Source organism: Roseibium sp. HPY-6, from assembly GCF_040530035.1.
Taxonomy (GTDB): domain Bacteria; phylum Pseudomonadota; class Alphaproteobacteria; order Rhizobiales; family Stappiaceae; genus Roseibium.
This window is the reverse complement of sequence record NZ_JBEWCD010000002.1, coordinates 1,778,860-2,009,545: the sequence shown is the minus strand read 5'-3', so window position 1 is coordinate 2,009,545 and position 230,686 is coordinate 1,778,860. Positions and strand designations below refer to the sequence as shown.

The 230,686-nt window shown below is 56.9% G+C and carries 199 protein-coding genes and 2 tRNA genes (2 of these 201 running past the window's edge); 77 read left to right on the top strand and 124 right to left on the bottom strand.

The window, feature by feature from the left end; translation table 11 throughout:
• The 3 genes in view from nthB to ABVF61_RS20470 are tightly spaced (at most 10 nt apart) and all read left to right on the top strand, a layout consistent with a single transcriptional unit that may run on beyond the window.
• Nucleotides 1-560: the 3' portion of a nitrile hydratase subunit beta gene (nthB, locus tag ABVF61_RS20480; protein WP_353995383.1), read on the top strand. 100 nt of this gene lie to the left of the window's left edge; the window shows 560 of its 660 coding nt (coding positions 101-660); the start codon falls outside the window, past its left edge; the stop codon is at nt 558-560.
• A complete protein-coding gene (locus ABVF61_RS20475) occupies nt 547-900 on the top strand; it encodes a nitrile hydratase accessory protein (RefSeq protein ID WP_353995382.1) in 354 nt (117 codons plus the stop codon). The genes nthB and ABVF61_RS20475 overlap by 14 nt, the downstream gene beginning before the upstream one ends.
• A gap of 10 nt (nt 901-910) precedes the next feature.
• Nucleotides 911-1,363, top strand: coding sequence for a methyltransferase family protein (locus ABVF61_RS20470; protein WP_353995381.1), 453 nt, complete (start codon nt 911-913; stop codon nt 1,361-1,363).
• A gap of 20 nt (nt 1,364-1,383) precedes the next feature.
• Here the strand turns inward: ABVF61_RS20470 and ABVF61_RS20465 are convergent, their stop codons facing one another.
• Entirely contained in the window at nt 1,384-2,274 is an 891-nt protein-coding gene (locus ABVF61_RS20465) for a LysR family transcriptional regulator (RefSeq protein WP_353995380.1), read from the bottom strand.
• Between the two features lie 147 nt (nt 2,275-2,421).
• Here ABVF61_RS20465 and ABVF61_RS20460 point away from each other — a divergent pair, with 147 nt between their 5' ends.
• The gene (locus ABVF61_RS20460) at nt 2,422-2,709 is read left to right on the top strand and encodes a DUF1330 domain-containing protein (RefSeq protein ID WP_353995379.1); all 288 of its coding nucleotides are present in this window, start codon (nt 2,422-2,424) and stop codon (nt 2,707-2,709) included.
• A 287-nt stretch (nt 2,710-2,996) separates the two neighbouring features.
• Entirely contained in the window at nt 2,997-4,793 is a 1,797-nt protein-coding gene (locus ABVF61_RS20455; RefSeq protein ID WP_353995378.1) for a vanadium-dependent haloperoxidase, read from the top strand.
• A gap of 411 nt (nt 4,794-5,204) precedes the next feature.
• Here ABVF61_RS20455 and ABVF61_RS20450 read toward each other — a convergent pair whose 3' ends face one another.
• The 9 genes from ABVF61_RS20450 to ABVF61_RS20410 all read right to left on the bottom strand — a co-directional run bounded on the left by ABVF61_RS20450 (nt 5,205) and on the right by ABVF61_RS20410 (nt 16,688).
• A complete protein-coding gene (locus ABVF61_RS20450; RefSeq protein WP_353995377.1) occupies nt 5,205-5,798 on the bottom strand; it encodes a class I SAM-dependent methyltransferase in 594 nt (197 codons plus the stop codon).
• Nucleotides 5,799-5,863: 65 nt separating this feature from the next.
• Nucleotides 5,864-7,045 (bottom strand): ABC transporter permease, encoded by a 1,182-nt coding sequence (locus ABVF61_RS20445; protein ID WP_353995376.1) that lies wholly within the window; start codon nt 7,043-7,045, stop codon nt 5,864-5,866.
• A complete protein-coding gene (locus ABVF61_RS20440) occupies nt 7,042-8,067 on the bottom strand; it encodes an ABC transporter permease (protein WP_353995375.1) in 1,026 nt (341 codons plus the stop codon). Before ABVF61_RS20440 ends, ABVF61_RS20445 begins: the two co-directional genes overlap by 4 nt.
• A 323-nt stretch (nt 8,068-8,390) precedes the next feature.
• Nucleotides 8,391-10,277, bottom strand: a complete 1,887-nt coding sequence (locus ABVF61_RS20435; RefSeq protein ID WP_353995374.1) for an ABC transporter substrate-binding protein — start codon at nt 10,275-10,277, stop codon at nt 8,391-8,393.
• The gene (locus ABVF61_RS20430) at nt 10,274-12,160 is read right to left on the bottom strand and encodes an ABC transporter ATP-binding protein (protein ID WP_353995373.1); all 1,887 of its coding nucleotides are present in this window, start codon (nt 12,158-12,160) and stop codon (nt 10,274-10,276) included. Before ABVF61_RS20430 ends, ABVF61_RS20435 begins: the two co-directional genes overlap by 4 nt.
• 201 nt (nt 12,161-12,361) lie before the next feature.
• Nucleotides 12,362-14,242: an adenylate/guanylate cyclase domain-containing protein gene (locus ABVF61_RS20425; RefSeq protein ID WP_353995372.1), complete on the bottom strand. Its 1,881-nt coding sequence runs from the start codon at nt 14,240-14,242 to the stop codon at nt 12,362-12,364.
• 111 nt (nt 14,243-14,353) lie between these two features.
• Nucleotides 14,354-14,938 (bottom strand): NUDIX domain-containing protein, encoded by a 585-nt coding sequence (locus tag ABVF61_RS20420; RefSeq protein WP_353995371.1) that lies wholly within the window; start codon nt 14,936-14,938, stop codon nt 14,354-14,356.
• Nucleotides 14,939-14,964: 26 nt separating this feature from the next.
• Nucleotides 14,965-16,161 carry a CaiB/BaiF CoA transferase family protein gene (locus tag ABVF61_RS20415; protein WP_353995370.1) on the bottom strand — a complete coding sequence of 399 codons (1,197 nt, stop codon included), beginning with the start codon at nt 16,159-16,161 and terminating at the stop codon, nt 14,965-14,967.
• Between the two features lie 29 nt (nt 16,162-16,190).
• Entirely contained in the window at nt 16,191-16,688 is a 498-nt protein-coding gene (locus ABVF61_RS20410) for a class I SAM-dependent methyltransferase (RefSeq protein ID WP_353995369.1), read from the bottom strand.
• Between the two features lie 224 nt (nt 16,689-16,912).
• Between ABVF61_RS20410 and pepN the strand changes: the two genes are divergently transcribed.
• The 3 genes from pepN to ppk2 all read left to right on the top strand — a co-directional run bounded on the left by pepN (nt 16,913) and on the right by ppk2 (nt 23,387).
• Entirely contained in the window at nt 16,913-19,561 is a 2,649-nt protein-coding gene (pepN, locus tag ABVF61_RS20405; protein WP_353995368.1) for an aminopeptidase N, read from the top strand.
• Between the two features lie 157 nt (nt 19,562-19,718).
• A complete protein-coding gene (locus tag ABVF61_RS20400; RefSeq protein ID WP_353995367.1) occupies nt 19,719-22,070 on the top strand; it encodes a sensor histidine kinase in 2,352 nt (783 codons plus the stop codon).
• A 264-nt stretch (nt 22,071-22,334) separates the two neighbouring features.
• Nucleotides 22,335-23,387 carry a polyphosphate kinase 2 gene (ppk2, locus tag ABVF61_RS20395; RefSeq protein ID WP_353995366.1) on the top strand — a complete coding sequence of 351 codons (1,053 nt, stop codon included), beginning with the start codon at nt 22,335-22,337 and terminating at the stop codon, nt 23,385-23,387.
• Nucleotides 23,388-23,520: 133 nt separating this feature from the next.
• Here the strand turns inward: ppk2 and ABVF61_RS20390 are convergent, their stop codons facing one another.
• A complete protein-coding gene (locus ABVF61_RS20390) occupies nt 23,521-24,594 on the bottom strand; it encodes a hypothetical protein (RefSeq protein WP_353995365.1) in 1,074 nt (357 codons plus the stop codon).
• Between the two features lie 354 nt (nt 24,595-24,948).
• Between ABVF61_RS20390 and ABVF61_RS20385 the strand changes: the two genes are divergently transcribed.
• Nucleotides 24,949-25,332: an ATP-binding protein gene (locus ABVF61_RS20385; RefSeq protein WP_353995364.1), complete on the top strand. Its 384-nt coding sequence runs from the start codon at nt 24,949-24,951 to the stop codon at nt 25,330-25,332.
• A 243-nt stretch (nt 25,333-25,575) separates the two neighbouring features.
• Here the strand turns inward: ABVF61_RS20385 and ABVF61_RS20380 are convergent, their stop codons facing one another.
• The 7 genes from ABVF61_RS20380 to ABVF61_RS20350 all read right to left on the bottom strand — a co-directional run bounded on the left by ABVF61_RS20380 (nt 25,576) and on the right by ABVF61_RS20350 (nt 34,970).
• A complete protein-coding gene (locus tag ABVF61_RS20380; protein ID WP_353995363.1) occupies nt 25,576-26,583 on the bottom strand; it encodes a T3SS effector HopA1 family protein in 1,008 nt (335 codons plus the stop codon).
• A 152-nt stretch (nt 26,584-26,735) separates the two neighbouring features.
• The gene (locus ABVF61_RS20375; RefSeq protein WP_353995362.1) at nt 26,736-27,236 is read right to left on the bottom strand and encodes a hypothetical protein; all 501 of its coding nucleotides are present in this window, start codon (nt 27,234-27,236) and stop codon (nt 26,736-26,738) included.
• 13 nt (nt 27,237-27,249) lie between these two features.
• Nucleotides 27,250-30,243, bottom strand: coding sequence for a bifunctional [glutamine synthetase] adenylyltransferase/[glutamine synthetase]-adenylyl-L-tyrosine phosphorylase (locus tag ABVF61_RS20370; RefSeq protein ID WP_353995361.1), 2,994 nt, complete (start codon nt 30,241-30,243; stop codon nt 27,250-27,252).
• Complete coding sequence (locus ABVF61_RS20365; protein ID WP_353995360.1) at nt 30,197-31,654, bottom strand: sensor histidine kinase; 1,458 nt, start codon at nt 31,652-31,654, stop codon at nt 30,197-30,199. The genes ABVF61_RS20370 and ABVF61_RS20365 overlap by 47 nt, the downstream gene beginning before the upstream one ends.
• Entirely contained in the window at nt 31,638-32,324 is a 687-nt protein-coding gene (locus ABVF61_RS20360) for a response regulator transcription factor (RefSeq protein WP_353995359.1), read from the bottom strand. The genes ABVF61_RS20365 and ABVF61_RS20360 overlap by 17 nt, the downstream gene beginning before the upstream one ends.
• A gap of 189 nt (nt 32,325-32,513) precedes the next feature.
• Nucleotides 32,514-34,046 (bottom strand): Do family serine endopeptidase, encoded by a 1,533-nt coding sequence (locus tag ABVF61_RS20355; protein WP_353995358.1) that lies wholly within the window; start codon nt 34,044-34,046, stop codon nt 32,514-32,516.
• A gap of 252 nt (nt 34,047-34,298) precedes the next feature.
• Complete coding sequence (locus ABVF61_RS20350; protein WP_353995357.1) at nt 34,299-34,970, bottom strand: glutathione S-transferase; 672 nt, start codon at nt 34,968-34,970, stop codon at nt 34,299-34,301.
• Between the two features lie 128 nt (nt 34,971-35,098).
• On the opposite strand from ABVF61_RS20350, the gene ABVF61_RS20345 reads away from it, so the two are divergent.
• Nucleotides 35,099-36,097 (top strand): DUF2336 domain-containing protein, encoded by a 999-nt coding sequence (locus ABVF61_RS20345; protein ID WP_353995356.1) that lies wholly within the window; start codon nt 35,099-35,101, stop codon nt 36,095-36,097.
• Between the two features lie 653 nt (nt 36,098-36,750).
• The gene (locus tag ABVF61_RS20340) at nt 36,751-37,845 is read left to right on the top strand and encodes a DUF2336 domain-containing protein (protein WP_353995355.1); all 1,095 of its coding nucleotides are present in this window, start codon (nt 36,751-36,753) and stop codon (nt 37,843-37,845) included.
• A 24-nt stretch (nt 37,846-37,869) separates the two neighbouring features.
• Here the strand turns inward: ABVF61_RS20340 and ABVF61_RS20335 are convergent, their stop codons facing one another.
• The 6 genes from ABVF61_RS20335 to ABVF61_RS20310 all read right to left on the bottom strand — a co-directional run bounded on the left by ABVF61_RS20335 (nt 37,870) and on the right by ABVF61_RS20310 (nt 44,727).
• Nucleotides 37,870-39,108, bottom strand: a complete 1,239-nt coding sequence (locus ABVF61_RS20335) for a bifunctional alpha/beta hydrolase/OsmC family protein (protein WP_353995354.1) — start codon at nt 39,106-39,108, stop codon at nt 37,870-37,872.
• A gap of 232 nt (nt 39,109-39,340) precedes the next feature.
• Nucleotides 39,341-40,117, bottom strand: coding sequence for an ABC transporter ATP-binding protein (locus ABVF61_RS20330; RefSeq protein WP_353995353.1), 777 nt, complete (start codon nt 40,115-40,117; stop codon nt 39,341-39,343).
• Complete coding sequence (locus tag ABVF61_RS20325) at nt 40,114-41,010, bottom strand: ABC transporter ATP-binding protein (protein ID WP_353995352.1); 897 nt, start codon at nt 41,008-41,010, stop codon at nt 40,114-40,116. The genes ABVF61_RS20330 and ABVF61_RS20325 overlap by 4 nt, the downstream gene beginning before the upstream one ends.
• A gap of 2 nt (nt 41,011-41,012) precedes the next feature.
• A complete protein-coding gene (locus ABVF61_RS20320) occupies nt 41,013-41,939 on the bottom strand; it encodes an ABC transporter permease (protein ID WP_353995351.1) in 927 nt (308 codons plus the stop codon).
• On the bottom strand, nt 41,939-42,997 hold the full coding sequence (locus tag ABVF61_RS20315; RefSeq protein ID WP_502949984.1) for an ABC transporter permease: 1,059 nt from the start codon (nt 42,995-42,997) through the stop codon (nt 41,939-41,941). Before ABVF61_RS20315 ends, ABVF61_RS20320 begins: the two co-directional genes overlap by 1 nt.
• 131 nt (nt 42,998-43,128) lie before the next feature.
• On the bottom strand, nt 43,129-44,727 hold the full coding sequence (locus tag ABVF61_RS20310) for an ABC transporter substrate-binding protein (protein ID WP_353995350.1): 1,599 nt from the start codon (nt 44,725-44,727) through the stop codon (nt 43,129-43,131).
• Between the two features lie 214 nt (nt 44,728-44,941).
• Between ABVF61_RS20310 and ABVF61_RS20305 the strand changes: the two genes are divergently transcribed.
• The gene (locus tag ABVF61_RS20305) at nt 44,942-45,880 is read left to right on the top strand and encodes a LysR family transcriptional regulator (RefSeq protein WP_353995349.1); all 939 of its coding nucleotides are present in this window, start codon (nt 44,942-44,944) and stop codon (nt 45,878-45,880) included.
• Between the two features lie 63 nt (nt 45,881-45,943).
• Here the strand turns inward: ABVF61_RS20305 and ABVF61_RS20300 are convergent, their stop codons facing one another.
• The 9 genes from ABVF61_RS20300 to ABVF61_RS20260 form a co-directional block, all read right to left on the bottom strand.
• Nucleotides 45,944-46,444 (bottom strand): cytochrome c-type biogenesis protein, encoded by a 501-nt coding sequence (locus ABVF61_RS20300; RefSeq protein ID WP_353995348.1) that lies wholly within the window; start codon nt 46,442-46,444, stop codon nt 45,944-45,946.
• A 4-nt stretch (nt 46,445-46,448) separates the two neighbouring features.
• Nucleotides 46,449-48,437: a heme lyase CcmF/NrfE family subunit gene (locus tag ABVF61_RS20295; protein ID WP_353995347.1), complete on the bottom strand. Its 1,989-nt coding sequence runs from the start codon at nt 48,435-48,437 to the stop codon at nt 46,449-46,451.
• A gap of 29 nt (nt 48,438-48,466) precedes the next feature.
• Nucleotides 48,467-48,916 carry a cytochrome c maturation protein CcmE gene (ccmE, locus tag ABVF61_RS20290; protein ID WP_353995346.1) on the bottom strand — a complete coding sequence of 150 codons (450 nt, stop codon included), beginning with the start codon at nt 48,914-48,916 and terminating at the stop codon, nt 48,467-48,469.
• Between the two features lie 57 nt (nt 48,917-48,973).
• On the bottom strand, nt 48,974-50,107 hold the full coding sequence (gene ccmI / locus ABVF61_RS20285) for a c-type cytochrome biogenesis protein CcmI (RefSeq protein ID WP_353995345.1): 1,134 nt from the start codon (nt 50,105-50,107) through the stop codon (nt 48,974-48,976).
• A 138-nt stretch (nt 50,108-50,245) separates the two neighbouring features.
• Nucleotides 50,246-51,721, bottom strand: a complete 1,476-nt coding sequence (locus ABVF61_RS20280) for a hypothetical protein (RefSeq protein ID WP_353995344.1) — start codon at nt 51,719-51,721, stop codon at nt 50,246-50,248.
• Nucleotides 51,722-51,829: 108 nt separating this feature from the next.
• Complete coding sequence (locus ABVF61_RS20275; RefSeq protein ID WP_353995343.1) at nt 51,830-52,267, bottom strand: RT0821/Lpp0805 family surface protein; 438 nt, start codon at nt 52,265-52,267, stop codon at nt 51,830-51,832.
• A gap of 168 nt (nt 52,268-52,435) precedes the next feature.
• Nucleotides 52,436-53,863, bottom strand: a complete 1,428-nt coding sequence (locus tag ABVF61_RS20270; protein ID WP_353995342.1) for an ATP-binding protein — start codon at nt 53,861-53,863, stop codon at nt 52,436-52,438.
• Nucleotides 53,853-54,521: a response regulator transcription factor gene (locus ABVF61_RS20265; RefSeq protein WP_353995341.1), complete on the bottom strand. Its 669-nt coding sequence runs from the start codon at nt 54,519-54,521 to the stop codon at nt 53,853-53,855. Before ABVF61_RS20265 ends, ABVF61_RS20270 begins: the two co-directional genes overlap by 11 nt.
• Before the next feature lie 77 nt (nt 54,522-54,598).
• A complete protein-coding gene (locus tag ABVF61_RS20260; RefSeq protein ID WP_353995340.1) occupies nt 54,599-54,853 on the bottom strand; it encodes a PepSY domain-containing protein in 255 nt (84 codons plus the stop codon).
• Between the two features lie 275 nt (nt 54,854-55,128).
• Here ABVF61_RS20260 and ABVF61_RS20255 point away from each other — a divergent pair, with 275 nt between their 5' ends.
• Entirely contained in the window at nt 55,129-55,818 is a 690-nt protein-coding gene (locus tag ABVF61_RS20255; protein ID WP_353995339.1) for a DUF1194 domain-containing protein, read from the top strand.
• 4 nt (nt 55,819-55,822) lie between these two features.
• On the opposite strand, the gene ABVF61_RS20250 is transcribed toward ABVF61_RS20255, so the two are convergent.
• The 7 genes from ABVF61_RS20250 to ABVF61_RS20220 form a co-directional block, all read right to left on the bottom strand.
• Nucleotides 55,823-57,001, bottom strand: a complete 1,179-nt coding sequence (locus tag ABVF61_RS20250; protein WP_353995338.1) for a phytanoyl-CoA dioxygenase family protein — start codon at nt 56,999-57,001, stop codon at nt 55,823-55,825.
• Nucleotides 57,002-57,117: 116 nt separating this feature from the next.
• On the bottom strand, nt 57,118-58,974 hold the full coding sequence (locus ABVF61_RS20245; protein ID WP_353995337.1) for a tetratricopeptide repeat protein: 1,857 nt from the start codon (nt 58,972-58,974) through the stop codon (nt 57,118-57,120).
• Nucleotides 58,975-58,985: 11 nt separating this feature from the next.
• Nucleotides 58,986-59,627, bottom strand: a complete 642-nt coding sequence (locus tag ABVF61_RS20240) for a DUF3540 domain-containing protein (RefSeq protein ID WP_353995336.1) — start codon at nt 59,625-59,627, stop codon at nt 58,986-58,988.
• An 83-nt stretch (nt 59,628-59,710) separates the two neighbouring features.
• Nucleotides 59,711-60,112 (bottom strand): PAAR-like domain-containing protein, encoded by a 402-nt coding sequence (locus ABVF61_RS20235; protein ID WP_353995335.1) that lies wholly within the window; start codon nt 60,110-60,112, stop codon nt 59,711-59,713.
• Nucleotides 60,112-61,233: a pentapeptide repeat-containing protein gene (locus ABVF61_RS20230; RefSeq protein WP_353995334.1), complete on the bottom strand. Its 1,122-nt coding sequence runs from the start codon at nt 61,231-61,233 to the stop codon at nt 60,112-60,114. Before ABVF61_RS20230 ends, ABVF61_RS20235 begins: the two co-directional genes overlap by 1 nt.
• A complete protein-coding gene (locus ABVF61_RS20225; protein ID WP_353995333.1) occupies nt 61,226-64,417 on the bottom strand; it encodes a DUF2169 family type VI secretion system accessory protein in 3,192 nt (1,063 codons plus the stop codon). Before ABVF61_RS20225 ends, ABVF61_RS20230 begins: the two co-directional genes overlap by 8 nt.
• Nucleotides 64,418-64,512: 95 nt before the next feature.
• Nucleotides 64,513-65,427 carry a hypothetical protein gene (locus tag ABVF61_RS20220; RefSeq protein WP_353995332.1) on the bottom strand — a complete coding sequence of 305 codons (915 nt, stop codon included), beginning with the start codon at nt 65,425-65,427 and terminating at the stop codon, nt 64,513-64,515.
• 323 nt (nt 65,428-65,750) lie between these two features.
• Between ABVF61_RS20220 and ABVF61_RS20215 the strand changes: the two genes are divergently transcribed.
• Nucleotides 65,751-66,773, top strand: coding sequence for a LacI family DNA-binding transcriptional regulator (locus ABVF61_RS20215; protein ID WP_353995331.1), 1,023 nt, complete (start codon nt 65,751-65,753; stop codon nt 66,771-66,773).
• 17 nt (nt 66,774-66,790) lie between these two features.
• Here ABVF61_RS20215 and ABVF61_RS20210 read toward each other — a convergent pair whose 3' ends face one another.
• Together ABVF61_RS20210 and ABVF61_RS20205 are read right to left on the bottom strand one after the other, a co-directional pair.
• Entirely contained in the window at nt 66,791-67,492 is a 702-nt protein-coding gene (locus tag ABVF61_RS20210; RefSeq protein ID WP_353995330.1) for a helix-turn-helix transcriptional regulator, read from the bottom strand.
• A gap of 12 nt (nt 67,493-67,504) precedes the next feature.
• Nucleotides 67,505-67,879, bottom strand: coding sequence for a VOC family protein (locus ABVF61_RS20205; protein ID WP_353995329.1), 375 nt, complete (start codon nt 67,877-67,879; stop codon nt 67,505-67,507).
• A 287-nt stretch (nt 67,880-68,166) separates the two neighbouring features.
• Between ABVF61_RS20205 and ABVF61_RS20200 the strand changes: the two genes are divergently transcribed.
• The 5 genes from ABVF61_RS20200 (at nt 68,167) to ABVF61_RS20180 (ending at nt 73,479) form a co-directional block, all read left to right on the top strand.
• The gene (locus tag ABVF61_RS20200) at nt 68,167-70,107 is read left to right on the top strand and encodes a calcineurin-like phosphoesterase C-terminal domain-containing protein (protein WP_353995328.1); all 1,941 of its coding nucleotides are present in this window, start codon (nt 68,167-68,169) and stop codon (nt 70,105-70,107) included.
• 78 nt (nt 70,108-70,185) lie between these two features.
• On the top strand, nt 70,186-71,451 hold the full coding sequence (locus tag ABVF61_RS20195) for a HupE/UreJ family protein (protein WP_353995327.1): 1,266 nt from the start codon (nt 70,186-70,188) through the stop codon (nt 71,449-71,451).
• A 194-nt stretch (nt 71,452-71,645) separates the two neighbouring features.
• Nucleotides 71,646-71,900 carry an HP1242/YdcH family protein gene (locus ABVF61_RS20190; RefSeq protein WP_353995326.1) on the top strand — a complete coding sequence of 85 codons (255 nt, stop codon included), beginning with the start codon at nt 71,646-71,648 and terminating at the stop codon, nt 71,898-71,900.
• 327 nt (nt 71,901-72,227) lie between these two features.
• A complete protein-coding gene (locus tag ABVF61_RS20185; protein ID WP_353995325.1) occupies nt 72,228-72,671 on the top strand; it encodes a hypothetical protein in 444 nt (147 codons plus the stop codon).
• A gap of 55 nt (nt 72,672-72,726) precedes the next feature.
• On the top strand, nt 72,727-73,479 hold the full coding sequence (locus tag ABVF61_RS20180; protein WP_353995324.1) for an SDR family NAD(P)-dependent oxidoreductase: 753 nt from the start codon (nt 72,727-72,729) through the stop codon (nt 73,477-73,479).
• Between the two features lie 4 nt (nt 73,480-73,483).
• Here the strand turns inward: ABVF61_RS20180 and ABVF61_RS20175 are convergent, their stop codons facing one another.
• Nucleotides 73,484-73,912 carry a secondary thiamine-phosphate synthase enzyme YjbQ gene (locus ABVF61_RS20175; RefSeq protein WP_353995323.1) on the bottom strand — a complete coding sequence of 143 codons (429 nt, stop codon included), beginning with the start codon at nt 73,910-73,912 and terminating at the stop codon, nt 73,484-73,486.
• A 145-nt stretch (nt 73,913-74,057) separates the two neighbouring features.
• Here ABVF61_RS20175 and ABVF61_RS20170 point away from each other — a divergent pair, with 145 nt between their 5' ends.
• Complete coding sequence (locus tag ABVF61_RS20170; protein WP_353995322.1) at nt 74,058-75,341, top strand: glycosyltransferase; 1,284 nt, start codon at nt 74,058-74,060, stop codon at nt 75,339-75,341.
• A 127-nt stretch (nt 75,342-75,468) separates the two neighbouring features.
• A complete protein-coding gene (locus ABVF61_RS20165) occupies nt 75,469-77,115 on the top strand; it encodes an FMN-binding glutamate synthase family protein (RefSeq protein ID WP_502949983.1) in 1,647 nt (548 codons plus the stop codon).
• Between the two features lie 122 nt (nt 77,116-77,237).
• On the opposite strand, the gene ABVF61_RS20160 is transcribed toward ABVF61_RS20165, so the two are convergent.
• The 6 genes from ABVF61_RS20160 to ABVF61_RS20135 all read right to left on the bottom strand — a co-directional run bounded on the left by ABVF61_RS20160 (nt 77,238) and on the right by ABVF61_RS20135 (nt 83,954).
• Nucleotides 77,238-79,088 (bottom strand): flotillin family protein, encoded by a 1,851-nt coding sequence (locus ABVF61_RS20160; protein ID WP_353995321.1) that lies wholly within the window; start codon nt 79,086-79,088, stop codon nt 77,238-77,240.
• 51 nt (nt 79,089-79,139) lie between these two features.
• On the bottom strand, nt 79,140-79,901 hold the full coding sequence (locus ABVF61_RS20155) for a YqiJ family protein (RefSeq protein ID WP_353995320.1): 762 nt from the start codon (nt 79,899-79,901) through the stop codon (nt 79,140-79,142).
• 2 nt (nt 79,902-79,903) lie between these two features.
• Nucleotides 79,904-80,587, bottom strand: coding sequence for a PspA/IM30 family protein (locus ABVF61_RS20150; protein WP_353995319.1), 684 nt, complete (start codon nt 80,585-80,587; stop codon nt 79,904-79,906).
• 131 nt (nt 80,588-80,718) lie between these two features.
• The gene (locus ABVF61_RS20145; protein ID WP_353995318.1) at nt 80,719-81,228 is read right to left on the bottom strand and encodes a hypothetical protein; all 510 of its coding nucleotides are present in this window, start codon (nt 81,226-81,228) and stop codon (nt 80,719-80,721) included.
• A 274-nt stretch (nt 81,229-81,502) separates the two neighbouring features.
• The gene (locus tag ABVF61_RS20140; protein WP_353995317.1) at nt 81,503-82,348 is read right to left on the bottom strand and encodes a helix-turn-helix domain-containing protein; all 846 of its coding nucleotides are present in this window, start codon (nt 82,346-82,348) and stop codon (nt 81,503-81,505) included.
• Between the two features lie 79 nt (nt 82,349-82,427).
• The gene (locus tag ABVF61_RS20135) at nt 82,428-83,954 is read right to left on the bottom strand and encodes a pyruvate kinase (RefSeq protein ID WP_353995316.1); all 1,527 of its coding nucleotides are present in this window, start codon (nt 83,952-83,954) and stop codon (nt 82,428-82,430) included.
• Between the two features lie 187 nt (nt 83,955-84,141).
• On the opposite strand from ABVF61_RS20135, the gene ABVF61_RS20130 reads away from it, so the two are divergent.
• Nucleotides 84,142-85,236 carry a class I SAM-dependent methyltransferase gene (locus tag ABVF61_RS20130; protein WP_353995315.1) on the top strand — a complete coding sequence of 365 codons (1,095 nt, stop codon included), beginning with the start codon at nt 84,142-84,144 and terminating at the stop codon, nt 85,234-85,236.
• A gap of 36 nt (nt 85,237-85,272) precedes the next feature.
• On the opposite strand, the gene ABVF61_RS20125 is transcribed toward ABVF61_RS20130, so the two are convergent.
• Entirely contained in the window at nt 85,273-87,156 is a 1,884-nt protein-coding gene (locus tag ABVF61_RS20125) for an ABC transporter ATP-binding protein (RefSeq protein WP_353995314.1), read from the bottom strand.
• Nucleotides 87,157-87,190: 34 nt separating this feature from the next.
• The gene (locus ABVF61_RS20120) at nt 87,191-87,835 is read right to left on the bottom strand and encodes a helix-turn-helix transcriptional regulator (protein WP_353995313.1); all 645 of its coding nucleotides are present in this window, start codon (nt 87,833-87,835) and stop codon (nt 87,191-87,193) included.
• Between the two features lie 368 nt (nt 87,836-88,203).
• On the opposite strand from ABVF61_RS20120, the gene ABVF61_RS20115 reads away from it, so the two are divergent.
• Both ABVF61_RS20115 and ABVF61_RS20110 read left to right on the top strand, forming a co-directional pair.
• A complete protein-coding gene (locus ABVF61_RS20115; protein ID WP_353995312.1) occupies nt 88,204-90,201 on the top strand; it encodes a putative bifunctional diguanylate cyclase/phosphodiesterase in 1,998 nt (665 codons plus the stop codon).
• Between the two features lie 46 nt (nt 90,202-90,247).
• Entirely contained in the window at nt 90,248-90,562 is a 315-nt protein-coding gene (locus ABVF61_RS20110) for a DUF2293 domain-containing protein (protein ID WP_353995311.1), read from the top strand.
• A gap of 8 nt (nt 90,563-90,570) precedes the next feature.
• On the opposite strand, the gene ABVF61_RS20105 is transcribed toward ABVF61_RS20110, so the two are convergent.
• The 4 genes from ABVF61_RS20105 to ABVF61_RS20090 all read right to left on the bottom strand — a co-directional run bounded on the left by ABVF61_RS20105 (nt 90,571) and on the right by ABVF61_RS20090 (nt 95,249).
• Complete coding sequence (locus ABVF61_RS20105) at nt 90,571-90,963, bottom strand: RidA family protein (RefSeq protein ID WP_353995310.1); 393 nt, start codon at nt 90,961-90,963, stop codon at nt 90,571-90,573.
• A gap of 283 nt (nt 90,964-91,246) precedes the next feature.
• The gene (locus tag ABVF61_RS20100; RefSeq protein ID WP_353995309.1) at nt 91,247-91,888 is read right to left on the bottom strand and encodes an MOSC domain-containing protein; all 642 of its coding nucleotides are present in this window, start codon (nt 91,886-91,888) and stop codon (nt 91,247-91,249) included.
• A gap of 191 nt (nt 91,889-92,079) precedes the next feature.
• The gene (locus tag ABVF61_RS20095) at nt 92,080-92,907 is read right to left on the bottom strand and encodes a hypothetical protein (RefSeq protein ID WP_353995308.1); all 828 of its coding nucleotides are present in this window, start codon (nt 92,905-92,907) and stop codon (nt 92,080-92,082) included.
• A gap of 149 nt (nt 92,908-93,056) precedes the next feature.
• Nucleotides 93,057-95,249: an FUSC family protein gene (locus tag ABVF61_RS20090; RefSeq protein ID WP_353995307.1), complete on the bottom strand. Its 2,193-nt coding sequence runs from the start codon at nt 95,247-95,249 to the stop codon at nt 93,057-93,059.
• 141 nt (nt 95,250-95,390) lie between these two features.
• Between ABVF61_RS20090 and ABVF61_RS20085 the strand changes: the two genes are divergently transcribed.
• Nucleotides 95,391-95,723, top strand: a complete 333-nt coding sequence (locus tag ABVF61_RS20085) for a DUF2834 domain-containing protein (RefSeq protein ID WP_353995306.1) — start codon at nt 95,391-95,393, stop codon at nt 95,721-95,723.
• Between the two features lie 68 nt (nt 95,724-95,791).
• Here the strand turns inward: ABVF61_RS20085 and ABVF61_RS20080 are convergent, their stop codons facing one another.
• The 4 genes from ABVF61_RS20080 to ABVF61_RS20065 all read right to left on the bottom strand — a co-directional run bounded on the left by ABVF61_RS20080 (nt 95,792) and on the right by ABVF61_RS20065 (nt 101,592).
• Complete coding sequence (locus tag ABVF61_RS20080; RefSeq protein ID WP_353995305.1) at nt 95,792-96,775, bottom strand: peptidoglycan-binding domain-containing protein; 984 nt, start codon at nt 96,773-96,775, stop codon at nt 95,792-95,794.
• 932 nt (nt 96,776-97,707) lie between these two features.
• Nucleotides 97,708-98,439, bottom strand: a complete 732-nt coding sequence (locus ABVF61_RS20075; protein WP_353995304.1) for an endonuclease/exonuclease/phosphatase family protein — start codon at nt 98,437-98,439, stop codon at nt 97,708-97,710.
• Between the two features lie 288 nt (nt 98,440-98,727).
• Nucleotides 98,728-100,377: an energy-dependent translational throttle protein EttA gene (gene ettA / locus ABVF61_RS20070; protein ID WP_353995303.1), complete on the bottom strand. Its 1,650-nt coding sequence runs from the start codon at nt 100,375-100,377 to the stop codon at nt 98,728-98,730.
• Nucleotides 100,378-100,575: 198 nt separating this feature from the next.
• Complete coding sequence (locus ABVF61_RS20065) at nt 100,576-101,592, bottom strand: acyl-CoA desaturase (protein WP_353995302.1); 1,017 nt, start codon at nt 101,590-101,592, stop codon at nt 100,576-100,578.
• A 222-nt stretch (nt 101,593-101,814) separates the two neighbouring features.
• Between ABVF61_RS20065 and ABVF61_RS20060 the strand changes: the two genes are divergently transcribed.
• Nucleotides 101,815-102,180: a metalloregulator ArsR/SmtB family transcription factor gene (locus tag ABVF61_RS20060; protein WP_353995301.1), complete on the top strand. Its 366-nt coding sequence runs from the start codon at nt 101,815-101,817 to the stop codon at nt 102,178-102,180.
• Nucleotides 102,181-102,355: 175 nt separating this feature from the next.
• On the opposite strand, the gene ABVF61_RS20055 is transcribed toward ABVF61_RS20060, so the two are convergent.
• Nucleotides 102,356-103,465 carry a hypothetical protein gene (locus ABVF61_RS20055; RefSeq protein WP_353995300.1) on the bottom strand — a complete coding sequence of 370 codons (1,110 nt, stop codon included), beginning with the start codon at nt 103,463-103,465 and terminating at the stop codon, nt 102,356-102,358.
• A 283-nt stretch (nt 103,466-103,748) separates the two neighbouring features.
• On the opposite strand from ABVF61_RS20055, the gene ABVF61_RS20050 reads away from it, so the two are divergent.
• On the top strand, nt 103,749-104,702 hold the full coding sequence (locus tag ABVF61_RS20050; protein WP_353995299.1) for a 2-hydroxyacid dehydrogenase: 954 nt from the start codon (nt 103,749-103,751) through the stop codon (nt 104,700-104,702).
• An 11-nt stretch (nt 104,703-104,713) separates the two neighbouring features.
• Here the strand turns inward: ABVF61_RS20050 and bla are convergent, their stop codons facing one another.
• Nucleotides 104,714-105,595, bottom strand: a complete 882-nt coding sequence (gene bla, locus ABVF61_RS20045; protein WP_353995298.1) for a class A beta-lactamase — start codon at nt 105,593-105,595, stop codon at nt 104,714-104,716.
• A gap of 537 nt (nt 105,596-106,132) precedes the next feature.
• On the opposite strand from bla, the gene ABVF61_RS20040 reads away from it, so the two are divergent.
• Nucleotides 106,133-107,008 carry a LysR family transcriptional regulator gene (locus tag ABVF61_RS20040; RefSeq protein WP_353995297.1) on the top strand — a complete coding sequence of 292 codons (876 nt, stop codon included), beginning with the start codon at nt 106,133-106,135 and terminating at the stop codon, nt 107,006-107,008.
• A 6-nt stretch (nt 107,009-107,014) separates the two neighbouring features.
• Here ABVF61_RS20040 and mnmC2 read toward each other — a convergent pair whose 3' ends face one another.
• Nucleotides 107,015-107,737 (bottom strand): tRNA (5-methylaminomethyl-2-thiouridine)(34)-methyltransferase MnmC2, encoded by a 723-nt coding sequence (gene mnmC2, locus ABVF61_RS20035; protein ID WP_353995296.1) that lies wholly within the window; start codon nt 107,735-107,737, stop codon nt 107,015-107,017.
• Between the two features lie 123 nt (nt 107,738-107,860).
• Here mnmC2 and ABVF61_RS20030 point away from each other — a divergent pair, with 123 nt between their 5' ends.
• Both ABVF61_RS20030 and ABVF61_RS20025 read left to right on the top strand, forming a co-directional pair.
• The gene (locus ABVF61_RS20030) at nt 107,861-109,018 is read left to right on the top strand and encodes an NAD(P)/FAD-dependent oxidoreductase (protein WP_353995295.1); all 1,158 of its coding nucleotides are present in this window, start codon (nt 107,861-107,863) and stop codon (nt 109,016-109,018) included.
• A gap of 530 nt (nt 109,019-109,548) precedes the next feature.
• Nucleotides 109,549-110,028, top strand: a complete 480-nt coding sequence (locus ABVF61_RS20025; RefSeq protein ID WP_353995294.1) for a YbaK/EbsC family protein — start codon at nt 109,549-109,551, stop codon at nt 110,026-110,028.
• A 36-nt stretch (nt 110,029-110,064) separates the two neighbouring features.
• Here ABVF61_RS20025 and ABVF61_RS20020 read toward each other — a convergent pair whose 3' ends face one another.
• From ABVF61_RS20020 to cysQ, 4 genes are all read right to left on the bottom strand, one after another.
• The gene (locus ABVF61_RS20020; RefSeq protein ID WP_353995293.1) at nt 110,065-111,078 is read right to left on the bottom strand and encodes a GDP-mannose 4,6-dehydratase; all 1,014 of its coding nucleotides are present in this window, start codon (nt 111,076-111,078) and stop codon (nt 110,065-110,067) included.
• A 217-nt stretch (nt 111,079-111,295) separates the two neighbouring features.
• On the bottom strand, nt 111,296-113,203 hold the full coding sequence (gene cysN / locus ABVF61_RS20015) for a sulfate adenylyltransferase subunit CysN (protein ID WP_353995292.1): 1,908 nt from the start codon (nt 113,201-113,203) through the stop codon (nt 111,296-111,298).
• 1 nt (nt 113,204) lies between these two features.
• Nucleotides 113,205-114,134 carry a sulfate adenylyltransferase subunit CysD gene (gene cysD, locus ABVF61_RS20010; RefSeq protein WP_353995291.1) on the bottom strand — a complete coding sequence of 310 codons (930 nt, stop codon included), beginning with the start codon at nt 114,132-114,134 and terminating at the stop codon, nt 113,205-113,207.
• A 71-nt stretch (nt 114,135-114,205) separates the two neighbouring features.
• Nucleotides 114,206-115,048, bottom strand: coding sequence for a 3'(2'),5'-bisphosphate nucleotidase CysQ (cysQ, locus tag ABVF61_RS20005; protein WP_353995290.1), 843 nt, complete (start codon nt 115,046-115,048; stop codon nt 114,206-114,208).
• Nucleotides 115,049-115,633: 585 nt separating this feature from the next.
• Here cysQ and ABVF61_RS20000 point away from each other — a divergent pair.
• The 3 genes from ABVF61_RS20000 (at nt 115,634) to ABVF61_RS19990 (ending at nt 117,584) form a co-directional block, all read left to right on the top strand.
• Nucleotides 115,634-116,140 carry a PilZ domain-containing protein gene (locus tag ABVF61_RS20000; RefSeq protein WP_353995289.1) on the top strand — a complete coding sequence of 169 codons (507 nt, stop codon included), beginning with the start codon at nt 115,634-115,636 and terminating at the stop codon, nt 116,138-116,140.
• A 118-nt stretch (nt 116,141-116,258) separates the two neighbouring features.
• The gene (locus ABVF61_RS19995) at nt 116,259-116,765 is read left to right on the top strand and encodes a PilZ domain-containing protein (RefSeq protein ID WP_353995288.1); all 507 of its coding nucleotides are present in this window, start codon (nt 116,259-116,261) and stop codon (nt 116,763-116,765) included.
• Nucleotides 116,766-117,023: 258 nt separating this feature from the next.
• Nucleotides 117,024-117,584 carry a hypothetical protein gene (locus ABVF61_RS19990; RefSeq protein WP_353995287.1) on the top strand — a complete coding sequence of 187 codons (561 nt, stop codon included), beginning with the start codon at nt 117,024-117,026 and terminating at the stop codon, nt 117,582-117,584.
• A 364-nt stretch (nt 117,585-117,948) separates the two neighbouring features.
• Here the strand turns inward: ABVF61_RS19990 and ABVF61_RS19985 are convergent.
• Nucleotides 117,949-118,023, bottom strand: a tRNA-Gln gene (locus tag ABVF61_RS19985).
• Between the two features lie 339 nt (nt 118,024-118,362).
• Here ABVF61_RS19985 and ABVF61_RS19980 point away from each other — a divergent pair.
• Nucleotides 118,363-118,439: transfer RNA gene (locus tag ABVF61_RS19980), tRNA-Pro, on the top strand.
• A gap of 146 nt (nt 118,440-118,585) precedes the next feature.
• Here ABVF61_RS19980 and ABVF61_RS19975 read toward each other — a convergent pair.
• The 4 genes from ABVF61_RS19975 to pcaQ form a co-directional block, all read right to left on the bottom strand.
• Nucleotides 118,586-120,319, bottom strand: a complete 1,734-nt coding sequence (locus tag ABVF61_RS19975) for a DUF6798 domain-containing protein (protein WP_353995286.1) — start codon at nt 120,317-120,319, stop codon at nt 118,586-118,588.
• Nucleotides 120,320-120,529: 210 nt separating this feature from the next.
• Nucleotides 120,530-121,141 carry a ferric reductase-like transmembrane domain-containing protein gene (locus tag ABVF61_RS19970; protein WP_353995285.1) on the bottom strand — a complete coding sequence of 204 codons (612 nt, stop codon included), beginning with the start codon at nt 121,139-121,141 and terminating at the stop codon, nt 120,530-120,532.
• Nucleotides 121,142-121,161: 20 nt separating this feature from the next.
• A complete protein-coding gene (locus ABVF61_RS19965; protein ID WP_353995284.1) occupies nt 121,162-121,650 on the bottom strand; it encodes a peptidase associated/transthyretin-like domain-containing protein in 489 nt (162 codons plus the stop codon).
• 195 nt (nt 121,651-121,845) lie between these two features.
• On the bottom strand, nt 121,846-122,766 hold the full coding sequence (gene pcaQ, locus ABVF61_RS19960) for a pca operon transcription factor PcaQ (protein WP_353995283.1): 921 nt from the start codon (nt 122,764-122,766) through the stop codon (nt 121,846-121,848).
• 92 nt (nt 122,767-122,858) lie between these two features.
• Here pcaQ and pobA point away from each other — a divergent pair, with 92 nt between their 5' ends.
• The 7 genes from pobA to ABVF61_RS19925 are packed head-to-tail and all read left to right on the top strand — an operon-like array spanning nt 122,859 to nt 128,795.
• Entirely contained in the window at nt 122,859-124,028 is a 1,170-nt protein-coding gene (pobA, locus tag ABVF61_RS19955; protein WP_353995282.1) for a 4-hydroxybenzoate 3-monooxygenase, read from the top strand.
• On the top strand, nt 124,028-124,828 hold the full coding sequence (pcaD, locus tag ABVF61_RS19950; protein ID WP_353995281.1) for a 3-oxoadipate enol-lactonase: 801 nt from the start codon (nt 124,028-124,030) through the stop codon (nt 124,826-124,828). Before pobA ends, pcaD begins: the two co-directional genes overlap by 1 nt.
• On the top strand, nt 124,812-125,207 hold the full coding sequence (pcaC, locus tag ABVF61_RS19945; RefSeq protein WP_353995280.1) for a 4-carboxymuconolactone decarboxylase: 396 nt from the start codon (nt 124,812-124,814) through the stop codon (nt 125,205-125,207). The genes pcaD and pcaC overlap by 17 nt, the downstream gene beginning before the upstream one ends.
• 25 nt (nt 125,208-125,232) lie before the next feature.
• Nucleotides 125,233-125,958 carry a protocatechuate 3,4-dioxygenase subunit beta gene (gene pcaH, locus ABVF61_RS19940; protein ID WP_353995279.1) on the top strand — a complete coding sequence of 242 codons (726 nt, stop codon included), beginning with the start codon at nt 125,233-125,235 and terminating at the stop codon, nt 125,956-125,958.
• Between the two features lie 2 nt (nt 125,959-125,960).
• Complete coding sequence (pcaG, locus tag ABVF61_RS19935; RefSeq protein WP_353995278.1) at nt 125,961-126,581, top strand: protocatechuate 3,4-dioxygenase subunit alpha; 621 nt, start codon at nt 125,961-125,963, stop codon at nt 126,579-126,581.
• Between the two features lie 9 nt (nt 126,582-126,590).
• Nucleotides 126,591-127,427, top strand: coding sequence for a 3-oxoadipate:acetyl-CoA acetyltransferase (locus ABVF61_RS19930; protein WP_353995277.1), 837 nt, complete (start codon nt 126,591-126,593; stop codon nt 127,425-127,427).
• Nucleotides 127,428-127,481: 54 nt separating this feature from the next.
• The gene (locus ABVF61_RS19925; RefSeq protein ID WP_353995276.1) at nt 127,482-128,795 is read left to right on the top strand and encodes a lyase family protein; all 1,314 of its coding nucleotides are present in this window, start codon (nt 127,482-127,484) and stop codon (nt 128,793-128,795) included.
• A gap of 8 nt (nt 128,796-128,803) precedes the next feature.
• On the opposite strand, the gene ABVF61_RS19920 is transcribed toward ABVF61_RS19925, so the two are convergent.
• The 15 genes from ABVF61_RS19920 to hmgA all read right to left on the bottom strand — a co-directional run bounded on the left by ABVF61_RS19920 (nt 128,804) and on the right by hmgA (nt 149,632).
• A complete protein-coding gene (locus tag ABVF61_RS19920; RefSeq protein ID WP_353995275.1) occupies nt 128,804-130,159 on the bottom strand; it encodes a TRAP transporter large permease in 1,356 nt (451 codons plus the stop codon).
• Between the two features lie 7 nt (nt 130,160-130,166).
• On the bottom strand, nt 130,167-130,676 hold the full coding sequence (locus ABVF61_RS19915) for a TRAP transporter small permease (RefSeq protein WP_353995274.1): 510 nt from the start codon (nt 130,674-130,676) through the stop codon (nt 130,167-130,169).
• Nucleotides 130,676-131,710 carry a TRAP transporter substrate-binding protein gene (locus tag ABVF61_RS19910; protein ID WP_353995273.1) on the bottom strand — a complete coding sequence of 345 codons (1,035 nt, stop codon included), beginning with the start codon at nt 131,708-131,710 and terminating at the stop codon, nt 130,676-130,678. Before ABVF61_RS19910 ends, ABVF61_RS19915 begins: the two co-directional genes overlap by 1 nt.
• 409 nt (nt 131,711-132,119) lie before the next feature.
• Entirely contained in the window at nt 132,120-133,490 is a 1,371-nt protein-coding gene (locus ABVF61_RS19905; protein ID WP_353995272.1) for an HlyD family type I secretion periplasmic adaptor subunit, read from the bottom strand.
• Nucleotides 133,487-135,226, bottom strand: coding sequence for a type I secretion system permease/ATPase (locus tag ABVF61_RS19900; protein WP_353995271.1), 1,740 nt, complete (start codon nt 135,224-135,226; stop codon nt 133,487-133,489). Before ABVF61_RS19900 ends, ABVF61_RS19905 begins: the two co-directional genes overlap by 4 nt.
• Nucleotides 135,227-135,315: 89 nt before the next feature.
• Entirely contained in the window at nt 135,316-138,495 is a 3,180-nt protein-coding gene (locus ABVF61_RS19895; protein ID WP_353995270.1) for a beta strand repeat-containing protein, read from the bottom strand.
• Nucleotides 138,496-138,922: 427 nt separating this feature from the next.
• Nucleotides 138,923-139,906 carry a LysR family transcriptional regulator gene (locus ABVF61_RS19890; protein WP_353995269.1) on the bottom strand — a complete coding sequence of 328 codons (984 nt, stop codon included), beginning with the start codon at nt 139,904-139,906 and terminating at the stop codon, nt 138,923-138,925.
• 463 nt (nt 139,907-140,369) lie between these two features.
• The gene (locus ABVF61_RS19885; protein ID WP_353995268.1) at nt 140,370-142,808 is read right to left on the bottom strand and encodes a methyl-accepting chemotaxis protein; all 2,439 of its coding nucleotides are present in this window, start codon (nt 142,806-142,808) and stop codon (nt 140,370-140,372) included.
• Between the two features lie 299 nt (nt 142,809-143,107).
• The gene (locus ABVF61_RS19880; RefSeq protein ID WP_353995267.1) at nt 143,108-143,305 is read right to left on the bottom strand and encodes a DUF2783 domain-containing protein; all 198 of its coding nucleotides are present in this window, start codon (nt 143,303-143,305) and stop codon (nt 143,108-143,110) included.
• Entirely contained in the window at nt 143,302-144,915 is a 1,614-nt protein-coding gene (locus tag ABVF61_RS19875) for an FAD-dependent oxidoreductase (RefSeq protein ID WP_353995266.1), read from the bottom strand. The genes ABVF61_RS19880 and ABVF61_RS19875 overlap by 4 nt, the downstream gene beginning before the upstream one ends.
• Before the next feature lie 23 nt (nt 144,916-144,938).
• The gene (locus ABVF61_RS19870) at nt 144,939-145,463 is read right to left on the bottom strand and encodes a DinB family protein (protein ID WP_353995265.1); all 525 of its coding nucleotides are present in this window, start codon (nt 145,461-145,463) and stop codon (nt 144,939-144,941) included.
• Between the two features lie 8 nt (nt 145,464-145,471).
• Nucleotides 145,472-146,074: a hypothetical protein gene (locus ABVF61_RS19865; RefSeq protein ID WP_353995264.1), complete on the bottom strand. Its 603-nt coding sequence runs from the start codon at nt 146,072-146,074 to the stop codon at nt 145,472-145,474.
• Complete coding sequence (locus ABVF61_RS19860) at nt 146,071-147,030, bottom strand: MBL fold metallo-hydrolase (RefSeq protein WP_353995263.1); 960 nt, start codon at nt 147,028-147,030, stop codon at nt 146,071-146,073. The genes ABVF61_RS19865 and ABVF61_RS19860 overlap by 4 nt, the downstream gene beginning before the upstream one ends.
• A gap of 94 nt (nt 147,031-147,124) precedes the next feature.
• A complete protein-coding gene (locus tag ABVF61_RS19855; protein ID WP_353995262.1) occupies nt 147,125-148,132 on the bottom strand; it encodes a fumarylacetoacetate hydrolase family protein in 1,008 nt (335 codons plus the stop codon).
• A gap of 126 nt (nt 148,133-148,258) precedes the next feature.
• On the bottom strand, nt 148,259-149,632 hold the full coding sequence (hmgA, locus tag ABVF61_RS19850) for a homogentisate 1,2-dioxygenase (protein WP_353995261.1): 1,374 nt from the start codon (nt 149,630-149,632) through the stop codon (nt 148,259-148,261).
• A gap of 222 nt (nt 149,633-149,854) precedes the next feature.
• Here hmgA and ABVF61_RS19845 point away from each other — a divergent pair, with 222 nt between their 5' ends.
• Nucleotides 149,855-150,172: a hypothetical protein gene (locus tag ABVF61_RS19845; protein WP_353995260.1), complete on the top strand. Its 318-nt coding sequence runs from the start codon at nt 149,855-149,857 to the stop codon at nt 150,170-150,172.
• A gap of 41 nt (nt 150,173-150,213) precedes the next feature.
• Here ABVF61_RS19845 and ABVF61_RS19840 read toward each other — a convergent pair whose 3' ends face one another.
• The gene (locus tag ABVF61_RS19840; RefSeq protein ID WP_353995259.1) at nt 150,214-150,684 is read right to left on the bottom strand and encodes a DM13 domain-containing protein; all 471 of its coding nucleotides are present in this window, start codon (nt 150,682-150,684) and stop codon (nt 150,214-150,216) included.
• 592 nt (nt 150,685-151,276) lie between these two features.
• On the opposite strand from ABVF61_RS19840, the gene ABVF61_RS19835 reads away from it, so the two are divergent.
• Complete coding sequence (locus ABVF61_RS19835) at nt 151,277-154,006, top strand: autotransporter outer membrane beta-barrel domain-containing protein (RefSeq protein WP_353995258.1); 2,730 nt, start codon at nt 151,277-151,279, stop codon at nt 154,004-154,006.
• 220 nt (nt 154,007-154,226) lie between these two features.
• On the opposite strand, the gene ABVF61_RS19830 is transcribed toward ABVF61_RS19835, so the two are convergent.
• Nucleotides 154,227-155,702, bottom strand: coding sequence for a helicase HerA domain-containing protein (locus ABVF61_RS19830; RefSeq protein WP_353995257.1), 1,476 nt, complete (start codon nt 155,700-155,702; stop codon nt 154,227-154,229).
• A gap of 227 nt (nt 155,703-155,929) precedes the next feature.
• Between ABVF61_RS19830 and ABVF61_RS19825 the strand changes: the two genes are divergently transcribed.
• Nucleotides 155,930-156,586: a cupin domain-containing protein gene (locus tag ABVF61_RS19825; protein ID WP_353995256.1), complete on the top strand. Its 657-nt coding sequence runs from the start codon at nt 155,930-155,932 to the stop codon at nt 156,584-156,586.
• A gap of 10 nt (nt 156,587-156,596) precedes the next feature.
• Here ABVF61_RS19825 and ABVF61_RS19820 read toward each other — a convergent pair whose 3' ends face one another.
• From ABVF61_RS19820 to ABVF61_RS19810, 3 genes are all read right to left on the bottom strand, one after another.
• Nucleotides 156,597-157,133: a DUF2867 domain-containing protein gene (locus tag ABVF61_RS19820; protein ID WP_353995255.1), complete on the bottom strand. Its 537-nt coding sequence runs from the start codon at nt 157,131-157,133 to the stop codon at nt 156,597-156,599.
• Nucleotides 157,134-157,294: 161 nt separating this feature from the next.
• A complete protein-coding gene (locus ABVF61_RS19815) occupies nt 157,295-157,879 on the bottom strand; it encodes a nitroreductase family protein (RefSeq protein WP_353995254.1) in 585 nt (194 codons plus the stop codon).
• Nucleotides 157,880-157,979: 100 nt separating this feature from the next.
• Nucleotides 157,980-158,900 carry a DMT family transporter gene (locus ABVF61_RS19810; RefSeq protein ID WP_353995253.1) on the bottom strand — a complete coding sequence of 307 codons (921 nt, stop codon included), beginning with the start codon at nt 158,898-158,900 and terminating at the stop codon, nt 157,980-157,982.
• 30 nt (nt 158,901-158,930) lie between these two features.
• Between ABVF61_RS19810 and ABVF61_RS19805 the strand changes: the two genes are divergently transcribed.
• From ABVF61_RS19805 to trhA, 3 genes are all read left to right on the top strand, one after another.
• Nucleotides 158,931-159,932, top strand: a complete 1,002-nt coding sequence (locus ABVF61_RS19805; RefSeq protein ID WP_353995252.1) for a LysR family transcriptional regulator — start codon at nt 158,931-158,933, stop codon at nt 159,930-159,932.
• Nucleotides 159,933-160,041: 109 nt separating this feature from the next.
• On the top strand, nt 160,042-161,394 hold the full coding sequence (locus tag ABVF61_RS19800; RefSeq protein WP_353995251.1) for an MFS transporter: 1,353 nt from the start codon (nt 160,042-160,044) through the stop codon (nt 161,392-161,394).
• A gap of 15 nt (nt 161,395-161,409) precedes the next feature.
• On the top strand, nt 161,410-162,054 hold the full coding sequence (trhA, locus tag ABVF61_RS19795) for a PAQR family membrane homeostasis protein TrhA (protein ID WP_353995250.1): 645 nt from the start codon (nt 161,410-161,412) through the stop codon (nt 162,052-162,054).
• A gap of 20 nt (nt 162,055-162,074) precedes the next feature.
• On the opposite strand, the gene ABVF61_RS19790 is transcribed toward trhA, so the two are convergent.
• A complete protein-coding gene (locus ABVF61_RS19790) occupies nt 162,075-162,803 on the bottom strand; it encodes a L,D-transpeptidase family protein (RefSeq protein WP_502949982.1) in 729 nt (242 codons plus the stop codon).
• Nucleotides 162,804-162,962: 159 nt separating this feature from the next.
• On the opposite strand from ABVF61_RS19790, the gene ABVF61_RS19785 reads away from it, so the two are divergent.
• Both ABVF61_RS19785 and ABVF61_RS19780 read left to right on the top strand, forming a co-directional pair.
• Nucleotides 162,963-164,030, top strand: coding sequence for a dipeptidase (locus tag ABVF61_RS19785; protein WP_353995249.1), 1,068 nt, complete (start codon nt 162,963-162,965; stop codon nt 164,028-164,030).
• 350 nt (nt 164,031-164,380) lie between these two features.
• Nucleotides 164,381-165,184, top strand: coding sequence for a GntR family transcriptional regulator (locus ABVF61_RS19780; RefSeq protein WP_353995248.1), 804 nt, complete (start codon nt 164,381-164,383; stop codon nt 165,182-165,184).
• A gap of 22 nt (nt 165,185-165,206) precedes the next feature.
• Here ABVF61_RS19780 and ABVF61_RS19775 read toward each other — a convergent pair whose 3' ends face one another.
• From ABVF61_RS19775 to ABVF61_RS19755, 5 genes are all read right to left on the bottom strand, one after another.
• Nucleotides 165,207-166,832: an ABC transporter ATP-binding protein gene (locus ABVF61_RS19775; RefSeq protein WP_353995247.1), complete on the bottom strand. Its 1,626-nt coding sequence runs from the start codon at nt 166,830-166,832 to the stop codon at nt 165,207-165,209.
• Between the two features lie 10 nt (nt 166,833-166,842).
• Nucleotides 166,843-167,967 (bottom strand): ABC transporter permease subunit, encoded by a 1,125-nt coding sequence (locus ABVF61_RS19770; RefSeq protein WP_353995246.1) that lies wholly within the window; start codon nt 167,965-167,967, stop codon nt 166,843-166,845.
• 13 nt (nt 167,968-167,980) lie between these two features.
• Nucleotides 167,981-168,904 (bottom strand): oligopeptide ABC transporter permease OppB, encoded by a 924-nt coding sequence (oppB, locus tag ABVF61_RS19765; protein ID WP_353995245.1) that lies wholly within the window; start codon nt 168,902-168,904, stop codon nt 167,981-167,983.
• Nucleotides 168,905-168,994: 90 nt separating this feature from the next.
• The gene (locus ABVF61_RS19760) at nt 168,995-170,581 is read right to left on the bottom strand and encodes a peptide ABC transporter substrate-binding protein (RefSeq protein WP_353995244.1); all 1,587 of its coding nucleotides are present in this window, start codon (nt 170,579-170,581) and stop codon (nt 168,995-168,997) included.
• A 222-nt stretch (nt 170,582-170,803) separates the two neighbouring features.
• The gene (locus ABVF61_RS19755; RefSeq protein ID WP_353995243.1) at nt 170,804-171,352 is read right to left on the bottom strand and encodes a BA14K family protein; all 549 of its coding nucleotides are present in this window, start codon (nt 171,350-171,352) and stop codon (nt 170,804-170,806) included.
• Nucleotides 171,353-171,568: 216 nt separating this feature from the next.
• On the opposite strand from ABVF61_RS19755, the gene ABVF61_RS19750 reads away from it, so the two are divergent.
• Complete coding sequence (locus ABVF61_RS19750; protein ID WP_353996462.1) at nt 171,569-173,380, top strand: ATP-binding cassette domain-containing protein; 1,812 nt, start codon at nt 171,569-171,571, stop codon at nt 173,378-173,380.
• Between the two features lie 562 nt (nt 173,381-173,942).
• Here ABVF61_RS19750 and ABVF61_RS19745 read toward each other — a convergent pair.
• The 4 genes from ABVF61_RS19745 to ABVF61_RS19730 form a co-directional block, all read right to left on the bottom strand.
• Nucleotides 173,943-174,479 (bottom strand): GNAT family N-acetyltransferase, encoded by a 537-nt coding sequence (locus tag ABVF61_RS19745; RefSeq protein ID WP_353995242.1) that lies wholly within the window; start codon nt 174,477-174,479, stop codon nt 173,943-173,945.
• Entirely contained in the window at nt 174,476-175,033 is a 558-nt protein-coding gene (locus ABVF61_RS19740) for a helix-turn-helix domain-containing protein (RefSeq protein WP_353995241.1), read from the bottom strand. The genes ABVF61_RS19745 and ABVF61_RS19740 overlap by 4 nt, the downstream gene beginning before the upstream one ends.
• A gap of 510 nt (nt 175,034-175,543) precedes the next feature.
• Nucleotides 175,544-176,806, bottom strand: coding sequence for a beta-ketoacyl-ACP synthase II (gene fabF, locus ABVF61_RS19735; protein WP_353995240.1), 1,263 nt, complete (start codon nt 176,804-176,806; stop codon nt 175,544-175,546).
• A gap of 97 nt (nt 176,807-176,903) precedes the next feature.
• Entirely contained in the window at nt 176,904-177,341 is a 438-nt protein-coding gene (locus tag ABVF61_RS19730) for a MarR family winged helix-turn-helix transcriptional regulator (RefSeq protein ID WP_353995239.1), read from the bottom strand.
• A 123-nt stretch (nt 177,342-177,464) separates the two neighbouring features.
• Here ABVF61_RS19730 and ABVF61_RS19725 point away from each other — a divergent pair, with 123 nt between their 5' ends.
• Nucleotides 177,465-178,028: an HdeD family acid-resistance protein gene (locus ABVF61_RS19725; RefSeq protein ID WP_353995238.1), complete on the top strand. Its 564-nt coding sequence runs from the start codon at nt 177,465-177,467 to the stop codon at nt 178,026-178,028.
• 80 nt (nt 178,029-178,108) lie between these two features.
• Here ABVF61_RS19725 and ABVF61_RS19720 read toward each other — a convergent pair whose 3' ends face one another.
• The 4 genes from ABVF61_RS19720 to ABVF61_RS19705 all read right to left on the bottom strand — a co-directional run bounded on the left by ABVF61_RS19720 (nt 178,109) and on the right by ABVF61_RS19705 (nt 181,893).
• Nucleotides 178,109-178,807, bottom strand: coding sequence for a pseudouridine synthase (locus ABVF61_RS19720; protein ID WP_353995237.1), 699 nt, complete (start codon nt 178,805-178,807; stop codon nt 178,109-178,111).
• Nucleotides 178,794-179,870 carry a class I SAM-dependent methyltransferase gene (locus tag ABVF61_RS19715; protein WP_353995236.1) on the bottom strand — a complete coding sequence of 359 codons (1,077 nt, stop codon included), beginning with the start codon at nt 179,868-179,870 and terminating at the stop codon, nt 178,794-178,796. The genes ABVF61_RS19720 and ABVF61_RS19715 overlap by 14 nt, the downstream gene beginning before the upstream one ends.
• 89 nt (nt 179,871-179,959) lie before the next feature.
• Nucleotides 179,960-180,535, bottom strand: coding sequence for a GDYXXLXY domain-containing protein (locus tag ABVF61_RS19710; RefSeq protein ID WP_353995235.1), 576 nt, complete (start codon nt 180,533-180,535; stop codon nt 179,960-179,962).
• Nucleotides 180,532-181,893, bottom strand: coding sequence for a DUF2157 domain-containing protein (locus ABVF61_RS19705; protein ID WP_353995234.1), 1,362 nt, complete (start codon nt 181,891-181,893; stop codon nt 180,532-180,534). Before ABVF61_RS19705 ends, ABVF61_RS19710 begins: the two co-directional genes overlap by 4 nt.
• Before the next feature lie 374 nt (nt 181,894-182,267).
• Between ABVF61_RS19705 and ABVF61_RS19700 the strand changes: the two genes are divergently transcribed.
• The 3 genes from ABVF61_RS19700 (at nt 182,268) to ABVF61_RS19690 (ending at nt 184,906) form a co-directional block, all read left to right on the top strand.
• Nucleotides 182,268-183,278, top strand: coding sequence for an ABC transporter substrate-binding protein (locus ABVF61_RS19700; protein WP_353995233.1), 1,011 nt, complete (start codon nt 182,268-182,270; stop codon nt 183,276-183,278).
• Nucleotides 183,279-183,353: 75 nt separating this feature from the next.
• Nucleotides 183,354-184,145, top strand: a complete 792-nt coding sequence (locus ABVF61_RS19695; RefSeq protein WP_353995232.1) for an ABC transporter ATP-binding protein — start codon at nt 183,354-183,356, stop codon at nt 184,143-184,145.
• The gene (locus ABVF61_RS19690) at nt 184,142-184,906 is read left to right on the top strand and encodes an ABC transporter permease (RefSeq protein WP_353995231.1); all 765 of its coding nucleotides are present in this window, start codon (nt 184,142-184,144) and stop codon (nt 184,904-184,906) included. Before ABVF61_RS19695 ends, ABVF61_RS19690 begins: the two co-directional genes overlap by 4 nt.
• A gap of 98 nt (nt 184,907-185,004) precedes the next feature.
• Here the strand turns inward: ABVF61_RS19690 and ABVF61_RS19685 are convergent, their stop codons facing one another.
• The 3 genes from ABVF61_RS19685 to katG form a co-directional block, all read right to left on the bottom strand.
• Nucleotides 185,005-187,656: a DUF3141 domain-containing protein gene (locus ABVF61_RS19685; protein WP_353995230.1), complete on the bottom strand. Its 2,652-nt coding sequence runs from the start codon at nt 187,654-187,656 to the stop codon at nt 185,005-185,007.
• Nucleotides 187,657-187,665: 9 nt separating this feature from the next.
• The gene (fabI, locus tag ABVF61_RS19680; RefSeq protein WP_353995229.1) at nt 187,666-188,430 is read right to left on the bottom strand and encodes an enoyl-ACP reductase FabI; all 765 of its coding nucleotides are present in this window, start codon (nt 188,428-188,430) and stop codon (nt 187,666-187,668) included.
• Nucleotides 188,431-188,674: 244 nt separating this feature from the next.
• A complete protein-coding gene (gene katG / locus ABVF61_RS19675; protein WP_353995228.1) occupies nt 188,675-190,846 on the bottom strand; it encodes a catalase/peroxidase HPI in 2,172 nt (723 codons plus the stop codon).
• A 275-nt stretch (nt 190,847-191,121) separates the two neighbouring features.
• On the opposite strand from katG, the gene ABVF61_RS19670 reads away from it, so the two are divergent.
• The 6 genes from ABVF61_RS19670 (at nt 191,122) to ABVF61_RS19645 (ending at nt 199,600) form a co-directional block, all read left to right on the top strand.
• On the top strand, nt 191,122-192,033 hold the full coding sequence (locus ABVF61_RS19670) for a hydrogen peroxide-inducible genes activator (RefSeq protein ID WP_353995227.1): 912 nt from the start codon (nt 191,122-191,124) through the stop codon (nt 192,031-192,033).
• A 214-nt stretch (nt 192,034-192,247) separates the two neighbouring features.
• Nucleotides 192,248-193,630, top strand: a complete 1,383-nt coding sequence (locus ABVF61_RS19665; protein ID WP_353995226.1) for an SWIM zinc finger family protein — start codon at nt 192,248-192,250, stop codon at nt 193,628-193,630.
• Nucleotides 193,623-195,044 (top strand): DUF5691 domain-containing protein, encoded by a 1,422-nt coding sequence (locus ABVF61_RS19660; RefSeq protein WP_353995225.1) that lies wholly within the window; start codon nt 193,623-193,625, stop codon nt 195,042-195,044. The genes ABVF61_RS19665 and ABVF61_RS19660 overlap by 8 nt, the downstream gene beginning before the upstream one ends.
• Nucleotides 195,041-196,117: an ATP-binding protein gene (locus ABVF61_RS19655; RefSeq protein WP_353995224.1), complete on the top strand. Its 1,077-nt coding sequence runs from the start codon at nt 195,041-195,043 to the stop codon at nt 196,115-196,117. The genes ABVF61_RS19660 and ABVF61_RS19655 overlap by 4 nt, the downstream gene beginning before the upstream one ends.
• A 20-nt stretch (nt 196,118-196,137) precedes the next feature.
• Nucleotides 196,138-198,420, top strand: coding sequence for a DUF5682 family protein (locus ABVF61_RS19650; RefSeq protein WP_353995223.1), 2,283 nt, complete (start codon nt 196,138-196,140; stop codon nt 198,418-198,420).
• Entirely contained in the window at nt 198,413-199,600 is a 1,188-nt protein-coding gene (locus tag ABVF61_RS19645) for a VWA domain-containing protein (protein ID WP_353995222.1), read from the top strand. Before ABVF61_RS19650 ends, ABVF61_RS19645 begins: the two co-directional genes overlap by 8 nt.
• A 3-nt stretch (nt 199,601-199,603) precedes the next feature.
• Here the strand turns inward: ABVF61_RS19645 and ABVF61_RS19640 are convergent, their stop codons facing one another.
• Nucleotides 199,604-200,767: an MFS transporter gene (locus ABVF61_RS19640; RefSeq protein WP_353995221.1), complete on the bottom strand. Its 1,164-nt coding sequence runs from the start codon at nt 200,765-200,767 to the stop codon at nt 199,604-199,606.
• Between the two features lie 668 nt (nt 200,768-201,435).
• The gene (locus ABVF61_RS19635) at nt 201,436-201,897 is read right to left on the bottom strand and encodes a hypothetical protein (protein WP_353995220.1); all 462 of its coding nucleotides are present in this window, start codon (nt 201,895-201,897) and stop codon (nt 201,436-201,438) included.
• A 629-nt stretch (nt 201,898-202,526) separates the two neighbouring features.
• Between ABVF61_RS19635 and ABVF61_RS19630 the strand changes: the two genes are divergently transcribed.
• The gene (locus ABVF61_RS19630; RefSeq protein WP_353995219.1) at nt 202,527-203,255 is read left to right on the top strand and encodes an ATP-grasp domain-containing protein; all 729 of its coding nucleotides are present in this window, start codon (nt 202,527-202,529) and stop codon (nt 203,253-203,255) included.
• 621 nt (nt 203,256-203,876) lie between these two features.
• On the top strand, nt 203,877-204,656 hold the full coding sequence (locus tag ABVF61_RS19625; RefSeq protein ID WP_353995218.1) for a PEP-CTERM sorting domain-containing protein: 780 nt from the start codon (nt 203,877-203,879) through the stop codon (nt 204,654-204,656).
• Nucleotides 204,657-204,806: 150 nt separating this feature from the next.
• Here ABVF61_RS19625 and ABVF61_RS19620 read toward each other — a convergent pair whose 3' ends face one another.
• Both ABVF61_RS19620 and ABVF61_RS19615 read right to left on the bottom strand, forming a co-directional pair.
• Complete coding sequence (locus ABVF61_RS19620) at nt 204,807-205,469, bottom strand: class I SAM-dependent methyltransferase (RefSeq protein WP_353995217.1); 663 nt, start codon at nt 205,467-205,469, stop codon at nt 204,807-204,809.
• An 11-nt stretch (nt 205,470-205,480) separates the two neighbouring features.
• The gene (locus tag ABVF61_RS19615) at nt 205,481-206,263 is read right to left on the bottom strand and encodes a class I SAM-dependent methyltransferase (protein ID WP_353995216.1); all 783 of its coding nucleotides are present in this window, start codon (nt 206,261-206,263) and stop codon (nt 205,481-205,483) included.
• Nucleotides 206,264-206,492: 229 nt separating this feature from the next.
• Between ABVF61_RS19615 and ABVF61_RS19610 the strand changes: the two genes are divergently transcribed.
• Nucleotides 206,493-207,404, top strand: coding sequence for a LysR family transcriptional regulator (locus tag ABVF61_RS19610; RefSeq protein WP_353995215.1), 912 nt, complete (start codon nt 206,493-206,495; stop codon nt 207,402-207,404).
• A gap of 10 nt (nt 207,405-207,414) precedes the next feature.
• On the opposite strand, the gene ABVF61_RS19605 is transcribed toward ABVF61_RS19610, so the two are convergent.
• The gene (locus tag ABVF61_RS19605; protein WP_353995214.1) at nt 207,415-207,870 is read right to left on the bottom strand and encodes a VOC family protein; all 456 of its coding nucleotides are present in this window, start codon (nt 207,868-207,870) and stop codon (nt 207,415-207,417) included.
• 139 nt (nt 207,871-208,009) lie between these two features.
• On the opposite strand from ABVF61_RS19605, the gene ABVF61_RS19600 reads away from it, so the two are divergent.
• Nucleotides 208,010-208,606, top strand: coding sequence for a LysR family transcriptional regulator (locus ABVF61_RS19600; RefSeq protein WP_353995213.1), 597 nt, complete (start codon nt 208,010-208,012; stop codon nt 208,604-208,606).
• A 94-nt stretch (nt 208,607-208,700) separates the two neighbouring features.
• Here the strand turns inward: ABVF61_RS19600 and ABVF61_RS19595 are convergent, their stop codons facing one another.
• Both ABVF61_RS19595 and ABVF61_RS19590 read right to left on the bottom strand, forming a co-directional pair.
• Complete coding sequence (locus tag ABVF61_RS19595; protein ID WP_353995212.1) at nt 208,701-209,369, bottom strand: immunity protein Imm33 domain-containing protein; 669 nt, start codon at nt 209,367-209,369, stop codon at nt 208,701-208,703.
• Between the two features lie 52 nt (nt 209,370-209,421).
• Nucleotides 209,422-210,321, bottom strand: coding sequence for an alpha/beta hydrolase (locus tag ABVF61_RS19590; RefSeq protein ID WP_353995211.1), 900 nt, complete (start codon nt 210,319-210,321; stop codon nt 209,422-209,424).
• Between the two features lie 380 nt (nt 210,322-210,701).
• Here ABVF61_RS19590 and ABVF61_RS19585 point away from each other — a divergent pair, with 380 nt between their 5' ends.
• From ABVF61_RS19585 to ABVF61_RS19570, 4 genes are all read left to right on the top strand, one after another.
• The gene (locus ABVF61_RS19585) at nt 210,702-211,406 is read left to right on the top strand and encodes an AAA family ATPase (RefSeq protein ID WP_353995210.1); all 705 of its coding nucleotides are present in this window, start codon (nt 210,702-210,704) and stop codon (nt 211,404-211,406) included.
• A gap of 138 nt (nt 211,407-211,544) precedes the next feature.
• The gene (locus ABVF61_RS19580; RefSeq protein WP_353995209.1) at nt 211,545-212,501 is read left to right on the top strand and encodes an HlyD family secretion protein; all 957 of its coding nucleotides are present in this window, start codon (nt 211,545-211,547) and stop codon (nt 212,499-212,501) included.
• Nucleotides 212,498-213,436 (top strand): ABC transporter ATP-binding protein, encoded by a 939-nt coding sequence (locus tag ABVF61_RS19575; protein ID WP_353995208.1) that lies wholly within the window; start codon nt 212,498-212,500, stop codon nt 213,434-213,436. The genes ABVF61_RS19580 and ABVF61_RS19575 overlap by 4 nt, the downstream gene beginning before the upstream one ends.
• Complete coding sequence (locus ABVF61_RS19570) at nt 213,433-214,578, top strand: ABC transporter permease (RefSeq protein WP_353995207.1); 1,146 nt, start codon at nt 213,433-213,435, stop codon at nt 214,576-214,578. Before ABVF61_RS19575 ends, ABVF61_RS19570 begins: the two co-directional genes overlap by 4 nt.
• Nucleotides 214,579-215,106: 528 nt before the next feature.
• Here the strand turns inward: ABVF61_RS19570 and ABVF61_RS19565 are convergent.
• Both ABVF61_RS19565 and ABVF61_RS19560 read right to left on the bottom strand, forming a co-directional pair.
• Complete coding sequence (locus tag ABVF61_RS19565) at nt 215,107-216,027, bottom strand: DMT family transporter (RefSeq protein WP_353995206.1); 921 nt, start codon at nt 216,025-216,027, stop codon at nt 215,107-215,109.
• 226 nt (nt 216,028-216,253) lie between these two features.
• On the bottom strand, nt 216,254-216,586 hold the full coding sequence (locus ABVF61_RS19560; protein ID WP_353995205.1) for a hypothetical protein: 333 nt from the start codon (nt 216,584-216,586) through the stop codon (nt 216,254-216,256).
• 343 nt (nt 216,587-216,929) lie between these two features.
• Between ABVF61_RS19560 and minC the strand changes: the two genes are divergently transcribed.
• The 4 genes from minC (at nt 216,930) to ABVF61_RS19540 (ending at nt 219,504) form a co-directional block, all read left to right on the top strand.
• Nucleotides 216,930-217,715 carry a septum site-determining protein MinC gene (gene minC / locus ABVF61_RS19555; protein WP_353995204.1) on the top strand — a complete coding sequence of 262 codons (786 nt, stop codon included), beginning with the start codon at nt 216,930-216,932 and terminating at the stop codon, nt 217,713-217,715.
• Between the two features lie 54 nt (nt 217,716-217,769).
• Nucleotides 217,770-218,591: a septum site-determining protein MinD gene (minD, locus tag ABVF61_RS19550; RefSeq protein WP_353995203.1), complete on the top strand. Its 822-nt coding sequence runs from the start codon at nt 217,770-217,772 to the stop codon at nt 218,589-218,591.
• A complete protein-coding gene (gene minE / locus ABVF61_RS19545; protein ID WP_305986260.1) occupies nt 218,588-218,848 on the top strand; it encodes a cell division topological specificity factor MinE in 261 nt (86 codons plus the stop codon). The genes minD and minE overlap by 4 nt, the downstream gene beginning before the upstream one ends.
• A 128-nt stretch (nt 218,849-218,976) precedes the next feature.
• Nucleotides 218,977-219,504: a hypothetical protein gene (locus ABVF61_RS19540; protein WP_353995202.1), complete on the top strand. Its 528-nt coding sequence runs from the start codon at nt 218,977-218,979 to the stop codon at nt 219,502-219,504.
• A 56-nt stretch (nt 219,505-219,560) separates the two neighbouring features.
• On the opposite strand, the gene ABVF61_RS19535 is transcribed toward ABVF61_RS19540, so the two are convergent.
• The 5 genes from ABVF61_RS19535 to ABVF61_RS19515 all read right to left on the bottom strand — a co-directional run bounded on the left by ABVF61_RS19535 (nt 219,561) and on the right by ABVF61_RS19515 (nt 225,023).
• Complete coding sequence (locus ABVF61_RS19535; protein ID WP_353995201.1) at nt 219,561-220,847, bottom strand: MFS transporter; 1,287 nt, start codon at nt 220,845-220,847, stop codon at nt 219,561-219,563.
• Nucleotides 220,848-221,019: 172 nt separating this feature from the next.
• The gene (locus tag ABVF61_RS19530; protein ID WP_353995200.1) at nt 221,020-221,865 is read right to left on the bottom strand and encodes a metal-dependent phosphohydrolase; all 846 of its coding nucleotides are present in this window, start codon (nt 221,863-221,865) and stop codon (nt 221,020-221,022) included.
• Nucleotides 221,866-222,023: 158 nt separating this feature from the next.
• The gene (locus tag ABVF61_RS19525; protein WP_353995199.1) at nt 222,024-222,764 is read right to left on the bottom strand and encodes a class I SAM-dependent methyltransferase; all 741 of its coding nucleotides are present in this window, start codon (nt 222,762-222,764) and stop codon (nt 222,024-222,026) included.
• 173 nt (nt 222,765-222,937) lie between these two features.
• Entirely contained in the window at nt 222,938-223,396 is a 459-nt protein-coding gene (locus ABVF61_RS19520) for a GNAT family N-acetyltransferase (RefSeq protein ID WP_353995198.1), read from the bottom strand.
• 25 nt (nt 223,397-223,421) lie between these two features.
• Nucleotides 223,422-225,023, bottom strand: coding sequence for a peptide chain release factor 3 (locus ABVF61_RS19515; protein WP_353995197.1), 1,602 nt, complete (start codon nt 225,021-225,023; stop codon nt 223,422-223,424).
• A 343-nt stretch (nt 225,024-225,366) separates the two neighbouring features.
• Here ABVF61_RS19515 and ABVF61_RS19510 point away from each other — a divergent pair, with 343 nt between their 5' ends.
• Together ABVF61_RS19510 and ABVF61_RS19505 are read left to right on the top strand one after the other, a co-directional pair.
• Entirely contained in the window at nt 225,367-225,717 is a 351-nt protein-coding gene (locus ABVF61_RS19510) for a hypothetical protein (protein WP_353995196.1), read from the top strand.
• Nucleotides 225,718-225,769: 52 nt separating this feature from the next.
• On the top strand, nt 225,770-226,324 hold the full coding sequence (locus ABVF61_RS19505; RefSeq protein WP_353995195.1) for a DUF2585 domain-containing protein: 555 nt from the start codon (nt 225,770-225,772) through the stop codon (nt 226,322-226,324).
• Between the two features lie 679 nt (nt 226,325-227,003).
• On the opposite strand, the gene ABVF61_RS19500 is transcribed toward ABVF61_RS19505, so the two are convergent.
• A complete protein-coding gene (locus ABVF61_RS19500; RefSeq protein ID WP_353995194.1) occupies nt 227,004-227,678 on the bottom strand; it encodes a GntR family transcriptional regulator in 675 nt (224 codons plus the stop codon).
• Nucleotides 227,671-228,708 (bottom strand): Gfo/Idh/MocA family protein, encoded by a 1,038-nt coding sequence (locus ABVF61_RS19495; RefSeq protein WP_353995193.1) that lies wholly within the window; start codon nt 228,706-228,708, stop codon nt 227,671-227,673. Before ABVF61_RS19495 ends, ABVF61_RS19500 begins: the two co-directional genes overlap by 8 nt.
• Before the next feature lie 189 nt (nt 228,709-228,897).
• Between ABVF61_RS19495 and ABVF61_RS19490 the strand changes: the two genes are divergently transcribed.
• The 3 genes from ABVF61_RS19490 to ABVF61_RS19480 form a co-directional block, all read left to right on the top strand.
• A complete protein-coding gene (locus ABVF61_RS19490) occupies nt 228,898-229,911 on the top strand; it encodes a TRAP transporter substrate-binding protein (protein WP_353995192.1) in 1,014 nt (337 codons plus the stop codon).
• 68 nt (nt 229,912-229,979) lie between these two features.
• Nucleotides 229,980-230,510 carry a TRAP transporter small permease gene (locus ABVF61_RS19485; RefSeq protein ID WP_353995191.1) on the top strand — a complete coding sequence of 177 codons (531 nt, stop codon included), beginning with the start codon at nt 229,980-229,982 and terminating at the stop codon, nt 230,508-230,510.
• Nucleotides 230,507-230,686, top strand: partial view of a TRAP transporter large permease gene (locus tag ABVF61_RS19480; protein ID WP_353995190.1) — the 5' portion only. The gene runs 1,104 nt beyond the window's last position; only the first 180 of its 1,284 coding nucleotides appear in the window; the start codon lies at nt 230,507-230,509; its stop codon lies beyond the right edge, outside the window. The genes ABVF61_RS19485 and ABVF61_RS19480 overlap by 4 nt, the downstream gene beginning before the upstream one ends.

The window sequence follows — 230,686 nt, the reverse complement described above, 5'->3', positions numbered from 1 at the left end:
TTGCGCTGACCCTTGCCATGGGCGCGACCGGGACCTGGAATATCGACACCTCACGCTTTGCGCGGGAATCGTTGCCGCCCCCTGTTTATCTTTCTTCCAGCTACTACAAGATCTGGACGCTCGGGCTTGAAAAACTGCTCGTTGACCATGAACTTGTGAGCGAAGAGGAACTCCGGGCCGGTCAGTCACTCGCGCCTGCCAAACCGCTGAACCGGGTCGTGAAAGCGGATGAAGTCGCCGGCATTCTCGCAAAGGGTGGCCCGGCCGACCGGCCACAACAGCAGCCTGCCCGCTTCAAGGTGGGTGACAGGATCCGCACCAAACGCATGAATCCGGAGCATCATACGCGTCTCCCCCGCTATGCCCGCGACGCCCCGGGCACAATTGAAGCCGTTCATGGTGTCCATGTTTTTCCAGACACGAATTCGCGAAAGCTGGGCGAGCAGCCGACCTGGCTCTACGGGGTCGTCTTCAAGGGAACCGATATCTGGGGTGATGACAGCGATCCTGATTTGACCCTTCGTCTCGATCTCTGGGAGCCTTATCTTGACCTTGCCTGACGCAGCTACGTTCATGCCGAGGCTTCCGCTGGACCAGGACGGCGGACCGGTTTTTGCAGCCCCTTGGGAAGCGCGCATATTCGCCATGACAGTGCAGGCGCACGAAGCCGGTATGTTCGAATGGCCAGAATGGGCGGAACACCTCAGCGCGGAACTTGCAAAAGACGGCGATCACGAAAGTGCTTCGCTCAGCTACTATGACCACTGGCTCAACGCTTTCGAAAACATCCTGAACGCGAAGGGCGTTGCCGGCACCGGACAGCTGGCCGACCTCAAAGCGGCGTGGGACGAGGCAGCCAGATCGACGCCCCATGGACAGCCCATCGAGCTGAAAAGATGAGTGGCTGCAGATGAAGCTCAAGGTCCCCCCACCGCTTATCCTGATCGTCGCGGTGACGTTCACTTATGCCGCCGCGTCCTGGTTTCCGGGGCTGACCTTCGACTTCCCCGGACAATTCGTACTGGCGGCGATCCTGTTTTTCCTTGGACTTGTGCCCGATATTCTGGCGCTTTTGACTTTTGTCCGCCGGAAAACCACCGTCAACCCGATGGCACCGCAGGAAACAAGCGCACTTGTAACCGATGGAATCTACAGGATCAGCCGCAACCCCATGTATCTCGGACTTCTCTTCCTTCTGATCGCGGCATCGCTCTATTTCAGCAGCTTCATGTCGATCCTGATCATTCCCGCCTTTGTCGCCTACCTGACGGAATTCCAGATAAAACCAGAGGAAGAGATTCTGAAACAAAAATTCGGCGAACCTTATGAAAACTACCTGCGGAAAGTGCGTCGCTGGGTGTAGTCGGTATGGCCACCAGTATTTCAGGCGCCGAGATAAAGACCGCTCCACGCTTTGAATGCATCGGCGGCAAAGCGCAGGAAAGCGCGAATTCGAGCAACGTTTTTCAGATCCGGATGGGTCAGGACCCAGATGTCGAGATACCGCGAGGGCTCCATACCAGGGATCCGGATCAGGTCGGGATCGGGATCCCCCAGGAAGCACGGTAGGCGACCGACACCCATGCCGACTTTCACGGCCGCCACAAGCGCAATCATGTCATCCGCAACCAGGCTGATAAACGCGGATGGATAGCGCGAGCGGATGTCCTTGGGCACGCCCTGCCCCCACCATTTGAAAGTCACACACGGAAGTGGTGCGCTGGCGTGGCTGGTTTCCAGAATGTCGCGGTGTTTGCGGGCAAAATCGCGGGACATGTAATAACAACGGTTCTGGCCGGTTGCCAGACGGCCGAACAGCGTCTCGCCGGGATTGTCCGTCACTCTGACAGCGATATCCGCCTCGCGGCGATGAAGGCTGAGCTTCTCGTTGGCCGCGACCATCTGCAGTTCAATCCGGGGATGGCGCTCGGCGAATTGCTGCATGATCTCTGCAAGCTGCACCTGGAAAAGCAGCTGAGCGGCCGTTATTCGCAGCGGGCCTTCCAGTTCGGCATCCTGAGCGGTGATGCGCGTATCGAGGGCCAGCACCTCCGCCTCCATGCGCTTGGCGGCAGCGACAGCTTCTGCACCGGCCGCGGTCGGCACGAAGCCTTCCGGCAGGCGTTCGAAAAGCCGCGTTGCCATACGCTCTTCGAGCGCGGACAGGCGGCGAGAAACGGTAGAGTGCGTGACGCCAAGCCCCTTCGCTGCCTTCGTCACATTGCCGGCATTTGCGATAGCCAGCACGAATTTCAAGTCGTCCCAGTTCTCCATCGAGGTATCAATCGCAGTTAAATCAAAAGAATCCGATGTCTTTTTCCAGCGGTGCATTTTTGCACATCCCTGTTTGGAAATTGAGCATTTTTTCGCAGTCGCATCTCGGGTTAGCGTTCGGGCACTTCAAACGCGAGGAGACATCCCATGTCCGTACAAGCACTTGCCATGATCACAGTCACCGACAAAGAGACGCTTGGCGCTTATCGAGAAAAGGCTGCGGAGGCTCTTGCCAAGCATGGTGGCAGCGTCGTGGCAGCCGACCCGGACGTAACCGTACTGGAAGCAGCTGGCGACACGCCGAACATCGCAGCCCTTCTGTCGTTTCCAAGCGTCGATGCTGCAAAAGCCTGGCGTGAAGACCCGGATCTCGCAGACATTCACGCACTGAGGAACAAGGGCGGAAAATCGACGATTGTCGTGCTGCCGGGTTAACGCCTGGTCAGCCGAAATTTCGAACCGAAAGGTCCCAAAGAATGGCGTACCAGGCTCAGGGAGCCTTGTGCGCCTCCTCTATTTTCAAGTTTCTTATTGTCATTTTTGACCATGACGTACGTGGCGCATGGGTTGAAAAACCTGATAAATAAGTATTCCTAATTGAACCCATAAGAATTACTGATTGTACGATTTTCAAACGCTCAACTTACACTTACACCGTGCTTCGAAGTTTATTTTTGAACGAAGCACGCATTTTGATAGCTGATTTTTTTGGAGAATTGATTATGGACAGACGCCAGTGGTCCCATGACATGCGTGTATCTGCAGCCGAACGGGCAAGGGCACGAGAACATCCAACCCACAAAGCCAACGGCGATGAGCAGAAGTTTGCCACCGCCAACTACGCCATGTCCTTTACCAAGGGCCTGGAGCACGATTGTGCAACGGGTCTGGTGGAAAAGCCCGAACATTTCGAAGCCTTCAGAACCGCGATCGACAAAGGCGAAATCGCTGCGTTTCAAGATGGAACCGTACCGCCGGCAAACGACAAAGAGCGTCAGTGGGAGGCACCGACGGCCGGTGTCGTTGGCGATCTGGAAGGACCGGACGCCCAGGCTGTGACGATGCCCCCTGCCCCGCCACTCGGGTCAGACGAGCTCGCCTACGAGATGGCTGAGGTCTATGAGCTGGCGCTTCTGCGCGACGAGCCCTTCACCGTTTTTGAAGGCAAAATGACGACCGCCGCGGCTTCGAAGAAAATCACGCACAGCCTGAAACGGCTGAACGCACTGCAATACACGGCCGACGGTTTTCCGGGGCGTCCGAGAAAACACGGCGGCAAACTGATCACTCCGCAACAGGCATTTCGCGGCTCGGCTCCGGGCGCTGACGCCGGGCCCTACCTTTCGCAATTCATGCTGATCGGCAACCACTCACCGGGCAACCCCGCCGAAGTGAAGAACGGCGAAATCATGTACGGTCCGCAAAAGATCAGCCAGAAGGTGCCAGCAGCCCAGACCGGGCCGACCGGCGACTTCATGACGGAGTGGAACGACTGGCTCAAGGTCCAGAACGGTGCCAACACACGCAACAACAGCGTGTTGTTTCCCGCTGGCAACGGATGGAAATTTATCGCGACACCGCGCGACCTTGCCACTTATGTCCACGACGATGCGCTTTATCAGGCTTACCTGAATGCCTGTCTGATCCTGCTCGGAATGGGTGCTTCATTTGACCCGGCATTCGATCCCCTTTCGGGCCATGGCCAGCAGGCGAAAGGCGCAAATTGGGAAGCCGGCGGTTTTGCTCTTTATGGCGGTCCGCATATTCTGACACTGGTCACCGAAGTTGCCACCCGGGCCCTGAAGGCGGTCCGGTTCCAGAAATTCAACAACCATATTCGCCTGCGTCCTGAGGCACTCGCTGCGCGGATCGAAAAGGCCGCCGACATCGACAACTGCTATTTCTACGGTGAAAAGGTGTTTCAGGACCTGGAACACAGCATTGCCGATACCGTCAACGCAATCAGAAGCGGAAATGCGAGTGGAACCGCATTGCTGCCGATGGCCTTTCAGGAAGGCTCGCCGATGCACCCGGCCTATGGTGCTGGCCATGCGACTGTTGCCGGAGCTTGCGTGACTGTTCTCAAGGCGTATTTCGATACCTCTGCGGTGCTTGTCCATCGCAAGCAGAAAAACGGTGATGGCAAGGCAGACAATGAGATCGCGTTTCGCCGCCCTCTCAAGAAAGGCGCCAAGACGGGCAAGCACACCTTGTCAGCCGATGATATGCCTGTTGCCTTTGTGCCCAAGGATGCAAGCGGCAATCAGCTGGTAGAATCCAAAAACCTGACCACGTTCCTGACACTCGAAGGCGAGCTCAACAAACTCGCTGCCAATATCTCGATCGGGCGGAATATGGGCGGAGTCCACTACTTCTCCGACTATTACGACAGCCTGCGCATGGGCGAGGAAATCGCCATCCGGATGCTTGAAGAACAGGCTCTGTGCTACTCAACCGACCCCTTCGTCATGAGCGTTCCAACGTTCGACGGCGATGTGGTGCGGATTGGCGCCCGGTAGGTCTTGAGAAGCGGAGCGGCAGGCTTTCCTGCCGCTCCGCGTCGTCCGGTTTGCCTGCATTCGCTCTGCCGTGAAGTCTGAAGAAGCTTGAGCAGAAACGAAGCACTCAAATATTCAGACAGCAACAAAATTCGAAGGTTGGATGTGGCTCTGAGGGCGAATCCAACATCGACTATCCGCTCGCGCACAAAAGTCTAGTTTCTACCGGGTCCTTAGCCTGACCAGAAACAGGCCAAGTGGACTCTGAAAGGTGATCCAACCTTGTCATCCCTGCGAAGGCAGGGATCCATTACCCGCGCGATCCCGGCTGTAGGACAAAAAATCAACGCACAGCATACTGGATCCCGGCTCGCGCTGCGCTTGGCCGGGATGACAAACCGTTTGCTTTGGTTAGTTGGGTGTCAACGATACCTAACTGTGAGGCTTCACAAGCCGCATCCGCCATGTAACGCCTTTCTTGTCCGATACAAGGCGGTAGTCGTCGAGGACTTCCCATTTCGTTTCGTCGTCGGTTGCCGCCCAGAGGCTGTTGATCAGCTTGTTGGCGCCGGACTCAGGCCGCTTCGGGGAATACATGGAAAGCGCGATGACGCCGTCTGGCTTCAGAAACGGTACATAGCGGCTGACCACGGCTGCCGGATCGTCCGCGAAGTGCAGCACTTCGTTGAACACGATGGCTGAAAAGGCTTCACCTTCCTGCGGCTCAAACGTGTGCATGTCACCGGCACGAAGCGACGCGATAGCCGGATCGACATTGGCAATTTCAAGCGAAGCAGGCGACAGATCCATGCCGACGTAACGCTTGATACCCATGGGCTGCAGCCGCTCATAAAGCAGTCCTTCACCGCAGCCGATATCGAGGACCTCGTCCATGGAGCCGGTCAGGGACAGCCACATGCCGATGATGCCGTAGCGACCACTTTCGGGAAGCGAGCGTAGAAAGGCCCAGCGCCCGGCTTCGTATTCTTCGTCCCAGCCTTCGGCAGTGGTGGCATTTTTTGACATGACGGCTTCCTGACAGCAAAGGCGGGCCGAAGCGGCCCGCCGGATCAATTCGAATTTCACGAGCTTCACTTATAGGGATCTGCCGCGTCGCGCAAACCATCACCCAGGAAATTGAACGCCAGAACAACGATTATGATCGGGATCACGGGTGCCATCAGCCAAGGATAGACGGTAACGACGGAAATGTTCTGGGCTTCGTTCAGTAGAACACCCCAGGACACGGCCGGTCGTCGCAGTCCAAGGTTCAGGAAGGAGAGCGCCGTTTCCCCCAGGATCATGGCCGGAATGGACAGGGTCGCCGAGGCAATGATGTGACTGGTGAAACCTGGCAACAGGTGCCTGGTAATGACGCGTTTCGGCTTGGCGCCCATCAAGACGGCTGCCTTGGCGTATTCTTCTTCGCGCAGGGACAGGAGTTTTGATCGGACCGCGCGTGCCAACCCCGGCCAATCCAGCAAGCCGAGAATGATGGTCAGTCCGAAATAGATCCAGATCGGGCTCCAGGTGACCGGCAAGGCCGCAGAAAGCGCCATCCAGAGCGGGAGTTCGGGCAGCGAGCGAATGATTTCGATCATGCGCTGGATGATGCTGTCCAGGATGCCGCCAAAATAACCGGCTATACCGCCGAAGAAGAGGCCAAGAACGATCGAGATCGTGACACCGACAAGACCGACGGTGAGCGAGAGACGTGCGCCATAAACAAGTCCGGAGAACTGGTCGCGGCCAAGCCGGTCCGTTCCGATCAGGAACAGCGTTCCGCCCTCGGCCGCGCAGAACAGGTGGAAGTCGGCATCAAACAGACCCCAGAACTCGTAGGAGTCTCCGCGGCAGAAAAAGCGGATCGGCTGGACGTCATCGGTATTTTCCGTGAACACCCATTGCAGGGTCTCCATGTCGATCTCCGACGTCATGCCATAGACGAAAGGGCCGACAAACGAGCCTTCGTGAAAGAGATGCACCGACTGAGGCGGCGCAAACAGATGCAGGCTGTCGCGCGAATTCGGGCCGTAGGGTGCTATCACTTCGGCAAAGGGGACGCACAGGTAGAAAAGGATCAGCACGACACCGGACCAGACAGCAATCTTGTGGCGCTTGAATTTCCACCACATGATCTGCCACTGGGAAGCCTGGTAAAACCGCTCCTGTTCCTCCGTCATTTCTTCCGTGACGGCCGGATTGAACGGCGTCGGATCGACATAATGTTCAACTTCGCGGGCGGGCGTGCCGTCTTTCGTATCCATGCTCATGACGATGCCCTCCCACCGAGACGTATGCGTGGATCAAGCACGGCCAGCAGCAGGTCTGAAATCAGCATGCCGATCAGCGTCAGCACCGCGACGAACAGCAGGATAAAGCCTGAAAGAAACTGATCCTGCGACTGCAGCGCCGAGAGCAGGATCGGTCCGACGGTCGGCAGGCTCATGACCACCGACACAATGACCGAACCAGAGACCATCGACGGGATCAGGTTCCCGATGTCGGCGATGAACGGGTTGATCGCCATGCGCAGTGGATACTTGATCAGCAACTGGTTTTCCTTCAAGCCCTTCGCGCGGCCCGTGGTGACGTATTGCTTGTGCAATTCATCCAGCAAATTGGCCCGAAGCCGGCGGATCATCGCCGCTGTGCCGGAAGTCCCGATAACGATCGTCGGCACGATCAGATGGGCCAGAACCGACATCGCCTTGTCGAAGCTCCAGGGCTGATCAATGTATTCAGGTGCCATCAGTCCACCGACTGACAGGCCAAACCATTGATTGAAAAGGTAGAGCAGGATCAGAGCCAATAGGAAGTTCGGGGTCGCCAGCCCAATGTAACCCAGAAACGTGAACCCATAGTCGCCCCAGGAATACTGTCGTGTCGCCGAGTAGATCCCGATCGGAAACGAAACGACGTAAACGAAAAGAATCGTCGCGAAATTGAGCACAATCGTCAGCGGGAGGGTCGGTCCCACCACCTGTTCGACCGGTTTGTCGAATTCGAAGGACCAGCCCCAGTTTCCCTGAATGAGACCATCGAACCCGTGCGGGCCCGGCCACAGGCCAATCCAGATCAGGTAGCGTTCGAAAAAGGGACGGTCGAGCGAGAACTCCTTGCGCAGAAATTCAAGCTTGGCGACCGAGGACTGCTCTCCGGACGATTTGAGAGCAGCTATCTGGTTGGAAATATAGTCTCCGGCCGGAAGCTCAATGATGAAAAAGGTCAAAAAGCTGATCACCAACAAGGTTGGGACCATCATGAAAATCCGGCGAATAATGTAATAGAGCACCTATACTCCCCTCACCCCGACGCGACCGCCGCAACACTCACCAGTGCATCACACGCGCACCTTCAAGTGCCAACCTTGTGGAGCTCCGCGGCGCATCCGGCACATTCACCCGGTCGCCCGTCCCCACTAAACCCCATTCCAATTGCGTCCGCGACGCAATCCTATTGAAAAACACAGTTCACATTCTGTGCAAGCTCACCACGTCATGCCGTGTTCTGGCAAATCAACAAGTCCGGGTGAACGGTCGCGCGGCAAACCGATATGTGCCCGGTTGTGACACTCTTCGATTTGCCGCGTGGTTTTGCGAAATTCTGCAAGCCGGCCTACTCGCTCAAATAGAATTCATCCATCCGATGAATGCCAAAATGAGCGCCCGGGTCCCAGCCATAGATGCCCTCAAGCGGAACATTCTTAACGTCCTTGATGACAACAGGTTGGCGGACACCCGAAACCAAACCGATATGGATGGTTTCCTCTGCGTGGATCTGAAGAATTTCCTCCCAGATCTTGGTGCGCTCTTCCGGTGTCTTCGACACAAGCCAGGACCGGTAGAGTTCCATCAACCGCTCAGCGGGCGGCCAATCGGGTTTTTCACCGCCTTCGCCCTGGGTTTCATAGTAGTCACCCCATGAATGCCAGGACAGTTCATCGCCGCGAACCGGAACGTAGTCGGATGGTGGCATTTCCGAGGTGGGAATGCCGTTTTCAAAGCCCCACCAGACTGACATCACTAGATCGCCTGCAATGGCGCGCTCGCGCATGTTGTCCCGCTGGCTTGGCTTTGCAAACAATTTGATACCGATCTCGCCCCACATCTCACTGACCAGTTCGAGAGCGTCTTCCTGAACCTGAGCCTCGCCGGCGGTCTCGACGATAATCTCGAGCGGACGACCGTCGGGCAGCAACCTGACACCGTCATCATCGCGCTCGGTCAGGCCGATCTCATCCAGAAGCGCATTCGCTTTTTCCGGATCGTAGTCCGCCCACTTGCTGGTGAACTCTGGCTTGTAAAGGGGACTTGCAGCCAGAACGGTGTCGTTGCCGGGTGTGCCAAGACCGAAGAACAGCACGCGATTGAGAAGAACCCGGTCAATGCCGAGCGACAGGGCGTGCCGGAAACGCGCATCGCGCAGGAGTTCGCGCCAGACCGGATCCTTTACCGTCAGGTTCGGTTTGATCGCGATCTCCGAACCCTTGGCATTGGACCAGAGCGCCGTCACATAATCGTTCTGCTTCTCGCCTTTTTTCAGAACAGTAATGTCCGAGAAACTCAAGTTGCGTGCCTGAAGATTGCTTTCACCGGCTTGCGATTTCGCCGGGATAAGCTTGCCATCGGCGACCGTCATGATGATTTCGTCAATATAGGGCAGCTGTTGGCCCGTGCTGTCGACGCGGTGATAGAAGGGGTTCCGCTCGAGCACGAAGCGCAGGTCGCTGTCGTCCCTCTTGCGGACCCAGGGCTGCAATGTCGGCAATTCAACATTGCGGGCGTTGTACATGTCGTCTTTCTTGTTGTGCAGCGGCGCCCAGCTGCGCGCCTTTACCTTGCCGGCTTCCTTGGTAATGAAATCCGGATCACCGTATTTTTCGTGAAACTGCCTCAGGTAGTGCGAAGGCCGGTAGATGAACGGTGGCCGGGACTTTGCCAGCTCCGGCAGGAAAAGCGGGTTCGGGTCATCCCAGGTAAAACGGACCGTCGTGTCGTCGATAACTTCGAATTTCGGTCCTTTGCCGTTTACAACGAGGAAGGGCGGCAAGCCGGACGGCGTCAGGTTTTCATTGCTGACTATGTCCTCGAAGTAGTAGCGGATATCTTCGGCGTCGAATGGATCTCCGTCGGACCATTTGTGACCTTCACGTGTGTGCAGCGTGAATATCCGGCCATCTTCAACCTCGACATTGGCGAGAATATCGGGAACCAGTTCGAGTCTGTCGTTGTATCCCACCAGACGGGCATAGCCCCATACGTTGATCAACCGAACGTCTTTGGAACGGCCAATCAGGGTATCAAGCGAACCACCGTGCTGGCCGACGGTGCGTCCCTTTGCTTCCATATCGACAACAAGCGGTTCGGAAGGCACGCGCTCAGCGACAGGTGGAAGCGATGCATCCAGGCCCGGTGTTTCCTTCAGTTCCAGCGCCGCCAGCGGCGACGCGAGCAAGGCCGCTGTTACAAACAGCCCCGTCCTCTTCCAGTCCAGTAACTTCATGCTGCAGTCCCCTCTTGTGCCCCGGAATTCTTGAGTCCGGGTGCGCAAACAAAATGATCTGGTTCCATTTCGACCAGCGACGGTTCAACGCCGTCGGTAATGCGGAACGGTTCCGGCCAGATGTCCGGTTCGCTGGCTCTGTTGGCATCCAGCGCTGCAAAATCGAGTGGCGTCGACAAGTCCGGTTCCGGCACGGCGGACAAAAGCGCCTTGGTATACGGATGAAGCGGATTGCCAACGACTGTTCGTGTTTCTCCCAATTCGACCATGCGCCCGCGGCACATCACTGCGATACGGTCGGCCACATAATCTACCACAGCAAGGTTGTGGCTCACGAACAGATAGGTGAGGTTCAAGTCGCGCTTGAGGTCCTGAAGCAGGTTCAGGATCTGCGCCTGCACAGAGACGTCGAGTGCCGATGTCGGTTCATCGCACAAGATGAATTCGGGATTGAGCGCGAGGGCACGTGCAATGCCGATACGCTGGCGCTGACCACCGGAGAACGAATGCGGATACCGGCGCAGGAATCTCGGGTCCAGCCCCACAAGATCCATCAGATTGCGAACGCGCTCAGACCGTTCCTGCTGGGTGCCTATCCCGTGGACTTCGAACGGCTCGAGGAGCGTATCGTTGATCGTCATGCGCGGATTGAGCGAGGAAAAAGGATCCTGGAATATGAGCTGTACCCGGCGGCGGTAGTCCATCAGGTCCGCGCCTTTCAGGTCGGCAATATTCTCCAGTCCCTTGCCACGATTGTAGAGAACCTCGCCGCCTTCCAGATCAAGTGCTCTGAGAATGGCTTTTGCAGCGGTTGTCTTGCCGGATCCGGATTCGCCCACAAGACCAAGACATTCGCCGCGCCTGATCGTCAGGCTTATGTTGTCCAGCGCGGTCATGGTCTTTGTCCGCGCACTGAGCAATGATCCCTTGCGCAGAGAGAACCTCTTGGTGACATTGCGCATTTCGACAAGCGGCTCACCAGGGGCAACGTCGCAATGAGGCCTGTTCTTCGTCAGATCTTCCGACTTCAGTTCGATGGGCCGAATGGGAACGAGCCGGTCGTCCTTGTCCATATGAAAGCTCGGGACGGCATTCAGCAGCGCTTTCAGATAGTCGTGCTGCGGATTGGAAAAGAGTTGCTCCGCAGTACCCTTTTCCATGATACGGCCGTGATAGATCACCGCAATCTCGTCCGCCATATTGGCGACGACACCAAAGTCATGGGTAATCATCAGCACCGACATGCGCAGCTCGGACTGAACCTCGCGAATGAGTTTCAGGATCTCCGCCTGGATCGTGACGTCGAGCGCCGTCGTCGGCTCATCGGCGATCAAAAGCGCCGGACGGCAGATCATTGCCATGGCAATCATCGCGCGCTGTCGAAGACCGCCGGACAGTTCGAAGGGATAAGTGTCGAGGGCACGCTGGGGATCGGGAAACTGCACGAGACGCAGCATTTCCTGCGTCAGTTCCCGCGCTACACCACCCGAGACATCCCGGTGCAGCAGTGCTGCTTCGCCGATCTGGTCACCGATGGTGTGCAGTGGCGAGAGCGATGTCATCGGCTCCTGAAAGATGATCGCGACCCGGTTACCGCGCAGATGCCGCATTTGCGGCCCCTTTCGCTCCAGAGCCGCAATGTCGACCGGCGGCTCCGCCCCCGTCGGATCAGCCAGGATCACCTTGCCCGACGATATGCTTGCGGCTTGGGGCAACAGTCCCATGATCGTTTGAGAAATAACGGTTTTTCCGGAGCCGGATTCGCCAACAAGTGCAACCGTCCGGTTCTCAGGAACGACGAAGGATACGTCGTCAACGGCGCGCACGCGGCCTTCCGCCGTATTAAAATCAACCGTCAGTCCCTCGATCGAGAGAACATTCACCGCGTATTTCCTCCCCGGCAAGGATTGTCTGCGTGAGACTTACTAAGCCTTTTTTGCAAAACCAAGACAACCAAATTCGCCGATGGATAGCAATGCAGAAATCTGCAGATGCGTTCTGTGACCTGCATCACAACGATCAGAATCTGGTCTTTTTTTCAGAATCTTGCGTCAATCCGGCAAAAGCTGGCAGTGTTGCCCACACTACTCTGCAGCTGACACGGGAAGCTCTCGTGGTGAGGTCTTGCCGGTAGACGCAAGTGGGTGAGGATCTAACCAGTAAACTTCCATCAGACCGCTGCGCCCACGCAGATGATGCGCTCCGACCGGGCGCTTGTGCTGCTCACCAGGAAGCCTGGAGACCGTGTCCGCACTTGCAAGAATGGTGACTTCCGGCTCGCCTTCCACTTCCTTGCCGAGTGTTTGAAGCCTTTCCGCAGCATTCACGGTGTCTCCGACAACCGTGTAATTCCAGCGATCAAGCGCTCCCACATTCCCAACGACTGCGGGCCCGGAGTGGATCCCGATGCGCGTGAACATCACCGGCCGCCCCTCGGCTCTGGCGTTGACATTGGACTCCTTCAAAGCGGCGGCAATCCGCCGGGCTGTTCTAACAGCTGCCTCGGCATGATCGGGCCGCTCATCAGGGGCACCCCAGAACGCGAGCATGCCGTCGCCGAGAAATTTGTCGACTGTCCCGCCTTCCGATTCGACAGCCTCAACAAGGATCGCGAAGTGATCATTCAACAATCCTGCGGTTTCTTCCGCGCTCATGTGCTCCGAAAGAGCCGTGAAGCCGACAATGTCAGTGAACAGGATCGTCAAGTCGGCTTCGCGTGCCTCTGCCGCCTGCCCGCCGCCCAGCCGCATCAGCTTGATAAACAAGGAACGTGGTACATAGGTGTTCATGGCCTTCAGGCCTTCCACCATGGAATTGAAGGCAAGGGCGACCTGGTCAATCTCTGCGACGCGGCTGCGCGGCATCGGCTCAACATCGTTCAGCGACAGGCTGCCGACCCGCTCGGACTGTACCGCGAGATTGCGAAGCGGCCGCGCAACGCGTCGACCCAGCCAGAATGCAATCAGCACCGAAATGACCAAGGCACCAAAGCCAACGAACATTGACCCGGCTAGCCGGCGGACTTCTCTGGAAACTGTCGCGCTTTGATAGTACTGCCCAATCGTCCATGGCTGATCGCTGAAGCCGTCCAGCGCAGCCTTCATGATGATGTATTCATCGTCATTCGCTTCGACAAAAGACACATCGATTCCGAGCTCCGCGGCTTTCTGGAACTCATCGATCGGTTGTTCGTCGACCATGGCCGCAAGAACCGGATCTCCGAGATTGTGCCAGGCGTCCGGCAGATTCTCCTTGATCGAGCCGCCGGTCTGCAGCTCGCTGGCGTCCGAGTGCATGATCACGCGCCCGCTGCCATCAATGATGAAAATCGTGTTGGTGAACCCTTCGTCCTGGGCTCTGACGATATGCGAGAGGTCCTTCATCGACGTTGCCGCGGTCAGCGTGCCGATCAATTCATCGTCTCTCACAAGCGGGACCGAAACGTTGGCGAACAGTCCGACTTCGTGCTCGACCAACGGCCCCCAGGTAGGCGCGCTTGCAGTGTTGAGCGACGGAAGCTTCGTCGCGTTCATCCCAGGCGGTGGAACGTCCGCTTCGATGCGCCACAACTTGCCATTGGGCGCCCGGTAGATACCGATGCGCCGCCCGTCTTTCGACGTCATCACGAGCGTCGTCACGTCACTGTTCGACTTGAGCGCGATCGACAGATCCTCGAAAGTGCGCTCTCTGTCGTCCAGACCGAGCGTTCCATCGTCAAAATAAGGCTTCAGGCCAATGACCGCATTTTGCACGGAGGCAAAATGAGTGCGCAGCTGCGCCTCCAGTGCGTTCGTGCTCAGAATTGTCTTGTCATTGAGCAGCGAAAACGTGTTGCTGAAATTCGCACTGACGGACAATCCAAGCACAAGGCCGATCGCCAAGGCGACAAACGCGCCAAATCCCAGGCCGACAATGGATGTCAGCGGGAGCTTGATGCGTCGATCGCTGCGCTTGCGCTCTGCCATCAGAGACAGATCCCCTTCGTTGATCACAGCAGCTTACCTGCCAGACCGTTTGCGTCAAATTAAGGCGATCGGCACAATTCTCATTCTTCCGAATTAACGCTCAACGAGCTCTTACCGCGTGAATTCACGCAAGGCCCGTTCCTGCAAAAGCATGATGGTCTTTGCATCACAGATGTCTCCCGACCGGATCATGTTGAGCGCTTCCTTCAGTGGAACATGCATGACCTCGATGTCCTCGCCTTCGGTGACTTCGCCTCCACCATCACCGACCCTGTCCTTCAAATGGTACGTTCCTGAGTAAAATGAAAGGTATTCCGTCACCGAACCGGGACTCATGTGGACATCGAACAGATGCTCAAGTGCGGACACTTCGTAGCCGGTTTCCTCGATTAGCTCGGACCGCATCCGATCTTCAGGATTGGCCCCTTCCAACAACCCGGCCGGCGTTTCGATCAGGAACGGGTCCTTGCCGCTGAGCAGTACCGGCAACCGGAACTGACGCGTTAAAAGAACGCAGCCGGTGTCCGGGTTGTAGAGGAGGCAGGTTACCCCATTGCCCCGGTCATAGGCCTCCCGGATCTGCTCCTGCCAAGAACCGTCCTTGCGCAGGTATTCAAACCGGTATCGTGTCAGCTTGCCCCAATTGTCCGACAGGAGCGTCTGATCGATAAAGCGCAAATAGTCTGTGTCTTGCATATTATTGATACCTCAATTGAAATCGCTCACGAATTCCTAGTCGTGGCGTCCGGCGGCGCAAGGCCAAGCTCTGCAAGGACTTCCTGCGTATGTGCCCCCAAAGACGGTGCAGCGCGATCGAGTGCCAAATCGGCGTTTCGAAAGGCTATTGGCGTGCGCACCGAAGAGACCGACCCGCCGGCAACTCCGCCAGCGGGCAGGTCAACTTTCATGCCACGATGGGCGACCTGCGTGTCGTTGAAGACATCTTCGACCGAATTGATCGGTCCTGCGGGCACTCCTTCCAACTCGAGCGCGGCCAAAAGATCGTCTCGTGCGCGCGCTGCCGTTTCTTCACACAACAGAGGCACAAGCTCGGACCGCGCGGCGACACGCGCCGCATTTGTTGCGTATTTCGGTTGTTCGGCAAGTTCCGGACGCCCAAGAACCCCGCACAGCCTTTTGAACTGGCCATCATTGCCAACAGCAATGATCAGGTGACCGTCCTTTGCGGGAAAAACCTGATAAGGCACAATATTCGGGTGTGCATTGCCCAATCGTTTCGGCGCGTTTCCGGATACGAAGTAATTGAGAGCCTGGTTCGCCAGCACAGCCACCTGAGCATCAAGCAGAGCCATGTCGACCCATTCCCCGTCTCCGATTGTGTCGCGCCGCCGCAACGCTGCCAGAATGCCGATGACACCGTAAAGGCCTGTAAAGATATCCGCAAAAGCAACGCCGATCTTTTGAGGAGCACCGTCGGGATTGCCGGTCAGATCCATAATGCCGCCCATACCCTGGATCATGAAATCGTATCCGGCGCGATGCGCGTAAGGCCCTGTCTGACCGAAGCCGGTAATCGAGCAATAAACCAGCCCTGGATTGATCTGCTTCAGGCTGTCGTAGTCCAATCCATACTTCGCCAAGCCGCCGACCTTGAAGTTTTCAACAAGGACGTCTGCGTCGGCGACCAGCCGGCGTACGATTTCCTGCCCCTCTTCTGTCCGGAAATCAGCGACAACGGAGCGTTTGCCGCGGTTGCAGGAATGAAAGTAAGCCGCATCCCCCTCTCCTCCTGCGTCATCTGCGACAAAGGGCGGTCCCCATCCCCGCGTATCGTCGCCCTGGGGGCTTTCGACCTTGATCACATCCGCACCGAGGTCAGCCAGTGTCTGGCCTGTCCAGGGACCGGCAAGAATGCGTGCAAGTTCAACAACCTTTATGCCTTCAAGGGGTGCAGACATGGCTTTTCTTCCGGGATTTGTGGGAGCGATCAGGCGTCGGACGTCTTGCGGTAAATATGGTATCGGCCCGGGTGGATACCGTCCGGCTTTTCCATGATCTCGAAATTGGGCAATTCAAGCTTCAATGCGGTCAGCACGTAACCGCCGACAGCCATGCGTTCGTTGATCAGCGGTTCCAGCCAATTGACGATCGCAAGATCGTTTGTGGGGTCTGCCGAGCCGATGTCGATATGCGCAAAAGACGCCTGAGCGCCAACCCGGGGACCACAAAATGCGAGCGTATCGCGAATGTCGCCAAGGATCATGTGATCGGCATCCGGCGCACAGCTCGGGTGGCAGTTCATGGCAAAATCGAAAACAAAGATTTCCTTGTTCGGATAGATTTCGCGCAAATGATCATAGGTGCGGCCATTGCCAAGTCCCAGCTCCAGAACAGGACCTTCAACGGCGTTGACCTTGTCGACGAGGTATTCCAGCAGAATTTTCTGCGAAGTCATGCGGCGGATAAAACTGTCCAGACGGCTCATTCAAAACTTCCCTGTGACTCAAGACGCCCTTCACATAGTCAAAGGCAGGCATAAGGTCAAAACCTGCTCTTGAGACCAGACGGGTTGCATAATTCGAGACTGGTGAGATGGAAAAGGAAACAGTACTTTGCCACAATCCATGATCATGGTAACGCCTTAGCCGAGGATGCCGGCCAGATAGGTAACGAACGGCATTCAGTTTGACACATCTTCAGGAGACCTCGATGCGATCCGAAACGGCGCCGGCCATTCGGCTGGAAGACTATCAACCGCCCGCCTACCGTATCGACAAGGTTCACCTGACAGTTCAACTCGACCCGCTGGAGACCATAGTTAAAGCGGTGCTCTCCATTGTTATGCAGCCGGACACCGCCGTTGGCACGCCGCTCGTTCTGGACGGTGACGAGCTGACCCTGATCAGCGCAAGGCTTGATGGTGAAGACCTGTCTGTTTCCCGATATGAAGCTGCGCCTGACAGGTTCGAATTCTTCGAACCGCCGTCCGGTCCGTTCGAATTGTCGCTCACCACGCGGATCAACCCGCAGTCCAATACCAAATTGATGGGCCTTTACCGTTCTTCCGGAACGTTCTGCACGCAGTGCGAAGCGGAAGGCTTCCGCCGCATCACATATTTTCTCGACCGGCCCGACGTCCTTGCGGTTTATACGACGCGCATCGAAGCCTCAAAGGCCGATTGTCCGGTTCTTTTGGCGAATGGCAATCTTGCTGAAACCGGCGACATTGAAAAAACCGGCCGCCATTTCGCGGTCTGGCACGATCCGCATCCGAAACCCGCCTATCTCTTCGCGCTTGTCGCGGGGCACCTGGCGCAAGTGCCCGACAGTTTCACAACCGCGTCTGGCAAAGCGGTCCAGCTGAACATCTACGTCGAACACGGCAACGAACACCTGTGCGACTGGGCCATGGATTCGCTTAAGCGCTCCATGCGATGGGACGAAGAGGTTTTCGGGCGCGAATACGATCTGGACGTTTTCAACATTGTTGCCGTATCCGACTTCAACATGGGGGCCATGGAAAACAAGGGCCTGAACATCTTCAACGACAAATATGTTCTGGCGGATCCGGAAACGGCAACCGATCAGGACTATGCCAACATCGAAGCCGTCATTGCCCACGAGTATTTTCACAACTGGACCGGCAACCGGATCACCTGCAGGGACTGGTTCCAGCTTTGCCTGAAAGAAGGATTGACGGTATTCAGGGATCAGGAATTCACGTCGGACATGCGCTCAAGACCGGTCAAGCGGATCACGGATGTCAGACTGCTCAAGTCGCACCAGTTTCCCGAAGATGCCGGACCGCTGGCCCATCCTGTCAGGCCGCGTCTCTACCACGAAATCAACAACTTCTATACGGCCACCGTCTATGAGAAGGGCGCCGAGGTCGTGCGCATGCTCAAGACGGTTGTTGGCGAAACCGGTTTTCGCGAAGGGCTCGATCTCTACTTCGATAGACATGATGGCGATGCGACCACGATCGAAGCATTTCTGGCGTGTTTTGAAGATGCGGCCAAGGTCGATCTGAACCAGTTTTCTCTCTGGTATGAGCAAGCCGGAACACCTCTTGTGTCGGTGAAGACGCGTCACGACCCGAAAAGCCAAACGTTTTCGGTATCCCTCTCTCAGGAAGTTCCTCCGGTTCCCGGTCAAAAATCCAGCAAGCCGGCTTTGATCCCCCTCAGGTTCGGCCTGATCGGGGCAGACGGCGAGGATATCGAAGCGATTTCCGACAACGGCGTCGAGATCGTCGGCGATGTCATGCTGCTGGACAAGGCCCGTCAGGAAGTGGTCTTTTCCGGGCTTGCGTCTCCACCGACCCTGTCGCTGCTCAGAGGCTTCTCGGCACCGGTCCGCCTCAGCCAGCAGCAGCGAGAGGAAGACCTGCGGTTTCTTGCGGCTCACGACAACGACCCGTTCAATCGCTGGCAGGCCGTCCAGACCCTATGTATGCAGGAGCTCCTGCGGCTGACCGGCTGTATTCGGAAACAGGAGACCGCAGAAACGTCCGACGCGGTAGTTGAGGTTTTCGGATCCGTTTTGCGGGACCAGAACATCGACGCTGCGCTTAAGTCGCTTGCGCTGACGCTTCCGAGCGAAGCGGATATTGCGCAGGAAATCGGCAAGAATGTCGATCCGGACGCAATTCACTCTGCGCGGCTCCTGTTGAGAAAGGCGATTGCTTTCCATCACAGGACGGAACTTCTCAAAGCAATGAAAGACGTGGCTTCGACAGGTGCCTATTCGCCTGATGCGACCTCCGCCGGCAATCGTTCCCTCGCCAACCGGGCTCTGCATTATTATGCCGTTTCGGGCGCAGACGATGCTGCGCAGCTTGTATGGGAGCAATTTACAGCCGCCAATAACATGACGGACCGGCTCGCCTGCCTCACCCTTCTCGTTCACGACCATCTCGCGCACGGAGACGAGGCCTTGAAAGCCTATCAGGCACGCCATGAGAAGAGTTCGCTGGCAATGGACAAATGGCTCATGGTCCAGGCAACGGCGCCTGGTCCGGAGACACTGGAAAAGGTCAGGCGGCTCAAATCGGACGCGCAGCTTTATGATGTCACCAATCCAAACCGGGTGCGGGCCCTTCTGCAATCCTTCGCGACCGGCAATCCGACGCAGTTTGCGCGGACGGATGGCGCCGGTTTTGAGCTCATTGCCGAATCAGTTCTTGAAATAGATAAACGTAATCCACAGGTAGCTTCGCGTCTTTTGACCAGCTTCCGCTCCTGGAGGGCACTTGATTCACATCGCTCTACACTGGCAGAATCTGCACTTTTGAAGATTTCATCATGCGAAGAACTGTCTAGGGACAGTCGCGATATCATTGATCGAACGTTGCAATAGTCGCCTTTACTGAAGAAAGTTAACAAATGCTACGAGAGTCAGTCAGCGCGTTAACCATTTTCTTCTTTGCAGGGACTGGACAAAAACCTTCGTTTTGATTCAAATGGAAGTGATTCGGGGCTTGCTCCGATGCGGCGGACTTTGAGGCAACTTTTCGATGACGCGAGCACTGGCTGGCGACGCTTCCACGCGTCGCGGCGATAAGGATTCGAAAGCGGAAGAAAGTGCGGGCAAGGCGCGCCTGCAACTGGCAGTGCCCCTCGCCGCTCTCCGCGACACGATCCTCAGCTCCGACACCGTCATGCGCCGCGTCATTCCCGGGCTTGCCATTGTCTTTATCATTGTGCTCGCCCTCTTTCGCGCCGGAGAACTGGCGACGAGCCATTCCGATACCGAAGCAGCGGCCCAGACAACCTTGAGCCTGATGGCAACGGTTACCGCCAACAGGCTGAATGCAATTGAAAATACGCTTCCGGTGAACGGCTTCCGCACGACCTTGAAACGCGCGCTTGCTGACAGCCTGCCGGCTGGTGCCACGGCGCGCTCCCGAATTTTTTTGGTTGCAGATAGGAGCGGCACGATTGCCGCCACGGCCCCTGCTCATCCGGCGCTGGAAGGCAAACCCATTTCAGCGCTTCTCAGTCCATCCCAACCATTGACCGTATTCGGTGCCCGTGCGGGTGTCCTCTCCATTCCAGTGGATCTTGGCCGCGACGAAACGAGCGAACAATATCTGGCAACAGTGCATCATCTTGACGGCAAGCTGGGCATGGTCGCCGTCCTGCAATCCGAATACGCCGTATATGCAAACTGGCGGGACGATCTGTCCGCAAACGTCACCTTGTTTGTAGGCACATCGCTGGTTCTGCTTGCGGTGATCTACGGCTTCTTCAGCCAGGCCACACGCGCCGAATCCGCTGACGAAATGTATGCCTCGACGCGTGCGCGCATCGACACGGCGCTTACCCATGGCCGCTGCGGGCTCTTCGACTGGGACCTGTCCCGTGGAAGAATGTTCTGGTCGTCTTCTCTATACGAACTGCTCGGGCGCGAGCCAAAAGACGATATCCTGAGTTTCGCGGACGTTGCCGACATTACGCATCCCGACGATATCGATCTTCTGGGACTTGCCGAGCACCTCCTGGAAACCGGTGAAACGCTGGTCGACGAAACGTTCAGAATGCGGCACGCGGACGGCAGCTGGATCTGGTTGCGCGCGCGCGGTGAAATCCAGTCCGAGCCAGGGCGCGCGGAACCGCATCTGATCGGAATCTGCATCGACATCACCGAGCAACATCAGCTGGCCGAGCAAAGCCGCATGGCGGATCTCCGGCTCCGCGACGCGATTGAAACAATTTCCGAAGCGTTCGTATTGTGGAACGCGAAGAACGAGCTGGTGATCTGCAACTCCAACTATCAGTCGCTTCACAGTCTGCCGAATTCGGCAGTCAAGGCGGGAACGCCTTATTCGGATGTCATGGCTGCGGCCTCCAATGCGGAGATCGCACCACAACCGGTAACCGTCACTCAGCGCGGCGGAGCGCCGGAAGGCTCTTACGAGGCCCAGCTTGAAGATAACCGCTGGCTGCAGATTTCCGAACGGCGCACAAAGGACGGCGGCTTCGTGTCCGTCGGCACCGACATCACGGCGCTGAAAAAGCACGAAGAAAAGCTGATGGAGTCGGAAAAGCGCCTGAAAGCGACCGTCTCCGATTTGCAAAAGTCCCGTCAGACGCTCGAGTTCCAGGCGCGGCAACTGGTCGAAATGGCGGACAAATACCAGGAAGAAAAGACCCGCGCCGAGGCTGCCAACAAAGCCAAGTCGGAGTTCCTTGCCAACATCTCCCACGAGCTCAGAACACCACTGAATGCGATTATCGGCTTTTCCGATATCATGACCCAGGAGATGTTCGGCCCGATCGGAACAGAGCGCTACGGCGACTACTGCAAGGACATCTATTCTTCCGGAACCTACCTGCTCAACGTAATCAACGACATTCTCGACATGTCGAAGATCGAGGCAGGACGCATGTCCATCGACACGGAAGTCGTCAACGCAGCGTCTGTTGCCGAGGACGCGAGCCGCATCGTGACAGGCGCGGCTACGGAAAAGAACATCTCCGTCACAACGGACGTTGCCGACGATCTGCTGGTTCACGCCGACAAACGGGCATTGAAGCAGATCCTGTTGAACCTGCTCGCCAATGCAGTGAAATTCACTTCCGACAGTGGTGTGGTTGCGCTCAAGGCTGAGCCTCGTGGCGACAAGCTGCGCTTTCAAGTCACCGACACGGGGATCGGAATTTCCGAGCGTGACATCGAGCGCCTCGCGCAGCCGTTCGTCCAGGTGGAAAACCAGTTCACGAAGACGCACCAGGGCTCCGGACTGGGTCTTGCCATCGCCCGTTCACTGGTTGAATTGCACGGCGGTAGCCTGAAAATTCATTCGGAAGTCAAAAAGGGTACCACGGTCAGCTTTACGCTGCCGCTGGCGGAAAACGACGACTGATCTTTCGCTTTCGGTGCTGATCTCCCCCGAAACAAACAGCCCTCAAATCGCAAACTGACTGACTTTCCATCCGTCCGGCTTCGCGCGGTTTCAAGTGGCTTTCGAGCATCAGCTGCACAAAAGTGTTTCGGATTTGCGCGAGGTCAATGCATTTTCTTTCCAAGTGTTCCCCAATCGATCGGCATGCGTTGCTCAACCCGGCACATCTAAAAACGCGGAGCTTCAGCTGCCAGGTGTGCCTTTGAATGCCGAAAAGGGGGTCTCATGAAGTCGAAATCGAAAGAAGCACGTGCCGTTGCAAACGAATTGGCAGAGGCAAGTCCGGAAACAAACCTCGCGCCTGCAGACGGGTCGACCTCCGAGCTGCAGAAGACTGCGTCTCGTGCCAATCCGGTTTCTGCTTCAAAAGGCTCCAGAAACAAGTCCTCGGCTCGTAAGACGGTGCGAAAAAGCCCTGCCCTGGTTCTGCATGAACGCTCTTTGTCGAAAAGCAACAATGCGCAGCTCCCGGCCAACTACCCGTACAAGCGGCGCATGCGTCGGGATCAGTACGAGGCGCGCAAGCAGGAGCTGCAGATTGAGCTCCTGAAAGTCCAGAACTGGGTGAAGGACAGCGGCCAAAGAATAGTCGTGATTTTCGAAGGGCGTGACGCGGCCGGCAAGGGTGGCACGATCAAGCGCTTCATGGAACACCTGAACCCGCGTGGCGCCCGGGTGGTTGCTCTTGAAAAGCCCTCTGAAGCGGAAAAGGGTCAGTGGTATTTTCAGCGGTATGTGCGCCATTTGCCGACCAAGGGTGAAATCGTTCTCTTCGACCGTTCCTGGTACAATCGCGCCGGCGTCGAAAAAGTGATGGGCTTCTGTTCGCCTGCCGAATACATGGAGTTCATGCGCCAGGTTCCAGAATTCGAACGCATGCTCGTTCGAAGCGGCATACGTCTTTTCAAGTTCTGGTTCTCCGTCAGCAGGGAAGAACAGCTGAGGAGGTTTCAGGCACGCAATACCGATCCATTAAAGCATTGGAAGCTGAGTCCTATAGACGTTCAGTCCCTGGACATGTGGGACGATTATTCCGAAGCCAAAGAAAACATGTTTTTCTACACCCACACGGCCGATGCGCCATGGACCGTCGTGAGGTCTGACGACAAGAAACGAGCACGCCTCAACTGTATGCGTAACTTCATCCGCTCCCTTCCTTACCCTGGGGCCGATGTTCAGCTCGACCTGGATCCGGACCCCAAGATTGTCGGTCCTGCCGATGTCTTCTACCAGACACTGGAAGACTATGACGCAGCCCGGCAAGTGAAAGTCGAATAATTCGCGGGACGGCCCGGCCGCATGGCTTTCTTGTTGTATCTTGCGTCGCCTATTCTCTTGACGACTTCGACTTGCATCCAAAAGCGCAAGGGGGACATTTCATCCCCCTTGCGCTTCTAGCACTATTGTCTGCTCAAAGGCTTACATGCAGCTCACGCTGAACAGTAGGTGGCGGTCCCGGCGGTGGTGGTGGCGGCGGCCCTTCAGGCGGCGGCATTACCACGTCTACTTCTGTGTCGAATTTCACCTTTTTCTGTTTATGTGGGTGTTGGACAGAAAGGCCACCGCGCTCAAAAAGTGTCTGAACTCTCTGTTCAAACTCTCTTTTCTGGTTTCTGTTGATCCGCTTAGGGTTATATTCCTCCCTAGGGTCAAACTGGACGTCTTTTGGGAACACCGTTCGCTCCAGCGCAATGAAAATCAATGATGCGCGATACAGGCCGAAACTCTGCGAGGCATCGACAGCGGAGAACGTCTGACTGTTCGGTCGCATTGGTTGCTTGCTCGGTGGCTCCGCGCCATGTCCCACTCCAGGGACACCCGCAGAGGCCACAAGCTTGGGGATTTCGCCGTTGAAATGACGTGGCTTCGACCGCTGGTATTTCTTGAGTTTACTGATGACTTTTTTGCGCGCAGAACTGCTCGAACAATAGACGACGGCAGAGTCAGCCCCGACGGAGCCGGGCGCCGCAACTTTGATTGACAATACACCACTGATGCCCCACATCTTGAGCATTATGCCACCGAAAGATGTGCCGCGGGTTTCTTCTTTCAGGTTGATGTATACCCGTTCCAGGCAAATTCCCTCTTTCTTGTTAAAGTGAATATAGCTTCCATTTATGTCTGTTCTATTCATCAGCTTATTGAACTCACCCAGCTCAACCCACGCCCCACCGGTCTGCAGGATCACATAGGGTTCCGGTTTGAGCTTAGTGTTCAGGCGGCGGTTCAGCTCGCGCAGGAAGTTCTCGATGACGATTGCAGTCGGCTGCTCCTGCCCTCTATTGCCGGCAGCGCAGTAATGACGATAGATCATGTCTATGCCAAGGTTGATAGTACGCCCAGGTGCATTGGGTTCCGCTGGCGACATCATCCGGTGCGTGTGCCCCTTCTGCTGAACTGCATTGTTCAAAGCGGCGGTCATGATTTCGTTTCTGTTCGTCCACGTCCAGTCCACCATTTCCCTCAGTTCTCGATGAAAAGCCATTGTATTTCCCTCTAGCATTATCGTTGCTAGGAAGATGGGGGAATGTCGGAGTGTTTCAGAGTGCCGCGGATCACACCCAATTTCGGGCAAGACTTGATGGCGTAGAAGCCTGGGTTCCTGTTTGCGATCGCCTGCCCGGTATAAGCTTTCGACCACCTCAACTTCGCTGATCAGCTGCACAAGAGCTGGCGCGCTCTTTCCTGTAGATCGCCAAGTCGCATCTCAAGTCGCGTAAACCTCGGGCTTCTGGGCGCCTCTACAAGAAGATCAAGAACGCGGCGGGGCGCTTCGGCGGGTGAAAAGTTTCTGACAAGGTCAGCCGCAGATACGGAAATCGTCAGGCCGGCATCGGCCGTGGAAGACGCCAGTCGCATCGTGACGGGCTTAGCGACGAAAAAGAACATCTCGCCCACGACGGAGGTTTCAGATGCCGGCATCGGAATTCCCGCGCTTGATACCGAGCGCCTCGCTCAGCCGTTTGTCCAGGTGGAAAACCAGATTACGAAGACGCAACAAGTCTCCGGACTGTGTCTGGCCATCGCCCATTCACTTGTCGAACTCCACAATGGCAGCCTCAAAGTTCATTCAAGTGTCAAAAAGGGCACCACCGTCAGCTTCACGCTTCCGCTGGCGGAGCGCGATACCAACCGAGCGGTGGCACCCTTTTGCATTCTTGCTCACTTCAATTTGCAGGCAGCGGAGGAGAGCCTGGAGCCTAGGGTACGGACCCAAAAATGAATCTGATTTGGCGGCAGAAATGGCGAATTCTCGTGAGGAAACGTGCGAAGAGCGGGCTTTGTGCCCGGTCAAGCACGTTGACGCGGCGAAGTGACGCCCTTTTGCCGTCCTTCGGATTTGGCTGTTTTGGCCACCTGCCACGTCGCGAATGGCTAGAAAACGAACCACATTTCCTGCGCTTTCGCTCCTTTCATCTGGCCAAAACGATTCAAACCAAATCAACTTCATTTATGGGTCTGTACCCTAGCTCACGATCACGGCTCCCTGTGTTTCCGGGTGCTCTGCGCTCAGTCCGGCGAGCCGGAAAACCTCTTCGACACGCCGTTCGAAATCCATCTTCTGCGCCATGTTTCTGACGGCATTTACCTGTTTTCTCTGCTCGCCGTCGACGTCCACCCGCATTCCGTGTCTCGGGTTGGTGTTCTGAATTTTGCTCAGATTGATACCTGCTCTTCTGAAGTCCTGGTTCATACTCTCCGGAAACTCCGTGCGCTCAAGCGCGATGAAGATGAGGGTTGCGCGATAATATCCGAAACTCTGTCCGTCAGTATGCCCCCTTGCGAATGACTGGCTGTCCCGGCGCTCCGGATGCATATCCGGCGGTTCGGCACCATGTCCGATGCCCTTTCCATCAGACGCTACCAATTTCGGCAATTCTGAATCGAAGTATCTCGCGTGTCTTTTCTGATACTTTTTGACGATCTTGACGACCTCTTCCCGTGTTTCCCGGGTGTCACAGTAAATCACGACCGTGTCGGTCTTTCTCGAACCAGGCGCGGCGACCTTCGCGCTGTACAAACCGGGCAGATGCCAGATCTTCTTCAGGATCGCAGCGAATGCATTGGCGCGCGTCTCTTCCTTCAGATTGAGATAGACACGTTCCCTGCACATGACGTTGTACGGGGTAATGAAGTGGATGAATGCACCGACCCAGCCCCTCCACTCCGGAAAGTTGTCCAGGCTCCTCATACGTTTCATCACGTTGGTCTGACAACGGTATTCAGCACCGGTGGTCTGGTTTCGCAGCTTTCTCCTCAGCGTTTCTGCGAATTTCAGCATTGTCCTCTCGTCAGGCGGATTGCGGGCGGTCGCGCCGCAGATGTAGCCATAAATTTCATTGACCGCGCGGTTTTCCCGATCAAGGTGCGTTAGCCCTTTCGGCTGACCGGTGGCGAGAGCATCGCGCATCAGATCCGCCCGTCTCAGCCAGGCCCAATCAACCACGGTTTGCAAATCACGATGGAGTGCCATTGTATTTCCCTCTAGCGTTATCGTTGCTAGAAAAATGGGGGAATACCGGAGTGTTTCGGAGTGCTGCGGATCACACCCAATTTCGGGCGTTGAACGCTGGAGCGCGTTCCAAATGATCAAGGTCGATTCTGGGCCAGCGAATAGCTGCAATCTTATTCGCACGCTTTGCGGGGCTCCAGTGACGCCGGGTCGCGCCACCTATCCGGTCGCAATGTGCTTCGTTCGCTTCGATATTTTGCAAGATTTTGCGCGGAAGTGACCTGGACTGATGTGCCGTGCAATTCAATTGCTGTTTCGACAGCCAACGGAGTGTGCCAATAAAATCGCGTATAACCCCAAAAGTCTGTCACCGGACCGACACTCGTTTCTTTCACGAGAATTATCTCACACATGACATCCCGGCAGAGGAAGGCTCTCTTGTGACTGAACCTCTTGCCCGGAATTTCCCGAAAGGCAGTCGTGGCTTCGGCAGTCACCGTGTCGAGACTATCAAAGCTCTCTGCCATGAGGAGCAGGTCGATATCACTATGGCACCACGCCTCTTGCAGTCCAAGAAGCTCTTCCGCCCATCCACCGAACACGACGCAATCGAAACCCTTGTCATGCAGACTGGAGAGCAACCAACCCAAAAGCGATCTGGTGTTTGTCTTCATCCGTCAATCGACTTCAGCTTTCGACCACCTCAACGTCGCCGATCATCTTCACAAAAACCTGCCGCACGCTTGCCTGTAGATCGGCAAGTTCCATCTCGAGGCGCGTAAACGTGGGGCTTCCGGACGCCTGGACGAGAAGATCAAGAACACCTCCGGGAGCTTCGGCGGGTGAAAAGTTGCCCGACAATGTCAGCCGCAAAACCTGCGTCAGGCGTTGATACATCCGCAGCGCCTCCAGCAGCACGCCTGCGTCGCCGGGGTCGATGCAGTCATTGTCGCGCAAACGCTCCAAAGCCTCTTCGGTTCCCTGGGCAAGGACGTTGGGAAGGTCGTGGGCATTTATGAGTTGCAGGTACTGGGCGATGAACTCGATATCGACAAGCCCCCCGGCAACCTGCTTCATGTCCCAGATGTCCTTCGTGCCCTTTTCCTTCTCGATCCGCGCCCGCATGGAACGCACATCGTTGGCAAGCTTGGCACTGTCGCGCGGCTGAATGAGCGTTTCCGCTATGTTGTTGGAAATCTTTTGCGCAAACTCCGGCGTCGTCGACGCAATGACCCGCCCGCGCGTGAGGGCCATATGCTCCCAGGTCCAGGCTTCGTTTTTCTGGTAAGAGATGAATCCGTCAAGGTTGGTTGCGAGCGGCCCGGCATTGCCGGACGGGCGCAGGCGGAAATCCACTTCATAAAGCAATCCTTCCGCCGTCGGCGCCGACAATGCCGTTACCAGGCGCTGCGTCAGACGAATATAATACTGCGAGATCGCAAGCGGTCTCTTGCCGTCTGACTGTCTGGCGTCTTCCGGCGCTTCATAGAGCAGTATCAGGTCAAGATCGGACGAAGCCGTCATTTCCCGCCCGCCCAGCTTACCCATGGCAAGGACAGCAACATTACCGTCCGGTACCACGCCGTGTGTTTCACCCACGTGTTTGATCACCTGGGTCAAAAGACGGCCCACAACCACTTCGGCAAGCCTGGCAAATGCGAACCCGACCCGGTCAGCCGACAGCGTGTCCGATATCAGCCGCAGACCGATCAGAAACTGCTGTTCCTGCGCAAAAATACGCGCCCGGTCGAGCGCTTCTTCATAAAAACGCGCCTGTGCCAGTGTACGGTCCAGACCGACGCGAAACTCTTCCACACTCGGCATTGCACCGAAAAAGGCCGGATCCAGAACGGCATCCAGAACATGAACGCGTTTGGACACGGTTTCGGCCATGCGCGGCGCGGCGCCCATCGTGGTGGCCAGCAAAGTCAGCAATTGCGGATTGGACCGCAAAAGGGAAAAGAGCTGCACGCCCGCCGGCAGTTTCGACAGGAAACTGTCGAATGCAACCAGGGCGGCATCGGCATTGTCGGTTGCCGCCAGCGCTCCGATCAGCGTGGGGTGCATTTCCGTGAGCCGTTCGCGCGACTTAGTCGACCGCGTGCAAGGGTAACGGCCGAAGTGCCAGGATTTCACGATACCCGCCGCTTCCCCGGGGTTCTTGAAGCCGAGTCTTGCCAGTGTTTCCAGGGTCCCAGGATCGTGATCATCTCCGGTGAAGACAAGATTTCCAAGTTCGGACGATAGTCCCGGCTCATCTTCAAACAGTTCCGAATAGTGCTTTTGAACCTTTTGCATATGCGCCAGGAATTCCTGCTCAAAAGCTTCCAGCGTGTCGAAGCCCATCAGCGCGGCGACCCGCATCAGACCCTCATTATCCTTCGGCAGAAGCTGTGTCTGCTCATCGTTCAGCATCTGAATGCGATGCTCGACATTCCGGAGAAAAACGTAGGCATCGCGCATCTCGTCGCGCGTTTTCAGCCGGATCCAGTCGGCGTTGCTCAGTGCGTTCAGCATGTCGAGCGTTCGCCTTCCCCGCAATGCTGGGTTCCGCCCGCCCGCGATCAGCTGCTGCGTTTGAACGAAAAACTCAACCTCCCGGATGCCGCCACGTCCGAGTTTGACGTTGTGTCCGGCAACCGCGAGCGCGCCGTGTCCCTTATGCATATGGATCTGCCGCTTGATCGACTGCACATCTGCGATTGCCGCGAAATCCAGGTATTTGCGCCAAATGAACGGAACGATTTCGTGCAGGAACGCCTCGCCGGCGGGTATGTCGCCCGCACATGCCCGTGCCTTGATCAAGGCCGCGCGCTCCCAGTTCTGGCCGAGCGATTCATAGTAGACCAGGGCAGCCGGCACCGACATCGCCAACGGCGTTGCTCCCGGATCGGGGCGCAGGCGAAGATCGGTTCTGAAAACATATCCGTCCGCCGTGCGGTCCTGAAGGATTTTGACCAGACGCCGCGTCAAGCGCACAAATTCCACCGGGGCTTCCGCGCTCCCTGCCATGGGTGCCTTGTCCGGATCGTAAAGCACGATGAGATCGATGTCGGAGGAATAATTGAGTTCATTCGCCCCGTGCTTTCCCATGGCCAGGACAATCAGACCGCTGTCTATGTCGGGTTTCTCGGGATCCTTCGGCTCAAACCTGTTTCGCCTTGCAAGATCACTCAGGCAAAAGCGGATCGCGGCGGTCAGCGCAGCGTCAGCAAAGCCCGCGAGCGCATGTGTCACCTGATTAAGTTCTATCGCTCCGCCGATATCGGCAAGGCCAAGCGTCAGGGCGAGATCCTGCTTTTGAAGTCTCAAGGCCCGCATGATGCCGTCTTCATCATCCGCACGTGCTACTCTCGCCGAAGACAGGAGCCGATCTATGCGGGTTTCCGGCGCCTCGTTCAGGATGTGGAGCAGCCTTGGAGGATCTGCGAGGATCAGATCCCGCAAATAGGGCGAGTTACCGAGAACACCTTCGACGAACCGTCTGGTGTGCGGAGCGGAGGTAAAAAGCTCGTCAAGCGCGCGCCCTGCCTCTTCATCCTCCAGCAGATCCTTTTGAAACAGTGCAGCCCTTTCCGGGTCTGGCGTTTGCGGGATTATCCGAACGCGGTCTGCGAGGCACTTTCTTCCGCTTTCAGCCTCCGCCCGGCTCTCCTGTTTTCCCGGGATAGTCTTCTCCATGCCCGCTCCTGCTGCTATCCGGTGAGACCGGTGCCAAATCAATCTGGACCGAAAGTCCCGGATCTTCATTTTTGAAGCGCAAGTCTCCGCCATGCAAGCGGGCAACGGCCTTGACAAGGCTCAATCCCAATCCGGTCCCAGGTTCGGATCTGCTTTCTTCCAGCCTTACGAAGCGGTCCACGACGCGCTCCTGGTCTTTTTCCGGGATCCCGGGCCCATTGTCGGAAACAGTCAACAGCACACGGTCGTTTTCTTCTGCCGCAGACAAACGCAAGTGGAGTTCACTCGCTTCCGGGCGTCCGTATTTCAGGGCATTTTCGACAAGATTGACGAGCACCTGGCTGATCAGATCCCTATTGCAGACCGCTTTCAGGTCCGCCGGGACAGATGTCTCGATCCGGCCCCCCTCATCTTCGATCAAGGGTTCGTAGAGTTCGGCGATTTCGGCAACCAGACGGTTCATATCCGCCGGTTCCATCACGGAACCGGGGGCCATCGATTCCACGCGCGCGATCCTCAAGAGCGCATTGAAGATCCTGAGGAGGTGGTCCGTTTCGCTGAGCGTGCTTTCAAGTGCGCCGCGATAGCCCTCCTCACCGCGCGCATCCCGCAGGGCTGTCTCAATGCGTGTTTGCAGCCTTGTCAGTGGTGTTTTCAGGTCATGCGCAATGTTGTCTGTGACGTCTTTCATCGACTGCATGAGAAGCTCGATGCGATCCAGCATATCGTTCAGGTTGACCGCCAAACGGTCAAATTCGTCGTTGGTGCCAGCAAGAGACAGACGCTCGGAGAGGTCGCCGTTCATGATCATCCGGCTCGATGCTGAAATATCGTCGATGCGTTTCATGACCCGCCGGCTGACAAAAAGCCACGTGATCGCAGCCATGACCACGACAACAACAAGCCACAGACGCAACGCGTTCGCGAGCAGATTGGAAAATCGGAGCTGGTCGCCGAGGTCACGGCCCACAAGCAGGCGGAAACCGCCGCGCAGCTCGAAGGTACGCACCATCGCCTGGCGCTCGACATCCTCCGTTCCCTGTCCCAAAAGCGTGTAGCGGACACGTCTCAGTCCGCCATCGGCTTCCTCCAACACGACCGTCGGCAGCCGCGCGATGTTTCCAACCAGCGCATTGCCGGAAAAGTCGACCAGCAAATAGAGGCTGGCGTCGGGATGGCGCGTGCGATCGTCAATCGCTTCGACAAGGTCGCGAATGCCGCCGCGTACATAAACGTCCGAAAGGCCTTTGAGTTCGGCATCCACCGCCTGAACCACCTGTTCAGACATCAGATTGTCGGTACTCTCGGATACATAGACCACGAGCACGCCGGACATAACTGTGAAAACAGCTATGTAAAGCAGTGACAGCTTGAAGGCTGTTGTACGGACAAATCTAGTGAGCCGCGTCACGGATCGTGTACCCGGCACCCCGGATGGTATGCAGGAGAGGTGTTTCAAACCCCTTGTCGATCTTGCCCCTCAGTCGCGAAATGTGGACATCGATCACGTTGGTCTGAGGATCGAAATGGTATTCCCAGACGTTTTCCAGCAGCATCGTACGCGTGACCACCTGACCAGCATGCTGCATGAGGTATTCCAGCAGTCGGAATTCACGTGGCTGCAGGGGAATCTCGGTTTCGCCGCGGCGACAGGAATGCGCCATCCGGTCGAGTGTCAGATCGCCGACGGTATAGGTCGTTTCAACCTGGCTTGCCGACTTCGGCCTCCGGGCCAAGGCCTCGACGCGCGCCTGCAGCTCCGTAAAGGCGTAGGGTTTTGGAAGATAGTCGTCACCGCCGGCCTTGAGGCCCTTGACGCGGTCATCAACCTGACCAAGCGCGGACAGGATCAAAACGGGCGTGTGATTTTTTTCGCTCCGCAGTTCCTGAATGATCGAAAGACCGTCCATTTTCGGCAGCATCCGGTCGACAATTAATATGTCATAGGTGCTGTTCAAAGACATCTCCAGACCGGTTTGACCGTCTGCAGCGTGGTCTGCCGTGTGACCGAGTTCACTCAATCCCTTGACGAGGTAGCTCGCCGCTTCAGGATCGTCTTCGATAACAAGAATCCGCAACATTCCATCCTTTTACATTGAGTAGCCCCGAAATGGAATGGCTGGCGGCGGCGATGGATGTGAGGCGCCGCCGCCAATCTGGCTGGGTTTACGGGCGAAACCCATGGCGAAGACCGGCCCGTCGGGGGTTGGGGGCAGAGGGCAAGCCGGTCCCGCCAGTCAGGTTCCGGTTCAAATCGAACCGGTTCCTGATCAGGCCAGGTTCATGGGCAGTGCCACGAACCGGGTTGTGTTGTCGGTCTCGATCCGGAAGAGAACTGCCTTGCGGCCATCGTTTTCCGCCTTTTCGAGCGCTTTGAGGACATCGTCTGCAGTCTCGACCTTCATGCCGGCGACCTCGAGGATGACATCACCTGTCGCGAGCCGCTTTTCAGCTGCAGGTCCGTCAGGATCGATTTCCGCAATGACAACGCCATCTCCTTCAAGGCCGGCTTCAGCCTTGGTTGTGACAACCAGTCCGAGATCATCAAGGGTGGTCTTTGTGTCATCGACCGGCGGCTCCACAGCTTCCGAAACCTGCTGTTGTTCCTGCAGGCGTCCGAGCGTCACGGAGATGTCCTGCTCCTTGCCGTCGCGCCAGATCGTGACGTCGACCTTGGTGTCCGGCTCATACGCGGCGACAATCTTGGACAGGTCGCGCGGACCTTCCACATTGGTGCCGTCGACGGCCAGAATGGTGTCGCCCGAGCGCAGGCCAGCCTTCTCAGCCGGGCTGTTTTCCTGCGCTTCCGCGACGATTGCGCCGCGGGCCTCATCAAGGCCAAGGCTTTCCGCGATGTCATCGGTCACGTTCTGGATCTGAACGCCGAGCCAGCCACGAACGACTTTGCCGTCGTTTTTCAGCTCCATAATGACATCTTGCGCGGTCGAAGCCGGGATTGCGAAAGCAATGCCGACATTGCCACCGGACGGCGAGAATATCGCCGCATTCACACCAATTACCTCACCGTTCATGTTGAAGGCGGGTCCACCCGAGTTGCCCCGGTTTACAGGCGCGTCGATCTGGATGAAATCGTCGTACGGACCCGCGCCGATGTCGCGGCCGCGGGCGGACACGATACCGGCGGTCACCGAACCGCCAAGGCCGAACGGATTTCCGATCGCAACCGTCCATTCACCGACGTTCGGTGCATCGTCGGCGAAGTCCACATAAGTGAAATCTTCACCGCTTTCGACTTTCAGAAGCGCAAGATCCGTGCGCTTGTCGGAGCCGATGAGGGTCGCGTTGTATTCGTCACCGTTCTTGTCGATCACGGTGAACTCTGTGCCACGGTCGATGACGTGGTGATTTGTAACGACAAAACCATCTTTAGAGATAAAGAAGCCGGAACCCTGAGACATGCCATACTGGCGCGGCGAACGGCGTTCGTTGCGGCCTTCTTCACCACCACGGCCGCCGAAGTCACGGAAAAAGCGTTCGAACGGATGGCCGTCCGGCATGCCCTTGAAGAATTCTTCGAAACCGTTGCCACCGTTGAAATTCATCATGCGCGGCTCGGCGGCCTGCTTCACGCGAACGCTCACAACCGCAGGGCTCACAGTGCGGACAACATCAGAAAAGTCTGCGGGTGCCGCAGCATCGACCCGAACGGGTTCGGCCTGCGCCATTTGGCTCGGCACGAGTGTCTGTACGGTTAAAGCACCGGCAGCGCCAAGTGCGACAACTCCTGCCAGCAATTTGGCGCGGCGGGACCGCAAAGGAGAGACTGACCCACGATTTTCCATATTTTCTTCCTCTGTCGACTTAACTATTGGAGGCCGTAAATGAAGCACGCAGGGACCTGCGCTTCTGGCTCACGGAAGAAGGTAGGTAAGTCAGCCTTACCGTTGCCTGTCGGGGGAGTTACATTTTCGTAACGTTCATTTCTGACAAGGTTGTCAGAGCAACAAGAAGACCGAAAAAACCGGCCTTAAACTTTGTTTTTGTTGAATAATTTTAATCGCGCTCTGAAGCGCGCTTTTCCAAAAAACAGGACGTTAAATCGGGTGTACAACTTCGGTTTCAGGTGGGAAAAAGGTCGCTTCGTCCCCCGCCCGCCACGGTTTCCACTTCGGCATCACACTTTGAAACCTGTTCGACGCCTCGAACGACTCGAGCCACGTTTTCAGGTTCTGCCAGTTCTGTGCATCAAACCAGGGACGATCCGAATTCGCGAACTGGCGAACGAAGGGAAGGATTGCAAAGTCCGCGATAGTCGCGTGACCGCCAAAGAGCCAACCACCAGGCTTGAGCCGCGTGTCCAACTCGACAAGGAAACGCGACGCCGCCGAGCGTTCCTTTTCGCGCTGAGCGTCCGGATAACGTGTACTGTATTTGTATCGGTCAAGGTGTGTCTTGAACGGTCCGTCGCATTCAGCAATCAATGTGAGCATCTGTGCCGTCCCACCCCGATCCGGCTGCAACCAGTTTTCGGGGTCTGCTAGCTCCAATGCCCACTGCATGATTTCCAGGCTCTCGTCCAGAACCCCGCTATCCAGTTTCAGACACGGTACCGTCGCCGTCGGCGATGTATTGAGAAAATCGGGGGCCTTGTCCCGAAGGACGATTTCACGCAGCTCGACAACCTGTCCGCTTGCCGCGATCGCAAGCCTTGCTCGGATCGCGTAGGGGCAGCGGCGGAAGGAATACAGGATCGGACAGACACTCATTCCTGTCCATTGACGCAAGTCCCGACAAAGGTCAACTGTGCGCTTTGGTTGTATTTTGTCTATCTGAAGCTCTGATTTTCACGGGATGTAAAGGATATGCCCCGATACTCAATGCATAGGGTATCGATATGTCTCAATCACTGCTTCAACTTGCCAAGGACAGTTCTTCAGAAAAGAAACATCAGCTCGCCGAGCATGTGACGGGACTGCTCACGTCGCGTTCTGAAGAAGATAGCTCTCAAGAAACCGATCTGCTGAACAATATGCTTGAAGGGGTTTATGACGCACTCGCCCCCGAAGCCCGACAGAAAATGTCGGAGCAGCTTGCGGATGTGAAAGTGACCTCATCGAAGCTGGCGGCAACGATGGCCAAAGACGAGCTGTCCATTGCACATGCAATACTTGAGCGTTCCAGATCCATCTCCGAAGATGAACTGATCGAAATCGCGCAGACAAAAGACCAGGGTCACCTGCTGGCAATGGCCAAGCGTGACCACGTCAGCAAGAGACTTTCCAAGCAGTTGATCGAGCGCGGCGGGAAAGAAGTCAAAAAGACTCTGGCCACAAATCTTGGCGCCGAACTTGAGATGCCGGTTTTTGAGGATCTGGTAAAGGAGATCCCGAAGCAACTTGGTGACCGGATGCGTCACCTTCGTAAATCCAACGAAGAGCTTATTGAGGACCTGTTCCGGGAAGACGGAGAAATCGCCTCGGGCCCGAAACTCGAGAAAAAGCCGTCAAAAATCAGCCCGAAGGCCTGGCTCGCCGGTATCCGTCTTGGCAAGACCAATCTGAACAAGGCCGTCTATCAACTGTGCATTGAACACAATCTTTTGGACATTGTCGGTCTTCTGTCGGTGTTTTCAGACCTTGAGATGAAATACGTTCACAACCTCATGGTCCGCTTTGACGCGACCGGGATTGCCAGCGTATGCCGAGCCAGCGGTATAGGCGCGCGCGAGTTTCAGGCAATCTGCAAAGAGCGCTGCAAGCACCTGAAATTTCCTGAAAGCACGGGCAGCAAGTGGCTCACCAACTACCACATGCTGGATGACACGGACGCGCGGCGGCTAATCGCCGTCATGAAGGTCAAACTGAGCGGTCAGGCAACAGAGCGGGCTGCTTAACGCTACAAAGCAAGTCTTTTTCGCTGCTTACAGCTTCGCGGAACCTCGGACCGTCTCCAGACCTGTTCGACAGCAGCAATGGCTCCTGGAAGTCAAAATATTTTTTAATAAAACCAAATAAATCTTCCTATTTCAGAGCAAAAAACAAGAACGACATAATGCCTGAGATAAGAATATGCACCCCAAGAAATGTCGCAGAATTTCTTGAGATATGGGCAATACCGTTGCTCGATGATATCGCCATCGAAAGAAAAGACGAGAGAGTGTTCTGGTTGGGAGGCATGTCGAATATGTTGTTGCAGCATATCTCGGACGTGGAGAGGTGGAAAAAGCAAAATAGGTCATGGAGACCGCATTTGGCGCTGCGTTCTTATAAGCCTTTCATCGATAAATTTGGAAAGACCGGTGAGCTTTGAGTTCTGACTGCGACACCAGTTCTCCATAAACCCCACCGTTGAGCGAAGCACTAACGGTTGTGCCGTTTCCCGCGGTTGAACATCTCAATCTCAAAAGAAGAATAGTACCGAATACAGGGTGTTCGCCATGCACATTCATGGAAGCGAAATTGCTTTGAACGTGGCACTTTTTTGGATTTTTCTTCTTCACTTTATCCTCTTGTAAACTGTCTCCATAGTATTGTCGGAACCAAATGAATGGATGGATCCGACATGCTCAATGATCTTCTCAACCAAGCTCAGGACAGCTCACCTGAAAAACGCCACAAGCTGGTTGAACATGTCACCGACCTTTTTGTGACCGGTGCGGAAAGCTACCAGACGGAAGAGATCTCGCTTTTCAACGCGGTTCTTGAGCGCATGCTTCCCACCATGGAGCATGATCAGAAGAAAGACGTCTCCGAGCGCCTGGCGCCAGTCGACTCGACGTCTCACAAGATCGCTTACGAGCTGGCCAGCGACGAGATTGACGTCGCGCGGCCGATGCTGACATCCTCCAACGCTCTGAATTCCGACGACATCCTGCGCCTTGCCAAGACGATGGGCCAAGGCCATTTGCTGGCGATTTCGCAACGCGATCATCTCGAAGCCAAGGTCACCGACGTTCTGCTTGAACGCGGCGAAAGCCCGGTAAAAAGGTCCGTTGCCGCAAACTCCGGAGCCGAGCTTTCCGATTGGGGCGGACGCCTTCTGGTGAAGCTCGCTGAGCGGGACGACAAAATCCGTGATGCGATGATCGAGCGTTCTGACGTTTCAGAGGACGACTACGAAAAACTGATCTCCCAGATGCCTGAAGTACAGCAGGCCAAGATCCGGAAAATGCGCGAGGAGAACGAGCAGCTGGTTCTGTCGCTCTTCCACGAGGCCAGCAAGGTTGTGGCGAGTACGAAACTTGAGCGCAAGAATAGCAGGATCAACGTTAAGGTTGCCCTGAAGGACATTCGCGAAGGCCGCGGCTCCATCAACCAGGCAATGACCCAGCTTTCCCTTTCCAACAACCTGTTCGATATCTGCTTCCTGCTCGCACAGTTGGCAGGGCTGGACCAGAAATACGTCACGAATGTCATGGTGCGTTACGACGCGACAGGTGTGGCCGTCCTGTGTAAGGCCATGGGCGTCGACAAAAACGGTTACACGGCCTTGTGCCGGGCACGGGCGACCAACAACAAGCAGCCGCAGACGACTGTCCAGAACTGGATAAACGATTATCAGGAACTCACGGAAAAGGACGCACGCAGGCTGCTGTCGTTCATGAAGATCCGTTTGAGCACGCTGGAAGAGCAGGCCGCCTGACCGGCCGCCTGCACACCCAATTCGCTACTCAGCTTCGATCTCCCGCGTCACCACGGTGGCGCTTGCCTCAAGCGTGCGATGCACCGGGCACTTGTCCGCAATTTCAAGCATTCTCTGGCGCGTCGCACTGTCCAGGTTTCCTTCCAGCGTGATAAGCCGTTCGAACCTGTCGATTTTGCCACCGCGCTCCTTCTGATCATCCGTACACTCTTCACAGTCAGACGCATGAACCTTGTCATGCAGGACCCGTGTGCCGATCCGGTCGACGTTGAGCCCCTTCCGGTCCGCGTACATGCGCAAGGTCATGACCGTGCAGGCGCCCAGAGCTGTGGAGAGGAATTCATAAGGGGACGGTCCGCTGTCAAAGCCGCCGAAGTCCACAGGTTCGTCCGCAATCATGCGGTGGTGTCCGACGGCTACCATCGACTGGAATTTCCCCTGCCCGGTCTCCACCACTTCAACGCCTTCCTTGGCCGCCTCAGATGCGGCCTTGGCTTCGGTATCCAGATAGCCGCTTACCCAGCCTGCAATCACCCTTGAGGCATAGATCGCGTCTTCGCTGCGCGTCAGGAGGTGATCGGCCTTGTCGAGCGAAACGAAGCTCTTGGGGTGTTTCGCTGCAACAAAGATGTTGGTCGCATTGTCGATGCCGACCGTGTCATCAAGGGGTGCGTGCATCACCAGCAGGGCCTTGCCCAGATTTGCGGCCTTACTGCGCACAGTCTGGGCCTCCAGGTCATCCAGAAATTCCTTGCGGATCGTGAAAGTACGCCCGGCAAGGTCGACATCGCCGGCCCCTTTTTCACGGATCTCGTCAACCGATCCACCAAACTTATGGACAACGTGGTCTGCGTCGGACGGCGCACCTATCGTAACGACAGCACGTGCCTCCGGAATGTCCGCGGCAACCGACAGCACGGCCGCCCCCCCGAGTGAATGTCCGATCAGAAGCTGAGGTGCTTCATAGTTCTTTCTGAGGAAATCTGCCGCAAGCTTGAGGTCTTCGACATTGGAGGAAAAACCGGTTGAGGAAAAATCGCCCCCGCTGCCGCCAAGACCGGTGAAATCAAAGCGCAGGACTGCAATGCCCTCGGCGCTGAGCGCGCCAGCGATATGACGGGCCGCCGGAATATCCTTGGAACAGGTAAAACAATGCGCAAAGAGCGCAAAGGCGCGAATCTTGCCGGCTGGCAGATCGAGGCGTGCAGCCAGTTTGGCGCCGTGAGCCCCATCAAATTCCAGTTTCAAAGGTCGATTTGCCATGGTTCAGCCCTCCAGCTCTTCATCGCGCCTGAGATAAGCACGAACGCGTGTCTTGCAAATCACGGCAAGGTGTGAGCGCTGTGATGAACGCCGAGACGCGACAGCGGCCAACACATAGCCAGTTCCGCCCGACTTTGCCGTTGTTGTTCCAAAGATTGATTGAAGAAATTGTCGGGCGCGTACGCGTCCGAGCGCCCGGCAACATTTTTCGAGCGCCAAGAACCGGAAGCTGTCAGGCAAATTCCTTGAATGTCGCAAGTGCCTGCCGGTCATATCCCTGGGACGCTGTCCAGAGCTGTCTCGTATACTCGTGCTCGACGTTTCCGGTTCGCATCTGTTCTTCGCTCATCTCCTCAACAATCTCTCCGCGATTCATGACCGCGATCCTGCTGCAAAGATGGCCGACAACTGCGAGATCATGGCTGACCATGATGTAGGTCAGTCCGTGGGATTTTCGCAGGGCCGAGAGCAGATTGAGGATTTCCGCCTGCACGGAAACATCAAGCGCGCTTGTCGGTTCATCCAGCAAGATGACCCTCGGCTCGAGAATGAGCGCGCGCGCGATCGCCACACGTTGACGCTGTCCGCCGGACAGCTGGTGCGGATACCGGAAACGAAACTCCGGACCAAGCCCGACTTCGGTCAGGATCTTCAAGACGCGGTCCTCACGGTTTTTCAGGCCGTGAATAACAAGTGGCTCACTCAGCGTGTCGTCGATTGTCCGGCGCGGATGCAAAGATCCATACGGGTCCTGGAAAACCATTTGCATATGTTTTCTGGATGCGACCGACCGTTTGCTTTGCAGTGGTTCATCATTGATACGGATGGTGCCTGTCCAGTGCGAATAGATCCCCACCATGGCCCTTAGAACCGTTGACTTCCCGGATCCGGATTCGCCCACGATGCCGTAGCTCTCCCCCTCGCCAACGGTCAGATTTGCATTTCTAACGGCCGTAATCTGGGACTTGCCCGTGCCGAATGTGATGCCCAGATCCTGGATCTCGATCATCCCGAAACGCCTCCGGAAAAGCCTTCTTCATTCAGCCAGGCCGGGTCCCGATTCAAGACAGGCAAATCATCATGTCTGCCGTCCAGTTTTGGAAGGCAATTGAGCAGCCCCTTCGTGTAAGGGTGCTGTGCCTTGTCGAGGTGCTTTGCATCGAGCGCTTCCATGATCCTGCCGCCATACATGACCAGAACCCTGTCGCAGAAACTCGATACCAGGTTGAGGTCGTGGCTGATCAGGACAAGTCCCATGCCGCGCTCACGCACCATATCGTCAAGAAGCGACAAGACCTGCATCTGAACGGTAACATCGAGAGCGGATGTCGGCTCATCTGCAATCATAACCTGCGGATTGGTTATCAGCATCATCGCAATCATGATGCGCTGTCCCATGCCACCGGACACCTGGTGGGGATAGAGCGAATAGACCTTCTCAGGTTCGCGGATGCGCACGGTTTCCAGCATCGAAAGCGCCCGTTTTTTCGCTTCCGTGCGTGAGACGTTTTCGTGCCGCCGGCAGGATTCTGCGATCTGACCACCAACTGTCAGGACCGGATTGAGCGAATATTTCGGATCCTGCATGATCATCGAAATGCGGGAGCCCCTGATAGAGCGCATGGTCTTCGCATTGGCCTTCATCAGGTCCATGCCGTCAAACATCATCCTGCTGGCGTCGATCCGGCCGTTTCCGGCGGTAAGGCGCAGAAGCGCCCGTCCCGTCTGTGATTTTCCGGACCCGGATTCACCGACGATTCCCAGACGCTCACGGCCCAGGTCAAAACTGACGCCGCGAACGGCGTGGACGGGACCTTTTGGCGTAGAAAACCTGACATGCAGATCGCGCACCGAAATGAGCGGCGCCTTGGTCTCAAATCCTGTCGTTTCCAGCTTGTTCACCCTCAGTGCCCCCCGGAACTGCGCGGATCCAGCACGTCCCGCAGGCCGTCGCCGAGAAGGTTGAACCCGAGTGACACAACAAGAATGGCGATCCCGGGAATCGTCGGGACCCACCACTGGTCGAGCAGATAGTCACGGCCGGATGCGATCATGGCGCCCCATTCGGCGAGCGGCGGCTGTGCGCCAAGCCCCAGGAAGCCCAGTCCGGCCGCCGTCAGGATAATGCCCGCCATGTCGAGCGTCAGCCGGACAATCGTTGAAGACAGGCACATGGGCATAATGTGCGCAAAAAGGATCCTGATCCGCGACGCCCCCATGATCTGCGCAGCCATGATGTACTCACTGTTGCGAAGGGTCAGCGTTTCGGCGCGGGCAAGTCGCGCGTATGGAGACCACGTCGTCAGCGCAATGGCCAGAACGGCGTTTTCCAGTCCGGGTCCGAGAACCGCCACAAAGGCGAGTGCGAGAATGAGACGCGGAAAGGCGAGGAAGATGTCGGTGATGCGCATCAGTGTCGCATCGACAACGCCGCCCAGAAGACCTGCCGTGGTTCCGATGATCAGGCCGATCGGCATGACAATGATGGACACCAGGAAAATGATGTAAAGCGTGACCCGGGACCCCCAGACTATTCTGGCAAATATGTCCCTGCCGAGTTCATCCGTTCCGAACCAGTGGTCTGCACTTGGCGGGGCCAGGCGGTTTGCTAGATCCTGTGTCGTGCCATCGCCCCCTGCAATCCAAGGTGCGAACAGGGCCACAAAACAGAGGAACAGAACGATCGCCAGTCCGAACATGGCAATCGGATTGCCCTTGAAGGCGAGCCAACCGATGTAAATCCTCTGGCACTTGGCCTGGAACGCATTGCGCGGGGTATCAGCAAGCAACCAGGAGGCTTCAGGCGTCTGACCGAGGCTGGTTTGCGACATCACTTGGCCCTCGGGTCGACGATCCGATAAAGCATATCGGACAGCATGTTGATGAACACAAAGGAGATCCCGACGACAAGCGTCCCACCGATCACCGCGTTCATATCCGCATTGAACAGCGAGTTGGTGATGTATTGGCCGATCCCGGGCCAGGCGAAAACGGTTTCGGTCAAAACCGATCCTTCCAGCAAGCTTGCGTAGGTCAGGCCGATGATCGTGATCAGCTGAACAAGCACGTTCCGGAATGCGTGATACCAGATCACCGTGCCTTCGCGCAGCCCTTTGACGCGCGCCGTCAGGACATATTCCTGATTAAGCTGATCCAGCATAAACGAGCGCGTCATGCGGGCGATATAGGCAAGCGAATAAATTGCAAGCATGGAGGCTGGCAGGATGACGTGGGATAGCGCGTTATGAAAAACGTCCCATTCCCCGGCGATCGCAGCATCGATCATGATGACCCCGGTCACCGGATCGACAATCCCGTCATAGAAGAAATCGATGCGCCCCGGACCGGCAACCCAGTCGAGCTTTGCGTAAAACACCAGGAGTGCGACCATACCGAGCCAGAAGATCGGTATGGAATGGCCCAGCAGCCCGACAACGCGCACCACGTGATCGATCAGCGTGCCCTGCCGGACCGCAGCCAGCACACCGGCAGGGACTCCAATAATCACGCCTACGACCGTCGCGATCGTCGCCAATTCGAGGGTCGCCGGGAAAAAGCGCTTGATGTCCTCCAGAACAGGCTGCCCGGTCATCACCGAACTTCCAAAATCTCCCCGCAGGATATCGCCCAGAAAAATGAGATATTGCTGCCAGATCGGCTTATCGAGGCCGAGCTGGAGATACATTGCATCATAGACTTCCTTGGAGGCCCGGTCACCGACGATGGCAACAACGGGATCGTTGGGCATGATGCGACCGATGATAAACGTGATCGCGGTCAGCCCGATAAAGGTGAGGATCAGCATGAAGATGCCCCCACCGATTTTTCTTGCCACATCCAGATATGGCCTGAAATCCACCGAGCTTTGCGCTGCGGAACTGTCGGTCATTCCGGATGCCCCCGGTTTCAAACCCTGTTTACGTAAAGTCGCGCTTCCCCATCCTGCCGACGGGGAAACGCGTTTCAAGTCTCAGCCGGCCCACGCACCGCAATGGTTCGGCGCGCGCGGCCGTGCGCAGCTTATTTGGAGACCGTCTTGTAAAAGGCCTGATCGGAGGTCACACCATTCACGAAGCCCTTGACGTTCGTCCGTTGGCCGAATGTGCCAATTGCCTGGAACATGATCGTGAAGGGCGAGTCTTCCTGCACCATCTTCTGGAGCTTGGCGTAGATTTCCTCGCGAACTTCCGGATCGGATTCAGCTGCTGCCTGATCGGTCAACTCGGTCAGGCCCTCTGCCGGCCAGGCGTTGCGCCAGGTGAGCTTACCAGTCAGTTTGGCCTCGAAGTTATTGTCCGGATTGTGTGCGAAAGCATCGGCGTTGGAATGCGGATCGGAATAATCCGGACCCCAGCGGGCGACAATCAGCTCGTGCTTGCGTGCACGATATTTCGGCCAGAGGGTCGCGCCATCGGACAGAATGATCTCAGAATCGATCCCGAGTTCCTTCAAACTCGCCTGGACGCTCTGGGCCACTTCGGTGAACGGTGACTTGTTCAGCGTGTCGATCGTAATTTTCGTTCCGGCGTCAAGCCCGGCATCTGCTATCAGCGCCTTCGCCTTGTCCATGTTGTAGCTATAGGGCGTGTCAGTTGCCGCTGCCCACATGCCTGAGGGCCAGAAGTTCTGATGGATCTTGTACTGGCCATCCAGGAAGGACCCGACCATGCCGTCATAGTCGACCATGTATTTCAGCGCTTCGCGGACTTCCGGCTTCGAAAGAACCGGGTGATCCATGTTGCTCGCCAGATACATCAGATATCCCTTGGGATAGCTTTCCGCTGACACGTCCGGGTTCCCCGACAGTCCCTTGAGCTGGTCCGCGGTCAGTTCCATCGCCGCGTCGACATCGCCCTTTTCCAACAGCAGACGCTGTGCGGAAGGTTCTGCCACATGACGGATAACGACACGGTTCATTGCCGGTTTGCCCTGACGATAGTCGTCAAAGGCTTCCAGCATGACCACTTCGTTGGCTTTCCAGGTCTTCAGTTTGTAAGGACCGGACCCTGCCGAGTTGTCCTTCAGCCACGCGTAACCCATGTCACCATCGACTTCGTGCGCCTGCACCTCCTTCATGTCGACGATGGACGCCACGCTTGAAGACAGGAGATTGAGAACGAGCGCCGGCGAGAGGTCCGCGAGGATGTTGATTTCAACTGTGCCCTCGTCAACTGCAACAACGGCCTCATCGACGTTGTCGGCCGTCCAACCAATCTGCTTGATGATGAAAGCAGGTGTCTTGTCCAGTTTCACGGCGCGGCTCAGGGAATAGGCAACGTCCGCTGCCGTCACCGGATTGCCGGAATGAAACGTCAGGCCGGGCCGCAGCTTGACCGTGATTTTCTTGCCGTCTGGAGAGAATTCGTAGGATTCAGCGATGCCGCCGACGAGTTTGGTAAGGTCGTCCGGCTCGAAGAGAAACAGTCTCTCATAAATGTTTGCAACAATCCTGCTGCCCGTGAACTCAAAACACTCGGCGGGGTCCAGCGTGATGGCGTCCGCAGTGTTTCTGGCTATCACAAACGTATCGTCAGGCGTTGCCGCAAGTGCCGGAAAGGCCACGGATGCCGCCAGCACCGTGGCAAGTGAAAGGCTTTTCAGTGGTGTTGTAAATCTCACGATCATTCCCCCTCTGGAACAAAACGGTTGGGATGGTGCCGGACATACCCGGCGGGATCGTGTGCGGTTTCGCTTCGTTTTCTGAGCAAGGTTTCCGCACCTGAAAGAAAAGCTTATATCGATTGCTTGAATTCGACCAACAGCCTTGTTATGCAAATTTTGCATAGTATTTCGCACTGCTCACATTTTTGGCACGCGCCGTGAAGGATAGACGGTGGAAACCAACTGGCTGACGGATTTTCTGGTACTGAGCAAGCTGGGCAATTTCTCCCAGGCAGCGGATGAGCGCAACATCACGCAGTCGGCGTTCAGCAGACGGATAAAGGCGCTTGAGACCTGGCTCGGAACCGAGCTGTTCGATCGAAGCAGTTATCCGGTTTCCCTGACCCAGGAAGGTCAGGTCTTCCATGCGACCGCGCAAAATATCCTTAGGGAACTTGAGCTCAATCGCGTTGAATTTCAACGGCGTAAATCCGGAACGACACCGGACATCAGACTGGCGGCCTCAACGTCCCTGGCACTCAGCTTCGTTCCTGAATGGCTGCATCAGATCAAACAGCATTGCGGCCCGTTTTCCGTGTCCATCGACACCTATGACTTTTATGAAATGATCGAGTTGCTAGGCGACCGCAAGATGGATCTTGTGGTGCTCTATTATAAGCCAGAAGTTCCGGCATTTTTTGAGCATCAGGAGTTCGACGCGATCAAATTAGGCACAGATACTATGCATCTTTGTACTGCATTAGATGCGGATGGACGGCCGGCCTACGATGTCGACCACCCGCCCCAAAACGGACTCGAATACATCGGTTACGGTCAAACGGGATATTTTTCGAAAGTCGAGGATCTGCTTTTCTCGGCCATGACCCCGCAAGATCCGACATTCGTGTGCACTTCGCAAAGCGGGACATGCGAGTTCATGAAACGGCTGGCACTTCTCGACCAGAAAATGCTCTGGCTGCCGGCCTGCAGCGCTTATGACAGTGTTGTAGCCGGTGAGTTCGCCCTGGCGGGCAACGGCAGATACGACACGGAACTGGAGATCTGGGTCTACAAAAAGCGCGAAACGAGGTCGACCCTGATTGAGACTATCTGGACGCTTCTGAAGTCAGATCCGTGCACGAACCATCTGAAGAAGTTTCGGCTTTCGTAAAGTCACTCAAAACAAATCTCACACGACACAACGGACTGATGTCATTGGGCCACTGGCTCGTGCTTAAGCGCTTTCGTCACGGTCGGATTTGTTCAAGAGTGCGCTGAGACGCGCCTCTTCTTCGTCGGAGAGTTTCGAGGGCCCAGCAGCAGACAACTGCCGCATGCGCTGCGATCTCTTGCGAAGCGCAAGGCCAATCGCAATGAGGCCCGCCACCAAAGCGATAGGCCCTGCAGCCCAGAGAAAGAACGTGTGCCAGGCAAATCTCGGTTTCAGAAGAACAAACTCACCGTAGCGCGAGACAAGATAGTCAATCACCTGACCATCGCTGTCTCCGGCGACAAGACGTTCACGCACAAGGACACGCAAATCCTTCGCAAGGGGAGCGTCACTGTCATCAATTGACTGGTTCTGGCACACCATGCAGCGCAGTTCAGCCGAAAGCGCTCGTGCCCTGGCCTCCAAAGCCGGATCTTCCAGGACCTCGTCCGGTGCAACCGCCTGAGCTGGTGCAATCAGCACGGACAAAAGCAGCAACAGGGCGGTCAGACACTTGAGGATCATGTCGCTACTCCGCCGCTGCCGGCTGCGCTGTCTTTCGACGCGACGCCGGTTTCGGGGCACCGATCCGCAACCGGCGATCGGCCATCGAGAAGACCGCGCCGAGAGACATGATCACGCAGCCGATCCAGATCAGCGTGATCAGAGGCTTGAAGTAAACGCGAACGTCGATCGCCCCATCGCCGCGGCTTTCGCCCATGGACAGGTAAATCTGGGAAAACCCGATTGTGTGGATGCCTGCTTCCGTTGTCGGCATTTGCCGCGCCGTATAAACGCGCTTGGACGGATCCAGTTCCGTAACAAGAATGCCGCCCTGGCGGATCGTGAAGTGACCGACTTCCTCCACGTAGTTTGGCCCGCGGCGCGGTGCGGCGCCATCGAAAGTCACCTGGTACCCGGAGACTTCGACTGTGTCGCCCGGTCTCATGGTCTCAATGCGCTCTTCCTGAAAGGCCGAGGCTGTCACAATCCCGAGAACCGTTACGCCGACACCGAAATGCGCGACGACTGTCCCCCAGGCAGAGCCTGGAAGCCCCATAAGACGGGCAAAACCACGTTTCGGGCCGATCTCGAAGAACTTCACACGCGTGACGATTTCCGAAACAGCGCCGGCCATCACCCACACAGCCAGTCCGACACCAAGGGGCGCAAGTACCTTTTCCATGCCCCACAGCCAGAATGTGAACAGCGTGAAGACCAATGCGAGGCCGAACGCTACATAAAGTCTTTGGCTTGCCGCCAGAAGGTCACCGCGTTTCCAGGCCAGGATCGGTCCGAAAGGAACCGTCAGCAGGAGCGGGATCATCAGCGGGCCGAAGGTCAGATTGAAAAACGGTGCTCCAACGGAAATCTTCTCACCGGTGACCGCATCGAGAGCAAGCGGATAAAGCGTTCCGACAAAAACTGCCGCACACGCAGCCGTCAGGAACAGGTTGTTCAAAACCAGCCCGCCTTCCCGGCTGATCGGGGCAAACAGACCGCCCTGTTTCAGCATCGGCGCCCGCCATGCGTAGAGCGCCAAAGAACCGCCGATAAAGAAAATGAGCAGCCCGAGAATGAAGACCCCGCGCGCCGGGTCCGTTGCAAAGGCGTGAACGGACGTCAAAACGCCGGACCGGACCAGGAACGTACCAAGCAGCGACAGCGAGAACGTGAATATCGCGAGCAGCACCGTCCAGACCTTGAGAGCTTCGCGTTTCTCCATAACGATCGCGGAGTGAAGCAGCGCGGTGCCTGCGAGCCAGGGCATGAAGCTGGCATTTTCGACCGGATCCCAGAACCACCAGCCACCCCAGCCGAGTTCGTAGTAGGCCCAGTAGGAGCCCATGGCGATCCCAAGCGTCAGGAAGCACCAAGCAAGAAGGGTCCAGGGACGCACCCAACGCGCCCAGGCAGCATCCGTTCTTCCCAGTATCAATGCGGCAACAGCGAAAGAGAACGTGATGGAAAAACCCACATAACCGACATAAAGGAGCGGTGGATGGATCGCGAGGCCGATGTCCTGCAGGATGGGGTTCAGGTCGGCGCCTTCCAAAGGTGGATTGACCACCCGCGTGAACGGGTTTGATGTCGCCAGCAGAAACAGGATGAAGCCCGCGGTGACCCAGGCCTGAACCGCTAGTGTTGCCGCCTTGAGATCCTTCGGCAAATTGCCGCCGAAGACACCGACAAGCGCGCCGAAAAACACCAGGATGAGTACCCACAGAAGCATTGAGCCTTCGTGATTTCCCCAGACACCGGTGAACTTGTAGATAAAGGGCTTTGCCGAGTGGGAGTTCTGGACAACATTCAGGACCGAGAAATCTGACGTCAGATACGCAACCGTCAGCGCGACAAACGAGATCAGGATCAGCATGAAGAGGGTGACGGAAACCGGAGGTGCCACGGCCATCAGCCTGTCGTCGCCCGTAAGTGCACCCCACAATGGCAAGAAGCATTGCACCAGTGTCAGGGCAAAGGCCAGCACCAGCGCATAGTGTCCCAACTCAACGATCATGTCCGCGTCCTGTCTCTCCCTGAAAGCCGCTAGTTGGCTTCCCCCTCACCACCTTGCCAATGGCCCTGATCCTTGAGGGCTTCGGCTACTTCCTTGGGCATATAGTTCTCATCGTGCTTCGCGAGAACGCTGTCGGCAACAAATGTTCCCTCAGAATTTATGACACCTTCGGTGACAACACCCTGTCCCTCCCGGAACAGATCCGGCAAGATCCCCTTGTAGGTCACCGCAACCGCATTCGCCGTGTCAGTTACCCTGAAGCTCACCTGAGCATTATCCGCTCTCACCACGGAACCTTCCTCGACCAGCCCGCCGAGGCGAATGCGTTGTCCGGCCGGAATGGTCTTTTGCGTGATGTCTGTCGGGCTCTGGAAAAACACGATCTGGTCATTCAGGGCAAACAGGATCAGACCGAGTGCAACGGCGAGCACAGCACCTGCAGATCCGATGAGCGTCAACCTTCTTTGCTTGCGTGTCATTTGCTTCGTCCGGTTAGCGCCTGCGCGAACCGCCGCCCGCCAGGCAATTTTGTCTTATCAGGACCCGCTTAGTCCAAGTGCACTTGCCGTGTCCTTGATCAGGGACAAATCCGAAGGACTTTCCGCATGGGCGGCTTTCGCGGCCGCGAGCGCATCTTCCGCCTTCTGTTGCTCGCCCAAGACGACATAAGCCTGTATGAGCCGGCTCCATTCTCCGGCGCTCCCGCCATCCTCTGCAAGCCGTTCGGCAAGGCCTGATACCATTCCCCTGATCATTTCCTGTCTGTCTTCGGCAGACAAGTCCTGAGCGGCTTCAATGTCCTGTTGCGAAGGTCCGCGCGGCGTTTCCTCACTCTGGCCGTCTGGCTGCAATCCAGCTAGTTGCTGACGCGCCGCCGCCACCCAGGGAGCTGTTTCATCAGCCCCTTCCAGCAGCGTCTCCCAAGCTTGAACCGCAGCTTGCGTGTTGCCTTCCTGACCGAGCGCTATTGCCAGGAAAAAACGCGGCTTCACCGCCGACGGCTCCATGGACACCGCCCTTTCGAAAGCCTGTCTTGCATCCGCAGTGACTAGACCCTGATTGGCCATCGTCAAAGCTTCGCCCATGTCGGTCAGCCAGTCCGGCCGCGGTCCGAGGATACGAATGGCGTTCGCATAGGCCCTGGCCGACGCCTCAGGTTGGCCGCGCGACAGATAGACCGGGGCGATGACCTCCCAACCCTGACCGTCTTCGGGGTTTTCAGCAAGATGACGTTCCACGCGCGCCACCAGAACATCCACCGACTGCCCTTCCGCAGGCGCACTCAGCCGCGCGATGAGCGGCTGATCCGGCTCGTCCGGAGAGCCGAGCGCAAAATAGGTCGCCAAGGCGATGAGAGGTAAAGCAGCAAGCGCCAACGCCTGCGCAGATTTGAGCCGCAAGCCGGACGTTTGCATCCGCGCCTGGCTTTCGCTCTTGTCGTGTGCAGCAAGAAGCCTGCGCGCAATTTCGGTTCTGGCTGCCTCGGCTGCGTCCGGGTCGATCAGGCCGCGTTCCAATTCGATATCGATCGCTGCTAGCTGTTCCTTGTAAACAGCTTCGTCGGCACTGCCGGTCGCGCCTGCCATTGATCTCCCGGCCCTTGCCAGCGGGACAAGAACCGAGAGGGCAGCGACCCCCGTCATAAGTGCGAGTAAAATCCAGAATATCATGGGCGCACAATAGACAGATCAATACAGGCAAATGCAAGACGAATAGGCTGTGACCGGCGGTCGCGGCACTCACTTTCGCGTTGGTTGCATCTGCAAGGCAGTCAACCCCTGGCAACGCGGGATTTGCCGCACACAGGCCTAACCTCGGCCGAAGACGCTCGAGACAAGTTTGCGTTCTGGCGACGCTCCCTGATCCGGTTGTGTGCCGGTAGCCTTCGCAAATGCGGCCTGCCGGCTCCGCCGAAGCTGGGAGGCATAGTCTGCTCCGAAATAAATGTCGGACAACATGATTGCAACATCGACTGCCGCCGCCTGGGCTTCCACCTGCCGGCCGCTCGTCTTGCCAAGATCCGTAATCAAGGACCTCGTGACGATCTCAAGCGTCTGTTCAACGGTCTGGCGTGTCTGTTTACCGATTTCGTTCACGGCGAACGTTTCGGATGCGCTACGGGCCATTGTCACGACGCGAAGCGTTCTGACGGCTTCATCGATGGCATCCTGATTCGGCTTGAGCTTTCCTTCCGCGTCAAACTTTGGAACCTGCAGCGCACGACGAATGGCGCCGTGTGCATTCTTGAGTTCACGCGTGACCTCACCCGAGATGTTCTTCTTGGTCTCCGACAGCCTTTGGTGCCAGCGCCCAGCCAGAGACAGATCCATGTCACGTTCAACACCCCGGACGAGCTTGTGATATTCGGAAAGCGCCTGCGAGAATGCTACCGGATCCGGATTGTTGTTTCTGTGTTCAAGGGCGAGGATCTGAAGCCGTTCTGCTTCGCTCATCACCACATCCACCAACGGCGCGAATTGCGATCCGGCGATGACCTTGGGATCCTGGTCACCTGCCAGACGTCCAGCAAACGTGCAAAGCGCCGACGGTGCATCAGCGCGGTCGACCAGCGCTGCCGCAATCAACGGAAGGTGGTCAGGAAAACGGTTGGTGCACTTGTCGACCAGGCGGAGAACATCGGTGTCCTGTTTGAGCCGGTGCTCATTGATGTTTTCGGGAATACTCTGCAAAAACGGCACAAGCCAACGCTCGGCTGCAAAGATTTTTTCAATGTCCCGAAGCTCGGCAATCCCCCGCTCACCACCAAGTTCGACCCCTATGAGGCGGCGATCCTTTTCAGAGATTTCGCTTTTGCTCAGCGCCTCACCGATTGCTTCAACTGCGCGGCTCCTGAGCGCCTGTATCAGGGCATCGACCCGCTCGCCTCTCACGGTGGCGTCGCCTGCCTGATCGAGAACCGTCTTGACCTCATTCGGAATGACGTCCCTGGCAAGCCAGTTCCAGACCCGGTCAAGCATATTGCGGTTGATCCGCCCCTCCTGCCTGTTGGGAAGGGTTTCCGCGATCAGGAAGTCGTTCAGCGGCGAGAAGAAAAGGCGTTGTACCTGTGCCCGGCGGAACGCGCCACCTGGCGCATCCGTGGCAAGCGGCTGCGGCTTGCGGACCAGAGCTACCGCAGCAGTGAGAATCAGATTGAGATGCGGGTCTGCGCTTTTCTGCCCTTGAGACTTTTCCAATTTCTTGACCAAAGCCTCAACCGCGTTCGGACTGAGACTGCTCAGGTAGGTCTTAATTTTGCTCTCAAGCTCGTTCGAATATGTCATTCAGCGGGTCAGAATCGCGATGCAGATTCGACAGATGATACCCGCACAAGCATTAAGCAATTGTTGAGAATAAATTCAGTGCCTTCAAAGACTTTGTAAAAGCGACGACTAGCCGATCACAAGCCATTCACCGCGGCCTGACTCGCATGCCGTTCCACGCGCCTGCAACGTTTGACCACGCAGAACCATTTCATGGGTAAACTCGCGGCACTTCGTTTCGTTGACCGTGTAGATCGGCCCTGGACGGACCTGACCGCTGCGTCCGGTCCGGTCATTCTGCCAGCCGACCGAAACACCGACACCTCGTGCACGCAACGCACGGGTTTGCGCGTCTTCGGCTGCGCGGCGATCCGTCGGATCAAGCGCATCTCCAAATTCATTGTTCACGAGAACGGATATCGCCGTATTCGCCTCCGAGCCCGCAACATTCGCACTGGGATCACCGAAGAACGACCCGACACCAGTGGAGCTCGTGTTCCCGGATGTCAGCGAACATCCCGCCAGAAGAGTGGCAAGGGCAACACATGTGGCGTTCCGCAAGCGCATGCTTGGAAGCTCCCGTAGGCATGAAAACCGGGTGAAACCCGAAGACGAAGCAGTGATATTTTCAATTTGTGGCCGAACTTGGCCGAGGGAACGTCTTTTCCTTGCTCTCTCCGCTCCAGAGTAACATACCCGGCCGGTACTGGTCGCGCCAATTGTGCCGGCAATCCCCTATTCAGCTGTCAGGGCCGGCAGCACCAGCGTCGCTTTCAAACCTCCGAGAGCCGAACTTTCCAGTTGGAGCGTCCCGCCATAAAGCGCAGCCAGATCGGCAACAATCGAGAGCCCAAGACCCGTACCCGGCACAGTTTCATCAAGACGCCGGCCGCGTTTAACCGCTTCTGCGCGCTGTTCCGGTGACAGGCCCGGACCGTCATCTTCGACTGTGAGCGCAAGCATTTCACGATTGGTTGCCTGGTCACTTTTTCGCACAACCGCCACGGCGACGCGCGATGAGGCCCATTTGCAGGCATTATCGATCAGGTTCCCGCTCATTTCCTCCAGATCCTGACTTTCACCGCGAAAGCGCAGTTCGCCTGTCTGATCGAAATCCACCCTGATTCCCTTGTCCTGATAGATTTTTCCCATCGCGCGAATCAACCGGGCAAGAATCGGTTCTGTCTCACATGACACACCGATCACCCTGCGCTGCGCGGCCATCCGCGCCCGTTCAAGATGATGCTGGATCTGTGTGGACATGATTTCCGACTGCTCGGCCACTTTCTCCGCCAATTGGCCTTCGGACGCACGCGCCTCATTTGAAATGACTGACAGAGGTGTCTTCAGTCCGTGTGCAAGGTTGCCGACATGCGTGCGGGCTCTCTCCACAATTTCCTTGTTGGAGACGATCAGTGCATTCAACTCAACGGCAAGCGGAGCAATCTCACCAGGCAGAGCTTCATCAATCCGCTCAGCTTCGCCAAGGCGAACCGCGGAAAGGGATGCCCGTAACCTCGTGAGCGGCTTGAGACCGAACCTGACCTGGAGGAAAATCGCCAATATCAAGCCAACGCCGACGATGCAGAGCGTCAACGTCACCATTCGCGAAAACTCGGCAATATCTGCCCAAAAACCCGCTGTCGCCGCGCCGACCGCTATCACGTAAGGCTCTTCGCCAATCGAAATCCGTTGCTGAAGAACGCGCACTTCGTCCTCGGTCGGGCCGGCAATAAATCCAGCGCTGCTCTCCTGATCCGCGATTGGTGGCGCATTCAGCGGATCGCCGACCAGCGATTCGGAGGCATACAATATGCTTGGACTGCTGGCGCGGCGCACTGTCCAGTACCAGCCGGAAAGCGGCAGCGAAAATCGCGGGTCTCCCCGGTAGGCCGGCGCCCTGACGGCCTGAAAGGCCGCATCGGCGTCGGCATTCGGCCCGGTTTCGATCATTTCGGAAATGAGCGCCTTGATATGGATTTCGAGTTGCGCGTCGAACGCGCGTTCACTTGCGCTCTGATAGAGGCTGACAAGGAATACGCCAGCCAGCGCAAGTGCGATCGTCGACCAGAGCGCCGCGACAAACACCAGCCGTGTTGCAAGCGATCTCTGTGGCTTGCCTGATGACTTTCCTCCGGCAGGTGCGTCCGGTTCAGTCGTCACTGGCCTCTCCGAGGCGGTAACCGAGACCTCTGATGGTTTCGATCATGTCGGAACCTATTTTCTTGCGCAATCTGCCGACGAAAACCTCGACCGTGTTGGAATCCCTGTCAAAGTCCTGATCGTAGAGATGTTCGGTCAATTCGGTGCGCGAAATCACCTTGCCCTGGTGATGCAACAGGTAGGACAAGAGGCGGTATTCGTGCGAGGTGAGTTTGATCGGATTGCCGTCAACCGTGACCCGCCCTGCCCGGAGATCCAGCCGGACAGAACCGCAGGTCAATTCGTTGGAGGCATGCCCTGCGGCGCGGCGTACGAGCGCGCGCACACGTGCAAGGACTTCCTCCATGTGAAAAGGTTTGGCGACGTAGTCATCCGCTCCGGCGTCAATGCCTGCGACCTTGTCGGACCAGCGGTCCCTTGCCGTCAAAATCAGGACAGGCATGGTCCGCCCATCCCGTCGCCAGTTCTCCAGAACCGAAAGACCGTCCAGCGTCGGCAAGCCGAGATCCAGCACCACCGCATCATATGGTTCCGTATCGCCCAGAAAATGCCCATCCTCGCCATCGCTCGCACTGTCGACGACATAACCGGCTTCTTCCAGCGCGGAAACGAGCTGACGGTTCAGGTCTGAATCATCTTCTACGACGAGTATTCGCATGAGAACCAACTTTTTAATTGATCGGACATAACGCAGCTTTTTGGGCAGACGGCCAAAGATGGCAGTGTTGATAGCAGCTACCGGCTGGCATTGACTGTGACTTTCGTCACCTTGCCACCCTTGAGCACCGAGAGGACATAGACGTAACCGCCGCCCTGCTGGCAGAGCTGGGCCTTGACGATTTCCCCTCCGGCGCGGCCGGCAACCGAACCCAGTGGTGCGGCCTTGCCACTGGCCACGACCTGCCGTGCCTGGGACTGGGACAGGCATGCTGCTTCGGCGGGCAGAACCGCTGCAAAAGTCAAAAGCAAAAAGGCGAAGATCTTTTTCACGTTGCCTGTTCCGATTGTTTATCACCTTGCCAGAGTTGTTATGATCTTGTGGTGCGAAATACCGAACAGTATTAAGCGTTTCAAACCCTGGCGACTGGTGCAAGGTGTAATCAATTTTTCCTGAACGCAAGCTGAACCGGGCATTTAGATTCAGTTTCACAAGGTTACTAACGCCAGTGTGTCTTTGCCGCTATTGAGCGAGCTGGTAAGCTCGCTCGATGTTCGGGCCGTTCTTTCAGCATCTCAAGAAAAGTGCACCTTGCCTTGCACCTTGCGTGACGAAATGGGCTTGTTGCACCTCCGGGCTGATCCTGGCACTGACCGCTTTGTTCCCCCAGCCTGCAGCAGCGTGTTCTCTGTCGCTTGTCCTGGCTATGGATGGTTCGTCGAGCGTCGATCATCTCGAACACGATCTTCAACTCAACGGGCTGGCAGATGCGCTCAGTGATCCGGAGGTCGTTGCGGCAATCGAAGCGGTCGGCGGCATCTGGGTCATGAGTTTTGAATGGAGCGGACAGAGGCAACATTTTCTCCAGTTTGCCTGGCAATATCTGGAAGATGCGGAAAGCGCGGAAAAGGCTGCCAATGCGTTGCGAAAGGCACGCCGTGGCTTCATAGGTTTTCCAACCGCAATTGGCTACGCCCTGAGCTATGCCTCCATCCAGATGAGCCGGGCGCCGGAAAACTGCACGCGCAAGGTAATCGATGTTGCGGGAGACGGCATCAACAACGATGGATACCCACCTTCGAGTGCTTACAAGGCCTTTGATTTCGAGGGTGTTACGGTCAATGGGCTGGTTATCGCCGGCGAAGATGCCTCGCCGATCCAGTACTACCGGCAACATGTCATCAGTGGCCCGGGCGCCTTTATCGAGATCGCTGAAGACTACGACGATTACGCACGCGCAATGAAGCGCAAGCTCATCCGCGAAATCATCGGCAACGGCTATGCGTCCGCCGAGTAAGAGGTCAGGCAGACCGGCGCCGTTCCTGCGCTTCCAGAGCCTTTGCAAAGTCTTCCTTGGAGCACCTTTCTTCGAGAGATCTTAGAAACAGTTGCTTCTGCGTTTCCGGTGCCAGGCCACCGATCGGCGGATCCGTATCCAGATTGGTCGGGAACGAATAGCCCTCGGCGCATGCTGAGACCGCTGCTTCGATAAGGGCCGATGACCATGTGCCTGCCTGGCGTTTTTTCAGCAACACCGGATAAAGCGCGTTGCACATGGCTTTTCTGTCCAAAGTTTCCATTGCACGACAGAACGCGGACGACACCTGTAGAAGATTGGCAAGACGCTGAATTCCGCTGCTCCTGTTTTCCCCCGCAGCATGAAAAAGTGCAGGATTGAAGAAAAGTGCGTCGCCCTTGCGCAAGGGGAGCTGCACGCAGGCTGTTTCAAAGAAATCACTGAACTCCGCCTGCCGATAGGCCATGTAGCCGGGCCTGTATAATTGCGAAAACGGCAACAGTTTTGTCGGGCCGCTTTCCACTGGCATGTCAGTGTGCGCAATGGCACCTTGCAGCGTCATGACCGGAGACAAGTCATGCACATGGGCAGGATAGCCGGCGCACGTTTCTGCAGTCTGGAAACCAAGATGATAGTCCCGGTGCGCCCGTTGCGCCGCACCGCCCGGCCTGACAAGGTTGACCTGCGACGTCATCTGATAATTCGGCCCGAGCCAGGCTTCACAAACGGCGTCCACTGCGAGATTGGAGAAGCAGGCTGCGAAGACATCAGGTTCTCTGAGGCAGAGTTTTTGGAGCGAATTCCAAACGCGATCATTCGCGCCTGCGGCCGCGAAGTGATCCGCACCCCCTCCCGCTGCATTCTTCTCTTCCATAATGATTTGCTGGAAAACGGCCGCAGCCTTGTCGAGAGGCGTAGTGTCTGAATAAGCTCCTGAAAGCACCAGAACGCCTGATCCATCCTTGAGCACGCGTGCCCACTCGGCCATGAGCCGCCGACGCCCCTCCTCAGCGGCGAGCATGTGCTCTATCGCCGCGACGTCATATATGGGGATATTGGTTTCAACGCGATCCGCGTAGGGCACAGAGCCATCCGATAGGCGCTGGCTGACAAGTCTTTTAAAATCATCGAGACGACAGCTTTGCGCGTCAAAAAATCCGTCCGGTATGACATGCTGATCCATAGACATTCCTCCTCTACGCCAACACTCGGTAGAGAGTACCGGTTTGGCGTGTCGGGAGGACGCGAAAATCAATCAGGAATCCATCAAACGCGATGTCACTTGAATGCTCGCACCGGTTAGAGATGCGGCGTCATTCCGGATTTTATCTGCTGAGCCACCATTGGCATGACCAGCGACCAATGCTCAGTCCGCGGAGCGCGAATAACATCGATGCTCGGATACCAGATGCTCTTTCCGTCTTCCGCATGCCAGTACCAGGGCGCGATATGTTCGACCAGGGCAAGCCCCGGTGTTCCGGCGGCTCCAGCCGCATGCAGGACAAGTCCGTCGGGCCCGACGACAACGTCCAGCACCTGCAGCAAGGCAGCAAGATCATCCAGGTTCTGAAAGTGCTTGCCCGCATCTATGATGCCGGAATGCCCCTGAAGCTGTGACCTGCCTTGATCCCAGATCGTGCTGACCAGTGTCCCGGGCGTCGTCGGAAGAGCCTTCAACAGGGGATCCAATGCCAGGCCTGTCGGTGTTTCGTTCCACGAAATCCCGATCCACGGCCGTGGAAACTCCTCAAGGGCGCGCCGCCATTTGTGAAGATCCTGTTCGAGAGCGGGCAAATACGGTTCCGAGTGCAGACCACCGCGGATCACCGCCGGCACCCCAAGAAGACGCGAAACGGGCACGGCATGCGAAAACGCTGTCTTCGCGCCGTGTTCTTCGCTCGTGTCGTTTGCCAAATAGTTCCGATAGCCCAGGAGGCCCGCCAATTGCGCCAGGCCGGACGGCCCAACAACCGGTGTATCAAAGCCGCGCGCAGTCTTGCCGATGAACCTTGCCATGACCATGAATTCAAGAGTGTTTAGCCCTGGATCGATCACCATCGCGGTTTTATCGAGCCGATCCCTCAAGGTCTCATGATCGATACTCTCTGCGACGGAGATACCCAAGCAGGTGCCAACGGTTTCGCTCAGGATGGGCGGCACTTTTTCAAGCTCGCCAGCCGACAGATACGCGTCGTGCAGAAGATTGACGAGGCGCGCCCTGACGGCAGGTTCGAGTGGCTCCCCACCGTTGAGCAGCGGTTCCAACAGTTGCATCGTCTTCGCCGGCTGGCCTGCCAGCCGATAGGCGGCTCCCAGCGTCAGTATGGCATCGACGCGGTTTTCGGCCGCTTTTGCAACAGGCGCAAATTCCTTCAGCGCATCGGCAGCCTCGCCAAGTTTTGCCCTTATGCTGATCTGACAGAGCCATGCTGGCATTGCGGTCGGGTAGAGTGCGATGGCCCGGTTTGCGATGCGCCTGGCCTCTGACAGCAAACCTGTTGCCGCACTGTTGTCTGCCAAGCCGATCAGGTGCTCCAGATTGGACGGGTCCTGCAAATGTGCTGTTTCCAGAAAGGGCGTGGCTTTCGCATGGTCACCCAAAGCGGTCAGAATGCGCCCAACAAGCGCATTGGCAGGCGCATCCAGCGGCGAAAGGTCGTGCGCTTCCTGCGCAAGGAGCAAAGCAGGTCCGAAAAGGCCGTGTTTGAAATAAAGGTTTGCGATGCCCGCCAGTATCTGCGGATCCTGCGTGCGCGCACGCACCTTGTTGAGCAAATCCTCGACCTCGAACACCCTGCCCTGGCTGGCAAGACGTTCAGACTTCAGCAGCACAGCCTGAATGTGAAACGGGTCAAGTGCCAGTGCATGGTCGACCAGGCGTTCCGCCTCTGTCTCATCCCCGGAAAGGAGACCAACTTTTGCTGCAAGGGTCAGAAGGCCCGGATCCTGCCCGCTCAGTGAAGCCCCTTTCAAAAGGAGTGCTTGCGCCGCTTCCAGGTCGCCGCCCGCCAGGCGCGCTTCTACCAATCCGGAAAGCGCTTCGACGTTTCCAGGTGCGACATCCAGCACGCTTTCGAACAGAAGCACCGCGTTGTCGTGCCTGCCGGCTGCTGCATGATCGCGTGCCGCTTTCAACCTGTCATCTACCAACAGCATGATACTTCCCGTCACCCGACGCTGACGCGCTTCGCATCAAGGCGCACGTCTTCTTCCGCGGTGATCATGGAAATATCGCTGTTCTGGGTTGCGACACCGTCGATGTTCTGTACCAGGATTCCCGCTTTCAGCGTCTCCGTTTCCTTGATCGCGCTGCTGCGGCTTTGAGCTGTCGTGGTTACCGTTCGCGCATTCAGGATCTTGTCGACGCAGGTTTCGAACGCACGGCTGAAGTTGTTGATCAGCTGTTTGCCCGTTTGTGTGACGGTATCGGCAATGACATGCATCCGGCGTGCACTGACGTTAATGTCCGGGGCTGAAAGTGCGAGTTTGCCGTTTGCTTTTAGGGCAATGTCCTTGGCATCGGGGACGCTCACTTCGGCAACCACAGATGCCTTGCGCGCCAGGACCGAAAGAAGGAAAGCCTGCTCAGGCCCCCGATAGACAAGAACCGTGTCGCCTATGACAGGAGCAAGCAGACAGCTCGTCGCCTGAACTGCATGGATCCGCTCGCCACCGGGCAGCGTCACCATCGCTTCCTGCGCGGTCGCGAGCGCCACCACTTCACCTGTTTCAAGTCCAGCAGCATCGGATTGCGGTGTGTATTGCTGTCTTACGGATGTTTGCGTTTGCGGATTTTTCTTATCTGTCATGAGCGCTACGTTTTTCATTCTTCATTTGCGTCGTGGATTTGTCGAAGCCGTTTACGCGGTTCAGGCAGCGGTGATCCAGTCCGTCAGCTCAAACACATCAACTTGACCTGTGACGGTGAAATGGTCGCGCCAACCGAATTTGGTGACAGGCCATTTTGCGCCGTCGGATCCGTGAGCGCGCGGGTCGCCGGCATGCACTGGAAAAACACCTTAAACGAACCGATGATGTTCCGGCTGTTCGAACAGACCATCCCGGACGCAACCCCCGGTCCCGGTCCACTTATGGTCACCGGCGCAACGTTTGTCATATTGTGAACCGGCATGCACGAGACGAGCATACGAAAACAGGTCGGAATTTCGGTCGCACGATAGCCCATGGAAACCATGGGAACCGGAACAGGGCCCGCCGGTGTCGTCTGCAGGTAAACGTCAGGAGCGGCAAAATCCATGCCGGGAAGCGGCCCCTGGGTGTTCGCAAATGGCATTAGACTGTTCCTCTGCTTGCAGTGGTTTCGCCATCGAGGGCGACTTTGTCCGTTCGGTAGAGTTCCGCGACAAGACGGTCCGTATCGGTTTCTATCCGTCTGCCTGATGTACCTGCGAAAGCGGTTTGTTCTGTCTTAGCGGCATGAAATTTTGCGTTTGCCAGACTGCTGGACGCAAAAGATGTGGCGGAAACATCCGCGTGCGAAAACTCGGCCTGGTTCAAATCGCTCCGCTCAAAAAGTGCAGCCCGGCAGTCGGTTTCCAGAAAAACAGCCGAGAACAGGGCCGAATTGTTCAAGGATGCCCCCTTGAGGCTTGCACCGGCAAAATTCGCCATGGAAAGACGGCTGCCGGACAGATCAACGCCATCGAGACGGCTCTTTGTGAAACCGGTGGTGTTCGCGGTCACGCCCTTCAGGCTTGCGCCCTCAAAATCGCACTCGGCAAATACGGAGGCGCTCAGGTCTGCACCGTTGAAATTTGTGCCCTTGAATGTCGCCTGATGGAACGTGCAATGCTGCCAGGACTGGCCGGACAAATCATGGCCCGACAGATCCGCTTCCGCGAACAAAGCGATGTCGACAAAAACACCAGACAGGTCCACAGGCCGCAAGTCGGCGTCGGTCAGCATAAAGTTTGACAAAACGGCATTTTTCAATCGAACGCCACTTATCGGAGACCCGAGAACAACCGCCCGGTAAAAGGCGCTGTTTGAAAAGTCGGCATTTTCAAGTTTCGTTTGCGCAATCGACACTTCTTCGAACGTACTGCTTTCAAAGTCGGCATTGGTCGCGTCACAGGCAACAAGTTGCAGCCGCCCGGCATGCGTATCCTTCATCGTGGCGCCATTCATTTCGCAGCTTACGATCTGGGTATTCGTCAGATTGCAGCCTTCGAATTTCGCTTCTGTCAGAACGCAAGACACGATCTGGGCATCGCTGAGATCTGCTCCGGTAAAATCGCAGCCGGCAAGGTTGCAGTCGATGAAGCGAATTCCCGAAAGATCCATGCCCTGAAAAGACAATTTCTCTGCATCCCTGAGCATCACGGGTTGCTCATGTTCGCGAAATGCCTGCACATCTTCACGCGAAACAGGTTTTCTGCCGGGCTGCTTAGGCATGTGCGGCACCTCCCAACATCGTCATGCCAAGGTTGGCGCCGGACAGATCGCATCCTGCCAGCTTCGCGTCCATCAGGTCCGCTGCGAAAAGATTGGCTCCGCGCATTGAGCAACCCCGCAAATCCGCTGCGGTCAATGCGGCCATGAACAGATTAGCGCCAAAGAAGTCGCTGCCTGCGAATGTCGAGCGTCCGAATAGCGTGTTGTGAAACGAGGCCAGGCGAAAGTCGTTGGCTTCCAGGTCGCAAGCGTTGAAAAAACAAGCGTTACCGTTTGCCCGCAAGAAGCAGCACGCCTGCATCCTGGCTGAGTTGAACGAACTGTCGACAGCTTCAAGAGCATCGAATCTGGACCCCGTCAGATCACAGCCGCCCATGAACCCGACGGATTTCCATTTTCCCTTCCTGAAATTCGATTTCCGGGCAGGAACTTCCATGAAACCGATCCGCTCCAGATCGCAGCCAGACAGATCCATGGTGTTCATCTGAAGCATGATGAACATCGTGCGCAGTAGCCGGGAGTCCGGCGCGGCAAAACCCTCGGCGCTGCCGGACAAGAACTGGCAATCGGTCAGCCGGCTCGCGCCAAGTGCGACATTGTCAAGCTTTGCCTCAATGAAACGCACTTTATCCAGGGTCACATCGATGCCTGTACTCTGCGAAAAGTCGGATTGAAAAATGACAAGATCGTGCAGTTTGGTACCATCGAGGCGCACGCCTCTTGCGCTCACCTTGCTGAGATTGGCCCTGCTGAGGTCAGTCCGGGAAAGATTGGCACCATCGAGCGTCGCACCTGCGAAAACGGCTCCAGACAGGTCGCATCCCGAAAAGCGCGCTCCCGTCAAATCGGCCTGTTCAAAGAACGTGCCGCGCAAATCCATCCCGCTGAAGTCGACCTCGCGAAGATCCGCTCCGGCCAGGTCAGCTCCCTTGAAATCATGCTTTTCGGCGAGCTTTTCTGCAATCAGGATGCCCAAACGCTCCGCAACGGCCTCCGGTAACGTATCAAGGGGGAAGAGCGGTGTCGGAGAGTTCTGCCGCGCGACAGTCATATTCTCGTCGAGCAGTTCGTCTGCCTCGTTTAACCGGTCCATGGCGGTCGCCATCATCGAATGCGACGATGCATCCGGCGCCTGGTTTTCTGCAGAGGGAAAGCCGTTCGCATCGAGTGACTTGCCATGGCGCAGCAACGCGTCGACCATCTCGCCGCGCTTGCCATTTGTCTGACTGAGGCCCGAAGGTTCCTCTTGAATGCTACCGCCTTCCCGTTCGGGGGCTGAAAGCAACAGACCGGGAGCAGCGCGTGCATCAGTTGAGGCGTCGGTAGCTGGCGACGACAGCTCTGCCAAGAGGACATCGAACTGATCCTCAACACCGGTCTGCGGCTCATGATCTCCTGTATCGAGCGTGTCGAGCCCAGACAAATCCGTTTCCTGCAATGCGGTTCTGAAGTCTGCAAGAATATTGCCCTCAGGCTGCTTCAAAGCCCTCGCAACAGCCTTCTTGAATGTGCTTTCAATTTCTTCCGTGGACTGTTTGTCGTTCGGACCGAACAGGGCATCGAGCGTCCGAGCGGCACTGTCGTTGATGTCGCTGTCGTTTCCGATCCCTGATGCAATGCCTGTTTCGTCTCGGTCCTTCAAGGAAGACAATCCAGCCATGATCTGTTTCAGACTGTCGACGATTTCCGGATCCAGTTGGACATTCGGGTATTTTTCAACCAATGCTTCTTCGGCGATCGGCTTGAGCATGTTTGGCGTTGCACGCTCCCTCGGAATTGCCTCAATCAGCATTCTGCGCTGCAATTCCGCCCGAACCATCTCGTGGTCACGCTTTTCCAAGAGTGCGTCTTCCACCTCCTTGACCTCGTCAAGCAGGGCGGCGATATCCACTTCGCCGTTTTCCATTTCCTCCCGCGTCGGCTGCGCGACAAGGGGGATGTCGTCCATGATCTGTGTATCACGCGGGGGGAAAAGGTCGCCCGGAAGACCTTCGTCCTCGAGCATTTTGGCCGTTGCCCAATTCTGGTTGGCCACAAATCTTTCGCGATCGGCAGCCGCTTTCTCGAGCTTGCGCTTGCGTCTTTCGCTGAGGATTCTCGGATCGGCTTGCGGCATCAACTGGTAGTCCGCGAGCGCATATTTGTGCGCTTCGGTCTTTGATCTACGTTTCTTGTAGACATCAACGTAGTAAGCCGGATCCCGGCGCGCGGTGTCCGTTTCTTCGAGCGCCAGCATGATCGCAGCAATATCCTGGGCAAACCTGTCCTGCGCCCGGATGAGACCCCGGAATGTCAGCGTCGCTTTTTGAACATTCGGAAAAAGCGTTACGGTGTCGCACCGCATCACAGTCTCCGCGAGATCTTCACTTTGCTCCAGCTGATAAAAGCAACGCGCGGTAAGTCGTGGAATTTGCCCACCAACCGAAGGCGTGCCGCGCGACATACCGGCGATCGCAAAAGTTTCTCCGCCTTCGAAGAAGCCGTCGAAACGCTGGTCTGTCGGAGCGTCGCAGTTGTAGAGAGGATTGAAATCGTCCGGTTTTAAGGGCGAGACATTGTCGACCCAGTGTTGATCATATGTTCCAAGCAGTTGCAGACGCGCGGCGTCGTCCGGAGCGATAGGGCCCAAGAAGGCCGGATGCAGCTGATCTTCATGAGACTTGATCAGGCGGTTTGCGTTTTCAACATTCGGGAGAGGCGCCGGCAAACCCGCTTCAAGCAACTGCCTCGCGCCAAAACCTTTGCCACGCTGATTGAGCAGGTAACCAGGCCCACCGAAAGCCTGTTGATCGCCAACAGGCATCTCCAGAAACGGGACCGGGCGGCTCATGCGCACACCCTCTTCGGTGCGCTGCCAGAAACGGTCACCAAAAACGGCCAGCTGTTTTTCAAAAGCACCGAATTGCGCCGTGACACGGATCGCATCGATGGGATCGTCCGTTGGCGAAAGTGCACAGCCCGCGATGATAAGATCGCCTTTCGGCTTCGGCTGTCCACGGTCGAATATCGCCTGGTTCGGCATCTGGTCCGCCACCATCGGCCAAAGCGCCTGCTCCGTCAGGAGCCGGCCCGGTTCGGCGAAATCAAAAAGGATGTATGCTGAGACTGTTGTCAGAGCGCCGTCTCGCGTTGGCTCGGTCTGGTGTGCGACCGAAACTCTGGACGGCTTAATGATAGCAGGCAAAAACCATCTTCCTCATCAGGGGCGTGCGCTTTGTCCTAGCGCAGTTGGCGTCCGTTTCCCGTTGACCAGATGACCGGTCAGCTCGGTCGAGCGCGTTATACGATGCATTCAATACCGACGAGCCTTGCGCCAACGCGGTTGTTCTGCATGTCGATTTCGCCGCTCTTGATCGCCAGTTCCTTGCGTTTCGCTTCCAGGCGGGTCGCCTCTGCCTTCATGCCCTGCAGCCCGACCATGATCTCGTCCCACTCGGCCTTGCAGTCCGTGGAGCCGAATTTTGCGGTCACCTTTTTCATGACAATGCCGCGCAGGTCGATCTGCGTCCCTTTCCAGTTAAGCGAGACCCAATCCGACATGAAGTTGAATTTGTCGAACTGCATGCGCACACCATAGACAGATTCCATGATGCCACCGTAGTAGGTGGTCATGTTCATGCCGAAAATGCTCTGGAAATCCCATCCGTACTTCTCGCTGAAGTAGGAGCCCTTGTACTTTATCGTATGAGACTTGTCGTAGGTATGGTCTGACTTTCCCTTTACCTTGACTTCCTGATCGTTGCACTCGAGCTTCATCTTGCTCGCGCTCTTAAGCGTCATGTTCCCTTTTTCAGTGCTTACGTCGATATTGTCCTCGACCACCGTGGACATGCTGCCGTCAACATCGAGAACATGGTCACCGTTTGTCTTCTGGTGGTAGTCTGCCGATTCAATGTACATGCGTTCGGCGGATTTGAGCAGAATGCGGCCATCGCACGACATCATGATGCCTTGTGACCCGCCGGCAGCATTCGTGTAGACCGAGGTGTCGTCTTCCTCGTCGGAAATGTGCTTGGCGGGAAACAGTTCGTCGTGGTGCTGGTTCTCGAACGAACGCCGCTCGACTTCCGAATACTCGCCTAAACGCAGAAACGTTCCAATGTTGTCCGTCGAATCGCTGTTGCTGTTCGAAGGAACGAGATAAAACATCGTCCGTCTTGCATTTCGTGAATTGTGACCGGCGCGAGGTGGCATGGTTGTTTCTCCTAACGTCTTGTTTTGTTTATCGTGGGAGACACGACGGCGGCAGGTTCTGCTTCGTTCCTACTTAGCACTTCTGACACCTTGAGACGTGATCTATGTCACAAAACTGTGACGTTGGACTTAATGAACACGTGCAGAAAACTCAATAACACCACAAAATCGAATGTGCAGAACAAACGAAAATTTATGTTCTGACCTTTAAGAACACAACTTCGCAATGCTTTTCCCTGTGCGTGTATTCAGCCGCAACCGGCAGCCGCGATCCGTCTATATGAGACTTGCAAGACGTTGTGATCAAAACCAAACTTCATTGCATGACACACCGTTTCCCCGTCAAGGAAATCGCGCTTCAATCGGGTCTGAGCACTGCCACCATCGACCGGGTCTTGAACAATCGTGCAAACGTCAGTCCCCAGACGCGCCGGCGCGTGACCGATGCCATTGAGGAACTTGCGCGCCAGGAGGCACAGCTGGCCGCCAGGGGCCGACGCTTCTTCATCGATATCGTTGTGGAAGCTCCTGCCCGCTTCACGCGTGAAATCCGTAAGGCGACAGAGGCGGTGTTGCCCGATTTCAGACCTGCGGCGCTCAGACCCCGCTTTGTTTTTTCCGAAATGATGACAACGGCTGAGACCGTCTCGTGCCTGGAGCGTATCCGCAGCCGGGGCAGCCAGGGCGTTTGTCTCAAAGCCAGGGATACGGAAGGCGTTCGAGAAGCCATTGCACTCCTCGTTCGCAAGGGCATCCCCGTTCTCACGCTCTTCACGGACATACCGGGTTCAGAAAGGCTTGCCTATGCAGGCCTTAACAACGCCAGAGCGGGCCAAACAGCAGCTTATCTCATGCACAAGCTTCTGCATGACGGTCAAAGATGCGTATTGACGACGCTCAGCCAGCACACCTTCCAGGGCGAAGAAGAGCGCTTCACGGCATTTCGCGCTGAACTTCATCAGCACCGGCCGGACATCGAACTCATCGACGCCAGCGGCGGTGGTGGCCTCAGCCCGGCGACGGCACAGGAAGTTGGCCAGCAGCTTAATGGCGAGCAGGAGATCGCCGGCGTCTATTCCATGGGCGGCGGGAATGTTGCGGTTCTGGGAGCGCTTGAAGCGGCCGGCAAATCACCCGCCGTGTTCATCGCCCATGATCTTGACGAAGACAATCTGGAGCTTTTGCGCGCCGAGAAGCTTTCGCTGGTGCTTCACCATGACCTGCGCGACGACATGCGGGCGGCGTTGCGGCACATTCTTTCCTTTCACGGCATCGGTGCTCCACCGGACGTTTGGGAAAGCGACATACAAGTGGTCACGCCAAAGAATATTCCGACCCGGTTTTGATCCTTGAGCATATGGCACTATGCGTTCGGGCGTCCGTAACCTTGTTGCTCCATGGCCCTATAAAAATCTTTCAATGTCTTGCCGGGTTCAGGGCGAAAACTGTCACCCGTTTCGGTGGCGTCCGACATACGGTCTAGCCGAAACATCCGAAAATCGTGACGAAGCTCGCACCAGGCGACCAACGTCCAGACCTTGCCCCAGAACCAGAGCCCGAGGGGCCGGATCACCCGGCTGGAAGCATCGCCCTTGCCGTCCAGATAGGAAATCGACAATCGCTTGCGCGCATCAGCCGATGCCTCAAGAAAATCGATAAGCGTGCGCACTTGCGGTGTCATCTCAGCCGCAAAGGCGTGGATTTCTACCTCGTTTTGGCGAACGCGCGCTTTTTCCGGAATGACGGCGTCAATCTTGATCATGGCCTCTTCGGCCGCACGCGCCATGGCCGCACCACCCCAGGCACGTATCAGGCGGGCTCCAGCCAAAAGGGCAACGATTTCGTCTCGGGTGAACATCAGAGGCGGCAGATCGTAGCCGTCACGCATGATATAGCCGACACCCGCTGCCCCCTCGATGGGAACGCCGGATGCCTGAAGATCGGCGACATCGCGGTATATGGTCCGCTCCGAAACTTCCAGCCATTCGGACAACTGACGTGCCCGGACCAGCCGTCCGCCACGCAGATATTGAACTATCTGGAACAGGCGGTCGGCTCGTCTCATGCGGCAGGCTCCTTACGAGGCAAACAAACCGATCGAATTGCCGTCCGGATCGGTTCCATAGGCGAATCGGCCGGAAGGGATTGCGATCGGGTCGGATACTACCTCGCCGCCCGCTTTTGCAAAGCGTTCCATTGTGGCCTCAAGACTGTCAGGACAGGCAATATGGACTGTCGGTCCTGAGCCATTTGACGCAGGCTTGCCAGGATACAAATGCCCGGCGACACCCATCTGGTCCTTGGTCGGGAACATGGCAATATGGTTGGGGCCCATGTCCGTCACACGGTTGAGTTCAGTTTGAAAAACTTCGTTATAGAAGCTGATTGCCTTGTCCAGATCAGAAACGGGAATTTCCATCCAGACGGTGAAATGATCAGGGGCAAACGACATTTTCGGTCTCCTTGCGTGGTGTGATGGAAGCACCCTAGCAAGGTCCTCCTGACAGCCTTCTGTCAGGAGAAAACGTCTTTTGCTTCAGCTTTCACGCCAGCTTTTCCGCCGTTTTTTTTGAAAGAACGAAAAGTGTCAAAACGCGCATATGACAGTTATGCTGACTTCATGACAGTGCGTGCACCACCCCTGCCACAAAACTTTAACGTGAAGGACAACCTATCGTCATTGAAGCCCACCAAAGTGTGAGCTGGCTGACCCAACAGCCCTATCCCTCGGAGGCTCTCATGAAAAGAATGACCTTGGCCCTGCTGCTGGCAGGCACAAGCGTGATTGCGCCCGGCGCATTCGCGAAAGATGCAAGTTACGTCGGTTCTGTTGACGTTGTACGCGGCGACCAGCCTGCAGAAAAAGCGACCGGCAAAGTATTTATCGATGCGAACCGCAATTCGAAGCTGGATGAAGGCGAAGCAGGTGTTGCCGGCGTTCTGGTGTCAAACGGACGCGAAGTGGTTGTGACCGGCGACGATGGCCGCTATGAGTTGCCGGCCTATGACGACATGAATCTCTTTGTCACCAAGCCGGCAGGATACGCGACACCGCTCAGCGAAGACATGGTTCCGCAGTTTAACTATGTCCACAAAGTCGCCGGTTCTCCGGACTTGCGCTTCGGCGGCATCCAGCCGACAGGCCCTTTGCCGCAAGCCGTGAATTTTCCGCTGATCGAGGATCAGGTGGGCGACACTTTCCAGTGCCTGGTTTTCGGGGATACGCAGCCCTATTCAAACCAGGAAATCAGCTATGTCCGCCAGACTGTCGGCAACATGCTGGCCAACCGCGACAATTCGGAAACGCAGTGCCTCCTCTTTGAAGGCGACGTGATGGGCGATGACCTCTCGCTCTATCCCCGTTTCAGAAAGATCATCGCTGCAGGTGGTGTTCCGCAATATTATGTCGCCGGCAATCACGACCTCGACTTTGATGCCAAGAACGATGCTGACAGCTTCGATACCTTTCGCCGCGAGTTCGGCCCGGAATACTACTCCTTCGACATCGGTCAGGTGCATTTCGTCGTGCTCGATGACGTTCGCTATCCGTGTAACGGTGTCGATGCCCACTCGTTCTGTGATCTCTCGGCCAAGCCGTCCTACAACGGCGTCATCTCCGAGCGCCAGCTGGAATGGCTGAAAAACGATCTTGCAAACGTGCCGCAGGACAAGCTGATCGTTTTGAATGCGCACATTCCGTTCGTGACCTACACGGATGCCGAGGCGCAGAAGCACCAGGTAGACAATCTCGACAAGCTCTACGAACTCATCGGTGATCGCCCTGCCCTCGGCCTGTCAGGTCACACCCACACGACCGAACAGATCCTGCCTGGCGAGTACTTCGAAGGATGGGAAGCGGCGACGAACACCGGCCCCGCAAAATTCCACCAGATCGTCACCGGCGCCGTGTCCGGGTCCTGGTGGGCGGGTGATCTGAACAGCAGCGGTGTTCCGCATGGAACGCAGCGTCTCGGTTCACCGCGCGGCTATTACGTCCTGGACTTCTCAGGACCGGATTATGTCGACACCTATATGACCTTCGAGGGCACTGAGACCGATCAGCTGCACGTTTCCTTCAACACCCCCCGCTTCCGCGAGTGGGCGGAAAAACTGGTCAGCTATACCGATCTCTATGATGTACCGAGCGACATCATCCCACCGGTTACCGTGAACGACCTCGGCGACATGGACATGCTGACCCGTGAAGACCTCAACGACACGACCTTTGTGGCCATCAACGTGTGGAACGGATCGAAAGAAAGCAAAGTGTCTTTCGCCATCAACGGCGGCACACCAACAGAGGCTGTGCGCACCCAGAAAGGTGAAGGCGAAGCGGTTCTGGATGGCCCGACCTATGCCGACCCGCTTGCGCTTGCCAAGCAATCCACCAACGGCCGCATCGCTGTAAGAAGCGCCGAAGGTGGCGAGGAAACAGCGGGTTTCTACACCTGGCAGGGAACGCATTGGACGGGTGCAGCCGGGCCATTCCAAAACTGGATGCTGTCGACCAAATCCAGCCACCTGTGGCGGGCCGAATTGCCGGCAGACCTGCCCGTCGGTCTTCATACCCTCGAAGTAACGACAACGGACCGCTACGGACGCACATTTACACAGACCAAGACCTTTGAGGTTGTCGAAGACCTGCCGCAAATGACGTGGCAGGAAGAGTTTTGGCAATAACGGCTCGGCGTCGGAGCAAAGTTGTTGCAAACTCTCTCCCGGGCGCGCTGCGCCCGGGACCCGTATCGGAACGAGATCATGACATTTCTACCCGCAGCCTGTTTCAGAGTTTTCCAAATCACCGCCCTCTTCCTTGCGCTCGCAGGCCTTTTTGCGCTTCCGGCCAATGCGCATTTTACGGAAGGAACGAAGGTGCGGACCCTCCTCGTTGCGGAGGATAACGGCACTCTCACACTCTATGTCCGGGCACCGGCACCGCTCGTCTTTTCCGATCTGGTGGGCCGGGCCCAAGTGGATCAGGCACCCCTTGTCTCACCTTTTCTGCGCCTTGAGACTACGGGAACGGGCGTGCGCTACAGACTGGACATGGCCGCAGTCGATCGCGATCCCGAGGCCTTCGAAAGCCGCCTTCAAAAGACACTCATTGTCTCTCAGGCCGGCCTCGACCTTGAGACCGTGCTGACGGGATTTACGATCCGGGCCCGCCGGCCCGCGCAAACACTCGATACTGCAGCCTCCGCGCGCGCAGCCATTCAATTGGACAACACGTCGCTCGATCCGGCTTTTGGAGCGGCCATCATCGACTACGCCTTGCAGATAACAAGCACCGATCCGGCCGGTGTGCTTGAAGTGCGGTCCGGATATCCACCGTTGCTCCCTGGCCCGGGGGTTGCGATCGAAAATCATCTTGTTGATGCGAGAATGGATCCGCCGGTTTCAACGACCGCGCCCGGCCAACTCGAAACACCGGCCGTCATTGACGGATCGCGCCTGTCGACTTTCCTTCATTTCGTCTATCAGGGCATGCTTCACATCCTGGAGGGCCTCGATCATGTACTGCTGGTCATCGCACTGGCGCTTGGCGTGGGAGCGACGCGCAAGCTGATCTATCTCGTCACGGCCTTCACGATCGGACATTCCGTTACCCTTATTGCAACGTTTCTGGGCGCGACACCTTCGTGGCCATGGTTCATTCCGCTGGTTGAAGCGGCGATTGCCGCCTCGGTTCTATATGCGGCAGTCGCAGCAATGATCCAAAGATCCGGGTCAATTCTTGTCTTTTCGGGGATCGGGCTTCTGCACGGTCTTGGCTTTTCCTTTGTTCTCGGCGACATCCTGGGCCGAGATGCACCGGATCTCGTTCTTGCCCTGCTCGCCTTCAACCTCGGCATCGAAGTCGGTCAGCTTCTGATCCTGGCCGTGACACTCATCATGGTTTTCGTCCTTGAGCAATTGGCCACACCCGCCCTCAGACCAGCGAGACTGGGTACCTTGACCGCGATCGCGATCCTGTCAGCGTGGTGGGTCGCGGAAAGGGTTGGCGGAGTTGTTTCTGCGGTGTGATCACCTTTTAGATGGCATTTTGAGCCGGTTTCTTGAGCGTTGGCCCCGGTCGCTTTTGGGAATTGATCTCGCTGGCGCTCGGAAAAGCGCCCATCTATGGCTTTGATGTTGCTTCCAATTGCCGATCGATTGATCTGTCTCAAGGTGGCAGGCACAACTTGACGGCACCTTGTGGGTCTTAAATGGAGGCCTGCATGAGTCACGTTCCGCACGAACTGCACGAAGAATTCCCGGAAGCTGAAGAAACCCTGCGCACGCTTAAAGCCAATGACGCTCATTTTGCGCGCCTGGCGGACGAATACCACACCATAAACCGGGAAGTGCATCGCATTGAAACCAATGTGGAACCGGCTGCCGATGAGGTTCTGGAAAACCTCAAGAAAAAACGCCTTCACCTGAAAGACCAGATTGCCGCCATGATTGCGGCAGCGGTAAACACCGTGACCTGAGCCCCTCCTTTTCAGGCCGGTGTGAGTGCCCGCGTCGTCCCCGTCCGACGGCGCGGGCCGCCCTAGGGCAAATCTATCGAATACAAAAAAATGGCGCCAGGACTTTACAAAAAGCCCGGCGCCAGTTTGGGGAGGAACGACCCTCATCGTTCGAGTAAAATGTGAGTTTTTTCGGCGAGACTTACAAGGAAATAAAGTGTGAGATAAGTGTGAGTAGTCCGTCAGATTATTCTCAAAAATTGTTTAATTACAAAGAATTAGAAGAGAGCTTGACGAACCGGCAGCAGTGATATTTGCTCTGTGATATCTTCAATTTCGGAGCAATTCATGGCTAAACTTCTAACTTCAATTTGCTCCCTAATGTTGCTGTTTCCAAACCTTGTTCACGCAGCCGATTACTGCGTTGACGTCAATTCCAAAAAAGGCTGGCAAGGTGTGACGATTCCAGACGGAAAGGTTCGAAAAGTGAGCTTTTCCGGTAGCTGGAGCGTCATAGCAGGTCTCTACAAGCCGGTCGGTCCACGCGGATACTCCGGCAATGACGCAAAAAAGCTCGGACCGCTCTATGGCTATAAGTTTGATCAGTCCTATGCTTTTGGGGAAATGCTCGTTCGCGATCAGTCCGGACGAATCGTCCCCTTCGCCGAATTTACGGCTCTAGCGGCCACGGCCCGCAACCCCGCGGGAAATTATGCGTTCCGGATAAACGACGTCGATGGGGCGCTTTGGGACAATGCCGGAACGATAAGCGTTTGTATTTCGATGAGATGAAGTCCAGACCACTCTCCGCGAGAGTATTGCAATGTCATCGTTTCAGTGAGGAAAAATGTCCCGAAAAACGGCCCTTGTGACAGGCGCAGCGCGTGGGATCGGTCTTGCAACAGCCCACTTGATGCTCAAGCGCGGCTGGCAGGTTGCGATGCTTGACCGTGACGCAGAAGAACTGACGCTTGCCGCGCAGGATCTCGATGGCGCTAAGCCGTTTGTCTGCGATGTATCGGATCCAGGCCAGGTTGAGGTGGCGCTCTCTGCCATTTTGGAAAGCTTCGGGCAGCTGGATGCGGTCGTCAACAATGCCGGTGTTGCCATGTTCGGTCCTATGGAGGAGACGGATTTCGAAGCCTGGCGGACGGTCATGGCAACCAATCTGGACGGCGTCTTTCTGGTTTCGCAGGCGGCGATCCCATCGCTCAAACAGACCCGCGGTGCCCTGGTCAATATCGCTTCGATATCGGGACTTCGCGCTTCGACACTACGGGTCGCCTACGGCACATCGAAAGCAGCCGTGATCCACATAACGAAGCAGCAGGCGGCTGAGCTTGGCGAATTCGGCGTGCGCGCCAATTGCGTCTGCCCCGGACCGGTGCGAACCAAGCTCGCCATGGCCGTGCACAGCCAGGACATCATCGAAGCCTATCACGATGCCATTCCGCTCAACCGGTATGGGAGCGAGCAGGAAATTGCGGAAGTGATTGAATTCCTCTGCTCAGACAGGGCCAGCTATGTGACCGGTCAGATCATCGCATCCGACGGCGGCTTTGAGAGCACAGGCATCGGTCTACCGTCACTTCGCACATAGGTCCTCACGCCGATGTCGCCAGAAAATGCGCGGCAACCTGGCGTCGATGCGCGCGCGTCCTGTGCTCAAACAGATAAATCCCCTGCCAGGTTCCAAGCATCATGCGTCCCTGGGCGACCGGTATCGATAGCGAAACCGGCATCATCGCCGCTTTTATATGGGCCGGCATATCGTCCGGGCCCTCATAAGTGTGAACGAGGTAGCTCATGCTCGGATGATCGGACGGGGGTACAAGACGTTCGAAAAACGCTTTCAGGTCCACCTGGACGTCAGGGTCCGCATTCTCCTGGATCAACAGCGAACAAGATGTGTGGCGGACGAAAAGGGTCAGCAGACCGTCTTCCACAGCCGCTTCGTTCAACCAGGAGCTTATGGAATGTGTGAACTCATAAAGGCCTTGCCCTTCGGTTTTGAGCGAAAAAACAGTCTGCATTCCAATCCCCGGTTCTCGCGCCATAACTCTTTGCCAAAGGCCTAAGCGATCGACGCGCTGGTTGCAATTTTTACGGTTCGTCGCCATGTGAGATCCTGGAACGCCTTCCACCCGCCTCGACTGGCCCTCGCCTTTAGAAACCGTCATGAAAAATACCCGCCCGAAAGTCATGATCGCCACTCTGGGGACCCGAGGTGACGTACAGCCTTATGTGGCCCTTGCAGGCGCACTGACCGGCCTTGATGCGGATGTTTTCGTCAGCACGGGCGAAGGTTTCGACGACATGATCGAGAGCGCTGGCGCCCGTGCCCGTCCAGTGCCGGTGAACTTTCAAACCCTGTTGCAACAGGCCGAAGTCAAGGCGGCTCTTCATTCGCTTAAGGGCATGATCAAGGCGGCCCGGCACAGCCTCGTCCTGCAGCAGGAGATAGCCACCACCCTTTGGCAAATCGGGTTGGAGGAAAAACCCGACCTCATCCTCTTCAATCTCAAGGCAACAGTCATGACCCTTGTCGGCCGCAGACTGGGCGTTCCGGCGCTGCCGATATCGCTTCAGCCCGTGACCGCGCCGACGGGGTGTTTTCCGCTGCCGCTCTTCGGATGGCCGGATTGTGGGGCTTTTCTCAATCGCAAGAGTTACGGATTGGCACGCCTTCTGATGCAGGCCGGGCTGCGCCCGCTCTACAAGCCGTTGAAAGCCGAGGCGGCACATGAGCTCTCAATGTCCGGTTCGACGATAGACGGTTTCATGCCGGACGGCTCAGATGCCTTGTCGCTACAGGCTTTTTCATCCGCACTTGTGCCGACCCCGGGCGACTGGTCCAAGCAATTCTGGCAAAGCGGATACTGGTTTACCGAGCCAGATCCGGATTATGCACCTCCGGAGGACCTGGCGCGGTTTCTCGCCGAACGCCCGCCACCGGTTTACCTTGGCTTTGGTTCCATGCCGAGCAAAAATCCGGGTGACCTTGCCAGGATTGTCCTTGGCGCACTTGAGACGACGGGACAACGGGCCGTGCTGGCCAAAGGATGGGGCGGGCTCACCGTGGAAAAATTGCCTCCGTCCCTTTCCGGGCACGTCTTCCTGATCGACAAGGCACCACACAGCTGGCTGTTTCCGAAATGCGCAGGTGTCGTACATCATGGCGGCGCCGGCACAACACACGAGGCACTTCGATGGGGCAAGCCATCGCTTGTTTGCCCTGTCTTCGGCGACCAGCCTTTCTGGGGCCAGCAGGTTCATCGGATCGGCGCAGGACCAGCCCCCATTCGGCAGAAAAAACTGACGGTTGAAAGCCTTGCTGCGGCGCTCGAGGCGCTTGAGACACCCGTCTTTCGGCAAGGCGCTGAAGCAGCAAGAGACACAATCGCCACTGAAGCGGGAGCGAGTGGAGCTGCCGAACGCCTTATGACGCTTCTCAACGCATAACCAAGCGCGATGCTTGCGCATGAAACCGTGCGTGGTCTTGGAGAGAGCCGACGACGTTCACCCTTCCCTTTTGCCCTGCGGCCTGACACAACTAACGCAGCAAGCTTTCTTAGAGGGATTCCCGGCCGTGTTTCCAGCCCGCTACACTGTATTTGCCCTTTGCCTTCTCGTTACCTTTTTCACATTCATATTGATGTTCGCCGTCAGCATTCATTTTGTCTGGCCGCTGCTCATCGCCGGTTTCCTGTCACTGCTCGGGTTCTACGACCTGCAACAGACACGCCATGCAGTCTTGCGCAATTATCCCGTGATCGGGCATTTCCGGTTCCTTTTCGAAGCGATCCGGCCGGAACTCAGGCAGTATTTTTTCGAAAGCAACCAGGATGGGCGCCCCTTCTCCCGCGAGCGCCGCTCCATGGTCTATGACCGGGCCAAGAACATTGAGGACGTTCTGCCATTCGGGACGGAACTGGACGTCTATAACGAGCACTATGGCTGGGTGAACCATTCCATCACGCCGCAGCCGGAGAATCATGAGGAACTCAGGGTCACCATCGGTGGCCCAGACTGCAAACAGCCTTACTCTGCATCGCTATACAACATATCCGCGATGAGTTTCGGCTCGCTCTCCGGCAACGCCATCCTGGCGCTCAACAAAGGAGCGAAGGCGGGCCACTTTTATCACGACACCGGCGAAGGCAGCGTTTCGCGCTATCACCGCGAAGGCGGCGGCGACCTCGTCTGGGAGCTCGGGAGCGGTTACTTCGGATGCAGGGCCGCCGACGGCACCTTCGATCCGGAAAAGTTCAAGGCGCAGGCAAGCAATCCCCAAATCAAGATGATCGAAATCAAGATGAGCCAGGGCGCCAAGCCGGGCCATGGCGGCGTGTTGCCCGGCCCGAAAGTGTCGGAGGAGATTGCCGAAGCACGCGGTGTTCCCGTTGGCGAGGATTGCATTTCTCCAGCGTCTCATTCGGCGTTTTCGACACCGATCGAACTTCTGGAATTCATCAAGACGTTGCGGGACCTTTCCGGCGGGAAACCGGTTGGCTTCAAGCTTTGTATCGGTCACCGCTGGGAGTTCATGGCAATCGTCAAGGCCATGCTGAAAACAGACATAAAACCGGATTTCATTGTCGTTGACGGTGCTGAAGGCGGCACGGGAGCGGCGCCGATCGAATTCGCCAACAGGCTCGGGACGCCGCTCCTGCAGGGGTTGCTCTTCGTTCACAACAGCCTGGTCGCCACCGGCATCCGCGATGACATCAAGCTGGGTGCCAGCGGCAAGCTGATCAGCGCATTCGACATTTCAGGCACCATGTGTCTCGGCGCGGACTGGGTGAACTCTGCACGTGGTTTCATGTTCGCGGTCGGCTGCATCCAGTCGCAGAGTTGCCACACAAACCGCTGCCCGACAGGCGTCGCGACCCAGGACCCGAAGCGCCAGCAGGCGCTTGTCGTGCCGGACAAGGCGGAACGCGTTACCAATTTCCACCGCAACACGCTGAAATCACTGATGGCCTTTACGGCGGCAGCGGGCCTGAAACATCCAAGTGAATTCAGGCCGGAACACTTCTTCTTGCGTGGAGGCGCGCGCGAGATCATGTCTGCGAACACCGCCTTCACCTGGCTGAGAAAAGGCGCGCTTCTGGACGAGGCGCACGACCTTCCCGGCTACTCCGCGTTCTGGGCCATGGCCGATCCGGAGAGTTTCCAGCCGACAAAATCCCTCGACGCCGCCAAGATGCTCAGCCATCACAGAACGCATCATTGATCGGTTTGCCGTTCGACCTTTTGCCTAGTCAATTGCAATTCAGCCTGCAAACCAAATGCTCCTAAATGAAGTGGACCGGCGGATCGCTCCGCCGGTCCATCAGCTCAGACTGTCTGGTCAACCTACGCTTTGGGCACGTCGTCCTGGACAGGCTCGATGGCGGGTGTCTCGGGAGCTGCAATCGCTTCCGCATCAACGCCATTCGACGGAGTGTCCTGCTTCTCCGCTTCGGGAGCAGCAGCAGGCGCTTCGCCAATACCGGCGGTCAGCCCCGAAAGTCCTGATCCGTCCAGACCGACTTCCTTCATCATCGCGTCCAGAAGCGGTGCCTGCGAACGGTACTTCAGAGCGGATGAGACCATCTGGTCGGCGAGGTTTCCACCTCCGGAACCGTTCGGTCCAGCGCCATTTGCAGCCCCACCGACGCCACCGGTCATGCCATCGACCTGGATGATCTTGATGCCGTCGATCTGCTCCATCGGCTTAACGCTTTCAGCAATGATCTGAGGCAACTGCTCCAGAAGCTTGACACGGACCTGCATCGCGATCTGGTCCGGTGACAGAAGGTTCGCAGCCTCGTTGATCGCACGCTGGCCTGCGGCCTCCACTTCATACAGCGCCTTCTCGGCTTCCGCGCGCAGCTTGTCGGCTTCTGCAGAGCCCTGTGCCTCAATACGAAGCTTTGCAGCCTCGGCTTCAGCCGCGATCCGGACAGCTTCTGCGTGGTCGGCAGCCGCCTGCTTCTGCGCTTCAGCGCCAACGGTCACGGCGACAGCGTCCATTTCAGCCGCCTTGCGCGCTTCGATCAATTCGATCTGCTTGTCACGCTCGGCAACCTCGGTCTCGCGGGCTGTGGTGACCTGCTCGGCGGCGCGCGCGGCGATTGCCCGCGCCTCATCGGCCTCGGCCTCCGCCTCGGACTTTTCGCGCGACTTGGCGGCAACGGCGATGTCGCGATCCTGCTCGGCGAGTTCGATCAGCTTCTGCTTGTCGACATTCGCCGCCTCGACGGTGCGCTCCTTTGAGATCTCCCGCTCACGCACCTGCTGGTCCATGGCGATCTGACGCTCGGTGACCGCCTGATTGGATTCAATGTCCTTTTCCTTGACCTTCTGGCTTGCCAGGATCTTGGCCTCTTCGGCCTCACGCTCACGCTCTGCCTGCTGCTTGGCAATCAGCGAGGATTGCTCTGCCCGGCGGATCTCGATCTCGCGCTGCTGCTCCAGCTTTGCGAATTCTTCCTCGCGGGTGATCTGCAGGCGCTCCTGCTCTGCTTCCAGGTTCTTGCGCTGGATCAGAACTTCGGTTTCCTGCTCGATGTCGTTGCGCTTCTTGCGGCGCTCCTCAATCTCCTGCGTGAGCTTGGTGAGACCCTCGGCGTCAAAGGCGTTTTCCGGATTGAAGTACTCGCGGTTGGTCTGGTCGAGACCGGTCAGCGAGACGGATTCCAGTTCAAGACCGTTTTTCAGAATGTCTTCCGAAACAGCAGCCTGCACCTTTTGCACGAAGTTCACGCGCTGCTCGTGCAGCTCTTCCATCGCCATCTCAGCGGCAACCGCGCGCAGCGCGTCGACAAACTTACCTTCAACCAGTTCGCGCAAGGCTTCCGGTTTCATCGTCCGCTGGCCAAGGGTCTGCGCTGCGTTGGCAATCGATTCAATCGTCGGCTGCACGCGCACATAGAACTCGGCCAGCACGTCGACACGCATGCGGTCTCTCGTGATCAGCGCCTGATCGTTGGAACGGCGCACTTCAAGGCGCAGCGTGTTCATGTTGACCGGAATAACGTCGTGCAAGACGGGCAGCACCAAGGTACCGCCATTCATGATAACGCGCTGACCGCCGAAACCGGTCCGTACGAAAGAAACTTCTTTTGAGGATCGGCGGTAGAGACGTGAAATGATCAAACCGATGGCAAGCAGTGCTACAAAGGCAATGCCGACCAGAATTAAAATGCTTATGAGTTGGTCCATAACTAACAACTCCCTTTTTCTTTGATGAAATTTTTGAGCCCGGCACCAGGCTCAGTCGCCGGCGCCGGTCAATGTCGCATTCGTATTGCGGATCGCGGTAAAATGCGGCCCTTTTTGCCGGACAACGATGATGTCCGTTCCCTGCTCCAACTCTTCGCCGTCAACATCCGGCTCGACGAGCAGATAATGGTTCTGGCCGGAGGCGTCCTTCAGACGTGCCTGAGCTGGCAAGCCTGACTTCGCGTGTCCTTGAACGATCACCGCAGGCTTGCCAACGAAAGTCTGCCGCGACACAGCATCGCTTTCGTCTTTTGGCATCACCTTGGACAGTCCGAGCGCTGTAACCCTGGTAAAGGGGAGAGCGCCCGCAAACGCCCCGGCAGAGGCGAGAATGCCCGGCAAGAGAAATCCGGTGACCGATTGCACCAGGCTTTGCAGGACATATCCGGCCAAACCAAATCCGGTGAGAAAGATCACCAGAATGATTAGCGCCGGCACCCGCCCGAAGCACAACCAGCCAAGGATCTGACTGAATATGCCCTGCCCGGCCGGCCCGGTAACCTCAGTGCCGGCGGCAACCGTTTCCAGATCGCCGGGAAGCGCTCCGCCGGATATTTCCGCATCGAAGTCCGGTGCATCCATATCCGGCAGATCCGCATCAGGCAGATCCACCTCGGGAAGCAGGCTGTCGATCATGCTCGACAGACCAAGTCCCATCAGCGTGCCGACGCCTTCTGCTAGCGCAATTGCGATCATCAATCCAAGAGCGACCGCGAACGGCGTGTTCGGCCCGGCTAGGATAAAGTCGACCATGATCAGCCGTCTTTCGCCGATGCCTTCAATGCTGCAAGGCGTTCGGACACCCTGTTCTTGCGCGCCAGATCTTCCAGCTCAGCCAATTTGGTCACATCGGCTTTGTCTGTTGCCAGACCGCCCGGGAGACCTGTGGCCCCCTTCATGACGCGATCGAACGCCTCTTCCGCCTTGCGGGTTTTACCTTCGACGCTGTCTTTCGGTGCGGCAGCCCCAAAACCAGCGCTGTCAGTTGAGCTCTGCTGCTGGGCGCGGCGAAAGTTCTCGAGTTCCGCTTCCATCTCGCGCTTGCGTGCCTGAAGCGCACTTATGTAGCCCTCAAGTTCTTTCTCTTCGCGGCTTGCATCGGCGACAGCTGCTTCGAGCACTGGGATCTGTACTTCCAGATCCAGCTGGCGCGCAATGGCAGCTTCGGCGAGATCGTCACGGCCTTCTTTCACGGCAAGGGCTATCTGGCCCTGCAGTTCTTCGTGGCGCGACGTTGTTTCCCCCAGCCGTGTATTGGCCAGATGCTTGTTCGCCAGGACGCCTGCCAATTCATCACGTACCTGATCCACGGCCCGGTCCACTTCCCGGGTCGCTTCGGCCATGACCGTTTCGGGGGAAGTGTTTTCAATGGAGTCCACCAACTGGTTCACACCGCCGGAAACCAGACGCTTTACGCGTGCAACGAGACCTTCTGCCATCTTTCCTTCCTTTCCGTTCTACTTTTGAAATTCAATAAATTTGTCTAGTCCAAACGAACCGAGGCACGAGCAAGTTCTTTTGCGCCACAGCCTTCAATTTCACTTCGTCATCCAGCCATTGTGGCTATTCTTCAATCGTCCCTGCTCTGACGCTTTTGATCGAGCAGTCGCGCTACTTCCAGGATCGGCGCCAGTCTCTTGTTCATCAGCTCCGGGTCATAGGTCCGGCTTGGTGTGGTCAGTCCGAGATCGAATATTTCTTCAATAAGCGAAAACAGTTCAGCGGAGAGCGCCGCTTCAAACCGAACAAGGTCCTCTTGGTCATTTTCCGGCCCCGGTGCTGAAGCAATCAGCTCTGACAGCATTTCAGGCAAACGCTCATACAGCTTCATGACAAAGTCGGACCTGTGCCCGACTTCCCGCTGCAACTGCCGCAACCCTTTCTCGGCTGGGCGCGCCATGGAGCGTAGCAGGTCTTCGCAGGCTGCAACATCCTGAACGCCCTCCTCGCGCTCACGTGCGGCCTTCAGGATTTCCCGCATTTTGTCGCTCGGCGTCCTGGCGCCCTGAACCTCGTAGCCAGCCAGGAATGCCACGTCGTCGTCACTTAACCTGACACTGATCGGAATACTCTTGGGCATGCGCCTCACCAATCGTCTTCGTTTGTATCGATACGTCTACATATGTATACAAAAGTTTTCACTTGTCAAGAAAAATCGACCAGTAGATGCGAATGACGGCAATGCACCTGCGCATTTGTAAGGCGGTTTTCAAGGTCTTGCATTGTCGAAAATCACACTATGACCGTCTGCGCGAACGGTGCGCTTGAACTGCATTTGCACCCTCAGCCTCGCCAATCGCGCAACCGAAGACGCCGGTATACCGGTCTGCCGTCAAATGAGAAAAAGGCCTGGTTCAGATACTCTCGGCAAGTCCGGCGACAAACTCGCCGGCCTCATGCGAGCGGACCACCGCATGGCGGACGAGATCATCGAAGTGCCCCGCAAAGAGCTGAACGTGACGCGTATTCGAAAAGGCGAGATACCGTTGACCGAGATACAGCGCGGCCCATTTCTGGCCGAAAACCGTAAACGGAGACGAATAGCGATCGGTTGCGCCAAACAGATGTAATCTGAGCGATGGATACAGATCAGAAAGGCTTTGGCCCATGACCAGAAGCTGCTCACGCCGCACTTCCGCGGACAGCCCGGACCAGAGTCCCTCGCCGCGCGCGAAGGCTTCCAGAGCTTCCCGGGACAATGAAATTTCCATGTCGGTTTCGGCGCGGTGCAGCAGCGCTTGCTGGTCCCTCGTTCCTGTGATGGCCTGGTCCGCCGTGCGCAGGGTTTCACCCGCATACTCGTAGGACAGAATAGCGTCTGTCTTCAGGACATCTGGCAGATTGGCCGGTACATGGCGGATCTTCGCGCCAACGGCGTCGCGGAACCATGCCAGGAGATGTTCATCGACAGGATGGCGGTCGGTTTCGGCGACCTGCACGGCCTGATCGAGGATTTCCGCGGCTGCGCCGCGATGTGTCGACAAACCAAGCAACCAGTCGGCAGACACGCCCAGCGCTGTTGAAATCGACGCGAGCGCCTGACCGTTTGGCAGGCGCGGGGCATCTTCCGACAAGAGCTGTGAGACGGTCGACCGATCAAGATTGGCGCCGCGCGCCAGATCACTGCGGTTCATATCCCGGCTGCGGATCGCGTCGGAAAGCCGTTCACGAAACAATACTGCGCGTTCTCGCTTGTCCATGCGTGAGTATTGTCAGCCGCGTTTTGGAAAATCAACAGCATGCTGAACCTAATCAACGATCCGCGTGACGGACCATTCCTCACCACGAACGCAAGGCGCGGAGGGTCGGCGTTTTCTTTGTCATATGACCTTCCATTCGCATCGCAAGCCTGTCGAGCAGTTCAACTGCCTCGTCAACCGCAGGCCCCTTGTTCAGCATCACACATTCGGCCCGCGCAGCCATAGCCGCGTCGGTCATATCGCCTCGGGACGGACTGCCGAATTTCACAAGGCTTTCCAGAACCTGAGTGGCCCAGATCACCGGCGTGCTGGCGGCTTCGCAGATCCAGAGGATTTCTTCCTGCATTTCGGCAAGTCGTTCAAAGCCGATCTCCGAAGCAAGATCCCCTCTTGCGATCATGATGGCCAGCGGTCTGCGAACGCTCGCACGGGCGATCAGAGCCGGCAGATTTTCCACTGCCTCGGGACGCTCGATCTTGGCGACGATACCAAGTGGCTTGTCGCTCAGCTTCATGGCCTGCAACGTGTCTTCCAGGAGGTCGATATCATCCGGTCCGCTCACGAAGGAGTAGCCAATCATGTCGGCCAGGGCGACGACTGTTTTCAGATCACCCTTGTCCTTGTTGGTCAGTGGTGAAATGCCGAGTGAGGTGTCGGGAAGATTGATCCCCTTGTTGGGTTTGATTTTTGCGCCGCCGGCCTTTGACCGGTTTACCTCAACAATGGCTTCGCCATTTGAGACGCTCTTTACGGCGCCTTCCAATTTGCTGTCGTCGTACAGAACCCTGTCGCCAACAGTCAGCCGCTCCACCATTTGCGGCAACGACACGCTTGCGCTGACCATGATTTCCGGGTGTGCGCCAAGCTTCGACGATAATACAAGGCGAAAACGGTCTCCTGGAACCAGCTTGGGAACTTTCTTGACGCTGAAGACGGATTCAATTCGGATCTTGGGACCGGCAATGTCCATCAGGATCCTGACGTCTTTGTTTTCCTTCCTGGCTGCCGCGCTCACCTGCTCGGCCATCTTGCGCCAGACGAAGGGATTGTCGTGTGCACAGTTTATCCGGGCGACGTTCATGCCCTTTCGAACGAGCCGGCGCAAGAGCCTGCTGTCTTCTGCAGCTTCACTTGGTAATGTCACCATGATTCGGCTTCTGCGGTTCACCGGCTTTGGACCGAACAGTTCTGCGGTCACCCGATCAAGATGATCTTGACCGCTGAAGAAGTCTGCATCGGTCTCAAAAGACGCATCCTGCGCCTGCCCTGTCATAGCGGAAAGCGCCGCGAGCACCGCGTCGAAAGTCGGCATCACGCGGCTCTCCAATCGGCCCATGGACGACAGACCGTGACACATCAATCGGCGTTGAAGAGATCTGATATCGTGCCGGCGCAGGCTGATATAGTGAGCCAAATTGATAATTTCCGGCTGGTGTTCCCCAGGACCAAAACCGGCGAGAAGTTTCGATGCATCGCGTAAGACGTGTGTCCGCAAAGCCATCACGTCCCTGAAAAGTGCTTCTAGCTCACTGGCAACGCTGCCTGATTGTCTTTCAGCCAGCGCGGCGCTGTCTTCGATTGCGGATCCATTGTGCCGTAAATCCATCGAAGGACTCCCCACTTATACCGGAAACGTATGTCGCTTCCGTACCCTGCCCCTCGCCTGGCAAGTATACTCTGTTATGTGGCGCTCAATTATGACGCGTATCAATTTGGCCTTTCAACGCATTGCCAAAACGCGCAAATCTGGTGAAATAAAGCGCCGCTGACCCGACGCACCGAACGAGGAAACCATGGCTGAAAACGACACGGCAGGCCGTTCTACGGAAGGCATGGTCGACTACAATGCAAATTCGCTCGTGCAGAAGCAGCACGCGATGGGCAATCATGAACGCATCGCTGACCTTGCAGGCCGTGTCTCGCACTTGCCGGCTCCCCTCAATTTCACCGATTTCGGCTGTGGCCCCGGGCAAAGCACCATCGAAACTGCCCGGCCAGCACTGACAACCTGGCAGGCAGTAGATGTGGCAAAGCCGATATCAATCTGTTTCGCGGATCAACCCGGCAACGACTGGGACGCGCTCATGGCGCTTATCAATAGTGAAACCGGCTTATTGGGGGGCGATCCACCGCCTCGAATAGAGACTGCCGTTGGATCGTTTTATGACCGCATGCTGGATGACAATTCCGTCTCTCTCGCCACCTGTTTTTTTGCCAGCCACTGGCTAAGCGTATCCAGGCCCTATGACGCGCCGGACACCGTCTGGTTCGCGGATCTGACGGGCGAGGCACGACGCGAAATGTGGCGGGCAGCCGAAGCGGACTGGACAAGGTTTCTTCAAATGCGGGCACAAGAAATTCGCTCCGGCGGATACCTTTTTGTCTCAACGCTTGGAGCGGTGCCTGAAGCGGGTGAAATCAACGACACTGCAGCTTCTGGCCGCGGCGTTTACCGCGCTTTGCAGATAGTCACCAAGTCCATGGTGGATGAAGGTTTGCTGGATAGGAAACGAGCGGAAAGCTTCGTTTTCGGACTGTGGTTCATGACCGAGGCAGAGGCGCGCCGGCCGTTTGAGACCAACCCGGACCTTCAGGACGCCTACGAGATCGATATCATTGCCGTTTTGCCCGTCGATGGCGGCGGAGATCTCTTTGCAGGTCATCTCGACGATCCGGCGGAATATGCCCGGCAATATGCGGGATATACGAGAGCCTTTGCAGCGAGCTCTCTGCGCAAGCAGCTTTTCGAACCCACTTTGGGCGCCGGCAAGGATACAAAGTGGCTGGAAGACGAATTTTTCAGGCAATTCGAGGAGCTTTACCGCGAAAAAACAACGGCCTACGCGCTGGAACAGTGGCATCTGAGTGTTGTTTTGAAACGTAATTAATGTCCCTTCGGCCTTTCGATGCTGCCTGAATACTTGCTATTCAGCTGCGCTGAGCGCGAGGAAACCGCCCGACTGCCGCTCCCACAGCGCGGCATAAAGCCCGCCGCGGGCCAACAAGTCGCGATGGGTGCCTTCCTCAACAATCATCCCCTTGTCCATGACAACCAGCCGGTCCATTGCCGCAATTGTCGACAGACGATGGGCGACCGCGAGGGTGGTCCGGCCTTCCATGACTGTAGCAAGGTTCTGCTGGATTGCGATTTCAGCTTCGCTGTCGAGTGCGGACGTCGCCTCGTCGAGGATCAGAATGGGTGCGTTTTTCAAAAGCACCCGGGCAATGGTGATGCGTTGCCGTTGGCCGCCCGAAAGCTTAACGCCCCGATCACCGACATGCGCATCAAGTCCCTCGCGCCCCTTGCTGTCCTTTTGCTCGCTAATGAAGTCAAGCGCCTCGGAAGCTTGTGCAGCCGCGCGGATTTCCTCGTCGCTCGCGTCAGGCTTGCCGTAGCGAATGTTGTCTCTGATAGACCGGTTCAGAAGCGAAATGTCCTGCGTCACGACGCCTATCTGGCTGCGGAGTGATGTTTGCGTGACGTCTCTGACGTCCTGTCCGTCGATCCTGATACTGCCTCCTGAAACATCGCGTAGCCGCATGAGCAACGAAATGACGGTGGATTTGCCCGCGCCAGAAAGCCCTACGAGGCCAACCCGTTCGCCCGGCTCGATCGACAAGCTGAAGGCGTCCAACACCGCCTTGCGGTCCTTGCGATAGGCAAAGGAGACATTGTCAAATCCGATCCTGCCGTCTTCGACCCTCAGCGCAACCGCGCCCGGCCGGTCCTTAATCTCAGGCTGGCTGGTCATGATCGGCATTGCGTCCTTGATCGTTCCCAGCGTGCTCGTGATCGACTGGCCGACACCAATAAAGCTGGAGGATGCCGCCGACAGTGCACGCGTAACCGTCAGGCCGGCAACAAAGTCGCCGATCGTGACCCAGCCGCCCGTCATGCCCCAGAATCCGATCACCACGACGGACAGGATCATCAGCACATTGAGGAAATAGACGCTGCTGTCCGTTAGTATGTAAGCCCTGTTTTCACTATGGCGCGTGTCGATCGTTTCCCCGATGACCTTGCGGATGGCGCCTGCCTCTGAATCTTCCGCCGCAAAGAGCTTGACCATCGCTATATTGGAATAGACGTCGGTCATTGCTCCCGTGGCGCGGGAGTTCGCCGCCGCGACCTTTGCAGACCGCTTCATGTACGTTGGAACAGCGAGCCAGGCGACCAGCGTGTTGGCGACAATCCAGACAAAAACCGGCAAAGCCAGTGGCCATGACAGTGCCACGAGCAACAAAAGCGATCCGCCAAACTGAATCACAAGAAAAGGGATCCGCTCGATTGCGAGCATCATCTGGCGATGGACGGACATTGTCACCTGCGCAATGCGCGAGGCAACCTGCCCGGCAAACGTGTCTTCGAAAAAAGCAAGATCCTGCGCTTCAACAGCCTTGTGGGCCTGCCAGCGCATTGCCGCCGGCAGAAGAATGCGGACCGTTTGAAAAGCAAAGGTCTGGCGCAAAAGAAAGACCAGCGGATCCAGGATAACGAACAGACCGAAGAAACCGAGCAACGCCCAGCCGTGGTCCGTCAAAAACTGCGATGCACCTTGTTCCGTGACGCCGTCAACGACATAGGCGATTGCCCAGATTCCGGCCAGCCCCAGCACCGATGAGATCATCGCCAGCGCACTCACGATCAGAAGCTGCCGGCGAAACATCTTGGCAAAATGCCATACGAGCCTGAGCGGCCCCTGGTCCGGCAAGCGTGTCACGGGCAGGTCGAGCGGCTTCAGGTGTGTTTCGAACGGGCGAAAATATCTGTCGATCAGCCCGGCAAGCAATGGCCTGGCAAATGCCACACTTCAAACTCCCGGAGTTGCGGTTAGAGAAATCTCATTCAGAGTGTTCGGCGCTATCTTGAGGTGTGATTCTGTACATACAGCGGCGATCCCCCGACAAAAGATGTTCGACACGCTCAACGGTCACCTCGGGCCCGAGCACTGTTTTGAACAAGCTGAGCTCGGAACGGCAAAAACCCTGGCAGGCCGTCGCAGCTGCGCAGATCGAACAGTGATTTTCAATAAGAAGAAAACCGTCCCGGTCGCTGATCGCCTCCGCCATGTAGCCTTCGTGGCTTCTCAGATCTGCCAGAATCTCGACCTTGTCCTTCAAGTCGGAAACATCACTCATGGCAGCGCTGTAGGACTGGCTGGCCTTTGCTTCCCTGTGCGCAATCAGGTTTTCCAGGCCGTCTTCACCATAAAGGTCTGTTACGCCGCCAAGCAAACCCAGTATCAGGTTCGCATGATTGTCGGGAAACTGCTGATGCCCTTTCGATGTGAGCTGCCAAACCCGCTTCGGGCGGCCAACCGAACCCTTCACGTCTTCAAAACCAACAAGATCTTCCTGGTTCAAGCCGTCAAGATGCTGCCTTATGGCGACTGAGGTGACACCGAGGTCCTCAGCCAGTTCACCCGCAGTTTGCGGACCGGCGGATTTCAAAGCATTCAACAGACGGGTTCGCGTACGATCAGCCATTGCGGTGTATATAGGCGTGCTTCTTTATAAAAAAATGGTTCTCTTTTCTTATTGCCGCGACGGGGTCAGGAAAATAATACCTGATTTTCAACGCGCTGGCGCTGGCGCCGCCTTTGTGAAGCGCTGGCACCAAAAGCGCCAGTCCGCCGCTGAATGCGGTATTTCGTTTATCCGCGGGGACATTTCAGGTCCTTCTGCCAAGCAATTCAGCGCTGAAAACGGGTCCCGTGCAGATTTCAACTCGTATTTTCTATTTTCCCGAAATACAATCAGGCTAACAAATTGAGTTGATTCAGAGACTAAAAGTCGGCGTTCTAACTCTTCTTTTAGCTTCTTCCCTTTAGAAACAAATAAATTTGGAGGGAGTGATGGACAAGATCAGGGCTTTCCTAAGGTGGATGATGATCGACCCGCGTCATCCCGAAATTGCCCAAGCCCAGTACAATGAGCTGAGAACTCAGATTCCGTCGCTTTACGCGCTGTTGATGGTGAACGCCATTGCTGTGGCCTACACGCATTACGACGTGGCTCCGGTCTACCTAACCGTTGGCGTCCTCATCCCGATGCTCATCCTGACGACGGTGCGCATGATTGCCTGGCTTCGCGCCAGCAAGATCACGCTCGGTCCGAATGAGGCGATCCGAAAAATGCGCCAGACCGTTCTGCTCGGCAGTGTTGTTGCGGTCATCTATATTTCGTGGTCGCTGAGCCTTGATGGTTACGGAGGCCCCGTCGAACGCGGACACATCGCGCTCTTCATTGCAATCACCGTCATCGGCTGCATTTTCTGCCTTATGAACCTGCCGCAGGCGGCGCTCATGGTGATGTTCATCGTGACCGTGCCCTACCTCATCCATTATGTGAGGCAGGATCAGGACGTCTATTTTGCCATTGCAATGAACATCTTCCTGGTCTGTCTTGTTGTCTTGCAGGTTCTGATCAGCGGCTATACCGGCTTTTGCAAACTGGTAAAATCACAAGCGGATCTGGCCGCCAAACAGCGTGAAACAGAGCTTTTGAATGCGGAAAATGAACGGCTGGCCCAGACAGACGCACTCACCGAGCTTCCCAACAGGCGTTACTTCTTCAACCGTGTCGCGAGCCTTATAAAAAGCCGGGAAACGCAGGACGGCAAATTCGCGGTCGGCGTCATCGACCTTGACCGGTTCAAGCCGGTGAATGACACCTACGGCCACAAGGTCGGCGACCAGCTTCTTATGGCAGTCGGCCAGAGGTTCAAGGAGCTCAACCTTGCGGATATCGAAATCTGCCGGCTGGGCGGGGACGAATTCGGCTTCCTTTACCTGGGCGATCTGGAAAAAGCTGCGCAGACCGGCCAGTCGATCTGCGACATGATCAGCGAACCCTACCGCGTTGGAGAAATGAACCTCGCCGTTGGGGCTTCCTGTGGTATCGCCTTTTATCCGGAGGCCGGCACGACAGCGCACGCTCTGTTCGATCGCTCCGATTATGCTCTCTACAATTCCAAGACAACATCGCGCGGGCAAACAACGGTTTACTCGGAAGAACATGAAGCGCGGATCCGTTCGGAGCGCGCCATCGAAAACGCCTTGCAGAATGCGGATCTTGATGCGGAGTTCCAGGTCTATTTTCAGCCTGTCGTATCGCTGCCCGACAAGATTGTTGTGGGCTTCGAGGCCCTGGCAAGGTGGGACAGCCCGGTGCTGGATAGAGTTGCTCCGGACAGGTTCATTGCTGTGGCAGAACGTACGGGCCAGATCAACCGCCTGACCTTGTCGCTTTTTGGCAAAGCCATCAGGCAGATAAAAGAGTTGCCGGGTGACCTGAGCTTGTCTTTCAATCTGTCCGCGCAGGACATCACCTCTTCACAGACGGTAAATGCACTCCTCGAAGCGATTGAACATCACAAGGTCAATCCAAAGCTGATCACGTTCGAAATCACCGAGACGTCGGTCATCGGGAGCTATGAAGCTGCGGAAGCGTGCCTCAAGACGTTGCGCAGCGCTGGCGTGAAGCTGGCTCTCGACGATTTCGGCACCGGCTATTCAAGCCTCGGATATCTCCACCGCCTGCCGATTGATTGCGTCAAGGTGGATCGCAGCTTCGTCGCGAGCATTCACGAACCTGTCGCCAGCGGCGTTATTACCTCGATTGTCAATCTGTGCCGCTCGATGGAAATGCTCTGCGTTGTCGAGGGCGTGGAGGACAGGACCCAGCTTGATCTATTAAAAGCGCTTCGCTGCAATCTGGTGCAGGGTTACCACTTCGCGCCGCCCATGGCGTTCAGCGAAATCGCCGAAAGCGCCGCATCAAGCGGGACCATTGCCGGGCTGCCTCTGTCTTGCACAGACGGCATGGAGCAGTTGCGGCTTTCCAGCGCCTGACCCATCGGTTTTCCAGAGCGTCTGGTCCTGCTCCCGGAGTGCCCGCATGACCGCAGGAACGAAACGGCAAAAAGAGATGCGCAAAGCCCTGCGCCTTCTTCTGCCGCGCGTGCCCATGCGCGACGCGGAAGCCATTCTTGCCGGTGCGCTCGCCGGACATTTGCGTCATCTGCCCCCCTCTATTGCGCTGTGGCAGGCAACAACCAGCCATGTACGGCACGAATTGACGGACTACGACACGCTGCTGGATGAGGGCTATGACCGGGATTCGGCGCGTTTCTTCGTTCTGGATGCCATGAACGATGTTCTTCAGGACTGGGGTTGCAACAAACCCGTTACGGACGCTGACGAGACGCCCTAGTTCGTCTCTCAAGGCCGTCTGGCAACCAGGTCAATCTCAACGAGCGCATCGACGGCAAGTCCCGTCACGCCCACGCATGTGCGGCCCGGAAGTTTGTCGGGCGGGAAATACGACCGGTACGTTTCGTTCATCGCGTGATAATCGCGCTTGAACTCGGTCAGATAAACCCGTGCAAAAACAACGTTCTCCAGGCTCAGATCGACACCTGCAAGAACCAGCTTCAGGTTTTCCATGACACGCTGCGTTTGCGCTGCGACACCGTCCGGCAAAGGGGCTTCCGGATTATCCGGATTGGTTGGCATCTGACCGGTGATAAATATCCAGCCGTCTGTTTCCACAGCATGGGAAAACGGGGCAACCGGCTGCGGCGCACTGCCGATCATGTGATGGATAGGAAGCATTTCGGTCTCCGGAAAATTTTTGCAGATTGCAGCCAGACTAATACCACGCACAAGAAATAAGAACCTATCTGATGGCGCTGTTCCGGTTTGCCGGCAAGGCGCTTTGTGCTGGACGGCCTGGTTGGCCGTTCAAACAAGGCAACGCCGTCCGGGGAGCCGGAACAGGCCACCGAAGGCCACGTTTGAAGGCTGTTCTGCCGCGTCGCAGATTTTGGATGATAATCAATATCGCCCTGCAACCTGCTTCTTGCCGAACAACCTTCAAACACGGTCAGATCGGTTCTTATTTCTTGTGCTTGGTATAACTCTTCGTCCGCGGGTAGATCCATTGCTCTGAAACATGAGCCGTTGCGGTTTCGCCCGGCCTGACCATACCGGGCTTTTCTATGTAACCCACCACCCCGCGCAATCCTCTCGCGACTCTCGGAAACAGAAGGTCCAATCCGTCATGTTCCGGATTGTGGCTTGCAATAGCTTCGCCGGCGACCCTGCAGGGTATGTTCTCTCCATCAATGCGAATAACCAAACCGCCATCGAAAACAAGGCGGGTGCGCGGAGGCAGGCGGGTCAGGTTCGGGATCGCAGAGAGCAAGATATTACCGCCAATCCACTCCGACTTCAGCGTCGCAAGGCCCATTCTGTCGGCGATCAGGGCAAGTTCATCAACCGAAAGAATGGAGACCTGTCTTTCATTGCACATTTCCGTTCCGCGCGGATACCAGGGTTCCCGTCCCCCTGATTTGCGCGTGAAGCCAGCATGCCGGTCACCAGGAATTCCCTCAAAAGTCAGCTCAAGACTTTCGACGGCTGTTGTCTGGAAATCGTCCGTGGATACAGTCCGGAAAACGCCTTCAACGTTTCCGGACACCTTGAACCCAGCTATGGTTTGGATCTCGTCAGGCAACAAGGTGAGCTGATCGGTCATTTGAAACTCCTGTCCGTCCTGAACAGGGTCTCTAACCGGAAGCTGGCTTCAACGCCAGCAAATCAATTTGATTTACGCATCAAACAACTTGATATCCCAGCCCATTTTGCCGGAAGTGGCAGCTTGATGACCGGCTTCGTGAACTGACCGGACCAGCGGTGTGAACGCCGGCCCGGTCGCATTCTTGACAGTCACTGAAGCTTGACTGAACACACCATCCGGGTGTGCTGGGAATTGATCCAGCAGTTGGGCGGCAGGGGTCCGGTCGGGAGCGGATAATAATAGTAGGTCGGCTGATTGGCAGCGTTTGCGATCGCCGCACCTGTCGCCACGCCGGCTGCATATGCCCCCGGATGATAGTACGGCCCATAGGGTCCATATGGCGGATAGTAAGGATGATACGGCGGGTAGTACGGATGATAGGGGTGGTGCCAGGCCCGGCAGCGCGGATCCTGAGGCGCGTGATAACAATAGGGACCGTAAGGTTCAAAACCAACCGATCCGGGTGCCGTGGCCGTTGTCCTGCCATGGTGATGATGCGGTTGCCGCGCGCTTCTGTCTATGAAGAGAGCAACACCGTTGGCACTTTCGGGAAGTTCGCCGCGCAAAACCGTGACCCCGTAAACCATCGATGAGCCTTCGCTCTTCGCGGACGTCAGCTCGACGAGGGCTGGTGCCTTGCCCGTTTCGCTCAAAATGGACACCACTGCGTTGGGTGGATTCCCTTTGAAGCCGTCGTCTGAGTTCCAGTAATCGGCAAAGTCTTCGTTCGATATCTGACCGCCGATGCGGTAAGGCCTGTCACTGAAATAGAGCACACCGGAATTGGTGCCGGACAGTGTCATCGAAGTGCCGTCATAGGCCATTTCGCCTGCTTGTTGAACGAAGTCGTAGGTGGGTGGCGGTGTCGGGTCGGCATTCACCGGCTGAGCGGTCTGCGCGCTTGCAGACCCTGTCGCCATCGCGGCCAAGAGGCCTGCGCCGATGGCCAGTCCGCGCGGAATTCTCATATAATTCATTTTTGTGTTCCTCCTACGGGCCAGGCGGGGTGCCCGTTTGCTGACATGCAAACCTTGCACATAGCTCCCCTTCAGATTGTGACATAAAACACAATCTGTGTTGCCAATTGCAGCTGCATCAAGGCCAGGGAATTAAAATTCGGCAATGCTCAGGCAAGGGCGGTTTTGCCTTCAAGTTCCGCCGGTGCGCTCCATACATGTTCCTGCTGCAGCCCTTCCAGGCACCGGACGACTTTCCGCGCGTAGTAGAGCGTCGCCACCCAGTCGGTCATTATGTCGATGTCTGTTGTGTCGGGAGACGGCATGTAGGCTCGCCATTTTTCCGCCAGGCCATGGGTTACCGGGAGCGCCTTGTGTTCCAGCACTGCGTCGAACTCATCGAGAACACGTTTTTCCATCCGGCCGAGCAGTTCCATAATCGCCGTCTCGTTGGGATGTCCCGCGACTTCTTTCGTGACAGCCGATCGCGCCTGCCGGTAGAGGATCACATAATCCGCAAGCACGATTACCAAGACGTCCAGATCCCCTCCTGTTCTGGTACTGGATGCCCAGGGGATTTGTTCTGCGCGATAGGTCTGTGCCGCTCCGATAAGCTTTCTTGCGGCTTTCTTAAGGTCGGTGTAGTTCGATTTTTCGGTCTGCAAAGTCGGATCGCTTCTATCCGTCAAAACCTTCCTGCAAGAGACCAGGTAGGCAAAGGCGAGGCCTTTGACCCCCTCGCCGCTCCGTCTTGGAAAAAGCAGCAGGGACGCGAGCAGGCCCGCACCAGCGCCGATCATCGTATCGCAGAGACGAGCCCAGAAGTCGGAGACCGGCAGCCCGGTCAATGCCTCCAGCCCGATTAAAACCATAAAACTTATGAAGCCGACAGCGATGCCATAGTTGCGCTCAAACAAGATGATGATCGGCGGCATCATCGCAACAATCAGTAAAAGGCGAAGGTCCGGCAGGTCTGCAAGTACCGGCTCCAGGAGGAGCGCGGCGAGAAACCCCACCATCGTTCCAGCTATTCTTTGGAGTGTTTTTTGAACGGTGGCACCAAGGCTGCTGCACAAGACAACAATCACGGTGATGGTAATCCAATAGGCGTGGGAGAGCTGAAAATAGTGGCCGATCGCGAAGCCGACGGTGGTCGCAGCGCTTGCCTGAACGGCCAGTTGCCACGATATCCGGCGCCAGAATTGCACATTGCCGGAGGGCGCAACATCGTCGTCCCGGCGCCTCTCGATCTGCGCATGTGCATCGGACAACTGCCACAGCCGCTCGAAGGCCTGCGCGATCCTCAGGACTTGAAACGCGTCTTCCCTTGGTAAGGTCTTGGCCTGGTGCGCCCATTGCTTGTCGGGATGTTTTTGAAGGTCCGGCACCACTCCTGTTTCGACGCGGTTCAAGACAGTCTGCAAGTCTTCCTGATAGCCAGGATCGGAGACAAGTTTGGAGCGGACATCCGGGCCGAGTGCAGCCATTGCGTTTCGGACTACCTCCGCCGCCAGACGCATCATCGCGGCCGTTTCCGGCGCAAGCCCCCTGAGTTCCCCATCGTTTTCCGCAAGATCGGTCGCTATTTCGAGTTCGGCGCGCAAGAGCGCCAAATCATGAAGCGTGATCGGCGTCACCTCTCGCGCTTGTGCCGTTCCGCTGGCCGCCATGCGCAGATATTCGGCGATCGCCCTGCGGTTCGACGTTTCGATTCTTTTGAACGTCTTGCCCGCAGACGGACGCCAGAGGCCTATGCGGACGGCAATGGCAATTGCCACCCCGAGCAACGCCATGGCGGGCAGCCAGATACCGGGTGAGTGAGGCGAACTGGTTAAAATGACAAAGAGCCAGACCATCGAGATCATGCGCCCGACGCGCATCCAGAATGGGCCGAGCCCGTCGAGACCGAAGCCGATGGCAATCACGCAGATCCAGAGCGTTTGCAGGACACGGGATGCAGATGCCCCGGAGATCTCACCGATCACAGCGCCAAAACCCGTGAGACCGGCCAAAACAAGCGCCAACAGAAACAAGTCCCTGGCTTCGTGTTTTCGGGTCGAGATGGGTGTGAACAACAGGACAAATCCCGCTGCGCCCGCGCAGACGACCGCCAGTGAAAACCCGGGCACGCCGTGCGCAAAACCACCGAGCCAGTGCGCAAGCAACGCAGCAATTACTACGGCAATTGTCAGATGAATGCCCCTGACCACGCGCAGGGCACCGGGGTCATATCGCTGGATCCGGGAAATGGTGCGAGACACCAAATGAAGCATCGGCTGAAATTCGATCCCACCTGACAAAGACCGGACTTTCTCGTCATTTCGAACTACGCTCTGCCTCGCACCGAGGCCGGACTTCACCATGGACCTAAATCCATGCGGCCGTAAAGACAAACGAGACCGATACCGGCTTCCACCCAGACAAAGTCTATTCCCCGCAAGGGAATTGAGATTGTGCGTGTCCTGAAGCACCTCTCGTGCGCCCCAAAAGGAACGCACCACGATATGAAAAGCTTCTACTTCACGCTTGCCGTTGTCGGCACTTTGATACCCTGGATTTTCTTTGGCGCATTTTTTGCCGAAAACGGTCTCAACCTGACGCTTCTGGTCATGCGCATGTTTGCGACGAAACCAGCCGCGGGGATTGCCGTGGATCTTCTGATTTCCTGCGCCGTCTTCTGGGTTTGGTCGTGGCGCGATGCACGGGCGAACGGCGTGAACGGCTGGTGGCTGACAATCCCGGCAATCCTGCTGGTGGGTCTGTCATTGGGACTGCCGCTCTATCTCTGGCTCAGGGAGAAATCCAAAGAGCTCCATGAGCGCACGAGTGTTGCCTGAGCCCTTGACGCTTGAGCCGGAAGACGTTTCGATCAGCGGCCCAGGCCTTCTCACTATCAGGCGAACACTCAGATAATCCCATCGAAATTCGTGAGATTGTTGTGTCCCAGGGCGTTCCTGTTCGCACGCACACGTCTCGCCAATTCGTTCAGCGTCTGCGTCTGGATCGCTTTTGTGCCGAGCAATTGCTTTGCGACTTCGTCAGCCTGCAAAAAGACCGGGTTCAAACCTAGTGTTGGGTCGGATGTCAGAGGATCCACCTGAGGTCCACCTGTCAGAATGTGATGAAAAGTGCCCTGCGCGACGTGCGCGATGGTTTCAGACTTGTCCCGCGAGAATGGAGCGCCGGCCGGATCGCTGCCTAATGCGCGAATATCACAAAACGCATGGGTCGCTTCGTGAATCACTATGGCCCTTTCACTGTCTGTCGTGATGCGCGAAAAAGGCATGACAAATGTGTTTGCTCCTATCAACACTTCACCCGTATGTTTGTTCGGTACGTCGCGCGCGAAGTAGACCGCAGAAACATTTTCCCCCAAAACGTGCTGTTCGGCAGTAATGTCACCCGCTTTCATTGCGTCACGCACTGCATCAAAACTGGTTTTATTGATATGCGTTCCCTGCACGATGAAATTCACGTCAATCAGGCGCGGATGTCCCAAAACATTTATGATCGACTGAGCGAGGTTCGAATTCTCGTCCGTGATATCGCCTGACCTTGGAATTCGCGCCAGTGTCACAGGCGTGCGCAGCAACCTGTCAAACACACCCATTGTCTGCTCGCCGACAACGCCGTCAACACTGAAGCCAGGGTCTGTTGCACGCTGCTTGCGTTGAAACTCGATCACGGCATTTTTGGTCTCATTGCCAAAATCGCCATCTGGCGAACCATGTTTTGCCGTGGATTTTGGCAGCGGATGGCTCAGGTCGATCAGGGCCTGCTGCACATGGCGGACGTAAAGCCCAAAGTCACCGTGCTTCATCGGTGGATCGTTTTCTGCGGTTTGCTGCAACCGCATGTTCCAGTTGAACCGGGGAGACGTCAATCGCATTGCTCTATCCCTTCTTTCAACCGGCGTATCGGAAATGACAGGTGCCCACGCACATGACGCTTCGGAGACCCTTCCGTGACCTTGAAAAGGTGATCCGATATGTGCTCCAAGGGCCAGGCCAAATACAGCACCGGCAGTAAAAGCTAAATAATTCTAAGTACCCGTCGAGATCATTCGCCAGGAATACAATTCTCTCCGACGCATTCACGCCATGAAAGGATTTTTTATTTAGTGCTTATCAATCGATTTTGCCAAAAGATTTTGGTATCAAAACGTATCATTCAAGTAACGTGCTGTTACAGAGTTTGAACATCGTCCTGATTGCGCCCCGCAATAAGACGCGACACAGACAATCAGAGCCTGCTCGCAGTCGGACCTGAGACCGATTTCCGGATCCTTGTGCTTGAAAAGCTTGGCGCTCCAAAATGCCGTCATCCCAAACGCTTTCGCCGAAACAGCGCTGGACGATCATCACTATAAAGTTCTGCGTAACTTCTGAATGCTTTCGGCTGAACCGCGAGTGTCAGCGCGACTAAGCAAGGTCCATTGTCGCGTCCATCCGCGGACGTCTTTCTGCAACGAAAGCGACCTAACCCCGGAATACCTCGATAGAAACAAATTCACTGCATCCGTATGATCAAGTGGTCCATCCTTCGAGACAGCGCTTTGCGCTTCCTCAGGATGAGGCTCTCCAGGGTACGGGGCTCAATGCCCACCTTCTTCATTCCGGCCAAGCTCAGCGCAAGCCGGAACCGGAGAGCCGCGGCTCCGCAGTGCGACTGAAGGACTTCCGGTTCTCCGATCCCGGATCTTCCTCTGGTCGTCCGGGATGACGACGTGAAGAAGGCGGCGCGCATGGAGACTGCCTTTATGTTGCATGTCCTTACCCGTCTTCACGCCTGTGCCTCTTTGTTGGGTGCTGAAAGCAAACCTCAGTTACCAATTACAAGTGTGGAGATTATCGGCCAATGATCTGATCCGAGAAAAGGGCCGACGTCGCATGCCCTTGGCTCAACCCTGCCCTTGATGAAAATATGATCCAGCTCCAGGCCGACACCTGGAACAGGAGTGAGCCATGTCGGGCTCCAGCGCCCACCGCAAACAACTTTCCGGACTCCTCCCTGCGCCTGAAAGACCGTCATGAGCGGCGACCAGGAGACGGCGTTGAAATCGCCCGCAACGAGTACCGCGCCTTCTTCCCCTTCCAGCTCGCGCGCGACCGCTTCAAGGATCGCCTTCTGACGCTCGTAGTGCGTTGGGCTGATCGGTGGAGGCGGATGTATCGCAAAAATGCCCAAGCAAGAGGGCTGGTTCTCAAAGCAGTATTCCGCCTTTGTGATTGCGTACGCGTTGCGGTCAACCTGCAGGATCTCTGCACCGCGCGGCGCTGACCGGGCCAGGATGATTGCACTCGGCCGACCAAAGAGCGCTTGTCGTGGCGTCCCGGTGATGTGGTTCATATCCGGAAACCTGGCGAGAAGAGCATCATCTGCCGGGACCGGCAACTCGGCCAAAACCATAATATCGAATGCTTCGCGGCGGTGCGCGTCTACCAGGTGGTCGAGTGCGTCGGCCCTGCCAAAAAGGTTCGCGGCAACCAGCTTGAGACCGGCACCATTGAAGGTGGACGCCTCAGCGAACCGCGACCCGTTTCCTACGTCCATTTTCCAGACGGAGAATGCGCAAAGAATAGAGGCACAGAATGCAAGTACCCATCGCCGCTTCACGCACAAAAGCACGAGCAAAACGAGACCTGACAAGGCGAACTGGGCTTGGAATTGCGCCAACAGATCCAGGGGCCATCCGACATGAGACAGTAAGGAGCCTGCGCTTGCGCATGCACACGCCAGAAGCCCCAAACTGACAATTCGTTCAAATGAAGTCATGCAAGACGCATAAATGAAAAAAGGGCAGCCCTTGACCGCCCTTTCAGCATTCTTTGTGCAATTTTATCAGCGCGTCAGCGGCTTGTATTTGATCCGGCGCGGGTCGGCGGCGTGCGCGCCGAGGCGGCGGACCTTGTCTTTTTCATAATCCTCGAAGTTGCCTTCGAACCACTCCACGTGGCTGTCGCCTTCAAAAGCGAGCATGTGCGTCGCGAGACGGTCGAGGAACATGCGATCGTGGCTGATGACCACGGCGCAGCCGGCATAGTTTTCCAGCGCATCTTCCAGAGCTGCCAGCGTCTCGGTGTCGAGGTCGTTGGTCGGCTCATCGAGCAGGAGAACGTTGGCGCCCTTCTTCAGGACCTTGGCGAGATGCACACGGTTTCGCTGACCACCGGAGAGGTCTCCGACCTTGGCCTGTTGAGCCGGGCCCTTGAAGTTGAAGGACGAGCAGTAGGCGCGAGAGTTGATTTCCTTGTCATCGAGATAAATCACCTCGGCGCCGCCGGAGATCTCTTCCCAGACCGTCTTGTTCGGGTCGAGCGCGTCGCGTGACTGGTCGACGTAGCCGAGCTGGACACTGTCGCCGATAACGACATCGCCGCTGTCCGGATTTTCCTGGCCGGTCAGCATCTTGAAGAGCGTCGACTTGCCGGCACCGTTCGGGCCGATCACGCCGACAATGCCGCCGCGCGGTAGCTTGAAAGAAAGATCTTCGATCAGAAGACGGTCGCCAAACCCCTTGGAGACCTTGTCGATCTCGATCACGTTCGCCCCGAGCCGTTCGCCCACCGGAATGAGGATCTGCTCGATGGTCGGCTGACGCTCTTCCTGCATGGCGACAAGGTCCTGGTAGGCACGGATACGCGCCTTGGACTTGGTCTGGCGGCCCTTTGGCGACATGCCCATCCATTCGCGCTCGCGGGAAATCGCCTTGGAGCGCGCCATGTTTTCACGGCCTTCCTGCTCCATGCGCTTGGTCTTCTTTTCCAGATAGACCGAGTAGTTGCCTTCGTAGGGAATGCCACGTCCGCGATCGAGCTCCAGGATCCAGCCGGTAACGTTGTCCAGGAAGTAGCGATCGTGGGTGATGATCAGAACAGAGCCCTTGAACTCGCGCAGGTGCCGTTCCAGCCAGTGAACGGTTTCAGCGTCCAGATGGTTGGTCGGTTCGTCGAGAAGAAGAAGATCCGGTTCGGACAGGAGCAGCTTGCAGAGCGCAACACGGCGGCGCTCACCACCTGAGAGGCTTTCAACGCCATTGTCGGACGGCGGGCAGCGCAACGCCTCCATCGCCATTTCGACCTGGCTTTCCAGGTTCCACAGATCCTGGGCGTCGATCTCGTCCTGGAGCGATGCGGCTTCATCGGCGGTTTCATCCGAATAATCCATCATCAGCTCGTTGTAGCGGTCGAGCTTGGCCTGCTTGTGCGCGACGCCTTCCATGACGTTTTCCATGACCGTCTTGGAATTGTCGAGCTGGGGCTCCTGCGGCAGGTAGCCGACCTTTGCGCCCTCGGCGGCCCAGGCTTCGCCGGAATATTCCTTGTCGATGCCTGCCATGATCTTCAAAAGCGTCGACTTACCGGCACCGTTCGGGCCCAGGATACCAATCTTGGCGTCCGGGTAGAAGGAGAGGTGAATGTTGTCGAGGACTTTCTTGTCGTTATAGGCCTTGGAGAGGCCGTGCATATGATAGATGAACTGGCGCGCCATGGGGCTCCGCTTCTCCACTTTCGAAAACTGACGGGATTCTTAGGAATTCTGCCGGGTCTTTTAGGGGAAATGCGCGCCGGGGGCAATGGGGGGATGAAGCATTCCATACAATTTGCGGAAAGTAGCTCAAGCATGGGACGAGGCAGCAGAAGTTACGCTGCCTCATACCCCACGGTGGAAGCCCAGGCGTCCTCCGGATCAAATCGGAGATGTCCTTGCATAGCCTTTTTTGGCAAGCGTCCGAGGCAGTGTTTGCAGCCAACCGGCCGCTTCTACAGGCTGCGCAGTGTTCGCAGCGTTAACAGTCAGTCCCGGCCTTGCGTCGAGCGTTTCCGGCGTCTCGATATCCCAGGCCAGTCCAAGCCTTTCCAGTCCCCTCACCAGCCACCAGCCGAGGTCCGTCTGGCCGGGCAGAAAACCGAGCCTTGCGGATTTCGGGAAGGCATGGTGGTTCTCGTGGAAGGCTTCGCCAAAGGTGATCAGGCCGAGGCGCGGGAGGTTATAGCCCTGAACGCAAGCGCCTTTGACAAAAAGCAGATGATCCTTCGGCTGATGCGCATAGTAGCCGACGAGCCAGTGACCGATCAGCGACACGGAAACCCTGCAGCAAATGCCCCAGACAACAAACGGCAGACCGCCGAGCAGATAAAGCGGCACGGCGATCACAAGCTGCTGCGCCATCCAGGTCTTTTCAACGCGCCGATAGAACGGATCTTCGGCAATTTCCGGCTCAATCTCAAAACGCGGCTCCTGCTTCAGATCGATGCCGCAGCACAGCTGCCAGTAGGCATCTTTCCAGAAACCTGAACGGTGTGCGAAGAAGTCGTGGCAGTCAGCCTGGCGTTGCCCCCAATCGCGAAAATCGTGCAATCGGATCATGCCGAAGGGGCCGGCCATGCCGACCAGAACACCGAGATAGACCAGCAATCTCTCAACCCATGGGACGGCTTTGAAGGACCGGTGGATCAACAGCCGGTGCATGCCGACCGAATGGCCGCCGCAGATGGTAACAGCGGTCAGCACGACAAAAACACCAAATGCAGTCCAGGAGAAGGTCAGCGGCCCGCCGATCAGCGCGACTGCCGTCACGCCAACGATCCAGGCGGTTTTGACGGGACGCACCGCAACGCGGCCCTCTACGGGATTGGCACCGTCTTCAGAAAAAACGCGTTCAGTGGATATCGGCTGCGGAGCCGCAGTGCAGATCTCAGGCATGCTCGTTCCTTCCCTGCCCATCGGGGCACAGATCATCTCGTCATCCGCACCTGCGCACGGAAGTGAAAAAAGTTGCAAATCCGCCCGCTGAAACCAGCAGGCCCTTGCCTTTGGAAAGGACGTCCACTATTTAGGCAGTAAGCTAATTACCATCAATTATATAATTAGGCAACTACCTAATTATGAGATGATAAATACGCCCGGCAGGAGGCTTGCTGTGACATGAGTGATTTTTCGGATGCGCGAACGGCCGCTGAGACAGGCGGCATTCAAAAAATCTTCGAAGCCCTGGCCTCTGCGCCCCGGCGCAAGATCCTGGCTTATCTTTCCCACAGCTCTCTGACCGCAGGCGAGATCGCGGAACGGTTCGAGATGTCGAAACCCTCGATCTCGCAGCACCTGAGCGTTTTGGAAAGCGCAGGTCTGGTGCAAAGGGAAAAGCGCGGCCAGTACGTGCACTATTCGATCGTTCAGGAAAGCCTGACCAACACGCTCAACAGCTATGTCCAGGAAGTCTGTCCCGTGTCGCGTCCGCTCAAGAAGGAGAGCGCGTCGATCGGAAACAGGCAAGCTTCCGAAGAAAGCTGAGCTTTTCTAGCTTCAAAATTTTTCGGGAAAATCGATCATTCCGTGGCGTTCCTTCAGGACTGTGAGCACTCGACCAGGCTGCGGTTTTTTTACGGCACATCCGCGATCGTCACACCGGCAAGCGAGTACTTCTCTGACGCCCCCGATTTTCAGGCACTAAAACTGCTGATGGCGGTCAGTCGCTAAAGAGCGTATCAAAGTCTGGATTCACCCGTCTCTTGCATGCTGCCTCGGCTTGCCTCGCCTGGGCACGATCATGCTCAATGGCTGACCGAAGAGCTTTGTCAAAAGGCTGTGGGCGCATCTTGTCCGCGGAGTAGCTCGTTCCGATCGCAACGATCCGGGCGCCGGTCAATTCAAAGAGACGATCCTCGAGTTCACCAATCAGAGTACGATCTTCGCAATGGAAACTTGCTGCCGTGCACCGGCAACGTGACGCGGTTGCCGAGTGGATTCCAAAAGATTTTCTCGTGTGGAGCACAGGAACATCATCGCGAAGGCCAAAGACCCTCGAGCCGGGTGAAAAGGCGGCAACGACAACGGCACGCACGCCAGGATCGTTTTCGAGCCTCCAGTCAATGGCTTCGTAAGAATCGAGCCACAGGGTCACACCCTCATGCTGGAATGAAAGATCGACTTCCACGGATGTGTCTCGTGCGCGACTTTCATACAATCCGATATAAACAAGATTTCTGGGCCGAGCTTGGAAAGCGCTGAAGTAGCTTGTCAGCTCAGGTCGCGAGAACAACCTTTTCTTGTCCTGAATGGTGACTTTGAATTCAACAGTGTGCCAGTTATTGATGTAGAACACCTCTATGTGATGCTTGCCTGCTGAGAACTTGTGCTCAATTGTTGTGTTTGAACCGCCTTCGTAGACGATGTCTCCGTCAATCTTAATCCGCGTCTTGGCCCAACTCTGACTGACTAGAATCTGCTTCGTCACCGGTTCGTCGTAATAAACGAAGCCGCTCCAGGACGCTGTGAAGTTTCTGGGTTCGATATCGGGGAAAACGCGTCGTCCACCAAACTTGATCGCGATGTCTTTAACCTTCTCCCTAATTTTCGGAGGGTTTTTCACGGTCCGGTCAAAGTATACTGCCTCGAAAGTCAGATCGCCCTGTGAACGATCAGATGCTTGGGCCGCGGTTGCATACGCTGTGAAGAAGATGGCGAGCGCGAGAGCTATGGCTGCAATCAACGCTCGTGGTATCTGTTTCAAATGAAAGGACAAGTTCAACACCCGAAAAAACAATCTCTGATTGTTAACATTGCCACTGATACGCATTGAATGACAGCAAAACCAGACGCTGGTCTCATTTCAAACGCGTAATTTTGCAGAGATAGCTAAACAGGTCTTAACCTGGAGCAATGCACGCGGAACAGGCACGCGTTTTGCCGCCAAGCCCGGTGCAAAAATTTCAGGCTCAACCCCGGTGCCAATACCGGATAGCCTTGCGTACCGGCGAGATACGATCGTTCACATTTCCTCTTTCGCGAACCATCATTTCTTGTAAAGTCCGCACACGACCGCATGTTCTCACGCATTTCTCCCCTTCCCGGACACTCGCATGCCAAAACCAGATATCCTCATGACCAAGCCGATGCTGCCCATCGTCCAGGAGCAGCTCGACGCCGAGTTCACCGTCCACCGGCTTTACGAGGCTGCGGACCCGGAAGCGATGCTTCGGGAGGTTGGAGACACCATCCGCGGTGTTGCCATGTCCTGGGTGGAAGTCGACGAGGCTTTTCTCGCTAAGATGCCGAACCTGGAGATCATCTCAAGCTTTGGCGTCGGCTACGACCACATCGATACGGATGCTTGCCTTGCTGCGAAGGTGATGGTTACGCACACGCCTGACGTCCTGACTGAAGAAGTCGCCGACACAGCCATTGGCCTGATGATCATGACCGTGCGCGAGCTGGGACAGGCCGAAGCATGGTTGCGCGACGGCAACTGGACCGGCAAAGGCGGCTACCCGCTTACACAGGCGACCGTGCAGGGACGGACTCTCGGTATTTTCGGGCTCGGGCGCATCGGCAAGGCGATTGCCAAACGGGCCGAGAGCTTCGGTCTCAAGGTTCATTATCACGGCCGCTCCCGGCAAGACGGGGTGGACTACCCCTATCACGGGAGCCTGACCGCGCTCGCGGAGGCGTGCGACACGCTGATGGTGGTGGCGCCGGGCGGCGCAGAAACCCAGCACGCGGTGAACGCGGAGGTGCTCTCCGCGCTCGGACCTGATGGCATCGTCATCAATATCGGCCGCGGCTCCGTAATCGACGAGGCAGCGCTCGCCGAGGCGCTTGAAACAGGAACGATTTACGGAGCCGGACTGGACGTTTTCGAAGAAGAACCCTGCACGCCGGAACGCCTGATGAAGCTGCCTCGCGTTACCCTGCTCCCTCATGTCGGTTCGGCATCCCAGGCCACCCGCAATGCCATGGGCCAGCTTGTCGTCGATAATCTGAAAAGCTGGTTTGCAACGGGAAAGCCTGTGACGCCAGTTCCGGAAATGGGCTGAGATTTCAGCTGCTAACGAAGACCTTCAGCGAGAGCTGACCCGATCGTTTCAATGGCCTTGTTTCGGGTCTGGAATGCGGCCGTCGTCTGGGTGATATAGACGGCGATCACCACCGGCTTGCGCCCTTCCGGCCAGATAACCGCAATATTGTTGCGCGACCCGTTGGCGCCGGCGCCGGTTTTGTCGGCAATGCGCCAGTCCTTTGGCAGTCCTGCCCGCAGGGTCTTGTTCCCGACCTTGTTGCCTTCCAGCCAGCCGGTCAGCGTATCCCGCCCCTGAGGATCCAGGGCATTGCCCAGCACCAGTTTGCGAAGTGTTTCGGCGGCCGCCCAAGGTGTGGTCGTGTCCCTTGGATCACCAGGAATGCCGGTGTTCGACTCCGGTTCCCAGCGGTCGATGCGGGTTTTGTCATCACCGATCTGCCGCAGGTAGGCAGTCACCCCCTCCGGCCCGCCGAGTTCCGCCATGACAAGGTTTGCGGCGGCGTTGTCGCTTATCGTGACCGTGACTTCGCACAGTTCCGCGATTGTGAAACGCTCGCCGCCGACACGCTTTTCAGTAACCGGCGAATAGGAAACAATATCGCTCTCCTTCACCACCACCTCGCGGTTCAGTTCCGCCGTTCCCTTGGCGGCAGCGTCCAGCATCGCGGCGCACAGAAATGCCTTGAAGGTGCTGTTCAGGGGAAAGCGCTCATCGCCCTTGTTTGACCACGTCTTGCCCGTTTGCGTGTCGATGATCGCGACACCGACCCTGGCCGACAAGCGCGCTTCAGCATCCTGAACGGCTCTGGCAACAGGACCGGGATCAAAGTCGGCTGCTCCTGCGGGAACAACAGACAGGAAAGGGATCAACAAACCCAGGAGGGCAAACCTGCGACTGCTCAAAAACATCATCGTCTCCAGAGAGTATGAAAAATCGCCTGTTGCGTCCTGCCCCCCTGGCGAACCGCATCAGACGCGACAGACATTGCGCCTGCCTTTCACATAAGACAAATGATGATTGATAACGTCAGGCATGAGAAAAACTTGGTCATGTTCAATTGCCTTCCTATTTCGATGAAAGCTCGCTTATGGAGTGTTTTCTGTCCCAAGGCTTGTCATTCCGAATGCTGCACAGCCGAGGGCTGCAACCTTCTGTGTCTGGAGTGTGCCTAACTGGGCCAGGCAAGAGGCCACCGGAACCTGGGCCGAGGCGACGAAATTCCGCCCTCATCCTGAGGAAGCGCTTAGCGCTGTCTCGAAGGATGCACTGCAGACCCAGAGTACGCGGCCCATCCTTCGAGGCTTCGCGTTGCTGCGCACCTCAGGATGAGGAGAAATTGTGAGAAACGCACTTGTCTCAAGACCTGGTCATGGCTTGTGTTTTGAAGGCGATGTGGCGACTTGGACAAAGGCACACCGTGCAAAACGGAGAGTAGCGAGCACCCCATGGACCTTTCCAGAATACCCCTGAATGCGCTTCGGGCGTTTGAAGCATCGGCACGCTTGCAGAGTTTCACGCGCGCGGGGCTGGAACTCCGCGTTTCTCAGACGGCCGTTAGCCATCAGGTGAAATCGCTTGAAGAAACGCTTCGAGTGTCGCTCTTCAAACGTGGATCGCGCGGCGTCACGCTGACGGACGAGGGTCAGGCGCTGCTCCCCGTCCTCAGCGACGCCTTCCGCCGCATGAGCGATGCGCTCAACCGGTTTGAGGACGGCAACTTTCGTGATGTTCTGACAATCGGCGTGGTTGCGAGCTTTGCAACGGGATGGCTCCTGGGTCGCTTGAGCGATTTTGCCGCTCTTCATCCGCACATCGATATTCGCCTGAAGACAAATAACAATCGCGCCGATCTGCTGACAGATGGTCTGGACTGTTTCATCCGCTTCGGAGACGGAAGCTGGCATGGCACGGAAGCCGTTGCCCTTTTCGGTCCTAAGCTCTTTCCGGTCTGCGCTCCGGAGCTTGCCCGCCAGCTTCGCGCGCCTGCAGACCTGTTGGAAAAGCCTCTGCTTCGGTCCTACCGGCTGAACGAATGGGCGCTCTGGTTCCAGTCGGCTGACCTGCCACCGCCGCGCAGCCGGGGCTGGATGTTCGACACGTCGCTTGCCATTGTCGATGCCGCCGCCCAGGGCGCCGGCATCGGCCTTGTGCCGGTTCGTCTGTTCGAGCGCGACCTTGAGAACGGACGGATTGTGCAACCCTTCGACATCGGCATTGAAACAGGCAGTTACTGGCTCACCTGGCTCAAATCGCGCCAGGAGACCACTGCCATGCAGACGTTTCGAAGCTGGATTACCGAGCAGGCGGTGTCAGAGACCTGAAACACATCACGCCTTGCGGCCAACAACCATCTCGCGCTTGCCGGCGAACCCCGGCTTCTTTTCGATCTCAAATCCGGCGGCCTGAAGGTTGCGGCGGACCCAGCCGGCCGCAGTATAGGTCGCAAGCGTGCCACCGTCCGCCGTCAGGTCAAAAGCCGCTTTCAAAAGCCCCTCCTCCCAGAGCTCCGGGTTTTTGGCCGGACTGAACCCGTCGAGATACCAGGCATCCACGGCGATGGGACCTGGAGGCACGCCCGCCTTTTCCCCTTGAGTACCGGCAAGATCCGAAATCAGCTCCCTTGCATCACCAACCCCGAGGAACAGCTTGGCGCCACCAACGGTCATACGGTTCCAGCCCGGCTCTGGCTGCCACACACTCAGCAGTTCTTCAGAATACGCATTCAGTTCCGGAAACGCGTCCAACGCCCGCTTCAGTTGGGGGGCCGAGAGCGGAAAAAGTTCGAAGGACAGGAAACAGAGCTCTGATGGGTTATTTCCATCGCCAACCGCCGCCAGCGTCGTCAGGAAGTTGAGCCCCGTCCCGAAGCCGAATTCCGCTACAGTAAAGGTTTCGCGGCCCAGAAACCGTTCCGGCAATCCATTTCCTGCCAAAAACACATGTCGGGTTTCTTCCAGCCCACCTGCCTTTGAAAAATAGGTGTCCTGGAACCCGGAGGCCTTCGGTACATCGCCTTCAAGCCATTCCAGTTGAGGAGCACGTGTAACCATTGCTGCTGCGTCCTTGCGTCCGCGAACCAGACGCTTCTTGTGCGTTCCAATTTCTTTGCCAAAACCGCCGTGTTCTCTTATGAGAGCCGAACGACGCAATCAAGACCGGAGACCGAGCGAAACATGCCGTCCACCAGCGCCGCGCCATTTGACATTGCCATTGCGGGTGCCGGCATTTTCGGTCTTTCGATCGCCCGCCGGGCCATTCAGCAGGGCCTTCGAACCGTCGTTCTGGAAGCAGGGCATTTCGGCGCGGGCGCCAGCGGCGGTCTGCTCGGCGCCCTGATGCCGCATATGCCGGCGCGCTGGAACCCGAAGAAGGAATTTCAGTTCCAGGCGTTGCTCTCGCTGGAAGACCATGTGCGGCAACTTGAGGCGGACACGGGTTTAAGCTGCGGCTACACCCGCTGCGGGCGCATTCTGCCGCTGACGACGCAGGACAAGCTTGATCATCATCTAGAGCGCGCGGAAGAAAGCAAAACACGCTGGCGTCCGGAAGAAACAGGGTTTTCCTACGTTGTTGAACCTGCTGGCAGCCGGTCGGACTGGCTGGACTCGGCCGCAGCACCTTATGGCATTGTTTACGAAACCCTGGCGGCACGAGCCTCTCCTCGCCTCTACCTTTCTGCCCTGGCCGCCTTCGTGCGCCGCGAAGCGACTTTGCTGGAAGGGGTCAAAGTCGTTGGATACGACGAAACATTAGGCAGGATCGCACTTGACGGGCAGTCGGATCTGACCGCTCGACATCTCGTCCTTTCCGGCGGGTTCGCAGCCTTTGATCTAATCGAACAGTTTGTCGGGGAGCGGATCGGCCGCGGCGAAAAGGGTCAGGCCCTCCTGCTTGACGGCGCCGGACTGGAAGACAAGCCTGCCATTTATTGCGAAGGGCTCTATGTGGTTCCCCACGGCAACGGCACCGTGGCAGTCGGCAGCACCGCGGACCGTGACTTTACAGACGCCGCCCCGTCCCCCGCCAGAACCGCTGAACTGATTGCCCGCGCCCAGTCCTTTTGCCCCTCGCTGGAAGGACGTGAGGTTCTGACCGAATGGGCCGGGATCCGTCCGAGATGCAATCGCCGCGATCCCGTTGTCGGCAAGCTGCCGGGCTCCGACAAGGTGTATGCGGCGACAGGAGGCTACAAGATTTCATTCGGCATTGCGCATTTGATTGCCGATTGCCTGATCTGCGACGTGACAGGCGAAAAACCGCAGCATCCCTTGCCCCAAACGTTTCAGCCGGGTCATCACTTCGGCGACAACCTGTTGAGAAGCGATCAATAAACGCGGAAACAACAGCACACGTTTCCCGGCAGCGATACGCAAGGCAGCGCGGGGCATTGGTGTTATCTCAAGAGTGTAGAACGTGGAGGTGTTGGGTCTAAAGTGACGATACGATCGTGTAGAGACCAAAAAAGCTGATGGAGATGGAGCCCCAGAAAAGAAGGTTCTTCGCGACAAGTACTGGGAGGCTTGCAACTTCGGCGCGCGGTCTCGGCAGGACAGCCGGTTCCGTTCTTCCCAACTCCGGGTTACGAACTTCCCTCATTGCTGTCATGGCTCTGGCCATAGTGGCGATCCTCGAAACTTGGTGCGCTCAAGACGCTAAAACGTAATTCTCCGTCGCATTAGTAATAAGCATTAGGGAGCAAGTGTTTAACTCCCGTTTAAATTCAGTATGAATGCTTTCTTAATTTCTGACATGTGGAAATTAATCCTATACACAATTTGTTTTCGGGCCTTTTGATTGCGGCAGGACTCGGTCAATGTCAGATTTTACAATGCCGGATTTAGAAACAGGGAGTATTTAGAGCATGAGCCTTTCCAGTGTTCGCGAGCATCTTTCGGCCGCTGCGCCGGATCTGGTCATCATCGAGACAGAGAACAGCAGTGCAACCGTGGAGCTGGCAGCACAGGCCCACCGTGTCCTACCCGGACAAATTGCAAAAACGCTTTCGCTTCAGGTACGTGACAAGATCTTTCTGCTTGTTGCCCGCGGGGATGCCCGCCTGGACAACAAAAAAACGAAGGCTGCGTTCGGTGCGAAGGCCAGGATGCTCAGCCGTGAGGAAGCCGAAACCATGACAGGTCATCCGGTTGGCGGCGTTTGCCCCTTCGGTCTGGCGCAGCCCCTGCCCGTTTACTGTGATGTATCGCTGAAGGATTTTGATATTGTGATCCCGGCAGCCGGTGCAACCAACGCCGCTGTCAGAATTGCCCCGGACCGAATGGCTGACATAACCAATGCCGAATGGGTGGATGTGTGCCAGTCACCAGGCGGAAACACGCCCTAGGCCATACCTTCATCAAGACCAAAGTGTGCAAACGACCTACACCCGGTAGTAGTCCCGGTACCATTCCACGAACTTGGCGATCCCTTCGCGCACGCTCGTTTTCGGCGTGTATCCCGTGAGTGTTTTCAAAAGATCCGCGTTGGCCCAGGTCGCTACAACGTCTCCTGGCTGCATCGGCATCAGGTTTCGTTCAGCCTTCTTTCCGGTTGCCTCTTCAATGGCATCAATGAAGTCCGTGAGCTGAACGCTTTTCGAATTGCCGATGTTGACGATCCGCCAGGGCGCAACCGGCGAGAGGCTGTCGCCCTCCGGCACTTCTTCGCCCTCAGCGAGCCGCACCGGCACCGCGTCCATCAACAGGCGAATACCCTCAACAAGATCCTCCACATAGGTGAAATCCCGCTTCATGTCGCCGTAATTGTAGACGTCGATCGGCCTCCCCTCGAGGATGGCTTTGGCAAACTTGTGATGCGCCATGTCCGGACGGGCCCAGGGCCCATAAACGGTAAAGAAACGGAACATGGTGATCGGCAGGCCATAGAGATGGGCATAGGAATGCGCCATCGATTCCGTTGCCTTCTTGGTCGCAGCATAGAAGGACACCTGGTGATCGGCCTTGTCGGTCTCCGTGTAGGGCATCACATCGTTTGCGCCATATGCAGATGACGTCGATGCCAACAGCATATGCTCGGGCGGACAGGCGCGAGCCGCTTCCAGGAGTTCGAACGTGCCGCAGATATTGCTTTCCAGGTAAGACCGCGGGTTCTCGATCGAATAGCGAACCCCTGCCTGCGCCGCCAGGTGAATGACGAAATCCGGCTTTTCGCTCCGAAACAGGGTCATCAGGAGATCGGATGCCTCGACGCGGTCGTTGATCGCCTGGTAGTGCTCGTGCTGCAGCAGCATCTGCTGTCTGCGCTCCTTGAGCCGGACGTCGTAGTAGTCCGTCATGGCGTCCAGTCCGATGACCCGGAAGCCGTCCTTTAACAGACGCGTGCACAAAAAGTATCCGATAAAGCCCGCTGCACCGGTTACCAAAACGGTTTTCATCTGCGCCTATAGCCCCTTAGAGCCCATTGAAGAGTGTTGGAAGGCGTCTTAAAGGGCTTCGCCGCCCCGGGCAACGGCAAAGTCCGGTCCCGGCGCGGAAATAAAGCTCTCTATTGATGACCTGCGCAGGCAAGCGGGCAAAAAGAAAGGAGCAGCGCCCGGGATCGAACGCTGCTCCTTTGATGTTCTTCAGAATTTCTGTTGCGCGAGCACTGACTTACGAGTTCAAGAACCCATGTTCGCGCAGATACGCAATCACGTCCTCGGCAATGTCCTCCGGATCGCGATTGACGTTGTGAATATGAAGTTCCGGGTTTTCCGGTGCTTCATAGGGGCTGTCGATACCGGTGAAATTCTTGATTTCGCCCCGGTCAGCCTTCGCGTAAAGGCCCTTCGGATCGCGCTGGCGGCAGACGTCGATAGGTGTGTCGACAAAAACCTCGATAAATTCTCCCTCACCCAGCAGGTCGCGTGCCATCCTCCGCTCGGACTTGAATGGCGAGATGAACGAAACCAGCGTGATCAGACCGGCATCGGTAAAGAGCTTTGCAACCTCGCCGACCCGCCGGATGTTCTCGACACGGTCCACATCTGTAAAGCCGAGATCCTTGTTCAGGCCGTGGCGGACGTTGTCGCCGTCAAGCGTGTAGGTGTGCCGCCCGTCGATATGGAGCTTCTTTTCCACGATCGAGGCAATTGTCGACTTGCCGGATCCGGAAAGGCCGGTGAACCAGAGGACCGCCGGTTTCTGACCGAGCTTTTCGGAGCGTGCCGTGCGGTCGACATCAAGTGCCTGCCAATGGATGTTGCTTGCGCGCCGGAGGGCGAACCAGACCATGCCCGCGCCAACCGTCGCATTGGACATCCGGTCGATCAGGATGAACGATCCGGTCGACCTGTTGGCCTCATAGGGATCGAACGGAACAGAGGACGACAGGGCAAAATTGCAGAACGCTATCTCATTGAGCTCCAGCGTCTTGCCCGCGACGTGCTCAAACGTGTTGACGTTGATCTTGTGTTTGATTTCAGAAACCGTTGCCGTCACGCTGCGCGTTCCAATCTTCAAGAGATAGGGGCGCCCCGGAAGCAGAGGTTCGTCACTCATCCAGATCACATGTGCGGCAAACTGGTCGGCGACGTCAGGGCGATGTGCAGTCGATGACAGAAGATCGCCGCGCGAGATGTCGATTTCGTCTTCCAGCGTGATCGTGACCGCTTCGCCTGCACGCGCTTCGGGAACCTCGCCGCCCGCGCCGACAATGCTCTTAACCTTGGATATCTTGGCCGGTCCGGCCACCACGAGTTCGTCGCCTGTTGCCACGCGACCGCTTGCGATCGTGCCGGAATATCCGCGAAAATCGAGGTTGGGGCGATTGACCCACTGGACCGGGAAGCGGAATGGCGCTTCCAGGGCATCTTCACCGACCTCGACCTTTTCCAGATGCTCGAGCAGCGTCGGGCCCTGGTACCAGTCCATGTTCTGGCCCCTGGCTGTGACGTTGTCACCGAAACGGGCGGACATCGGGATCGCCTGGAGTGTCTCGAAGTCAAAACCGTTGGCAAAGACCTCGAATTCCTTGCGGATTTCGTTGAAACGTTCCTCCGAATAACCGGCGAGGTCGATCTTGTTGACCGCAAGCACCACATGGCGAATGCCGAGGAGCGAGGCAATGAAGGCGTGGCGGCGTGTCTGGACCATGAGGCCGTTGCGTGCATCCACCAAGAGGACCGCAAGATCCGCCGTGGAAGCGCCGGTTGCCATGTTGCGGGTGTATTGCTCGTGACCCGGCGTGTCGGCGACGATGAACTTGCGCTTGTCCGTGGCAAAGAAGCGGTAGGCAACATCGATCGTGATGCCCTGCTCGCGCTCCGCCTCCAGGCCGTCCACCAGAAGGGCGAGATCGATATCTTCTCCCACTGTCCCGTGTTTCCTGGAATCGCGTTCAAGCGCGGCCAACTGGTCTTCAAAGATCAGCTTGGTGTCGTAAAGTAGGCGGCCTATCAGGGTCGATTTGCCGTCATCCACGGAGCCACAGGTAAGAAAGCGCAGCTGGTCCTTGGTTTCCTGTGCGAGGATATAGTCCGTGACAGCGGTTTCAGCGGCTTCTTTAACGTCGACAGTCATCTTAGAAATACCCTTCCCGCTTTTTCTTTTCCATGGACGCGCTTTCGTCCTTGTCGATCAGACGCCCCTGACGCTCGGACGTGCGGGCAATCAGCATTTCGCGAACGATGGCGGGAAGCGTGTCTGCATCCGATTCAATGGCGCCGGTCAAGGGATAGCAGCCAAGTGTGCGGAACCGGACCTTCTTTTCCTGGATGATCTCGCCCGGCAAAAGCTTCATGCGGTCATCGTCGACCATGATGAGCATACCGTCGCGTTCCACGACCGGCCGCGTGGCTGCCAGATAGAGCGGCACCATCGGAATGTTTTCCGTCAGGATGTACTGCCAGATGTCGAGTTCGGTCCAGTTGGAGAGCGGAAAGGCCCGGATGCTTTCGCCCTTGGCGACGCGGGCATTGTAGAGGTTCCAAAGTTCCGGGCGCTGGTTTTTGGGGTCCCAGCCATGACTGGCATTGCGGAAGGAAAAGACACGTTCCTTGGCGCGGGACTTTTCTTCATCGCGGCGCGCACCTCCAAAAGCCGCGTCGAACCCGTATTTGTCGAGCGCCTGCTTGAGGGCCTCGGTCTTCATGATGTGCGTATGAACAGACGAGCCGTTGTCGAACGGATTGATGTTCTTTTCCAACCCCTCGGGATTGGTGTAAACCAGAAGATCCAGTCCCAGCCGCTTCGCCGTATCGTCGCGAAACCGGATCATGTCCCGGAATTTCCATGTTGTATCGACATGAAGCAACGGAAACGGCGGTTTGGACGGATAAAACGCCTTCATGGCAAGGTGCAGCATGACGCCGGAGTCCTTGCCGATGGAATAGAGCATCACCGGGTTGGAGAACTCTGCCGCCACTTCCCTGATGATATGGATGCTTTCCGCTTCCAGCCGCTTCAAATTGCTGAGGCGCTCGGGCGTGATCCCGTGAGATTGCATATTCATGTTCGCTTTTTCCGTTATGTCCGGCGAGCCGGCTTTATCTGGATCTGTCCTGTCTTTTTTGTGGCGGCCGACTAAAGAGCCGGCGCAGGCTCCGGCAGCAGCGCCGTGGAGCTGAGGGCAATGAAATGCGGATTGCGCAGATCGTCCTTGGTTGCCTTGGGCGGGACCCGATAGACGAAGTCCGACCCGCATTCCGCCAGAACAACAGAACCGCCCGCAGCGCGGACAACTGCGTCCCCGGCTGCGATGTCCCACTGCATGGTCGGGGCAAGACGCGGATAGAGATCGGCCTTTCCGGCTGCTACCCAGCACAGTTTCAGCGAAGACCCCACCGAAAGACGTTCTGCGACATTGAGCCTGTCAATGAGGGCAGATGTTTCTTCTGACAGATGAGAGCGGCTGGCGAGCACGCTGAGGCCCTCATTCGGCGGTGTCCTGACGGTGATGCGTTCGGCGCCCTGGATGCTGCCCTGCACAACATTCGCCTTGTAGGCGCTTGCCGATCCGGAAGCGGCAGCGCTTGCGAGAGTGCCCCAGTAAATCTCACCGAGGGCCGGCGCATAGACGACGCCAAAAACGGGAACCCCATCTTCCACAAGAGCAATATTGACAGTAAATTCGCCGTTCTTCTTCAAGAACTCCTTGGTACCGTCAAGCGGGTCCACCAGGAAATAACGCGTTCCGACTGCTGGAAGGTCCCCGGCCTCGACGGCTTCCTCGGCAACCACGGGAATATCGGGAAAGGCCTCCGTCAAACCGTCCAGAATGATCTTTTCAGCGGCTGCGTCAGCCTTGGTGACAGGCGAACCATCAAGCTTGTTTTCAACTTCGAACGGCTCGGCATAGATCTTCAGGATCTCCTCACCGGCACGGACAGCAAGCTGGCTCAGCAAGGATATCTGCTCTTCAGTCATGAACGCCTCGTATTCCCCAAAACCGCTTGATTCCGGGATAATTTGTCACTCTGTTAGCCCGTAGGTAACTGGAACGCGTCTCTCAACACAAGAAATGCTGTTCCACAGATGCCTCAGAATGGAAAACCCGTGAACAAACGCTTCCTTGCACGAAGGTGTTTTTTCCACTTGGCCGTCCACGGTACGAAGAAGCACGCACCTTTGAACGCAGTTCCGGGTTCCGGGTCCGCCAGTGCGGAGCCTCGCTTTCCTGTTCTGCTGCAATGCAACATCACCTGAGTTGCACTCTAAAATCTGAAAGCGCACTCCGCAACAAAACTCTTCAATAAATTGCAATTAAACAGCTGACTTCAACCATAAATTACTTTTAATTTTAATTGATTTTTATTTTTTTACGTTGTTCAGAGAATGTTTTGCGAAAAATTCCCTCCTAAAATTCTATCGAAACATCTTTAGAGGCTGAAAGTGGAATATTCAGAACTTTCTAAACGTTTTCAGGGTCAGATTCACTTCTTGGAAACGGCTTTGAACTAAGCTCAATTGACAATAGGGGCTGACCGATTTCCGAGCCGATGCGAGATGATCATGTCAAACGCCGATCCTGCACCGCAGCAAAACGCGGAAAATGAAGACGCAGACGAGTTCACGCCACGTGAGCGCCGAGCACGCGTATACAAGAAAGGCAAGATGGTCTTTCAAAACGGGCTGAGATCCATTCCGTGCGTCGTCCGGAACATATCCGACGGCGGCGCCATGCTGGAATTCGATCAGGCCTACATCCTGCCCAAGGATTTCGAACTCTACATCGATCTGGAAGACTACGAGGTTTCTTGTGAACGCCGTTGGGAAGCGGGCCTGAACTGCGGCGTCATGTTTACCAGCGAAAGACGCCACGTAGCGCAACAGCGCCGCCAGGCGCTGAATCCGTCCGATCCGGTTCCGCAGAACGGACTGGAGCCTCTTTTCGGCGCCTTCGGCAAAAGCGCTGAACCCGAAGACGAAGAAGATGCAGCGGCAGACGAGACCGCGAAAGAAGATAACCGGCCCCAGCCACCGGCGGGCGGCAAACCTTCCTTCGGCAGACGGCGCTGACCTGAATCGCCTTTTGCATGTTTGCAGCGGTATTCACGGAATGACAAGGACTTACTGGTAAAAAGGACAGGTTCCTGGGTGCCAAGCGTCCCGAATGACCGTGAGATGTGAAACGAACATGCCCGACATAAAAGAAACAAACGAGCAGCCCACCGCAAAACAAGAAGAAGGCCAGAACGAGCGTGCCCGCAGAATGCGCGCACTGAAAAAAGGCAAACTGATCTTCAATCGCGGTCTGCGTTCCGTTCCCTGCATTGTCCGCAACCTCTCGGAAACAGGTGCAAAACTCGAATTCGAGCAGGCTTACCTTCTGCCCCATGAGTTTGTCCTGCAGATCGATCTGGAGGACTTCGAAGTCACCTGTGAACGCCGTTGGGAAGACGGCTTGCGCTGCGGTGTCGAATTCACCAGTGAAAAGCGGTCGGTCGGAAAGCTGCGTGCGCAGATACTCAAATCGTCCGACGAAGCACTCAAGGAAGAGATCGACGAGCTGCGGGATTCACCCGACAACTATTTCTCGCGCAAGCGAGTTCTGGACGCCCAGAAACAGTCCGCCCACGAGCAACCGACCCGGACCGCCCGCCCCTCCGCCAGCAGCAAACCCGGCTTCGGCCGCCGGCGGTAGACCGCAGGAAGCTCTCGATACCCGGTGGAATTCAGGCGCGCAACCCGTGCGCCCTCACTTGGTAATTCTATTAGGCGTTTCTGCGCTAGCTTTAGGCAGGGTCTGGCGCCGAATTCTTTACGAGGCAACAACAGCGGATTAGTTGCACAAATTAAGCGTGCGTTTGGACTTAGACATTAGCCAGCAATGTAATTTAGTTTGACCTGAATAAACAGTCTGAAGATGCAGCTGATTGTATGAGACTTTGGATAGTCGTACTTGGATTTCTTGAGCGATGGTGGTCAAAATCCGTTACGTTGGGATGTCTGGTGCAATGGGCGGTTTACCCGCACCGTGCCGTATTGCCTCATCTCACGTGTTCAGGAAATCAATTTGAGACCTTATTTGCTTCTGACTGTTTTCCTTTTTCCATCGCCGGGCCTTGCTGACGATTGGTTAACCGCCGAAGAGGCAAGAAATGCAGCTATGGAGTTGCATCAGCAAATTATCCGTGCCGAGAAATCTGGTCTAAAGATACGCAATGGGATCGTCACTGAGACCGACCAGGGAAGGTTATGGCAAGCGGGAGCGGACTTGCTCCGGGGCCTGTTCGAATATCATCAGAAACTGAATGCCAACAACGCACCTTCGATTGTGCCCGAGCAAAGACCTCTGCGTCCAAACCACTTGAAAAAACACACTGACTGCTCATTCGCGGCTGTTCGACTGGCGAGGATCGCCAACGATCTGGGGAACCAAACTGAAACTCCGGACTCAATCTCAAATAGGTATCTTCTTTTCAAGGAAACTGAAAAGAGATGCTCGACTTCACTCAAATGAAATTCATTTTAAAAAAGTTCTCTCAGCGCAATTCAGAAGTTTTGGCAAATTTCTTACGATTGATTTCGCACCTACCCAATCAATACGTAAAATTAATCCGGTCAAGACTGTCTGGCTGCGCTTGCCGGAATAACTACACGCAATTTTAAGTGTCCGAGGGGCGGTCGCCAGAGCTAGAAACAGAACATTCTGGGTAAAGCCGTAGATTTGATAAAGTTATGCGTTTCATTGCAGTTGAATCGAATGCCCAATGAAGTTGCTAGCAGTAGTCAGATTTAATTTTAGACCTGCACAAGGAAATCACTGCGCGACGAAGGGCGACGCATTGGCCGCAACCTTAAAACTGCATTGTCTCTGGGAAAATTGGCTGGGGTGGCTGGATTCGAACCAGCGCATGCCGGTACCAAAAACCGGTGCCTTACCGCTTGGCTACACCCCAAGGCCGTGAAGACGCTGTATAGCGAGGTCGTTTCAGAAGCGCAAGCCTTTGCAGAGGCAATATTCTTAAGCGTGCCATGGGTTTTCCCCAGGTGAGAAAGACGCCGACTTTTGTGAAGGCAACACTGCACGTTTTCCGCATCAGTCCGCCTCTGACTTGTTGCGAAATTATTCTCGTACGCGCTGCTATCCCGCCGGCATTATTTGGTGTTTCAAAAAAAACAGGCACGTGTCAGCAATTCCCTTGCGGGATCAAATGAGCTTTGCTACATGACCCTCCACACAGCGGGGCCTTGCCTCGCTGTTCCCGATGGATTTATGCTAAATCCAAGAGACGTGTCGGAGTGTAGCGCAGCCTGGTAGCGCACCTCGTTCGGGACGAGGGGGTCGGAGGTTCGAATCCTCTCACTCCGACCATTTTTCCAAATACCCGAGGGCAAGTATTTTAGCCCCACGAAAGATCACGTGTAGCCAGCGGTCGGCCCAAAGGCGCTTGGTGGCTGCTTGACCTTCTCCGGACCGAGTTTACCCGGGTCCGTGCTTCGCAGTTTTCTGAAGATACTTCACTGGCTTGCAACGTGATCCTGACGGCAGGTCTTCAGGTTTTCGATCGCGTAGAGCAGATACGTCTCGTTCACAAAGGACGGCTTGCAATTCTCGAATTTCGTGGAGAAGTCTTTTTCGATCACAACCCAGTCGATCTTACGCTGGTCGGCAAACCGCACAAAGGATCCCGGTGTGTGGCTCCGGTAAAGGCTCGCCTGCTTGCCCCAGATCATGAGCCCCGGATAGGACGCGAGCGACGACGACGTACCGTAGACGGAGGCAAATCTCTCCATCCATTCCACGAAGTGGTCTTCAGAAAAGGGAAAGGCCTTTCCAACGAAGACGGCTCGATCAGCTGCCAGGCGGAACTCAATACCCGGGCTGTTTGCAGGAAGGATGAAGACATCGTCCTTGCCGGTCTCGTTCCCGGCAAAGGCGATGACCTCCTCAAACCCGTCCGTGTCGCTGTCGAAGTGACTGGACACCGACACATTATAGGCCGCGGCCATGGCGAGCAGGACAAAGGGAACCGAGACAACCGCCCAGGAAAGGGAGCCAACGCGCCGCAAAAGCTGATCGGAAAACCCAATCAACTTGTGTTCAGCATTTTTCTGCCTGAGGTCCCGCATCGCGGTCTCGATCAGCGCGACGGCTCCGAATATCATCAAAAACCAGAGCCCGAACATCGAATAGCGGGCGGGCCCGAGCGCGGCGATGCTCTTGATGGGATAAAGTTCGACAAGCACATATTGCGCAGCGATTGCACCGGCGTAGGAAAGGGCTGCGATCAACGTGTTCCGCCACGCCCGGTTTTTCATTCGAACAAGCAAAACAGCGACAATCGCGAGCGCAGCGATCAGAAGCGCAAAGGAAACCACCCAGTCGGCGTTCCCGGAAGCACCATACTCAGACGGCAGATAATGGTGGGGATGGCGTTCTTTGACATAGATATCGACAAAGGTCTGCGTGTCGATTGGAGTTGAAACGGCAAAAGTCACTTTGACGAACACAGCTGCGGCCAGCGCGGCAAGAAGGCCTGCGCAATAGCGCATATCCTGCGCGATTTTCCATCGGCTGAGCACAATGGTCGAAAACACCACGGTGTAGAGCGCCATCACCGGATGGAAAATGCCGGCGACAAAAATGAGGAACGGCCCGGCAATCACCCTGCGCTGCCAAATCAGAAGAACGCCCGCCAAAGACAACATCAGGGAAAAGTCCTGCGCCGTTGCGATCAGCCTGACCGGGTACCAGCCTGCGATTAGAAACGCGTCCCCTACCCCGCCGGCCAGCGCTACAAATAAAAGCGGCGCGAACACCAGAGCCAGCGTTTCTTTCAGACGATCCGAATGAGCGTTCGTCCCAGGCGACAGATGCGTTTTGATGGCCGCCCAGATGAAGACGGTCGAGACAATGGGCAAAAGCACCAGAACAAGCGTGTTCAAAACCGAGAGCCCACCCTGGGCGCCACCACCGGACAGTTTCGAAAGCGTCATCAGCACATAGGCGATCGGGTTCCGCGGGTTCAAACTCGCGCTGGCATCTGTGAAAAAGTCGCCTTTAAGGCAGGCAGTATCGAGCAACCTGCAAACCGCCGGCAGATTGTCCGTCGCCGGCCAAACGGCAGCAGATTCACCAAAGTGGGAAAACAAGACAAAGGCAGCGACGACGGCCAACACCAGGGACAAAAGCTTCAGGCGGGCATCGCTCGAAACGCTGACGGACTGCTCGTGGCTTGTCGTGGCTATCATCAGGTCACGCTGCACATGCGTTGGGGTTCACAGGTCTAAAGGTGTCCGTTTCCTTGGAGCGCGGACATTTGCTCGCCTTGTTATAAAATCAAATTGGTTAGGCTTTCGTGCATGCCCCGGCCGAACGGTCTCGCCGGCTGCATGAATGCCCGGCAATCCAAATCAACCGTCGACGGCAATTTTCTGACCGGCAGCGGAACAAACGCCCTGTCAGGTATCCCTCTTCACTCGCGCTGACCAGACTTTCAGGTCGGTGACCACCTTCAAAAAGGCAACAATCACCAGAACACAAAGCCCGACTTTGGTTGCCGTTTCCATGGTCCCTTCGATCAAAAGGGCATGGGCGATGCTGCCGCTGACAATCACCAGGGCAAGAAGTGTGTGGGCCTGGCGCCAGGTGCGTGGGCGAAGACGCAGGCGGCGGCGCAAGAATGCAATAAGCGCGGCGGCAAAGACCGCCCACATGGCAATCACGCCCCAAAGCGAAAACGGTGTCGGCGACCTGAACAATAGAGCGTCGATCACGTCCGGTGGACTGGTGATCCAAAGTCCGCCGACATGGATCACGACGGCAGCAACGAGCGCAACGCCGACCCTGCGATGTACTTTGCGTCCGCGAAGGGATGCAAGACCCGGCAGGTATCCTCCAACAAGAAGCGGTTGAACCAGCAACAGCGCCATTGCCGCGATGCCGGCAAAACCGGCTGCAATATAGACCGGCTGCCGCCATTGCAGCAGCGGGCTGGCCGCGGCTGCGGCCAACGGCACCAGAATGACGGCTGCAAGGGCACTCCAGATCAGGATCGCGCGCAATCTGCGCATGCGCGATTTATCCAACCCGGTCAGGCTGGCTGCAGAACGAAATGGGCTTCCAGGCTGGTGTCCTTCGAGCTTGACATGATGGGCCGGAGAAAAACCGTTTCAAAGTCTTCGCTATCATAAGCCAAGTGTGCGTGCGGCTGTCCGAATGCCGGCACGATCTGCGGCATTTCCAGCCTGAACACGCCATTTGCATCGGTCAGTGTTGCGCCGTGACTGCGTGCATCGCGTTCATGGCCTTCGGTTGTATGCGCCCATATCTGGATACGCTGGCCGGCCAGTGGAGCCCCGTCACCTGCACGGCGCACTGTTCCGGACATCCAGAAGCCGCCGCCACCGATGCGGTCAACGATGGGCGCACCCGGGCGATAATTGTTTGAACCGCCACGCATGGAGCGTGTCGGGGCAAGGCCTTGCGCACTGGCCGGGACAAGAAGCCCGGACACCCCGGTGACTGCAGCGGCGCCACCAGCGGCCAGAAGCGTACGGCGGGTGATCAGGTCAATTGTCATCAAGATCTCTCCTATCGGGACGTTCGACCCTTGGCCCATGACACAGGCCAAGCATTTCCGACGATGAAGTATAGTGCGATTATGTCCTTTTCCGAGACCACGCGGAAAGAGCATGCCGGAAAGATGCTCACGCTTTCGTGAGAAGACAAGTCTTTCGGTTCGGCAGCGCGGGACCAACATGCTGCAAGAGCCGATTCAGGACTTAAGATCCAGATCCGCAATGACGGACTTGACCGCCAGAAGAAAAATCTGCACTTCCGCGCTTTGCCGGGTGCCGGGCCGTGTCATCAGCCCGACCGGACCTTTGGTGATGTCACTGTCAAAAGGCAGGCGAACCAGCGACCCGTCTTCTGTCTCGGTCTGTACAACGCCGGATGAAATGATCCAGACCGCGTCCGTCTGGCGTGTGTAGAGCCGTCCGAAGGCGCCCGAAACGCTTTCAATCCGATGCGGTATCTCCCCGACACCATTGGCGATCATGAAACGTTCGACCAGCGGCCGGATCGCTGCTCCTTCCGGCGGGTAAATGACAGGCCATTCCACGATGCGCTTGACATCGGGAGCCGCCAGCAGCGGGTGTCCCTTGCGAACCACAAGGTCGACCCGTTCGGAGTAAAGCTGTGTGAAGGAAACGCCTTCCATGGCCTCGGGACGGCCGAGACGTCCGATCACGAGGTCTAGTTCGCCCAGTTTCAATCGCTCTATGAGAAACCCGTGGGGACCATCGAGTATCTTGACCATGACGTTGGGGGCAAGTTCGGTGAATTCCCGGATCACGGGCGGGATGAAGCTTGCTGCCACGCTCGGCAAGGCGCCGACCTTCAGCGTCGCACGCGCGTGCTCGCCTTCTTTTTCTACGCCGTCCAGTCCCTGCTGAAGACTGGCCAGCGAGATCTGCGCAAAATGCAGGAAAACCTTTCCCTGCTTTGTCAGCGTGATCCCGGCCCTGTTGCGCGTCATCAGGGTCGCACCGATGATGTCCTCCAGCTCCTTCAGCGTTTTTGAAATCGCTGGCTGGGTCAGGGACAATTTGTCGGCTGCAAGCTTCAGGCTGCGCTCATGCGCGATCTCCACGAAACACTGAATATGCCGGAACTTGATGCGTCGATCGATCATTTAGTTTCCCGTATCAGAAACAAAAAGGCTCAATATCTCATTTTACTTCTCATTTTTGAACATTCAATATAAGGGCAACAGAGGAGAAAGCCATGCGCACTCAGGTTGTCATCGTCGGCGGAGGCCCTTCAGGCCTGCTGCTCGGACAGCTGTTGCACAAACACGGAATTGAGACCGTCCTTTTGGAGCGCAAGACGCGGGAGTATGTTCTGGCGCGTATCCGGGCCGGAATACTGGAGACGGGCCTCGTCAACATGATGCGCGAGGCCGGTGTCGCAGAGCGCATGGACCGCGAGTGCTTCGTCCATCACGGCACCTGCATCTCTTATGAAAACGAGATGTTCGCCATCGATTTCCACAAGCTGATCGGTCAGAACGTCATTGTCTACGGCCAGACCGAACTGACGCATGATCTTTACGATGCGCGGGAAGCAATTGATGCGAAGACGATTTTTGAAGTCGAAAACGTTCAGATAATCGATGCGGACCGGGACGCTCCATATGTAACCTATGTCTCGGGCGGCGCCGAACACAGGATCGATTGCGACTTCATCGCCGGCTGCGACGGCTTTCACGGCGTCAGCCGCAAGACCATTCCGGAGACTGTGCGCAAGGAATATGAAAAGATATTTCCCTTCGGCTGGCTCGGCATCCTCTCCGAAACGCCGCCTGTGCACGATGAACTGATCTACGCGAATTCGACCAGGGGATTTGCGCTTTGTTCCATGCGCAATGAGAAACTGTCACGCTACTACGTTCAGTGCGATCAGGCCGACAACGTCGAGAATTGGAGCGACGACGCTTTCTGGGACGAGTTGAAGCGCCGATTGCCGGAAGCGATTGCTGAGAAGCTGGTGACCGGTCCTTCAATCGAAAAGTCGATTGCTCCGCTGCGATCTTTCGTTACCGAACCCATGCGCTGGGGACGCCTCTTCCTGTGCGGTGATGCGGCACATATCGTTCCACCCACGGGTGCGAAGGGTCTGAATACAGCAGCCTCCGATGTTCATTATCTCCATGAAGCCCTTGTCCGCTTTTACCGGGACAAGGATATGGGCGGGATCGAACACTATTCCGAAAAGGCACTGGCAAGGGTCTGGAAAGCTGAGCGCTTCAGCTGGTCGACGACCAATCTCCTGCACCGGTTTCCGGATCAGACGGATTTCGATCTCAAGATGCAGCGGGCTGAAATAGAGTCTCTGCACTACAATGAAATCGCGCAGAGATGGTTTGCGCAAAACTATGTGGGGCTGCCTTACTGATGAAGATCGCGCGTCTCAGTTCAGTCGACCTTCACTGGAGGGAAGACGGTGACCCGAACGGATATCCGATCGTCTTTGCCAACTCGCTCGGCACGGACCTCCGGCTTTGGGAAAAGATCATTCCGCTTCTGCCGCAAGAGGGCTTTCGCTTCATTCGTTTCGACAAACGCGGCCACGGTCTCTCCTCCTGCCCAAAGCCGCCTTACACCATGGAAGCGCTGGTCACGGATACCGAAGAGTTTCTCGACCAGATCAACGTCGGCGCCTGCATCTTCATCGGACTGTCGATCGGCGGCTTCATCGGACAATCGCTAGCAAGCCGGCGGCCCGAAGCGATCAAGGCATTGGTGCTTTCAAACACTGCCGCAAAGCTCGGCACTGCCGAAATGTGGCAGGACAGGATTGACCGCATTCGCGAAGGTGGAATCGAAGCGATGGCCGATGCCATTCTTCAGCGCTGGTTCGGAGAAGATTTCCGCCAATCGGCGGATGCGACCCTGTGGCGTAACATGATGACCCGCACGCCTGCCGACGGCTATATCGGATGCAGCACTGCGATCGCCGCGACAGACCTGACCGCCAGCACAGCACAGCTGAAATTGCCGGTCCTCGGCATCGGTGGCGAGCTTGATATGGCGAGCTCTCCGGAACTCGTCCGCGGCACGACTGAGCTTATCGCCGGAAGCCGGTATGTCGAGATCCGCAACGCGGGTCACCTGCCCTGCGTGGAGTATCCGGAGATTTACGCGGGCCATTTGACGACGTTTCTCAAGGAGACTTCCCATGTCAGAACGTTATGAACGTGGCATGGACGTGCGCCGCGCAGTCCTCGGCGACGATCATGTCAATCGGGCGGAAAACGGCAAGACGGAACTGGACGGTCCGTTCCAGACGCTGATTACTGAGGGGGCCTGGGGAACAGTCTGGTCGTCCGACGGCATCAGCGCGCGCGAGCGTTCCATGCTTACGCTGGCACTTCTCGCCGCACTTGGAAATTTTGAGGAAATCTCGATGCATATCCGGGCGACCGCCCGAACGGGCGCCAGCAAACAGGACGTGCTCGAGGCGTTTCAGCATGTGGCGATTTATGCTGGTGTGCCACGCGCCAACCAGGCCCTGAAGATTGCCAAGGAAACATATGCGGAGATGGAGCAGAGCGCGCGGCACGCGGCGCGCTGAGCCCACGCTCACAGGGAGAGAAAGCATGAACCAGGGTCCGTTTTATCAACGCGACCGGCGTTGGCAGCCACCGGCGCTGACACCTGACTACAAGACAAGCGTCGCCCGTTCGCCTCAATATTCCATGATCAGCCTCGGAACGACCGTCAGCGAGATCACTGGACCTGTTTTCGGTCACAACGATATTGATCCACGCGACGGCGACCTGTTGACCAACTATGCCAAGCCGGGCGAAAGCCCGATCGGAGAGCGGATACTGCTCCACGGGCGCGTGCTTGATGAGAATGCCAAACCGGTCCCGAACACGCTTGTCGAGATCTGGCAGGCCAACTCGGGTGGACGCTACAGGCACAGGAAAGACACCTACCTTGCGCCGATCGATCCCAATTTCGGCGGCTGCGGCCGTGCCCTGACAGATGACGCCGGTTACTATTGTTTCCGGACCGTAAAACCGGGCGCTTATCCCTGGCGCAACTGGGTCAACAGCTGGCGGCCGGCACATGTTCACGTATCTGTCTTCGGCACGGCCTTTGCGCAAAGACTGATTACGCAGTGCTATTTCGAGGGCGACCCGCTCATTCCCATCTGTCCGATCGTCAACACGATCCCGGATGACGAGGCCATCGAGCAGCTGATCGCAAAACTCGACCTGAATGCGACCATTCCGCTGGATACGATCGCCTACAAGTTCGACATCGTCTTGCGTGGACGCAGGTCGACCTATTTCGAGAACCGTCCGGAGGGCAACTGACCATGCACCAGACACTCGACTATCTGAAAGAAACGCCATCGCAGACCGCCGGCCCCTACGTGCATATCGGTCTTGCGCCCGGAGCGGCGGGATTTGAAATCTACAAGAATGAACTCGGCTGGGATATTGCAGGGCCAAATGCTGACGGCGAACGTATCCGCATCGAGGGCTGTGTGATCGACGGCATGGGATCGCCGATCAAGGATGTTCTCCTGGAAGCCTGGCAGGCCAACGCGGCCGGCACCTACGCCCACCCAGAAGCCGGCGGCACAGTGGAAGACGGCTTTCGTGGCTGGGGCCGCGTCATCACCGATTTTGAAACCGGTGAATGGGGCATCGACACCATAAAACCGGGGTCCGTGACCGATGGTACGGTGGGTGTCATGGCACCCCATATCAGCCTCTGGTTTGTCGCACGCGGCGTCAATATCGGTCTACACACGCGGCTTTACTTCGACGACGAGCATGACGCCAATGCGCATGACCCCGTTTTGAACCTTATCGAGTGGGAAAAGCGGCGCAAGACACTGATTGCCAAGCGGACCGAAAGGGATGGCAAGACAGTCTACCGCTTTGACATTAAGCTTCAGGGAGAAGACGAGACCGTCTTTTTCGATATCTGAGACCTCAACATGACCAAACCCTGCATCATCTGCGTTGCCATCACCGGATCGGTCGCGACCAAGGAAAACAATCCGGCCGTTCCGATTACGGTTTCAGAACAGCTTGAAAGCACGCACGAAGCTTTCGAGGCCGGTGCATCGATCGTCCACGCCCATGTGCGAAACGACGACCAGTCGCCAACCTCGGATCCGGAGAAGTTTGCCCGGCTGAAGGAAGGCCTGGAAAAGCACTGTCCGGGCATGATCATTCAATTCTCGACCGGCGGGCGCTCCGGCGCCGGGCAGGCGCGCGGTGGCATGCTGCCGTTGAAGCCGGACATGGCGTCGCTGTCGGTCGGCTCAAACAATTTCCCGACACGGGTCTATGAAAACCCGCCCGATCTCGTCGACTGGCTTGCAAGCGAAATGCGGACCCATGTCGTCAAGCCGGAGATCGAAGCGTTCGACCTCAGCCATATTCACCAGGCAGCTTCCATGAACCGTGATGGCCGCATCCCGGGAAAGCTCTACGTGCAGTTTGTCATGGGCGTCAAAAACGCCATGCCGGTCGACCGCGACGTGTTCGACTATTACATCAAGACGGTTGAAAGGCTCGTACCGGATGCCGAATGGTGTGCGGCTGGAATTGGCCGGCACCAGCTGACGGTGAACGAGTGGTGCATCGCGGAGGGCGGACACACGCGAACTGGCCTGGAAGACAATGTTCGGCTGGACAGGGAAACCCTCGCCCCGTCCAATGCCGCGCTCGTCAAGCGGGCGGCTGCGCTTTGCGAAAAGCACGAACGTCCTGTCGCAACCTGGCAGCAAGCCCGGGAAATACTCGACCTGCCACTTAAGGCCGCTTGACGTTCCGTGCCGCCTGGCTCTCAATTGAGGGCAACCTTTTGACAGTTGAGAGCCATGCCCCTTTCCCTGCTCGCAAGCCCGGTCCATTCCGGACTTTTTTCCGATGACAGTCTTCTGCCTTTGCTCAATGATGCGGCCGACATTGCGCACATGGTCCGTTTCGAGCGTGCGCTCGCCATCGTCCAGGGAAAGCTCGGGATCATTCCAGCCGACGCCGCAGCGGCCATCGCAACGCGTTTGCTGGATGCCTCACCTGCGCCAGAAACCCTTCAAGACGGCACCACGTCGGCGGGCGTTCCGGTACCAGCCCTTGTTGCTCAATTGCGCAAGATCGCCGGGGAAGACGCCGGAAAGTGGCTGCACTGGGGTGCGACCAGCCAGGACGTCATGGACACGGCGCAGATGCTTCAGATCAAAGCCTGCCTTGAGATTCTTGAAGCGCGTCTTGATCGGTTGATCAGCTCCCTGGAGATGCAAAGCCGCGAATATGCAGACCGGTTGCTGGCCGGCCGTACCCGCAGCCAGGTGTCGACACCGGTAACGCTTGGGTATCGGCTCGCCCAATGGGCGCATCCCCTGATCGATGCAGAAAACGGGCTGAGTGGGCTGAAGAAATCTGTTCTCAAGCTTCAGTTCGGCGGAGCATCGGGCATCAACGGTGCGATCGCCCCGGACGGGCCGCAGGTGGCGCGGGCCCTTGCCCTGGAACTCGGACTGGAAGACGGACCGTCCTGGCATGTGAACCGTTCGCCGCTTCTTGAGCTTGCGGCCTGGTTGCAGCGAGTCAGCGCTGCGCTTGGTAAAATGGCCGGAGATCTCATTCTTCTCGGCCGCTCGGACATTGGTGAAGTTTCAAGCGGCAGCGGGGGTGGCTCGTCCACCATGCCGCAAAAGGCGAACCCTGTGCAGGCGGAAGCCATTCTGGTCCTTGCCCAGATCGTCAATCAATCCCAAGGCACACTGGCTGCGGCTTCCGATCCCGTCGAGGAACGGGACGGCACAAAGTGGCCGCTTGAATGGATGATGGTCCCGCAAATGCTGATGGCAACCGGCACCGCGCTGCGGCACGCACACGCGCTCGCGGACAGTTTGAAACCGAACGATGTCCAATTGGATGCAACGCTATCAGCCAATCCTGAAATCATGGCCGAAACCGCAAGCTTCGCTCTTGCAAAGGCCGGTGTTCCGCGAGCGGATGCCAAGAACCTCGTCGCCAATGCTGCCGCCGATACGGCGCCCTTCGCAGACGCTCTTGCAAAACTGAGCCCCATTGAAATCGATTGGCACGATGTGCTCGATCCCCGCTCGGCCATTCAGCCGAGCCGGGAGATGTCGGACAAGATCTTCGCCAAGCGCGACCGCAGCTAGCCGGGGGCCTACCGCAGAACGGTCGGCAGCCAAAGGGTGATTGCCGGGAAACTCACCAGCAGGATCACACGGATAACCTCGGCCCCGAAGAACGGTGCAACGCCCTTGAAGGTCTCGATCATGGGCGTGTCGCGCGCGAGCGAGGAAATCACGAAGACATTCATGCCGACGGGTGGCGTGATCAGGCCGAGTTCGACCACAATCAGCGCCAGGATCCCGAACCAGATCTTCAGGTCTTCGGTGCTCATGCCGAAGCCTGCCCCGTCCGCGCCCTGATAAATGCCGCCATTGATCTCGACCAGCACCGGCCAGAAAAACGGAATGACAAGCAGGATCATGGAAAGGCTGTCCATCAGGCAGCCCAGAAAGATGAGCGCAATCAGCAAGATGATCAGCACCGTCATCGGCTCCAGGCCCGAGTTCGAGATCCAGGCGGCGGTTTCCTGGGGAAGTCCGACGCGGGACATGAAGATCTTCAGAAGTTCGGCACCCAGGATAATCAGGTAGATCATTCCGGAGGTGGCGGCCGTCTCCTTGAGCGCGGAGACAAAGTCAGTGCGTGACAGCTTTCTCTGGACGATGCCGAAAAACAGCACAAGGAACACGCCGACGGCGGCAGCCGGTGTCGGATTGAAAAAACCGAAATAGATGCCGCCGATCACCATACCGAAAATAATCAGCACAGGGATCATCCCGACTGTGGCTTCGACGAATTCGCTCCCGTCCGCAACGCCGCCCTTTGGACCAGCAGCCGGTCTGATGGCCACATAGACGGCGATGGTCAGGAGGAAAAGAACAACAGCCAGCAGGCCCGGAAGGAACGCTGCCATGAACATTGTGACGATATTCGCCTCAACGATCACGGCGTAGATGATCAGGACGACGGACGGCGGGATGAGAATGCCCAGAACGCCCCCGGCCGCGAGCGTTCCGGTGGCAAGCGCTCCTGAATAGTTGTAGCGGCGGAGCTCCGGCAAAGCGACCTTGCCCATCGTCGAAGCGGTCGCGAGAGAGGACCCGCAAACGGCGCCAAAGCCGGCACATCCGGCGATTGCCGCCATAGCTGTGCCGCCGCGCATCCAGCCGAGCCAGGCGTTCGCACCTCGAAACAGGGCCTGACTCAGACCGGTTTTCGACGCGATCGCTCCCATCAGGACAAACATGGGTACGACGGAAAGGTCGTAGATGGAGAACTGTCCGTAGGCCAGTGTCTTGAGCTGGCTGAGAACGAGCGCCGGACCGTTCAGCATCATTGTACCGACACCGCCAACCAGAATCATTGCGTAGGCGATCGGTATGCGAATGGCGATCAGGAGGATCAGCACGGCAAGTGCACCGAGGCCGAGCACGAGTGCGTCAGTCATCTGCTGATTATCCTTTCGACAGAACGTCTGCGTCGCGCAGCAAGGTGACGGCTGCCGCCACGGCGAGAAGAGCCAGCGAGATCAGGATTGGGATGAAGGCCAGCCAATGCGGGATTTGCAGGATTGTCGTGGTGTAGTCGTATTCGCGCTGATCAAGCATGCCGAAATACATGCGCCAGATCAGAAGAATGGCAAAACCGAGCGCGATCAGAGACCCAAGCAGTGTGAAAAACGCGATCATTCGTTTGGAAGCGCCCGAGGTAAAGATATCAGCCGACACGTTGGCGCCGACAAGCTGGCAGTAGGGCAGGAACGAAAAGACGGCGACTGCGACACCCATTTCAGTCAGTTCGAAATCGCCCGGAAAAGGCTTTCCAAACATCGATCCGATGATCGACACCATGTTCACCGCCACGACCAGGAGGAGCACGATGCCGCCCAGCAGCGCCCAGCCGGTGATCAGGCGGCTTGCAGCTCCGACAAGTCCGGAGCTGCCTTCCTGTTGATCCGCCGACATCAATTGGACGCGTTGCCGGCAACTGCAGCCTTGGCTTTTTCGACCAGGGCGTTGCCATCAATGCCTTTTTCGGCAACTTCGTTCACCCAGCGGTCGACCACTGGCGCCAGAACCTCGTTAAAGGCTGCAGTCTCTTCCGGCGTCAGCGTAATGTGTTTATTGCCGGCTTTCGTTGCCAGACCGATCCCGAAATCATCCGCACCGGCCCAGATGTTGCCGACCTCTTCCGCCCATGCCGTGTCGGACGCATCGAGAAATGCCTGCTTGATGTCATCCGGCAGCGCGTCCCAGCGCGCCTTGTTCATGGACACCTGAAAGACCGTTGTTCCGAAGCGTTCCTTGTCCGCGCCTTCGATCTGGAATTCGGTCTGCTCCTGGATCTTCAGCGGCGGAATGATCTCCCAGGGGATCATCGCGCCATCGATAACGCCTTTCTGAAGGGCCGTCGGCAGCTCCGGAACCGGCATTGCGACGGGAGACGCTCCGAGCGCTTCAATGACCCAGGCGCCTGTGCGGGTCGGAATACGGATCTTCTTGCCTTCAAGATCGGCCGGAGATCTGACCTCGGTGTCGGTCATATGGATGCCCTGCCCCGCATGAACGTGCAGAAACATGACTTCCACACCCTTGTAGTCATCCTTCAGGTCGCTCTCGAACAACTCTTTCAGCGCCAGATTTGTCGCCGCGGTGTCGTTCTTGTGGACGCCCGGCAATTCGAACACTTCCGACCGCGGGAAGAGGCCTGGCGTATATCCATTCACGGTCCAGACGAGATCAACGACACCATCGCGGACCTGATTGATCAGTTCGGGCGGACGGCCTCCCAGCGTCATTGCCGGATAGATTTCGATCGAGACCTTGCCGCCGGAATTTTCTTCCACGCGCTTTGCCCAGGGCACCAGCATCTGCGCATGTGCAGGGGCTTTTTCACCAATGAAATGGTGCAGCTTGAATTCGTGATCAGCTGCCAGAACGGGCGTTCCGCTGAACACCATCATTGCGGCCCCCAGGATCAATTTCTTAAAGTTGCTCATGATTCCTCCTCCAAGTGAGACACGCTCACAGTCTTTTATCCACTTACCGCCAGACGACCCATGGACCAGTTGACGCAGTATTTTCAGCGGCGTCATAACGCCGGCCGGCAGACCAGGTGACCGCGAACAAGCAACCGGCGCCTTCCCTCGGGAGACACTATCACCACGCACGCATGCTGCGACAAACGAGAGGCCGTTTTATCGTTATCGGCTCATAGTCATTAATTAGTTTAGGAATGTAAATTGAGATATAGGGCCAGATACTTTCCGTTTTTGGCAAGAAAAGTATCGGCTTTTGCGCGAACACACACAGACGTGGTGCAGCGCATCCTTCGCAAGTGAAACACAGATAAAGAATGACAAATCAAAAATCGGGCCGGGACCCCTGACCCGGGGTCCCGGCCATACGTCACTCGATGAAAGTGCGTGACAGTCTCTCGCTGAGCGGTTGGGCGAGGTAGCTGAGCGCGGTGCGCTCTCCCGTTCTAATGAAGAGATCCGCCGGCATTCCCGGAACAAGTTCCAGCTTGTCGACATCGGCCGACTGTTTCGCGTCCAGCCTGATACGCGCCACATAAAAGGCGTCTCCTGTCCGCTCGTCCGTGACTGCATCAGCGGAGATATCGAAAATGCGTCCCTTTGCTTCGGGGATCTCTTCCTGGTCAAACGCACTGAGGCGTATGCGAGACGCCTGCCCGACGGAAAGCTTCTCGATGTCGGCTGTGTTGATGCGTGCTTCGACAACCAGTTCTTCGCTGAGCGGCACAAGCTCGAGAATATCCTCTCCCGGCCTGACCACACCGCCCAGCGTATGCAGCGCCATGTTGACGACGGTGCCGCTGACGGGCGCACTCACGACGACGCGTTTCTGGCGTTCCACCGCACCCTTGAATTGCGGTTCCACGGCAGCGAGCTGTCCCTCGACCGCAGCGAGACCCTCCGTCGCCGCTTCAAGTCTCTGTTTCTGCGCACTGACGTCATTGAGCTCCAATTCGCCAATTTCATTGCGCGCGCGCGCCTGATCTGTTCTCAGCGCGGCCTCAAGCCCGACCAGACGTTCGATTTCCAAGCGAATGGAATTGATCCTTGCTGCCGTCACGAGCCCTTTTTCAAACAGGGTCTGCAGGGATTCCAGTTCACTGGTGGAAATCGCGTGCTGGCGCTCGTTGGACCGGCGCTGTTCTTCCAGGCCGGCTATTTCGTCCTGCAGCGCGTTAATGCGCCGTTTCAGAACGTCTTTTTCGCTGGACCGGGCCCGTGCCTCGGTGTCGAACACTCTTTTCTGGGTGAGATAGGCGCTCTCCCAGAGAACATCGGGGACATCTTCTACAATGAGCGCTTCGACATCGCTTCTGCGAAAAGCTCCCGCCTGGCTGATCTGCGCAAGAAGACGGGCACGACGCGCGGTGAGCTCTCCGATCTGACTGCTTAAGACGGTAAGATCAACATCTGCCTCGGTGCTGTCGAAGACCACAAGCGGCTGACCCGCTTCCACGATATCGCCATCTGTGACGAACAACTCGCGCACGATACCGCCGTCGAGATGCTGAACCGTCTTGCGATTTCCGTCTACAACAAAGGACGCCTGGGCAACAACCGCACCGTCGAGTTTTGTCTGAAGAGACCAGTAGGCGGCTCCTCCCACAAAAAGCGCCAGAACGACGAACCCGAGAAAGACAAGGAAACCGATGCGCGGTTCGCCAATTTCTTTCACATCATCTGTTTTCTGCGAAAGGTGCGAGACGTGGCGGTTTTGATGAGAAAGTGTCAGTTCTTTCATTGGACTGCCCTTTCCTGAACAGGTTTGTCGATAGTGCCGCCTTGTTGACGGCTCGCCGGGAGAACGTTGCGTTTCGTTTCGCGCAAGACATCGTCGCGGTTTCCGAAAGCTGTCTGAACGCCGTTATTGAGAACCAGCACCTTGTCGACGACCTGCAACGTGCTTGGACGGTGGGTCATCATGACAACGATGCTGCCGCGCTCCTGCATGGACCGGATCGCTTTGTGAAGCGCGGCCTCACCGGCGGAATCCAGGTCCGAATTCGGCTCGTCCAGAACCAACAGGAACGGGTTTCCATAAAGCGCGCGGGCAAGCGCAATCCGCTGCCGCTGTCCGCCGGACAAGAAAAAACCGTTGCCAATCCTGGTCTCATAGCCATCGGGCAGATTGGAGATCAGATCGTGGACGTCTGCGGCAAGAGCCGCTTCCAGAACAAGTCCGTCGTCAATCTCGGCGGCAAACCGTGCGATGTTCTCCCGGATGGTGCCGTCAAAGAGAGCTATTTCCTGTGGCAGATACCCGATATGGCTTCCCAGTTCTTCCGGATCCCATTTTGCGGTCGGGTTACCGTCGAGGCGCACTGTCCCCCGCTGAGGTGCCCAGACACCCGCCAGCATCTTGGCGAGCGTTGATTTTCCCGATGCGCTCGGTCCGATCACCGCAACAGCGTCTCCGGCCTGGAGGTTCATGCGAATATCGGAAAGCGTCGCGTTTTGCGCTGTGGGCGGCCCCGCCTTCTGGATTGCGACACTCACGGAAACCTGGGGCCTTGGAAGATGAAGGCGTTTCGGTTCGACCGGGTAGTCGTGGACCAGTTTTCTCAGCTTGCCGTAGGATCCGGTCGCTGCAAGAAAGCTCCTCCATTGCCCGATGAGCTGATCGATGGGGGCAAGTGCCCGGCCAAGAACAATGGTTGCGGCAATCATGATACCGGCAGAACTTTCACCAGTGATCGCCAGCGCCGCGCCCAGACCGAGGATAGCCGACTGCAGTCCGGTGCGCAGTGTTTTGGAGGTGACTGAAAACGTCGAGATGCGATCATTCACCCGTGTCTTCAGCCGATGTGCTTCAAGCTGGAGATCGCGCCAGCGGTGCGCCAGGTCACTGTGCATGCCCATCGCATGGATGATTTCCGCGTTTGCCTCGCCAGCCCGGTAGAGCGTGTCGCTGCGCCGGCGGGCTTCGGCAGCTTCCATCATCGTGTTGTGGCTGCGCGCATTGTTGATGAGAGCAAGAATTGTCAGAACGATTGCGCCCGCCAATCCCAGATGACCGAGATACGGATGAAGGATGTAGAGAACGCCGATATAGACCGGGATCCAGGGAGCGTCGAAAAATGCAAGCAGCGTGCTTCCGGACAGGAAATCGCGAAAACCATTGACGTCTTCAATCGAGTTGTCGCTTGAAGCTAGGTTGCCTTCGACTTTCCGGCGCATGGCGGCATTGAGGACCGGTACGCCGACTTTCAGCTCGAACTTTGCGCCCAGCCTGTTCAGCATGCGCTGTCGGATCCAGTCGAGCAGACCTGTGACCACAAAGACGCCGCCAAGCAGCAGCGTGAGTGCGATGAGCGTATCCATGTTCTGGCTGGTCAGGACGCGGTCGTAGACCTGAAGCATGTAAAGCGGTGCGGCGAGTGCCAGAATGTTCAGCGCCATGCTGAAGAGCGCGATTGCGAGGAAACCGGCACTGAGTGAAGACCAGGCGTGCCGGACAGGAGAGATCTTGCGGAACATATGCTTGCTCCAATTCACGGGGTTCGGGTCAAAAAATCTGGAAAGCCACAGGGTGGCGACAGCGGCCACCGCCACCCTGAGCAACTGGCTTAGACGAGGAAGTCGTCTTCGCTCAGTTGCGACGCGTCGACGTTGACCAGGCGCAGTGTGCTGTCCGACCCGAAGGACAGGACTGCATCCGAGCCATCTTGGACCGCGCCGGACAGAACTTCGGCCACGTCGAAATCAGGCGCAAAATCGCCACCTGAAATCAGATCCGAGCCGAGTTCGAAGTCGCTAACGGTGTCTGCACCGAGGCTGGCAACGAAGATGTCGGAGCCATCGCCACCTTCGAGCAGGTCGTCACCTCCGGCACCGTTCAGGACGTTGTCAAAACCGCTGCCGGTGATGACATCTCCGTCGTTGGACCCGATGACGTTTTCGATCGAGCTGAGGACATCCGTCTCAACGCGGTTTTCGATAACGTCTTCTCCGACAACGCCGGTGTTGGTGATCGGCTCCACGGCATCGAGTGTCGCTCCGGCATCCACAAGCGTATCCTGGACAACCGGGCCGTTCTGGCCGGCTGGCGCGTTGTGCAGATGGATGGCTGAAACAACACCGGGGATCGGCGTCGAAAGGTCCGCTTCGTTGAGGCCAGACACATCGAGAATGCTCGAATAGGTGACTTCACCTGTTGTGAGGTTCTGGACGATCGTGACCGTCGCCTCACCTGTTGCCTCGCTGTCGGAAAGCGGTCCAGGCTCCTGCGCGGCATCCAGCCCACCGGACAGCTCGATCGTGCGAATGCCGTGTTCAGTGACATCGCTGTCAACGAGCAGCTGACCTCTGATCTCACCACCGGGGAAGTCCGACGTGTGGATGTTGTAGTAGAGGTTTCCGGCAACAGCCTGATCAACGAATGCGGCACCGTCGGCAATGGCTGATCCGAACTGGGCAGGCGCTGCAACCACGGCATTGTCGACACGGACGGTAAAGCCGGTATCCCGGGTTGCCGTTCCGTTGCCATTGGCACCGAGGTTGACGTTCACCGCGACATCCAGATCAGAGAAATCTGCCGTATCGGTACCTTCTCCGCCGTCCAGGAAGTCGTTGCCAAGACCGCCAACGAGAACGTTGTCGCCATCACCTGCGATCAGCGTATCGTCTCCGGCACCGCCGTCGATGACACCGTCCACGAGGCCAAGATCGACGAAGATGTCTTCGCCACCTCCAAGCAGGACGTTGCCGTCGATGATGCCGCCATCGTTGACGATGGTAACGTCACCGGCGTCGCGCGCATCAATTGCGTTGACCCTGCCGGAGATCTCGCCCTCGTTGATGATGGCACCCAGGATATCAAGACCACCGTCGATCCGGATACCGGCTGCTGCATCGGACTCGTCCGAACCGGCTATGACACCCTCGTTCTCGACAAGACCGGCAAACCCGGCATCTTCCACGCTCGAGAACAGACGCAGGCCGTCGCCGACCGTGTTTCCTTCGGTTGCGTCTCCGCCGCCGAAGATAGCGCCCTGGTTGAGGATTGAAGCCGAGACGATATCGCCGTCGACATCACCGGTCTGGAGCGAGACGCCGGAGGCGTTGTTACCGTTTGCGTCGACCGTTCCCTGGTTGGTGAAGGTGTAGTTGTCGGCGGTGCCGTCGGCATAGACGGTTCCGTTCCGCTGTGTGCCGGTCGCCAGGATTGCGCCCTGGTTGACCACATCCAGGCCTTCGCCGTCGATGTTCAGTGCCCGGCTGTCGGACGAAACAATACCCTGGTTGATGAAGGAACCACCGGAATGATCGCCGGTACCGAAATAGACGCCGTTTTGCGCACCGGCAAACACACCGCCTTCTTCGTTCACCAGAGAACCCTGGAAGTCCACACCGTTGACCGCCCGGAACGCACCGACGGTACCTTGCTGGCTTTCCGCCGTGACAATCCCGGAGTTGGTGATTGAACCGGTGAAGAGTGCGGCGGCAAAACCACCTTCGCTCAAGCGAACCCCTTCCAGCCGGATACCGTCTCCGGCAGTGCCTGCACCCGCGGAAGCCTGACCGCGACCGTTGATCGTGCCGGCGTTATCCACTTCAACGTCGCCATTGCCGTCCGCTGCCAGCGACAGGGAGATACCGGCACCGTCATTGTGTTCACCGGCATCAATGACACCGTTTGGAAGGTTGGTGATCGAATAGTCACGCGCTGTGTCATCGGCATAGATTGTGCCGTTGCGCTGATCACCTGTGCCGACAATGTCGCCGCCATTGAGCAGGTCGACACCGGACCCGTCAATGTTCACCGCACGGCTACCGGACTGGATCGTGCCGAAGTTCTGAACGCTGAGATCATGTTCGGCATCACCAATGTAAAGACCGTTGCGTGGGCCTTCGATCGTGCCTGTGCTGGAGTTGAAGATCCGGCCCTCGGCCGCAACGCCATCGGCAATCCGGATACCGGCCGTTGTGCCCTGGTTGCTTTCGGTGCTGATGAGGCCGCTGTTGAAGATATCGGTCTCAAGGACAGCGCCTTCAGCACCGTCATCAATCCGGATACCGTCACCGGCAAGCGGTGTGTTGGAGGCAGCTTGGTCGCCACGGCCCTGGATGACGGCACCGAAGCCGTTGAAGATGGTGCCTTCCACGACATCGTTCAGCTCATCACCAACTTCGAGCGAGATACCTGCGCCCTGGTTGCCTTCACCGGCGTCAATCGTTCCGCCTGTGAAGTTGCTGATCGAAAAGTCTTCCGCTGTGCTGTTGGTATAGATCGTGCCGTTGCGCTGATCGCCCGTACCGACAATGTCGCCGAAGTTCCGAACGCTGACGCCCTCGCCCTGGATGTCGACTGCACGGCTGTCGGAGGAGATCACGCCGCCGCTGAAGTTATCCAGCCGTCCGGAGGATTGAGCATCGGCAAACTGAACACCGTTGAACTCGCCGTCGACGATGCCGAAGTTGCGGATGTCCGCACTGCCGCTGACCTGAATACCGGTCGCAAGCGCATCAGGACCGCTGTTGGCCTCGATGCGGGCGTTGCGGAAATTGAAGACCTGCGCATCTTCACCACCGATGGAAACGGCGGCAGCCGCATTGTTGGTGGTCACCTGACCGAAGTTCAGAAAACGCGCAAAGTCGTTGTCGAGAACGAAGGCCGGCGTGTTGTCGACGACCACGTTGTTGAAAACGCCGTTCGTCAGCGACTGGCCGTCACGAACTGTTTCTTGTGCCAGTGTGGACGTCGTGAGCAATCGCGCCCGAATACCGGCAAGCATCCCAGATACCATTTGGAAATCTCCATGAGTTTTGTGGCCCGGGTACACCCTCTGCACGATGGCGCCCGGCACTCATGGATCTGTTGCGAGTGGCTCAATTCTTGAAATTCATATTGCCAATACGCGCCATAACCTTTCGAAATAATCACGGATGACGTGACTGCGACCTTAAATTTTCTATATACTTTACAAGGCTTTGCGTGTTTTTGATGAAAATCGGATTCTATTTGTTCAACTGAGATGGAAAAAACGTGAAGTAATTTCGCACTTGCAGATCCAAACGGGCGTTCCCGCCAAAGCGAGGCATGCCGAAAAGACACCTGGTGGCGGTCGGACAGAGTTCAAAAAACCACGCCGGACGCAGCCCGATATTGGACAGAATGATTTTTGAGGAGCCAGTTTCACGAACCGGATGGGCGGTGCCAGGGTTCAGCGCCCTTTACAAAGCGGCGACACCGCTTTCGACCGGCGAGCGTGACATGCCGGCAGCCGCTCCGATCGTTCCGCACGGAGGCGACTGGGCAATGAATGCCCTGATCGACGAGATGACGCCGAAACGCGAATATCGCCGGCGCGTGATTGCGCCGAGTTCGCGCAGCCTGCCCGCATCATCGAACGGAACAAAGGTCAGCCCAAGGTTGTCGCGCTTGAATTGCTCCGCAGCAATCGCATTCACGATCGTGCAGGCATCTGTATGCGCCAGGTGACGGCAAAGCGTTTCGAAGCGCGCAGACCTGACATCGATGCCAAGGCGCTCGGCGGCATCGGAAGAAGAGGCCGGAAGGTCTTTTTCAAGATCGTATCCGAAAGGCACATCGAAGCGGATCAGGTATTCAGCCGGAACCTCTTTCGCGCGTATGCCGTCCTTGTTTGCGAGAACATGATCTTTGCGCATACCCAGATAGAGCGGTTCCTGCCAGAGCGCGGTGAATTGAGGTGCCTCCTCACCGGCGTCGCCATAGATCATTGTGTGGCTGTTTCTCGAAATCAGCGCCGCATCCAATTGCATCTGCTCGACCATGCGCGACAATTCGAGCGGTTTTTCCTCGACGATCACCAATTTCAGGTCCGGAAAGAGCTCCGCAGTCATGTCGAGAAAATACCCGGAGAGATAAGCTGCGAGCGTCGGCGTCATGCCAAGGCGGAAAGGCGTTGCCTCCAGCTTGCGATGCTCCTGCGCGGTCTCGGAGATCCGGTCAACCAGACCATTTATCTCAAGCGCCATATCAACGATTTGCTCGCCGAACTTGGTCAGCAGAACTTCGTTGCGGGTCCGTTCGAAAATCTGAACCCCGAGTTCTGCTTCAAGCTTCTTAATCTGGTTTGAAAGAGCCGGCTGGCTAACATGAACGGCGCGAGACGCACGGGTAAAATTCTTGTGGTGCGCCACGGCGGCGACGTATTGCAGGTCCCGAAGATTCATGTGTGTCCAGCGGTGTCCGGTTGCCGTTACGCGCCAACGTGTGGTGCGCGAGCCCTTTCGTAAAGTGACAATGTTTTGACCGCACTTGTGACCAGGCCACGGTGAGCTCGGGTTATTCGACTTCAGATGGCCAAAACTGCGGCAATTTCAGATGTAACGCTGAAGTCGCCCAGGTTATTACTCAGGTAATCTTTGAACCAGTTGAGTAGTTTTATCTTTTGAGAACGAATGCCTGTCTCTCCTTCTTCAAAACGACAGATAACCGCAGAATTCAGCACGTGAATAAATTTAATACTTTTCGGTATTTAAATAGTTTTCCGACAAAGCAACAGATTCAGTAGCTTTTCGCGAGATGTATCAGCTTCACATTGATTTGAGACGCAGTTGCAGCGTGGCCAAATTTTTTGCTCAAAACTAAAAAGGGCGGCTGATGTGCCGCCCCTTTTGCAAAGACTTGCCGGATTCAGACAGCGGCGACGCGGTCGAGGAAGGTCTCGATGCCTTTCTTCAAGGCAGTGCTTCGGTCGCTCAAGTCGCTGGAGGCCGACTGAACGCTGCCCGAAACATCCTTGGTTTCGTCCACGGCTTCCGTGAGCTGGGAAATATTCGCTCGAACAGACATTGTGCTCTCGGCCGCCCTTTGGACGTTGCCGGAGATTTCGTTCGTGGCCGCACCTTGCTGAGAGACTGCCGACGATATTCCCTGCGTATAGCCGTTGACTTCCTCCATCGTGTCGGAAATCGAGCCAATCGCTTTCACGGCATCGGTCGTGGATTCCTGAATGGTCTGGATCTGGGACGAGATTTCCTCGGTCGCCTTGGAGGTCTGGGTCGCCAGTTCCTTCACTTCGGCTGCAACAACGGCAAAGCCCTTGCCCGCCTCGCCGGCACGTGCTGCCTCGATCGTCGCGTTCAGTGCTAGCAGATTTGTCTGTTCCGCAATCGCCTGAATCAGGCTGACGACTTCACCGATTTTCGAAGCCGCCTGGGCCAGATCCTGAACCTTGGTGTTCGTATCGTGCACGGCGCCTGTCGCGCTCGTCACGATATCCGAAGAGCGCCGCACCTGCTCGCCGATTTCGGCAATAGAAGCGGATAGTTCTTCTGCCGCACTGGCGACGTTTTCAACGCTGCTTGATGCATCCTCGCTCACGCGCGACGTATCGCCCGCCTGCTCGGCGCTGTTTTCGGCAATTTGACCAAGCGTCGATGCCGTCCCAGCCATACCGGCCGCCGTTTCATCAAGCGCTCCGAGCAGAACCTGGACTTCCTGACGGAACCCGTCGATCAGACCATCGACCTCGGCCTGGCGGTCATTCTGCTCTTGCCGGTGGGCGCTTGCCTCGCTTTCCAGGCGGACGCGTTCTCGCGCATTCTCCTGGAATACCTGCACGGTGCGGCTCATGTCGCCGATTTCATCGCGCTGGTCTGTTGTCGGCACTTCGACTTCGGTATCGCCTTCGGCAAGGCGTCCCATGGCTTCGGTCAGCGCACGCGTCGGTCTCGTGATCAGCAAGGACAACACAAAGGCAAGCAGTCCGCCGACCACAACAGCAGCAACGAGAGCTGCCGCAATGAGGCCAAGCGCGGTATTTGCGCGCGCGGAAGCACTGGCTGACTGGTCCTCGGCAAGGTTGGTAATGACCCGGCGGACATCGCCCGATATTGCCGAAAGAGCCTTGTGCTTCGCATCGAACGTTTCCTTTGCGGCAACCATACCGGCAAACTCAGCTTCGTACGTATTCACTTCCTGATCGATTGCAGCCACCGCGTCTGCGATTTCCGGGAAGGCTGCGCTGTCGGCCTTGAGCGTGTTGGCAAGATTCCTGATGATACCGATGCGCATTTGAACCGCATCCGCGCCCATCGATTCAAATCCGGCAAAGAACTCCATGGTTGCCGACCTGATTTCAAGTGAAGCCCGCAGGAATTTCGCTACGTTGACGTCCACAAGACTGACAATACCCAGCTTTGACTGCGCACCACCGGCCACTTTCTTGGCCGCGTCCGAAGCGACGTAGACAGCCTTGCGCAGCGTCGAAGCCTCCAGGTTCAGCGCTTTCAGGTCACTGCCGACCTGTTTGGCGATTTCGCGTGGCATTGGGGCGGCGGTTTCGCCCTCCGGCTTCGGTACAATTTCGGCTATTGCAGCGGTCTTGGCGGCAAGATCTTTCATCGTGCCCGGATCGACCCCGTCAACCTTGAGTTTGGCGGCCTTCTTGGACGTCTTTACGAGCGATGCGACTTCATCAATGACCATCTGACTTTCGGCAGCCGGCAGGTCACCGAACAAGGCTGCCTTTTTGATTGCTGCTTCCAACTCGGACGATTTGTCCTCGATCTGGGACAGCATCCGGCCGACCTTGTCGGCCCGGTTGCGTGTGCTCGTTGCCTTCTTGGCCGCTGCACCGGCTTCGCGCTGAATTTTCGTCATCTGATCGGTGATTTCAACCGCCAGCGTTTCCAACCCAAGCGCGGAGTGAAGCAACTTGTCGACCTGTGTCTTGCGGCTGTCGACTGCCGAAACGACTCCCTGAAACTCTTCCCCAAGGCGTCCAACGAGCGCAATCGCTTCCGCCGTATTGCCTTGTCCGGACGACGGGCTGGAAACCTCATCAAGGGACTGCAGGGCTTCCTGAAGCCGGTCGATTTGCACCGTCGCGGCTTCCGCCAGTTCGATACTGCCTTCCGCCATGTAGGTTTCTTGTGCCTGCGCAACCTGCTGAAGGCTCGCAATGGCCGTGGTCGCCTTTGCACTGACGTCGGACTGAGCCCTCAGGCCAAGAATTGCAATCGTCCCGACGGCACCCACCGCGGCCGAAACAAGTATCATTGTGACGAAGCCGCCACCAACCTTGGTAGAAAGGCGCGCGTTCTTAAAAGGCTTAAGTATCCTGGACATCGTTCCCCCAACACTTTGTTCAAGTAAACCGGGGGTTGGATAAACATTTCATGAAGAGTTGTGGCTGCGGCGTGGGCCCAAGTTGAGTAAATTAAATAAAGCTGAAAAATGTCATTTTGATCATGGACATAAACCAAAAAACAAGCCGGCCTTTTTTTGCCCGAATTAAATAGAGGCTGCATTCGTGCGATTGAGGTACGCCTCCAATACCATCTGAAATAGAACTAAGGCGCTAAATCGAATCCGTTACTCTACTTACTCGATGCAAACAAAGGCGAACTCTCTACTACTATTTGTGCTTAGATTCGTTCAGCCCGGGCTTCATCAAGGAGCCTTTTCAGTGATTGAAGATCGCCAATATGGTTGGCCATCAGCAAGATGAGCCGGGCGTTGTAGGCATCGCTTTCCTGTTTGCTCAGACCTTCATGTGCCGCCAACAAATCTGCATAAAAGGCATCAGGAGCCTCCAGGTTCGGCCGTAAAACTTCTTCGGTCATTGCAAGCCTCTTCCTATTGCCTTTTCGATCGCCTGGTCGACCATATCCCGGTCATAGTGTTGCCACCGCGCAGCAACGTGCTGGTCAGGGCGGATCAGATAGACCGCAGCAGCGGCGTTTCCAAGATATCTTTGCGCCAGTTCCGGACTGAATTCGTCGTTTGCGACCGTCAGCCCCTTGACCGGAACGCCGTTGAGTTCTGTAACCGCCGGCACCTCAATCCCGCATCCCAGAAGAAGGAAATCGCCCCCCAACCGGTCGAGCAACCAGCCACCGGATAGCGGTGCGTCTGCAACAGGACTTCCCGGACGGGTCCGATCCGGCAGTTTCTTGTCATCCGCGCCGTTGAGCGGTGACCCGTCATAAGTGCAGGGAACCGACAGGCGTCCGGAATTTACAAGCGGACGCGCAAAGGCGTGATGCTCGGACAAGTCCAGAACCGCGTCCCGAAAAATCCGGCTCATTTCCGATTTCGGTGTGATGAAGTCCGTCGAGCGGGAGCTTTGCAGTATGTTTTCATCCGCCCCCAGTTCTCTTTCAAAGGAATAGCTGTCGAGCAGCGCTTCCGGAGCCGACCCATCCAGAACGAGTTTCAGTTTCCAGCCAAGATTGTCGGCATCCTGAAAACCGGAATTGGCCCCGCGTGCACCAAAGGGAGATACCTGATGCGCGCTATCGCCCGCGAAAATCACCCTGCCATGGCGGAACTGTTCCATGCGGCGACACTGGAAAGTGTAGATCGACACCCATTCCAGATCGAAGTCGACATCCTCGCCCAGCATCTGCTTAAGCCGCGGGATGACGTTTTCCGGCTTCTTCTCTTCTTCCTTGTCGATATCCCAACCGAGTTGAAGGTCGATGCGCCAGACGCCATCAGGTTGCTTGTGCAACAGCGCCGACTGATCCTTATTAAACGGCGGATCGAACCAGAACCAGCGCTCGGTTGGAAAATCCGCCTTCATGATGACATCGGCGATCAGGAAATTGTCTTCAAACACGCGCCCGACAAAATCGAGGTCGAGCATTCGGCGGGTTGGCGAATTGGCCCCATCGCAAGCGACCAGCCAATCGGCTTCCAGGTTATAAGCGCCCTCCTGCGTTTCGACCGTGACGAGTGTATGATCGTCGTAGCGGTGCAGGTTCTCCACCCTGTTGCCGCCGCGTATTTCCACGGGCTTGCCTTCCGCCTGCAGGGCCCGGATACGTTCGACGAGATACAGCTCGCAGTAATATTGCTGGAGATTGATGAAGGCAGGACGCTTGTGACCGTCTTCGGGCAGCAGGTTGAAATTATAGACCTGCCTGTCGCCGAAATAGACCTTGCCCAGGTTCCAGACGACGCCCTTCTCGACCATTTCGTTGCCGCATCCAAGCCGATCGAAGATTTCCAGCGAGCGCTTTGAAAAACAGATCGCCCTCGATCCGACGCTGACCTTGTCGTTGTCGTCGAGCACGACAACCGGAACATCTGCCTGGGCGAGGTCGATCGCCATGGCGAGGCCGACGGGGCCGGCACCGATGATGACGACCGGATGGCGCACAGGTGCTTGCGCGTCCTGATCGGCAGTGCGCTTGTAGGGATACAAAGGCACCTCAAAGAGTTTGGTCACAGGTTTACCTCCCGAATCCCGCGCTACATGTGTTTTCTGGCCACCGGGTGGCGGCCGAATTCAAGAAAGAAATCATCCAGTTGAGGCGGCGTTACACTGGTACCAGCCAGCATGGCATGTGCCTGTCCACGGTGATGAACCTGATGCTGAAAGAGGTGCAGCAACGTGTTGCCAATGGTCTCCTGCATGACGCCTTTGCTGCCCCGATCCTGCGCAATTTTCCTGTCCAGATCCGTTTCGCCAAGTTCATCACAGAACAGGATGAGTTGTTGGTCCTGCCAGGTTTGCGCCGAACGCAGCTTGTCCGCTGTTTCAAGATGAGGCGTATCGTAGACAGACAGGCCTTTGCCCTCCTCGCAAAGCGCATCCAGATAGTAGCGGTCGACTTCCCAGTTGTGATTGAGGGTTTTGCGAATGGACGGAAAAAAACCCGCCCGCTCGGCGTCGAACTCTGCCTGGCTGAGACGGCAACAGGCCTCATAGAGCATTTCATTGGCGTAGGCGTTGTTGCGTGCCATCAGCTGGAGTTGATGAAGGGCTGTAACCATGGAAACCCTCAATACAAGCCATATCGAGCATGAGAACTAACAAGCTCTTCGAGCTCCATTTCCAGATCTCCAACGCCGTCAAAAACCCGTTTTGCGCGATCGATCATATCATCTGAAGCAGGAAACAGCATTCCGCTGTGACAAAGGGCAGATTGCGACAGCACCAGCCGGTCTCCAGTCTCCAGGATTGGAGGGTTTGGAAACACACCGTTTGATGGGTATTTGGGCTCACGATGAAACTTCCATACGCTGCCGGTGTTTAGATTCAAAACAGCTAGGCCAAGCAAGAATTTTCGACCTTCCTCAACGGCGTAACCGCAGTCCCAAGACGCGGCATAACCTCTTCCAGGCAACAGGAATTTCAGGTCTCGCCCTTGCATCAATGGTGTCACGTTCACGTGGTTCTGATCGGTGACTTCGATAACAAGTTCCAAAGCCTCGCCATGGGGTTCTATCGAACGAATTTGCCGTTCGGTGCACTCAGCGAAACGTCCTGCCACTACGAATTCCGCACCGATGAGACGCTCAATACTTCCTGTACCCGAGTAGATGCATGCCACGGCAGTCGAGGCTTGCAAAACCAATACGGCGAATGCGCCCAGAAGTTTCATCCCTGCAGATCCGCCCACATCTTGGCGTCGCGCTCTGCCGTCCAGATGCGCGGTGTGTCGATGCCGAGTGCCTCGTCATAAGCCCGGGCGACATTGAACGGCAGGCAATGCTCGTAGATCGCGTAGTCCTTGAACTTCGGATCGCATTCGGCGCGGCAGGCATCCCAGGCCTCTTTCAGCGATCCGCCACCCTGGGCGATCCGGGCGACCGGCCGGTAGGTCGAGGACACGAAGTCGGCCGTGTTGGTCAGCGCCTTGCCAACCATCTCCTTGCCGACCAGCGCGTCACCGCGGCCCGGTGCGATGGCTTCCACATCGAAGGAACGGATCGCTTCAATCGTTGTCGGCCAGTCGTTGAAATGGCCGTCGCCGCAGTAACACGCGGAGTGGTACTCGACGATATCGCCGGTGAACATGACGTTCTGGTCCGGCACATGGATGACGATGTCACCCGCCGTATGCGCGCGCCCAAGGAAGCGCAGATCGACCCGGCGCTTGCCCAGATAAACGGTCATGCGGTCGTTGAAGGTGGTGGTCGGCCAGGTCAGGGGCGGAATGTCGTTGACGTTGTCATAGCCCATGAACAGACGCGGGAAACGCATGAATTCAGATTCCCGGTCTTCAGCACCCCGCTCGACCACCATGGAGCGGGCCTTCTGGCTCATGATAATGGTCGGTGCCTGATAGGCAGCAGCGCCCAGAACGCGCACGGCGTGATAATGGGTCAGCACAAGATGGCTGATCGGCTTGTCGGTGACGGAGCGCACCTTTTCGATCACCTTGCTGGCGAGTTCAGGTGTCGCCTGCGCCTCGATGATCATGACGCTGTCATCGCCGATGATGACGCCGGTATTCGGGTCTCCCTCGGCCGTAAAGGCCCACAGATCCTTGCCGATCTCGGTGAAGGAGATCTTCTTTTCCGCCATGTCACCGACAGATGCGAATTGCTTGCTCATGTTGCCTCCCGAGGCACATTTTCCGATAGATGCTGCCGCCGGAACTGTTCCGACGCTGGTTTGCAGTTTCTCAAAGAATGAGGGCTCGGCCCCGCTAGACCTTCTCCACCGTCTGTTCAATCGCCCCGAAAATCGAATGGCCCTCGCCGTCCACCATCTCGATGCGAACCGTGTCGCCGAATTTCATGAACGGGGTCTTGGCCTGACCGTCCTTGATGGTCTCGATCATGCGGATCTCGGCAATGCAGGAATAGCCGACGCCGCCTTCTGCGACCGGCTTTCCAGGTCCGCCGTCAAGCTTGTTAGAGACGGTGCCGGATCCTATAATCGCACCAGCGCCAAGGTCCCGCGATTTCGCGGCGTGAGCGATAAGCTGGCCGAAATCAAAGGTCATGTCGACGCCTGCCTCCGCACGGCCGAACGGGGCTCCGTTCAAATCCACATGGAGCGACAAATGCAGCTTGCCGTCCTTCCAGGCATCGCCCAGTTCATCCGGCGTAACGGCGACAGGGGAAAACGTAGAAGACGGTTTTGACTGGAAAAAACCGAAGCCCTTGCCGAGCTCTGCCGGAATGAGCCCGCGCAGGGACACGTCATTGACCAGCATCACAAGACGGATCGCGCCAAGCGCGTCCTCCGGGCTGGCACCCATCGGGACATCACCGGTGATGACGGCAATCTCGCCTTCCATATCAATGCCCCAGGCCTCGTCGCGCATTCTGATCGGATCACGTGGAGCAAGAAAAGTGTCGGAGCCTCCCTGATACATCAGCGGGTCCGTCCAGAAACTGTCCGGCATCTGGGCGCCTCTTGCCTTGCGCACAAGTTCCACGTGATTGACATAGGCAGAGCCGTCCGCCCACTGGTAGGCACGTGGTAGCGGCGAGAGGGCATCATGCTCGTGAAACCGGATTGTCGGCACGGCCTCGTGCGACAGGCTTTCCGCCAGAAGTGCAAGCTTCGGCGCGATAGAGTCCCAGTCGTCCAGCGCGGCCTGCAACGTCGGTGCGATGTGGCTGGCATCGGTGCAAAAGGTCAACCGATCGTTGACCACAACCAGCTTGCCGTCCCGGCTGCCATCCTTGAGCGTTGCCAGTTTCATGAAATTCAGCTCCTTGTGATTGTCAGGCCATCATGGGCGACAAAGGTTTTGCCAGAAAGGGCCTCAGCGGCTCAATGACGCCTTTTCTGCTTTGCACGTCAGCGCCCCTCGGAAGGGCACATTTTCTCAATCCTTGTTCCAGGTGCCCTCAGGGGTTCCATCGAACTTTTTCTCAAGAGACTCCCAGCAGTCAATATAGTCGTCCTGCAGCGGCGCTTCCTTGGCGGCAAATTCCGTCAGGTGCTGCGGAAAACGGGTCTCGAACATGAAGGACATGGTGTTGTCGAGCTTTTCCGCCTTGAGATCCGCGTTGGACGCACCCTCGAAGGCATTTTTGTCCGGCCCGTGTGGAAGCATCATGTTGTGGAGGCTCATGCCACCCGGCACAAACCCCTTGGGCTTGGCGTCATACTGGCCATAGATGTTGCCCATCAACTCGGACATGATGTTCTTGTGATACCAGGGCGGACGGAACGTATCTTCCATCACCATCCAGCGCTCCCGGAACAGCACGAAGTCGATGTTGGCCGTTCCCGGCACACCGGACGCGGCGGTCAGAACGGTGAAGATAGAGGGGTCGGGATGATCAAACAGGATCGCACCGATCGGGCAGTAGTTCCTCAGATCATATTTGCACGGCGCATAGTTGCCGTGCCACGCGACAACGTCGAGAGGCGAATGGCCAATCTTTGTCTCGTGGAACTGACCGCACCATTTCACCGTCAGCGTTGAAGGTGTTTCACGGTCTTCGAAACAGGCGACCGGGGTCTTGAAATCGCGTCTGTTTGCCATGCAGTTAGCGCCGATTGGCCCCCTTCCCGGCAGCTCGAATTTCTGTCCGTAATTCTCGCAGACGAACCCTCGTGCGGGACCCTTGACGACTTCGACCCGGTAGACCAGCCCGCGCGGGATGATGGCAATTTCCTTAGGCTCCAGCTCAATAACGCCGAGTTCCGTGCAGAACCTCAGGATCCCTTCCTGTGGCACCACCAGAAGCTCGCTATCGGCGGAAAAGAAGTATTCGTCTTCCATCGACCTGGTCACCAGATAAATGTGGCTCGCCATGCCAACCTGGGTATTGACGTCTCCGGCGGTTGTCATCGTGCGCATTCCGGTCAGCCAGGAAAGCTCTTCGCTGGAATGCGGCACCGGATCCCAGCGATATTGTCCAAGCGAAATCACATCGTCCGCAATGTTCGGAGCGCTCTTCCAATATGGCAGGTCGATCTTCTCAAAACGGCTTGTGTGCTTCACCGACGGACGGATGCGGTAGCACCAGGTTCTCTCGTTCTGGTGACTGGGAGCCGTGAACGCGGTGCCGGAAAGCTGTTCTCCGTAAAGACCATAAGCGCATTTCTGAGGGCTGTTCATGCCCTGCGGCAAGGACCCGGGCAGCGCCTCTGTCTCAAAGTCATTGCCGAATCCCGGCATATAGTCGAAGGCCACTGAATTGCGGCTGTCGCCGGACAAATTCCGAGTGCTGTCGGTTCTCTGATCCATGATGTCCTCCCGGTTCGGAGATAATTTAGTTACATATGTAACCAATTTCCCAAACGGGTTCAAGGAAGATCCGATACGTTTTTTCAAGCTTTTGATTTGTCGAAGTCTTTTTAATCTCAGAAAACAAATCCGGTTCCGGTGCTCCGGAAATCACACCACCTGTCTTGATCGTTTGTCCGGATTGCGGTAAAAAGAACAAAATGGGAACATCTGAGGTAAGAGATGCAGTTTGTCAGCCCTTTGCAAGGCCATTCTTCCGTTGTCCTGTCGTCAGAGGCAGCCGGTTCCGAAGTACCCCCGGCAACAGACGTGACACCTGAAGATGTGCGCCGCATGATCATCTATCTGCGCAAGGCAAAGGACCGGGCGATCGCCATTCGTGAGCAAAGCCCGGCAGGTAGCTACATGGAAAGCGTTCTGGTCAGAACTATTGATGGCATTACACTTGAACTCTCTCAGCTCGACTACCTGCTTGCCCGCAGTCCGGTTAAAGCAGTCGACGCCAGATTGTCCGCAAGGCGCATGCGGCCCGCGATCTGATCATCCGGACAGTCCACGAAACCTTTGCCGCGTTGAATCCGTCAGCGGTACTTGGCAGCTGTGATGAATTCCCCAAAGGCCTCGCACCAGACCAGCACAGTGTTGTAGTCGTCGATGCTCACCGTCTCGGGCACATCGACAATAAAGCCGTCGAACGTCTTGATGTCACCAAGCTGCACAGCGCTTTCCTTCACGGCCTCAAAACCGGCCTCGTCCTCAACGAATTCCTTGACCAGATAGAGCTTGTAGTCGGGACCGGGTGACAACTCTCCCTTATGTACGATCCGCTGGGGAGAAATACTGACCGTGCCCTCACCCCAATGCAGGAAATCACTACCGGCAAGGTCTCTTGTCAAGCTGGCCTCATACTGTGCGCCCGCGGCCGCCTCGGTCAGAACAGCTTCGTCCGGCCCCTGGGGCTCCGTCAGGATTGGCAGGAAATACACCCCGAGGGCGAAGCCAACGGCCAGAACGGCGCCATGGGATACCAAAAGCAAAGTCAGCCGGATCATGTCGGGTCCTCAACATCACATTGACGTGTGCCACACTTAGGCAGCGCCGGCGGGCGTTCAACCAAAAACCTTTATGACGTTTCCGTGCGCCGCAGTTTATGTGTTCCGCGAGCCCATCCTGAACTAAGACCACCGCCTCGACTCCCGGTGCTGTCTGCCAGGTTGGATTGCCTTAGCTTCAGCCCCATAGAGCGGGTATTCAAATCAGTTGACGTCTGTTTCAAGCTCCCGGACAGAGTTAGTCAATGTCTGATGGGTAACTCAGGCTTGGCGCTGAAGCGTTTTTTGAAGTTGCAGCCGCATTTGCGGGCGGACACCGTAAGCAAAGCTCCTATCAGAGACCGTCAGGTGATCAGCGGCATTGTTGCAAGCGGGAGACCGTTATGGACGCCTCGCAGCCAAAGAGAAATAGCTGTTCTGATTGAGGTAAGTAAGCGATCCAAACCAGTTGTACTTTGAGATGACATATCGGAGCCGGGAACTGCCATCTAACAGCACCAGATGCTGGTAAAAGTATCGAGCTTTTTCGAGGCGTCGGCTTGCGGATTGCCGCAAACATGCTTAACCCTCTATTGAAACCGGAGGGGCATCAATGTCAGGCATCTTTGCAGCGGAACTGATCTATCCGGGGCATACAGCCAAGCGCATTACTCAATCTGGCGATGCATCTTTGGCTGAGTTGGATGCTTCAATGCCGCTTCGCAATCTTCTTCTTGCGACAGCGGCAGGTGCAGGTGTTCTCATTGGCCATTCACAACCTGTGACAGCGCAAACAGTCATCCCTCCAAGTTCTGGTTCATGTATCGTTTCGGGCACCAGTGCGACGTGTACCGGGGACGTGTCGTCGGGCGTCGCTGCCAGCGCACCTCTCACAACGCTCAACGTGAACAATCTGACGCAGGACATTGCTCCCGCCTCCGGAGTGGATGGCATCGACCTTACCAGCACAACGGCGCAGGATATTACTATCGATGTCGATTTGGGGTCATCATCGATCACTTCGACCGGCGCATCCAATGGTATCGACGCCCGGCTTGGTGTCTTCCTTGGTAACGTCGACGGAAACATAACGGTCACTTCCGAGGGGACCGTAACTGGAGGTCGTGATGGCATAAACGCCGATCACTTTGGCAACGGCAACACGACGATCACCTCCACTGGTGCGATTACGGCTGGCACAGGGAACGGTATTGACGCGAGCAGGGAAGGAGGCGACGGCGCAATCACAATAACCAATACGGGCGATATCGACGCTAACGGTGATGGCATCAATGCATTTTTACGCCTGGAAGGCAGTGTCACCGTAACGTCCACCGGCAATATTACCACCCAAAGCGGCATTGGAATTGATGCTACTGGAGGAAGTGCCGCGAGTACCGTCGTTACGTCCGTGGGCAACATCACCGCGAATAGCGAGGGCATTGAGGCATCTTCCGAAAACAGTGTCACGGTGAATTCTACCGGTAACGTTTATTCAGCAACGAGGACTGGCATTGAGGCCGAGGTCGATACCGGATCTGCGACCGTCACTTCCTCAGGTGACGTAACTTCTGCCGTGGGCGACGCCTTGCGGATAGACGTCAACACTTCCGGCACCAGCACCGTTAATCTGATGAGTGGAGCAATTGACGGCGGAACCGGGACAGGCTCAGGTGTTTCGTTCGAAGGTGCTGCCGGGGTCTCAAATACGCTCAACAACTATGCATCCATAACAGCTCAATCGGGTCTTGCGCTGAGCGGGGAGAATGGTGACGAACTAATCAACAACTCCGGCACGATCACCGGCAATGTGACCCTTGGTGCAGGGACCAACACGTTCAACAACCTCTCAGCTGGTGTCTTCAATTCCGGAACAACCGTTACGCTTGGAGCGGGAAACAGTTTGACCAATGCCGGTAACCTCTCTCCAGGCGGGGCATCTGCAGTCAGCAACACCGCATTGACCGGGGATCTTACGCAAACCAGCAGCGGAACGACGACAATCACAGTGGATACGACTGCGGGAACGGCAGACCGAATCGATGTGAGCGGATCTGCCTCTTTCAACGGTACGATCACACCGCAATTGATTAATCTCACGGCAGGCCAACAAACGACCACCATCGTCTCGGCTTCCGGTGGCACGGTGAATGCCGGCCTTGCCCTCGCGACCGGTCCCGCCCTGCAGGCAAGTCTTTCGTATCCGAATGCAAACGACATTGTTCTCAGTACGTCGATTGATTTGGCTGTTGGCGGCCTGAATTCCAATCAAGCCAGTGTTGCTAACAGTCTGAATACGGCACTCAGTGCGGGGCCGGGAGACACGGAGCCCATTTTGAGCGCTCTTGTGAATGGCGTTTTCAGTATGGGAGCATATCAGGAGGCGCTTGACCAACTGTCGGCAGAGGTTTTTCTAAACACTGAAACCGCGTCTCTCTTTGCGGCAAACGACTTTTCCAACCTGCTGTTTTCCTGCGACGTTGCCGGGGACGGTTCAACCGCGATCAGTGAAGGTCAGTGCGTCTGGGTTCGCCCGCACGGCCGGTTTACAAGACGGAACGACAGTAACAGTACCGTCGGGTTTCAAGAAAACACTGGAGGTCTTGCAGCCGGTGTTCAGGTGGAATTTGCTCCAAGTTGGTATGCTGGCCTTGGGCTCGGATATGAGCGCTTCTCACTGAGCACAAATGCGGATGCCGACAGCGACGGTAACCGCTTTACTGCCGGTGCAACACTTAAATTTCAAAATGGTCCTTTCCTGTTGGCTGCCGCGGTAAGCGGAGGCATCGACAGCTACAACACAGACCGGACCATCAACTTCGGCGGCTTAGATCTTGTTGCCGCTTCTGATCACAATGTTTCTCATGTAACCGCACAGGCTCGTGCCGCATATTTGCTCACGCACGAAACGTGGTTCTTTACGCCCCAGCTTGATGTGAATGTCACACACCTCAATCGTGGTGGCGTTACCGAGAGTGGTGGCGGCGGCGCAAATTTGAGCGTTTCAGGCAATTCAGATACCTACGTTTCTATTTCACCCGCAGTGGAAATCGGCAATGAGATCGAGCTGTTTGAGAACAGTCTTCTGCGGCCCTATGTCAGAGCCGGACTGAGCTATTATCCTGACAGTGACAATGCTGTCGCAGCAAGATTTGCAAACGCTCCGGCTGGTACCAGCGCGTTTACCAACTCTTCGGATTTTGGAGATGTGTTTGCCGATGTCGCCGTTGGGGCCACGGCGTTTTTAAACGAAGGTGCAACGCTGAAGGTCTCATACGACGGTTTGTTCTCATCAGACACCCAGCAACACGGATTTTCGCTCAAGGGAAGCTTGAGGTTCTGATCCGTCCTTAGGAGCGTCGTTGCGACGCGCGTGCTCTTGCGTGATTAAGCGCAATAGGCTGCTTTAGAGCATCTCTTCAACAATGGTTGTCGTACTTTAATTTCTTGCGAGCCATCTAACGAGAGTGTCAAACAACTCAGTTCACTCTGCCCGGCTCACTGACCGCTATGCCGTGCTTGAACGGCGGCGGCTGCAGCAAAAAAGGTCGTAGCGCTCAAACCTAGGCAGCCGCTTCATCGCCCGGCGCCGTCTGCCAGCCGAGATCGGTCAGGGTCACGATCCGGTTACCGCGCAGATCCGTAGCGCAGACCAGAAAGCCCCGTTCTTCCATGTGGCTCAACAACCAACGCGCACGCCCGGGAGAGCGTGTTCCATAGGCCGTTGCAATCTCTAAGTTGCCAGGGCACGGCGCCTTTGCCAGCGCGGCTTTGGCAAGCAACAGATAGACCCCGCGCATGTCTTCCGGAAGTTCGGCTGCGATCAACTCGGCCTGGGACCAGGCGCTGTCGTCCATCTCGCCCTTTTCAACGCCTGCCCGGGCAACGGACAGTTTTTCCCGGAACGACTGCAGGTCGGGCGCGCCTCCGGCCAGCTTTGCGATCCGGCAGCGGACCTGAAAATCCTGGTAGAGCGTTGCAATCGGCTGGAAAGCAGCGTCTTCGTCTTCAAGAATGCCCGCAATGATCTCGGCGATTCTGTCTTCACGCTCACTGAAATCCAGCAGATTTTCAGGCTGCGGCGCCGTTTCGCCGCTCGCCTGTTCCGCACTGGAAAGCTGATCGAGAACATCGCCCGTCGACACGACCGGTTCGATATAGCGTTGACGGACGGGTGCGGCTTCGCCCTCTGATCGCGTGAAAATGAGATCCTTCGCCTCTTCTTTGGGCTGTTCGGGCAAAGGCATCAGTTTCGGGCTGCCGCCGCGCCCCATTGTCTCGACCGGGCCGATCTTGATCGGGACCGGACGGCGCGACAAAGCGGGTCCGAGGGCTATGAAATTGCCCCTGTCGAGATTTCGGAAACTCTCGGCCTGCCGGCGCTCCATACCCAGCAGATCCGCTGCGCGTGCCATATCGATGTCCAGAAACGTGCGCCCCATCAGAAAGTTCGAAGCTTCCGCGGCAACGTTTTTGGCCAGTTTTGCCAATCTCTGCGTCGCGATGATCCCGGCAAGGCCGCGTTTGCGTCCACGGCACATCAGGTTCGTCATGGCCCCGAGCGAGCGCCTGCGCGCTTCTTCAGTCACCTCGCCTGCCGCCGCCGGTGCAAACAGCTGTGCTTCATCGACAACCACAACCATCGGATACCAAAGGTCGCGGTCCGCGTCGAATAGGCCATCCAGAAATGTGGCGGCCGCCTTCATCTGACGGTCCGCATCGAGGCCTTCAAGATTGAGAACAACCGACACGCGGTGCTGGCGAACCCTGCCAGCAATCATCTGCAGGTCTTTTTCTGTGCCGACGGCATCGACTACGACATGGCCGAACTTTTCTGCCAGCGACACGAAATCGCCTTCAGGATCAATGATTGCCTGTTGCACCCAGCTTGCCGACTGTTCCAGCAATCGCCGCAAAAGATGTGATTTTCCAGAGCCTGAATTGCCCTGCACGAGAAGACGTGTTGCCAGCAGCTCTTCCAGATCGAGTCCGGCCCGCGCACCGCTCGTCATTTCTCCGATATCGATCTCAACTGTCATGCAACATTGTCCGGCGTCGGGTGCGCCGCAAATTCTCCGTGACCCTTTTTATTCAGGATCCGAGTCAGCACGATTCCTGTGTGGTTGCAAAGTCCGCACAGCCGGAATCCGTCGTTTTCCCAGAAATCCTCAGTACGTGATTTAGATAATCAATACCCTTTCGCCCTTCACAAGACGGCTGTCTACTCCATCTTAAATTAAGGTGAACCGGGTGCGGGAGAGAGTTTATGAAAATCCACTCTGACTTGAGCAAACGCGCAGTCGTGGAGAGCACAAAGCTGGATTGGATCGCCTCCCCCATGAAAGGTGTTGAACGGCGCATGCTGGAACGGGACGGCGGAGAAGTCGCACGTGCCACCAGCCTTGTGAAATACGCGCCGGGATCGGCTTTTTCCGCACACACGCATGATCTCGGAGAAGAGTTTCTGGTGCTGGACGGGGTCTTTTCAGATGAGACCGGCGACTTTCCGGAAGGCATGTATGTGCGCAATCCGCCAGGCTCCCGCCATATCCCTTCCAGTGCTCCTGGTGCCGTGATCCTTGTTAAACTGCGTCAGATGCTGCCGGAGGACACGGCGTACATTCGTGTCGATACAAACGACCCCGCCGGCTGGCAGGCCGGGCGTGCCGGCGAGACCATCCTGCCGCTGTTCATTCGTCCGGACGAAGAAGTTGTGATGCTGACCTGGGAACGCGGCGCACGGTTTTCCGCCCAGTCATTTCCCGGCGGCGTGGAATATTACGTTCTTGAAGGCAGCTTTGAAGACCAGAACGGCCGATACAATGCAGGAACCTGGCTCCGCCTTCCTCCGGACAGCATTCAGAACATAAAGACCCATCACGGCACGCGGGTCTGGCGGAAGACCGGTCATCTTGCGATTTGAAGATCAGCACCTATGCGGCACTGGTCATCTTCTGCGCAACGGCATTGTCGAGAACAGTGGACGCAATCTTCTTGTGAAATGGCAGGATCAGCGCGAGATAGGCATGTCCGAACAGGTTATGGCGCTTGCAGCAAGTCGACGCATAGACCCGTGGCCGGTCGCCCTGCCGGCGAAAGAGCGACAGCCTGAAGTCCTGATGCCAGTCGTCTTCTCCCAGAATGATCTCGTTGTCGCTGACCCGGAAGATCCGGAAAAAGCCGATCCGGTCACCCGGCTGGCGTTCACCGACAGGTGTGTCTGACTGTTCGAGCGCCAAGTCGTCGGTTGTTTTCAATCCAAGCGGCTTCACAACCTTGTCGCGCAGGCTCAAGAGCGCATTCATCCAGCCGATATCCGCCATCAGCATATGGTCGGCAAGAACGCGAATGTCGACTTCCTGAAGATCCGGGCGCCCCTCGAGCGAGACTGAAAACACATCCAAGTAATCGCGCGGCGAATAATAGGTATGAAGGACGCTTTCGTTCGGCAACGTGTCGGAAACGCTCATGATCGTGATCTCCTGGGTACACCGCTCGCAAGGATAGCCGATCCTTCGATGCACCGCGCCGCGCGCTTTGACACACCTTGATCAACTCGAGCAACGAAAATGACTTCGTGCGAAGCCGCATCATTTGCGAACTGCTATCAGCTGCGCCACCAGTAATCGGATCAGCCCCAGCGTCCGGCAAAGGCGATTTCGTTCAACGGCTTGCGCTGGCTTGGCGTCTCGCGGTCCCGCAAGCTTTCGGGCAGATTTCCAGGGTCCCCGCGTTTGCCGATCGCGATGGCAACTTCCGGTTTGAAACGCTCTGGCACGCCAAGCCGGTCATGGATCTCGTCCCTCATGATCCCGGCCATTGCGTGGGTATGATAGCCGAGTTCGGTCGCCTGCAGCGCGACGTGAGCCCAGGCCGTTCCGGCGTCGAAGGAATGGGTTCCGCTCGCGCGGTTCGGCTTGCCGTTCTTGCCGTCAACTTCGGTATCGGAAAACAGATACAAGAGTGCCGAAGCATGCTGGGCCCAATCGAGATTGAACGGGTTGAGCAGCGCGACAAGCGTCTGCCAGTGTTCGTCCTGCCGGCGCGCAAAGACAAAGCGCCAGGGTTGAATGTTGAAAGCAGACGGAGCCCATCGTGCCGCCTCGAGAATTATTTTCAGGTCGGTTTCCGGCATGTCGGAAGCATCGAACGCACGCGGTGACCAGCGCTCGATGAACAGGTCCTTTACGGGATGATCGGGATTGCGATCAGACATGAATGTAATCTCCTAAACGATCCGGGCTTCTAACTTGTCCGGGCGGATGGGAGATATCTGTTTTTTACAATCATTTCCAGAAACACGGTGCAACGACAGATCAATTGACGGCGACCGGCCGTGCTGACCTCGCCGGGCCCGCTCCAGGCGCCGGTGCCACCACAATGGCCGAAAGAACAAGAACGGCGCAAATCAGCTCGAGCAACCCGAAATTTTCACCGAAGACGAGCCAGCCGATGAGAAACATCGTAGGGAGTTCAAAACTCCCGGCCGCGGCTGTGCGCATCGGACCGATCTTCTGGCAGGCAATCGTATACATGAGCTGCGGGATCAGCGCGGTGATCAGACCCATGAGTATCACGAGCCACCAGCCGTTCAGCGTCGAGGGCAGAATTGCGCCGCCACTTTCGTGAATGGCAATCGGAAGGAGCCCTAAGATCGAACCGATCAAGGTGCTGACTGCGCGTTCCAGCGCGCTGAGATCGCTGGCCAGGCCACTCAGGACAACGATCAGAAAACCAAACGCAACGGGTGTCGGAATTGCCCAGATCAGCGCGGTAAAGACCTCCGGAGACAAGGATGCGGGGTCAAGCAGGAGCGCAGCCGCGCCAATGACGAGCCCTACCGCTGCAAAGGCTCGCCAGGACAGCGCCTGCTTGAGCAACACCCATGCGAAGAATGCAGCGAAAGCGGGGTAAGACATATAGACCACACCGGCGGCCGCCAGCGGCGCGACGCTGATTGCTTCCACGTATCCGATCATGCTGAGTGCGAAAACGGCTCCCGCGCCCGCCAGCAAAAGGGCCGGACCGCGCTTGTGCCGGGCTCTCGGAACGAAAGGCAGCAGAACGAGGACCGAGATGCCATAGCGATAGAGCGCGATCGTCGCTGCACCGGTTCCCATATCCTGCAATTCGCGGACAAAAACGGGCACAAGTCCGAAACAAAGTGCAGCCACGATGATCGTGAGCGTTGCTACTGCCGGACTGAAGCTGAAGCGAGGGAGTAAGCGGTTTGACATGCATTCCTGTTACCTCGCATTTCACTACAAATGAAATTCTTAGTTTTCATTTGTTTCATGAAGTGTTTTCATACACCCATGATCCCAAAGCTTGCCATTCACCATCTGACTCTGCTTTCCGCCATTCAGGAAACCGGAAGCATGACGCTTTCCGCCGCACGTCTTGGTATTACCCAGTCGGCGGCCTCTCACCGGCTGCGTGAAGCGGAGCGCCGGGTTGGCCTGACGCTCGTCCAGCGCGGTGAAACAGGCTTGCATCTGACGCCAGGAGGCGAGCGGCTGCGCCGCCTCGGAGAAACGTTCCTGGCGGAACTGTTTAGGCTCGAGCAGGAACTTGAAGCTTCAGAACAGCAGAAACGTCTGCTTGTGCGGTTGGGTCAGGCGACCTACAGCCGATACCACTGGTTTCCGGCCTTCCTCGAATATCTTGAAAAGGAAGACCGGGGACTGACGGTTGACCTGTCAGCCAGCGCGACGTCGCATCCGCTCGCATCGCTGGTGAACGGGTCGGTTGATGTGTCGCTCGTCTTCGGGCGTGAGCCGGCCCATGCCCAGTTCACGTCCGTCAAACTCGGATCGGACCCGATTGTGGCGGTCATGTCGAGAAATCATCCGCTTGCCGCAGAACCGGTCGTCAACAGCCTCAATATGGGCGATGAACGCTTTTTCGTGTACCCGCTTGCCGCAGAACCCGGCTTTGACTGGACAACGCTTCTCGGCCCGCCCGTGGAACCCTTCAGACGCCTGACGTCGATGCCGACACCGGAGGCGGTCATCGATCTGGTACGCGCCAACTTCGGAGTTGCTCTGTTCAGTCAATGGGCCATCGAACCGGAGCTGGCAGACGGCACCCTGGTTGCCAAACCAATTGCCGATGATGGCATGTTTCTCGACTGGTGGTGTGTCAGGCGGGCTTCAGATCCTGACGACAGTCCTGCCGCCATTCTGGCGGACACGCTTTTAACCTGGAGCAAGCTGTCCGACCGGGCGCTTTCCACGTTGGGGTTCGGTACGGAAGAAACCGCCTCCTGAAATCCTGTTGTAAAATCAGCTATGTTAATCTCTCGATGGTGACTTAAGGTAAAAATCGTTTTGTGGACATGTCAGCCAATGTCCCGCCAGGCATTAGGAACGTCGCAGAATGGCACTACCTGAAAAAGAGCGTAAACGGGGCCTTGTCCTTGCCGTTGGGTGCCTCGGCGGTCTTGTTATGCTCGATGAGACTGTCCTGGGCGTTTCGCTGCCGGCCATACGGGACCACTTCCAGCTTTCGGCGACAACAACACACTGGATCATCAACGCTTACATGCTCGCGTTCACCTGCTTTGCCGCGGTCGGGGGCAAAGCGATTGATCTGTTCGGCTTCCGCCCCGCACTCATCGCCTGCAGCATCGTTTTCGCGGCCTCGAGCCTCGTCGCCGGCTTTTCGGAAAACATTGCCATCCTGATTTCGATGCGGGTCGTCCAGGGCTTCTGCGCCGCGATCATGTTTCCCATGACACTTGCGGCGGCAACACTGACCTTTGATGAAAACGAGCGGGGCCGAGCGATCGGAACCCTCGCCTCGATGGCGACGATTTTTCTGGCGGCAGGTCCGCTGCTTGGGGGCATCCTGACGGACTTTCTGTCCTGGCGCTGGGTCTTCTGGATCAACATCCCCGTTGTTGTCGCAGGATGTACTCTTGCCTGCATCCTCTGGCGCAACCCGGAAAACCCGCGCCCCCGTCCGATGATTGACCCGATCGGCCTGGTTCTTCTTCTGATCGGACTTACGGCCTTCATCTTCGGTCTGATGGAAGGTCCGGACTTCGGTTGGATATCACCCGTTATTGCCGGAACGATCGTCGGTGGAATCGTTGGACTTGCAATCTTTGCTGTTTACGAATCCCGAACGGCCAAACCGCTCATCGACGTACGCCTTTTCAAACTGCCCCCGTTTCACGCAAGTACAATGATTATCCTGCTCACGCAGATGAGCAAGATTGTGGTCGCCATCTACGTGCCGCACTTTCTCCAGCTCGAATTGTCCTATTCCGCGTTCTGGGCAGGACTTGGCACAGTCATCGCGGTTCTTCCGATGCCGATCCTGGCCGCACCTGCCGGAAAATTTTCGGATAAGTATGGGTCACGCAAACCGGTGCTCGTTTCAATGGCCTTGCTTGCCGTCTCCTGCATTCTGATCGGCCTTGTTATGCTCCTCGAAAATTATTGGGTACTGGCGCTGACCTTGCTTCTTTGGGGTGTTTTCTTGCCATTTGCGATGATCCCGACCGGGCGCATTGCCGCAAACGCAGTGCCGAGGGACAAACAGGGCGAAGTCAGCGGCCTCATCATCAGCGCACGGCTTGTCGGCGGCACACTCGGCGTAACGCTTGGAAGCGTGCTTTTGGCGATGGGCGCGGATTTCACCTCGATATTCGTGACCATGGGCGTCCTGATCGCGCTGGCCTGTGCCTACAGCTCCATCGCACTGGAACATGATTCAACGCCATAGCCAGGGAACAGCTGCATGACGGAATTCAGGACGCAGAGCCTTGCAGAGATGATTGCCGACGGAGCAATTCACGCGTTAGGCATCTGCCTCGGTCTCACCGCTTCGATTATCCTTGCAGTGACCTTGTGGAACAACGAAGACCCCACGCGGCAAATCACAGTCATGATTTATGCTGCCTGCCTGATGACGATGCTCATCTGTTCCGCGCTCTACAACATGCTTGCCAAGGATCACAAGTCAGGCCTCCTGAGGCGACTTGATCACGCCGCAATTTTCCTCATGATCGCGGGAACTTACACACCGCTTGCCGCCGTTATCATTGGCGGCTGGACTGGCGGCATTCTGCTTGCGGTCGTCTGGACAGGTGCGCTCACGGGGGCTCTGCTCAAACTGTTCCATCTGTCACGCACCGAGCGGTTGACGGTGCCGATTTATCTCGGCCTCGGCTGGGTGGTTGTATTTGCTGCCAATCCCCTGATCGAGAAAGCCTCGAGTTTCGGCTTCTACATGATCCTCGCGGGCGGCGTTCTCTACACGACCGGCACGATCTTTTACGCCTGGAAACGCCTTCCGTTTCAAAACGCCATCTGGCATGCATTCGTGCTTGCCGCCGCCGTTTGCCATTTCGGCGCGGTTCTGCACGATGTGGCGCTAACCTGAGGACGTCTTCGCGACCGGCGTTACGCTTCCGCGTTGGGGTCCTTGCCGAGAACAACCACCTTCGTACGCAGCGGGACACGGTTGAAGAGATCGATCACGTCCTGCTGCCACATCCGGATACAGCCGGACGAAACGCTCTTGCCAATAGAAGACGGCTGGTTTGTCCCATGGATACGGTAGAGCGTATCTGTTGAACCCTGCCAAAGATCCATGGCGCGTGCGCCAAGCGGGTTTCTCAAGCCGGGCGGAAATCCTTTTTCCCAGTACCGTTCCAAAGAAGGCTTGCGCGCAATCATCTCCCGTGGAGGACGCCAGATCGGATGTTCCCGCTTGACGCGGATCAGTGCCTCTCCGTTCCAGGCAAATCCGGCCCGGCCGACACCAATGCCGTAGCGAAGTGCTTTTTTGTTGCCGAGCGTCCAGTAAAGGTAGTTGTTGTAAGGGTCGACAATGATCGTGCCCGGCATCTCGCGGGTTCTGTACTCCACGACCTGACGCAGGTAGCTCTCGTCAAAGTTCTGATAGTTCACTGCCGGCCACGTGAAATCGCCATCAGGCAGCTCCGCATAGGCAGTGGCATAGTCGAAATTCTCGTCCGGCAATTCCGCCTGATCCGGCAGGCCGACCACCGTCTGGCACCCGGTAAGGGCAGCACCTGCAAGCAAAACGCTGCCTGTCATCAATGTGCGGCGTGAGAGCAGTCCAGTCTCGGTCACAGACAAATTCTCCTTCAGCGGCAAGTGTCGCATCGTGACGCCCAAAAAATCCGGCCCTTTTCTTGGGCCAGGTTTTCAACAGTTGCAAGTCACATTCTGACAAGCGCCTTACATTCTGTGCATGAATGCCTAGATTGGGTTCACAACCCTGTCATCCCCTTTCGGGTTCCAAGCTTCATTCAAGGACATTTCGTGCCAAACGACGTTTCAAACACCCTGTTTCCCGTTTTCGATGGTCACAACGACACGCTGCTCAAACTCGAGATTGACGCGATCAAAGGTCAGGAGCGCAGCTTTTTCGATCGTACGGACAAGGGCCACATCGATTTCGAACGTGCACGGGAGGCACATTTCGCCGGCGGTCTTTTCGCCATGTTTGTCCCGTCCAATCCGGATCAGGATTTCTCCAAGGCTTTTGACCCCAACAACCCTGTGAATTTTCAGGAAGTGCCGCAGGACCAGGCACTCGCGTTCACAAATCGGCTGTTTGAACGCGCCGAAAGCATTGCGGCTGCATCATCTGGTTCCGTTGTCATCTGCAAGTCACCGGACGAAAACTTGGAAACCGTGAACGCCGGGAAAATAGCGGTCAGCCTCCATATCGAAGGCGCTGAAGCGATTGATACGGATTTCCGCGCCCTTGAGGACTTTTATCAGCGGGGCTTGCGCTCCATCGGTCTGGTGTGGAGCCGCGCAAACGCGTTTGGATACGGTGTTCCGATGTCTCACCCGGCGTCGCCGGATATCGGCCCCGGTCTGACAGATGCCGGGCGCGAGCTTGTCAGGACGTGCAACAAGCTTGGCATTCTCCTGGACGTTTCACACCTCAATGAAAAGGGCTTCTGGGATCTTGCGAAGATCACGGACAGACCGATTGTCGCCAGCCATTCCAATGCGCATGCCATTTGCGCAAGCAGCAGAAACCTTACGGACGCGCAGCTGGCTGCCATCAAGGAAAGCGGTGGGCTTGTCGGCGTGAATTTTCACGTCGGGTTTCTCCGGCCCGACGGCGGCTACAAAAAGGACACTTCCCTGGATGTTGTTGCGGATCACATCGCCTATCTGACCGATCATCTGGGCGAAGACCATGTCGGTTTGGGTTCCGATTTCGACGGCTGCATGCCGCCGAAAGATCTTCATGACGTGACCGGCCTTCCTTTGCTTTTCGACCGGTTGAGAGCACGCGGCTTCAGCACGCAATCGCTTGAGAGACTTGCATGCCGCAACTGGATATCAATGCTGGAGCAGGCTGCCGCCTAGACTGGAGCGTGCCCAGACACTCCTCGCAGGCTTGTTGAACGCAACGGCGGGTTGCTCGCGATTATGTTACTGGAGATCCGGCTTTGAGGGTTGCCAACCTCTAACACCGTCGTTGTTATCGATATCAGCAAATTTGACAGTCGTTTAAGTATCTATGCTGCCGCTGCGTATTTTTGGCGCAAATCCTGTTTCTGGTGCGGCATGTCCCCGAGAAATGCGGACAGACCATACGATACGGAAAGAAGGCTGAAAAACTTGGGCTGACGCCATTGACCGACTGACTGCCGCTGGCGGAAAATCGGCCAATAGTGCGAGTGTCCTATCCGACTTTCAGCCTTGGGACACTTCTGGTGCAGCAAAAATCTGATGCCAGTGGCGGGGGCAACAAAGTGACCATTGACGTTGCTGCGGAAAAGACGTCGCAAGCAAGAGATGTTTCGGGTGACAAGCGTACCCGCAAGTCAGAGTTTGTGTTTCAGGATCTGAAGGGCAGAATTCTGACAGGGCAGTTGACTCCGGACAGTCCGATGACCGAGCAAATGTTTGCGAAGGACTATGCTTGCTCACAAAGCACGATACGGGAAGCCCTCATGCTTTTGCAGGAATGCGGGCTTGTGGTTCGAAGGGGCTATCAGGGAACCTTTGTGACAGATCCGTCCGTGTCTGAGGCCATGCTGCTGCTACGGCTCAGGGTCAGCATCGAAACCACCGGTCTGATTGAAGCTGCAGAGGCGATTTCTGCAGACGATCTTGCCGAATTGCGCAAGCTTGACCAGCAGTTCCTGGAATCGCGCCGTCTGCGAGACACGTTCGCCTGCGCAGAAATCGACAGGGATTTTCACCTTCAGATTTTCAAGCGCGCCGGCATGACGGCCCTGGAGCCGATGCTCGTAAGAACTGCCATGATGCTACAACGGATCATGCTACCCAACCCGAGACCGGACGATTCCTGGACACACCCCAACGTCGTACAGCACGAGAACGTCCTGGATGCCCTGGAAGCAAAAGACGTCGACACCGCAACCCAGTCCCTGAAGTCGCACATTTTTGCGAGTGCGACCCTGCTGGCGCCGCGCTACTATGGCAACGATCCGGAACGACTGCAGGCGCTTTGTGAAAAGGAACCGGACCAGATTTTTCTGGAAACGCACTGAGCTTCAGATCGTGTCGCCGGTATCAGGCCGTCTCCATCATCTGCTGCTGCGTCAGCATCGCAGCACCAATAAGTTCCCGCGTATAATCCTGTTTGGGCGCTTCGAAAATGGCGTCCGCCGTTCCGGCTTCAACGACCTTTCCATGTTGCATGACCATGACCGTGTCGGAAAGCGCCCGAACAACGGCAAGGTCATGGGAAATGAAGAGATAAGTCAGATCATTGGCCGTCTGCAGATTACGCAGAAGCTCGACAACCTGTTTCTGGATCGTGCGGTCCAAAGCCGACGTCGGCTCGTCCAACACGACCAGTTCCGGTTTCAGAACCATCGTCCGTGCAATCGCGATGCGTTGCCGCTGGCCGCCTGAAAATTCATGCGGATACCGGTTTCGCATCACCGGATCGAGGGACACCTCTTCCAAGGCCTGGCAGGCACGGAGGTCCCTGTCCTTGGCGGAAAGAGAGGGTTCATGCACCAGCAGGCCCTCTGAAATGATCTGCCCAACGGTCATTCTCGGACTGAGCGAACCGAATGGATCCTGAAAGATCAGCTGCATGTCCTTCCGAAGGGCGCGCATGGCCGTGCGATCCAGCCCGGAAATCTGCTGGCCGTGAAACACGACCCTTCCACCGGCGGGTAGCAGATTGAGAATGGCGCGTCCAAGCGTGGACTTTCCGGACCCGCTCTCTCCCACGATCCCGAGCGTCTGCCCCTTGCGCAGGGAGAAGCTGATATTGTCGACGGCACGGAGCACGTGTTTGGGCTGCAGAAACCCGGATTCCAGCTCAAACTCGACCTCCACTCTCTGGGCTTCAAGGAGCACGGGAGTGCTTTCCGGCACGGGTGGTTTGTGCCCGGTCGGTTCCGCGTCGAGTAGCATCTTGGTGTAGGGATGTTCGGGCTGCGTGAAGATCCTGGCGGTTTCACCGCTTTCCACCACCTCCCCCGTTTTCATCACATAAACTCGGTCCGAGATCCGGCGGACGATCCCAAGGTCGTGCGTGATGAAGATCACCGCCATCCCGAGGCGTTTTTGCAGATCCCGAAGAAGATCCAGGATCTGCGCCTGCGTTGTCACATCGAGCGCAGTGGTCGGCTCGTCGGCAATCAGCACATCCGGATCGTTGGCAAGCGCCATGGCGATCATCACGCGTTGCCGCTGGCCACCGGACATTTCATAGGGGTACGCCTTGATCTTGCGTTCCGGTTCGGGAATGTTCACCAGCTTCAGGAGATCAAGTGCCTTGGCCTTGGCTGCTTTCCAGCTTAACCCGCCGTGAACCACCATGGGTTCGGCAAGCTGACGGCCGATCGTATAAAGCGGGTCGAGCGACGTCATCGGCTCCTGGAAAATCATCGTGATCTTCTTGCCGCGAATGTCATTCAACTTGCTGATCGGCAAACCCAGGATATTGCGATCTTCGTAAACCACCTCGCCTTCCGTTCGGCCGTTGGACGCAAGAAGTCCCATCGCCGCCATCATGGTCTGGCTCTTGCCCGAACCGCTCTCGCCGACAATGGCAACCGTTTCGCCCGCTTCGACATGAATGTCGACGCCGCGCACGGCATTCACCGTGCCGGTGGCCGTTGCGAAATCGACTTTGAGATCCCGAATGGAGAGGACTGTCTTGTTGTTTTCTTTTGTCATGGTCGTCTCCTCACCGGTCCTTCGGATCCAGCGCGTCGCGCAAGCCGTCGCCGATAAAGTTCAGCGCGAACAGGGTCGATGTCAGAAAGATCGAGGGGAAGATGAGCATCCAGGCAGCGCCCTGAAGGTTCCGGGCTCCTTCGGAAATCAGCACGCCCCAACTAGTCATCGGCTCCTGAATGCCAAGACCCAGGAAGGACAGGAAGCTTTCAAGGAGGATGACCTTCGGCACGAGCAGGGTCATGTAGACAACCACCGGTCCGAGGGTGTTGGGTATGATGTGCCGGCGCAGAATACCGCCATCCGCGACACCCATGGCTTCGGCGGCCTGCACATATTCCTGACGTTTGATGCTGAGCGTCTGGCCCCGCACGATACGCGCCATATCCAGCCATTCCACGGCCCCGACAGCAATGAACATCAAAATGAAGTTCCGTCCGAAAAAGACCACCAGCATGATGACGAAGAAAATGAAGGGCAGCGAATAGAGTATATCGACAACACGCATCATCATCTGGTCGACGCGACCACCCAGATAGCCTGAGGTTGCGCCATATATCACACCGATCGAGATCGCGACGACGGTTGCCAGCAGTCCGATCGTCAGCGAGACGCGCCCGGCGATAAATGTCCGGGTCATCATGTCCCGGCCATTGGCATCGGTGCCGAAGTAGAAATGCATGAAATTGATGTCGGCACGAATGGTGGCTGATTTCCCGTCTGCGGAAAGATCGGTCAGTTCCGCATTCTTGAAGAGATTGCTGCGGTCGAAATAGCGGTTGGAACGCGGGTCGATTTCGCGTTTGGAGGTCACGCTGGCAATAATCGTGTCCCCGTCCCGCTCGTAGGTATCCACCGTCATGCGCGCTCGTTTGGCAACAGACATAAATGCGGGTTCGACCTGCTCAGGACGTGGATACGCTTCAAGACTTGCGGGAACCCTTACGTAATCCCGGTAGACCGTATCGAACTGGTGAGGCGACAAGGCTGGACCGAGGATGGACAGGAGCGTAATTGCGACCAGCACGAACATGCTGGCGACAGCCGCCCTGTTGGCCAGCAAGCGATCTCTTGCGTCATCCCAAAGAGACCGGCCCCGTGCAGGCGCTTCGTTGTTTGAAACAGTGAGTGTCATTGGCCGCTCCTCCTCAATCGTAGCGCACGCGCGGATCGAGAAGCGCATAAAGCAGATCCACGATGAGGTTGAACAGAATGACGAAGCAGGCGACCACAACCACGGTGCCCATCACAAGCGTATAGTCACGATTGAGCGCACCCTGGACGAAATATCGGCCAATACCGGGAATGCCGAAAATGGTCTCGATCACCACCGAGCCGGTCAAAAGGGCCGCCGCTGCGGGCCCAAGATAGGAGACAACCGGCAGGATCGCACCCCTGAGCGCATGTACGACGACGACCATGTAGCCGGTAAGACCATAGGCCCGTGCAGTGCGAACGTGGTTTGACCGGAGTGCTTCGATCATGGATCCGCGCGTAAGGCGGGCAACCACGGCGATTTGAGGCAACGCCAGCGTGACCACCGGTAAAATGACATTGACGAATGCGCCGCCGTTCCAACCACCCACGGGCAGCCAGCCGAGCCAGACGCCGAGTATGAGCGTAAGTATGGGCGCGACGACGAAATTGGGTATCGTAACACCAAGCGTTGCAGCCGCCATGACGGAGTAATCCGTTGCACGGTTCTGTCTCAACGCTGCGATGACCCCGAGCGTTCCGCCAACCACGAGTGCCAGGCACAATGCGGTCAGTCCGAGCTGGATGGAAATGGGCAGGCTCTGGGCGAACAACTCATTGATCGAAAAATCGCGGAAATAGAAGCTTGGTCCGAAATCCAGCTGAACGATGCTCTTCAGATAGAGCAGGTACTGGTTCCAGAGCGGCTCGTCGAGATGGTAGATCTTGTTCAGATTCTCCATCACCTTGGCTTCCAGCGGGCGCTCCAAGTCAAACGGACCACCGGGCGCGATCCGGATCAGGAAGAACGAGATTGTGACGATCAGGAAGAGGGTCGGGATTGCACTTAGCAATCGACCGAGCACATAGCGGTGCATAGGTTCTGCCCCTGTTGTTGTGCCGGCGGTCTTTTTTATGCCGCCTTGCAAAAACCGGCAGGGAATGCCCTGCCGGTTCTTTTGTTCAGGTTACTCGGAAATGCTCATGAATCGGGTCGGATGAACGTTGAGGAGATTGTCCTCAAATCCTGACACCTTGTCGGAGACCATGTTCATGGAGCCGTAGTACATGAGCGGAATGAACGGCAGGTCGCGCATGAACATTTCTTCCGCCTGCTTCAGGATGCCGGCACGCTTTTCCAGATCGACGGTTGCAGCCGCCTCATCCATCAATGCGTCATATTCCGGGTTCTCGTAGCGTGCATAGTTGAAACCGGTGTTGTCGCTTTCAACCATGAAAAGGAAGTTCTGCGGGTCGGAATAGTCACCAATCCAGCCGGCACGGGCCACGTCGAAATCCTGGCGGTCGCGCAGCATTGCGTAGTGGGTCTTGGTATCTGTGTTGACCATGGCGACTTCAACGCCGAGAGGCTTCCACATATCTGCAATCGCAACGGCCGTGTTTTTGTGGTTCTCGGACGTGTTGTAGTTGATGGTCAGCTTGACCGGGTTGCCCGGACCGAAGCCTGCCTTTTCCAGAAGTTCCATCGCCTTTTCTTCGCGATCGATCTGGGACATATCCATGTAGTCGGCGAAGGCCGGCTCACCGTAGTTTCCGATGCCCGGCGGCACGAAAGAGTATCCGGCGACCATCGTCGAGCCCCAGATTTCATCCGCAAGGAACTCTCGGTCGATCGCCATGGAGAGTGCCTGGCGGACGTCGGGGTTGCTGAGCGTTTCGTCTTCGTGGTTCAGGGCGTAGTAGTAGGTGCCCAGATACGGCGCGACCCGGAACTGATCACCCAGGTTTTCCTGCATGAAGGCAACCTGTTCGGTCGGGGCGTCGTTGTTTGTGTGCAGCTCACCGGCCTGGAAACGGCGAAGCGCAGCTCCGCGATCTTCCGTCGGATAGAAATAGACGGTGTCAATCTGAACGTTCTCGGCATCGTGGAAATTCGGATTTTTGACCGTTTTCACGTGCGCGTTCGGAATGAACTCTGCCAGCGTGTAAGCACCGTTGGTGACGATGTTCTCGGGCTTGACGAAATCGGTGCCGTGCGCCTCGACAGTCGCAGGATGCACCGGCAAGCCGGTCTGGTGCGTCAGCTGTTCGATGAAGTAAGGGGTTGGCGATTCAAGCGTGATTTCAAGTGTGAGATCGTCCAGAGCCTTCACACCAATTTCCTCGGGTGCGAGTTCGCCCTTGTTGACCTTCTCCGCGTTCTTGATCGGATACAGAATGTTGGCGTATTTCGCACCGGTTTCCGGCGTCATGATGCGCTGCAGGGAATAGACAAAGTCGCCCGCAACGACCGGATCGCCATTCGACCACTTGGCATCGTCGCGCAGATTGAACGTGTAGACCATGCCGTCTTCTGCGACGTTCCAGTCTTTGGCAACGCCCGGAATGACCTGACCCGCGGCATCGTAGGCAACAAGACCTTCGTAAAGATCACGCAGGATGTGCGCTTCATAGGTGGTCGATGTCTTGTGCTGATCCAGGGTCTCCGGATCGGCAGTGTTGCCACGGTGGTAAACCACTTCTGCAAAGGCGGTCAGTGAAGTCGCTGCCATCAAAGCAGCCGCAAGCGCTGTCACACGCATGGACTTGAACATATCGCTCTCCCCTCTTGGGTTATAGTTGAAGCTTTGGAAACGATAGTGGACAAGATTCCACGCTCTTTGCGCGCAATCAAGCATCCCCTAACGGCATATTTCACCGATCGCCGCAAAAAGGCGATGTTTTTGCACTTTTTGCGATCAGGCAGGAAAAAATTTCTCCGATTCTCCAAAAGCGCCGTTTAATTCGTTAAACGGGCACGAAATAAAATTACAATCTTAGCGGCAAAAACGATACTTTCCGCTATAGGCCAGATACGTGCCTGTGTTCGGGTTAAACGATTTGAACTTCCTCGAGCAATAAGCGACCCATTGCGGGGTAAAGGGCGCCAGACCGGTCTTTGTATAGGGAACGCGCTGCGGTTGCCCGACATAGGCTCCCCGGGGTGCCACATAACGCCCTCGCGGCGCGATATAGAGCGGCGGCCTGACATATCGGCGCGGGGCAACATAAACACGCGATCGGTAGGGATAGGCGCGTCTGTCATAGGGATGGTAATAGTATGGCGGACCATAGGGACGGAACGGCGGACCGGCAAAGCCGCCACGATAGCCGCCGTAGAAGACACCCCCCCGATAACCACGTGTCCCGAATGCGAAACCAACGCCGCCTGTGCCGACATAAAACGAGTCCGCCTTGGCGGTACCTGGCAGCGAAACACCCGTCAGCGCGGTACCGGCGATACCAAGGACAATCGCAAGTCCGATGGACCGCAGTCTCCTGACGATTTTCCCGGAAAAATCGGGACCCTTGATCAGATCAAACATCTAAAGTCTCCTTCCGGCTTTTCAGCCGGTGATATGACGACAGGCCCCTGACCACGAGACAAGCATAGCGCAATTCCCGGCAAAAATCCGGTGCCTTACGATCAAAAATCCAGAACACCTTATTCCCGCCCGCTTTCGAACCCGGTTTGCGGCTTGCGCGGACCCGGCTTGATGAGTAAACCAAGCGCCGATCTTTCGACCATCAGACAGGCTGTCATGGCTCCGCCCCTTCTTACGCTCAAAGACGTCAACCTGACCTTCGGAGGCACACCGCTACTGACCGGTGCTGAACTGTCCGTTTCCGAAGGCGACCGGATCTGTCTGGTCGGCAGAAACGGCTCGGGTAAGTCGACGCTTTTGAAGATCGCCGCCGGTCAGGTCGAAATGGACACGGGAGAGCGTTTCTTTCAGCCCGGACGAACCGTTCGGTATCTCCCGCAGGATCCGGACCTGTCGATGTATGGATCTACGATCGATTACGTGAACGAGGGTCTGACCGAGGGCGACGATCCCTATCGCGGCGCGTATCTCCTTGAGGTGCTCGGGCTCACCGGCAAGGAAGATCCAAAAGCGCTCTCCGGCGGTGAAGCGCGGCGTGCAGCACTTGCGCGCACACTCGCACCCGAACCGGACATCCTGCTTCTGGACGAACCGACCAACCACCTGGATCTGCCGGCGATCGAGTGGCTGGAAACAGAACTGAAAAGCCTGAAATCCGCGCTCGTGCTGATCTCGCATGACCGCCGCTTTCTGGAAAATCTCTCGCGCGCCACGGTCTGGATAGACCGCGGTGTCTCCCGTCGCATGGACAAGGGTTTCAGCCATTTCGAAGCCTGGCGGGACGAGGTGTTCGAACAGGAGGAGATCGACCAGCAAAAGCTGGCTCAGAAGATCAAGCGGGAAGAGCACTGGATGACCTATGGCGTCACCGCACGGCGCAAGCGCAACATGCGCCGGGTGCGTGAGCTTGCCGAACTCAGAAAACAGAAGCGCGAGCATCGCGGCCCGCAGGGCACGGCAAAACTGAACGCAAGTGACGGGGATGTTTCTGGAAAGCTTGTCATCGAGGCCAAGGAAATTTCAAAGACCTTTGGCGACCGCGTCATCGTGAAGGACTTCTCCTCGCGTATCCAGCGCGGCGACCGGGTCGGCTTTGTCGGACCGAACGGCGCGGGAAAAACCACACTCTTGAAGATGCTGACAGGTGAGCTTGCTCCCGACACGGGCACAAACCGGCTGGGTACGAACCTTGAGATGGTCACGCTCGATCAGAAACGTGAAAAACTCGACTTGACCGACACATTGTCCTCGGTGCTCACCGGCGGACGTGGCGACACTGTTGTGCTGGGTGACGAGACCAAGCATGTGATGTCCTACATGAAGGATTTCCTGTTTTCGCCAGAACAGGCCCGTACACCTGTTGGCGTCCTGTCGGGTGGTGAGCGTGCCCGCGCCATGCTGGCGCGCGCGCTCGCCAACAAATCCAACATGATGGTGCTTGACGAGCCGACCAACGATCTTGATCTCGAAACGCTCGACCTTCTGCAGGAGCTGCTTGCCGACTACAAGGGCACTGCCTTGATCGTTTCGCACGACCGCGACTTTCTCGACCGCGTCGCAACCTCGGTGATCGTTTCAGAAGGGGATGGTCTGTGGCGTGAATATGCCGGAGGTTACACCGATATGCTTGCTCAGCGCGGGGAAGGTGTCACCGTGCGCAAAGTTGAAAAAGCTGCGCCGCCAAAACGGGAAAAACAGAGTCCTTCAAACGGTTCGGCGGAAACTTCTAAAGCAAAATCGAAACTGACCTTTACGCAGCAGCATCTTTTGAAGACCCTGCCCGACACGATCGAGCAACTTGAAGCAAAGCTCGAAAAGCTTCAAAGCGAAATGAACGACCCGCAGCTCTACGCAAAGAACCCGGACCGTTTTTCCAAGCTCTCGCAACAGATCACTGACCTGACAGCGGAAAAGGATGCTGCAGAGGAGCAGTGGCTGGAACTGGAAATGCTTGCAGAAGAAAGCTGAGGAGCGCTTTTGCGGCGCATAAATCATTGACGATCCGCGCCTCCAATTTCTCACGCAATCATAAGTTTTGTTGTTATACGCATAGTGTATCGAACTAAGAATCAATGCGTGTAACTGGTTGGACGAGATGAGAAAAACGCCATGTTTCCTGAAACCTGTTTTGGTTGTGCTGTTCAGCGCCTCCTTGATTAGCTGCCAGTCGAGTAGTCAGAGCGGAAGTTCGCCGGAGAGCGGAAATTCGTCGGCGAACACTAGCTCAAAAATTTCATTTTCAGATGAGGCTTGCGAAAAAGCTAAAAAGTCGTGGGATTACAACACCGCAAGCGGTCGTTCGATAGCGAGCATAACGTGTTCCGGCAAAACCTACCCGAACTATAAATCCTACAGTGAGGCTGCTTGGCGCGAACACACACGCCAAAGACAGTGCAAACTGGATACCGGAAAGTTCTGTGAGGACTGAGATTCTCGAGTTTGAGCATATGGATCCCCGATCAAGTCGGGGATGACGATATCTGGCAAGCCGTGACAGTCTGTCCTGAAGGACAGGCAGCGACCAGCTCTCTCACCTCAGGTCCTTGTAAAACACTGTGGTCGCGTCAAGTGTGCCGTGGCTGCCATAAGCATAGTCCGGGATGATGCCGACTTTCCGGTAGCCGCAAGTCGGATAAAGCTGTTCGGCGCGGTCGCCGGTGACGGTGTCTAGCACCAGCAACCATCGGTCTCGAGACATCGCTAGATGGTCGATTGCGCGCATCAGCTTTCGGGCAATTCCCTTGCGGCGATGGTTGGGATGCACCATCAGCTTTGCGACATCTGCGCGGTGCCGGCCATTATCCTGCGGTGCAAGGACGAGCATGACCACTCCGACGATTTCGTCGTCTTGCCGAGCGATCACGACAAACGATGAACCTGCTTCGACCGCGGGCAATTGTGCTGACCAGAAGTCTTCCGCTCTTTCTTGCGACAGGGGCAGAATGAATCCAATCCCGGCGCCTTCTTCGACGCATGCCTTGAGAAGGCCGCCAAGAGCGGTCAGCGATGCCTGAACCTCATCAGGCGACAGGAGATAGAGAGGGGGGTCAGGCCGAAACTCTGTCATGGTGTTATCACCGTCAGAAGGTAGCGCGCGGGACCCGGCCCCGGCGCATGGTAGGCGTTGGCCGCGTTCAGCCTGAAACGCAGGCAATCGCCCGGCTGAAGTTCGTAGCGTGCTTCACCGATCGTCATTTCCAGTTTTCCCTCAAGCAGCACGAGATGGTGCTCCAGATCCGGCAGCGGCGGCAAGGCATAGGAAATCGTCTCGCCGGCCGGCAGTTCGCCTTCGATCACACTGCCCCGGAAACCGTTTGTTGCAGGTGAAACGCTGCGGCGGCGAAAGCCGGTTGCCGGGTCCTGCCAGACGGACTGATCGTTGCGCGCCATTCTGGCGTCGAGTGTCGGGGCGCTGAAGCCGAAGAGGTCGGCCATCGATATTTCAAACGCCCGCGCCAATTGACCGAGGACGACCGCAGTCGGGCTGGTATCGCCCCGTTCAATGCGCGACAGTGTCGCCCGGCTGACACCGGACTTCTCGGCGAGCAACTCCAACGGCCAATCCCGTGCCTTGCGCAAAGTCGCAATTCGCTGGCCGATATCCTGGTCCATGTCATTCATTGCATTTTCCCTAAAATGAGACTTTTCTCATATATGGGAACAACGAAAATTCCAAGCCCCAATAAACACACCTTTCAGCAAACACCGCCCTGTCTCAATTCAGGAACTCCTTGGCTGAACCGAGGAGCCAGCAGTTTAAGACCAGCGTCGCATCAGGTTCTACGCGGTTTCACCATCGTCATCCCGGACGCAGCGCGAGCGGAGATCCGGGACCGGTGAGGCACCGTGCCGGTTGTCTGGTGAAAAAAATGAACGCTTCTAGCTCCCCGATCCCGGCTCACGCTGCGCTCGGCCGGGATGACGGTGGTTAGATCTCACCAGGATAGCGCCAGGGAAACTCGAGGGAATTCTTAGGCATCAAGATCCCGGGAAAGCCGAAGGTTGCGGGCAAGACTTTGACGTTACCCGAATATGGCCGAAGCAATGCACGTGAAACGCACCTGCCACGGCCCCATGAACACGTCTGAGGATCAGGCAGGTGCACTCATTCAATCAGAGACAGCGAGAGCCCTATACGCGTGAAAAGACTGCGCTGGCGTTCACGCCGCCAAAGCCGAAGCCGTTTGTAAGGACGTGGTCGACCTGCCGGTCGATTGACTTGCCGGGAACCATCTCGAACCTTGTCATGGCCTCGTCGGGCGCTTCGAGATTGCGGGAGGGCGGAAGCTGCCCGCTCGTCAGCGCCATGACGCAGGCCACCGCTTCGACAGCCCCTGCTGCACCCAGGAGATGTCCGAACATCGATTTAGATGAGGAAACCGCCAGATCCTTGCCCCTTCCCTCAAACAGCCTCGTCAGCGCAGCGATTTCGGCGGCATCGCCCACCGGGGTCGAGGTGGAATGCGCATTGACGTAACCGATATCGGCCGGTGTCAGGTCAGCGGATGACAAGGCGTGACGCATGGCCCGCAATCCACCTTCTCCATCGGGCGAAGAAGCGGTGACGTGAAATGCATCGGCCGTCGTTCCATAGCCCTTGAGTTCCGCTAGAATGTTAGCTCCGCGTGCCTTCGCGTGCTCCATTTCCTCCAGAACGAGAATGCCTGAGCCTTCGCCCATGATGAAGCCGTCGCGATCCTGATCGAACGGGCGCGATGCATGCGCAGGGTCGTCATTGCGTTTAGACGACATGGCCTTTGCCGCACAAAAGCCGGCGTAAGAAACCTTGTCGATACAGGCCTCGGTGCCGCCCGCCACCATGACATCGGCTTCGCCGCTGCGGATCAGCCTGGTGGCATCGCCCAGAGCCTGAAGGCTGGCGGCACAGGCTGTGACCGGTGCGCCGATGGGACCTTTCAGGCCGAAGCGGATCGACACCTGACCAGCGGCAAGATTTGCGAGAAACGATGGCACCAGAAAAGGTGACGCCCGGCGCGGTCCCTTTTCGTCAACTAGACGGGTACCTGCGGTCATCGCGGGGAAGCCCCCGACACCGGTCGCGATGATCGTACCGGTGCGTTCCTTTTGTTCATCTGTTTCCGGCGCCCAGCCGGATCGCGCGAGGGCTTCCTGTGCTGCTGCCATCGCGAAATGGATGAACCGGTCCGAGCGTCTTTGCTCGCGCGGCTCCATAACCGCGTCGACATCAAAGCCGTGCTCGTCTTCGTCCTTGGAAGGCACTTCGCCAGCGATCTGGCAGGCAAGGTCGCTCGGATCGAAATGGCTTATCCGGCGAATACCGTTTGCGCCCGCCGTCACACGGTTCCAAAATGCATCAAGCCCTGTTCCCACCGGTGAGACAATTCCCATTCCTGTTACGACTACCCGACGCATATTGTCCTCATTTTGCTATTGCCAGTTTTGCCCTGTCACGAATTTCGTGTTCAAGCGGTGCTCAAGGCGCTTGAGAAGTTGATTCAAGTCGCCTGTTTCAAAGTTTCGAAAGTCTTTGTAACGCGTTGATTGTTTTCAAAAACTCTTCACTACCCAGATGTGTCTCAACGTCGTTTTGCGCCTTCCGCCAAAGCGGCAACGCCTTCTCCAGAAGAGCTTCGCCCTCTCCGGTCAAAGCGTATCGCTTGCTTCTTGCGTCTCGCGCCTGTGCCGAAACGACAAGGCCTTTGCGTTCCACCAGCGCGATGTTACGGACCAGTGTTGTCCGGTCCATGGACAGCCGACCGGCAAGTTCGCTCGTGCTCGCGTTTCGAGCCTGGCGTATGGCGACAAGCACGGAAAACTGCCCGGCGGTCATTCCGATCGGGCGGGCAAGGCGATCATAATGGCGGCTCACGGCGCGTGCGGCCTTTCGTGCGTTGTTGAGCACGCACAGTGAAAAATCGTCTTCTTCCATAATTCCCTTTGTGTGCATATACACATCACTTGTCAAGATAACTGCTGTTTCGCAGCTAACCTTACGAAATGTCATCAATATTTTGCGATTTTGCGCGAAGCGGTTACGGTGCCGAAGCAACCGGAACGTGAGGAGGTCAAAATGGCAGATGCGCTTCAGGCTGTGGAAGACATGAAGGCGAAAATCCAGGAGAACTGGGGCTGGTTTCTGGCCCTCGGCGTCGCGCTGGTGATTGGAGGTATCATCCTCATCGCCGCACCTCTTGCAACATCCATCGCCGTAACGATTCTGATCGCGGCCGTTCTGTTCATCGGTGGTCTCGTCCAGATCTACAATGCCTTCAAGACGAAGGGGACCTCCAGTTTCCTGTGGAACCTGATCACCGGGATCGTTGCCGTGATCGGTGGCATCCTGATTTATGTGAACCCCATCGTAGGCGCTTTCACGCTGACTTTGCTCCTGGCGGCCATCTTCGCTGCACAGGGCATCAGCCAGATCCTGCTTGCCTTCAAGCTCAAGCCGCATGAAGGCTGGGTGTGGGTACTCATCGCCGGAGTGGTTTCACTCGCTGCCGGGATCATGATCTGGATGGATCTGCCCGGATCGGCGTCCTGGGCGCTTGGTCTGATTGCCGGTGTTTCGGTTCTCGTCAACGGCTGGAGCTACATTGCAATCGCCCTTGCGGCGCGCGCGTCCAAAGGCTGACTGGCGAGCAGTCACGACTTCGCTAATACGCGCTGTCGCCCGGCACTGATTTCTGCCGGGCGTTTTGGTTCATTCCGGCTTCATTGAAAGATCAGCGACTTTTCAGCGTCAGAAAGAACTTTCCACTCGCCCTCGCCGACGCCGTCCAGCCCCAAAGCACCAACCTGGCTTCGCTTGAGTTCCGTCACATGATTGCCGGTGGCCGCGAACATGCGGCGGACCTGATGGTAGCGGCCTTCATGAAGGGTCAGGCGCGCACTATTTTCATCAATGACCTCAAACCCTGCCGGTTTGAGCGGTTTGTCCTCGCTCTCCAGCATCATCTCACCGGAGGCAAAGAGGGTTGCCTCACTTCCGTTCAGAGGCCGGTCCAACGCGACCTCATAGACCTTGGGAACATCCGACTTCGGTGAGATCACGCGGTGCAGAAACGTGCCGTCATCGGTGAAGAGCAGCAGGCCGGACGTTTCCTTGTCCAGGCGGCCGATCGTCGAAAGGGCCGGTTTGCGAACGCGAAAACGATCAGGCAGGAGGTCGTAGACGAGGCGGCCCTGATCCTTGGCAGAACATGTATAGCCAAGCGGTTTGTTCATCAGAAGAACAACGCCCTGCGCCGGGTCGAGCGGCTGATCGTCGAACAGGATCTCCGCATGTGCGGTCTTGCTGTCTGCTTTCAACCGGTTGCCGTTCGCATCAGTGACCCAGCCATTGCGGATCGCTATCTGCATTTCCTTGCGGCTGCCGTAACCGAGATTGGCGAGAAGCTTAACGAGACGCATTGCGGTGTGCCCCTTTGCCCTTGGTCGCACGAATGACCTTGTAGCCGCCCTCGTCCGCCAACTGCGTCACGCTGGCAAAGACTTCCACCAGTGTCTTCTCGTAAGGCAGATGCCGATTGGCGACCATGTAAAACTCTCCCCCCGGACGCAAACCAGCCGCCGCCGCCCTGATAAATCCCTGGCCGACATCCGCACGGTCCGCCTTTCCAGCCTGATGGAAGGGAGGATTTGAAATGATGAAGTCGTAGGGACCTTCAATGCCCCTTGTGACGTCGCACCAGATCCCGTGCATCGACCTTTTGCCTTTGAAGACTTTGAGGTTTTCCTCTGCGAGATCCAGGGCCCGTTTCTCCGCTTCGTAAAGATCCATGCCCGCTACCTTTGGCGCTTTTTCAAGAACCGTTCTGGCCAGATAACCGAACCCGGCACCCAGGTCGGCCCCCTTGCCTTTCAGCGTATCCGGCAACAGGTCACCCAATAGCTTCGATGCCGGATCAATGCGGTCCCAGGCAAAAACCCCGGGCCGGCTGACATAGGCCCCGTCCAGCACCTTCCTGGGTGCGTCAAGACGGCTCCATTCTTCCAGAAGGGCCGCGTCTACAGCGGTTGACCGGATGGCTTCCCAAACAACGCGGCACTTGTTTTTGATGAGCTTCTGACTGCCGCCCAAAAGATCGGACAGATCCTTTTCGAGCGATTTGGCTCCTTCCGCGTTCGGCGCACAGGCAACGAGGATACCACCTTCGCGCAGCTTCGCGGCAGCAGCGGCGAGCTGGGCGCGCGACTCCTGTCTTTGGCGCCCCGGCAGGACGAACGCGGCATCAAAATTGTCTTCCGGTGTCTCGGCAACAACGTTGAAACGGGATTTTTGAAGGGCATCCCTGTCAGGTGCAAAGCTCTGCACGCAAACCAGCATTTGATCACTTATGGCAGCCAATGCATGGCCTGCACGCGCCCGCAGGAACAACACTCTCGCAGCTGGCTCAAGCTCGATTGCTTCCGTTTCCAAAGGCAGCATCAGCGTCTCAAGCGCAGGGTCAGATGTAAGTTGACGTGAACTCAAAATCGGCTCCGTGATCCCCGAAAGGTGGCGAGGTTGATCGGTTCGTTTCCCGATCGATAGCGCGCTCATAACCGCAGAGGCTGCCGGCGTCAAAAAGTCCCGTCAGATCTGAACGCTTTACCATCCACCAAAAGCGTCAAAGGCAGGGAGCGGCCATCATCTGTAATCGCAACCTCAAGAAGCATGCGATCGGTGTCCAGCGTTTCAATGACCTTGCCCTCGCCTTCCGGAACGAAAAAGGCGTCGATCCCGTAATCAATGCGGATGTCGCGGTCCGTCACAGACAGAACAAAGCCCTTCATCGCCATCGTGCCGGCCTCTGCGGGCTGCCTTGAGATTTTTGTGGGCTGCGCGGCAGGTGTTTCGCTTCGAAGACCGACGAACACCGAGTCTCCCGGCTGAACCGTGTCTGCACCCGGCAGATCCTTTGAAAGACGAGAAATCGCAAGATTGATAATGACATAGTCACCGCGAAGGAGATCCCGCGGATCCACGGGATCAAGCGCGAGCCGCTCTGTTTCGCCCGAGAACTGAACTTGCAGTCGATCAACAAGCGGTAGCGAAATCAGTGCCAGCTGTATCAGCGCAAGAAGCCCCCAGCGCACCAAAGGGGACCGGAAGATGAGTTTTGTAACCTCGCCAGGAACCGCTGTTTCCGCGCTCATTGGGCAGTCTCCTGCGCTTCAGACCCGGGTCCAGTCGTACGGTTCGATTTCGCAATGAGACGCGCGAGCCAGATTGCAACAGCAAGCAGCAGCACACCCGCAACCAGGAAAAAGACGGACTGGCCGAGAAGAGACCCTATGGTGACTTGCAGGAGCCAAAGAGAAACAGCGGTCAGCCCGAGATAGGCACATAACATCCAGAACCGGTTGTTATACCAGGTCGCCAGTGCGCACAGACCAACGAGGGAAGCCATGCTTATTGCGGCTAACAGGATCGCGTTAAGCGTTGCAATGGGCAGTATGATAGCGACAAGCGCAAAACCGACAGACGCGAAGAAGCCTTGAGATTTTATGGTCTTATAGGAAAGGACGGCTCCGCAAGTCACCAGCAGCACCGCAAGTAAAAAAGGGATCAAGGCCGGAAGCGCGAGCATCCCTGCGGCCTCAACACCCGATGAGATTTCCGGAACGAGCACGAGCGCCACAACGACGAGCGTACACAGCACCAAAAACCCCGCGTCCTGGAGAGACCTTCCCATCAACCAATGCCCATGACTGCGCTTGGGCAGGTTGCTGGACCACTTCACGAACAGATCGGCAATCGGGTCGAGCACGAGCATGAGCACGGCAAGTCCACCGCCGCCTGCGAGCGCCATTGCCACGCCAAAATCATCACCGGCAGAAGCAATCTCCGCTGTCTCCGCGAACCATCTGCCATAGGTTACCCACAAAAGACTGATTGCCAGCCAGCGCGACAGGCGCGACGGGTAGATGATCGCATGAACAAAAACAGCTGCGAGCATCAACAGACCCAAGATGTCCTCGACAAGCGGTGCCTGCCCAAGGCCTTCGCGGGTGAACTGCCAGACAACAGCTGCAACCGCTGCAACGGTCAATGATGCCTTTGAACCGGTCAGCCAGGCAGCTGCCAATCCGCCGAGGCAAACAAGAAAAGCGCCTCCAGCCCAGTCTTCCGGCAAGTGGAAAATCTGCCCGACCAGTGCCATTCCGCCCAAAAACACGAGGGTCGCAAATCCGGTCAGCAGATCCGCAGCGCCCTTTTTCCCTCTCAAAGCCATGCGGGCGGCGGCCGCGTGGCTTGCGATTAGCAGCGCTGCAATGCCGATCAGCTTGGCTGTCTTGGGGATTGCCGCCCAATTTGCGGCAATGAACGCAAAGAGCGCAAGAGCAACACAAACCATGCCGATGCCCGCCAATGCCATTGGCAATCTGGACCGGCCGTCCTCTTCTTCCTGTTCCCGCAAGATGGACGCAGCGCCGGATGAGGTGACCCAACCCTTGGCGACCCATGCTTCCAGATCGTCTTTCAGTCTCTTCCTGTAGGCCCAGTCGAACATCAATGTGAGCCAATCCCTTCACTTTATCCCTACAAGGTCAGCAATTCCGGAACACCATTTTCCTTACAAGGCGCTCGGTGCCTATCATTATCAGATCCTCCAAAGGCAAGCCGGTAGCCTTCCGGATCTTGATCCACGGAGATATTTTAAGCCGTCACCTTCGGGTTTGAAATGAAAACTGCGACCATTTCCGGGCAAAGAGTTGCGCCACGACGCGCAAATGCATTGGTTGCTCCGTCGACCACCTGCCCGTCGCAGTTGCCTTGAGCAAGTTCAATCGAATGATCGCATTCTAGGCACTGCAATATCTTGCTTGATTTTTGTGCAAGCACATTTCAAACTTTCGCGGAAGAACCAAACCACAGGGGATTACAATGCGTCTTTTGAGAGGCTTAGCACTCGCAGTGATGTTCGCGGCTGGCAGTGCCCATGCCGAGACCGATATCAAATTCACACTGGACTGGAAATTTGAAGGTCCGTCCGCACCCTTTTTCATTGCTCTCGACAAGGGTTATTTCAAGGATGAGGGTCTGAACGTAACCATCGACAGTGGTGCCGGATCCCGCGAATCGCTGCCGCGTGTTGCGACCGGAACCTACGACATGGGCTTCGGCGACATCAACGCCCTGATCAAGCTGATGGACGAACAGCCGGATCTTAAAGTCAAAGCCGTCATGATGGCCTATGAAACGCCGCCCTTCGCAGTGATCGGCCGGAAAAGCCAGGGCGTGACGGAAGATCCCAAGTCCCTTGAAGGCAAGACATTGGGCGCACCACCCCCGGACGCTGCCTTCGGACAATGGCCGGCCTTCGTCGATGTGGCAGGGCTCGACACAAGCGGTATCACCATCGAGAATGTAGGCTTTCCAGTCCGCGAACCCATGCTGGCGCAAGGCCAGGTCGATGCGATCTTCGGCTTCTCGTTCTCCTCCGTTTTGAACCTGAAGGCGCAAGGCGTACCTGAAGACGATATTTCGCTCATTCTCATGGGTGAAAACGGTCTTGATCTTTACGGCAATGTGGTCATCGCCAACACGGACTTTGCCGCCGAAAACCCGGATGCGGTCAAGGGCTTCGTGAAAGCCCTCACCAAGGGCTACCTGGATGCGATCGCCGACCCGGCTGCCGCCATTCCCTTTGTCATGAAAAGGAACGAAGTTCTCGATGAAGCCGTTGAAATCGACCGACTGACAATGGCGGTCGAAGGCTCCATTGCCACACCGGCTGTCAAGGAAAACGGTTTTGGCGGTATCGACATGGAGAAACTGGCGAAGTCCATGGAATACCTGCAAACCTCCATGGGCGTGAGCGATACGCCGCCGAGCCCGGAGAAAGTCTTCGACAGCAGCTACCTGCCTCCGAAGGAAGAACGGATGGTCAGGTAATCCTTCCGCTTCACCCTTAATCAATTGCTCCTGCGGCCGCCAAATGGCCGCAGGAGCCCTGTTTCGGACCAGACTTTGACCGGATTTGTAGACCTTAGGAACGTACGTCTGTCTTACGGCCAGGCAGGCGATGCGACCCTTGCACTCGACGGATTGGACATGAGTATCCAGGAAGGCGAGTTTGCAGCTGTCGTCGGCCCGTCGGGCTGCGGAAAATCGACACTCATGAAACTTGCGACGGGATTGATTACGCCGCAGGAAGGCACAGTTGAGGTTGCCCAGCAGGAAGTGTCAGGGCCGGTGTCCATCGCCGGCATGGCTTTTCAGAACCCGTCGATGCTGCCATGGCGCAGCACGCTGTCCAACGTGATGCTGCCGCTGGAGATCGTCCAGCCTCATCGCGCCAACCTCCGGCGCGAAAAAGCGGCTTACACGGCAAAGGCAGAAGAATTGCTCAAGCTTGTAGGCCTTGGTGGCTTTGGCGAAAAATACCCCTGGCAACTCTCAGGTGGGATGCAGCAACGCGCCAACCTGTGCCGCGCCCTGATCCATGATCCGGCGCTTCTAATGCTCGATGAGCCTTTTGGTGCACTCGACGCCTTTACGCGTGAGGAACTGTGGCAGGTGATGCGCGATCTGCACGCAGAAAAAAGCTTCACGGTCATCCTCGTGACCCACGACCTTCGAGAGGCCGTCTATCTTGCTGATACCGTTTTCGTCATGAGTGCACGCCCAGGCAAAATTATCGAGCGGCGGGAAGTCTCCTTCCCCCGGCCCCGATCAATCGACCTGATCTACGAAGCGGCCTTCAATGACATTGTTCATGACCTCAGAGCGTTGATCGCGGAAGCGAGGGTGGCGGCATGACGACGTCTCGCTGGATCACCCTGGCACCCTGGCTCTGGACCATCGGTCTTTTCCTGATCTGGGAACTTGCGGTAAAGGCATTCAACCTTCCGGTCTTCATCCTGCCGGCGCCGACCGATATCTGGGAGGCGATCGTCAAATACTGGTCACCGATCTGGAAAAACTCGGTCCAGACGCTTTTCACGACGGTCGCCGGCTTCCTGCTTGCCGTCGTTGGCGGTCTGGCCCTGGGTCTTGCCATCGGCTGGAGCCGGGTCATCTATGCCGGTCTTTATCCTCTCATGATCGGCTTCAACTCAATTCCGAAAGTCGCCGTCGTGCCGATCCTCGTGATTTGGTTCGGCATCGGAACCATTCCCGCTGTTCTGACGGCGTTCCTGATTGCGTTCTTTCCGATTGTCGTCAACGTCGCGACCGGCCTTGCGACAATCGAACCGGAAATGGAGGACGTTCTGCGCGCGCTCGGCGCCAAGAAACTCGATATCATGCTCAAGGTCGGCATTCCAAGATCGATGCCCTATTTCTTCGGCTCATTGAAGGTTGCGATCACGCTCGCCTTTGTCGGGTCGGTGATTTCGGAGACGGTGGCGGCAAACTCGGGCATCGGGCACATGATGCTTGCCGCGCAGTCGCAATTTAATGTCCCGCTGGTATGGGCAGGACTTGTAGCGCTCGCGGTTCTTGGTATTGTTATGTACGCAATAATGGCGTGGCTGGAAATACGGATGACCGGATGGGCTCACCGTGGGAACCGGTCTTAGCCGGAAAAGCGAAAAATCGCTTTCAGTTCAGAGCCTAACTCCAACAGTAACCAGGGGGGCTCTGTAGGGCGTCCGAGAGGCCCGGACGCCCTTTCTTATTATTCAGCGGGTTCTTGAGACTTTTTGGGTGTCTGGCGTGGCTTGCGGCGCGCGGCAGGCTTCGTTGCGACCGTCTTGCGCATCGCCGGCTTCGTTGCTGCCGGCTTGCTCGTGGCCGCTTTGCGTGCCGCCGGCTTGCGGTGCGATGCGTTTTGCGGCGCTTTGGCTGAAGAGGCAGCAACTTCGCTTGCTTTTTCCGTTTTCTCAGAAACGGCCTGATGAGCACCGTTCTTCGCTTCCGGCACGGCCTTTCTGCCTGCAAGCGGATCATCGGTGACATCACCGGAAACCGGCGGCAAGTCGAGTACCTGATGGAATTTCTGCAAGGTTTCCAGCGTATGCGGCGTCATTTCGTCAAGCGCGCCTGGAATGTAACGCACCACCTTGGACGCAAGTTCGCGCTCCTCTTGCGTTTTCAGGAGCTTGGGCAAGGTGGTGATCGCCTGTTCCGGTGCAAATTCCACAATAAGCGTCTGCTCCTGAAGGAGAAAACTGCGTTCGTCAGGCGTAAGGGACTTGAACGGCTCATCCTGAGTCAGCACACGCGAGGAACGTTCCAGGCGATCCCGGCGCACGTTGCCCCGGCTGTCCGCCAGCAGGATCAGCATGCGTACGACTGCTTCGCGAAAACCGCCTTCCTCGATATGCATCAAGGCGGCCTGAACGGGTGGCAGACTGCGCAATTCATCTGTGCGTTTCAGCGTGCGGCCCGGCTGTTTCGTCCGGCCGAACCAGCGCATATATGGCGAGCCCCAGATCGCGTAGAAAAGGTTCTCATACATCGTGTCGCGCAAATCTCGAAACAGATCCATGGACTGCTCGATCAAGGCAGCGTTGACACGTTCCAGCTCGACAAAAGGGTTGTCCGGCGCAACGGGTTTCCGGTCGTTCTTCACCCGCTCTGCCCATCCGGGCAAGGCGCTCAGGAACGGATTCATGCTGGAAAACAATTCACGCTGCATCCTGAGCGGATGCGTTCTGCGGCGCAGCTCAGCTGTTTGTTCAGTCACACCGGCCTGCACGAAAGGCCGCACGCAGACATCGTAAAACTCGGCGTGTTGCTCCGAAGCTCTTGCGACCGCAGCAAAGGGGATTTCGTCGTCCCTGCCGTCATCGAGCGTCTTCAGATCATCCATCTTGCGTTCGTGGAAGCTGACAGTGAACTTGCGGTCGAGAAGCTCACCTTCATACTCGTCGATGGTCATTTCATAGAGACCCGGGGGCAGAGCTTCGATTGTCTTGAGCGTCGATGTGACTTCCGTGTGTTCCTTCTTTGCGATCTTGGAGGACACAAAGATCCCGAGATGGCCGACCTGGTCGTGCACCATGTAGATGATCCGCTGGCCGCGGATGGCTATTTCCCGCTCGTCCGTGTAGGTGTCGATGATCCAGTTGAGCGCCTGCTGCGGCGGGGTGATGTTATCGCCAAAGCTGGCAAAGACGATGATGGGCGCGCGGATCTGTTTGATGTCGACATTCCGGCCCGGTTCAAGCTGCGCCTCATTCTTGGAAAGACGATTGCCGACAAAGAGCTGTTCGACGATCCACCTCATTTCCGCTTCATTCAGGAGGAAGTAGCCCCCCCACCAGCGTTCGAATTCCAGGAAGCGATGCGGCTCGGTATCGACCTTCGAGTAGAGGTCGTAATACTTGCCGAAATAGTTTCTCGCAGGATTGAGAAGCTCAAAATTCTGGACGATGTCCGCGCCGTCAAACACGCCGTGACCGAGGTCCGAATAGAACATGGCGTTATAGGTGCCGCCGAGGATGCCGCCATTGTAGCGCATCGGGTTTTCCCCGACACGTCCCGCCCAGGTCGAAACCGGAGCTCCGTTCAGGATGATCGGTCCCGTGAGGTCCGGATTGGTGGCTGCCAGCAAAAGCGTCGCCCATCCGCCCTGGCAATTGCCCGTCACCACCGGGTTGGGCGCTTCCGGATGTAGTTCCATTACCTTACGCACAAACGCAGCTTCGGCGTGGGTCACATCAGCAAGGGTCTGTCCCTTTTCCGGCATGCGTTTGAAGGCGACAAAATAAACGGGGTGACCGTCGCGAAGTGCAACGCCTACCTGGCTGTCCGGTTTGAACCCGCCAATACCGGCACCGTGCCCTGCTCTTGGATCGATGATGATGTACGGGCGCTTCCAGGGCTTTGGCTCGCGATGCGGGCTATCTTTCGGCTGGATGATCTTAAGAAGCATATAGCAGCACGGATGCGGCAGATCCGCACCGTCCACAACCACTTCGTAGTCGTAGATCAGGACCGGCGGACACCCGGCTTCTTCATGCTCGATGAAGATGTCGCCACGCTGGCGAAGCGTGTCCATCGTCAGGACGACGCGTTGAGCGGCATCCTTCCAATAGCTCTCAAAAGCGTTGTATAGCAGGCCATTCCCCTGTGCTTTCGCAAGGTCTTCAATCGCCTTTCCATACTCCGCAAGACTGTTCTGCCAACGGGTCTTGTGATCGTCGTTGATACTGTTGAGATGCTTGCTCAGTCCCCGGCCCATCAGCTCCATCATGTTGGAGATTTCTGTCGCCTGTGCCTGCCATGCGGTGAGCCGTTGTGAAGGGGACCAGGCGGTCGCGTCTTCCAGCGAATGCAGAAACTCGTTGTGACCTTTTTCCAGAGCGTCAAATATGTCCTTCATCAGGACCTCCTATCCAACAATGCTGTAGCCGCCATCGATAAAATGAATGCCGCCGGTGACATTGTATGCCTCCCGGCTCGCCAGGAAGGCGGCGTAGGCACCGACATCATCGATCGTGGCAAGGTGGTGCGTCGGCGCGCGCTCGGCTGCATCATTCAGAAGCTCGTCGAATTCGGCAATGCCCGATGCGGCTCGGGTTTTCAGCGGCCCGGGTGAGAGCGCGTGCACCGAGATCCCTTTCGGTCCCATTTCCGCTGCGACGTAGCGGGTCGCGGCTTCAAGCGCCGCCTTGACCGGACCCATGACACCGTAATTCTCGACAACCTTCTGTGCGCCCATGAAGGATACCGTCATGCAGGTTCCACCATGCGGCATCAAGGGTTCGGCCTTGCGGATCAGCCGCAGAAACGAATGAACCGAGATGTCCATGGCCAAACCGAACCCGTCAGCGGAGCAATCGACCACTCTTCCGTGAAGATCGTCCTTTTTCGAGAACGCGATCGAATGTAGCAGCGTGTCGAGCTTGCCCCATTTTTGCGTTATATCGGCAAAGAGCGCGTCCAGCTGGTCCTGATCGCGAACGTCGAGCGGTGCGATGATGTCCGCCTCAAGCTCTTCGGCGAGCGGGCGCACATATGGCTCCGCCTTTTCATTGAGATACGTGATCGCCAGATCGGCACCTTGCTTGCGGAATGCCTTTGCGCAGCCGTAAGCGATGGACTCATCATTGGCGACCCCCACCACCAGGGCCTTGAAACCCGTCAAATCGAACATGAGCTGTCAGCTCCCTGACGTTGAAACAGACTGGAACCGGCCAAAAGCCGCACAAATCCTCCCGCCGTTTCAGACGCAGCCTGAAACTCTTCGCAGTGCAACATGATCCTTGTGACGAGACAATGACTTTCCGCAAAAATATGTGGCCCTGCGAATGGACCACCTTGCGCGACCGAGCACATACAAAAACGGCGCCCCGGTGGCCGGGACGCCGTATTCTGTTTCTCGGTGCCTCAGGTCCGGCTTATGCCAGCTCGAAACGGTCCGCGTTCATGACCTTGGTCCAGGCGGCAACGAAGTCCTTGACGAATTTCGCCTGGTTGTCGTCCTGGGCATAGACTTCAGCGTAGGCTCGCAGGATCGAGTTCGAACCGAACACGAGATCTGCGCTTGTTGCCGTCCACTTCAGCGTATCCAGCTTGCGGTCGCGGATTTCATAGGTGCCATCCGAAACCGGCTTCCAGCTGTTGGCCATATCCGTCAGATTGACGAAGAAGTCTGTCGTCAGAGCCCCTTCACGGTCCGTGAAGACACCGTGCTTGGAGCCGCCGTGGTTGGTGCCAAGAACGCGCAGTCCGCCAACGAGAACTGTCATTTCCTGCGCGGTCAGGCCGAGAAGCTGTGCCTTGTCGAGCATCATTTCCTCGGGGCTGACAGCGTAGTTCTCCTTCTCCCAGTTGCGGAAGCCGTCTGCGAGAGGCTCGAGCACGTCAAAGGAGTCCGCATCCGTATGGGCATCGGTTGCATCGCCGCGGCCAGGTGCAAAGGGCACCGACACATCGGATCCAGCCGCCTTGATGGCCTGTTCGACACCGACATTGCCGGCGAGCACGATGACGTCGGCAAGCGACGCACCCGCTTCAGCGGCAATAGGCTCCAGTGCGCCTAGGACCTTTGCCAGACGCGCCGGCTCGTTGCCTTCCCAGTCCTTTTGCGGCGCAAGACGGATACGGGCACCGTTGGCGCCGCCACGCTTGTCGGAACCGCGGAAGGTCCGCGCACTGTCCCAGGCCGTTGCGATCATCTCGGTGGCTGACAGACCGCTTGCGGCAATCTTCGCCTTGACCGCATCGACATCGTAGGAGGTTGAACCAGCCGGGATCGGATCCTGCCAGATCAGGTCTTCCGCCGGTACATCCGGGCCGAGATAATTGACGCGCGGACCCATGTCACGGTGGGTCAGCTTGAACCATGCCCGCGCAAATGCGTCACGGAAATACGCCTCGTCTTCCATGAACTTGCGGCAAATCTCGTTGTAGACAGGATCCATTTTCATGGCCATGTCCGCATCGGTCATCATTGGGTCATGACGGATCGAAGGATCGGTCGGATCGACCGGCTTTTCGGCTTCCGGCATATCCACCGGCTTCCACTGCCAGGCGCCTGCCGGGGACTTCGTCAGTTCCCATTCGTAGTTGAAGAGATAGTCGAAATAGCCCATGTCGAACTTGGTCGGCTCTTTCGTCCAGGCCCCTTCGATGCCGGATGTGAAGGCATTGGTTGCCTTGCCGTCGAGCCCCGGGTTCGACCAGCCGAGACCCTGCGCTTCGACGCCAGTAGCTTCCGGCTCAACACCGATGTCGTTGACCGCGCCGCGGCCATGTGCCTTGCCGACCGTGTGGCCACCGCATGTGAGGGCAGCGGTTTCCTCGTCGTTCATCGCCATCCGGGCAAAGGTTTCCCGGATATGGGCACCTGTCTTGACCGGGTCCGGGTTGCCGTTGACACCTTCCGGGTTGACGTAAATGAGGCCCATGTGAACCGCGGCCAGCGGGTTCTCGAGCGTGGACGCATCTTCGAGGTTCTCGTAGCGGTTCTCGGACGGTGCCAGCCACTCCTTTTCAGAACCCCAATAAACGTCTGTCTCCGGCCCCCAGATATCCTCGCGGCCAAAGCCGAAGCCGAAGGTTTTGAAACCCATGGTCTCATAAGCCATGTTGCCGGCGAGAATGATCAGGTCCGCCCATGAAAGCGCGTTGCCGTATTTCTTTTTCACGGGCCACAGAAGACGGCGCGCCTTGTCGAGGCTGGCATTGTCCGGCCAGGAATTCAGCGGAGCAAAGCGGATGTTGCCTGAGCCTGCGCCGCCGCGACCGTCCTGCATGCGGTAGGAACCTGCGGAATGCCATGCCAGGCGGATCATGAGACCACCATAATGACCCCAGTCGGCCGGCCACCAGTCCTGACTGTCGGTCATCAGGGCGCGGACATCGGCCTTGACGGCCTCATGGTCCAGCCCCTTCGCGGCTTCACGGAAATTGAAGTCCGGGTCCATCGGATTGGTCCGGGCGCCGTGCTGATGGAGGATGTCCAGGTTGAGTGCATTGGGCCACCATTTCGTAACCGGCTTGTCCATCGACGTGTTACCGCCGTGCATGACCGGGCAACCGCCCGCTTTATCGACCTTAGCGTCCATTTTACTCTCCAATTCGAGTGTCGGTGACACACACCGCGCCAAATCAACTCCGGCCCCGTGACAGCAATTTGACAGACAATCTGCAGCATTGGCAGATACCGTTTTCATTGCGGGTTAAAGGCCGGAGAACTCCGAAATTCGTCAAAGAGAGACCGGAGGGCGTGGCTTCCAGCAGTATGTAGTCCACACGCTTCCAGTCTCAACTGATTCTAAACTAGCAGACCTAACCCATCAGAAGAAGTTGAATTTCCTGATCGCTTTGATAGGATTTTCTTATGATCAATATTACCCTGAAACAACTTCGCTATTTTGAGGCCCTTGCGCGGTATGGCCACTTCGGCAAAGCCGCCGAGGCTTGCGCAATTTCCCAGCCTGCGCTCTCGATGCAGATCAAGGAGATGGAGGATGCGCTCGGCTCGCCCCTGATCGAGCGCGGGCCCCGTCAGGTTCGGCTAACCCACTTTGGCGAGGTCGCCGTTGAGCGGGCCAGGGACATTTTGAGAGCAACCGAAGAACTTGGAGATCTTGCACGCGCGTCAAAGGACCGCCTGGTTGGTCGCCTGCGCATTGGCGTTATTCCGACCATTGCTCCTTATCTCCTGCCGAACGTCATCAGCACCTTGTCGATCCAGCATCCTGAACTGGATATTCATGTGCGTGAAACCGTGACGCCGAAACTCATTCAGGAACTCCATGAAGGCAAGCTCGACACGGCGATCGTCGCTCTTCCCGTCTCGGAAAGCGCTCTTGCCGAAACCCCTCTTTTCCAGGAAACATTCGTGCTTGTGCGCTCTGCAGGTGAGGCTGATGCGCCCATGCCCAATGCGGATGCGCTCCGGCAAATGCGCCTCCTCCTTCTGGAGGAAGGGCACTGTTTCAGGGACCAGGCCCTTTCTTTTTGCAATATGCCGTCTGGTCCTCCGCGTGAGGTTCTCGACGCAAGCTCGCTTTCGACGCTCGTTCAGATGGTTAGCGCCGGCATAGGTGTGACCCTCATTCCGGAAATGGCGGTTCCGGTCGAAACGCGTTCCGCCTCCGTTTCGATATCCCGCTTCCAGTCACCAGAACCGTCGCGCACGGTCGGCATGGTCTGGCGCAAATCGAGCCCGCTTGCCGGACAGCTCAATGAGATTGCGGCGATCGTCAAAGGATCCGCTCAGACTTCTTCCGGGCAAGCAGGTTCTTGAGCCGGTCACTTTCGCGAAACGAATTGTTTGTCTTAATGCGTGATTTGACACGCCGCCGATTTACAAGCCACGGGAGACTCGCCTAAGTTCCCTCGCGTCTGCATTGCAGTGCCGTTTCAGTTTCCGCGGTCGACACATCAAAGAGTGCTAGATCGCATCAATTCGTCTCGCCTTTGGCCACGCGCCGGTTTCATCAGAGCTCCGTTTTTGATCCATGCCGCTAGACCACGACGCCATCACCGCTCTTGCTCCCGACCAGGCATCACTGAAGGCCGCGAACGGTCTCACAAAAGCGAAGAAATGGCCGTTGCGCGCACAATCTGAAGCAGATCATCTTGTGTGGGGCGAGTGTCAGGGATCGGGTGCAAATCCCTATCGAACGGTTTTCGACACCGCCAACCACAGTTACAAATGCACCTGTCCGTCCCGGAAATTTCCCTGCAAGCACGTGCTCGCCCTGATGTGGATGTTTGCCGACGATCCGTCGCCCTTCCAGCCGGGAGCCGTGCCCGACTGGGTGAGCGACTGGCTGGGCAGGCGGCGCACGACCGGTTCAAAGCCGGCTGCTCCGGCAGACAAAAGCGCGGTGGGCAAATCCCTTGACGAAGCCCGCGTTGAAACGCCGGACAAGCCGACCGACACGAAGACCGAAGCACGCCGCCAGGCGGCTGCCGAGAAGCGCGCAAAAGACACGGAAGCAGCGCTCTTTGCCGCAACCGAAGATCTCCAGCAATGGATCTCCGACCAGCTAAGAACGGGCCTCGCGGGGTTCCTCGACGATATGACGGATCGCTGCCGCTCCATCGCCGCACGCCTTGTCGACGGCAAGGCACAAGCGCTTGCAGGCAGGCTAGATGAGTTGCCGGCCAAACTGATGCCGCTCAGCGCCGAAGAGCGCCTGGAAACAGCGCTTCTCGAGCTGGGCAAGATCGTCATTCTGACAAAGGCCTGGCGAAAGAACCCCTCTGATCCTGAGCTAAGACGGGCCGTTGCGACGTCGGAAACACGCGAAAGCCTCTTTGAAAATCCGGCAGTGCTCCGCGTTTCGTCGCATTGGGAGGTGATCGGCGAGGAAATCGTGACGCGCCGGGACGGTATGGTCAGCCAGGCGACCTGGCTGCTCAACCTCGGCAACGGACCCGGCTTCGCCGTTTTGCTCGACTTTTTCCAAGCCTCCCTCGGCAGACGCAGTAGTGCCTTCGTCATGGGCGAGCAATTCGAAGCGGAAATGCTCTTCTATCCGGCGCGCGTCCCACTCAGGGCGATTTTGGGTGAACGCAAACCGGGCGGCTCTGAAAAAATCGCCTGGCCATCGGCAAACGGCTCAGATCCGCTGACACCGTTTCTCGATGCCCAGGATGCAGCGCCCTGGTTGACGCGTGGTCCAATCCTGCTGCCGGCGGGACGTTTCTGTCGAACCGGAACTGAAACCTGGTGGCAATCCGAGGATGGCCAACATGTCTTGCGTACTGGCAACACGCCGCCTGCCCATGTCGCCGGAATGCAGCTCTCCTCCTCCGTAGGTCTTTGGGACGGCAAGCGGCTGTCCCTGCTCGGAGCGCAGTCAAACTGGGGAAGGATCCAGCTCCATGACTGAGCTCTCCCGGTCCCTGGAAAAGATCAAGAGCCGTTGGATGGTCGGCGGAAGCGCTGTTGAACAGGCACCGGTGGAGCTGCGGGAACGTCTTGGACGTTCCGACGACCCCGAGCTTGCCTTGCTCGCGATCACCGCGCAGGCAGGCATCGTCGCATTCCGGTCAGCGCCATCTGCCGAACTCACCCCTTGCGCCGCTCTTCCTGAATTGCCGCTGCCGACGCTGCCGGAACAGCACAGGTCTCTCTTCCGGCGCGTCTTTTCGCTGCAAAAGATCTCAAACGAGCAAAGCAACCTCTTGCTTCACTTCCTGGCGGCCCGGGGCTACGTGACGCATCCGGCGGATTTCATGCCGTCACGGTTCGATGATCTGCCTGCGTGCTACACGCCCTGGAACGCCTGGGACGAGCGTGAAGCGACGGAACCGAACCTTGAGCTGTCAGAAGACACCTGGGGTCATTTCCTACCCGGTGAACTGGTGAATGCCCTCTTCGACATGCGCGATCAGGATGCCGGAAAAGCGCGATCTATGATTGAAGCCAAGGCGGAGCAGTTGCCCGCCGAACAGCGCCTGCGCGTTATCCAGTGCCTTGGCCAAAATCTCTCTCAAGATGACATTCCGTTTCTGGAAAAGCTTGCTGAATCCGACCGTTCGCAAAAGGTGCAGGCACTCGCCACGGCATTTCTGGCAAGGCTCGGCCGCAATCTCGACGAAGCAGAAAACGCGCAGGAACTGGCGGACTTTCATCAGGTCGGCAAAAAGGGTCTCATCAACCGGAAAACGATCGTCAGCGCCCGCAAACTCAAGACAGCAGCGCAGCGCGCTCGGAGATCCGAGCTTTACGAGATTGTCAGCCTGCCCGGCCTCGCGTCAGCGCTTCAACTGGAACCTGACGCAATGATTGCCAGCTGGCAGTTTGGCGAAGACGTCATGGATGCCAGCTTTTGCGACCTCGTTGCAAGGACGGGATCAGACGGACAGCTTCGCGCTTGTGTCGAACGGGTCCTGTCAGAAAAGTCGGCGGCGCCAGACACTCTCTCCCCGCTTCTTGAACGGCTGGGTACTGAAGACCGAAAGCGACATTTGCCCGAGATATTGGCCAGGGAAGAGCATGGTTTCAACACCGCGCTTTCCTGCATGCACGGACATCTGGGAACTGTCGGCACCGGCGACCTCGAAAAGGCACCGTTTCTGGCCGAGCTGCTTGCCGCCATCCGTGCTCAGGCAGAAGACGAAAAGAAAACGGGCCAGACAGCGCTCATTCAACAAGCGCTGTTTCAACTTGGACTGATGGCCGACGCCGTCGCCGCCGAGGCCCTGATCAACACATTTCTAACGGCGGGCATGAGCCGTGCCGACGCGGCGCTGCTGGTATTGCAGCTCAACGCCGCCCTGACACCGGGAGATCCTTCATGAGTGACACGTTGCGCCAACCCGCCGAGATCACCTATGCAGATGAAATCGAGGCCCTGAAGGCAGCGGACAATCAGCCGAAGCCGGAAGGCTGGGAGCTCTCGCCGCAGGCGGTCATCACCTACCTGATGGGTGGCAAAGCCGGCGGTACGGAGATCAGCGCGAAATATGTCGGCAACCGCCGGCTGATCGAAACTGCGGTGGCAACTCTTGCAACCGACCGCGCCCTTCTGCTGCTCGGTGTACCGGGGACCGCCAAATCCTGGGTGTCGGAACACCTGGCTGCGGCGATTTCCGGCAATTCCACGCGCGTTATCCAGTGCACGGCCGGCACAGACGAAAACCAGGTCCGGTACAGCTGGAACTACGCCCAGCTGCTCGCGCACGGACCAAGCCGCGAAGCTCTGGTTCCCACCCCATTGTTCCGGGCAATGGAAGACGGCAAGCTCTGCCGTCTGGAAGAACTCACGCGGATGGGATCTGATGTTCAGGACACGCTCATAACGGTGCTATCGGAAAAGATGTTGCCGATCCCGGAGCTTAACGACGCGGTGTTTGCCACGCGCGGATTCAATGTCATTGCCACTGCCAACGATCGCGACAAAGGCGTCAACGAGTTGTCCGCCGCCCTCAAGCGGCGCTTCAACGTTGTCGTGCTTCCGCTTCCCGACGACATGGATGAGGAAATCGCGATTGTGTCCAAGCGTGTCGGCGAGATGGCCCGCTCCCTGGATCTCCCCGCGCCAAAGAACGTTGCGGAGGAAGTCACCAGGCTCCTCGCCATTTTCCGGGAACTCAGATCGGGCGAAACGGTGGATGGGAAGACAACGCTCAAAAAGCCCTCCGGCAATCTTTCGACCGCAGAGGCGATCGCAGTCACCATCGGCGGTCTCAGCCACGCGGCCTTTTTCAACAATGGCAAACTGACGGCCGACAGTCTCGCCCCGAACGTCCTTGGCGCAATCGTGAAGGATCCGGTTCAGGACAAGATCGTGCTTGAGGAATACCTTGAGACCGTTCTTAAAAAACGACGTGATTACGCGGACTATTACCATAGCTTGACTGAACTGGTCTAAGGCAGAGCGGGTATTCGAACGTGAGCGCAGCCGTCTCCTATTTCGGTATTAGGCACCACGGCCCCGGCAGTGCGCGCAGGCTGCTGGAGGCACTGGACGACCTGCAACCCGCAGAAGTGCTCGTTGAAGGTCCAGCCGATCTCAGTGACCTTCTGCCGCTTCTGGCGAGCCCGTCGATGCAGCCGCCCGTCGCGTTGCTGGCTTACCCGAAAGACACGCCGGAGCGGGCCGTGTTCTGGCCATTTGCGGAGTTTTCGCCCGAATATCAGGCGGTCTGCTGGGCTGTGCGCAACGGTGTTCCCGTCCGCTTTATCGATCTGCCTGTTTCCTGGAGCGTCACGGGCGAGACGACCGAGGATCCGGACGCGGCACCGGAAGGCGAGAACGCGACAGACGGAAAGGTTCCGGAAGACGAGCCGGAAGACCAGCAGGCAGAGGACAATGATCAGGCCCTCCGCCGCGACCCGATCGGCGTGCTTGCGGAGACCGCGGGCTATGAAGACGGCGAAAGCTGGTGGCAGGACGTGATTGAAGAAAACCCTGCTCCCGGTCCCGTTTTCGAGGCTGTCTCCGATGCCATGTCTGCTCTCAGGGAGCGCGAGACGGACCTGCCGAAACGCGAGGCCGCGCGTGAAGCCCATATGCGCCTGGAGATCGGCAAGTCCGCCAAGACAGCTGACGGGGCGATTGCCGTGGTCTGTGGCGCGTGGCACGTGCCGGCCCTGAAAGCGAAACATACCGCCAAAGACGATCGGGCCCTTTTGAAGGGGGGGCCCAAAACCAGAATTTCCGCGACCTGGGCACCCTGGACCGCACCCCGCCTCGCCTTTGGCAGCGGCTATGGCGCCGGCGTCGCGGCCCCAGGCTGGTGTCTTCATCTGTGGCAGACCCCTGACGATGAAAAGACGACACGATGGGTTGCCAGGATCGCAAGAGCCCTTCGCGCGCAGGGCCAAGTCGTTTCCACCGCTTCGCTTATTGAGACAGAGCGGCTCGCGGTTACATTGGCATCAGTGCGGCAACGGCCACAGCCCGGCTATGAGGAACTGCGTGATGCCGCCATTTCCTGCCTGTGTTTCGGCAATGCGCTGATCTGGGCAACGATTTCCAGTGAGCTTCTCATCGGGTCCGAGACCGGGGCGATACCCGACGACGTACCCATGGCACCGTTGCTGGAGGATCTCCAGCGGCAGCAGAAAAAGGCAAGGCTCAAGCCTGAAGCCCTTGAAAAGGAGCTGTCGCTTGACCTCCGCTCCGAGAGCGGGCTGTTCCGTTCGACGCTGCTCCACCGGCTGTCTGTTCTTAAAGTGGACTGGGGCAAGCCCCTGGATCCCGGGCGCAGCCGGGGAACTTTTCGCGAGCGCTGGATGCTGCGCTGGGAACCGGAATATGCGGTAGAACTTGTTGAGAACCTTGTGTTCGGTGCAACAATCGAACAGGCGGCAAGCGGCAGAATTCGATCCGAGCTCCAGAGCTGCCACGCGCTCGGTCCGCTCGCCGATCTTGTCTATGGCGCCATGACGGCACAGCTGAACGATGCCGCGGCTGAGGGCGTCAATCTGCTGGGAGAACGCGCGGGGCAAACTTCGGATTGCGGCGAACTGCTGACGTCTCTGCCGGCGCTTGCGGACATTTTGCGTTATGGCGCGGCCCGCGAAATCGACACGGTGCAGCTTGGAAGCCTGTTTGAACGCATCGCAACACAGGCCTCCCTTGCCCTGCCCTACGCTGTGCGCGGCCTCGACAAGGATGCGTCCGAGGCCATGCGCTCCCAGATCCAGAGCGCGGACGGTGCCGTCAAACTGCTGGAGGACCGTCCGGATCTGCTCAAAACCTGGCAAGACGCCTTGAAGTCCATCGTTTCGGAACCGCAAGCCAACCGGCTCCTGTCTGGTCTTGCCGCGCGATTGCTCTATGAAGCCGACGTGATGAGCCCGGATGAAGCTGTTGAACTGCTGACGCGAATGTTGTCTCCGGGAACGGAAGTCTCTGACGCGGCCGCGTTTTTCGCCGGTTTTCTGGAAGGCGCCGGACAAAGACTGCTTTACGACGAAGGCCTTCGCGGCTGCGTCGACGGCTGGCTGGTCAGTCTAGAAGAAGAGGCCTTCACCGAATATCTGCCGCTCTTCCGGCGTGTCTTTTCCCAAATGGACAAGGCGGAACGCAAGCGCCTGATGGATGCACTCTTCGACACAGTGCGCAGCGGCGGGACACATTTGATCGCGGCTCCGGATTCAGAAACGCGCTGGCCGCGGCATCTGGATATCCTGACCGGAATACTGGCGGGGGAAAAACATGGATGAACGTGGACGGCGCTGGCGACTGGCCCTTGGCGGTGACGATGAATCCCTGGAAGGCCGCGACCAGCGGCTCTCTGCCGCGCTTAGCGCGCTCTACAATCCTGAAGACGGGTCGACCGGAACAGGCAAAGGCGGCAAGGGCAAACGTGGTGGTCTCGGAGGATCGGCGCCCAATGTCGCCCGATGGCTTGGCGATATCCGCGAATTCTTCCCTTCCTCCGTCGTTCAGGTGGTTCAGAAAGACGCATTCGATCGCCTCGGCTTGCGACAGATGCTCATGGAGCCGGAGTTTCTGGCGGTCATGGAAGCCGACGTGAACCTAGTCGCCGATCTGGTGTCCATGCGCGGCGTGATGCCGGAAAAAACCAAGGAGACAGCGCGTGAAGTGATCACCAAGGTGGTGGCGGAATTGATGGAACGCCTGGAGCGCAGAACGGCGGAAGCCCTGCGCGGCGCGGTCGACAAATCCAAACGCACCTTCCGTCCCCGCTTTGCCGATATCGACTGGCCGAGAACGATCCGGGCGAACCTTCACAACTACCAGGCGGATCACAACACGATCGTCCCTGAAAAACTGATCGGTTTCATGCGCCGGCAACGGCGGATCGTGGATCTGGACGAGGTCGTTCTGTGCGTCGACCAGTCGGGCTCGATGGCTTCGTCCGTAGTCTATGCCTCCATTTTCGCCGCTGTCATGGCGTCCCTGCCCGTGGTCGCGACAAAACTCGTCTGCTTCGATACTGCTATCCTTGACCTCACCGACGATCTCGCGGATCCGGTCGACGTGCTCTTCGGAGTTCAGCTTGGCGGGGGAACCGACATCAACCAGGCTGTTGCCTACTGCGAAGACAAGATCGAGCGGCCATCGAAATCCCACCTGGTTCTGATCACCGATCTTTATGAGGGCGGCAATGCAAAGGAACTTGTTGCGCGGGTCGGCAGGCTGATTAGTCAGGGCGTGAACGTGATTGTTCTGCTTGCCCTGACGGACACCGGCAATCCCTCTTATGATGCCCGATTGGCCGCGACGATGGCCACGCTCGGCGTCCCGGTGTTCGCGGCGACCCCGGACCAGTTCCCCGACCTCATGGCCTGTGCGCTCCGCCAGGAGGACATTCACCAGTGGGCGGCGACCCAGGACATCAAGACCATACGCCCGGACGAAGACGACCCCACTGTCTGAGGATCAGCGTGTCCTGAAGGTCAGCATGCCGAGAAGAGCCATGGCGGCGGCAAGCGCCAGAAGGACCGCGCGCGCATCATCGCCGGACGCGAAGAGCGCTACCATCAGACCTGCAAGCGGTTGCGACAGATTGTTGAGGCAAATGATAACGCCAGTCGTCTTGCCGAAATCCTGCGGTGGAATGATCTCCTTGCGCAGCGTGCGCACATAGATGTTGAACATCTTGTCGAAGCCGGCGATCAGCAAAAACCCAGCGGCATAAATCAGCGGATGGGCTCCAAGCCCGGTCAGCACTGCGCCGAGGCAGATGAAGGCGTAGGCAGTCCGGCCGAGGATCTTCAGCCCTAAATGGATGTGAGCGGTCAGGCTCAGCACGGCAAGCGTTGCCAGCGCGCCGCCCACCTGCAGCCACGCGTAGGTCTGCTCGCTCTGCGCAAAAAAACCGGTCATCATTGCAGCGGCCGTTGCCAGGGTCGCCCCGATGATGAGATTGACGCCGGCAGCCTGCAGAATTGCCCGCATCAGGCCGGGGAGACTCCAAGCAAGATGAAGGGCTTTCCTGAACTCCGAAACGGGATGCCTTGCGGGAACTTCAAGCACAGGTTCCATGCGGGACTGGCCGCTCCAAAGCAAAAACAGCCCGTCTGAAAGAAAAAAGAGCGCCGTTGCGACGACCGCGACCGTTTCCCACGGCCAAATCGCCATCAGGTAAGCGGCAATGAGCGGCCCGAGGACGACCCCCATCTGCGCGGCGAGCTGGCTGTAGCTGGCCACCTTTTCAAAGCGCTGATCGTTGAACGCCCTAACCAGCACCATCTCCAGCGCGAGCAATCCCTGCGTCGTCAGAACACCCACCAGTGCCGACAGGCCAATCAGCCACCACACACCGCCAAAGGCAATCTGACCCGCGATACAAACCAGACAGACGACGGCGCGCAGGATGCGGCTGATCCTGAGGAGAAGGATCGGATTGATCCTGTCGCACAAAATACCGGCAATAGGAAACATGAGATAGCGGGGCAGCGTTTCAAAGAAAAACGCAAGACCAGACCACGCGACATTGCCGGTGATCTGGAAGATCACCAAAGGCACCAGAAACAAAAGGATTTGGTCGGCCAGCACCGTCAGGAACATGGACGCGAAAAATGCGCGATCGCGAACGAGCATCTGGATCTTTCAAGAATGCGCCGCAAGGAGGGTTCTTTTGGCTAGCATTGGTCGCAAGGCGCTGCAAGCTCGAAGCAACCGGACTGTGCCGTTCCGGCCGGGTTTCGGCCGGGTTGTCTCCGCTCGCAAGTCGGATGGATCCAGTTGTTGGCCGACGTAGCACCCCTGGTTCAAAATGGACGACCAAAGGACTCGCCAGTCACGACATTGCGTGCGCGACAGGACCGGCTCTTGCGCCTTTTCCGAAGGCGAAAACCGGGTGACGGGCAGTTTTTTGCTGCAACGCGTGTGAGAGTTGCGCTTGATCCTGGTTGGAGCAATTTCTCGAAATGGGGACAGGAAGGGACGGTTGGATAATCGTTATGAGGTGATTACGGCTAACGTTCACATTGCCTGGACAGATGACACATTTCGACCTGGAGCTTACATGCTTGCGCCGCGTGACATGTCGCAGATTTTCGGCCGTTGTAAAGAAGGCTTGGCTGCGGCGCTGAGGTCTTGATTTAGCCTTTTACGCTCCGGCTCTGGAGCTATGAGGAACGCTGTCGAGCCACCCTTTGGCGGGTGGCTCAAACAGTACACACGGCGTGACATGGATCTCTCAACACAGCGCTTGAGACAGAGCCACGCGGCTGTCCTGAGCTTATGAGCGTTACAGCGAGAACAGTTTAGAAGATGACATCGTCAAACTGCATGTAGTGCGGCACGATCGCTTCGGGTTCTGCGTCGCCACCCAAACCATCTCGCCAAACGGTATAATCCGCGGCCTCCTGATCGACAGGAACCAGGACGTCAACCATCTCGCTTTTGTTGATGCTTTCCGGTTCGGGCTGCGCGTCTTTAGGGCTTACGGCAAAGTTGAATTGATCCATGGACTGCGCCTCAAACACCTGAAGGGTCTCAGGTTCGATAACGGCTTTCCCGCGTGCGAGTGCAGTTTCCACGCCAGCATCACCGGCAGCGAGCCCTAGCGGCTGAACGTTGGCCTCACCCTCTTCGATTTTCCAGGTGGTTTCGACTTGTCCACCCTTGTTACCTTCTTTCGACACGCCTTGGGTGGTGTTGTCCCGCCCGTTTTCTGTCGCATCCAAAGAGCCATCAACTCCGTCAAACTTCGCGTACCAAGCCATTTTCTTTCTCCATCTCAGTCTGGTTTCAAACTAATTGCTGATGGAGGACAGGTAGGAACGCTATGTATCCGGTAGGCCTTGAGAGGTGTCTCAATTGTATCATATGCGTTCGCTTTGTAGCCCAAGATCTCCCGAGCGCGTGGATATCAGAGAACATTATCGCCCGAAGCAGCGACTTTCCGAACCGTTCTGCGAAAACCGCAAAACGGCCTTTGCCGCGAATGGTAGCCGCTCCGACGCGGCTGACGCCCCTGGGCCTTTGAAAGGACACTCGCGTGCCATCAGACCGGAGCATTTATCCTCGCTGCATCAAGCGCCTCGTTTTTTGGGGCGGTAAACGGATGAATGCTCGAAACGAGGGCTCAGTATTCCGGCTCGTACAAAATGCAACGAAGGTTAGCTTCGAGACCGTTCGAGACCTTTAGACTCGCTAGGCAAAAAGCTGACACTAGCTACTTCCAAGTTGAACTTGAATTTGGGTAATGTTTGTTTTTGTCGGACTTAATGAATGAGGAACGTCAGGCACGGTTCGGCGATCGAGGTCAAACACCTTTGGATGAGCGGCATTTCAGTTTTCAATCCGAATGCAATGGAGACGTCCAGCGCGTTCATGATCGGTGGCAATCAAGTTGATCATTTATGTTTTAGCGCCGGACGAGACCGAATTCGGCATCAATCGTAAAGTCGCGACCGTGGGCTTTATTCTGAAAGGCGAGGAAGTTCGCCTTTTTAGGCCAGAAGAGATTGAACACATACCAATTTCAAAAAATGACATCGTGTTCGGAGGAATTCACTTTGCACACTGCGCCATGGAAAGGCTTGGCATTCCAATACCAGCACTTGAATCGATACCAACTGAGCTAAGAGCTTTTGCTGGGCGGAGAAGTTGGCGCAGCACGATGGGTGAGGTCAGAATGTGTGTTGAAAAAGGTGAGATGATTTTCATCAAACCCTTGCCAGAACGGCACAAACTCTTCGGCGGCCAACTCTTACAATCATTTCGCGACTTAATTCCCACCGCAGGGATTGAAGATACGGAACAGGTAGAATGCGCTGAGCCTGTTGAATTCATATCCGAATACCGGAGTTTCGTTGTTCGTGGCGAACTAATTGGACTTCGTCATTACAAAGGAGATCCGCTGGTTTTTCCAAACTCCCAAGTAATTCGAGACGTTATTTGCGCATACCGGGCTGCACCGGCAGCCTGCGCCATCGACTTTGGCGTTACCAAAGGTGACAAGACGATCGTCGTGGAGGTCAATGACGGATACTCAACTGTCGCTTATGGTCTTTCCCCAAGGCGTTATGCCTCCGTAATAGAAGCGAGATGGGATGAACTGCGACAAACGGCCGTTTAATGCGGAACATTCCCTGCCAGCTTTGTCCGCAGTTACTTCACTCTCCCTGATCGCAACGAGTGACCACTCATAAGATCGTCCCGATGGCGGTCGACGGGTGTAAACCAATGTGCCAGGCGGACGTTTTATGTTCGTGCCAGCACAGTTCGCGGGCCAATTTGGTTGCTTAACGTTCTTCAGGCCTCAAAGAATATCCGTTCGCCGGACGGTCCTGTTGAATCATGAGGTTCTGCTTCGCCTCGCCTCCCCCCTTCATCTTGCGTCCTCTAAAACCTGCGTTCGACCAGTGACATCCAATAGCTTGGCGTCTGGAAACATTGTGACAGCAACGGCCCGATGCGATTTGGCGGAAAACGAGGGCATATTGGCCGGGATGTCGAAAAATTAACTGTTAGTCTATCGGCAAGCAACACTGCGTGGTTGATCTCTATTGCCTGAAGGATGCGCTGTCTTTATTTGCCGCGCAGCTGCTTGAATTATTTCGCTTACAGATTAATGGAGAGAAATTTCCTGCGACACTTGAAAGATACGAGTTCGGACGTGAGGCGCGTCCGTTCGGTGCTTCCGGGAACCATATCACACAGCGTTTTGCTTTAAACCTTCGCGTGAAATTACTTAGGGGTGAAAATTCACATGCAGAAATTACTATTAGCGGCCGCGGTGTCAATTTTGATACCGGCGATGGCTCAGGCAGCGCCTGTCGACCTATCTGGCTGGACTGAAAACGGACTACCGAACAACAATGCGGGCACCTGGACGGTACAAGGCGTCAACAATGACTCTGTTGTCCAGTCACGTAACGGCAACCCTACGGTTTTCTTTGACCCGACCGCCAATTCCCAGGGAACCTCGCTTGGCGGCAGCATCACCGTCGAAACAACGGGCGATGACGATTTCATCGGCTTTGTCCTGGGGTACCAGAGCAACGAAATAAACAGTACGAACGCTGACTTCTGGCTCATCGACTGGAAACAGGCAGACCAGGGCCCGGCTTTAGAAGGTCTGGCTTTAAGTAAGGTCAGTGGCGATTTGACGACAACATCAGGTTCGTCAAACGGCGGCTGGTGGAACCATGCCGGCCCGATTTCCGAAGTGCAGAGAGCCGCGAACCTGGGCAGCGTTGGATGGAACGACAATCAGACCTATCTATTTGATATCATTTTCACATCCTCATTGATCGAAGTGAAGGTCGATGGTGTGACCGAACTGAGTTATGCAGGCTCCTTCACGGACGGCTCTTTCGGTTTTTACAACTTCTCCCAAAGCCAGGTACGGTATGCCGGGATCACGCAAGATGTCGTACCGACCACCCCGGTGCCCTTACCAGCTGCCTTGCCACTGCTTGCGGGCGGTTTGGGAATTCTCGGGTTCGCCGGTTGGCGGCGGCGCAAGGCCGCCTGAGGTCACTCTCACTCCACGAATTGAAAAAGGCGGCTTCCGAGCCGCTTTTTGCATTCTGGTTCCCGAGCATCGCGTTTCGAATGAGCGGAAATCAGGAGTAACCGTGTTGCTCCCAGCGCCGAAGGATCTGCTCCGCAAGCGAGCGGAACATTAAATCTTCCGCGCGACAACAAACCTGCTGTGCGGTGCCGGATAAGTGCCGGTCTCGATAATGTCAAAGCCTGCTGCGCTGATCATGTCTTCGACAGATTCAAACGAATGCATGCGCACATGGGGTGCTTTTCCGAACAACTGCATCACCTTGATCAGCGGCAGAAACAGCCAGGCTTTGCTTTTCAGACAGACGGTCTTGGAGATGAACAGGCCACCCGGCTTCAACAGGCTGTTGACGCGGGCCAGCACATTTTCCGGATCTTCGACGAGATGGAGATAGTTGTATCCCAGAATGGCATCGTAGCCACCGGTCCTGTCGACCTCTTCGCTGAAGGCATCGGCGACGGCAAAGCTCAATCCGGCCGGCGACTCTCCCTTTTCACTTGCGGCTTGAAGCTTTTCGTCGGCAATGCCGATCATTCCAGGAGCAAAATCGGTTCCAAGGTAAGCTCCGACATCACCTGCCAGCAACAGGGCCGTCGACCCGGTTCCGCAGCCAAGCTCAAGCACAGCATCGTTTGGTCCAAGATGCTCGAGCGTACGTTCAAGTGTCTTTTCGTAAGCGGCCTGGTTCTTGATCGGCTGCGCGGCATATTTGCGCGCCAGACGGTCCCAGAACACCGTATTCAGGTTTTCATTTTGCGTCATCGTCATAGTCATTTGTTATACTCTTAAACGGTCTCGATGGGGTGATGAGGACCAGCAGCCTTGTGCAGGTCCGATGTCCCGCAATTTGCCTTGCGGCCCACGATGGCCCGGCTCAGGTTTCGTGTCCAAACACCTGTGCCGACCCTTAGGTTATGCGCGTCAGTCAAGCCTTCGTTCTTGAGCCATCCCAAGACACCGGAAGATGAAAGCTGCTGCGTGCGCCATTTCAAGTGCACGTATGCGCCGAACAGGGATTTCCGTGTCAGCACAAGAATGAGCGTTCCCCCCGGCTTCAGCACTCTGAGCGCTTCGGCAAGCGCCGTTTCGGGATCCGGCAGGTGTTCAATCGTGTGCGCGCACATCACAAGATCGAACTCCTCGTTTTTGAAGGGAAGCGTCCGCATATCGGCCAGTTCCGGGCGGCACCGCACGCCTTCGGCCTGCAATGCCTTTTCCGCCAAAGTCAGCATACGGGGCGAAATATCAACGACCGACAAGTCGAATGGTTGCTTCATTTCAACAGCGAAGGCCTTGGAAAGCGCGCCGCTTCCTGCACCGCAATCGAGCACCCTGATGCCAGGTCCCGGCACCATTTCCTGCAATTCAGGCAGGACCCGGCGTATCAAGCCACGATAGGCGGATGGGAAGCCGAGCCGCGAAACTTTCCGATCCCAGCCGGGTGCAATCGCATCGTATCTGCGCCGTAGCTGTTGTACCGGATAGGCCTTTCTGTTGACAGATATGTGCCAGGTCCCGAACCACCGATCGAAAACCGGAATGTTCTGGTCGTGCGCGTCGAGCGTCATTTCCGTTTCCCGTTCCTTCTTCGCAGTCCAACCTGCTGCAGGAGCGATCGACCAATATCCAGGCCGCCCGCGGGTGAAGAAATCATCTCCAGAACCGAAAGCGTCATGTTGAACAATTGCAGCAAAATCCAGTGCGGGCTCATCGGCGGCACTCCTTTCACCGCGTAGTTAAGCCTTAAAAATTCGAATGGGAATTGCCGAAATTTCACTGGCTGATATACAAATTTGTATGAATTGGAAAAGCATCTCCTTTGACTGGAATCAGGCCCGCGCCTTTCTGGTAACAGCGGAAGAAGGGTCGCTGTCAGCGGCTGCCCGCGCACTGGGGCTGACGCAGCCGACGCTGAGCCGTCAGGTCGCGGCGCTGGAAGAAGCGCTTGGCGTCACGCTGTTCGAACGCGTTTCCAAAAGCCTGATCCTGACAGATGCCGGCATTGAACTTGCCGAGCATGTGCGCGCGATGGGAGAAGCCGCCAGCCGGATTTCGCTGACCGCCTCCGGACAATCCCAGCAGATCGAGGGACTGGTGACGATTTCGGCGACGGATCTCACCGCGGCATTGATTTTGCCGGAAATACTGCGTGAGCTGAGGGCCAAGGCGCCGTCCATCGAACTCAAGATCCTGTGTACCAACAGTCTCAGCGACCTGCGCCGGCGCGAGGCCGATATCGCGATCCGTCACATTGAACCCGACCATCCCGACCTTTATGCGCGCAAGCTGCGCGAGGCACATGCCAGGATTTATGCGGCACGTTCCTACCTGGAAAAATTCGGCCGGCGACTGTCAAAGAAAGATGCGCCGGATCTCGATTTCGTCGGCTACGACAACAATGCGGAACTGGTCAAATACCTGCGTGCTTTTGGCCTTGATGTCAGTGAAGCCAATATCAGGCTCGGCTCGCCGAGCGGGATTGTCGCCTGGCAATATGTGCGCGAAGGCTTCGGTCTGTCGATCATGGCCGACGAAATCGCAGCAAGATGCCCTGAAATTCAAACGGCCTTTGACGATGTCGACCCAGTCACCTTTCCGATCTGGCTGGTGACCCACCGTGAACTTCACACCAGCCGCAGGATAAGGATGGTCTTCGATCATCTGGCCGATGGCTTGCTGAAGGTGAAGCGCGAGGCCGGTGCCGGATGACGCTAGGAACTCAAGCGCCTGTTGCTATGCGATGAAGGCCCGACGATGAAGCCAAGGTATCACGTGGGTGAATATCCGCGAAAATCTCGATCACGTTGTTCTCCGGGTCACGAAAGAACAGGGTACGGTGCGGAAAGTCCTGATTGGTCGGTGGTTCGATGACATCGACGCCTTTCGCCCTCAGCGCCTGATAGGCCAGATCAACGTCTGCCGGCGGGACCCGGAAACTCAGCTGAATACCGGCAGAATCGGCCGGTGTCGGTGGGCCGTCGTAAGCGCGACCACGCGGGCGAAGCGCCAGAAACAAGGTACCGACCCGGAAAGCGATGAAATGCCCTTCCTCCTCCTGTTCGATTTCGAAATTGAAAATGTCGATGAAGAAAGCTCTCATTTTCTTCCAGTCGTCACAAAGCACGATCACGTAGTCGATGCTGCGGATCGCGTGAAGCCCGCTTCGGTCATTCATGGTCAAGTCTCCAATCACGTTCAGACGAAAACTGCCTTGCCGGGTGGAAGCCCTCAACTCAGACATTCTCGCGCGGAGGCATAGAAATTCTCGGTCTTGATGCCAGGCGCTTCATGCTAGACGGACCATGGGAAAACGAATGACGTACAGACTTCCATCACTGAACACGTTGCGGGCCTTTGAAGCCGCCGCCCGGCATCTCAGCTTCAAGACCGCCGCAGACGAACTGGGCGTTACTGCCGGCGCCGTGAGCCAGCAGGTGAAGAAGCTCGAAAACTCGCTGGGTGTGCTGTTGTTCCGCCGTCTGCCGAACGGTCTCTTGCTGACACGTGAAGGCGAAACCTATTTGCCGGCGATCACGCAGGTTTTTGAAGACCTGACCCACGCGACCGAACAGATCGCGCCGGATATCAACAGCCGGAAATTCACGGTTGGTCTGTGTCCATCCATTCGCACGCGGCTTCCGGCAAACTGGCCACATCATAATGAGACCCTGCGCCGGCACGTGCGGGAATGCATCGAGACTTCGGACATCGATATGCTATTCAACAATGAACTGGATTGCCTGATCAGACCCGGAGGCGGGCCGTATCGCGACCTTGCGCTCGTTGTCGTCACATGCCCTCAGCAAGCTTACGAATTGCACTTTGTCTGCAGACCGGGGACGACCGAATGCGCACAATCCAGGGCGATTTTGGCCGACCTAGCACTACATCTGGCCAGCCACGGGGAGTAGGATCGCAGTCGTCCGGACTTGTTCGAAGCCAGACATCACCGAACCACGCCCGCGCGTCGGACAAACCAGCTTGGTCGCGCCAATACCAAGCACATCAATCGTCGTCATCGTTCTTGTCCAGGTCAGTCGGCGTATAAGTATCGCCCTCTCCGCGCAGAAACGCACTTCCAACCGGCGATGACAGGAGATCGACAAAACTGTCGTCCCTGTTGAGAACCGCCCCGATTGCAACATAGGACGGGCTGGGATCGTCGTTGTATTCCTCGTCAGACAGTTCATCGACATCCGCCCGGATGCGCCAACCCGTATCGGGATACTTGTCACTCTCCTCATGTTCGGGCGGTTCTCGGTACAGGAACCCGACCCGCGCGCGGCCCTCAAGGACCGCATCATCCACAAAGCAACGGGCAAACCAGCGATTAAAGCCACTCTTGAAGCGTTCCTTTTGGGCCGGATCCTCCCAATCGATGCTGATGATGTGAAAGAGGCTGAAATCGATGTTTGCGCCGCATTCCAAACCTGGAATGTCCGCCGGGTCATTGTCCAGAATGCCGGTCAACCGGTCTCCCTCTCTGCTTTCCACCTTCACCCACATGCGCTCCGCGCCATAAGTTTCTGTCGGCGGAACAGCCCTGAAGATCAGTTGCACCAGCTGGCCCGGCGCAATCTCGGAGAGCTCTTCTTCACCCGGCAGGTAAAACGTATAAGGCGCTTCCAGCTGATTTGGACGGGGGTCCAGCAATTCAAAAACGGTCGAAGTCATTGTTTCATTGGCACCAGCAGCTTTTCGACACCTTTAGCGGCAAAAAACTTTCCTAACGAAGCATCCAGTTGAGCACGAGGCGCCAATCGGTCATGCGGATCGGGGTTCCGTGCGTACCGGTATCGAAGAGTGTGAATTTGATCGGATAGCCCGGAGCGCGGGATTTGATCTGCTTGTAGAAATTGGCCTGCGTCTCCCAATTGTAGACACGGTCGAGCGTCCCTTGCCCCATATAGATGGGAACATTGCGCGAGAGCGCGCCGGAGCCAAGGAAATTCGGATCCTTTGGCGACCCAAGCAGCATGATACCGCTCAGAAGCCTTGAGTAATTGGCGTTTCGCACCAGGTTCCAGCAGATGATCCCGCCCATCGAGCCGCAGGCGACAACCACTTTTGCGCCGGGTGAAAGCTGTTTCTGATACTGGATCAACGCGGCAACATCCGCGGTCCCGCGCTTGTCGAAATTCTTGATGTCGACAGTGAGGTAAGCGCCGCCGTTGCGCACCATCAGGTTCTGGACCCGGTTGAAGTTGCCGCCGAATGAAACGTCATTCATGCCCTGGAAACGGTTGCCGCCCTGGCCGTGAATGTAGATGACGATCGCCCTGGCACCGCCTTTCCACTTGCCCGTTCCCATATAGGAGATCGTGCGGCCATTCGCCTGCAGCTCGGCGCTACCCCTGCCCCGTTTCGGCTTATAGGAGACATAATTCCCGAAGACCTTACGCTCATCGACCTCGTCGCGGTCACGCAAATCGCGCTGCTTGGAATATTCGACGACGATGAAGTCCCCGTCGTAAAGCGTTTCGGTGATTTTCTTGTATTTGAAAAGACGATCCTTATACGGCTTCAGAACATCTGCCTGCGCCACGCCGGAAAATGCAACAGCAGCTCCCACTATCAACCCGCCGACCAGCGGAACCAGGCGGCCGGACATCAATCGTTGCAGCATAAAGCGTCCTTTGTTCCGAAAAAGCATCAACATGGTGCGCGTTAACCTACGCGTCGCGTAATTCGGGCGCAATTGCAAGCGCGGTAAAAACCGTTGGTTCTTGCTCACAAACGCAAGATTGTTGTTGCCCAAAATCCGGCCGGCTTCCGATGCCGGGTTCACTGGCAGGACAAATGATCCGGGATCTCTCTTTATGCCAATGGAAGAACTACGGAGGAAACCTCGAAGGTTATCCACACTGCCTCTGACAGGCTGAATAAGTTCCTCGCAAATTGCGAATTTAAGGAATTGGTAACCATAAAAACCCAAGACTTTTCAAGAGATAGGTCCGAAAGAGGCCGAACCGCAAGACGATGCACGGCAAGTTCAGGAGAACCCAGATGCCAGTCATTTCCTTCGCAAACGCAAAAGGCGGCGCCGGCAAGACCACGGCTGCGCTGTTGCTGGCGACAGAAGTCGCGGCACGGGGAAAGCGCGTGACCATCTTCGATGCCGATCCGCAAAAGTGGATTACGAAGTGGTACGAGTTGCCGGAGAAAAGCCCGGGCATATCGGTTGTCAGCGAAATGTCGCCCGCCTCCATAACCGAGCAGATCACCCACGCTGCCGAATATTCAGACTACGTTATTGTCGATCTGGAAGGCACGGAGAACCTTATCGTCGCCAACGCGTTGTCGGTCTCCGACCTTGTTGTCGTTCCTATCCAGGGGTCTTCAATGGACGCGCGCGGCGGCGCCAAGATCCTGACGCTGATCAAAAAGCTCGAAAAAATTGTGCGACAGGACATCAAACACTGTGTTGTCCTTACACGCACGAACGCGGCTGTGACCACCCGCGCCATGAAGGCCGTCCAGGACTTCCTGTCCGCGCAGAATATCGATGTCCTAATGACACCGATCGTCGAACGGGCCGCGTTCCGCGACCTGTTCGAATTCGGCGGCGGATTGTCGACACTTGACGCGTCGGTGGTTTCTGGCGTTGCCAAGGCGCGGGAAAACGCGTCGCTCTATGCGGCCGAAATCCTGGAACGCGCCATCAAGATCCCCAGGAAACGCTGGTACAATATTTTCAAGCGCGCAAGCTGACCCTTTGCAAGTCGCGTTTCCTGAAGCCGGGCCCTGCCCGGCTTTTTACGTTCCCTCCTTGTGTACCGCCAACGCCGGATTAAAGTGAGATGATTCCAGATGCCGGAAACCGGCCGGCAGTCGATTTGGGAGGAAATCATGGTCTTGTCTCACCTCCGTGCGGCCCAGGTCTGCGCCGTCTGCCTGCTGTTGGCAGGCTGCTTGGGTGAAGAGGGAGACGTGGCGCTCGGCACACTTGAACGGGACCGGGTCGCTCTGACCGCAACCGCCAATGAAGTGTTGATTGATCTGCCGGTTCCGCAAGGCACATTTGTTGAAAGAGGCACCGTTCTTGCGCAATTGAACCCGGCAGAACAACAGGCCGTCGTCAACCAGGCCCGTGCGGAGGTGCAAAAGGCCAGCGCCAACCTGGACAAGCTGGAAAACGGAGCACGCGAAGAGGAAATCGCAAAAGCGCGCGCAAGTGTCGCCGGTGCCAATGCAGAACTGGCGGATGCCGAAGCCTCGTTCCAGCGCTACAACGACCTGACAGGGCGCGGTACAACCAGTCAGGCGCAGCTCGACAGCGCCCGGGCAAGCCGAGATGCCGCAGCAGCCAGCCTGAAAAGCGCTGAAGAAGAGCTTAAGGAACTCGTGACAGGATCCCGTCCCGAGGATATTGCAATCGCAAGGGCGGAGCTTTCCGCCGCACAAGCCAGTCTCGCTACACAGGAGACGATCCTTTCCGACCTGACAATTGTCGCCTCACGAGACGGCGTTCTCGACAGCCTGCCCTGGAATCTTGGTGAAAGGGTCACCGTCGGGAGCCCCGTAGCGGTGCTGCTTGCAGGCGATGCACCATACGCGCGCGTGTACGTTCCCGAACCGCATAGGGTGAATATAAATGAAGGCGACACACTCGAAGTCAGGATCGACGGGCTCGACGGCGCTATTGAAGGTCGTGTCCGGTGGATCAGCTCGGACCCATCCTTCACACCCTATTACGCTCTCAACCAGTCCGAACGGGCAAGGCTGATGTACGTTGCCGAAATTCAGCTGCCCGAAAGCGCTTCAAATCTTCCGAACGGTGTCCCGGCCCAGGTGGTTTTGCCGTGAGTGTCCACGACACCGACATCGTTGTACGCGCGGAGGGGCTGGTCAAATCATTCAAGGGTTTTCGCGCGGTTGACGGGCTCGACCTGACCATCGAACGCGGCATGATCTATGGATTTCTGGGGCCAAACGGCTGCGGCAAGACGACTGCCATGCGGATGCTGACAGGGCTGCTCACTCCAACGGAGGGAACCGTCGAAGTGCTCGGCCTGTCGGTTCCAAAAAACGCAGAAACCCTGAAATACAAGATCGGCTACATGACCCAGGCCTTTTCGCTCTATGGCGACCTCACCGTTCAGGAAAACCTCGATTTCATGTCGACGATCTATGGGCTTACGGGTCAGAAGCGGAAGGACCGGGTTCGTGAAGTCCTGGAAAAATATGAACTGACGGATCTCAAGGACCGGTTTGCAGGCAAGATGAGCGGTGGACAGAGACAGCGTCTCGCCCTTGCGACTGCCGTTCTGCATGAGCCTCAACTATTGTTTCTGGACGAGCCGACATCCGCTGTTGATCCCGAATCACGGCGTCATTTCTGGGAGCAGCTTTTCGACCTGGTGGATGACGGTACGTCCATCGTCGTCACGACCCACTTCATGGACGAGGCCGAGCGCTGTCACAAGATCGCGATCCTTGAAGCCGGTCAAAAGCGGGCGGACGGTGCTCCAAAGGAGCTGATGGCGGCCATGGGGGCAAACGTCATTGAAATAGAGGGCCCGAACCTTCGGGACATCCGCCGTCATCTGCTCGGCTCACAGGGCGTCATGGCAGCAGCGCAACTTGGCGCCCGGTTGCGTGTACTTGTTACTGACGACATTGCGGATCCGGAAGCGTTTTTGAAAGACAAGCCGGAGACGAATGGAGCAACGATCATCGAACGCGTGCGGCCAAACCTTGAGGATGTTTTCGTCACCGCAACGGGAGAAGGCCGCCAATGAAATCGCTGTCGCGCATTTCGGCGATCCTTTTCAAGGAGCTGGCCCAGCTGCGCCGTGACCGGATGACCTTCGGCATGGTGATCATGATCCCGCTGATCCAGCTGATTCTGTTCGGCTACGCCATCAATACAAACATTCGCGACATCCCGGTTGCCGTTGTCGACCAGAGCCAGACCGGTCTCAGCCGTATTCTGATTCAGATGGTCGAGGCGACGCGGGTCGTCAAAGTGACCGAGCGCCTGTCGACACCGGAAGAAGCGGAAGCAGCGATCAAGGCGGCACGTGTCAGAGCCGCGTTCATCCTGCCCGACGATCTTTCGAAGCGGATCGTGCGCTCGCCTGCCGTCGGTCTTGGCACGCCTCCGTCAACGGACGAGGAGACCAGCCGGCCTGTTGCTCAATGGATCGTCGATGGATCAGATACGATGATCGCAGGTGCGATCAAGTCCCTTCGATCAATGCCGCTTTCGGAACTTAACCGCCAGGCGCCGAACCGGTCGACACCAACCTTCGAAGTTGCCCTCTTTTTCAATCCGGAACAGATAACGGCAGTCAACATCGTTCCAGGGCTTGTCGGCATCATTCTCACAATGACGATGATCATGTTCACGTCCGCCGCCATCGTTCGCGAGCGGGAACGCGGAAATATGGAAATGCTGATCAACACACCGGTGCGGCCGATGGAACTGATGATCGGCAAGATCATCCCCTACATCTTCATCGGCTTGTTGCAGACGGTGATCATTCTTGGCCTCGGGCACATTCTGTTCAACGTGCCGTTTGGATCCAAAACCTTCGACTTACTTGTTGGAACGCTGCTCTTCATCGGTGCCAGCCTGTCGCTGGGGCTGGTCCTGTCGACCATTGCCCAGAGCCAGTTGCAGGCGACCCAGATGACTGTCTTCGTCCTGCTGCCTTCCATTTTATTGTCCGGTTTCATGTTTCCCTATGAAGGCATGCCCGTGATCGCGCAATACATCGCTGAAGCATTTCCAGCGACCCATTTCATGCGCATGGTGCGGGGGTTTGTCCTGCGCGATGCCGGCCTTATCGATCTGCACAGAGACGTTCTTTGGATGGTCGGTTTCCTTGTGCTCGGCATGATCGTTGCCGCGATGCGCTTCAAGAAACGGCTGGATTGAGGGTCTTGTCGTCAAAGGCAGCGAACAAACCGGCGGGCCTGTGCCTCCCCGAACCCGGCATGCGCTCCAACTGGCATGGTTGCCGCATGACGGACCGGCCGCCTGACTAGCCTCCCTCGTTCCGAGGTCATGCCATGGTTTGACCCGCTGCTGTCCGGTGTAATCCTCAATCGATCTTCTGAGACGCTCACCTGTCGAAAAAATTGTCATTCCGGCTGAAGCGCAGCGGAAGGCCGGAAGCCAGTAGACTCTTGTTTCACCTTTTTTCGCCGCCGGCCACACGGGGTACTGGGTCCCGGTCTTGCCGCTTGCGCGTCAAACCGGGACGACAAGTTCTGGAGATCATTCCGTATCGCGACCCAACGTCAGGCCGAATTGCTCTTTTTTCAATGACATGTGCTCAATCCAACTTTCTCAATTGGACAGCCGCGTGTTTGACCGTCGCATCCATTCCAATGCGTTTCCACTTGATGGGCTTTGCCGTTTGTCAGACTGAGCGACACGCTTGCCCAGTTGGTGTCGCCGCGCCTATTTCGGTTGCGGTCCCGTGTCCACCCGAGGGTTGGCGGTTCGCAGAACCGGTGTCTGGTCGGAGACATTCTCACGGCTTTCACGCCAGACAACGAAGATACCCGACAGAATGATGACAGACGAGCCGATCGCAACGTACCGGTCAGGTGTTTCGGCAAAAAACAATGCGCCGAACAAGGTTGCCCAGAGGATCTGGCTGTATTGCAACGGCGCAACAAAGGCAGCCGGTGCGGCCCGGTAGGCACCCAGAATGCAGAGTTGGGCAAGGACCGACAGGAACCCGACAATCGCCATGAGACCGAGATCCGGCAGTGTTACGGGCACATAGACAACCGGCAATGTCATTGACATCACCAGCATTGACAGGAGCATCGGAAAAAGGATCAACACAGCGGGGCGTTCCTTCCCGCCGAGTTTTCTGGCCAATATGGACGACATGGCGCTCGCCGCAGCGGCGATCAGGCCCGCAATGTGGCCAAGCGTTAGTTCGGTCACACCGGGCCTGAGGACAATCAGGACTCCGATGAGGCCGACCAGAACCGCGCCCCAGCGCTGCATCCTGACAGTCTCCCCGAGAAGCGGTACAGACAGGGCCGTCACGAGAAGCGGCGTTGCAAAGAGCAGGGAATAGACTTCCGCCAGAGGCAATACCGTGAAGGCGTAAAACGCGCAGGACATCGCAACGATGCTCAATCCAGCACGACACAAAACCAGAACCGGGAAATGCGGACGGAAATTGTCGATCGCTTTGTCGGCGAGCATAATGATCGACATTGGCACAAACGCAAACAACATCGAAAAGAATATGATCTGGAAGACTTCATAAGTCGCGCCAAGCGACTTGATGACGGCATCGTGGGTCGAGAACAGCGCGAAGGCGCCGAGTGCTGCGAGGAGTCCCCTGAGCGTAGCTGTCATAGCTAAAGCCTCTTTAGGGTTTTCTGGTGTGTATGCTTTTATAGCGAGTACGGTAGGCCGAAACGGCGACGCGAAGGATGATGCGCCATTTCAACAACTCACCTGTCAGGTGAGGCGCTGAAGATTTCCAATACCAGAAAGTGGCCGTTCACCAAAGACCCGCCCAAGGCCTTCAGGGATACAATATTACATCAGGAAACCATCAACGCGTGGCTCCGGACGCCTTTCAGACAAACACGCGGGCCAGTGTTGCGACGGCAAGCGCCGTGGCCGCCCGTTTCGGCCCGTCAAATTCAGAAGCAGCCTGTCCGGGCACCGTCAGGCTGACACGATTGAGATCGGCCGCCTCGAGTTGATCGAGATCTGCCGATTTCGCCGCCTCTTCGGCAGAAATCCGGATCTCGTCCAGCATTCGCACAAGGCCCTGCCAAATGTGGAGTGGCGGCGCCTCGTTTGTTTCGCACCAGCGAATAATCTCGTCCGTCGATACGTCCAAAGCGGCTGCAGCCTCATCCATCGAGAGGCCGATATACCTAACCATATCACTGAAATTACTCATAATTTAACTCCAGACGAGAAACGCCGGAACGCATCCGACATCCTATAGTGCGCTGCAATATGGCGAAATTCCAGCATTTTACGCGAATTTAGTTAAATCCTGGCCCGGCAAAGCAATTTCACACTGAATCATAAAGGTGATTCTCGACGTGATTCTTGGCAATTCTCCCGAGCATCAACCGCGGCAAATCGTTGTCAGGATTGGTTGAACCGTCAATTATCTGAAATTGTTCAAAAAAATCGATATCGGTGGAAAACGGACCGCCTCTGCGATGTAACGTGCGGTTAATGCTAGGTTTATCGAACCAAATCAATCAACCAGACAATGCCGCCGGACCTCTTAGATGAAGTTCAAGGGAAAATCCTTTATTGCAATCGTTCTTTCACCAGAACCGCCCTTTGAAGAATGGCTCAAGGAAGTCGACAGGATCATTGCGCGATCACCCGGTTTTTTTGTGGACCGCCCGATCATTCTGGATGTCCGGGGCAGCAACATACCGATTGCGGATCTGGAGCAGCTTCTTGCCGATCTGCGTGAAAGGTCGATCCGTGTCATGGGGATAGATGGCGTTGCCGGAACCCGCCTGAAAGAAGGAATGCCACCGAGTTTCGGCGGCGGGCGCCTGACCTCGGACGTCGAGGTGCCCGAACCGGCCTCAAAATCGGGAGAGAGCGGAGACGCAAAGCCGGACAAGAACAATTCACAGGTGAAAACCGATGATGACCACGGCCAGAACGCCAATGGCCATTCTTTTGCCAAGTCTCTGGAAGAGCTTGAGAATCAGCAGGCAAAGGAAGGAAACTCGTCAATCGTGATCTCAGAACCCGTTCGCTCAGGGCAAAGCATTCTCCACCCCGATGGGGACGTGACCGTGATCGGATCCGTCAGTTCGGGCGCGGAGATCATCGCCGGTGGCTCCATTCACATATATGGCGCACTGCGCGGGCGTGCGCTGGCCGGCGTCGCCGGCAAGGACAATGCAAGAATATTCTGCACCAAGCTTGATGCAGAGCTTGTTTCCATCAACGGGCTTTACAAGGTCGCGGACGATTTTGACGGAACCCTGCGCAATTCTCCGGCGCAGATCCGCTTCGAAAACGAAACGCTGGTCTTTGAAGAACTGAACTAACCGCGGTTCCGGCTGCTGAATGGCCGGACTGAAGACAGATACAGGACAGACACCATGAGCAACGCCACTGTCGTTGTGGTTACGTCGGGCAAAGGCGGGGTCGGCAAGACGACAACAACCGCTGCAATTGCTTCGGCGCTTGCCAAAGAAGGCTATCAGGTCTGCGCGATCGATTTCGATGTCGGACTGCGCAATCTCGACCTGATCATGGGCGCTGAACGCCGCGTCGTGTTCGATCTTGTCAACGTGGTTCGCGGCGAAGCGTCGATCAAGCAGGCCCTGGTCCGCGACAAGAAGCTCAACAATCTCTATTTGCTGCCGGCGTCGCAGACGAGGGACAAGGATGCCCTGACGGAGGAAGGCGTCGCCAATGTGATCAGCGAATTGCGTACCTATTTCGACTGGGTCATCTGCGACAGCCCGGCCGGGATCGAACGTGGTGCCACCCTGGCGATGCGCCACGCCGACGAAGCGATCATCGTTTCAAACCCGGAAGTGTCTTCGGTCAGGGACTGCGACCGCATCATCGGTCTGCTCGACGCGAAAACCAAGATTGCGGAAGACGGCGGCAGGATGCCCAAGCACCTGATGATCACGCGCTACGACACCGACCGGGCAAAGACAGGCGACATGCTGGCGACGGAGGATGTTGTCGACATCCTTTCCGTTCCGCTGATTGGTGTCGTTCCCGAGAGCAAAGACGTCCTGAAGGCGTCGAACGTCGGCCTGCCCGTTACGCTCTCCGATGAGACCTCACCGCCGGCGAAAGCCTATATGGAGGCCGTTCGCCGCCTGCTGGGGGAAAACATCCCGGTCACGATCCCGGAAGAGAAAAAGAGCTTCTTCGGCAAGCTCTTCAAAGGGAGGGCGGCATGAACATCCTGAGCCTCTTTGGCAAAAGAGGCGAGAGCGCCTCTGTTGCCAAGAACCGGCTGCAAATCCTTCTTGCACATGAAAGAGCCGACGACGGCTCCGATGCGGTGCTGATCTCAAGTCTGCGCGAAGACATTCTCGCCGTCGTCGCAAAGCGTGTCGAAATCGACCCGGATTCCGTTCGTCTGGAAATGGACAGGTCAGGCGATGTGACGACACTCGGGATCGACATCGAACTGCCGGCCGCGAAAGCATCCTAGGCCCGCACCTGTATCGCTCCAAGCGCCAAAGCCGCCGGAATTTCCGGCGGCTTTTTTGGTTCTCGGTTTCAACGATCAAGATTGCTAGAATGGCTGAAAGCAGTCCGGTTCAGAAATGGGAGCCTTCAATGTTTCGGCGAAATCTCGTTGTACCGCTTGCGGTGTCATTCTTTGCATTTCCCGGTTCGATCTCGCTTGCCGAGGAGGCTGCGAACATCAGCGGCTGCCTCGACGCCGTCGGAACCTACATGACCAGCCGGTCTTCGGTGATCGACGGGAACAACAGGGTCGATCGCGGCCTGATTGCGCTGACCAATGGCGGGCATGCCCTCGTCACCGATTCCGCCGAGGGCGGTGTCAACGGCTATCAGCCCTTCTCCAGCGGCAGTGGCGCCTGGCGATGCCTCGGCACCGAGAATGGCCGCAACAAGATCAAGATCGTGACTTTCGATTTTACGACGACGCCGAATGCAGATACTGACCGCTACATGGCGCGCGTCACCGTCTCAGCGAGCGCCGATCCGGCGTCGAACTCCATTTCAGGAAATTCGCTCGTTGAGTTTCTGGCAATCGATGCCGCACCAAATACGACCGACACTGTACGCCCTCCGGTCTCCTACGACTTTACCGGCGTCAGGCTTGAGGTCGGCGAATAAGGCGGACCTGCTTCTCCGTCGTAATCCGGAGGGAGGCAGCCCGTGGATTTAAGCGGCTATGTTGTAGCGGATGATGATCTCACCGCCGCTTTCCTGATCAGCGCCGGCAAGCGCCAGATTACAGGAATGGAAATGAGTGTCGCCACGATGACGTAGTAGACCGGTGCGTAGTCGTCACCGGTCCGGTTGACCAGATAAGTCGCCAGTATCGGCGTCGTTCCACCGAAGACCGCCATGCAGATGTTGTAGCCAAGCGCCACCGTGCTGCACCTGAGGTGCGGCGCAGCGGTCAGAGTCAGCGCAGTGACTGAAAGCGCCCAGCCTGCGGTGCTCGCGAGCGTCAGCCCGAACTGCCCCAGGAAAACGGAAGCCGTCTCGGGACGGTGCATCAGCCACCAGCACGGCGCAGCAAGCACAAGGGTTGCGATTGCGGCAACAAGCAAGACCGGGCGCAGACCGAACTTGTCCGCCGCCCAGCCGCATACCGGAACAAACAATGCCATGACGATCAGGTTGATCGTGGTGATATCCAGCGCCCTGGATGACGAGAATCCGGCTTCCGAACTCAAGTAAGAAACCGCATAGACGAAGATCACGAAATAGATAACCGCGGTCGGGATCAGCAAAACAACCATCTGTCCGATCAGCCGCCAATGATCGCGCAGGCTTTGCCAGACCGGCGAAGTATCTTCATCCGGATCGTCTTCGCGCACTGTTTCCGTGAGGCTCAGGCGCAGGATCGCGCTGAAGACGGCAACAACACCGCCGAGCGCAAAAGGTATGCGCCATCCCCAGTCGGTCATTTGGTCGGCCGTGAGGAACGAACTGAATCCCGCCGGCACTGCAGAACCGAGCACGCAGCCCCACATCATGGCAAAGGCAACCCAGGCACCGGTCATCGACCGTCGGCTCTCGCCTGCCTGCTCAACCAGCAAAACACCAGACGCCGTATATTCGCCGGCGACCGAAACGCCCTGAACGACCCTGATGGCGACAAGCAGTATGGCGGCCGTAAGGCCAATCTGGTCGTATGTCGGCAGCGCCGCGATGGAAACGGAGCCTCCGCCCATCAAGAGGACGGAAATCATCAGCGCTGACTTGCGCCCGATGCGATCTCCAATATGGCCGAATATCACGCTGCCCAGCGGGCGCGCGGCATAGCCGACAGCAAGCACGGCAAAGGCCGACAGCAGCGAAGCCAGCTTGTCATCGGATGGAAAAAACAGAGTTGCCAGTGTCGGTGCGAGGAATCCGTAGACCGTGAAGTCGTACCACTCGAGAACGTTGCCGCTCGATGCAGCCACAATCGCCTTGGGTGTCAGCTTTGTTTTCGGCTCTGACATGACACCCTCTTCTTTCAATCGCGATGGTTTTCGTTGATATCCAGCTTAGAGACTTTCGCGCGGAAATTGAAACGCGAAACAGGGCTTTCACTGATTGTATCAACGGTGAATGCGGCACCTATGATGTGCTCGATCAATCAACATCCTTTTGGAAATCTTCGTCTGTTTTCATTTAGCGCTGAGGGCCGAGAAGCGTCATGTCTTTTTCAGCCAGAAGAAGGTTAGAATAAAGGTTTGCGATCCACTGGCGGCCGGACGCCGTGATTTTCAAGTACTCAATCGCTTTTTGAATATAGGGGGCCACGCTGTTCCAATAGAACTGCGGATACCGATGCACAAGGTCCGCCGGCGTTTCGTAACCGAGCTGCTTGTTGAGGCCGGCTTCCTCGAACTCGTAATAAAGCGCATTCGCCTTGCGGATGTAGTGCGGGTCGCCTAACTGTCCGATGAAATCGGCTGCTCTCAGGAGATTGGCCTCCTCGCAGGCAGGCTCATCCTCGTCGGGAAAGCGGCCTGGAAACCGCGTTCCTTCAACGGCTTCCGCGACGCGCGCAGGGTCGAGCAGGTCTGTCCCTGCGAGCCGCTGAAACACATAAAGCTTGGACCTGTCGACGTGATATGGCGTCAGGGCGGCATCCGAAGCACCACGCGCCAGCTTTACCTTCCTGCCATCGCTATCGACAACAAAACCGTCCTCATCGTCCCCCGGCAGAATGCCACGCACATAGCCGATATCATGTGTGAGGCAGGCGGCAATCATGTGCGCGTAATCCGTCGGCGCCATATGCATGTGAAGCGCACGCCCCCGCAGAATGTCGTGCCCGGCCAGGGTGACCAGCATCGTATGCTCGATATTGTGATAGAGCGCATCGCTGTTGCCGATACATTCCAACGCAATCCGGGCGAACGAGGGCACCAGTTCCGCCAGTTCCGGATCGGACTGGCCGAAACGACGCTGCACGTAGGCTGTCAGGAAGTCACCGAGCGCATCGGCCGCTAATTCCGGCACCGTAATCATTATTCAAAAAGTTCCCGAGCTATCCGTGGAATTAAAAACAAATTCTGACCGATTGTCCAAGGTTGCGAAGTTTTGTGTCAGGCAAATGTCGTCAGGGATTCGAACGAGCTGCCAATGATCGTTCCAAAGCCATTGGACGACATAGCGGAACATCCGGCTTACCCCATCTTTTCCGCCGACAGGACAACGCAGCTCGGGTTGTCGAGATACCAGGCCCAGCCGACCACGTGGTGGCGCTGGTCCGGCGGGAAGCGCAGCGGATGCCAGCAGATGTTCGATAGCCCGGCAAGTTCCAGCGCCTGTTCGTGCTGCAACCGGCTCCATTGCCAGATCGGAACCTCGAAGTCATTAATGACCAGCGCGTGGGCAGGCGGGTCGATGGTCCGATACCGAAAGCCGATGCGCGCTTCCATGTCGTCGGGCGCGCTGGTGAAATCGTAATCCGGATTGATCGTATAGGTGACAAAGCGTCCACCCGGCGCAAGGTTCCGGCCGATCAGGCCGCACATGCGGTTAAGTTCATCCACGCTTTGCGCGTAGTGAAACAGATACATCGCCGTGACCATGTCAGCCGGCGGTGTCATTTCGAACATGTCGTCCGCCGCGCTGATGTGCGCATAGGTGATCCGGTCCGCAAAGGCTTCGGGCTGGCCGACGGCATTCTGTTCCTTTGCCCGGTCCAGCATTTCTTCCGAAACATCAAGCCCCAGGACCTCAGCCGCACCGCCATGCGCCAGAACACGCGTCAGGCGGCCGTCGCCACAGGCAAGATCCAGAACGCGCTTGCCTTTGACAGATCCCAGCTCGTTGAGAAAGACAGTCCACTCCAGAAGCCTGTAGGGATTTTCGGCGACCGATTGCTGCAGATATGGTGAGGGATTCTTGTCATAGCCTGCCATTGCGGTTCCCCATTCCAAGAGGACAACTCGACTTGCAATCTTAACAGCTGCGCTCGGCGCATCCAGCCTTCGGATCAGTAGTTGTCATAAGGAAGGCGGCACTTCTTGAGATCGCCTTGAGCACACCTCCCAAAATCAGGCGCATCTCCCAATGCCTGTTGCCCGGGTGAGGGTCAGATCTGCCGTGCCATTTCCGAGGTCGGCTTCCAGCCGGATTTTTCGTAAAGAGACCGCCCCTGTTGGGTCGCATGAAGGATAGCGAAGGAGAGACCGCGGGCGCGAAGGTCCGTTTCCACGGCGCGCATCAGGTCTCTTGCAATCCCCTGTCCGCGCCAGCCCGGCTCGACAAAGAGATTGAGGATATAGCCTCTCTTGCTGCTTTGCGGATGTAGCGGATGCGGCGGCCAGTCCAGCATCATCCCGCCGATGCCGCCGACGGCGGTTCCGTCACATTCCGCAACAAAGCCGAAATAGGAACCATCTTCGAGAGAGGCCTCCTGCCATGCGCGGTATGGGCCAACCATTTCGGCCAACACCTCTTCCGGGTGCCCGGACGAGCGGAACATTTCTTCTCTGTGGCGGCAGACAAGATCAAGGTCGGATTGCACCACAGGCCGAATGGTTACAGTCATCACGCGCCCTCCGGCGGTTCAGCGCCTAGGCCTCGTAGACGATCTCGCGCGTCTCGCGGAAGGTCACGTCTGGGAATTTCTCGGTGACATGACCGACTTCCCAGGCGTTCTTGAACAGGAACACCGGCTTGTCGTCCCGGTCGTTGGCGACCGACATGCGATGCGCCTCGATGATCTTCTGCAGCGTCTGACTGTCCGTCTCGATCCAGCGGGCGGTGTTGTAGGGAACAGCTTCAAAGCCGATCTCCGTGCCGTATTCCGCTTTCAGGCGATCGACGACAACATCGAGCTGAAGCGCTCCGACCACGCCGACAATCCAGTTGGAGCCGAGATCCGGCTTGAAGATCTGGACAAGACCTTCCTCGGCAAGATCCTGAAGACCCTGACGCATCTGCTTGACGCGCATGGTGTCGGAAAGGCGCACCCGGCGCAGGATTTCCGGGGCAAAAGCCGGTAGGCCCGTGACGTGAATGTTCTCACCCTCGGTCAACGTATCACCGACGCGCAGCTGGCCATGGTTCGGGACGCCAATGACATCGCCCGGATAAGCCAGATCTGCAATCTCGCGCTCCTCGGCAAAGAAAAAGATCGGTGCCGACACGGCTATCTGCTTGTTCGCGCGCACATGTTTCAGCTTCATGCCGCGCTTGAAGGTGCCCGAGCATAGGCGCACGAAGGCAATGCGGTCCCGGTGCTTGGGATCCATGTTAGCCTGCACCTTGAAGACGAAGCCGGTGACCTTGTCTTCTTCCGGCATGATCGTGCGCCCGCCGGTGGCCGGCTGGGAATGGGGCGCCGGGGCGTTGTCGGCAATGAAATCGAGCACTTCCTCAATGCCGTAGTCGCGCAGCGCCGACCCGAAAAAGACCGGCGTCAGGTGACCTTCAAGGAAACTTTCCTTGTCGAATTCGGCATACCCTTCCGCGCCGAGTTCCACGTTCTCGGTGAGCTCCTCCATGATCCGGTCGAACACGGTTCCCGTCAGCGTCTCGTCTTCGAGACCCGACACGTCCTTTGTTTCCGCATAAGGCCCGCCGCGCTCGCCTTCAGACGTGTGAAACTTCTTTTTCTGCCAGTCATAGACGCCGAAGAAGTCAGAGCCCATGCCGACCGGCCAGGTTTGCGGCGAGACGTCGAGCGCCAAGGCTTCCTGAACCTCGTCGAGGATTTCCAGGGCATGGCGACCTTCCCGGTCGATCTTGTTGACGAAGGTGATGATCGGAATATCGCGCAGGCGGCAAACTTCGAAAAGCTTGCGGGTCTGGGTCTCGATGCCCTTGGCGGCGTCGATCACCATGATCGCAGCGTCAACAGCCGTCAGCGTGCGGTAGGTGTCTTCGGAAAAGTCCTCGTGGCCCGGCGTGTCGAGCAGATTGTAGATAATGCCCTTGCGCTCGAAGGTCATGACGGAGGACGAGACGGAAATCCCGCGTTCCTGCTCGATCTTCATCCAGTCGGAACGGGCCCGGCGGCGCTCGCCGCGCGCCCTCACCTGCCCCGCCGCACGGATCGCCCCACCCGACAGAAGAAGCTTTTCGGTCAGGGTCGTCTTACCCGCATCCGGGTGTGAAATGATCGCAAACGTACGCCGTGCTTGAAACGGCGCCGCGCCATTGAGGCCAGCCATGAAAGTCTCCTGGTCCGTTGATCCGGCAGGGGCTGCGCAATCGCGACGGTTGAAACCGGTGCGCAACAACACTCTCAAGGGCCGGACGGATTGATGTTTCGTTGGCGCAAGGTCATAGAGGGAATGTGAAGAAAATTCCAGAGTGAATATGTGAGGTGAGCGCGCATCGGACCTTCCAGGCGCGCTGTTTCAAGCCAGGTTAGAAATGACGCGCTGTCAGCCCTTCAATCTATTGATCCACTTTCGCTGGTTTGTCCTGGTTGGACTTTGGCTTACGCTGGGACCTGCACTTCAACCCGCACTTGGCCAAACGCTCGGCAGTTCCCGATGCCCGGTGTCGTGGTTGACTGTTCTGGAAAGAGTGGCAGAAGTCCAAAAGCGGCTTCCGGCAAACAAGAACGTGGTGATTTTTTCTGGTCCGGATGGACGTGTTTTCAATTGTTTTGATGCGGCAATCTCCGAAAATGACCTCGCTGAATACGAGTTTCTGGAAAAGGACATTGTGAGAATTCGAGAACTGGGTATTTATCCGTTGGTGAATGAAATTCCCAGAAATTGTAACTACAAATTATTTACCAACCCGAATTCTCCAGCGAACTACCTTTTTTATCTTCCTTATGATTCTGTTGAAATACACAGCGAAGAATGCACTCGTACATTGGAGTCATATCTGGCACGGTTACTTAAGAAGTAGTATCGGTATGGCCCTCTTTATTCTCATTTTTCTGAGACTGGAGTAATCACATTTGAGCCATAAGAAATGCCTGATCATCGGCGTCCTAATGATCGTTGCCACGGCTGTCATCCTGCTGGCCATGGGCCGCATTCCAATCTGCGACTGTGGCTATGTCCTGTTCTGGACGCCGGCAGACGATCTTGCCGGCTCGTCTCAGCACATCGCCGACTGGTACACGTTCTCGCATATCATCCACGGCTTCATTTTCTATTGGGTGCTTTGGCTCCTGTTCCAGCGCAACAGCGTCTGCGAACGCGCGCTTGGGGCGATTTTTCTCGAAGCGGCGTGGGAAGTTGCCGAAAACAGCCCATGGATCATCGATCGCTATCGCGAGGCAACTATTGCCGTCGGTTACACAGGTGACAGCGTTTTGAACTCCGTCTTCGACATCATCTGGATGCTGGCCGGATTCTTCTTTGCCTGGCGCGTGCCGGTCTGGGTCACAATCCTCGTTGCCATCGTCTTTGAACTGCTGGCGCTTTGGGTGATCAGGGACAATCTCACTTTGAATGTGATTATGCTTCTTTATCCCATCGAGGCCATCAAGACCTGGCAAGGCGGATAACGGGCCACAAGCCGTTACTATTGTCATCCCGGACGCGGCGAAGCGGAGATCCGGGAACCAGTAACCCGGGGCCCCTATGGCTTCGGCGCAGGCCGGGTGTTTACTGGGTTCCTGCCTCCGCAGGAATGACAAGATTGCGAGATCTTCCGTAAGACGAGACCATGTGAATTCGCCTCAATTTTCGTTCCCACCAACTGCCAACTGGGCCAGAACACTGATGCGGAACCGCGCCACATCACACCAATGATGCTCAACGCTTCGCCCCTTTCCCTCTCACGTCATCCCGGACGCAGTGAAACGAAGAGCCGGGATCGGGGAGCCGGTGATCTTCAATTAGGGCGCAGGACCGCCGACAGGCTTATGCCTCTCCGATCCCGGCGCGCGCTTCGCTTGACCGGGATGACGACAAAGAAGTGAAAACAACGTAGCGGCTGAAAAAAATCATAAGAATGGCTTCTCTCCCAATCTCGTCATCCCGGACGCAGCGAAGCGGAGAGCCGGGATCGGGGAGCCGGTGATCTTCAATTAGGGCGCAGGACCGCCGACAGGCTTATGCCTCTCCGATCCCGGCTCGCGCTGCGCTTGGCCGGGATGACGATGGATGGCGCATTTGAGTTGAAGGCCGCGCTCTGGACCGGGACGACAAAGTGGCCCGAGAGCGAGCTATCTGGCAAGAAACCTATAGCTGAAACAATTTGTGCTTTTTGAGCAATTCAATCAGGACCTTCCGGGCGTCGCGGCGGTGGTTGCGGTGCCGTTCGCGGGCCTGTGCCGCGTCTCCCAGCCGGATCGCGTCGTAAACAGCGCGGTGATCCTCATTCGACTTCACCGGCAAAGGACGAATGAAAAGGGTCATGGCGCGCGCGCGCCTCACCTGGTTTGCCATCATCGAGACGATCGTCTGCACGCGCGAATTGCCGCCGAGGCGGACCAGCTCTTCGTGAAAGGCGTTGTCGGCGATTGCCCACGCCTCCCTGTCCTGCCGTTCAAGGGCGTCTTCCATTGCCTCAATCGACTGTTGAAGCGCTTCAAGATCGTCTTCCGAATAGCCTTTGTCCGCTGCTTCTTCCGCCGCAAGGCTTTCGAGTTCCGTCAGGACGGCATAAATATCTTCCATATCCTTCAAGGAGAGCGTTGCGATCCGCACGCCCTTGCGTGGCCGTACTTCCAGCAGGCCCTGCTGCGCCAGCATCAAGGTCGCTTCCCGCACGGGTGTACGTGACATGCCGAGACGATCGGCAAGTTCGCTCTCAAGATGATCGGACCCTGCCGCCAGTTCACCGTCGAAGATCAGCTGACGGATCTGCTCCATCGCCTGTGTCGTGATCGTCTTGGGTTTCGGCGCTTCAAGCACTTACAAACTCCCGAATTTTCTGCCCCAAGCGGTCAGACTGATAAATCGCCTGTTCGATTGCAATCACCTTGAGATAGTCCCTCGCCTCGTTCTCCAAGGGTTTGCCGTCGAGCAAACCATCAACGACGTGACATATCAGATTCTTGACGCAATCGCCGCCAAAGCCCTCCCACTGCCGCGGCGCAAGCAGGACCTTGTCCTCCTGGGTGCCGAAATGCCTCAAGCGGACCGAGCCGTCCCCGGCCAGTGAGAGCGTTCCGCGCGTTCCTTCAACAAGAGCCTCACCAAGCGTGGTGCGGCAATTTTCCGCTGAATGATCGAGCAGCCTGTTGCCGTCAAAGAGCGCCCTTACGCCGCCCGGATAATCCAGGATGAAATATCCCGCGTCTTCTCCTGCGATGACCGGATTCATTTTCCTCAGGTCCGCATAGACGGCTTCGGGTTCACCGATCAGATAGCGAAACGTGTCGATCCAGTGCACGCCGGTCTCGTGAATAAGCAGCTGCGGCATCGTCTGGAAATATGGCTGACGGTCCAGATAGGCGCCCGGCCCCTGTCCGTCACCGGTGCGCAGTCGAAAGGTAACCTGGTGGAGATCTCCGATCAGACGTTCATCGATTGCCTGCTTCAACGTTCTGTACCACGGCTGGAACCGGAAGTTCTCATGAACGACGAGCACCACGCCTGCCGCCTCCGCGAGTTCCGTTGCGTGTTTCGCTTCTTCAAGCGAATTGCAGAACGGTTTCTGGCAAATGACGGCTCTGACGCCGTACTCGATCGCTGCCTTGATTGCGACGAGATGTGTCGGCGGCGGCGTGATGATGTCGAGCAGGTCGGGCGTTGCCATCTTGAGCATCGTGTCCAGTTCATCAAAGGATGACAGGCCTGTTGCACGTGCCTTTTCCAGATCCCGATCGCAGGCACCAACGAGCCTGACGCGCGGCAGCTTTCGCCACGCTTCGTAGTGAAACCGGGCGAAATAACCGGCTCCCAGACACGCAACACGCAAGGTTTCGCGCCCCTCAAGCATAGGTTCTCCTCCCCTTCTTTTGGGATGTGCAACTGCCATCCGTTGATTTCAGCAGGACACTTTCGGCCACCGCCCTTTGCCCTTGGTGATAGTAGACAACGGCCGAGTTGACAAGGGATTGGTTTACGTATACGCAAACAAATGTGCAATTTGATACGATCCCTAATCCGATCGTGGGAGGAGACCCAAATGCTTGATAAGAAATCCCTGCAACGTCTTTTTTTGAGTGCCGCAATTGTCGTTGCCGGCACCGGCAGTGTGCTTGCTGCCGAGACGCTTCGGTTCAGCCATACTGACAACCCGGGCGGTTCCCGCCAGGCGGCGGCCGAGCTCTTTGCTGAGAAAGTTGCTGAATACACGGACGGCCGCTACGAAGTTCAGATCTTCCCGTCAGGCCAGCTGGCAAACGACCCGAAGGCCATCGAACTTCTTCAGCTCGGCGGCATCGACTTCACTGTGTCCGCAACGGGCAGCTATGCGACCCACCTGCCGACCCTCAACCTTACAGCCATGCCTTTCCTCGTTGATACCTACGAGCAGGGCTGGGAACTCTATGACAATTCAGAGTGGCTGCAGGGCGAGTTCGACAAACTTCCCGAAAAGGGCTTCCGCGTCCTGTCGACCTGGGAAGCCGGATTCCGCAGCTTCACCACGAATGAGCCGCTCGCATCTCCAACGGATGCGGAATCGATGAAAATGCGTGTCTTCCCGAATGACATGATCCGCTGGTCCATGGAGGCCATCGGCTTCCAGACCGTCGTTATGCCGATCACCGACGTCTACCTGTCGATCCAACAGGGGATCGTCAACGGTCAGGAAAACCCGGTCGACACGATCAAGTCTCTGCGCTTTTACGAGGTTGCGCCGAACATTACCCTGACACGTCACGTCTACAGCCCGCTGCCGCTGACCATCGCGGAAAAAACCTGGCAGGGCTTTTCCGACGAAGACAAGGAAGCCGTTCTGAAAGCAGCGGCGGAATCAGCTGCCTTCAGCCGTGATCTCGTAAAAAGCTCGGTCGACAGCCAGTTGACAGAAATGGAAGAAGCCGGCGCAAAGGTCAGCGTTCCTGAAATCGGCCCCTTCCGTGAAGCGGTACAACCGGTCTACGCCAAGGCGAAGGATGTTTATGGCGCAGAAGCCGTCGACAACATTCTTTCTGATGCCGCGGCGATTAGAGAGGCGCTCCCGGCACAGAACTGATCGAGCAACGTGAGCGTCAACTGGCCGGAGCCCTTAGGGTTCCGGCCCTTTTCAAAAAGAGAAGACCGTTGGATTACCGAGATCATTATCCGGCTGTGCTGCGCTGGCTCAGCCACCTGGTGGACGTGTGCCTCATGATTGGTGGCTTTTCAATCGTCACACTTGTGTTCTGCAATGCCTCACTGAGGGGATTTGCTGGCTTTGACCTAGCCTGGTCGCTTGAAGTGACAAGCTTTCTGCTGCTGTGGAGCACGTTTATCGGTTGCGCTGCTGCCGTTGCGCGCGGCGCGCATATGCGGGTCACAGAAATTGTGGAACGGCTGATGCCCCATAAGGGTCAGCGGATCCTGTCGATCGCGATCGATGTGATCATCGCGATCCTTCTGATCAGTCTGATTTACACTGGGTACAACATTTCGGTTCACACCTGGGCCCAGAAAACCACCGTCCTTTATTGGCCCGTCGGACTTCTTTACGCCTCCATGCCCATCGGCATGACCCTGACCCTGATTTTCCATCTCTTCAACATGGTGTTCGACATCAAAAACCCCGTCGTTCCCCATGCTGCCCACTCTGACGGTGGAGAGGCCCTCTCATGATCCTGCTTTTCGTCGTGGCGGTCTTTCTGACCACTGTCTTTCTTGGAATTCCCCTCGTCTGGGCCATCTTGTTGACGGCTGTGCTGCCGATTATCGTCTTCGATCTGGGCTACCCGCTGCAGGCACTGTTCCTCAACTTTATCGGCGGTGTCGAACCCAACCACTTTCTTGCAATC

What these genes read in the sequence shown, in the direction of transcription:
- ABVF61_RS19830 (WP_353995257.1), bottom strand. Translation starts at nt 155,702, where the DNA reads ATGACAGTTGAGATCGATATCGGAGAAATGACGAGCGGTGCGCGGGCC.
- ABVF61_RS20410 (WP_353995369.1), bottom strand. Translation starts at nt 16,688, where the DNA reads ATGAGCCGTCTGGACAGTTTTATCCGCCGCATGACTTCGCAGAAAATT.
- ABVF61_RS19750 (WP_353996462.1), top strand. Translation starts at nt 171,569, where the DNA reads ATGGCTCCGCCCCTTCTTACGCTCAAAGACGTCAACCTGACCTTCGGA.
- ABVF61_RS19930 (WP_353995277.1), top strand. Translation starts at nt 126,591, where the DNA reads ATGACCAAACCCTGCATCATCTGCGTTGCCATCACCGGATCGGTCGCG.
- ABVF61_RS19530 (WP_353995200.1), bottom strand. Translation starts at nt 221,865, where the DNA reads ATGATTACGGTGCCGGAATTAGCGGCCGATGCGCTCGGTGACTTCCTG.
- pcaH (WP_353995279.1), top strand. Translation starts at nt 125,233, where the DNA reads ATGAACCAGGGTCCGTTTTATCAACGCGACCGGCGTTGGCAGCCACCG.
- ABVF61_RS20190 (WP_353995326.1), top strand. Translation starts at nt 71,646, where the DNA reads ATGAGTCACGTTCCGCACGAACTGCACGAAGAATTCCCGGAAGCTGAA.
- ABVF61_RS19775 (WP_353995247.1), bottom strand. Translation starts at nt 166,832, where the DNA reads ATGACAAAAGAAAACAACAAGACAGTCCTCTCCATTCGGGATCTCAAA.
- ABVF61_RS20080 (WP_353995305.1), bottom strand. Translation starts at nt 96,775, where the DNA reads ATGCGATTGACGTCTCCCCGGTTCAACTGGAACATGCGGTTGCAGCAA.
- ABVF61_RS19925 (WP_353995276.1), top strand. Translation starts at nt 127,482, where the DNA reads ATGCCCCTTTCCCTGCTCGCAAGCCCGGTCCATTCCGGACTTTTTTCC.
- ABVF61_RS20085 (WP_353995306.1), top strand. Translation starts at nt 95,391, where the DNA reads ATGAAAAGCTTCTACTTCACGCTTGCCGTTGTCGGCACTTTGATACCC.
- ABVF61_RS20030 (WP_353995295.1), top strand. Translation starts at nt 107,861, where the DNA reads ATGCCGTCCACCAGCGCCGCGCCATTTGACATTGCCATTGCGGGTGCC.
- ABVF61_RS20145 (WP_353995318.1), bottom strand. Translation starts at nt 81,228, where the DNA reads ATGCCCAAGAGTATTCCGATCAGTGTCAGGTTAAGTGACGACGACGTG.
- ABVF61_RS19815 (WP_353995254.1), bottom strand. Translation starts at nt 157,879, where the DNA reads ATGTCTGATCGCAATCCCGATCATCCCGTAAAGGACCTGTTCATCGAG.
- ABVF61_RS20200 (WP_353995328.1), top strand. Translation starts at nt 68,167, where the DNA reads ATGAAAAGAATGACCTTGGCCCTGCTGCTGGCAGGCACAAGCGTGATT.
- ABVF61_RS20445 (WP_353995376.1), bottom strand. Translation starts at nt 7,045, where the DNA reads ATGAGCATGGATACGAAAGACGGCACGCCCGCCCGCGAAGTTGAACAT.
- ABVF61_RS19595 (WP_353995212.1), bottom strand. Translation starts at nt 209,369, where the DNA reads ATGACTTCGACCGTTTTTGAATTGCTGGACCCCCGTCCAAATCAGCTG.
- pcaC (WP_353995280.1), top strand. Translation starts at nt 124,812, where the DNA reads ATGTCAGAACGTTATGAACGTGGCATGGACGTGCGCCGCGCAGTCCTC.
- ABVF61_RS19755 (WP_353995243.1), bottom strand. Translation starts at nt 171,352, where the DNA reads ATGTTTGATCTGATCAAGGGTCCCGATTTTTCCGGGAAAATCGTCAGG.
- ABVF61_RS19995 (WP_353995288.1), top strand. Translation starts at nt 116,259, where the DNA reads ATGCCCGACATAAAAGAAACAAACGAGCAGCCCACCGCAAAACAAGAA.
- minC (WP_353995204.1), top strand. Translation starts at nt 216,930, where the DNA reads ATGAAGTTCAAGGGAAAATCCTTTATTGCAATCGTTCTTTCACCAGAA.
- ABVF61_RS20180 (WP_353995324.1), top strand. Translation starts at nt 72,727, where the DNA reads ATGTCCCGAAAAACGGCCCTTGTGACAGGCGCAGCGCGTGGGATCGGT.
- ABVF61_RS19540 (WP_353995202.1), top strand. Translation starts at nt 218,977, where the DNA reads ATGTTTCGGCGAAATCTCGTTGTACCGCTTGCGGTGTCATTCTTTGCA.
- ABVF61_RS19835 (WP_353995258.1), top strand. Translation starts at nt 151,277, where the DNA reads ATGTCAGGCATCTTTGCAGCGGAACTGATCTATCCGGGGCATACAGCC.
- ABVF61_RS19880 (WP_353995267.1), bottom strand. Translation starts at nt 143,305, where the DNA reads ATGACCGAAGAAGTTTTACGGCCGAACCTGGAGGCTCCTGATGCCTTT.
- ABVF61_RS19745 (WP_353995242.1), bottom strand. Translation starts at nt 174,479, where the DNA reads ATGACAGAGTTTCGGCCTGACCCCCCTCTCTATCTCCTGTCGCCTGAT.
- ABVF61_RS20095 (WP_353995308.1), bottom strand. Translation starts at nt 92,907, where the DNA reads ATGAATTATATGAGAATTCCGCGCGGACTGGCCATCGGCGCAGGCCTC.
- ABVF61_RS20235 (WP_353995335.1), bottom strand. Translation starts at nt 60,112, where the DNA reads ATGCCATTTGCGAACACCCAGGGGCCGCTTCCCGGCATGGATTTTGCC.
- ABVF61_RS20040 (WP_353995297.1), top strand. Translation starts at nt 106,133, where the DNA reads ATGGACCTTTCCAGAATACCCCTGAATGCGCTTCGGGCGTTTGAAGCA.
- ABVF61_RS20220 (WP_353995332.1), bottom strand. Translation starts at nt 65,427, where the DNA reads ATGCCACCTCGCGCCGGTCACAATTCACGAAATGCAAGACGGACGATG.
- ABVF61_RS20170 (WP_353995322.1), top strand. Translation starts at nt 74,058, where the DNA reads ATGAAAAATACCCGCCCGAAAGTCATGATCGCCACTCTGGGGACCCGA.
- ABVF61_RS19915 (WP_353995274.1), bottom strand. Translation starts at nt 130,676, where the DNA reads ATGTCGGCGGATCAACAGGAAGGCAGCTCCGGACTTGTCGGAGCTGCA.
- ABVF61_RS19610 (WP_353995215.1), top strand. Translation starts at nt 206,493, where the DNA reads ATGAATTGGAAAAGCATCTCCTTTGACTGGAATCAGGCCCGCGCCTTT.
- ABVF61_RS20295 (WP_353995347.1), bottom strand. Translation starts at nt 48,437, where the DNA reads ATGATCGTTGAGTTGGGACACTATGCGCTGGTGCTGGCCTTTGCCCTG.
- ABVF61_RS19910 (WP_353995273.1), bottom strand. Translation starts at nt 131,710, where the DNA reads ATGAGCAACTTTAAGAAATTGATCCTGGGGGCCGCAATGATGGTGTTC.
- ABVF61_RS20150 (WP_353995319.1), bottom strand. Translation starts at nt 80,587, where the DNA reads ATGGCAGAAGGTCTCGTTGCACGCGTAAAGCGTCTGGTTTCCGGCGGT.
- ABVF61_RS19900 (WP_353995271.1), bottom strand. Translation starts at nt 135,226, where the DNA reads ATGTTCCGCAAGATCTCTCCTGTCCGGCACGCCTGGTCTTCACTCAGT.
- ABVF61_RS20330 (WP_353995353.1), bottom strand. Translation starts at nt 40,117, where the DNA reads ATGATCGAGATCCAGGATCTGGGCATCACATTCGGCACGGGCAAGTCC.
- ABVF61_RS19820 (WP_353995255.1), bottom strand. Translation starts at nt 157,133, where the DNA reads ATGAGCGTTTCCGACACGTTGCCGAACGAAAGCGTCCTTCATACCTAT.
- ABVF61_RS20215 (WP_353995331.1), top strand. Translation starts at nt 65,751, where the DNA reads ATGACACACCGTTTCCCCGTCAAGGAAATCGCGCTTCAATCGGGTCTG.
- hmgA (WP_353995261.1), bottom strand. Translation starts at nt 149,632, where the DNA reads ATGGATCAGAGAACCGACAGCACTCGGAATTTGTCCGGCGACAGCCGC.
- ABVF61_RS20060 (WP_353995301.1), top strand. Translation starts at nt 101,815, where the DNA reads ATGAGTGATTTTTCGGATGCGCGAACGGCCGCTGAGACAGGCGGCATT.
- ABVF61_RS20105 (WP_353995310.1), bottom strand. Translation starts at nt 90,963, where the DNA reads ATGCTTCCTATCCATCACATGATCGGCAGTGCGCCGCAGCCGGTTGCC.
- ABVF61_RS19870 (WP_353995265.1), bottom strand. Translation starts at nt 145,463, where the DNA reads ATGGTTACAGCCCTTCATCAACTCCAGCTGATGGCACGCAACAACGCC.
- ABVF61_RS19700 (WP_353995233.1), top strand. Translation starts at nt 182,268, where the DNA reads ATGCGTCTTTTGAGAGGCTTAGCACTCGCAGTGATGTTCGCGGCTGGC.
- ABVF61_RS20400 (WP_353995367.1), top strand. Translation starts at nt 19,719, where the DNA reads ATGACGCGAGCACTGGCTGGCGACGCTTCCACGCGTCGCGGCGATAAG.
- fabI (WP_353995229.1), bottom strand. Translation starts at nt 188,430, where the DNA reads ATGTTCGATTTGACGGGTTTCAAGGCCCTGGTGGTGGGGGTCGCCAAT.
- ABVF61_RS20130 (WP_353995315.1), top strand. Translation starts at nt 84,142, where the DNA reads ATGGCTGAAAACGACACGGCAGGCCGTTCTACGGAAGGCATGGTCGAC.
- ABVF61_RS19885 (WP_353995268.1), bottom strand. Translation starts at nt 142,808, where the DNA reads ATGTCCAGGATACTTAAGCCTTTTAAGAACGCGCGCCTTTCTACCAAG.
- ABVF61_RS20195 (WP_353995327.1), top strand. Translation starts at nt 70,186, where the DNA reads ATGACATTTCTACCCGCAGCCTGTTTCAGAGTTTTCCAAATCACCGCC.
- ettA (WP_353995303.1), bottom strand. Translation starts at nt 100,377, where the DNA reads ATGGCGCGCCAGTTCATCTATCATATGCACGGCCTCTCCAAGGCCTAT.
- ABVF61_RS19895 (WP_353995270.1), bottom strand. Translation starts at nt 138,495, where the DNA reads ATGGTATCTGGGATGCTTGCCGGTATTCGGGCGCGATTGCTCACGACG.
- ABVF61_RS19605 (WP_353995214.1), bottom strand. Translation starts at nt 207,870, where the DNA reads ATGAATGACCGAAGCGGGCTTCACGCGATCCGCAGCATCGACTACGTG.
- ABVF61_RS20340 (WP_353995355.1), top strand. Translation starts at nt 36,751, where the DNA reads ATGGATGGATCCGACATGCTCAATGATCTTCTCAACCAAGCTCAGGAC.
- ABVF61_RS19810 (WP_353995253.1), bottom strand. Translation starts at nt 158,900, where the DNA reads ATGTCAAACCGCTTACTCCCTCGCTTCAGCTTCAGTCCGGCAGTAGCA.
- cysN (WP_353995292.1), bottom strand. Translation starts at nt 113,203, where the DNA reads ATGACTGTCGACGTTAAAGAAGCCGCTGAAACCGCTGTCACGGACTAT.
- ABVF61_RS20250 (WP_353995338.1), bottom strand. Translation starts at nt 57,001, where the DNA reads ATGGATCAGCATGTCATACCGGACGGATTTTTTGACGCGCAAAGCTGT.
- ABVF61_RS19970 (WP_353995285.1), bottom strand. Translation starts at nt 121,141, where the DNA reads ATGCGCAGATTGCGCGCGATCCTGATCTGGAGTGCCCTTGCAGCCGTC.
- ABVF61_RS20020 (WP_353995293.1), bottom strand. Translation starts at nt 111,078, where the DNA reads ATGAAAACCGTTTTGGTAACCGGTGCAGCGGGCTTTATCGGATACTTT.
- cysQ (WP_353995290.1), bottom strand. Translation starts at nt 115,048, where the DNA reads ATGACTGAAGAGCAGATATCCTTGCTGAGCCAGCTTGCTGTCCGTGCC.
- ABVF61_RS19710 (WP_353995235.1), bottom strand. Translation starts at nt 180,535, where the DNA reads ATGAGCGCGGAAACAGCGGTTCCTGGCGAGGTTACAAAACTCATCTTC.
- ppk2 (WP_353995366.1), top strand. Translation starts at nt 22,335, where the DNA reads ATGAAGTCGAAATCGAAAGAAGCACGTGCCGTTGCAAACGAATTGGCA.
- ABVF61_RS20240 (WP_353995336.1), bottom strand. Translation starts at nt 59,627, where the DNA reads ATGACAGATAAGAAAAATCCGCAAACGCAAACATCCGTAAGACAGCAA.
- ABVF61_RS19515 (WP_353995197.1), bottom strand. Translation starts at nt 225,023, where the DNA reads ATGGCTGGCCTCAATGGCGCGGCGCCGTTTCAAGCACGGCGTACGTTT.
- ABVF61_RS19840 (WP_353995259.1), bottom strand. Translation starts at nt 150,684, where the DNA reads ATGATCCGGCTGACTTTGCTTTTGGTATCCCATGGCGCCGTTCTGGCC.
- ABVF61_RS20175 (WP_353995323.1), bottom strand. Translation starts at nt 73,912, where the DNA reads ATGCAGACTGTTTTTTCGCTCAAAACCGAAGGGCAAGGCCTTTATGAG.
- ABVF61_RS20435 (WP_353995374.1), bottom strand. Translation starts at nt 10,277, where the DNA reads ATGAAGTTACTGGACTGGAAGAGGACGGGGCTGTTTGTAACAGCGGCC.
- ABVF61_RS20055 (WP_353995300.1), bottom strand. Translation starts at nt 103,465, where the DNA reads ATGCGTATCAGTGGCAATGTTAACAATCAGAGATTGTTTTTTCGGGTG.
- ABVF61_RS19760 (WP_353995244.1), bottom strand. Translation starts at nt 170,581, where the DNA reads ATGTTCAAGTCCATGCGTGTGACAGCGCTTGCGGCTGCTTTGATGGCA.
- ABVF61_RS19975 (WP_353995286.1), bottom strand. Translation starts at nt 120,319, where the DNA reads ATGATAGCCACGACAAGCCACGAGCAGTCCGTCAGCGTTTCGAGCGAT.
- ABVF61_RS19705 (WP_353995234.1), bottom strand. Translation starts at nt 181,893, where the DNA reads ATGTTCGACTGGGCCTACAGGAAGAGACTGAAAGACGATCTGGAAGCA.
- ABVF61_RS19645 (WP_353995222.1), top strand. Translation starts at nt 198,413, where the DNA reads ATGGATGAACGTGGACGGCGCTGGCGACTGGCCCTTGGCGGTGACGAT.
- ABVF61_RS20370 (WP_353995361.1), bottom strand. Translation starts at nt 30,243, where the DNA reads ATGGAGAAGACTATCCCGGGAAAACAGGAGAGCCGGGCGGAGGCTGAA.
- ABVF61_RS20455 (WP_353995378.1), top strand. Translation starts at nt 2,997, where the DNA reads ATGGACAGACGCCAGTGGTCCCATGACATGCGTGTATCTGCAGCCGAA.
- ABVF61_RS20280 (WP_353995344.1), bottom strand. Translation starts at nt 51,721, where the DNA reads ATGACATATTCGAACGAGCTTGAGAGCAAAATTAAGACCTACCTGAGC.
- ABVF61_RS20265 (WP_353995341.1), bottom strand. Translation starts at nt 54,521, where the DNA reads ATGCGAATACTCGTCGTAGAAGATGATTCAGACCTGAACCGTCAGCTC.
- ABVF61_RS20350 (WP_353995357.1), bottom strand. Translation starts at nt 34,970, where the DNA reads ATGAGTGTCTGTCCGATCCTGTATTCCTTCCGCCGCTGCCCCTACGCG.
- ABVF61_RS19855 (WP_353995262.1), bottom strand. Translation starts at nt 148,132, where the DNA reads ATGAAACTGGCAACGCTCAAGGATGGCAGCCGGGACGGCAAGCTGGTT.
- ABVF61_RS20090 (WP_353995307.1), bottom strand. Translation starts at nt 95,249, where the DNA reads ATGGTGAAGTCCGGCCTCGGTGCGAGGCAGAGCGTAGTTCGAAATGAC.
- ABVF61_RS20120 (WP_353995313.1), bottom strand. Translation starts at nt 87,835, where the DNA reads ATGGCTGATCGTACGCGAACCCGTCTGTTGAATGCTTTGAAATCCGCC.
- ABVF61_RS19800 (WP_353995251.1), top strand. Translation starts at nt 160,042, where the DNA reads ATGGCACTACCTGAAAAAGAGCGTAAACGGGGCCTTGTCCTTGCCGTT.
- ABVF61_RS20335 (WP_353995354.1), bottom strand. Translation starts at nt 39,108, where the DNA reads ATGGCAAATCGACCTTTGAAACTGGAATTTGATGGGGCTCACGGCGCC.
- ABVF61_RS19860 (WP_353995263.1), bottom strand. Translation starts at nt 147,030, where the DNA reads ATGAGCAAGCAATTCGCATCTGTCGGTGACATGGCGGAAAAGAAGATC.
- ABVF61_RS20230 (WP_353995334.1), bottom strand. Translation starts at nt 61,233, where the DNA reads ATGCCTAAGCAGCCCGGCAGAAAACCTGTTTCGCGTGAAGATGTGCAG.
- ABVF61_RS20210 (WP_353995330.1), bottom strand. Translation starts at nt 67,492, where the DNA reads ATGAGACGAGCCGACCGCCTGTTCCAGATAGTTCAATATCTGCGTGGC.
- mnmC2 (WP_353995296.1), bottom strand. Translation starts at nt 107,737, where the DNA reads ATGGTTACACGTGCTCCTCAACTGGAATGGCTTGAAGGCGATGTACCG.
- ABVF61_RS19740 (WP_353995241.1), bottom strand. Translation starts at nt 175,033, where the DNA reads ATGAATGACATGGACCAGGATATCGGCCAGCGAATTGCGACTTTGCGC.
- ccmE (WP_353995346.1), bottom strand. Translation starts at nt 48,916, where the DNA reads ATGACACGCAAGCAAAGAAGGTTGACGCTCATCGGATCTGCAGGTGCT.
- ABVF61_RS20375 (WP_353995362.1), bottom strand. Translation starts at nt 27,236, where the DNA reads ATGAAGACAAACACCAGATCGCTTTTGGGTTGGTTGCTCTCCAGTCTG.
- ABVF61_RS20115 (WP_353995312.1), top strand. Translation starts at nt 88,204, where the DNA reads ATGGACAAGATCAGGGCTTTCCTAAGGTGGATGATGATCGACCCGCGT.
- ABVF61_RS19845 (WP_353995260.1), top strand. Translation starts at nt 149,855, where the DNA reads ATGCAGTTTGTCAGCCCTTTGCAAGGCCATTCTTCCGTTGTCCTGTCG.
- ABVF61_RS19920 (WP_353995275.1), bottom strand. Translation starts at nt 130,159, where the DNA reads ATGACTGACGCACTCGTGCTCGGCCTCGGTGCACTTGCCGTGCTGATC.
- ABVF61_RS20205 (WP_353995329.1), bottom strand. Translation starts at nt 67,879, where the DNA reads ATGTCGTTTGCCCCTGATCATTTCACCGTCTGGATGGAAATTCCCGTT.
- ABVF61_RS19590 (WP_353995211.1), bottom strand. Translation starts at nt 210,321, where the DNA reads ATGCTGCAACGATTGATGTCCGGCCGCCTGGTTCCGCTGGTCGGCGGG.
- minE (WP_305986260.1), top strand. Translation starts at nt 218,588, where the DNA reads ATGAACATCCTGAGCCTCTTTGGCAAAAGAGGCGAGAGCGCCTCTGTT.
- ABVF61_RS20185 (WP_353995325.1), top strand. Translation starts at nt 72,228, where the DNA reads ATGGCTAAACTTCTAACTTCAATTTGCTCCCTAATGTTGCTGTTTCCA.
- ABVF61_RS19565 (WP_353995206.1), bottom strand. Translation starts at nt 216,027, where the DNA reads ATGACAGCTACGCTCAGGGGACTCCTCGCAGCACTCGGCGCCTTCGCG.
- bla (WP_353995298.1), bottom strand. Translation starts at nt 105,595, where the DNA reads ATGTTTTTGAGCAGTCGCAGGTTTGCCCTCCTGGGTTTGTTGATCCCT.
- ABVF61_RS20135 (WP_353995316.1), bottom strand. Translation starts at nt 83,954, where the DNA reads ATGGATTTACGGCACAATGGATCCGCAATCGAAGACAGCGCCGCGCTG.
- ABVF61_RS19635 (WP_353995220.1), bottom strand. Translation starts at nt 201,897, where the DNA reads ATGGCTTGGTACGCGAAGTTTGACGGAGTTGATGGCTCTTTGGATGCG.
- ABVF61_RS19615 (WP_353995216.1), bottom strand. Translation starts at nt 206,263, where the DNA reads ATGACGCTCGACGCGCACGACCAGAACATTCCGGTTTTCGATCGGTGG.
- ABVF61_RS20155 (WP_353995320.1), bottom strand. Translation starts at nt 79,901, where the DNA reads ATGGTCGACTTTATCCTAGCCGGGCCGAACACGCCGTTCGCGGTCGCT.
- ABVF61_RS20100 (WP_353995309.1), bottom strand. Translation starts at nt 91,888, where the DNA reads ATGACCGATCAGCTCACCTTGTTGCCTGACGAGATCCAAACCATAGCT.
- ABVF61_RS20320 (WP_353995351.1), bottom strand. Translation starts at nt 41,939, where the DNA reads ATGTCGCAAACCAGCCTCGGTCAGACGCCTGAAGCCTCCTGGTTGCTT.
- ABVF61_RS20065 (WP_353995302.1), bottom strand. Translation starts at nt 101,592, where the DNA reads ATGCCTGAGATCTGCACTGCGGCTCCGCAGCCGATATCCACTGAACGC.
- ABVF61_RS19525 (WP_353995199.1), bottom strand. Translation starts at nt 222,764, where the DNA reads ATGGCAGGCTATGACAAGAATCCCTCACCATATCTGCAGCAATCGGTC.
- ABVF61_RS19495 (WP_353995193.1), bottom strand. Translation starts at nt 228,708, where the DNA reads ATGCTTGAGGGGCGCGAAACCTTGCGTGTTGCGTGTCTGGGAGCCGGT.
- fabF (WP_353995240.1), bottom strand. Translation starts at nt 176,806, where the DNA reads ATGCGTCGGGTAGTCGTAACAGGAATGGGAATTGTCTCACCGGTGGGA.
- ABVF61_RS19620 (WP_353995217.1), bottom strand. Translation starts at nt 205,469, where the DNA reads ATGACTATGACGATGACGCAAAATGAAAACCTGAATACGGTGTTCTGG.
- ABVF61_RS20000 (WP_353995289.1), top strand. Translation starts at nt 115,634, where the DNA reads ATGTCAAACGCCGATCCTGCACCGCAGCAAAACGCGGAAAATGAAGAC.
- ABVF61_RS19890 (WP_353995269.1), bottom strand. Translation starts at nt 139,906, where the DNA reads ATGAATCTTCGGGACCTGCAATACGTCGCCGCCGTGGCGCACCACAAG.
- ABVF61_RS19490 (WP_353995192.1), top strand. Translation starts at nt 228,898, where the DNA reads ATGCTTGATAAGAAATCCCTGCAACGTCTTTTTTTGAGTGCCGCAATT.
- ABVF61_RS19665 (WP_353995226.1), top strand. Translation starts at nt 192,248, where the DNA reads ATGCCGCTAGACCACGACGCCATCACCGCTCTTGCTCCCGACCAGGCA.
- ABVF61_RS19560 (WP_353995205.1), bottom strand. Translation starts at nt 216,586, where the DNA reads ATGAGTAATTTCAGTGATATGGTTAGGTATATCGGCCTCTCGATGGAT.
- ABVF61_RS20050 (WP_353995299.1), top strand. Translation starts at nt 103,749, where the DNA reads ATGCCAAAACCAGATATCCTCATGACCAAGCCGATGCTGCCCATCGTC.
- ABVF61_RS19640 (WP_353995221.1), bottom strand. Translation starts at nt 200,767, where the DNA reads ATGCTCGTTCGCGATCGCGCATTTTTCGCGTCCATGTTCCTGACGGTG.
- ABVF61_RS19805 (WP_353995252.1), top strand. Translation starts at nt 158,931, where the DNA reads ATGAAATTCTTAGTTTTCATTTGTTTCATGAAGTGTTTTCATACACCC.
- minD (WP_353995203.1), top strand. Translation starts at nt 217,770, where the DNA reads ATGAGCAACGCCACTGTCGTTGTGGTTACGTCGGGCAAAGGCGGGGTC.
- ABVF61_RS19580 (WP_353995209.1), top strand. Translation starts at nt 211,545, where the DNA reads ATGGTCTTGTCTCACCTCCGTGCGGCCCAGGTCTGCGCCGTCTGCCTG.
- cysD (WP_353995291.1), bottom strand. Translation starts at nt 114,134, where the DNA reads ATGAATATGCAATCTCACGGGATCACGCCCGAGCGCCTCAGCAATTTG.
- ABVF61_RS19600 (WP_353995213.1), top strand. Translation starts at nt 208,010, where the DNA reads ATGACGTACAGACTTCCATCACTGAACACGTTGCGGGCCTTTGAAGCC.
- ABVF61_RS19730 (WP_353995239.1), bottom strand. Translation starts at nt 177,341, where the DNA reads ATGCACACAAAGGGAATTATGGAAGAAGACGATTTTTCACTGTGCGTG.
- ABVF61_RS20275 (WP_353995343.1), bottom strand. Translation starts at nt 52,267, where the DNA reads ATGCGCTTGCGGAACGCCACATGTGTTGCCCTTGCCACTCTTCTGGCG.
- ABVF61_RS19865 (WP_353995264.1), bottom strand. Translation starts at nt 146,074, where the DNA reads ATGAAACTTCTGGGCGCATTCGCCGTATTGGTTTTGCAAGCCTCGACT.
- ABVF61_RS20380 (WP_353995363.1), bottom strand. Translation starts at nt 26,583, where the DNA reads ATGGCACTCCATCGTGATTTGCAAACCGTGGTTGATTGGGCCTGGCTG.
- ABVF61_RS20415 (WP_353995370.1), bottom strand. Translation starts at nt 16,161, where the DNA reads ATGTCTGCACCCCTTGAAGGCATAAAGGTTGTTGAACTTGCACGCATT.
- trhA (WP_353995250.1), top strand. Translation starts at nt 161,410, where the DNA reads ATGACGGAATTCAGGACGCAGAGCCTTGCAGAGATGATTGCCGACGGA.
- ABVF61_RS19670 (WP_353995227.1), top strand. Translation starts at nt 191,122, where the DNA reads ATGATCAATATTACCCTGAAACAACTTCGCTATTTTGAGGCCCTTGCG.
- ABVF61_RS20420 (WP_353995371.1), bottom strand. Translation starts at nt 14,938, where the DNA reads ATGCAAGACACAGACTATTTGCGCTTTATCGATCAGACGCTCCTGTCG.
- pcaG (WP_353995278.1), top strand. Translation starts at nt 125,961, where the DNA reads ATGCACCAGACACTCGACTATCTGAAAGAAACGCCATCGCAGACCGCC.
- ABVF61_RS19660 (WP_353995225.1), top strand. Translation starts at nt 193,623, where the DNA reads ATGACTGAGCTCTCCCGGTCCCTGGAAAAGATCAAGAGCCGTTGGATG.
- pobA (WP_353995282.1), top strand. Translation starts at nt 122,859, where the DNA reads ATGCGCACTCAGGTTGTCATCGTCGGCGGAGGCCCTTCAGGCCTGCTG.
- ABVF61_RS20140 (WP_353995317.1), bottom strand. Translation starts at nt 82,348, where the DNA reads ATGGACAAGCGAGAACGCGCAGTATTGTTTCGTGAACGGCTTTCCGAC.
- ABVF61_RS19690 (WP_353995231.1), top strand. Translation starts at nt 184,142, where the DNA reads ATGACGACGTCTCGCTGGATCACCCTGGCACCCTGGCTCTGGACCATC.
- ABVF61_RS20450 (WP_353995377.1), bottom strand. Translation starts at nt 5,798, where the DNA reads ATGTCAAAAAATGCCACCACTGCCGAAGGCTGGGACGAAGAATACGAA.
- ABVF61_RS19725 (WP_353995238.1), top strand. Translation starts at nt 177,465, where the DNA reads ATGGCAGATGCGCTTCAGGCTGTGGAAGACATGAAGGCGAAAATCCAG.
- ABVF61_RS19655 (WP_353995224.1), top strand. Translation starts at nt 195,041, where the DNA reads ATGAGTGACACGTTGCGCCAACCCGCCGAGATCACCTATGCAGATGAA.
- katG (WP_353995228.1), bottom strand. Translation starts at nt 190,846, where the DNA reads ATGGACGCTAAGGTCGATAAAGCGGGCGGTTGCCCGGTCATGCACGGC.
- ABVF61_RS19520 (WP_353995198.1), bottom strand. Translation starts at nt 223,396, where the DNA reads ATGACTGTAACCATTCGGCCTGTGGTGCAATCCGACCTTGATCTTGTC.
- ABVF61_RS19535 (WP_353995201.1), bottom strand. Translation starts at nt 220,847, where the DNA reads ATGTCAGAGCCGAAAACAAAGCTGACACCCAAGGCGATTGTGGCTGCA.
- ABVF61_RS20315 (WP_502949984.1), bottom strand. Translation starts at nt 42,997, where the DNA reads ATGACCGACAGTTCCGCAGCGCAAAGCTCGGTGGATTTCAGGCCATAT.
- ABVF61_RS20025 (WP_353995294.1), top strand. Translation starts at nt 109,549, where the DNA reads ATGAGCCTTTCCAGTGTTCGCGAGCATCTTTCGGCCGCTGCGCCGGAT.
- ABVF61_RS20360 (WP_353995359.1), bottom strand. Translation starts at nt 32,324, where the DNA reads ATGTTGCGGATTCTTGTTATCGAAGACGATCCTGAAGCGGCGAGCTAC.
- ABVF61_RS19570 (WP_353995207.1), top strand. Translation starts at nt 213,433, where the DNA reads ATGAAATCGCTGTCGCGCATTTCGGCGATCCTTTTCAAGGAGCTGGCC.
- ABVF61_RS19965 (WP_353995284.1), bottom strand. Translation starts at nt 121,650, where the DNA reads ATGACAATTGACCTGATCACCCGCCGTACGCTTCTGGCCGCTGGTGGC.
- ABVF61_RS19770 (WP_353995246.1), bottom strand. Translation starts at nt 167,967, where the DNA reads ATGACACTCACTGTTTCAAACAACGAAGCGCCTGCACGGGGCCGGTCT.
- ABVF61_RS20390 (WP_353995365.1), bottom strand. Translation starts at nt 24,594, where the DNA reads ATGGCTTTTCATCGAGAACTGAGGGAAATGGTGGACTGGACGTGGACG.
- pcaD (WP_353995281.1), top strand. Translation starts at nt 124,028, where the DNA reads ATGAAGATCGCGCGTCTCAGTTCAGTCGACCTTCACTGGAGGGAAGAC.
- ABVF61_RS20425 (WP_353995372.1), bottom strand. Translation starts at nt 14,242, where the DNA reads ATGGCAGAGCGCAAGCGCAGCGATCGACGCATCAAGCTCCCGCTGACA.
- ABVF61_RS19825 (WP_353995256.1), top strand. Translation starts at nt 155,930, where the DNA reads ATGAAAATCCACTCTGACTTGAGCAAACGCGCAGTCGTGGAGAGCACA.
- ccmI (WP_353995345.1), bottom strand. Translation starts at nt 50,107, where the DNA reads ATGATATTCTGGATTTTACTCGCACTTATGACGGGGGTCGCTGCCCTC.
- ABVF61_RS20465 (WP_353995380.1), bottom strand. Translation starts at nt 2,274, where the DNA reads ATGGAGAACTGGGACGACTTGAAATTCGTGCTGGCTATCGCAAATGCC.
- ABVF61_RS20160 (WP_353995321.1), bottom strand. Translation starts at nt 79,088, where the DNA reads ATGGACCAACTCATAAGCATTTTAATTCTGGTCGGCATTGCCTTTGTA.
- ABVF61_RS20075 (WP_353995304.1), bottom strand. Translation starts at nt 98,439, where the DNA reads ATGGACGTAGGAAACGGGTCGCGGTTCGCTGAGGCGTCCACCTTCAAT.
- ABVF61_RS19905 (WP_353995272.1), bottom strand. Translation starts at nt 133,490, where the DNA reads ATGAAAGAACTGACACTTTCTCATCAAAACCGCCACGTCTCGCACCTT.
- ABVF61_RS20355 (WP_353995358.1), bottom strand. Translation starts at nt 34,046, where the DNA reads ATGGAAAATCGTGGGTCAGTCTCTCCTTTGCGGTCCCGCCGCGCCAAA.
- ABVF61_RS19790 (WP_502949982.1), bottom strand. Translation starts at nt 162,803, where the DNA reads ATGCGACACTTGCCGCTGAAGGAGAATTTGTCTGTGACCGAGACTGGA.
- ABVF61_RS20300 (WP_353995348.1), bottom strand. Translation starts at nt 46,444, where the DNA reads ATGATCCTCAAGTGTCTGACCGCCCTGTTGCTGCTTTTGTCCGTGCTG.
- ABVF61_RS19685 (WP_353995230.1), bottom strand. Translation starts at nt 187,656, where the DNA reads ATGAAGGACATATTTGACGCTCTGGAAAAAGGTCACAACGAGTTTCTG.
- pepN (WP_353995368.1), top strand. Translation starts at nt 16,913, where the DNA reads ATGCGATCCGAAACGGCGCCGGCCATTCGGCTGGAAGACTATCAACCG.
- ABVF61_RS19585 (WP_353995210.1), top strand. Translation starts at nt 210,702, where the DNA reads ATGCCAGTCATTTCCTTCGCAAACGCAAAAGGCGGCGCCGGCAAGACC.
- oppB (WP_353995245.1), bottom strand. Translation starts at nt 168,904, where the DNA reads ATGCACCGCTATGTGCTCGGTCGATTGCTAAGTGCAATCCCGACCCTC.
- ABVF61_RS20460 (WP_353995379.1), top strand. Translation starts at nt 2,422, where the DNA reads ATGTCCGTACAAGCACTTGCCATGATCACAGTCACCGACAAAGAGACG.
- pcaQ (WP_353995283.1), bottom strand. Translation starts at nt 122,766, where the DNA reads ATGATCGATCGACGCATCAAGTTCCGGCATATTCAGTGTTTCGTGGAG.
- ABVF61_RS20345 (WP_353995356.1), top strand. Translation starts at nt 35,099, where the DNA reads ATGTCTCAATCACTGCTTCAACTTGCCAAGGACAGTTCTTCAGAAAAG.
- ABVF61_RS20470 (WP_353995381.1), top strand. Translation starts at nt 911, where the DNA reads ATGAAGCTCAAGGTCCCCCCACCGCTTATCCTGATCGTCGCGGTGACG.
- ABVF61_RS20245 (WP_353995337.1), bottom strand. Translation starts at nt 58,974, where the DNA reads ATGCTGTTGGTAGATGACAGGTTGAAAGCGGCACGCGATCATGCAGCA.
- ABVF61_RS20110 (WP_353995311.1), top strand. Translation starts at nt 90,248, where the DNA reads ATGACCGCAGGAACGAAACGGCAAAAAGAGATGCGCAAAGCCCTGCGC.
- ABVF61_RS19720 (WP_353995237.1), bottom strand. Translation starts at nt 178,807, where the DNA reads ATGCGTCTCGTTAAGCTTCTCGCCAATCTCGGTTACGGCAGCCGCAAG.